Annotated in this window: 259 protein-coding genes, 42 tRNA genes, 1 other RNA gene and 1 pseudogene (1 of these 303 only partly in view); 68 read left to right on the top strand and 235 right to left on the bottom strand. The window is 63.6% G+C overall.

The genetic code is table 11. The features are described from left to right. The 9 genes from HMI59_RS22525 to HMI59_RS22485 form a co-directional block, all read right to left on the bottom strand. Window positions 1-502: the 5' portion of a GIY-YIG nuclease family protein gene (locus HMI59_RS22525; protein ID WP_193594335.1), read on the bottom strand. The gene continues 284 nt to the left of window position 1, outside the view; the window shows 502 of its 786 coding nt (coding positions 1-502); it begins with the start codon at window positions 500-502; its stop codon lies beyond the left edge, outside the window. 100 nt (window positions 503-602) lie between these two features. Continuing rightward, window positions 603-887 carry a hypothetical protein gene (locus HMI59_RS22520; RefSeq protein ID WP_193594334.1) on the bottom strand — a complete coding sequence of 95 codons (285 nt, stop codon included), beginning with the start codon at window positions 885-887 and terminating at the stop codon, window positions 603-605. Window positions 888-969: 82 nt separating this feature from the next. Continuing rightward, a complete protein-coding gene (locus HMI59_RS22515; RefSeq protein WP_193594333.1) occupies window positions 970-1461 on the bottom strand; it encodes an HAD domain-containing protein in 492 nt (163 codons plus the stop codon). Continuing rightward, on the bottom strand, window positions 1458-2369 hold the full coding sequence (locus HMI59_RS22510; RefSeq protein ID WP_227471725.1) for a hypothetical protein: 912 nt from the start codon (window positions 2367-2369) through the stop codon (window positions 1458-1460). The genes HMI59_RS22515 and HMI59_RS22510 overlap by 4 nt, the downstream gene beginning before the upstream one ends. Window positions 2370-2710: 341 nt before the next feature. After that, window positions 2711-3682, bottom strand: coding sequence for an RNase H family protein (locus HMI59_RS22505; RefSeq protein ID WP_193594332.1), 972 nt, complete (start codon window positions 3680-3682; stop codon window positions 2711-2713). Further along, on the bottom strand, window positions 3679-4440 hold the full coding sequence (locus HMI59_RS22500) for a hypothetical protein (RefSeq protein ID WP_193594331.1): 762 nt from the start codon (window positions 4438-4440) through the stop codon (window positions 3679-3681). Before HMI59_RS22500 ends, HMI59_RS22505 begins: the two co-directional genes overlap by 4 nt. Continuing rightward, complete coding sequence (locus HMI59_RS22495) at window positions 4433-5815, bottom strand: VWA-like domain-containing protein (protein WP_193594330.1); 1383 nt, start codon at window positions 5813-5815, stop codon at window positions 4433-4435. The genes HMI59_RS22500 and HMI59_RS22495 overlap by 8 nt, the downstream gene beginning before the upstream one ends. A gap of 41 nt (window positions 5816-5856) precedes the next feature. Continuing rightward, window positions 5857-7140, bottom strand: a complete 1284-nt coding sequence (locus HMI59_RS22490) for a hypothetical protein (RefSeq protein WP_193594329.1) — start codon at window positions 7138-7140, stop codon at window positions 5857-5859. Window positions 7141-7323: 183 nt separating this feature from the next. Then, window positions 7324-8430: a hypothetical protein gene (locus HMI59_RS22485; RefSeq protein ID WP_227471724.1), complete on the bottom strand. Its 1107-nt coding sequence runs from the start codon at window positions 8428-8430 to the stop codon at window positions 7324-7326. Between the two features lie 583 nt (window positions 8431-9013). On the opposite strand from HMI59_RS22485, the gene HMI59_RS22480 reads away from it, so the two are divergent. Genes HMI59_RS22480 through HMI59_RS22470 form a run of 3 tightly spaced genes read left to right on the top strand, consistent with a single transcriptional unit; the run spans window position 9014 to window position 11743 of the window. Continuing rightward, entirely contained in the window at window positions 9014-10309 is a 1296-nt protein-coding gene (locus HMI59_RS22480; protein ID WP_227471723.1) for an AAA family ATPase, read from the top strand. Between the two features lie 6 nt (window positions 10310-10315). Further along, on the top strand, window positions 10316-11281 hold the full coding sequence (locus HMI59_RS22475) for an endonuclease domain-containing protein (protein ID WP_193594327.1): 966 nt from the start codon (window positions 10316-10318) through the stop codon (window positions 11279-11281). Window positions 11282-11329: 48 nt separating this feature from the next. Beyond that, entirely contained in the window at window positions 11330-11743 is a 414-nt protein-coding gene (locus tag HMI59_RS22470) for a hypothetical protein (protein WP_193594326.1), read from the top strand. Between the two features lie 110 nt (window positions 11744-11853). Here the strand turns inward: HMI59_RS22470 and HMI59_RS22465 are convergent, their stop codons facing one another. The 8 genes from HMI59_RS22465 to HMI59_RS22430 form a co-directional block, all read right to left on the bottom strand. Continuing rightward, window positions 11854-12033 carry a hypothetical protein gene (locus tag HMI59_RS22465; RefSeq protein ID WP_193594325.1) on the bottom strand — a complete coding sequence of 60 codons (180 nt, stop codon included), beginning with the start codon at window positions 12031-12033 and terminating at the stop codon, window positions 11854-11856. A 76-nt stretch (window positions 12034-12109) separates the two neighbouring features. Beyond that, on the bottom strand, window positions 12110-12694 hold the full coding sequence (locus HMI59_RS22460; protein ID WP_193594324.1) for a hypothetical protein: 585 nt from the start codon (window positions 12692-12694) through the stop codon (window positions 12110-12112). Between the two features lie 40 nt (window positions 12695-12734). Further along, the gene (locus tag HMI59_RS22455) at window positions 12735-13067 is read right to left on the bottom strand and encodes a hypothetical protein (protein WP_193594323.1); all 333 of its coding nucleotides are present in this window, start codon (window positions 13065-13067) and stop codon (window positions 12735-12737) included. A 187-nt stretch (window positions 13068-13254) separates the two neighbouring features. Next, the gene (locus HMI59_RS25835; protein WP_227471722.1) at window positions 13255-14070 is read right to left on the bottom strand and encodes an SHOCT domain-containing protein; all 816 of its coding nucleotides are present in this window, start codon (window positions 14068-14070) and stop codon (window positions 13255-13257) included. A gap of 112 nt (window positions 14071-14182) precedes the next feature. Further along, window positions 14183-15634, bottom strand: coding sequence for a hypothetical protein (locus HMI59_RS22445; protein WP_193594322.1), 1452 nt, complete (start codon window positions 15632-15634; stop codon window positions 14183-14185). Between the two features lie 142 nt (window positions 15635-15776). Continuing rightward, on the bottom strand, window positions 15777-16769 hold the full coding sequence (locus tag HMI59_RS22440) for an NYN domain-containing protein (protein WP_193594321.1): 993 nt from the start codon (window positions 16767-16769) through the stop codon (window positions 15777-15779). 202 nt (window positions 16770-16971) lie between these two features. Beyond that, window positions 16972-17967, bottom strand: a complete 996-nt coding sequence (locus HMI59_RS22435; protein WP_193594320.1) for a PASTA domain-containing protein — start codon at window positions 17965-17967, stop codon at window positions 16972-16974. Between the two features lie 360 nt (window positions 17968-18327). Then, a complete protein-coding gene (locus HMI59_RS22430) occupies window positions 18328-19275 on the bottom strand; it encodes a M48 family metallopeptidase (protein ID WP_193594319.1) in 948 nt (315 codons plus the stop codon). A 992-nt stretch (window positions 19276-20267) separates the two neighbouring features. Between HMI59_RS22430 and HMI59_RS22425 the strand changes: the two genes are divergently transcribed. The 3 genes from HMI59_RS22425 (at window position 20268) to HMI59_RS22415 (ending at window position 22875) form a co-directional block, all read left to right on the top strand. Next, window positions 20268-20507 (top strand): hypothetical protein, encoded by a 240-nt coding sequence (locus HMI59_RS22425; RefSeq protein ID WP_193594318.1) that lies wholly within the window; start codon window positions 20268-20270, stop codon window positions 20505-20507. 164 nt (window positions 20508-20671) lie between these two features. Beyond that, entirely contained in the window at window positions 20672-21010 is a 339-nt protein-coding gene (locus tag HMI59_RS22420) for a hypothetical protein (RefSeq protein WP_227471721.1), read from the top strand. 2 nt (window positions 21011-21012) lie between these two features. After that, a complete protein-coding gene (locus HMI59_RS22415) occupies window positions 21013-22875 on the top strand; it encodes a P-loop NTPase (RefSeq protein WP_227471720.1) in 1863 nt (620 codons plus the stop codon). Window positions 22876-22879: 4 nt separating this feature from the next. Here HMI59_RS22415 and HMI59_RS22410 read toward each other — a convergent pair whose 3' ends face one another. Next, entirely contained in the window at window positions 22880-23068 is a 189-nt protein-coding gene (locus tag HMI59_RS22410; RefSeq protein WP_193594317.1) for a DUF1508 domain-containing protein, read from the bottom strand. A 174-nt stretch (window positions 23069-23242) separates the two neighbouring features. Between HMI59_RS22410 and HMI59_RS22405 the strand changes: the two genes are divergently transcribed. Continuing rightward, a complete protein-coding gene (locus HMI59_RS22405) occupies window positions 23243-23392 on the top strand; it encodes a hypothetical protein (RefSeq protein WP_193594316.1) in 150 nt (49 codons plus the stop codon). A 193-nt stretch (window positions 23393-23585) separates the two neighbouring features. On the opposite strand, the gene HMI59_RS22400 is transcribed toward HMI59_RS22405, so the two are convergent. After that, complete coding sequence (locus HMI59_RS22400; RefSeq protein WP_227471719.1) at window positions 23586-23942, bottom strand: hypothetical protein; 357 nt, start codon at window positions 23940-23942, stop codon at window positions 23586-23588. 89 nt (window positions 23943-24031) lie between these two features. On the opposite strand from HMI59_RS22400, the gene HMI59_RS22395 reads away from it, so the two are divergent. Beyond that, a complete protein-coding gene (locus tag HMI59_RS22395; protein WP_193594314.1) occupies window positions 24032-28855 on the top strand; it encodes a type ISP restriction/modification enzyme in 4824 nt (1607 codons plus the stop codon). Here the strand turns inward: HMI59_RS22395 and HMI59_RS22390 are convergent. From HMI59_RS22390 to HMI59_RS22335, 12 genes are all read right to left on the bottom strand, one after another. Next, window positions 28852-29271: a hypothetical protein gene (locus tag HMI59_RS22390; protein ID WP_193594313.1), complete on the bottom strand. Its 420-nt coding sequence runs from the start codon at window positions 29269-29271 to the stop codon at window positions 28852-28854. The two genes, HMI59_RS22395 and HMI59_RS22390, sit on opposite strands and share 4 nt — an antisense overlap. Further along, window positions 29268-29684 (bottom strand): hypothetical protein, encoded by a 417-nt coding sequence (locus HMI59_RS22385; protein ID WP_193594312.1) that lies wholly within the window; start codon window positions 29682-29684, stop codon window positions 29268-29270. Before HMI59_RS22385 ends, HMI59_RS22390 begins: the two co-directional genes overlap by 4 nt. After that, complete coding sequence (locus tag HMI59_RS22380; protein WP_227471718.1) at window positions 29681-29956, bottom strand: hypothetical protein; 276 nt, start codon at window positions 29954-29956, stop codon at window positions 29681-29683. The genes HMI59_RS22385 and HMI59_RS22380 overlap by 4 nt, the downstream gene beginning before the upstream one ends. Before the next feature lie 28 nt (window positions 29957-29984). Beyond that, the gene (locus HMI59_RS22375) at window positions 29985-30872 is read right to left on the bottom strand and encodes a hypothetical protein (RefSeq protein WP_193594310.1); all 888 of its coding nucleotides are present in this window, start codon (window positions 30870-30872) and stop codon (window positions 29985-29987) included. Further along, a complete protein-coding gene (locus HMI59_RS22370) occupies window positions 30869-31738 on the bottom strand; it encodes a hypothetical protein (RefSeq protein WP_193594309.1) in 870 nt (289 codons plus the stop codon). The genes HMI59_RS22375 and HMI59_RS22370 overlap by 4 nt, the downstream gene beginning before the upstream one ends. Window positions 31739-31817: 79 nt before the next feature. Further along, the gene (locus tag HMI59_RS22365; protein ID WP_193594308.1) at window positions 31818-32141 is read right to left on the bottom strand and encodes a hypothetical protein; all 324 of its coding nucleotides are present in this window, start codon (window positions 32139-32141) and stop codon (window positions 31818-31820) included. A gap of 32 nt (window positions 32142-32173) precedes the next feature. Next, a complete protein-coding gene (locus HMI59_RS22360) occupies window positions 32174-32449 on the bottom strand; it encodes a hypothetical protein (protein ID WP_227471717.1) in 276 nt (91 codons plus the stop codon). A 189-nt stretch (window positions 32450-32638) separates the two neighbouring features. Beyond that, window positions 32639-34069: an IS1380 family transposase gene (locus HMI59_RS22355; protein WP_193592311.1), complete on the bottom strand. Its 1431-nt coding sequence runs from the start codon at window positions 34067-34069 to the stop codon at window positions 32639-32641. A 194-nt stretch (window positions 34070-34263) separates the two neighbouring features. After that, the gene (locus HMI59_RS22350) at window positions 34264-34515 is read right to left on the bottom strand and encodes a hypothetical protein (RefSeq protein WP_193594306.1); all 252 of its coding nucleotides are present in this window, start codon (window positions 34513-34515) and stop codon (window positions 34264-34266) included. Window positions 34516-34553: 38 nt separating this feature from the next. Then, on the bottom strand, window positions 34554-35066 hold the full coding sequence (locus tag HMI59_RS22345; protein ID WP_193594305.1) for a hypothetical protein: 513 nt from the start codon (window positions 35064-35066) through the stop codon (window positions 34554-34556). 13 nt (window positions 35067-35079) lie between these two features. Then, entirely contained in the window at window positions 35080-35544 is a 465-nt protein-coding gene (locus tag HMI59_RS22340; RefSeq protein WP_193594304.1) for a hypothetical protein, read from the bottom strand. A gap of 183 nt (window positions 35545-35727) precedes the next feature. After that, a complete protein-coding gene (locus HMI59_RS22335; RefSeq protein WP_227471716.1) occupies window positions 35728-36117 on the bottom strand; it encodes a hypothetical protein in 390 nt (129 codons plus the stop codon). A gap of 154 nt (window positions 36118-36271) precedes the next feature. On the opposite strand from HMI59_RS22335, the gene HMI59_RS22330 reads away from it, so the two are divergent. Beyond that, window positions 36272-36691 carry a DUF898 family protein gene (locus HMI59_RS22330; RefSeq protein WP_193594302.1) on the top strand — a complete coding sequence of 140 codons (420 nt, stop codon included), beginning with the start codon at window positions 36272-36274 and terminating at the stop codon, window positions 36689-36691. Window positions 36692-36721: 30 nt separating this feature from the next. Here HMI59_RS22330 and HMI59_RS22325 read toward each other — a convergent pair whose 3' ends face one another. From HMI59_RS22325 to HMI59_RS22255, 15 genes are all read right to left on the bottom strand, one after another. Further along, window positions 36722-37303, bottom strand: coding sequence for a hypothetical protein (locus tag HMI59_RS22325; protein ID WP_193594300.1), 582 nt, complete (start codon window positions 37301-37303; stop codon window positions 36722-36724). A 160-nt stretch (window positions 37304-37463) separates the two neighbouring features. After that, a complete protein-coding gene (locus tag HMI59_RS22320) occupies window positions 37464-37829 on the bottom strand; it encodes a DUF3846 domain-containing protein (protein WP_193594299.1) in 366 nt (121 codons plus the stop codon). A 75-nt stretch (window positions 37830-37904) separates the two neighbouring features. Further along, on the bottom strand, window positions 37905-38192 hold the full coding sequence (locus HMI59_RS22315) for a hypothetical protein (RefSeq protein WP_193594297.1): 288 nt from the start codon (window positions 38190-38192) through the stop codon (window positions 37905-37907). Further along, window positions 38189-38503 carry a hypothetical protein gene (locus HMI59_RS22310; protein ID WP_227471715.1) on the bottom strand — a complete coding sequence of 105 codons (315 nt, stop codon included), beginning with the start codon at window positions 38501-38503 and terminating at the stop codon, window positions 38189-38191. Before HMI59_RS22310 ends, HMI59_RS22315 begins: the two co-directional genes overlap by 4 nt. A 91-nt stretch (window positions 38504-38594) precedes the next feature. Next, window positions 38595-39056, bottom strand: coding sequence for a hypothetical protein (locus tag HMI59_RS22305; RefSeq protein ID WP_193594294.1), 462 nt, complete (start codon window positions 39054-39056; stop codon window positions 38595-38597). A 144-nt stretch (window positions 39057-39200) separates the two neighbouring features. After that, window positions 39201-39446: a hypothetical protein gene (locus HMI59_RS22300; RefSeq protein WP_193594293.1), complete on the bottom strand. Its 246-nt coding sequence runs from the start codon at window positions 39444-39446 to the stop codon at window positions 39201-39203. Beyond that, window positions 39446-40081, bottom strand: a complete 636-nt coding sequence (locus tag HMI59_RS22295; RefSeq protein ID WP_193594291.1) for a hypothetical protein — start codon at window positions 40079-40081, stop codon at window positions 39446-39448. The genes HMI59_RS22300 and HMI59_RS22295 overlap by 1 nt, the downstream gene beginning before the upstream one ends. Before the next feature lie 47 nt (window positions 40082-40128). Further along, entirely contained in the window at window positions 40129-40800 is a 672-nt protein-coding gene (locus HMI59_RS22290; protein ID WP_193594289.1) for a hypothetical protein, read from the bottom strand. 234 nt (window positions 40801-41034) lie between these two features. Then, the gene (locus tag HMI59_RS22285; RefSeq protein WP_193594287.1) at window positions 41035-41364 is read right to left on the bottom strand and encodes a nucleoside triphosphate pyrophosphohydrolase; all 330 of its coding nucleotides are present in this window, start codon (window positions 41362-41364) and stop codon (window positions 41035-41037) included. Next, a complete protein-coding gene (locus tag HMI59_RS22280; RefSeq protein WP_193594284.1) occupies window positions 41361-41948 on the bottom strand; it encodes a 3'-5' exonuclease in 588 nt (195 codons plus the stop codon). The genes HMI59_RS22285 and HMI59_RS22280 overlap by 4 nt, the downstream gene beginning before the upstream one ends. After that, on the bottom strand, window positions 41945-42136 hold the full coding sequence (locus tag HMI59_RS22275) for a hypothetical protein (RefSeq protein ID WP_193594282.1): 192 nt from the start codon (window positions 42134-42136) through the stop codon (window positions 41945-41947). Before HMI59_RS22275 ends, HMI59_RS22280 begins: the two co-directional genes overlap by 4 nt. A gap of 155 nt (window positions 42137-42291) precedes the next feature. Beyond that, on the bottom strand, window positions 42292-43272 hold the full coding sequence (locus HMI59_RS22270) for an endonuclease/exonuclease/phosphatase family protein (RefSeq protein ID WP_193594280.1): 981 nt from the start codon (window positions 43270-43272) through the stop codon (window positions 42292-42294). Further along, window positions 43269-44687, bottom strand: coding sequence for a hypothetical protein (locus tag HMI59_RS22265; protein ID WP_193594278.1), 1419 nt, complete (start codon window positions 44685-44687; stop codon window positions 43269-43271). The genes HMI59_RS22270 and HMI59_RS22265 overlap by 4 nt, the downstream gene beginning before the upstream one ends. Before the next feature lie 7 nt (window positions 44688-44694). Continuing rightward, entirely contained in the window at window positions 44695-45600 is a 906-nt protein-coding gene (locus HMI59_RS22260) for a hypothetical protein (RefSeq protein ID WP_193594276.1), read from the bottom strand. A 78-nt stretch (window positions 45601-45678) separates the two neighbouring features. Next, complete coding sequence (locus HMI59_RS22255) at window positions 45679-46413, bottom strand: PspA/IM30 family protein (protein ID WP_193594360.1); 735 nt, start codon at window positions 46411-46413, stop codon at window positions 45679-45681. A 124-nt stretch (window positions 46414-46537) separates the two neighbouring features. On the opposite strand from HMI59_RS22255, the gene HMI59_RS22250 reads away from it, so the two are divergent. Continuing rightward, window positions 46538-46732 carry a hypothetical protein gene (locus HMI59_RS22250; RefSeq protein ID WP_193594274.1) on the top strand — a complete coding sequence of 65 codons (195 nt, stop codon included), beginning with the start codon at window positions 46538-46540 and terminating at the stop codon, window positions 46730-46732. A gap of 2 nt (window positions 46733-46734) precedes the next feature. After that, window positions 46735-47088 (top strand): hypothetical protein, encoded by a 354-nt coding sequence (locus tag HMI59_RS22245; protein ID WP_193594272.1) that lies wholly within the window; start codon window positions 46735-46737, stop codon window positions 47086-47088. 243 nt (window positions 47089-47331) lie between these two features. Here the strand turns inward: HMI59_RS22245 and HMI59_RS22240 are convergent, their stop codons facing one another. Genes HMI59_RS22240 through HMI59_RS22225 form a run of 4 tightly spaced genes read right to left on the bottom strand, consistent with a single transcriptional unit; the run spans window position 47332 to window position 49644 of the window. Beyond that, window positions 47332-47706, bottom strand: coding sequence for a hypothetical protein (locus HMI59_RS22240; RefSeq protein ID WP_193594270.1), 375 nt, complete (start codon window positions 47704-47706; stop codon window positions 47332-47334). After that, window positions 47703-47978 carry a hypothetical protein gene (locus tag HMI59_RS22235; protein ID WP_193594269.1) on the bottom strand — a complete coding sequence of 92 codons (276 nt, stop codon included), beginning with the start codon at window positions 47976-47978 and terminating at the stop codon, window positions 47703-47705. The genes HMI59_RS22240 and HMI59_RS22235 overlap by 4 nt, the downstream gene beginning before the upstream one ends. 31 nt (window positions 47979-48009) lie before the next feature. Continuing rightward, the gene (locus tag HMI59_RS22230; protein ID WP_193594267.1) at window positions 48010-48729 is read right to left on the bottom strand and encodes a hypothetical protein; all 720 of its coding nucleotides are present in this window, start codon (window positions 48727-48729) and stop codon (window positions 48010-48012) included. Window positions 48730-48756: 27 nt separating this feature from the next. Next, complete coding sequence (locus HMI59_RS22225; protein WP_227471714.1) at window positions 48757-49644, bottom strand: TM2 domain-containing protein; 888 nt, start codon at window positions 49642-49644, stop codon at window positions 48757-48759. A 165-nt stretch (window positions 49645-49809) separates the two neighbouring features. On the opposite strand from HMI59_RS22225, the gene HMI59_RS25825 reads away from it, so the two are divergent. After that, window positions 49810-50091, top strand: a complete 282-nt coding sequence (locus HMI59_RS25825; protein WP_227471713.1) for a hypothetical protein — start codon at window positions 49810-49812, stop codon at window positions 50089-50091. A gap of 93 nt (window positions 50092-50184) precedes the next feature. Here the strand turns inward: HMI59_RS25825 and HMI59_RS22220 are convergent, their stop codons facing one another. Next, complete coding sequence (locus HMI59_RS22220; RefSeq protein WP_193594264.1) at window positions 50185-51357, bottom strand: LysM peptidoglycan-binding domain-containing protein; 1173 nt, start codon at window positions 51355-51357, stop codon at window positions 50185-50187. A 196-nt stretch (window positions 51358-51553) separates the two neighbouring features. Beyond that, window positions 51554-51889 carry a hypothetical protein gene (locus HMI59_RS22215; RefSeq protein WP_193594262.1) on the bottom strand — a complete coding sequence of 112 codons (336 nt, stop codon included), beginning with the start codon at window positions 51887-51889 and terminating at the stop codon, window positions 51554-51556. A 313-nt stretch (window positions 51890-52202) separates the two neighbouring features. On the opposite strand from HMI59_RS22215, the gene HMI59_RS22210 reads away from it, so the two are divergent. After that, a complete protein-coding gene (locus HMI59_RS22210) occupies window positions 52203-52472 on the top strand; it encodes a hypothetical protein (RefSeq protein ID WP_193594261.1) in 270 nt (89 codons plus the stop codon). Between the two features lie 102 nt (window positions 52473-52574). On the opposite strand, the gene HMI59_RS22205 is transcribed toward HMI59_RS22210, so the two are convergent. Further along, window positions 52575-53039 carry a hypothetical protein gene (locus HMI59_RS22205; protein WP_193594260.1) on the bottom strand — a complete coding sequence of 155 codons (465 nt, stop codon included), beginning with the start codon at window positions 53037-53039 and terminating at the stop codon, window positions 52575-52577. Between the two features lie 108 nt (window positions 53040-53147). Between HMI59_RS22205 and HMI59_RS22200 the strand changes: the two genes are divergently transcribed. Next, window positions 53148-53969 (top strand): hypothetical protein, encoded by an 822-nt coding sequence (locus HMI59_RS22200; RefSeq protein WP_193594258.1) that lies wholly within the window; start codon window positions 53148-53150, stop codon window positions 53967-53969. A gap of 291 nt (window positions 53970-54260) precedes the next feature. On the opposite strand, the gene HMI59_RS22195 is transcribed toward HMI59_RS22200, so the two are convergent. The 5 genes from HMI59_RS22195 to HMI59_RS22175 form a co-directional block, all read right to left on the bottom strand. Further along, complete coding sequence (locus HMI59_RS22195) at window positions 54261-55781, bottom strand: TM0106 family RecB-like putative nuclease (RefSeq protein ID WP_193594256.1); 1521 nt, start codon at window positions 55779-55781, stop codon at window positions 54261-54263. 122 nt (window positions 55782-55903) lie between these two features. After that, on the bottom strand, window positions 55904-56386 hold the full coding sequence (locus HMI59_RS22190) for a hypothetical protein (protein ID WP_193594255.1): 483 nt from the start codon (window positions 56384-56386) through the stop codon (window positions 55904-55906). A 135-nt stretch (window positions 56387-56521) separates the two neighbouring features. Continuing rightward, window positions 56522-56899, bottom strand: a complete 378-nt coding sequence (locus HMI59_RS22185) for a hypothetical protein (protein WP_193594253.1) — start codon at window positions 56897-56899, stop codon at window positions 56522-56524. Between the two features lie 79 nt (window positions 56900-56978). Beyond that, a complete protein-coding gene (locus tag HMI59_RS22180; protein ID WP_193594252.1) occupies window positions 56979-57716 on the bottom strand; it encodes an HNH endonuclease family protein in 738 nt (245 codons plus the stop codon). Window positions 57717-57803: 87 nt separating this feature from the next. Then, window positions 57804-58823: a hypothetical protein gene (locus tag HMI59_RS22175; RefSeq protein ID WP_227471712.1), complete on the bottom strand. Its 1020-nt coding sequence runs from the start codon at window positions 58821-58823 to the stop codon at window positions 57804-57806. A 181-nt stretch (window positions 58824-59004) separates the two neighbouring features. Between HMI59_RS22175 and HMI59_RS22170 the strand changes: the two genes are divergently transcribed. Next, the gene (locus HMI59_RS22170) at window positions 59005-59382 is read left to right on the top strand and encodes a hypothetical protein (protein ID WP_193594250.1); all 378 of its coding nucleotides are present in this window, start codon (window positions 59005-59007) and stop codon (window positions 59380-59382) included. A gap of 414 nt (window positions 59383-59796) precedes the next feature. Here the strand turns inward: HMI59_RS22170 and HMI59_RS22165 are convergent, their stop codons facing one another. From HMI59_RS22165 to HMI59_RS22125, 9 genes are all read right to left on the bottom strand, one after another. Then, a complete protein-coding gene (locus tag HMI59_RS22165) occupies window positions 59797-60315 on the bottom strand; it encodes a hypothetical protein (RefSeq protein ID WP_193594249.1) in 519 nt (172 codons plus the stop codon). Continuing rightward, the gene (locus tag HMI59_RS22160) at window positions 60312-60857 is read right to left on the bottom strand and encodes a hypothetical protein (RefSeq protein ID WP_193594247.1); all 546 of its coding nucleotides are present in this window, start codon (window positions 60855-60857) and stop codon (window positions 60312-60314) included. The genes HMI59_RS22165 and HMI59_RS22160 overlap by 4 nt, the downstream gene beginning before the upstream one ends. A 37-nt stretch (window positions 60858-60894) precedes the next feature. Then, complete coding sequence (locus HMI59_RS22155; protein ID WP_193594246.1) at window positions 60895-61176, bottom strand: hypothetical protein; 282 nt, start codon at window positions 61174-61176, stop codon at window positions 60895-60897. Window positions 61177-61275: 99 nt separating this feature from the next. Further along, window positions 61276-61725 carry a GNAT family N-acetyltransferase gene (locus HMI59_RS22150; RefSeq protein WP_227471711.1) on the bottom strand — a complete coding sequence of 150 codons (450 nt, stop codon included), beginning with the start codon at window positions 61723-61725 and terminating at the stop codon, window positions 61276-61278. Beyond that, a complete protein-coding gene (locus tag HMI59_RS22145; RefSeq protein WP_193594245.1) occupies window positions 61722-62054 on the bottom strand; it encodes a hypothetical protein in 333 nt (110 codons plus the stop codon). The genes HMI59_RS22150 and HMI59_RS22145 overlap by 4 nt, the downstream gene beginning before the upstream one ends. A 35-nt stretch (window positions 62055-62089) precedes the next feature. Next, window positions 62090-62518 (bottom strand): hypothetical protein, encoded by a 429-nt coding sequence (locus HMI59_RS22140; protein WP_193594244.1) that lies wholly within the window; start codon window positions 62516-62518, stop codon window positions 62090-62092. Window positions 62519-62615: 97 nt separating this feature from the next. Beyond that, window positions 62616-62660, bottom strand: a complete 45-nt coding sequence (locus tag HMI59_RS26140) for a hypothetical protein (protein ID WP_370583597.1) — start codon at window positions 62658-62660, stop codon at window positions 62616-62618. Window positions 62661-62887: 227 nt separating this feature from the next. Beyond that, entirely contained in the window at window positions 62888-63694 is an 807-nt protein-coding gene (locus tag HMI59_RS22130) for a GIY-YIG nuclease family protein (RefSeq protein ID WP_227471710.1), read from the bottom strand. Window positions 63695-63880: 186 nt separating this feature from the next. Further along, window positions 63881-64450, bottom strand: a complete 570-nt coding sequence (locus HMI59_RS22125) for a hypothetical protein (RefSeq protein WP_193594242.1) — start codon at window positions 64448-64450, stop codon at window positions 63881-63883. Window positions 64451-64563: 113 nt separating this feature from the next. Between HMI59_RS22125 and HMI59_RS22120 the strand changes: the two genes are divergently transcribed. Then, window positions 64564-65043, top strand: coding sequence for a hypothetical protein (locus tag HMI59_RS22120; protein ID WP_193594241.1), 480 nt, complete (start codon window positions 64564-64566; stop codon window positions 65041-65043). Window positions 65044-65058: 15 nt separating this feature from the next. Here HMI59_RS22120 and HMI59_RS22115 read toward each other — a convergent pair whose 3' ends face one another. Beyond that, window positions 65059-65649 carry a hypothetical protein gene (locus HMI59_RS22115; protein WP_193594240.1) on the bottom strand — a complete coding sequence of 197 codons (591 nt, stop codon included), beginning with the start codon at window positions 65647-65649 and terminating at the stop codon, window positions 65059-65061. A 111-nt stretch (window positions 65650-65760) separates the two neighbouring features. Next, window positions 65761-66405, bottom strand: coding sequence for a hypothetical protein (locus tag HMI59_RS22110; protein WP_193594239.1), 645 nt, complete (start codon window positions 66403-66405; stop codon window positions 65761-65763). Between the two features lie 92 nt (window positions 66406-66497). On the opposite strand from HMI59_RS22110, the gene HMI59_RS22105 reads away from it, so the two are divergent. Beyond that, the gene (locus HMI59_RS22105; RefSeq protein ID WP_193594238.1) at window positions 66498-67037 is read left to right on the top strand and encodes a PH domain-containing protein; all 540 of its coding nucleotides are present in this window, start codon (window positions 66498-66500) and stop codon (window positions 67035-67037) included. Window positions 67038-67268: 231 nt separating this feature from the next. Here the strand turns inward: HMI59_RS22105 and HMI59_RS22100 are convergent, their stop codons facing one another. After that, on the bottom strand, window positions 67269-67592 hold the full coding sequence (locus HMI59_RS22100) for a hypothetical protein (protein WP_193594237.1): 324 nt from the start codon (window positions 67590-67592) through the stop codon (window positions 67269-67271). Between the two features lie 219 nt (window positions 67593-67811). Beyond that, window positions 67812-68024, bottom strand: a complete 213-nt coding sequence (locus tag HMI59_RS22095) for a hypothetical protein (protein WP_193594236.1) — start codon at window positions 68022-68024, stop codon at window positions 67812-67814. Window positions 68025-68266: 242 nt separating this feature from the next. Here HMI59_RS22095 and HMI59_RS22090 point away from each other — a divergent pair, with 242 nt between their 5' ends. Genes HMI59_RS22090 through HMI59_RS22080 form a run of 3 tightly spaced genes read left to right on the top strand, consistent with a single transcriptional unit; the run spans window position 68267 to window position 69295 of the window. After that, window positions 68267-68614 carry a hypothetical protein gene (locus tag HMI59_RS22090; protein ID WP_193594235.1) on the top strand — a complete coding sequence of 116 codons (348 nt, stop codon included), beginning with the start codon at window positions 68267-68269 and terminating at the stop codon, window positions 68612-68614. Further along, entirely contained in the window at window positions 68611-69078 is a 468-nt protein-coding gene (locus HMI59_RS22085) for a hypothetical protein (protein WP_193594234.1), read from the top strand. Before HMI59_RS22090 ends, HMI59_RS22085 begins: the two co-directional genes overlap by 4 nt. 10 nt (window positions 69079-69088) lie before the next feature. Continuing rightward, on the top strand, window positions 69089-69295 hold the full coding sequence (locus HMI59_RS22080) for a hypothetical protein (protein WP_193594233.1): 207 nt from the start codon (window positions 69089-69091) through the stop codon (window positions 69293-69295). Window positions 69296-69386: 91 nt separating this feature from the next. Here HMI59_RS22080 and HMI59_RS22075 read toward each other — a convergent pair whose 3' ends face one another. After that, window positions 69387-70244 carry a hypothetical protein gene (locus HMI59_RS22075; RefSeq protein WP_193594232.1) on the bottom strand — a complete coding sequence of 286 codons (858 nt, stop codon included), beginning with the start codon at window positions 70242-70244 and terminating at the stop codon, window positions 69387-69389. A gap of 264 nt (window positions 70245-70508) precedes the next feature. Here HMI59_RS22075 and HMI59_RS22070 point away from each other — a divergent pair, with 264 nt between their 5' ends. The 3 genes from HMI59_RS22070 to HMI59_RS22060 all read left to right on the top strand — a co-directional run bounded on the left by HMI59_RS22070 (window position 70509) and on the right by HMI59_RS22060 (window position 71631). After that, window positions 70509-70910, top strand: a complete 402-nt coding sequence (locus HMI59_RS22070) for a hypothetical protein (RefSeq protein WP_193594231.1) — start codon at window positions 70509-70511, stop codon at window positions 70908-70910. 63 nt (window positions 70911-70973) lie between these two features. Beyond that, entirely contained in the window at window positions 70974-71300 is a 327-nt protein-coding gene (locus HMI59_RS22065) for a hypothetical protein (RefSeq protein ID WP_193594230.1), read from the top strand. A gap of 127 nt (window positions 71301-71427) precedes the next feature. Continuing rightward, window positions 71428-71631, top strand: coding sequence for a cold-shock protein (locus tag HMI59_RS22060; protein WP_193594229.1), 204 nt, complete (start codon window positions 71428-71430; stop codon window positions 71629-71631). Window positions 71632-71693: 62 nt separating this feature from the next. On the opposite strand, the gene HMI59_RS22055 is transcribed toward HMI59_RS22060, so the two are convergent. Next, on the bottom strand, window positions 71694-73382 hold the full coding sequence (locus HMI59_RS22055) for a CCA tRNA nucleotidyltransferase (protein WP_193594228.1): 1689 nt from the start codon (window positions 73380-73382) through the stop codon (window positions 71694-71696). Window positions 73383-73421: 39 nt separating this feature from the next. After that, a complete protein-coding gene (locus HMI59_RS22050) occupies window positions 73422-74075 on the bottom strand; it encodes a hypothetical protein (protein ID WP_193594227.1) in 654 nt (217 codons plus the stop codon). Window positions 74076-74417: 342 nt separating this feature from the next. Here HMI59_RS22050 and HMI59_RS22045 point away from each other — a divergent pair, with 342 nt between their 5' ends. After that, window positions 74418-74780 (top strand): hypothetical protein, encoded by a 363-nt coding sequence (locus tag HMI59_RS22045; RefSeq protein WP_193594226.1) that lies wholly within the window; start codon window positions 74418-74420, stop codon window positions 74778-74780. Continuing rightward, complete coding sequence (locus tag HMI59_RS22040; RefSeq protein WP_193594225.1) at window positions 74777-75529, top strand: hypothetical protein; 753 nt, start codon at window positions 74777-74779, stop codon at window positions 75527-75529. Before HMI59_RS22045 ends, HMI59_RS22040 begins: the two co-directional genes overlap by 4 nt. A 341-nt stretch (window positions 75530-75870) precedes the next feature. Here HMI59_RS22040 and dut read toward each other — a convergent pair whose 3' ends face one another. From dut to HMI59_RS21940, 20 genes are all read right to left on the bottom strand, one after another. Further along, a complete protein-coding gene (gene dut / locus HMI59_RS22035) occupies window positions 75871-76347 on the bottom strand; it encodes a dUTP diphosphatase (RefSeq protein WP_193594224.1) in 477 nt (158 codons plus the stop codon). Between the two features lie 10 nt (window positions 76348-76357). Beyond that, window positions 76358-76516, bottom strand: a complete 159-nt coding sequence (locus tag HMI59_RS22030) for a hypothetical protein (protein WP_193594223.1) — start codon at window positions 76514-76516, stop codon at window positions 76358-76360. A 3-nt stretch (window positions 76517-76519) separates the two neighbouring features. After that, entirely contained in the window at window positions 76520-76990 is a 471-nt protein-coding gene (locus tag HMI59_RS22025; RefSeq protein WP_193594222.1) for a hypothetical protein, read from the bottom strand. Window positions 76991-77089: 99 nt separating this feature from the next. Further along, window positions 77090-77677 (bottom strand): hypothetical protein, encoded by a 588-nt coding sequence (locus tag HMI59_RS22020; RefSeq protein ID WP_193594221.1) that lies wholly within the window; start codon window positions 77675-77677, stop codon window positions 77090-77092. After that, window positions 77674-78042 carry a hypothetical protein gene (locus tag HMI59_RS22015; RefSeq protein WP_193594220.1) on the bottom strand — a complete coding sequence of 123 codons (369 nt, stop codon included), beginning with the start codon at window positions 78040-78042 and terminating at the stop codon, window positions 77674-77676. Before HMI59_RS22015 ends, HMI59_RS22020 begins: the two co-directional genes overlap by 4 nt. Continuing rightward, the gene (locus tag HMI59_RS22010) at window positions 78039-78359 is read right to left on the bottom strand and encodes a hypothetical protein (protein ID WP_193594219.1); all 321 of its coding nucleotides are present in this window, start codon (window positions 78357-78359) and stop codon (window positions 78039-78041) included. Before HMI59_RS22010 ends, HMI59_RS22015 begins: the two co-directional genes overlap by 4 nt. A gap of 106 nt (window positions 78360-78465) precedes the next feature. Continuing rightward, on the bottom strand, window positions 78466-78816 hold the full coding sequence (locus tag HMI59_RS22005; protein ID WP_193594218.1) for a hypothetical protein: 351 nt from the start codon (window positions 78814-78816) through the stop codon (window positions 78466-78468). Then, window positions 78816-79064, bottom strand: coding sequence for a hypothetical protein (locus HMI59_RS22000; RefSeq protein ID WP_193594217.1), 249 nt, complete (start codon window positions 79062-79064; stop codon window positions 78816-78818). The genes HMI59_RS22005 and HMI59_RS22000 overlap by 1 nt, the downstream gene beginning before the upstream one ends. 131 nt (window positions 79065-79195) lie before the next feature. Continuing rightward, window positions 79196-79939, bottom strand: a complete 744-nt coding sequence (locus HMI59_RS21995) for a Bax inhibitor-1/YccA family protein (RefSeq protein ID WP_193594216.1) — start codon at window positions 79937-79939, stop codon at window positions 79196-79198. Window positions 79940-80041: 102 nt separating this feature from the next. Beyond that, window positions 80042-80917, bottom strand: coding sequence for a hypothetical protein (locus tag HMI59_RS21990; protein WP_193594215.1), 876 nt, complete (start codon window positions 80915-80917; stop codon window positions 80042-80044). Between the two features lie 72 nt (window positions 80918-80989). Further along, window positions 80990-82471 carry a serine/threonine-protein kinase gene (locus HMI59_RS21985; RefSeq protein WP_193594214.1) on the bottom strand — a complete coding sequence of 494 codons (1482 nt, stop codon included), beginning with the start codon at window positions 82469-82471 and terminating at the stop codon, window positions 80990-80992. 50 nt (window positions 82472-82521) lie between these two features. Further along, window positions 82522-83373, bottom strand: coding sequence for an FHA domain-containing protein (locus HMI59_RS21980; RefSeq protein ID WP_193594213.1), 852 nt, complete (start codon window positions 83371-83373; stop codon window positions 82522-82524). A 133-nt stretch (window positions 83374-83506) separates the two neighbouring features. Further along, window positions 83507-83791, bottom strand: coding sequence for a preprotein translocase subunit SecE (gene secE, locus HMI59_RS21975; protein WP_193594212.1), 285 nt, complete (start codon window positions 83789-83791; stop codon window positions 83507-83509). Window positions 83792-83936: 145 nt separating this feature from the next. After that, window positions 83937-84386, bottom strand: coding sequence for a hypothetical protein (locus HMI59_RS21970; protein WP_193594211.1), 450 nt, complete (start codon window positions 84384-84386; stop codon window positions 83937-83939). Next, the gene (locus HMI59_RS21965) at window positions 84383-84805 is read right to left on the bottom strand and encodes a hypothetical protein (protein WP_193594210.1); all 423 of its coding nucleotides are present in this window, start codon (window positions 84803-84805) and stop codon (window positions 84383-84385) included. Before HMI59_RS21965 ends, HMI59_RS21970 begins: the two co-directional genes overlap by 4 nt. Beyond that, window positions 84802-85275, bottom strand: coding sequence for a hypothetical protein (locus HMI59_RS21960; protein WP_193594209.1), 474 nt, complete (start codon window positions 85273-85275; stop codon window positions 84802-84804). Before HMI59_RS21960 ends, HMI59_RS21965 begins: the two co-directional genes overlap by 4 nt. After that, window positions 85272-85634: a hypothetical protein gene (locus HMI59_RS21955; protein WP_193594392.1), complete on the bottom strand. Its 363-nt coding sequence runs from the start codon at window positions 85632-85634 to the stop codon at window positions 85272-85274. The genes HMI59_RS21960 and HMI59_RS21955 overlap by 4 nt, the downstream gene beginning before the upstream one ends. Before the next feature lie 104 nt (window positions 85635-85738). After that, window positions 85739-86788: a translation initiation factor IF-2 N-terminal domain-containing protein gene (locus HMI59_RS21950; RefSeq protein ID WP_193594208.1), complete on the bottom strand. Its 1050-nt coding sequence runs from the start codon at window positions 86786-86788 to the stop codon at window positions 85739-85741. A 137-nt stretch (window positions 86789-86925) separates the two neighbouring features. Then, on the bottom strand, window positions 86926-87084 hold the full coding sequence (locus HMI59_RS21945) for a hypothetical protein (protein ID WP_193594207.1): 159 nt from the start codon (window positions 87082-87084) through the stop codon (window positions 86926-86928). Window positions 87085-87142: 58 nt separating this feature from the next. After that, a complete protein-coding gene (locus HMI59_RS21940; RefSeq protein WP_193594206.1) occupies window positions 87143-87328 on the bottom strand; it encodes a hypothetical protein in 186 nt (61 codons plus the stop codon). Window positions 87329-87492: 164 nt separating this feature from the next. Between HMI59_RS21940 and HMI59_RS21935 the strand changes: the two genes are divergently transcribed. The 3 genes from HMI59_RS21935 to HMI59_RS21925 all read left to right on the top strand — a co-directional run bounded on the left by HMI59_RS21935 (window position 87493) and on the right by HMI59_RS21925 (window position 89948). Then, window positions 87493-89349 (top strand): hypothetical protein, encoded by a 1857-nt coding sequence (locus tag HMI59_RS21935; RefSeq protein WP_193594205.1) that lies wholly within the window; start codon window positions 87493-87495, stop codon window positions 89347-89349. A gap of 86 nt (window positions 89350-89435) precedes the next feature. Beyond that, complete coding sequence (locus tag HMI59_RS21930; protein ID WP_193594204.1) at window positions 89436-89579, top strand: hypothetical protein; 144 nt, start codon at window positions 89436-89438, stop codon at window positions 89577-89579. 48 nt (window positions 89580-89627) lie between these two features. Next, window positions 89628-89948, top strand: a complete 321-nt coding sequence (locus tag HMI59_RS21925; RefSeq protein WP_193594203.1) for an Lsr2 family protein — start codon at window positions 89628-89630, stop codon at window positions 89946-89948. On the opposite strand, the gene HMI59_RS21920 is transcribed toward HMI59_RS21925, so the two are convergent. Both HMI59_RS21920 and HMI59_RS21915 read right to left on the bottom strand, forming a co-directional pair. Continuing rightward, window positions 89945-90181: a hypothetical protein gene (locus HMI59_RS21920; protein WP_193594202.1), complete on the bottom strand. Its 237-nt coding sequence runs from the start codon at window positions 90179-90181 to the stop codon at window positions 89945-89947. The genes HMI59_RS21925 and HMI59_RS21920 overlap by 4 nt on opposite strands. Beyond that, window positions 90094-90897 (bottom strand): hypothetical protein, encoded by an 804-nt coding sequence (locus HMI59_RS21915; RefSeq protein WP_193594201.1) that lies wholly within the window; start codon window positions 90895-90897, stop codon window positions 90094-90096. The genes HMI59_RS21920 and HMI59_RS21915 overlap by 88 nt, the downstream gene beginning before the upstream one ends. Before the next feature lie 178 nt (window positions 90898-91075). Here HMI59_RS21915 and HMI59_RS21910 point away from each other — a divergent pair, with 178 nt between their 5' ends. Further along, entirely contained in the window at window positions 91076-91225 is a 150-nt protein-coding gene (locus HMI59_RS21910) for a hypothetical protein (RefSeq protein ID WP_193594200.1), read from the top strand. Between the two features lie 12 nt (window positions 91226-91237). Continuing rightward, window positions 91238-91738, top strand: a complete 501-nt coding sequence (locus HMI59_RS21905) for a DUF3841 domain-containing protein (RefSeq protein ID WP_193594199.1) — start codon at window positions 91238-91240, stop codon at window positions 91736-91738. A 29-nt stretch (window positions 91739-91767) separates the two neighbouring features. Here HMI59_RS21905 and HMI59_RS21900 read toward each other — a convergent pair whose 3' ends face one another. Further along, entirely contained in the window at window positions 91768-92430 is a 663-nt protein-coding gene (locus tag HMI59_RS21900) for a hypothetical protein (RefSeq protein ID WP_227471709.1), read from the bottom strand. A gap of 112 nt (window positions 92431-92542) precedes the next feature. Here HMI59_RS21900 and HMI59_RS21895 point away from each other — a divergent pair, with 112 nt between their 5' ends. The 8 genes from HMI59_RS21895 (at window position 92543) to HMI59_RS21860 (ending at window position 98919) form a co-directional block, all read left to right on the top strand. Further along, window positions 92543-93478, top strand: coding sequence for a ribonuclease H family protein (locus HMI59_RS21895; protein WP_193594197.1), 936 nt, complete (start codon window positions 92543-92545; stop codon window positions 93476-93478). Window positions 93479-93780: 302 nt separating this feature from the next. Continuing rightward, window positions 93781-94530, top strand: a complete 750-nt coding sequence (locus HMI59_RS21890; RefSeq protein WP_193594196.1) for an endonuclease NucS domain-containing protein — start codon at window positions 93781-93783, stop codon at window positions 94528-94530. 135 nt (window positions 94531-94665) lie between these two features. Continuing rightward, window positions 94666-95064, top strand: coding sequence for a hypothetical protein (locus HMI59_RS21885; protein WP_193594195.1), 399 nt, complete (start codon window positions 94666-94668; stop codon window positions 95062-95064). A 186-nt stretch (window positions 95065-95250) separates the two neighbouring features. Beyond that, a complete protein-coding gene (locus tag HMI59_RS21880; RefSeq protein ID WP_193594194.1) occupies window positions 95251-96882 on the top strand; it encodes an AAA family ATPase in 1632 nt (543 codons plus the stop codon). Between the two features lie 9 nt (window positions 96883-96891). Then, window positions 96892-97317 carry a hypothetical protein gene (locus HMI59_RS21875; protein ID WP_193594193.1) on the top strand — a complete coding sequence of 142 codons (426 nt, stop codon included), beginning with the start codon at window positions 96892-96894 and terminating at the stop codon, window positions 97315-97317. Beyond that, window positions 97314-97532: a DUF2997 domain-containing protein gene (locus tag HMI59_RS21870; protein ID WP_193594192.1), complete on the top strand. Its 219-nt coding sequence runs from the start codon at window positions 97314-97316 to the stop codon at window positions 97530-97532. Before HMI59_RS21875 ends, HMI59_RS21870 begins: the two co-directional genes overlap by 4 nt. Beyond that, window positions 97529-98302, top strand: coding sequence for a helix-hairpin-helix domain-containing protein (locus HMI59_RS21865; protein ID WP_193594191.1), 774 nt, complete (start codon window positions 97529-97531; stop codon window positions 98300-98302). The genes HMI59_RS21870 and HMI59_RS21865 overlap by 4 nt, the downstream gene beginning before the upstream one ends. Window positions 98303-98364: 62 nt before the next feature. After that, a complete protein-coding gene (locus HMI59_RS21860; protein ID WP_255527690.1) occupies window positions 98365-98919 on the top strand; it encodes a 4Fe-4S single cluster domain-containing protein in 555 nt (184 codons plus the stop codon). 19 nt (window positions 98920-98938) lie between these two features. Here HMI59_RS21860 and HMI59_RS21855 read toward each other — a convergent pair whose 3' ends face one another. Then, window positions 98939-100102: a hypothetical protein gene (locus HMI59_RS21855; protein WP_193594190.1), complete on the bottom strand. Its 1164-nt coding sequence runs from the start codon at window positions 100100-100102 to the stop codon at window positions 98939-98941. 225 nt (window positions 100103-100327) lie between these two features. On the opposite strand from HMI59_RS21855, the gene HMI59_RS21850 reads away from it, so the two are divergent. The 3 genes from HMI59_RS21850 to HMI59_RS21840 all read left to right on the top strand — a co-directional run bounded on the left by HMI59_RS21850 (window position 100328) and on the right by HMI59_RS21840 (window position 102174). After that, complete coding sequence (locus HMI59_RS21850) at window positions 100328-100951, top strand: hypothetical protein (RefSeq protein WP_193594189.1); 624 nt, start codon at window positions 100328-100330, stop codon at window positions 100949-100951. 169 nt (window positions 100952-101120) lie between these two features. After that, window positions 101121-101612, top strand: a complete 492-nt coding sequence (locus HMI59_RS21845; RefSeq protein ID WP_193594188.1) for a hypothetical protein — start codon at window positions 101121-101123, stop codon at window positions 101610-101612. A 91-nt stretch (window positions 101613-101703) separates the two neighbouring features. After that, the gene (locus HMI59_RS21840) at window positions 101704-102174 is read left to right on the top strand and encodes a hypothetical protein (protein WP_193594187.1); all 471 of its coding nucleotides are present in this window, start codon (window positions 101704-101706) and stop codon (window positions 102172-102174) included. 56 nt (window positions 102175-102230) lie between these two features. On the opposite strand, the gene HMI59_RS21835 is transcribed toward HMI59_RS21840, so the two are convergent. The 15 genes from HMI59_RS21835 to HMI59_RS21765 all read right to left on the bottom strand — a co-directional run bounded on the left by HMI59_RS21835 (window position 102231) and on the right by HMI59_RS21765 (window position 107536). Further along, window positions 102231-102689, bottom strand: coding sequence for an HNH endonuclease (locus HMI59_RS21835; RefSeq protein ID WP_193594186.1), 459 nt, complete (start codon window positions 102687-102689; stop codon window positions 102231-102233). A 121-nt stretch (window positions 102690-102810) separates the two neighbouring features. Then, the gene (locus tag HMI59_RS21830) at window positions 102811-103314 is read right to left on the bottom strand and encodes a hypothetical protein (protein ID WP_193594185.1); all 504 of its coding nucleotides are present in this window, start codon (window positions 103312-103314) and stop codon (window positions 102811-102813) included. Between the two features lie 89 nt (window positions 103315-103403). Beyond that, window positions 103404-103479, bottom strand: a tRNA-Gln gene (locus tag HMI59_RS21825). 7 nt (window positions 103480-103486) lie between these two features. Beyond that, window positions 103487-104479 carry a thioredoxin-disulfide reductase gene (gene trxB, locus HMI59_RS21820; protein WP_193594184.1) on the bottom strand — a complete coding sequence of 331 codons (993 nt, stop codon included), beginning with the start codon at window positions 104477-104479 and terminating at the stop codon, window positions 103487-103489. 47 nt (window positions 104480-104526) lie between these two features. After that, on the bottom strand, window positions 104527-104703 hold the full coding sequence (locus HMI59_RS21815; RefSeq protein ID WP_193594183.1) for a hypothetical protein: 177 nt from the start codon (window positions 104701-104703) through the stop codon (window positions 104527-104529). A 100-nt stretch (window positions 104704-104803) separates the two neighbouring features. Then, on the bottom strand, window positions 104804-105070 hold the full coding sequence (locus HMI59_RS21810; protein WP_193594182.1) for a hypothetical protein: 267 nt from the start codon (window positions 105068-105070) through the stop codon (window positions 104804-104806). A gap of 265 nt (window positions 105071-105335) precedes the next feature. After that, a tRNA-Ser gene (locus HMI59_RS21805) sits at window positions 105336-105425 on the bottom strand. Window positions 105426-105438: 13 nt separating this feature from the next. After that, window positions 105439-105519: transfer RNA gene (locus HMI59_RS21800), tRNA-Cys, on the bottom strand. A 35-nt stretch (window positions 105520-105554) separates the two neighbouring features. Beyond that, window positions 105555-105941, bottom strand: a transfer-messenger RNA (tmRNA) gene (gene ssrA, locus HMI59_RS21795). Between the two features lie 23 nt (window positions 105942-105964). Next, a tRNA-OTHER gene (locus HMI59_RS21790) sits at window positions 105965-106050 on the bottom strand. Window positions 106051-106244: 194 nt separating this feature from the next. Continuing rightward, window positions 106245-106940 (bottom strand): hypothetical protein, encoded by a 696-nt coding sequence (locus HMI59_RS21785; protein ID WP_193594181.1) that lies wholly within the window; start codon window positions 106938-106940, stop codon window positions 106245-106247. Window positions 106941-107031: 91 nt separating this feature from the next. Continuing rightward, window positions 107032-107104 (bottom strand) — tRNA-Arg (locus HMI59_RS21780). A 25-nt stretch (window positions 107105-107129) separates the two neighbouring features. Beyond that, window positions 107130-107202: transfer RNA gene (locus HMI59_RS21775), tRNA-Gly, on the bottom strand. 12 nt (window positions 107203-107214) lie between these two features. Next, window positions 107215-107285, bottom strand: a tRNA-Gly gene (locus tag HMI59_RS21770). Between the two features lie 178 nt (window positions 107286-107463). Continuing rightward, window positions 107464-107536 (bottom strand) — tRNA-Phe (locus HMI59_RS21765). 58 nt (window positions 107537-107594) lie between these two features. Between HMI59_RS21765 and HMI59_RS21760 the strand changes: the two genes are divergently transcribed. Beyond that, on the top strand, window positions 107595-108134 hold the full coding sequence (locus HMI59_RS21760) for a hypothetical protein (protein WP_193594180.1): 540 nt from the start codon (window positions 107595-107597) through the stop codon (window positions 108132-108134). 15 nt (window positions 108135-108149) lie between these two features. On the opposite strand, the gene HMI59_RS21755 is transcribed toward HMI59_RS21760, so the two are convergent. The 42 genes from HMI59_RS21755 to HMI59_RS21550 all read right to left on the bottom strand — a co-directional run bounded on the left by HMI59_RS21755 (window position 108150) and on the right by HMI59_RS21550 (window position 119663). After that, window positions 108150-108223 (bottom strand) — tRNA-Pro (locus tag HMI59_RS21755). A 34-nt stretch (window positions 108224-108257) separates the two neighbouring features. Further along, a complete protein-coding gene (locus HMI59_RS21750; RefSeq protein ID WP_193594179.1) occupies window positions 108258-108419 on the bottom strand; it encodes a DUF4236 domain-containing protein in 162 nt (53 codons plus the stop codon). Window positions 108420-108466: 47 nt separating this feature from the next. Beyond that, a tRNA-Ser gene (locus HMI59_RS21745) sits at window positions 108467-108555 on the bottom strand. Between the two features lie 23 nt (window positions 108556-108578). Next, window positions 108579-108652, bottom strand: a tRNA-Pro gene (locus tag HMI59_RS21740). A 196-nt stretch (window positions 108653-108848) separates the two neighbouring features. After that, window positions 108849-108921 (bottom strand) — tRNA-Thr (locus tag HMI59_RS21735). Window positions 108922-108931: 10 nt separating this feature from the next. Then, window positions 108932-109006 (bottom strand) — tRNA-Pro (locus HMI59_RS21730). Window positions 109007-109046: 40 nt separating this feature from the next. Beyond that, window positions 109047-109120: transfer RNA gene (locus HMI59_RS21725), tRNA-Thr, on the bottom strand. Between the two features lie 79 nt (window positions 109121-109199). Continuing rightward, window positions 109200-109272, bottom strand: a tRNA-Val gene (locus HMI59_RS21720). A gap of 116 nt (window positions 109273-109388) precedes the next feature. Beyond that, window positions 109389-109462: transfer RNA gene (locus HMI59_RS21715), tRNA-Val, on the bottom strand. A 154-nt stretch (window positions 109463-109616) separates the two neighbouring features. After that, window positions 109617-109690 (bottom strand) — tRNA-Leu (locus tag HMI59_RS21710). Between the two features lie 10 nt (window positions 109691-109700). Continuing rightward, window positions 109701-109773, bottom strand: a tRNA-Met gene (locus HMI59_RS21705). Between the two features lie 17 nt (window positions 109774-109790). Further along, window positions 109791-109864 (bottom strand) — tRNA-Arg (locus HMI59_RS21700). A 13-nt stretch (window positions 109865-109877) separates the two neighbouring features. After that, window positions 109878-109950, bottom strand: a tRNA-Glu gene (locus HMI59_RS21695). Window positions 109951-109978: 28 nt separating this feature from the next. After that, a tRNA-Glu gene (locus HMI59_RS21690) sits at window positions 109979-110051 on the bottom strand. A 14-nt stretch (window positions 110052-110065) separates the two neighbouring features. Then, window positions 110066-110138: transfer RNA gene (locus HMI59_RS21685), tRNA-Arg, on the bottom strand. 7 nt (window positions 110139-110145) lie between these two features. Beyond that, a tRNA-His gene (locus tag HMI59_RS21680) sits at window positions 110146-110221 on the bottom strand. A 30-nt stretch (window positions 110222-110251) separates the two neighbouring features. Then, window positions 110252-110324: transfer RNA gene (locus HMI59_RS21675), tRNA-Thr, on the bottom strand. A 25-nt stretch (window positions 110325-110349) separates the two neighbouring features. Next, a tRNA-Asp gene (locus tag HMI59_RS21670) sits at window positions 110350-110424 on the bottom strand. Window positions 110425-110465: 41 nt separating this feature from the next. After that, a tRNA-Gln gene (locus HMI59_RS21665) sits at window positions 110466-110541 on the bottom strand. 48 nt (window positions 110542-110589) lie between these two features. Next, a tRNA-Asn gene (locus tag HMI59_RS21660) sits at window positions 110590-110662 on the bottom strand. Between the two features lie 24 nt (window positions 110663-110686). Continuing rightward, window positions 110687-110760, bottom strand: a tRNA-Ile gene (locus HMI59_RS21655). Between the two features lie 210 nt (window positions 110761-110970). Continuing rightward, window positions 110971-111042: transfer RNA gene (locus tag HMI59_RS21650), tRNA-Lys, on the bottom strand. Between the two features lie 29 nt (window positions 111043-111071). Continuing rightward, a tRNA-Lys gene (locus HMI59_RS21645) sits at window positions 111072-111144 on the bottom strand. A 5-nt stretch (window positions 111145-111149) separates the two neighbouring features. Continuing rightward, a complete protein-coding gene (locus HMI59_RS21640; protein ID WP_193594178.1) occupies window positions 111150-111674 on the bottom strand; it encodes an HAD domain-containing protein in 525 nt (174 codons plus the stop codon). A gap of 110 nt (window positions 111675-111784) precedes the next feature. Next, a tRNA-Ala gene (locus tag HMI59_RS21635) sits at window positions 111785-111857 on the bottom strand. Window positions 111858-111902: 45 nt separating this feature from the next. Further along, window positions 111903-111975 (bottom strand) — tRNA-Ala (locus HMI59_RS21630). A gap of 82 nt (window positions 111976-112057) precedes the next feature. Beyond that, window positions 112058-112144, bottom strand: a tRNA-Ser gene (locus HMI59_RS21625). Between the two features lie 14 nt (window positions 112145-112158). Then, a tRNA-Ser gene (locus tag HMI59_RS21620) sits at window positions 112159-112248 on the bottom strand. A gap of 20 nt (window positions 112249-112268) precedes the next feature. After that, window positions 112269-112354 (bottom strand) — tRNA-Leu (locus tag HMI59_RS21615). 176 nt (window positions 112355-112530) lie between these two features. After that, window positions 112531-112614, bottom strand: a tRNA-Leu gene (locus HMI59_RS21610). Between the two features lies 1 nt (window position 112615). After that, window positions 112616-112689 (bottom strand) — tRNA-Met (locus HMI59_RS21605). 2 nt (window positions 112690-112691) lie between these two features. Continuing rightward, window positions 112692-112773 (bottom strand) — tRNA-Tyr (locus HMI59_RS21600). 183 nt (window positions 112774-112956) lie between these two features. Beyond that, window positions 112957-113029, bottom strand: a tRNA-Trp gene (locus HMI59_RS21595). Between the two features lie 449 nt (window positions 113030-113478). Then, window positions 113479-114054, bottom strand: coding sequence for a hypothetical protein (locus tag HMI59_RS21590; protein WP_193594177.1), 576 nt, complete (start codon window positions 114052-114054; stop codon window positions 113479-113481). Between the two features lie 60 nt (window positions 114055-114114). Continuing rightward, window positions 114115-115377, bottom strand: coding sequence for a Fic family protein (locus HMI59_RS21585; protein ID WP_193594176.1), 1263 nt, complete (start codon window positions 115375-115377; stop codon window positions 114115-114117). A 270-nt stretch (window positions 115378-115647) separates the two neighbouring features. Then, the gene (locus HMI59_RS21580) at window positions 115648-116160 is read right to left on the bottom strand and encodes an RDD family protein (protein ID WP_193594175.1); all 513 of its coding nucleotides are present in this window, start codon (window positions 116158-116160) and stop codon (window positions 115648-115650) included. Window positions 116161-116440: 280 nt separating this feature from the next. Continuing rightward, window positions 116441-117076, bottom strand: a complete 636-nt coding sequence (locus tag HMI59_RS21575; RefSeq protein WP_193594174.1) for a hypothetical protein — start codon at window positions 117074-117076, stop codon at window positions 116441-116443. A 46-nt stretch (window positions 117077-117122) separates the two neighbouring features. Continuing rightward, window positions 117123-117740 (bottom strand): hypothetical protein, encoded by a 618-nt coding sequence (locus tag HMI59_RS21570; protein WP_193594173.1) that lies wholly within the window; start codon window positions 117738-117740, stop codon window positions 117123-117125. Continuing rightward, entirely contained in the window at window positions 117737-118159 is a 423-nt protein-coding gene (locus tag HMI59_RS21565; RefSeq protein WP_193594172.1) for a hypothetical protein, read from the bottom strand. The genes HMI59_RS21570 and HMI59_RS21565 overlap by 4 nt, the downstream gene beginning before the upstream one ends. A 26-nt stretch (window positions 118160-118185) precedes the next feature. Continuing rightward, window positions 118186-118575, bottom strand: coding sequence for a hypothetical protein (locus HMI59_RS21560; protein WP_227471708.1), 390 nt, complete (start codon window positions 118573-118575; stop codon window positions 118186-118188). Window positions 118576-118793: 218 nt separating this feature from the next. Beyond that, complete coding sequence (locus tag HMI59_RS21555) at window positions 118794-119426, bottom strand: hypothetical protein (RefSeq protein ID WP_193594170.1); 633 nt, start codon at window positions 119424-119426, stop codon at window positions 118794-118796. A 60-nt stretch (window positions 119427-119486) separates the two neighbouring features. Continuing rightward, on the bottom strand, window positions 119487-119663 hold the full coding sequence (locus HMI59_RS21550; protein ID WP_193594169.1) for a hypothetical protein: 177 nt from the start codon (window positions 119661-119663) through the stop codon (window positions 119487-119489). A 185-nt stretch (window positions 119664-119848) separates the two neighbouring features. Here HMI59_RS21550 and HMI59_RS21545 point away from each other — a divergent pair, with 185 nt between their 5' ends. Beyond that, window positions 119849-120337, top strand: coding sequence for a hypothetical protein (locus tag HMI59_RS21545; RefSeq protein WP_193594168.1), 489 nt, complete (start codon window positions 119849-119851; stop codon window positions 120335-120337). Between the two features lie 13 nt (window positions 120338-120350). Here HMI59_RS21545 and HMI59_RS21540 read toward each other — a convergent pair whose 3' ends face one another. From HMI59_RS21540 to HMI59_RS21475, 14 genes are all read right to left on the bottom strand, one after another. Next, window positions 120351-120902 carry a hypothetical protein gene (locus tag HMI59_RS21540; protein WP_193594167.1) on the bottom strand — a complete coding sequence of 184 codons (552 nt, stop codon included), beginning with the start codon at window positions 120900-120902 and terminating at the stop codon, window positions 120351-120353. Between the two features lie 59 nt (window positions 120903-120961). Then, the gene (locus tag HMI59_RS21535) at window positions 120962-121114 is read right to left on the bottom strand and encodes a hypothetical protein (RefSeq protein WP_193594166.1); all 153 of its coding nucleotides are present in this window, start codon (window positions 121112-121114) and stop codon (window positions 120962-120964) included. A gap of 55 nt (window positions 121115-121169) precedes the next feature. Continuing rightward, the gene (locus HMI59_RS21530) at window positions 121170-121430 is read right to left on the bottom strand and encodes a hypothetical protein (RefSeq protein ID WP_193594165.1); all 261 of its coding nucleotides are present in this window, start codon (window positions 121428-121430) and stop codon (window positions 121170-121172) included. 177 nt (window positions 121431-121607) lie between these two features. Next, complete coding sequence (gene secY, locus HMI59_RS21525; RefSeq protein WP_193594164.1) at window positions 121608-122912, bottom strand: preprotein translocase subunit SecY; 1305 nt, start codon at window positions 122910-122912, stop codon at window positions 121608-121610. A 40-nt stretch (window positions 122913-122952) separates the two neighbouring features. Further along, window positions 122953-123201 (bottom strand): preprotein translocase subunit SecG, encoded by a 249-nt coding sequence (gene secG / locus HMI59_RS21520; RefSeq protein WP_193594163.1) that lies wholly within the window; start codon window positions 123199-123201, stop codon window positions 122953-122955. A 96-nt stretch (window positions 123202-123297) separates the two neighbouring features. Next, the gene (locus tag HMI59_RS26135) at window positions 123298-123936 is read right to left on the bottom strand and encodes a DUF2637 domain-containing protein (RefSeq protein ID WP_370583596.1); all 639 of its coding nucleotides are present in this window, start codon (window positions 123934-123936) and stop codon (window positions 123298-123300) included. A gap of 67 nt (window positions 123937-124003) precedes the next feature. After that, window positions 124004-124663, bottom strand: a complete 660-nt coding sequence (locus HMI59_RS21510) for a hypothetical protein (protein WP_193594162.1) — start codon at window positions 124661-124663, stop codon at window positions 124004-124006. A 66-nt stretch (window positions 124664-124729) separates the two neighbouring features. Next, on the bottom strand, window positions 124730-125680 hold the full coding sequence (locus tag HMI59_RS21505) for a hypothetical protein (RefSeq protein ID WP_193594161.1): 951 nt from the start codon (window positions 125678-125680) through the stop codon (window positions 124730-124732). 605 nt (window positions 125681-126285) lie between these two features. Next, the gene (locus tag HMI59_RS21500; protein ID WP_193594160.1) at window positions 126286-126714 is read right to left on the bottom strand and encodes a hypothetical protein; all 429 of its coding nucleotides are present in this window, start codon (window positions 126712-126714) and stop codon (window positions 126286-126288) included. A gap of 78 nt (window positions 126715-126792) precedes the next feature. Then, window positions 126793-127347 carry a dihydrofolate reductase gene (locus tag HMI59_RS21495; RefSeq protein WP_227471707.1) on the bottom strand — a complete coding sequence of 185 codons (555 nt, stop codon included), beginning with the start codon at window positions 127345-127347 and terminating at the stop codon, window positions 126793-126795. Then, window positions 127344-127706 (bottom strand): hypothetical protein, encoded by a 363-nt coding sequence (locus tag HMI59_RS21490; protein WP_227471706.1) that lies wholly within the window; start codon window positions 127704-127706, stop codon window positions 127344-127346. The genes HMI59_RS21495 and HMI59_RS21490 overlap by 4 nt, the downstream gene beginning before the upstream one ends. Window positions 127707-127805: 99 nt before the next feature. Further along, window positions 127806-128507: a hypothetical protein gene (locus HMI59_RS21485; protein WP_193594159.1), complete on the bottom strand. Its 702-nt coding sequence runs from the start codon at window positions 128505-128507 to the stop codon at window positions 127806-127808. Between the two features lie 133 nt (window positions 128508-128640). Beyond that, window positions 128641-129105 carry a GatB/YqeY domain-containing protein gene (locus HMI59_RS21480; RefSeq protein ID WP_193594158.1) on the bottom strand — a complete coding sequence of 155 codons (465 nt, stop codon included), beginning with the start codon at window positions 129103-129105 and terminating at the stop codon, window positions 128641-128643. Between the two features lie 23 nt (window positions 129106-129128). Further along, the gene (locus tag HMI59_RS21475; RefSeq protein WP_193594157.1) at window positions 129129-129467 is read right to left on the bottom strand and encodes a hypothetical protein; all 339 of its coding nucleotides are present in this window, start codon (window positions 129465-129467) and stop codon (window positions 129129-129131) included. 305 nt (window positions 129468-129772) lie between these two features. Here HMI59_RS21475 and HMI59_RS25820 point away from each other — a divergent pair, with 305 nt between their 5' ends. Continuing rightward, window positions 129773-130042: a hypothetical protein gene (locus tag HMI59_RS25820; protein ID WP_227471705.1), complete on the top strand. Its 270-nt coding sequence runs from the start codon at window positions 129773-129775 to the stop codon at window positions 130040-130042. Window positions 130043-130241: 199 nt separating this feature from the next. Then, the gene (locus tag HMI59_RS21465) at window positions 130242-130907 is read left to right on the top strand and encodes a hypothetical protein (protein WP_193594156.1); all 666 of its coding nucleotides are present in this window, start codon (window positions 130242-130244) and stop codon (window positions 130905-130907) included. Window positions 130908-130918: 11 nt separating this feature from the next. On the opposite strand, the gene HMI59_RS21460 is transcribed toward HMI59_RS21465, so the two are convergent. The 9 genes and pseudogenes from HMI59_RS21460 to HMI59_RS21425 form a co-directional block, all read right to left on the bottom strand. Next, on the bottom strand, window positions 130919-131347 hold the full coding sequence (locus HMI59_RS21460) for a hypothetical protein (RefSeq protein ID WP_193594155.1): 429 nt from the start codon (window positions 131345-131347) through the stop codon (window positions 130919-130921). A 12-nt stretch (window positions 131348-131359) separates the two neighbouring features. Further along, window positions 131360-131926 (bottom strand): thymidylate synthase, encoded by a 567-nt coding sequence (gene thyA, locus HMI59_RS26130; RefSeq protein WP_370583600.1) that lies wholly within the window; start codon window positions 131924-131926, stop codon window positions 131360-131362. A 690-nt stretch (window positions 131927-132616) separates the two neighbouring features. Next, window positions 132617-132829: pseudogene (locus HMI59_RS26125) on the bottom strand (thymidylate synthase); the annotation flags it as partial. 64 nt (window positions 132830-132893) lie between these two features. Next, window positions 132894-133409, bottom strand: coding sequence for a hypothetical protein (locus HMI59_RS21450; RefSeq protein ID WP_193594153.1), 516 nt, complete (start codon window positions 133407-133409; stop codon window positions 132894-132896). Window positions 133410-133456: 47 nt separating this feature from the next. Further along, a tRNA-Arg gene (locus HMI59_RS21445) sits at window positions 133457-133530 on the bottom strand. A 35-nt stretch (window positions 133531-133565) separates the two neighbouring features. Next, entirely contained in the window at window positions 133566-133826 is a 261-nt protein-coding gene (locus HMI59_RS21440; protein WP_193594152.1) for a hypothetical protein, read from the bottom strand. 250 nt (window positions 133827-134076) lie between these two features. Beyond that, window positions 134077-134466, bottom strand: coding sequence for a hypothetical protein (locus HMI59_RS21435; protein WP_227471704.1), 390 nt, complete (start codon window positions 134464-134466; stop codon window positions 134077-134079). 137 nt (window positions 134467-134603) lie between these two features. Further along, window positions 134604-135140 carry a hypothetical protein gene (locus HMI59_RS21430; RefSeq protein WP_193594151.1) on the bottom strand — a complete coding sequence of 179 codons (537 nt, stop codon included), beginning with the start codon at window positions 135138-135140 and terminating at the stop codon, window positions 134604-134606. 91 nt (window positions 135141-135231) lie between these two features. Further along, entirely contained in the window at window positions 135232-136155 is a 924-nt protein-coding gene (locus HMI59_RS21425; protein WP_193594150.1) for a DNA adenine methylase, read from the bottom strand. 92 nt (window positions 136156-136247) lie between these two features. On the opposite strand from HMI59_RS21425, the gene HMI59_RS21420 reads away from it, so the two are divergent. Both HMI59_RS21420 and HMI59_RS21415 read left to right on the top strand, forming a co-directional pair. Further along, window positions 136248-136787, top strand: a complete 540-nt coding sequence (locus HMI59_RS21420; protein ID WP_193594149.1) for a hypothetical protein — start codon at window positions 136248-136250, stop codon at window positions 136785-136787. A 108-nt stretch (window positions 136788-136895) separates the two neighbouring features. After that, window positions 136896-138062 carry a hypothetical protein gene (locus HMI59_RS21415; RefSeq protein ID WP_193594148.1) on the top strand — a complete coding sequence of 389 codons (1167 nt, stop codon included), beginning with the start codon at window positions 136896-136898 and terminating at the stop codon, window positions 138060-138062. A 374-nt stretch (window positions 138063-138436) separates the two neighbouring features. Here the strand turns inward: HMI59_RS21415 and HMI59_RS21410 are convergent. The 6 genes from HMI59_RS21410 to HMI59_RS21385 all read right to left on the bottom strand — a co-directional run bounded on the left by HMI59_RS21410 (window position 138437) and on the right by HMI59_RS21385 (window position 142392). Further along, a tRNA-Ser gene (locus HMI59_RS21410) sits at window positions 138437-138511 on the bottom strand. Window positions 138512-139366: 855 nt separating this feature from the next. After that, entirely contained in the window at window positions 139367-140968 is a 1602-nt protein-coding gene (locus HMI59_RS21405) for a Na+/H+ antiporter (RefSeq protein WP_193594147.1), read from the bottom strand. A gap of 98 nt (window positions 140969-141066) precedes the next feature. Then, window positions 141067-141140 (bottom strand) — tRNA-Asp (locus HMI59_RS21400). Between the two features lie 415 nt (window positions 141141-141555). After that, the gene (locus HMI59_RS21395; RefSeq protein WP_193594146.1) at window positions 141556-141936 is read right to left on the bottom strand and encodes a hypothetical protein; all 381 of its coding nucleotides are present in this window, start codon (window positions 141934-141936) and stop codon (window positions 141556-141558) included. Window positions 141937-141967: 31 nt separating this feature from the next. Then, on the bottom strand, window positions 141968-142135 hold the full coding sequence (locus HMI59_RS21390; RefSeq protein WP_193594145.1) for a hypothetical protein: 168 nt from the start codon (window positions 142133-142135) through the stop codon (window positions 141968-141970). 2 nt (window positions 142136-142137) lie between these two features. Beyond that, complete coding sequence (locus HMI59_RS21385) at window positions 142138-142392, bottom strand: hypothetical protein (RefSeq protein WP_193594144.1); 255 nt, start codon at window positions 142390-142392, stop codon at window positions 142138-142140. A gap of 82 nt (window positions 142393-142474) precedes the next feature. On the opposite strand from HMI59_RS21385, the gene HMI59_RS21380 reads away from it, so the two are divergent. Further along, window positions 142475-142879, top strand: coding sequence for a hypothetical protein (locus HMI59_RS21380; protein ID WP_193594143.1), 405 nt, complete (start codon window positions 142475-142477; stop codon window positions 142877-142879). A gap of 77 nt (window positions 142880-142956) precedes the next feature. Here HMI59_RS21380 and HMI59_RS21375 read toward each other — a convergent pair whose 3' ends face one another. Further along, window positions 142957-143343: a hypothetical protein gene (locus HMI59_RS21375; RefSeq protein WP_193594142.1), complete on the bottom strand. Its 387-nt coding sequence runs from the start codon at window positions 143341-143343 to the stop codon at window positions 142957-142959. Window positions 143344-143465: 122 nt separating this feature from the next. After that, entirely contained in the window at window positions 143466-145208 is a 1743-nt protein-coding gene (locus tag HMI59_RS21370) for a S8 family peptidase (protein WP_193594141.1), read from the bottom strand. A 242-nt stretch (window positions 145209-145450) separates the two neighbouring features. Between HMI59_RS21370 and HMI59_RS21365 the strand changes: the two genes are divergently transcribed. Continuing rightward, a complete protein-coding gene (locus tag HMI59_RS21365) occupies window positions 145451-145735 on the top strand; it encodes an HU family DNA-binding protein (RefSeq protein ID WP_193594140.1) in 285 nt (94 codons plus the stop codon). Window positions 145736-145835: 100 nt separating this feature from the next. Further along, complete coding sequence (locus HMI59_RS21360) at window positions 145836-146507, top strand: endonuclease/exonuclease/phosphatase family protein (protein ID WP_193594139.1); 672 nt, start codon at window positions 145836-145838, stop codon at window positions 146505-146507. A 184-nt stretch (window positions 146508-146691) separates the two neighbouring features. Here the strand turns inward: HMI59_RS21360 and HMI59_RS21355 are convergent, their stop codons facing one another. From HMI59_RS21355 to nrdI, 13 genes are all read right to left on the bottom strand, one after another. Beyond that, complete coding sequence (locus tag HMI59_RS21355; protein ID WP_227471703.1) at window positions 146692-147153, bottom strand: tRNA-dihydrouridine synthase; 462 nt, start codon at window positions 147151-147153, stop codon at window positions 146692-146694. A gap of 32 nt (window positions 147154-147185) precedes the next feature. Beyond that, window positions 147186-147902: a J domain-containing protein gene (locus tag HMI59_RS21350; RefSeq protein WP_193594138.1), complete on the bottom strand. Its 717-nt coding sequence runs from the start codon at window positions 147900-147902 to the stop codon at window positions 147186-147188. A gap of 307 nt (window positions 147903-148209) precedes the next feature. Next, a complete protein-coding gene (locus tag HMI59_RS21345; protein ID WP_227471702.1) occupies window positions 148210-148707 on the bottom strand; it encodes a hypothetical protein in 498 nt (165 codons plus the stop codon). Between the two features lie 34 nt (window positions 148708-148741). Beyond that, complete coding sequence (locus HMI59_RS21340; RefSeq protein WP_227471701.1) at window positions 148742-150034, bottom strand: glycosyl hydrolase; 1293 nt, start codon at window positions 150032-150034, stop codon at window positions 148742-148744. A 115-nt stretch (window positions 150035-150149) separates the two neighbouring features. Further along, window positions 150150-150548: an SLOG family protein gene (locus tag HMI59_RS21335; protein ID WP_193594137.1), complete on the bottom strand. Its 399-nt coding sequence runs from the start codon at window positions 150546-150548 to the stop codon at window positions 150150-150152. Beyond that, complete coding sequence (locus HMI59_RS21330) at window positions 150548-150853, bottom strand: hypothetical protein (RefSeq protein ID WP_193594136.1); 306 nt, start codon at window positions 150851-150853, stop codon at window positions 150548-150550. Before HMI59_RS21330 ends, HMI59_RS21335 begins: the two co-directional genes overlap by 1 nt. After that, window positions 150850-151161, bottom strand: coding sequence for a hypothetical protein (locus HMI59_RS21325; protein WP_193594135.1), 312 nt, complete (start codon window positions 151159-151161; stop codon window positions 150850-150852). Before HMI59_RS21325 ends, HMI59_RS21330 begins: the two co-directional genes overlap by 4 nt. Window positions 151162-151165: 4 nt before the next feature. Next, window positions 151166-151648 (bottom strand): hypothetical protein, encoded by a 483-nt coding sequence (locus HMI59_RS21320; protein WP_193594134.1) that lies wholly within the window; start codon window positions 151646-151648, stop codon window positions 151166-151168. Between the two features lie 69 nt (window positions 151649-151717). Continuing rightward, window positions 151718-152122, bottom strand: coding sequence for a hypothetical protein (locus HMI59_RS21315; protein ID WP_193594133.1), 405 nt, complete (start codon window positions 152120-152122; stop codon window positions 151718-151720). A gap of 115 nt (window positions 152123-152237) precedes the next feature. After that, window positions 152238-152516 (bottom strand): hypothetical protein, encoded by a 279-nt coding sequence (locus HMI59_RS21310; RefSeq protein ID WP_193594132.1) that lies wholly within the window; start codon window positions 152514-152516, stop codon window positions 152238-152240. A 149-nt stretch (window positions 152517-152665) separates the two neighbouring features. Next, the gene (gene nrdF, locus HMI59_RS21305) at window positions 152666-153643 is read right to left on the bottom strand and encodes a class 1b ribonucleoside-diphosphate reductase subunit beta (RefSeq protein WP_193594131.1); all 978 of its coding nucleotides are present in this window, start codon (window positions 153641-153643) and stop codon (window positions 152666-152668) included. Between the two features lie 352 nt (window positions 153644-153995). Continuing rightward, entirely contained in the window at window positions 153996-156122 is a 2127-nt protein-coding gene (gene nrdE / locus HMI59_RS21300; RefSeq protein WP_227471728.1) for a class 1b ribonucleoside-diphosphate reductase subunit alpha, read from the bottom strand. Between the two features lie 14 nt (window positions 156123-156136). Then, window positions 156137-156559 carry a class Ib ribonucleoside-diphosphate reductase assembly flavoprotein NrdI gene (gene nrdI, locus HMI59_RS21295; RefSeq protein WP_193594129.1) on the bottom strand — a complete coding sequence of 141 codons (423 nt, stop codon included), beginning with the start codon at window positions 156557-156559 and terminating at the stop codon, window positions 156137-156139. A gap of 237 nt (window positions 156560-156796) precedes the next feature. Between nrdI and HMI59_RS21290 the strand changes: the two genes are divergently transcribed. The 3 genes from HMI59_RS21290 to HMI59_RS21280 all read left to right on the top strand — a co-directional run bounded on the left by HMI59_RS21290 (window position 156797) and on the right by HMI59_RS21280 (window position 158157). Next, entirely contained in the window at window positions 156797-157390 is a 594-nt protein-coding gene (locus HMI59_RS21290; protein WP_193594128.1) for a hypothetical protein, read from the top strand. A gap of 53 nt (window positions 157391-157443) precedes the next feature. Continuing rightward, on the top strand, window positions 157444-157677 hold the full coding sequence (locus tag HMI59_RS21285; RefSeq protein ID WP_193594127.1) for a hypothetical protein: 234 nt from the start codon (window positions 157444-157446) through the stop codon (window positions 157675-157677). Window positions 157678-157887: 210 nt separating this feature from the next. Next, on the top strand, window positions 157888-158157 hold the full coding sequence (locus tag HMI59_RS21280; protein ID WP_193594126.1) for a hypothetical protein: 270 nt from the start codon (window positions 157888-157890) through the stop codon (window positions 158155-158157). An 82-nt stretch (window positions 158158-158239) separates the two neighbouring features. Here HMI59_RS21280 and HMI59_RS21275 read toward each other — a convergent pair whose 3' ends face one another. The 6 genes from HMI59_RS21275 to HMI59_RS21250 form a co-directional block, all read right to left on the bottom strand. Beyond that, entirely contained in the window at window positions 158240-158581 is a 342-nt protein-coding gene (locus HMI59_RS21275) for a hypothetical protein (RefSeq protein ID WP_227471700.1), read from the bottom strand. A 40-nt stretch (window positions 158582-158621) separates the two neighbouring features. Further along, window positions 158622-158915, bottom strand: coding sequence for a hypothetical protein (locus HMI59_RS21270; protein ID WP_193594125.1), 294 nt, complete (start codon window positions 158913-158915; stop codon window positions 158622-158624). 38 nt (window positions 158916-158953) lie between these two features. After that, window positions 158954-159154 (bottom strand): hypothetical protein, encoded by a 201-nt coding sequence (locus HMI59_RS21265; protein WP_193594124.1) that lies wholly within the window; start codon window positions 159152-159154, stop codon window positions 158954-158956. Between the two features lie 32 nt (window positions 159155-159186). Further along, entirely contained in the window at window positions 159187-159750 is a 564-nt protein-coding gene (locus HMI59_RS21260; protein ID WP_193594123.1) for an exonuclease domain-containing protein, read from the bottom strand. A gap of 18 nt (window positions 159751-159768) precedes the next feature. Further along, window positions 159769-160497, bottom strand: a complete 729-nt coding sequence (locus HMI59_RS21255) for an HNH endonuclease (protein WP_193594122.1) — start codon at window positions 160495-160497, stop codon at window positions 159769-159771. Between the two features lie 518 nt (window positions 160498-161015). Continuing rightward, window positions 161016-161765, bottom strand: a complete 750-nt coding sequence (locus HMI59_RS21250; protein ID WP_193594121.1) for a DUF2958 domain-containing protein — start codon at window positions 161763-161765, stop codon at window positions 161016-161018. A gap of 23 nt (window positions 161766-161788) precedes the next feature. Here HMI59_RS21250 and HMI59_RS21245 point away from each other — a divergent pair, with 23 nt between their 5' ends. Then, complete coding sequence (locus tag HMI59_RS21245) at window positions 161789-162757, top strand: DUF4238 domain-containing protein (protein ID WP_193594120.1); 969 nt, start codon at window positions 161789-161791, stop codon at window positions 162755-162757. 33 nt (window positions 162758-162790) lie between these two features. Here HMI59_RS21245 and HMI59_RS21240 read toward each other — a convergent pair whose 3' ends face one another. Next, the gene (locus HMI59_RS21240; RefSeq protein WP_193594119.1) at window positions 162791-163342 is read right to left on the bottom strand and encodes a hypothetical protein; all 552 of its coding nucleotides are present in this window, start codon (window positions 163340-163342) and stop codon (window positions 162791-162793) included. A 45-nt stretch (window positions 163343-163387) separates the two neighbouring features. Continuing rightward, complete coding sequence (locus HMI59_RS21235) at window positions 163388-166357, bottom strand: sigma-70 family RNA polymerase sigma factor (protein WP_193594118.1); 2970 nt, start codon at window positions 166355-166357, stop codon at window positions 163388-163390. 184 nt (window positions 166358-166541) lie between these two features. On the opposite strand from HMI59_RS21235, the gene HMI59_RS21230 reads away from it, so the two are divergent. The 3 genes from HMI59_RS21230 to HMI59_RS21220 all read left to right on the top strand — a co-directional run bounded on the left by HMI59_RS21230 (window position 166542) and on the right by HMI59_RS21220 (window position 168433). Next, window positions 166542-167453, top strand: coding sequence for a hypothetical protein (locus HMI59_RS21230; RefSeq protein ID WP_193594117.1), 912 nt, complete (start codon window positions 166542-166544; stop codon window positions 167451-167453). A gap of 1 nt (window position 167454) precedes the next feature. Then, window positions 167455-168093: a hypothetical protein gene (locus tag HMI59_RS21225; RefSeq protein WP_193594116.1), complete on the top strand. Its 639-nt coding sequence runs from the start codon at window positions 167455-167457 to the stop codon at window positions 168091-168093. 94 nt (window positions 168094-168187) lie between these two features. Continuing rightward, window positions 168188-168433, top strand: a complete 246-nt coding sequence (locus tag HMI59_RS21220) for a hypothetical protein (RefSeq protein WP_193594115.1) — start codon at window positions 168188-168190, stop codon at window positions 168431-168433. Here the strand turns inward: HMI59_RS21220 and HMI59_RS21215 are convergent, their stop codons facing one another. Then, window positions 168434-169543 (bottom strand): hypothetical protein, encoded by a 1110-nt coding sequence (locus tag HMI59_RS21215; RefSeq protein WP_193594114.1) that lies wholly within the window; start codon window positions 169541-169543, stop codon window positions 168434-168436. Between the two features lie 200 nt (window positions 169544-169743). Further along, window positions 169744-169926 (bottom strand): hypothetical protein, encoded by a 183-nt coding sequence (locus HMI59_RS21210; RefSeq protein WP_193594113.1) that lies wholly within the window; start codon window positions 169924-169926, stop codon window positions 169744-169746. Between the two features lie 62 nt (window positions 169927-169988). Here HMI59_RS21210 and HMI59_RS21205 point away from each other — a divergent pair, with 62 nt between their 5' ends. The 8 genes from HMI59_RS21205 (at window position 169989) to HMI59_RS21170 (ending at window position 180290) form a co-directional block, all read left to right on the top strand. Continuing rightward, a complete protein-coding gene (locus HMI59_RS21205; RefSeq protein WP_193594112.1) occupies window positions 169989-170159 on the top strand; it encodes a hypothetical protein in 171 nt (56 codons plus the stop codon). Between the two features lie 80 nt (window positions 170160-170239). Further along, the gene (gene dnaE, locus HMI59_RS21200; protein WP_193594111.1) at window positions 170240-175699 is read left to right on the top strand and encodes a DNA polymerase III subunit alpha; all 5460 of its coding nucleotides are present in this window, start codon (window positions 170240-170242) and stop codon (window positions 175697-175699) included. 102 nt (window positions 175700-175801) lie between these two features. Further along, a complete protein-coding gene (locus tag HMI59_RS21195; RefSeq protein ID WP_193594110.1) occupies window positions 175802-176086 on the top strand; it encodes a hypothetical protein in 285 nt (94 codons plus the stop codon). Window positions 176087-176287: 201 nt separating this feature from the next. After that, window positions 176288-176764, top strand: coding sequence for a single-stranded DNA-binding protein (locus HMI59_RS21190; protein WP_227471699.1), 477 nt, complete (start codon window positions 176288-176290; stop codon window positions 176762-176764). Window positions 176765-176893: 129 nt separating this feature from the next. Next, window positions 176894-177364, top strand: a complete 471-nt coding sequence (locus HMI59_RS21185; RefSeq protein WP_193594108.1) for an HNH endonuclease — start codon at window positions 176894-176896, stop codon at window positions 177362-177364. Between the two features lie 10 nt (window positions 177365-177374). After that, on the top strand, window positions 177375-177674 hold the full coding sequence (locus tag HMI59_RS21180; protein WP_227471698.1) for a hypothetical protein: 300 nt from the start codon (window positions 177375-177377) through the stop codon (window positions 177672-177674). A gap of 46 nt (window positions 177675-177720) precedes the next feature. Further along, entirely contained in the window at window positions 177721-179601 is a 1881-nt protein-coding gene (locus HMI59_RS21175; RefSeq protein ID WP_227471697.1) for a CHAP domain-containing protein, read from the top strand. A 32-nt stretch (window positions 179602-179633) separates the two neighbouring features. Beyond that, window positions 179634-180290, top strand: a complete 657-nt coding sequence (locus HMI59_RS21170; protein ID WP_193594106.1) for a hypothetical protein — start codon at window positions 179634-179636, stop codon at window positions 180288-180290. A gap of 133 nt (window positions 180291-180423) precedes the next feature. On the opposite strand, the gene HMI59_RS21165 is transcribed toward HMI59_RS21170, so the two are convergent. The 7 genes from HMI59_RS21165 to HMI59_RS21135 all read right to left on the bottom strand — a co-directional run bounded on the left by HMI59_RS21165 (window position 180424) and on the right by HMI59_RS21135 (window position 187207). After that, window positions 180424-181137 (bottom strand): hypothetical protein, encoded by a 714-nt coding sequence (locus HMI59_RS21165; protein ID WP_193594105.1) that lies wholly within the window; start codon window positions 181135-181137, stop codon window positions 180424-180426. Window positions 181138-181276: 139 nt separating this feature from the next. Further along, window positions 181277-184315 carry a hypothetical protein gene (locus HMI59_RS21160; protein WP_193594104.1) on the bottom strand — a complete coding sequence of 1013 codons (3039 nt, stop codon included), beginning with the start codon at window positions 184313-184315 and terminating at the stop codon, window positions 181277-181279. Continuing rightward, entirely contained in the window at window positions 184312-184764 is a 453-nt protein-coding gene (locus HMI59_RS21155) for a hypothetical protein (RefSeq protein WP_193594103.1), read from the bottom strand. Before HMI59_RS21155 ends, HMI59_RS21160 begins: the two co-directional genes overlap by 4 nt. A gap of 74 nt (window positions 184765-184838) precedes the next feature. Then, complete coding sequence (locus HMI59_RS21150) at window positions 184839-185180, bottom strand: hypothetical protein (protein WP_193594102.1); 342 nt, start codon at window positions 185178-185180, stop codon at window positions 184839-184841. Window positions 185181-185280: 100 nt separating this feature from the next. After that, window positions 185281-185700 carry a hypothetical protein gene (locus HMI59_RS21145; protein WP_193594101.1) on the bottom strand — a complete coding sequence of 140 codons (420 nt, stop codon included), beginning with the start codon at window positions 185698-185700 and terminating at the stop codon, window positions 185281-185283. 9 nt (window positions 185701-185709) lie between these two features. Next, the gene (locus tag HMI59_RS21140; RefSeq protein ID WP_193594100.1) at window positions 185710-186735 is read right to left on the bottom strand and encodes a hypothetical protein; all 1026 of its coding nucleotides are present in this window, start codon (window positions 186733-186735) and stop codon (window positions 185710-185712) included. 82 nt (window positions 186736-186817) lie between these two features. Beyond that, on the bottom strand, window positions 186818-187207 hold the full coding sequence (locus HMI59_RS21135; protein WP_227471696.1) for a hypothetical protein: 390 nt from the start codon (window positions 187205-187207) through the stop codon (window positions 186818-186820). 237 nt (window positions 187208-187444) lie between these two features. On the opposite strand from HMI59_RS21135, the gene HMI59_RS21130 reads away from it, so the two are divergent. Beyond that, complete coding sequence (locus HMI59_RS21130) at window positions 187445-188200, top strand: helix-turn-helix domain-containing protein (protein ID WP_193594099.1); 756 nt, start codon at window positions 187445-187447, stop codon at window positions 188198-188200. Between the two features lie 87 nt (window positions 188201-188287). Here the strand turns inward: HMI59_RS21130 and HMI59_RS21125 are convergent, their stop codons facing one another. The 5 genes from HMI59_RS21125 to HMI59_RS21105 all read right to left on the bottom strand — a co-directional run bounded on the left by HMI59_RS21125 (window position 188288) and on the right by HMI59_RS21105 (window position 192791). Beyond that, the gene (locus HMI59_RS21125; protein WP_193594098.1) at window positions 188288-188929 is read right to left on the bottom strand and encodes a hypothetical protein; all 642 of its coding nucleotides are present in this window, start codon (window positions 188927-188929) and stop codon (window positions 188288-188290) included. A gap of 189 nt (window positions 188930-189118) precedes the next feature. Further along, entirely contained in the window at window positions 189119-189781 is a 663-nt protein-coding gene (locus tag HMI59_RS21120; protein ID WP_193594097.1) for a hypothetical protein, read from the bottom strand. A 61-nt stretch (window positions 189782-189842) separates the two neighbouring features. Next, the gene (locus HMI59_RS21115; protein ID WP_193594096.1) at window positions 189843-192137 is read right to left on the bottom strand and encodes a DEAD/DEAH box helicase; all 2295 of its coding nucleotides are present in this window, start codon (window positions 192135-192137) and stop codon (window positions 189843-189845) included. 45 nt (window positions 192138-192182) lie between these two features. Further along, entirely contained in the window at window positions 192183-192461 is a 279-nt protein-coding gene (locus HMI59_RS21110; RefSeq protein WP_193594095.1) for a hypothetical protein, read from the bottom strand. Between the two features lie 156 nt (window positions 192462-192617). Continuing rightward, window positions 192618-192791 (bottom strand): hypothetical protein, encoded by a 174-nt coding sequence (locus tag HMI59_RS21105; protein ID WP_193594094.1) that lies wholly within the window; start codon window positions 192789-192791, stop codon window positions 192618-192620. Between the two features lie 116 nt (window positions 192792-192907). Here HMI59_RS21105 and fabG point away from each other — a divergent pair, with 116 nt between their 5' ends. Beyond that, entirely contained in the window at window positions 192908-193639 is a 732-nt protein-coding gene (gene fabG, locus HMI59_RS21100) for a 3-oxoacyl-ACP reductase FabG (RefSeq protein ID WP_193594093.1), read from the top strand. Here fabG and HMI59_RS21095 read toward each other — a convergent pair. Together HMI59_RS21095 and HMI59_RS21090 are read right to left on the bottom strand one after the other, a co-directional pair. Further along, complete coding sequence (locus HMI59_RS21095) at window positions 193636-194601, bottom strand: zinc-ribbon domain-containing protein (protein ID WP_227471695.1); 966 nt, start codon at window positions 194599-194601, stop codon at window positions 193636-193638. The two genes, fabG and HMI59_RS21095, sit on opposite strands and share 4 nt — an antisense overlap. 88 nt (window positions 194602-194689) lie before the next feature. After that, a complete protein-coding gene (locus tag HMI59_RS21090; protein ID WP_193594092.1) occupies window positions 194690-195814 on the bottom strand; it encodes a site-specific DNA-methyltransferase in 1125 nt (374 codons plus the stop codon). A gap of 133 nt (window positions 195815-195947) precedes the next feature. On the opposite strand from HMI59_RS21090, the gene HMI59_RS21085 reads away from it, so the two are divergent. Then, the gene (locus HMI59_RS21085; protein ID WP_370583595.1) at window positions 195948-197030 is read left to right on the top strand and encodes a serine/threonine-protein kinase; all 1083 of its coding nucleotides are present in this window, start codon (window positions 195948-195950) and stop codon (window positions 197028-197030) included. Window positions 197031-197041: 11 nt separating this feature from the next. Here the strand turns inward: HMI59_RS21085 and HMI59_RS21080 are convergent, their stop codons facing one another. The 12 genes from HMI59_RS21080 to HMI59_RS21025 all read right to left on the bottom strand — a co-directional run bounded on the left by HMI59_RS21080 (window position 197042) and on the right by HMI59_RS21025 (window position 211405). Continuing rightward, window positions 197042-197569 carry a helicase associated domain-containing protein gene (locus HMI59_RS21080; protein ID WP_193594090.1) on the bottom strand — a complete coding sequence of 176 codons (528 nt, stop codon included), beginning with the start codon at window positions 197567-197569 and terminating at the stop codon, window positions 197042-197044. Between the two features lie 5 nt (window positions 197570-197574). Further along, window positions 197575-198462 (bottom strand): helicase associated domain-containing protein, encoded by an 888-nt coding sequence (locus tag HMI59_RS21075; RefSeq protein ID WP_227471693.1) that lies wholly within the window; start codon window positions 198460-198462, stop codon window positions 197575-197577. A 50-nt stretch (window positions 198463-198512) separates the two neighbouring features. After that, window positions 198513-198755, bottom strand: coding sequence for a hypothetical protein (locus HMI59_RS21070; protein WP_193594088.1), 243 nt, complete (start codon window positions 198753-198755; stop codon window positions 198513-198515). Between the two features lie 75 nt (window positions 198756-198830). Beyond that, complete coding sequence (locus HMI59_RS21065) at window positions 198831-199148, bottom strand: thioredoxin family protein (protein WP_193594087.1); 318 nt, start codon at window positions 199146-199148, stop codon at window positions 198831-198833. Window positions 199149-199230: 82 nt separating this feature from the next. Continuing rightward, window positions 199231-202794, bottom strand: coding sequence for a helicase C-terminal domain-containing protein (locus tag HMI59_RS21060; RefSeq protein WP_193594086.1), 3564 nt, complete (start codon window positions 202792-202794; stop codon window positions 199231-199233). 125 nt (window positions 202795-202919) lie between these two features. After that, window positions 202920-203372, bottom strand: a complete 453-nt coding sequence (locus HMI59_RS21055; protein ID WP_193594085.1) for a hypothetical protein — start codon at window positions 203370-203372, stop codon at window positions 202920-202922. Further along, window positions 203369-204535, bottom strand: a complete 1167-nt coding sequence (locus HMI59_RS21050; protein WP_227471692.1) for a hypothetical protein — start codon at window positions 204533-204535, stop codon at window positions 203369-203371. Before HMI59_RS21050 ends, HMI59_RS21055 begins: the two co-directional genes overlap by 4 nt. A 132-nt stretch (window positions 204536-204667) precedes the next feature. Beyond that, a complete protein-coding gene (locus HMI59_RS21045; protein WP_193594083.1) occupies window positions 204668-207169 on the bottom strand; it encodes an ATP-binding protein in 2502 nt (833 codons plus the stop codon). A gap of 2 nt (window positions 207170-207171) precedes the next feature. Further along, complete coding sequence (locus HMI59_RS21040; RefSeq protein ID WP_227471691.1) at window positions 207172-208218, bottom strand: hypothetical protein; 1047 nt, start codon at window positions 208216-208218, stop codon at window positions 207172-207174. 21 nt (window positions 208219-208239) lie between these two features. After that, window positions 208240-208854, bottom strand: a complete 615-nt coding sequence (locus HMI59_RS21035; protein ID WP_193594082.1) for a hypothetical protein — start codon at window positions 208852-208854, stop codon at window positions 208240-208242. Window positions 208855-209016: 162 nt separating this feature from the next. Further along, window positions 209017-209529: a hypothetical protein gene (locus tag HMI59_RS21030; RefSeq protein WP_193594081.1), complete on the bottom strand. Its 513-nt coding sequence runs from the start codon at window positions 209527-209529 to the stop codon at window positions 209017-209019. A gap of 37 nt (window positions 209530-209566) precedes the next feature. After that, window positions 209567-211405 carry a PD-(D/E)XK nuclease family protein gene (locus tag HMI59_RS21025; protein ID WP_193594080.1) on the bottom strand — a complete coding sequence of 613 codons (1839 nt, stop codon included), beginning with the start codon at window positions 211403-211405 and terminating at the stop codon, window positions 209567-209569. Between the last annotated feature and the right edge of the window lie 542 nt (window positions 211406-211947).

The raw sequence follows: 211947 nt of genomic DNA, 5'->3' as shown, positions 1-211947 counted from the left end.
CGAGCACTTCATCCGGGTGGAGGTCACTGCCAGACACGGTCGTCCGTTGGCCGTCAGCCGGCAGGAACTGGGCCTGCCACGCGAGCAGAACGGATTCCTTTGGTGACGGGAGGCTGAGATGGCGCAGCGTGGTCTCACGGGGTTCGGAAAGATATCCGGTGTCCTGGCGCACGATCCTCCCGCCCCGAACGATCATCGTGTTCGTCAGACGGTACCCGGCGCGCCGGAGCCGGACGATAAGGTTTTGCTCGGCTTCGCTGGCAATCTCGGTCCGGACCAGGCCGGCGATGTAGACACGCGGAGGTGTCCCGAATCGGGCAACGTGCCAGGTGACCATCTGGTGGTTGTTGAATCGCTGGGTCAGGCCCCGCGCTTGCCCCACGTAGAACGGTTTGGACGAGTAGCCGGGGATGTTGAACATGAGCACGTAGATGTACGTCCACCCGGTTACCGCCTTCATCCCCGTCGATGGTGGGTTGATGAGCTCGTAGGCAAATGGCACGTCATCAGTATCAGGTATCCGCCGGCCCCAAGCCCACTACAGTGGGACTCTCCTTTCCCGTGCCCGCTCGGGCAGGCGAATTGGGGTCCTGCAGGGACGGTCAGTCCGGCAGGTGGAAGAAGGTGGCCGGATCGTCCGCGCCGAGCAGGTCATGATGGAACGGGATGGCGTCCACCGGCCGGGTGTCCAGAAACAGGACAGCCACCTCGCGGGAATGGATCACGGTGTGGCGGATGTCTTCCGCCACCCAAGAATGGATCCCCGTGAAGTCCTCAACGAAGAATCCTTCACCGAGCAGGCCTCGGTCGTCGAGGAGGACGTAGACAAGATTCCAGGCAAGATCCAGCAGTTCGTGGATCGCGGCTTCAACAGTTGGAGCTGTCATGCCTCCATGCTCCTCCCAGGGTGCGACAGGTTTAGGGACGCGCCCCCGCGTGTCAGATAGGGAAGAGTCTGCGGGACTCGGCCTACGCGCCTCGGCTCCTGAATGCCTCGACCTGCTCCACGTATTCCTCGGTCAGACCCACTGCGGGGTCTGGCCGCACCAGACACACTGGTTGGTCATACTCTTCTGACCAGGCCACGGCGTCCGAGCCCAGGACATCATCGATCCAGACGACCGAGTCCCAGCTCGTCTCCCCCGCAGCCTCCATCCTGACCAGCCAGCGCTGCACGCTGCGCAGCTTCGGGGTCGGTACGTCGCCGTCGGCCTGCCGGAAGACCATGGTGACCCGGAGGGGCTCCGTGTTCAATTCCAACTGGGCTTCCAGTCTGGCAACCATGTCGGCCGGCCACGTCGAAACCCAAGCGATGGGTCCGCTGTGGGAAAGGCGGCGGACCAGGGTTCGCTTCATGTCCGACAGCCGAGGCAGCGGCCTGTCGATTCCTCGTTGAGGATTGAGCGCCGGATTGAGGACTCCGTCGATGTCGAGAAGAATCACTGGTTCCAAGAGAGTCATCGAACTGACCTGAGAGTGTAGGTCTTCTCGATTTGGCCTTGGCTTTCCTGCCCGCGCACCTGCCAACCCCACCAGTACGTCCCGATGTGTTTGCCGAGCAGAGGTGCATCTTCAGTGAAGGTCTTGAAGTGGCCGCGGGCGAGGTGTCTCCTGACCGTGCCCTTCTCCACCTGTACTCCAGGAGCTCCCGAGGAACGGCGGACGTTGCCGTCGATAATGACCTCATGGAATGCGTCGCCGCTTGCGAGCGAACCCTTAGTGGCCCTGCCCGCACCCCGCTCGCGCAAGCTAACGTTGCGGCAGTTCATCAGGGCCAAAGCGAAGAAGACTCTGTTGAAGGCCTCGATCTCGGAAACCTTGTCGGCGTCTCCGGCCTGGTAGTCACTGACCACTGTCGTTTTCAATTCTCCGAAGGGCCCTGATCGCAGTCCGCTCTGATAACCCAGCAACTCCACAGCTACCAAGAACCCTCGTCCATCCATGCGGAACCGAAGCTCTTGTTCGAGCCGGGTAGCAAGCCCGTCAGCGTCCCGCGTGTATGCCTCAATGATGTATTCGTGGTCAGCGCCGGTCCAAGGCTTTGCCATGAAGTTCGTCCGGGTATTGCTGTGATGGACCATAGCCCCCATCCTTCGGACGTTGGGACGGGACGGCAGGCCGGCGGGAAGTTCGGCTTCGATCCACAGGGACTCGGCTCCCGGTTTCACGGGGCCCATATTTTGGAAGAAGGAAGGGTCGTCAATTCCGGCTGGCAAGAACTCCATCATTTCCGAGGCGTCGACCATGAGCGGGGTCCCGAAATCCGGGGTGTCCAGATAGATACTGATCTTGGCGCGGTAGATCTTGAAGTGCCGCCGCCATTTCTCCGGCATCCGCTTGGTGTTGAAAACCACGTCGTTCTTCATCATGCTCTCCTGTTGCCGCAGCCTCCGGACAGTCTATGTGGCGGCAGCGCCCGATCCCCCTGGACACGTCCACGTGAGCGCTCCAGAGGTGACGCCCATGACATTATCTAGGCTCTGACCAACGGGTCCGCGGCTGCCGGCACTGGGATCCTCAATGTCGAAGCTCCGAGTCCAGGCACCTGAAAGGGCCATCACCGACCAAGCGGCCATTGCAGTTGCCGGGAAGATCCTCTCCATATTTTCCTTCGCGGCTAGGAGGATGACGGTCGTCTACCAGGAAACATGCGTAGTTTCCGAACCTGCATGTGTCACTGCCCGCACATCCTTGGTGCAGCCTTTTACCGTTAGGACGCAGCCTTCACCTGGCCGCCTCGGCCAGCAAGCCACTCCGTGAGAAGGACGCCTTTGGCGTCCTGGCGGATCGAGGCGATCATCCGGGCGTTCGTCACGTCGTCGACGCCCATCTCCCGGTTCCGGCGGGCCAGGACGGCCAGCCGGTCAGCCAGCTCGTTGAGCGGGTGTCCGTTGTGGCCACGGACCCACTCGTAGGAAATGTTCACGCCGCGTGCCGAGCCCAGGATGCGCTTGCACTCTGCAACCGATTCGGTGTCATCGAACGGTTGCAGGTGGCCGGTGGCGACGCGCTCCAGGACGTCCAGTGCCGCTTTGGAGTCGGTGAGGACCTTCAGGTCACCAACGCCTTCGCGCAGGACCGGGTGGTGACCCAGGGTGGACTGCAGTCCGCGGCGGATGGCCGCAAGTTCGCCGGCCCGGATGCCGCCGTGGGTGGACACAGACGTGCAGGCGCCCAGGATCGGGTCCGCGCCGTTCGAGTAGGCCAGGACGTAACCGCACCCGTTCACGGACTTGCCGCGGCCGCGGGAGGAATCGCAGGCAAGGACGAGGCCGGAGACCAGTCCGCGTTCGACTTCGGCAACGGCTTCGCGGGCTGCGGCCAACGCGGTCGGCGGCGCCGCCAGGTCGGTGATGGGCAGACCGGACTTTGCGCGCAGCAGTTCCGCCGTTGCCCAGTCGCTGGTGAAGACCTGGGATGGCGTTTCCCCGGTGCGCTTGGCGATCCGTGCGACAGCCTGGCTGATCTGGGTGGCCACTTCCCTGTTTGAGGGGTTGGTCGCCTGTCCATCGCCGGGGCCGGAGACGATGAAGTCTTTGCCGTCGATGATGGTGTGCACGGCCCAGCGGCACAGGTTTGGCTGGCGGTCCACCAGGACAGTCACACCATGGCGTTCATTCACGGCCACGAGGGCTGGGACGAACCGGGACACCGGCGGTGCCGGCATGGGAACGGCGGTCACGTGGTACCTCCGGCGATGTCCTTGAGGGTGATCGGCTTAAGGCTGGATTCGATGCGTTCCTGGTGCTCCGGCATGGAGGCCACGAACGCCATCAGCTCCCCGGGCGATTCGAACTCTTGGTTCTGCAGTTCGTGCATTGCGTGGTGGACGCGCTGCTCAAGGGTGGGCATGACGGCGAAGACGTCGGCGGCTCGGTTGATCAGGTCTGCATCGGGGTAGGCGTTGCCGACGTCAATCTTGAACATGCCAATAGGCTCGAACGGGCTGGACCCTCGCAGCACGCGGGTCCAGATTTCGGCCCGGCGGGCCCATTCGGCGGTCGAGACTCCGGTGGGGCGCTGCTGTTCGGTGTCTTCCTCGTTCCAGTACGGGTAGTAGTCGCCCAGTTCCAGTTCATCGATTTCGGTGGCGATCGCCGGGTGCTTGGGGAACATCAGCGCGTACAGCTCGCCGGTTTCGGGGTCGTCGGAGACCGCCACGGTGACGGTGTTCAGGTGGCAGGAGTGTTCGCCGGCGAGGATCTGGCCGACATGGACGGCCTGGGCCTGGACCGCGTCGAAGATGACCGACTCCGGCCGGGGAGTCCCGGCCAGGTCGGCTGCATCCACAGTCTTGGCGACAAACTCAGCCACCTGCTCGATTTCGATGCGGTCCCGGACCGGCGCCAGTGCGGTGCGGAGGCGCTCGGCCAGGGCCAGCAGGTCGGTGCCCGGGTGCAGGCGGTAGCCGTGCGGGACGTTCAACTCGAAATCAGTCATTGTCCTTGACCTCCACCAGATGCGCCCATTCGGGAACGTTGTCGATCCAGTGCTGGGACGTGACGTTGACGAGCAGGATGATAACCGGGACGTCCGGACGCTCGGTCGGCCACCAGGTTTCACCGTCGGTGGCGATGATGATGGCCGAGGGCTTCTTCGGCAGGGACAGAGCGTGTTCGATGGCCTCGCCCATGTCGGTGCCGCCGCGTCCGGCGATCTCCGTGATGGAGTCCTTGCCGGTGAACTTCTTCGACTGGTGGACCATCGTGTCGATGTCCGAGACGATCAGGTCGTCGCCCTTGATGCTGAGCTTGCGGGCAATGGCGATGACTTCGTTGGTCGCAACGGCGAGGTCGTGGTCGCTGACCGAGCCGGACGTGTCCCGGTAGAAGTGGATCGATGGGATCGGCTTGATGTAGCCGGGGGCGATCACCTTGCCGATGATGCGGCCCTTGCTGTCGGACATGGTTTCGTTCATCCGGCGGCGGTTCCGGCGCTTGTATGTCGCGTCGTGGTAGCCGGACTTGTGGGCAACGGCACGGCGGACGTGGGAGGCCAGGACGCGCTCCCATGGCGTCTTGGACGGGGTGAGAATCTCGTCGATGATCTGCGCGATACCTCCGGGGACAGAACCGATGCCGTGCTGTTCCTGGTGCTGGCGGACAGCGGAGGCCGTGGCGATGCGGACCAGGTTCTTTTCGATTGCGGAAGCCGCTTCGGCCTTGCCGCCCAGGGTTTCGTCGTCACCGAGTTCGTGACCGCCCTTGCGGCCACCGGCACCAGAGCCACAGCCCTTCACCGGGGTCTGCTGACCCTGGCCGGACTGACCCTGCTGGGGCTGACCTTGGCCGTTGCCGGGGCTCCCCTGACCGGGTTGGCCCTGGCCGCCCTGCTGGCCCTGCTGGGGCTTGGGCTTGTTGCCCTGCTTCTTCCGCAGGACCTCCATGTAGTGCAGTGGGGTCTGGTAGTCCGGCTCACCGATCATCGAGGCGAACACACCGTGCTTGGCGAGGGCATCACAGCCGGCGTCCCGCAGGTCATCGTTGATGGCCATGTCACCACTGACATTCCACATTTCGTGCTCGTCGTCGGAGACACCGGCCATCTCGGCCAGCATGGAGTGCTCGGCCAAGAGGTGGGAGCACTCGTGCAGCAGTGCCTCAGCGCCGAACTGGGCACCCATCGGGATGACCTTGTCGAAGTTGATGTAGCAGCGGTGGCCGGGGTCCACACCGAACGTATCCACGGCACCGGAGTTGACCGGGCGGAGCGAAAACATCAGCGAGCCCATGTAGGGCATGATCTGCAGAGCCGTGGCACGCCAGGCCTGAAAGTGCAGCATCTGTTCGTCTGTGGGAGCGGTGAGGTTTCTCATGCCCATAATGTGTGCGGCGACGAGGGCTTCCCTCTCCAGGTCTAGCCAGCCACCATGAGGCCGTTCACGGGTGCTGCTCCGAGAGCTTCGTAAAGAAAGCCGTCGAAGTCCTCACGGAGAACCGATTTCACGGGATACCAGACACCCGTCGAGCCTGGCTTCCACCTGTGACTCGAGGACAAGATAGTCCGACCGTTCATGGTTCGCTCAGAGAGACGGGCGCCGTCAGGGTTCCATGAAACGCTATAAATCGGTGAGAGCGGTAGCGCGCGACCACGGATCGAGCGAGGGCGCTGCAGACCCTCGCTGATATGTGCGCCCATTTCGTCCTGGGCAAGGAGCAAGACCGTGTCGTGCATGAGGGCGCGCGACGACTGACGGAGGATCCAACGCCGGGCTCCCGTCGGAAGGACGGAGCGGCACCCGTCGCCGTCAATGAGTCCATCGATGAATGCCTTACGGATGGCAGGATCACCGTGGGTCAGGATGACGTCTGGGATGTGTTTCTCCTGTGCCCTGCCTCCACAGTGCTCCTTCAACCAGCGCCCAAAAACGACGGCCCCCAAGGTAACGGCACAGGCCTTTTGGCTCGAACTATAGGACCTGCTCGCTGTGTACCCGAGGCTGGCCGCTACGGACTCCAAACGATCCATGATTTCGTCCTCTTCGCTGGACAAAGAGAACCTCACATTTGGAGAAGAGTCCCCCTCAGCGACGTACAACCCGATAAGCCAGGCGGTGTCACGGTTTATGGGCAAAGTCTTGACTGCTCTGTTTCCGAACGTCCCTCGCCCCAAGGAATCCTTGCCAGAGCGAACCCATCTGCTCAGGTCAATTTCTGACGTCAACGTCTTCGGCTCCAGGACTGGCACACCAACAAAGTCGCTGTCGTCAACTTCGGAAGCAGTCTTTTCAATCGGGTCAAGCAGGACGATAGGGTGAATACCCTTTTTGTGCTTTCTCGAACGGACAACAACCCCCTGATGCGGAGCGGCCGTTACGGAGCCGGCCTGAGAATCAATGCGCACTACCGACCCTGCGTAACGTGTGGCGACGCCCGAGGCCTCGATAGCCGCGTTGCCAGGCATAAGCGCCCCCGCGGGGAATCCGCGCGTTGGGCCCGTGTTTCTCATGCCCATAATGTGTGCGGCATCGGCCCTGCACCTCTTCACCCGCTGAACCGGGTGTGCCGGGACTCTGACCGGCCCGCGGAGGCCGGCTACTCCGGCCAGTAGCACGGCTGGCCCTCTGACAGGGAGGCCGCCGGTGGAGTCATCGCCGCGGAACACGACGGTGTACGCCCGGAGTTCCTCGGAAACCCTCAACCCAAACCGGTAGTCGACGCCGCCCAGGTGCCCGAGGTCTAGCCAGAAGCGGTGTTTCAGAGCAATCTTCGGATTGCCAGGACCGAGGGGACGGTCTTCTTCATGGTGCTGCTTCCGTAAAGGACCCCGCCCCTGCCGGTGGGTTATGACAGCCGGTGGCAGGGACGGGGTGGTCAGTGGGGGTTAGTCGGTCGTCGGGGCTCCGGCGAGCATGACGTCCAAGGGCACGTCACGGCCGGTGACCTTCTGCACATCGTCACCGAGCCAGCGCTTGTTCTTGGGTCCGGCGCCGAAGGATTCAAAGACGCCGTCCACGGCGTACAGCTTTGCTTCGAGCTTCCGGGCCTTGGACACCATCAGCAGCCCTGCCCCGCGTGCGGAGGGCTGGGAGAACACCGCGTGCAGGGCACCGTCGCCGAAGCGGAGAGCGCGGAGGTCAACTTCGACCATTTCCTTGCCGTCGGTAAGTCGGACCTTCTTGCCTTCCTTGAGTTTGAACGGGGAGGACACCGACGCGGAGAACTCGCGGGAGTCCGAGTTCATCGGCACGATACGGCACGCTTGGCCGTCGATAACGTGCATTTCGAGCAGACCGGGGTCGATGGTCCGCAGACCGTTGGCCTTGGCAGAGTAGCCCTCCAGCATCGAGTACACGTAGCAGTCGTTTGAGATACCGCCCCAGGCAGCCTGCTCCATGATCTTGCGCTCCATTTCCTCCATGGACTTGACCGCGATCTCATATTTGAGGGCTGCAGGCCTTGCGCCGGCCTCCGCGAGGGCAATGAGGGAGCGCATCGTGAAGGTGATGGAGGGGCCCTTGACGCCGAAGGCATCGGCCCAGTCATCGAGGCTGGTTTCGTTCAGGGTGTCCGGAAGCCAGTAGCGGCAACCGAGGGACTCTGTCAGCACCGGCAGTTTCAGGGACACCGGTAGTCCCCGGCTGATGCGCAGCCGCCGCCCGAGTGCCTTGAAATCGTTGGACGGCAGGTTGTCCGCCATGACCAGGACTTTCGCCCAGGTCTTGGCGTCGGAGACGACAGTGCTGGCCATCGGTTCGATAATGGCCTTCTCGAGCAGGTCCGGGGTCAGCGGCACGGCGGGCGCTTTCAGAGCCTGGTACTGCAGGCCTTTACCGCGGGAGTAGATCATTCCGGTGGCCGGGAGGCCCAGGCCGGGGAAGTCGGAACGGTCACCGGGACGTCCGTCGACGGACGCCATGGCACGGGCGTTTGCACGGTAGGCGGCGAGGATGTCTTTAGGGGAAGTGGGGGCTGTAGCAATGGCTGTCATGACTCTTATGTGTGCGGCGGCGTCCGGCCCGCTCACCGGTCCGGCGGCCAGGATCCGGGCCTGCACAGCCCTCGTGCCACCCCGCCGGGCCGTTCAAACAAACCCGCCGAGAACCCGCCGAGTGGTCGGGCGGGAAAATCGCCGGAATGGCGGGGAATATAGGGCCCCTTACTACTACTACTCTACTTAAACGACTTAAAAGATAGATATATATAAGGGGCCGCTAGTTCTCTCCCTAAGAGGCTCCTGCTTTCTAGTAAGAGAGCACTTTTCTTCCATATAAGTCCGTACCTCCCGCGGCGTTGTAGGTCGAGTGAGGTCCCGGCGAACAACAAAAACCGCGCCAGTACTGGGATCCGGGGCCGTTTTCCCGCTCTACCACCGGCAGGTTCGTCTCGGAATTTGAGGGTAGATCCGGTGGGGCGGTCCTCTGGTATAAAGCGGTGAGAGACGGGCTGTTTCAATCCACGTGATAACCTGAGGAACGACACCGGCCTCTTAGAGACGATGGTTATCACGTGAGGTCCTGAACAGGGCCCGTGACCCGGTGAGCGCTTTCAAATTCTCCGCACACATGAGGGGCATGACTTCCCTCGGAATTGACCTCGCAAACCTCGGCATCGAGCCAATCAACGACGTTCCGGAGCAAACACCGGCCGAACCCGTCAACGACGGGCGCACCCTGGTTGTGGGCTCGACCCTCGCCAAGGCGCTCTACAGTGTGTGGTCTGGTGCCCCGATCACGATTGTTGACTCCCCTCCAGGTGCCGGAAAGACCACCCTGGTGGCCCAGGCTGTTGCCTACCTGCGGGAGCGGTCCAGCCTGAAGATCATCGTCGCGTGCGCCACCCGCCGCGCCGCCTATGACATTGCCGAGCGGATCGCCGCCGAGCTGGGTCCGGACAAGGACGGCCACCCGCAGGTTGCCCTGTCGGTTTCCGGCATGGAGCCGCCTATCGGTGTTTCCCGTGGCGGTGCGGCCGCCGGTGGCAAGAACATCCCGGTTGTGCGCACCATCGCCTCCTGCAAGACCTCCAACCGCCCCACGTGCGACCTGATGATTATCGACGAGGCCTACCAGGCGACGTTCGCTGACGTGTCCAATGCCTCCGACGAAGCCCAGCAGATCCTCATGGTCGGTGACCCAGGCCAGATCGGCCCCGTCGTGACCGCTGACGTGTCTGCGTTCCGCGGTCGTGAAACCGCTCCCCATATGCGGGCGCCGGAGGTTTTCGCGAAGATGAAGAACGCCGAAATCCACTCCCTCGACACCACCTACCGGCTCGGCCAGGAAACCGTGGACGCCATTGCTCCCCTTTATGGTTTCCCGTTCTCGTCCTCCCGACCGGACCGGTACCTGACCGACGAGGACGGCAACCGGGTCTCCGAAATCGTGCCGCTGCTGCTGGACCCGTCCCCGACGTTCGATCACCTGCCGACCCTGGTCAAGGTCGCCGAATACGCTGCCGGCCTGATCGGTGTGGAGCTTGTCGAGTTCGACGAGGACGACCAGCCGTTCACCCGCCCGCTGGTGGCCTCCGACATCGCCATCGTCGTCGCTCACAACGCCCAGGCCTCCGGCATCACCGCGATCCTGCGGACTCTGAAAGCCGAGGGCATCCACGTGGGAACTGCGGACAAGATGCAGGGCGGCCAGTGGCATGCGGTGGTCGCCATGGACCCGTTCATCGGTTACACCTCGGCAGGCTCCCACCAGCTCTCCCCCGGCCGCCTCTGCGTCATGGCGAGCCGCCACATGACGCACATGACATGGGCTTTCACGGACGGCTGGGAGGAGGCGCTGATGGACCCGGACATCGACCAGACCGAAGCTAAGCTCGGCCGCCGGGTCCGCATCAAGCTGACCGAAGGCGCCTAGCGACCAGTGGCCGTAGATAGGGTCCATTCCGGCGGCCCACGACGCCGGACAACATCGGAGTTCGTAGCCCTTGCCGTAGCCAAGCACGGCAAGGGCACCTACGACTACAGCCAGGCCGACTACGTCACCGCGCACGTGAAAGTGATGATTGTCTGCCAACGGCATGGTCCCTTTACCCAGTCTCCCAACGTACATCTCAGAGGTGCAGGGTGCCCCGCCTGCGGTTACGTGCAGAGAAGCCGGTCGCAGGTATTCGACCGTGAATGGTTCGTTGCGGAAGCATCCAAGGTCCACGGCGACCTCTACGACTACTCACGGACGACATACCTCGGACGGTTCTCCGGCCTGACCATCGAGTGCCGCCGCCACGGACCCTTCAACCAGCTGGCCAGCAACCACTTGCAGGGAAGCGGGTGCCCCGCCTGTTGGCAGGCGAGAAGATCCGACGCCAGGCAGGTCTCCATGGAAGATTTCTTGTCCAGGGCACACGCAACTCATGGTGAAGGTCGTTACGACTACAGCGCCGTGGTTCTCGGACGGATGGCGGCGCCAGTGATCATTTTGTGCCCCAACCATGGTCCGTTCCGGCAGCGTCCGCACAAACACCTCATGGGCGACGGTTGTCCTGTCTGCGCTGAAAGTCGTGGGGAAAGAGAGGTCCGCAAGGTGCTGACAGCCATGGGCATCGACTTCGCTTCCCAATGGAGGCACCCGGCCCTTCGTTTTCACCGGCCGCTGCAGATCGACTTTGCTATACCGGAACGCAAAATCGCCATCGAGTTCGACGGAGAACAGCACCAGCGGCCCGTCCGGTTTAGAGGCATCACACAGGAGCGGGCCGAGCGCCAATTCGAGATGATCAAGAAGCGGGATGCGGCAAAGGACGCCTGGGCCGAAGAAATGGGGTGGACTCTGATTCGCCTCAAGAACGTCGAGTCCGTAGGCGATGACCTCGCTGTCGCACTGGGCTAGTCTGCACCAGCGGCCAGGGACTCCGCTGTTTCCGCACACATTCATGCCATGACGACACCGAAGCATCTCTGGGAGTACGAGCACCCGTATTACTGCGAACACGGCAACTTCTACTCCCGCGGTCTGGCCACCGGGTACGAATCCTGGGCCGAATTCACCCAGCCGGTGGAGTACGACCGGTCAGGACCAAGGCTCACGCAGACAGGCACGCTGCTGCACAGCGGGGACCCGGACCTGAATTGCCTGTTCCGCTGGGACTGGCGGGCGATGCACCTGGAGTACCCGGAGGACTACCCCGACGGGGCCGAGCAGCATTACCTCGACCTGTTCTTCATGATGCAGGGCAAGCCGTACAACCAGTCCGTGCGGATCAAGGTTACCCCCGAGGACGAACCCGCGATCCGGGAGTGGCTGGCCGGCCGCGCCCAAACCATGCGCGCCATGTGGCAGCCGTTCCTGTAAGACCCAGCCAAAAGTAAAGCCCCGCAGCCACGGCGACTGCTGGGCGTTTTCTGAACCCGGGCACGGGAAAGGCGGCACCGGTCTGGTGCCGCCTTTTGGGAGGTTTCGAGCTACTTGACGATCCGCAGCTTCGGGCTGCGGAGCCGGAGCATGACCCCGGGCTGGAGGAGGAAGACAGATGGCAGGGCCACAAGGGCCAGCAGCGAAGCGCCGTTGAAGACCGGCTGGCTGACGCCGATGGCGAGGCAGGTTGCGAGGATCAGGATCTGGAGTGCTTTGCGGGTTCTCATGACACCGATGTGTGCGGCGCCTCACACCTTCGTCACCGGCAAGCTAGGTGGGGGGCCTGTGGTCCCGAGGCAAGCCTTATTGGAGCCGCTTGCTCTCCAGGATGTCGACTCTCCAGCGACTACCGACCCATTCCAGCCGGCATGTCCACCGATGCACCTCACTGAGGCCCTCATACACGATGTTTGTCTTGTACAAGTCACCTACAAGAACGTCTGACTGGATGGTCTCATTGCCGCCGCCATGCGGTTGCTGACTGATCAGATCCTTGCATGTCTTCAGCCCGTTTGCCTTGGTCTTCTCCGCCACCGGAGAAGTGGAAGACGGCGAGGGGTTAGAGGCGATGACCCACACCCATCCTGCCGCCACACCCAAGGCAACCAGGATCCCGATCAGGACCTTCATCGGAGCATCCACCCGCTTACGGCGTGGGCTCTTCGGAACAAACCATGTCACCTCGCTCATTGGCACCTGCCGGGAGGGCTCCTGCGCCGGCGTCCCGGCTGGTGGTTGCCTTGGCGGGATCGGCTGGCCAGTTGCCCGGTCGATGACCCGGACGCCTACCAGCTGGGTGAGGGGTAGGGTCTGCAACCACTGGCCGCCGTCCCAGTAGCTCGCCACGTCGGGTCGGGTCCGATCCCAGTACCAGGCTGCAAAGTTCATAGCGTCGCTCTCTTCTTGAAACCCGGACTGATGGCGCCGGTCATGAAGTCCTGTCCTTGATGATCTGTTTCAGGGTCTCGTCATCGGGGCAAGGCTGATCGTCGAACGGGCACCGCCCCTCGGCCAGCGACTCAGGACCGCCGACAGCTTCGATGCACATCGTGCAGATCACGTTGGCTTCCATCAGGATGGTCGGGTCGGGGTCCTCATACCCGCATGCAGCTATACGCCATTCCAGGTCCCGGCAGCAGATCAGGTGCGCCAGTTCATCCGGGTTTTCGTTCAGCTTGAACTTGGCCTCCCAAGCGGGCACCCGCACCAGCTCCATCGCCCCGCCGTCAGCCAGCGTCGACGGGTCACTCTTTGTCTCCATGGTCTCCCCCATTCAGGCAACATCGTACCCAGCAGCGCGGGAAGAAACCGGGAGGCAGCAATGCTGTCGAGCAGACGGGGCGACCCCTAGGGCAGGCCGGAAGGGCACCTAATCCGACAGCAGGTCCTCCGCCATCGTTGGATCGCACGAAAACCTTCGGGAGTTCCTCAGCTCAGCTTGGGACTGTCTAGGCTCTGTGTTCGAGCAGCTTGGCCTTCTGACTGGCAAACTCCTCATGGGTTAGAAGGCCCCGGTCCATCAGCGCCGCGAGTCGTTCAAGCTCGCCCGAGACGCCCACTGCCGCCGACGGGGTACCCGGTCGGCGTCCAAGGACGGACCTCAGGACGAGCCCAAGAATGACAATGGCGGCTCCGAAGGCCATGATGCCCCAGTAGATACCTGACTGCTGAGCGGCTGCGAACTGACACTGCTCCATATAGTTGGATTGCATTCCAGTCGCAGTGGCCTTTGCGATGTCGTAGCCTGCGGCGGAAATTTGGGAGTTAAATGCCCCCGAGCAGTTCGGGCCGACAGGAACCGAGTAGCCAAGCACGACTCCCAAGGCCATGACGGCCAAACCCAAGAAGAACGGCCAGACAGGTTTCTTCCCATGGGTGTCCTGAAATGCTGGGGACCCTGCCCTGGAAGGATTCGACACAGAAGCCGGACGAAGCTTTCGGCGACTTTTCGCACCAAACATCACCAAAGCGAGACCAACGGCAAAGAGGATACTCCCGCAGATGATTACAGCCCACCAGACGGGCGCCCATTTATCGGCGTTGACGTGACAGGTAGTCAACGCTGCCATTGCCGTCATGCCGTTGGGGGCATCCTTGGACGCCTTTTGAAGTCCAAAGGCACCAGCGCAGTACATGCCAACCGGCACAAGATAGCCAACAGCCAAGCCGACAGTGGCAGTGATAAAGCCGGCGGCCGTGACAATCCAACGAAGCTTGTTCAGCTGGTCCCCCCAAATGATGAAAATTTGCAGTGAGCTTGGCATAGCTTATGCCAAGCCGGCCCGAAACCTGGGTTGAACAGTCAAGAAGTCATCCCAATGCGCCCGGCACAGGATCGTTCACCGGGCCCCTTATTCTGGCGACATGGATGTCCCTCTAGGGCTTTCGCCGGTCGTCGACTTGGGCATTCCAAATGAGATGCTCCTGGTCCTGGATGATTTTGCCGACCTCCCAGGCACAGCTGTGATTGCGTCGGTCGTACTTGTGGGTTCTCTCTTCCGGGGAACCCTCGCTTGATCGTTTTTCCCAGTCCACCAGTTGTTGAGTGATTCGCAGGTCGGTGACCTCGCGGACCATCTTGTCGATGGTCAGCGTTCTGTAGACCTGGTCCGAGGTTACGTCGAACGGGTACAGGCCATGTTCTTTGTACAGGCTACGGATGATCCCCATCTGCTTCCGGTTCGGGTAGAACTCGGAAATGGACCTGCCATTGGCCTGAGTCCACTGAAGCACAGCGAACGCAGCAACGTATTCCCGGACTTCCGGCGGCGCCTCGAGCAGTAGTGGCGAGGCACGGACGCTGATGCTCTCGCTACCTGTCCCACCCGTCGAATAGGTGGGAGAGGCGAGGACGCCATACTCCTCCAGTCCTTCACTCAGCCAGGCCGATGCCGGGTAGCTGCTGTAGCGTTGGACGCTTTTTTCGAACTCCTTCAGGGCTCCGTCCCACGGTGTCGGTTTACGGAACGGTTTATGGCCCAGAGCGGGGTAAACAGTGTCGGGGTGGGGGTTTGCAGAGCCGAGTGGGTAGAGCGCATTACCAATGACTGGTTCATCAACCCTGGGGTGGTCAAGGTCCTCGTACCCTGCCCTGGCTTCCGCGAGGGTGTACCTTGTGCCCCCGGGATCGTCCGCCGTCGGCTGGTGAAGGGCTTCGATGATGAATGCCCTCCCGTTCGGTACGTAGAAGTCCTCTTCGAAAGGGTCAAGGCCCAGGTTCCTGCAGATGTCGACAAGTGTCTCGTGCGGGAAACAGTCCGAGGCCCGTGGAAGCAGGTATTGCTCCGTGTCCTCGAAGTCATACGGCTCTCCGTTCTCGGCGAACTTCCAAGGCTCGGAGTTGTACAAACTGAGAAACCTGCGCAGGCCGGCCTCTTCAAAGGTGATCAGGGTGCGGCCACCCAATCGTCCTCGCGCCGGCTCATCCAGCATGTGCTTAAGATTTTTCGGGACGTCCTCCACTTGAACAGTGGGAATTCCGCGGGCTGAGGCAAAGTGCTCCCCGAGAGGGCCGAGAACCGCGGTGTCGCGAGTGTTTTCCATAACAGCTGTCCACCCGGGATTTGCGGTCTCCAACAGAAGCCAGCGCTGACCGTAACCCAGCGGCAACAACTCACTAAGCAACTCCCTCAGGGTTCCCCGGTGCTCAGTAACTCCGAAGCCGGCCAGGGGCTGATGGTAGCTCTCTTGAGCCCACGTCCTCCACTCGTCAACCGCTACATCGAGAGGCCGTTGCATGAAACCGATCTTGTTGGTCACCGGCGCCCATTCCCCGCCAAGCAGTAGCCTGGCGGCCAGTTTTTGGGCGGGGCTCTGTCGTGGCGGCATAGGTGAGCTCCTCTTCGATTTGTCGGTGAAGCGGTCCGCTTCCCTGTACTAATGTGTGCGGCGTGGATGGCACCCGTCGTCACGGTCGCCGAAAGGCGGCCATACTGACTTCAAACAGCCATGATGCGGGCGCATCGGCCCCTCAGATGAGGGTGTCCAGTTTCTGCCAGAATGCCAGGCGCAGGGCTTTGCGCACGCCTTGGAGGTCGGTCTTGTATTCGCCGATCCTTTGAGCGCAGTCCTTCAGGAGCACGCGGTCTATTTCCACCGGCAGTATGGGTCGGTCAGCGAGCAGTTCGTTCAATTCGCCTTGGGTTATTGACCCATACCAGCTGGTGGCGACGCTTTCCCCGACTTCCTGGGCGACGTCCATGGGGCTTTCTTCGGGAACGATTGTTGTCCCGCTGCCGCCGGAGCTGTACACCAGGGACGGCTCTGAGGTCTGGTAGCGGAGCCCGGGGTGGGGCGAGGGCCGGGACGGTGAGGAAGGCTTGCCCATCGGGATCCCTGGCTTGGGCACCGGCCGGGGAAGTTGCGGCGGAGCCGCGGCGGGAAGAGCCGCAGCCGGGCGGGGTGCTTCCTGGACGATGCGGGTGAAGCAGGCCTCAATCAGTTCCGCCGGAAGCGTGATGATGCTGTCCACCCTCAGGGCCAGGTGCTCGGCGACCGACATGACTCCGAGTCGGTGTCCTGTGTCGGCGACGCCAACCAGGACAACCTTCATGCCCAAATCTTGGGCTTCCTCGACTGCTTCGGCCAGGTCATCGTCGCCGGAGACCAGATAGGCGACGGAGGCCGCCCGGTTGCTGGCCACTCCAACCAAGTCAAGGCCCAGCTTCAGGTCAACCCCTTTTTGTTCTCCGTTGAAGGAGATCCGCCCGAGGCGGACTTTGACTCCCGGCAACAGGCCGATCTGTTTGTGCTGGTCAGTGAAAAGGGCGTCCTTGGAGGCGTCGTACCAATAGGTGCGGAGCACGTCGATGCCGGAATGGGCCTCTGTGCAATTGAGGATGCCTTCAATGAGCTTCTGGTAGTCGACGCGGAACGCCGATCGAAGCGAAGTACCCACCACCTGGGTGCCCCCTATAGCCAGAAGGAAACCTGCATCGACGAAGATTGCGCGCTGGGACACCATGGGCCGATCCTACCGGGTGCGGCGATCGGATTTGCGGCATCGAGGCGGCGACTCCTGGCCGGGTCAGGGGAAGTCGGTTGTTCTGCCCTGGCTGCTGAGAGCGAATCCAGTTGATAGCGAAACCACCGGGACATAGCGTGGAACTGAAAGCCCGCCGGTCCCCCATCGGTGGGCTTTCCTGCGGTAGGCGGCAACGGGGTTCTCACCCGATCTTGGTCCACACCCCGCATCGTTGGGAGAGGAATCCCTCACCGGCGTTGACAGTGACTGTCACCCCATCAGGTGCGAAACTGACGAAGTTGTTGGCGATGACGTCACCGCCCCCTGTCGACCGCGCCCAGTAACAGTCTTTGACCCCAGGTTTGGTCTTGTATGTACCGGGTTCCATGCTTTGGCCGACGACTTTGGTGCCGTCCAAGACTTTGACTGCGGTCAGCACCTCTTGAAAGACCGCGGCGTGTGGTGCATCGGGGCAGATTGAGAGTGCTCCTTGAACGTCTGCGCGACGCCAATCCATCCTGGCGACGATTTGATCTGCGAAATCGCGGTCCACCTTGGCGCACATCAACATGACTTCGCCCACGGTAGCCGTTGGCGAACTGACGTCGCCGCCATGGGAGGCAATCAAGTCGACGAGGGCTTGTTCGTTCGGCAGGAGAGGCTGCTTCGTCGATGGGTGCTTTCCGTCAATGTCTATGGAGCACTGTCCGCTGGTGTAATAGGGGCTCGTCCAAACTTCTTTGTACGAGTGGTATGTGACTGTTTTGCTGGGGGTGTCTCCGCACGTGTACTTGTATCTGTTCACGAGCCTGGCCGCCGCCATCGCGGCCTCTTCGGCGGCCAGTTGTTCAGCTTCCGTGCGGTTAAGGATGACCTTGATGGTCTCCTCGTTGGTCTTAGCTCCGGCTGCCGGTTCTGTCGACAAGACCACAACGACCTTATCCGGAAGAGCCCGGTCCCAGCGGACACCATCGCTGCCGTACGGCACAGGCGTCCTGAAGCCGGCCTTGGAGAGAAGCTCGCTGGCTTCCACGTAGGTCTTTCCGACTACGTCTGGGACGACGATCGCCGGCTTCTGAGTTGGAGTGACAGTGGTTTCAGTAGGAGAAGCCTGAGTCTGCTGCTGTTCCGGCGCTGAGCAGGCCACCATACTGGCGACCACTGCGGCTGCCAGAACCAACGACACTACACGCTTCATCGCCCCAACACTCCCTGTCGAGCCTAGGTCGGACGCCTGGGCTCACGGACCGCGATCTGGGCTTCATCCTACGACGGACGGTATCGTGCGCCTAATGATTTGCTGTGGCAATTACCCGTTGCAGTCCTGAACCTCAGTCGACAGGGCACCACCACCTCCGGTCGCTGCCTCGGCGAGAGGGAGACTTCCACGAACACCAGTCCGGTGACGGCTGGGATGTTGGTCGTCACCTTCGACATGGCGAGCTTGTACACCCAACGTTTTGAGGTGCGGCCATCGGGCGGCCGTGCGGCACCGCATGCCGGCGCCGGAAAGAACCCTGCAGTTAGAAGGGACCGTTGTCTTCGCTACGGACCAGTCTCACCACAGGAGTTCGAGGCTGACGACATCAACAGCCGGCCTCGACCTGCGCCACTCATCCATCACCTGGTCCAGATCCGATTCGAACCCGGCCAAGCCAAGAACGGATGCGTCTGACGCGGGTGCTGCGTGGTCGTGCCCTTCCCGCGGCGAGCCGTGAGAGCAGTCCGAACACATCATGCGTATTCCGGACCACTCGTCCAGGCCGATTCCCTGGCGCGCGAGCGTATCCGCGAGAACCTGAAGGTCAACCTTTCCGGCGCCAGTAATCTGGGCCTGCCAGGTGGGAATCTCGGAGGATTCGAGCCGCTCGAGCTCGTTGAACACCGACACCTCGCGGCCCTCGTAGAAGCGGGTCCCTTGGGGTTCACCGTCATGGAGCAGAATGTCGCGGAACCTGTGGCCGGATCCGGGCATGGGCACGCTCGTGATCACTGCGTGGGCAGGGCTCCTCCGCCAGCACCAGACCACCTCGGTTTCGCCGAAAGGGGGCAGCAGCTGGTGGGGCAGACTTGCCCTGTCCGGATTGATCCGCACTGGCGTCATCCCATAGTTGTCGTCGATGGGGCCGGTCTCGTTGTCGAAGCCGGTGAGACCGTATGCTGCCCACGCCGTCCTGGCGGTGGCCCAATCCCCCAAGGCCGTGGCGGCGATGCCCAGATTCCAGGCTGCCGGGTTGGCGCCACCGAACTCAGCGGCTTCCGTTTCGGTGAACAGAGCCAGTGCACGCTGATTGCGTTCGGCGCTTTCAGCCCAATTACCGCGTGCCTTCGACAGCAGACCCGCTTCGAACCAGCTGAAGAAGACCTCGGGAGCGACGTCGAGCAGTTCCGAAGCGAACCTCTCCGCGCTCTCAACGTCGTTTGCCTCGTTGGCAGCTTGCCAGTCGCTCCACACTTGCCGGGGCGCCCGCTTCTTCTTGAATCCTGACCACATGCGTCCGCTCATCCGACAAGTATGCAGGCCGGACCGCTGACATCTGAAAAGCCACAATTTCTGGAGTGTCCACCTAGGCGGCTGCACCTGACTTGGGAAGCTGCGGTATATCCGAAGACTTCGACCCACGGCCGCACTCGGCCATCGAGGACCTCATCGAACTCCAAGACGTCGGCGTTCACTAGGCTAAGAAACGGGCCAAGCCAAGCTCCTACCGCCCCTTCTTGCTGGACGGGTGGTCCTCAAAGTGCGTGAATTATCGACGTAGCAGTGACACGAGAGACACAATCACGAAGCCTGTACCCACCAGCGATAGCAGCACTCCAAAAAATCGGAAGTACCTCCCCATTAGGGTGCCCAGCCATGAATCTTCACGGCGTGAATTCACTACGGCAACCAACGCCGACGTAGACCCTTGGTAGTTTGAGGCGAGAACAAGACCGAGGCAAAGGGCCGCCCCGCCGAGGAGGCCAAATGCCCACAGAACCAGTACGCCAGAAAGGCTTCCCGAACTTGGTGCGACCAGGGCAAGGTAGGCGATGGAAACTACCAGGATCGCCGCGAATACGATAGCGGTTGCCTTCAGCGGAAGTGGAAGCGAGGAAATTTTCACAGGTATCACGGCTCCTTCGAAATATGGAGTGGACGTCGGCAGGAATCTGGAGATCCTACGGCGACCTTTAGCATGCAGAAAACCAAGCCCTGCGCGTTCACATACGAGGCGCGCTCAAGACTGCCTTGGCAGGTTCCCCTAAAAGCCTCGCCGTCGCCTGCATCACGATGGTGACAGCAAGATTGGTGGCGCCGCCCCGCTGCTCCCGAAATCCGTCTCGGGGTACCGGGCTATGTGGGACGGAGTCCCTCCTGATCACCACACCGGCGTTATCGGGCTCGGAACCCTGCTGGCCGGCGGCACGCGCAGCGAGCTGGATCCAGAATCGGCAAAGTTAGTTGAGGCATGCTTGGCCGAACTAGACCGAGTCCGGCTGTACGAAACAACCACCATGGGTCTCTGGCCAAAGCTACCCGATGCCAGCGAGACCTTCCCGGCTACCGCAGCCGCCCTCAAAAACGACGAAGCGTCAACAGCAATCGAACTTCTCTGTGATCAGCTCGAACCCAATCAGTGGCTGGCCCAAGCTCTACTGGCCCGCATCATGTGGCCCTCACTGACAAGACAGCCTGTCGGTTCCCGCATCCAGATGAGCTTCCGCAATCCATGGATCGAAACGCTCCAGCATTGACACTGGCTGCGGTCGATCAGGCCCGGTCAGGCTTTGGCGGTGGCGGGACGGGCATCATCTCCATTGAAGTCGCCGGGGGCGATGATAGCGGTCATGACGTTCCAGCCCTGGCCGGTCTCCACCAGTCGTGCAGCTGTACCAGCACCGCCGCACACATGGTGCCCATGACAACTGACCCTTTCTACAACCGTCCTGTCCCCGCAACCATGATCGTCCGCCTCGCCAACGGTGAAGAATTCGAGGCTAAACCCGAAGACTTCGCCAAGTTCGGCTATGTGGACCGCGATACAGTCCTGACGGATTGGCGCACCTTCGTCCAGGAAGCGACCGGGACAGACCTGCTTAGCGAAGGCTCCGAGTTGAACCCCCTCTGGGTGGCACTCTTCCAAGCGCTGAACAACCCATCAGCACTGACCGACGGTTCCATGGCTGACACGCAGGCGCAGATCATTTCCCTGGCCGGGGATGCCCGTGCATTCCGTTCCGCGGGGCAGGCCTTGTAAAGATGCCTACCGACCACTCCACCATCAAGTGGGCCTGTGACGTCTGCGGCGAAGTCTGGACCGGCCCGGAGTCCCTTCACGCTGCGGCAGCCTGCGAAGCAACCGGCGTGCCCGAGCCACTGCCGCCGGAGACCTGGATCCTGCAGAGCGGTTTCGGCGGGAACTGGGACGAGATGACCACCGGTGGGTTCCGACTCACCCAAGCTGGCGGGCACACTGTCGCCAACACCCGCTGGATGTCCATGAACCCGTCCCCCGGCCCGGAGCCCCACGTGCTGCGCTATGACTCCCACTCCGCCCGCAGCCTGTCCTCAGACAACATCTTCCCGCACCGGCCCGGGGTGCTGAACCTGACGAACATCGCCGCCCCGGCCATTCACGATGACCGGATCGAAACCCTGCTCCGCGACCCGGAGACAGCCGCCGAGTTCTCCGCTATGCTCGCCGGTTTCGGCGTCAGCATGGATCCGCAGCTGGTCGCCAAGCTGGCCCATGAGATTTACAGTGCCCTCGACTTCGGCCTCGACTCCACACGTCGCTATGGCCAGGCCAGCGCCTTGCCGCCACTGTCCTCGATGACTCCGGAGATGCAGGACGCGTTCCGTGCCGTGGCCGAAACCAAGCCACCGGCCGCTGACCTGTCCCAGACCTGGAACGTCCTCACACCGGCCATGGAGGTCATGCACCAGTACTGCAAAAGCGGCGGAAACACCTCACTGGCTACCGCCCGCACGCTCACCGGATTCGGCGAGCCCCTCGCTGACCGCGCAGCCCGCTGGTGGGCCGGGGAGGACGTCACCCTGCTTGCCTCGGCCCTGACCTTCAGCGGCGGCATCGAATCCAAGTCCGGCAACGTGGCCCTCACCATCGACCAGCGCAACGTGCTCCGGGCCGCCGGCTTCGAGGTGCCCTGGCCGGTCCGGTTCAACCGCGACGGCATCATCAACTCCCCGCAGGCCGCCCTCGCGGCGCTGCGCGAATCCACCACCCTCCTGGAGGCTCCCATGCCTGAAAAGTCCAAGCTCTTCGACGTTGCATCATCCATCGCCGTCGCCTCCGGCAAGGGCGGGGTCGGCAAGACCACCGTCGCCGCGACCCTGGCCAAGGCGCTCACCAGGCGCGGCCGGACCGTCCTGGCCATCGACCTCGACTTCCACGGCCCGTCCCTGGGACACCTGCTGGACCTCGGCCCGCTGGCCATGACCGAAGACGCGAAAATCGTCCCCTCCACCCTGGCCGACGGCACCCGCGCCGTCTCGCTCTCGCAGTTCCTTGCCCCGAACTCCCCCGTCACCTGGCGCGGCACCGCCGTCGAAGGCTTTTTGCTGTTCCTGGGCGCCCGGCTGGACCTGACCGGCATCGACACGATCGTCTTCGACCTGCCCCCGGGCACCGGAGACGTGGAACGCGCCGTGATGAAGTACGCCCGCCCGGACGGTGCCGTTCTGGTCACCACCGGCTCAGGCCTCTCGCACGCGGACTGCCGGCGTGCCGGAATGTTCCTCCAGGGCCACAACGTCCCGATCCTGGGTGTCGTCGAAAACCTCTCCCGGCGCACCGTAACCACGCCTTCGGGTGAAACTGTCGAGTTGCGGATCTTTGGCGAAGAGGAAGACACGATCGCCTTCACCGCAGGCCTGGAATTCCACAACGGATGGCGCACCCGCTACGCGCCGGCGTACCTTGGGTCATTGCCGTTCGGCGCCGACCCCGACACCCTCGCCGCAAGTCCCGAGTTCGCCGTCGTGGCCGCCGCCGCGGAAGCCTGCGAACCCGAACCTGAAGACCCAGAAGCCGTAACGAGCCGGTCCTTCAGCCTCGCCATGACCATCGATCCGGGGCCGGCTGCGGCGATCCGCCAGTAACTGCCTAGGAGGTAAGGAACGGGTCGTCCACCTTCTCAGTCACGGCATTCTTCCTCAGCACTCCGATGCCCCGTCGGACACTGGCTGCGGTGGTGTAGCTCTCTGACGTGACGACGACGTCGCCATTCGAGGCGATGAGGCGGTATCGGAATCCTCCGTTGTCGTCCTTGAAGACCTCATATTTTCCAGCCATGGTCAGCCTTTCGTTGTGAAATGACGGCCCGGTTGACCGTAAAGTGTCGCTGCGAGGAGCGTACATTGTGCCCTTTCCCGACCCCAAGCAACGCACCGGTCAACAGTTCTGGGCAATCACCCCTGCAGCGTGTCCTTAACAAGGAGAACTGGTGGCCCTGGCTATGGTTTTGCTATGTGTCTGGAGGCTGGTGGCGAACTGAAAGGGCAGACCTCTATCAACGAGCTGCTTGTCGCGATGGGCGAACAGCCGGTCGAACCGACTTCCGCGCCGGACAGTGAGTTCTCGCTCTTCGACGGCCCCCAGGCGCTGCCGGGCCTCTGAGCCGGTGAACGCTGCGGGATAGTCCGCACACATGAGGGGCGTATCTGCCCGACATGCAGGCCCATCAGTCCCAAGCGGTGGAGATGTCCATGCTGCTCCTGGAGCGTCCCCGACCCCGACTCCCGGTCTGCTGGTCGCTGAGACGACAAAGCCCCGGCGCCTCTCCAAGGAAGGCGCCAGGGCTTGTTTGCGACTACGCGCCGGTGAGTCCGTCGCCGGTCCGGGTCTCCTGCTGCTTTGCCTCGACATTGACGCCGCGGATGCTGATCAATTCCTGGGGTTCAACCCAGTAGGAGACCGGGTTCTTGGCAAGCAGGGCCGGGAGATGCTGGCGGGTGTGGTGGCCGCACAGCAGCACGTCAGTCTCGGTCTTCCCGGTGCCAGCGGGGTCGGCGGGGATCGTGAAAACGAAGGATGCCTGGGCCAGCTGGCTGCACCGGTCGCACCGGTCCAGGAGCGTCAGGGTGCGCTCGGCCGGCTGGGTCTCCAGGTGGGCGTTCAGCTGTTCGGCCAGCTTGCTGATCGGTTTCGTCAAAGTTGCAGTTGTCATGGTGAACATGTGTGCGGCATGCCCCGCTGATCTTCCCGATTATGGGGCGGATTCAGGGCCGCTCTCCTTTCTAAGGCAAGATACTTTCCATGGGTTCAGCAAGTTTCGAAGACGTCCTCGATCGCCTCTACTTCTCGGCGAGTGATCAGCACGACAAGGGCACCAAATTCGAGCACCTGATGAAACGCTACCTGGAGCTTGAACCCAAGTACGCCGACCAGTTCTCGGACGTCTGGCTGTGGAGCGAGTGGCCGGGCCGGAACGGACACGTCGACACCGGCATTGATCTGGTCGCCAAGGACCGGTACACGGGCGAGCTGACCGGCATCCAGTGCAAGTTCTACGACCCGGCCCGGACCCTGGACAAGAAGCAGATCGATTCGTTCTTCACAGCGGTGGGCAAGAGCGAATTTTCGTATGGCATGGTCGTCTCCACCACGGACAAGTGGTCCAAGCATGCCGAGGACGCCCTGGAGGGCCAGTCCAAGCCGATGACCCGGCTCCGGTTCGCGGACCTGGCCGATTCCACTATCGACTGGTCCGAGTTCAGCATCGACGCCCCCGAGCAGATGAAGCAGCTGGGTGGTAAGGCACCCCGCAAGTACCAGCGCCAGGCGATCGATGACGTCAAAAAGGGCTTCACGGAGAACGACCGCGGCCGTCTCATCATGGCCTGCGGCACCGGGAAGACCTACACCTCCCTGAAGATGGTCGAGGAGATCGTCCCTATTGGCGGCTCCGTGCTGTTCCTGGTCCCCTCCATCGCCCTGCTCCAGCAGACCCTGAACGAGTGGACGGCCCAGGCCTCCGTGCCGCTGCGGCCCCTGGCCGTCTGCTCCGACACCAAGGTCGGCCGGAAAGAGCACGAGGACGTCAGCGTTCACGACCTGGCATTTCCGGCCACCACCGACCCGGCCAAGCTTCTGAACCGGGCGAAGATCAGTACCGGCCAGGAAGCCATCACGGTGATCTTCTCCACCTACCAGTCGATCGACGTCATCCATCAGGCCCAGAAGGAGGGCCTCCCGGAGTTCGACCTCATCGTCTGCGACGAGGCCCACCGGACCACCGGCATCACCGAGGCCAGCCATGACGACTCCGCCTTCGTAAAGGTCCACGACAACACCTACATCGAATCCGGCAAGCGGCTGTATATGACCGCCACACCCCGGATCTACGTCCAGGAAGCCAAAGCCAAAGCCGGCCAGGACGACATCAAGATGTACTCCATGGACGACGAGGGCATCTACGGCCCGGAGTTTCACCACCTCGGCTTCGGCAAGGCCGTAGAGATGGGCCACCTCGCCGACTACAAGGTCCTGGTCCTTGCCGTGGACGAAGAGACTGTCAGCAAGTCCTTCCAGAGCCTGTTCGAAGACAACGGGGACCTCAACCTGGACGATGCCGCCCGGATCGTCGGCTGCTGGAACGGCCTCTCAAAGCGAGGCGTGAACGGCCAGCGGCTGGACATCACCGACAGCTCCCCCATGCGGCGGGCTGTCGCCTTCGCCCGCAACATCAAGGAATCCAAGAAGCTGGCGGCAGACTTCGAGCTCGTCGGCCGGCAACTGCTCGTGAACCGCGGCGAATCCGACAGTCCCGCGCTGAAGCTGGAGGCGGACCACGTGGACGGCACCTTCAATGTGCTGGAGCGATCGTCCAAGCTGGATTGGCTCAAGGCTGAGGACGCAGCTGCCGCCGGCGGCGAAGACGTTTGCCGGATCCTCTCCAACGCCCGCTGCCTCTCCGAAGGTGTCGACGTCCCCTCTCTGGACGCGGTGTTGTTCCTGAACCCCCGCAACTCCCAGGTCGACGTCGTCCAGTCCGTCGGCCGCGTTATGCGCAAGGCCGAGGGTAAAGAATACGGCTACATCATCCTGCCGATCGCTGTGCCGGCCAGCCAGGACCCCGAGACGGCCCTGAACGACAACAAGAAGTACAAGGTCGTCTGGGACGTCCTGCAGGCCCTCCGGGCCCACGATGACCGGTTCGAAGCCATGATCAACAAGCTCGAGCTGAACCGGAACGCCAACGACAAAATCGACGTCATCACCGTGGCGGATCCCTTCGGGGACGGCCCGGGTGGCGGCGGGGGCGACAAGCCCAGCGGGACCGGCACCGAGGCTCTGTTTCACATGGCCGGCGCCGACCAGTGGCGCAACGCCATCTTCGCCAGGATGGTCAAGAAGGTCGGGGACCGCCGCTACTGGGAATCCTGGGCCAAGGACGTCAAGGAAATCGCCGACCGGCACGTGCTCCGGATCAAGACGATCCTGGACGGTGAAGACCAGCGGCCCCGGGAGGAGTTCAGCGTCTTCCTGCAGGGCCTGCGTGGGAACCTGAACGACTCCATCACGGAGTCGGACGCGATCGACATGCTTTCGCAGCATCTGATCACCAAGCCGGTCTTCGAGGCCCTGTTCGAGGGCTACTCGTTCGCGGCCAACAACCCGGTCTCCCAGGTCATGGACTCCATGGTCGACATCCTGGAGAAGTACAACCTGGACTCCGAGGTCGCCAGCCTCGAATCCTTCTACCGGTCCGTCCGCGTCCGCGCCGAAGGCATCACCAACGCCGAGGGCAAACAGAAGATCGTCACCGAGCTCTACGAGAAGTTCTTCAAACTGGCATTCCCCCGCACCGCCGAATCCTTGGGCATCGTCTACACCCCGGTGGAAGTCGTAGACTTCATCATCCGCGCTGTCGACGACGTCCTCGACAAAGACTTCGGCGCCTCCATCAGCGACGAAGGCGTCCACGTCCTGGATCCGTTCACGGGGACCGGCACCTTCATCGTTCGGCTGCTCCAGTCCGGCCGGATCAAGGCGGAAGACCTGTTGCGCAAGTACACCCAGGAGCTGCACGCCAACGAGCTGCTGCTGATGGCCTACTACATCGCTGCGATCAACATCGAGGCCACCGTCCACGGGCTCCTGGAGGAACATGCGGCAGCCGACGGCAAGGACACCGGCAAAGTGCCGTATCTCCCGTTCGACGGCATTGTACTAACCGACACTTTCCAGATGACCGAAGAAGGCGACACACTCGACGAGCACGTCTTCACCTCCAACAACGACCGCGTGAAGGCGCAGAACGCCCTCGACATCCGGGTGATCATCGGCAACCCGCCCTACTCTGTCGGCCAGTCCAGCGGCAACGACAACAACGCCAACCTGAAATACCCAACCCTGGACGAATCCATCCGGCGGACCTACGCGGGCCTCTCGACAGCCACCAACAGAAACTCCCTCTACGACTCCTACATCCGCGCCATCCGCTGGGGCTCCAACCGCATCCTCAACTCCCCCGACGGCGGCATCCTCTGTTACGTCTCCAATGGCGGCTACATCGACGGCAACACCGCCGACGGGCTACGGAAGACCCTCGTTTCTGAGTTCCATGAAATCTACGTCTACAACCTCCGGGGCAACCAGCGCACCGCCGGCGAAGAGAGCCGGCGAGAAGGCGGAAAGATCTTCGACTCCGGCAGCCGCAACACCGTGGCCATCCTCCTGCTCGTCAAGCGGCCCGGCCCGGTAGCAGAAGGCCAGCTGCACTACCGAGACATCGGTGACTACCTGGACCGGAAGCAGAAACTCTCCATCGTCGGCGGCGGCAACATCGCGGATGTCCAATGGGAAGCCATTGCGCCAAGCCCCGACGGAGATTGGATCAACCACCGAAACGCCGATTTTGAGACGTACCTTCCCCTCGGCGACAGAGGGACGGGGCCAAGTATCTTCGCTTCGTTTTCGCGTGGCCTTGAATCAGGACGCGACTCATGGGTGTATAACTCTTCACTGAACCGGCTCGCTGACAACGTTCACCGGATGATCAGCAATTACAACGCCGAAGTAGACCGGTACGTTCTGGCCGGGGCCCCAATGCCCGTTGAGTCCTTCATTACGCCGGATCCCCAGAACATCAGCTGGACACGGAGCCTTCGTAACGCCCTGCGCAAGAGGGAACACATCACGTATTCCAGGGAGTCAAATCGGATAGCCGCCTACCGTCCCTTCTGTAAGCAGGCCGCCTACTTTGCCCCGCTGATGAATCATGAGCGGTCGCAACAGCCAAGGTTCTTCCCATCCCAACGTGCAATCAACCAAGGGATATGCATCACCTCCCCTGCCTCGCACTATCCGACGTTCGAGTCGATAATGGTTGACTCCTTGCCGGATGTGCACCTGTTGGACACGGGGCAGTTTTTCCCTCGCTACACTTATGTGGCGCCGGCGGCGGGGACGCTGTTCGCGTCAGAAGATACGGAACTTCAGCGGGTCGATAACATTACCGACGCTGCTCTCCTTCAGTACCGTTCCGCCTACGGCCCTGATGTCACCAAAGACGACATCTTCTTCTACGTCTACGGTCTCTTGCACTCCCCCGAATACCGGACCAGGTTCGCCGCGGACCTGAAGAAGATGCTTCCGCGAATCCCGCAAGTCCCGGACGCCGCTCGCTTCCGAGCCTTCGTTGATGCCGGCAAGGCACTCTCCGATTTCCACATCGGCTACGAGTCGCTGGAGCCGTACGCCCTCAACGAGGTGACAACCGGACTGTCCGTCGAGCAGGACGAGTATGCCAGGTATACCGTGAAGAAGATGAAGTACGGCGGCAAGGCCGGAGCCTGGGACAAGACCCGCATCATCTACAACTCCCAGATCACCTTGGAGGGAATCCCCGAGGACGCCCACCGCTACATGCTGGGCTCCCGCTCGGCCGTCGACTGGATCCTGGAGCGGTATCAGGTCAAGACGGACAAGGCCTCGGGCATCATGAACGACCCGAACGACTGGTCAAGGGAGCACAAGCAGCCCCGCTACATCATCGACCTGATGGGCCGCATCGTGGCGCTCAGCCTGGAGACCAACCGAATCGTCGACTCGCTGCCCGGACTGGGCCTGGGCTAGGCCTTCCCGGCGCGGCGCAGCCGGACCGCTTCCACCGCCCAGTTGGCGCCCAACGCGGTGAGAACAGCCACACCAAGGATCGGGGCGGTGTAGGACGTGAGCAGCGCGGCAGCGAGCAGCACCGCCGTACCGATGCACAACCACGCGGCCGCTCCCCCGGTGTGCGCTGCCAGCCCATTGACCACGGCCCCCACAATGAAGCGCAGCAGGACGAAGAGTCCGAACAGCATGACGCTGGCGGCGACAAAGTAGGCGCTCATCCGTTCCTCGCTGGCCTCCTGGACGGCCAGGGTCATTGGTTCAGGCTGCGGGTCGATGCTGGACCAGAGCCGGATGCAAAACATGGTGAAGGCGAAGAAGGTGATGGCGCTGATGCCGGAGCGGAGGTCCGGGGCCGGCTCTACTGAGGTGCTCATGCGGTGGATTCTTTCGGTCGGGCCTGTTCGCTTTCGCTGCGGGCCATAGTGATGATGGTGTCGATCGCAGCACTGCTGTCATGTGTGCCGGCGCTCCAGCGTTCCGGGTCACGGGCGAAATCGTCCCGGTCGGCCCGGATGGCTGCGACGGCAGCGGTCAGGGTCCAGGTGACCACTTCGTCGGCCACGTGCCGCGCGTGCAGGATCGGATAGTAACTGTGCGAATTCTCTGGATACGTCTTCCCGCAGGTGCACCCGGGGACCCCTGCTGTGACCTTGTCCCGATGGGCGAGTACGACGTCGGTGCCGGCGGCGAACAGCCGCAGGTGGTCAGGGACCGGCTGCGGGGTCGCGGCTGGAACCGGAGGGACCGCCATGGACGCCAGATGCGCCGTGTAGCCGCCGGGGCTCACCGCGGCGCCCTCACGGTGACCTCGTATCCCAGGGAAGTGAATGCGTTGATCGCCACTTCGACGTCCTGTCTTTCCAGGACCTTGACGGCGGCTCCGAACGCTTCAGGGTCCACGTTCACTTCAGGAGGACCAGGGTGTGGCCCGTTGCGAAGCAGCCGGATCACTCGTCCCTTCAGGCTCATCCGGTGTGTCTGAGGCTGCGGTGGCCAGTTCAGTTCGATGACGCGTTCCCGATCGGTCAGGTAGTAGCTGTGGTGATGTCCGGGGCTCATATCCATAAACATGCGTTGACGGCCTCGGTCAGGCCTTGCCGGGTACAGGGAGGCCTGCCTTTTCGGCTTCAAACAGGGTGGCGCAGGCAGCGTCCACGGCGGCCGCGACCGCCGGATCGGAGGTGCCTTCCAGGTCGCCGTTCACGAGCAGCTCGCGGTCGATCTTCCACAGGTGCGGTTCGACAAGGGCCGCGATCGCCGCCAGCTCGTCCGTGACCCGTCCTGTCAGGCCGTGTCGGTACGCAGCCAGCGCATCAACTTCGTGGGTGTTCACCAACAGGTGCAGGTAGCGGGTCCGTGCAACGTTCATGGCCCGTTCCACCCGGCCAGGCACCTTGGCCAGGACCGGGTCGCTCTCGCCACCGTCAAGAGCGCAGAGCATCATGGTGCGTGGGTTGCTGCGGCTGCGCAGGGTGAAGGTCAGCATGGACTCAGCCGGCGCCGAATAGTCGGGCATCACCCGGTCCCAGGCAGCCCTGCGCTCGAACCACTGCTCAGGGGAGACGCCCTTGGGTTCGTCGTCGTTGTCCCAGTAGGAATACCGCTCAACATCGTCCATGGCCTCGAAGGCATCCACCATGACCTGCTGGTCCGCGTGCAGCCGGATGAGGATGCGGCCCGTGCCGGGATCTTCGCCCAGGCACATTTCGAAACGATGCGGATCTTTCTCCCGACTCTCATCCTTGAGCTTCGCTTGGCCGTCCTCCCATCGGCTAAAGGCGATGAGGGAGAGCGTGGGCGGGATCCCTTCTCCCTTGAGCCAGCAAGTGTCCACTGCGCTGGCGAAGAGCTTGGCCAGCAGGGCCGCGTCGAGGTCGTCGCGGATCGGGTCGATGACCGTGCGGACACGCCGGGTGAAGTCGAACAGGTTCGTTCCGGCGGCGAGCCGGTAACCGTTGTGGATTTTCGTGCTCACCGGTGCAGTCGTTCCTTATCGAGTTCGTAGAGCTCCTCGCAGGCGGTTCTCATCGCCTCCGCGTAGGCTGGGTCGATGACAGCGCTGTGCGACCCTTCCTTGACCAGCTCCGGAGTGATCTCAGGCAGGTAGGCGGCAGCGACGTCGATAACGAGGCTAAGCCGTGCCGAGCGCCCGAAGCCGACGAAGTTCACGGCATCCATGACGTCGATGCTGTGTTCGCGGCAGAGGTAGGACATGTAGGCGTTCCCGCCGGCGTCCCGTGCCCGCGCAGCGTCCGTGGGGACGGAAGCGAACACAGAGGACGTGTCCTCGCCGTCGATGCCGAGAAGCCGGCGAACGCCGCCATCGTAGGCAGGGCGGAGATTGAAGGTGAGCAGGTTGGTATAGCCGCCTCGCGGGATGACCCGGTTCCAGGCAGCCTTGCGCTCCTCCCAGTCGGCTTCGGTGACGCCGTCGGGGTAATCGTCTGTGTTGTTCCAGTAGCCGTATTCCTCGATGCCGTCGATCTCCGTGAAGGCGTCAGTCAGGTCCCGGTTGTAGGAAATGAGCAGAAGCAGGTGGCGTCCGGTAACCTCGTCCAGGCCGATCTCGACCCCGAATTCGTTCGGGTCATGCCGGCGGTCCATCTTGCCCATGGAGTCCTGTTCCTTCCTCCACTCCCGCCAGGCGGCGTAACCTGCTCCCTCCTGGATCGGCTCGCCGCGGAACCATGGGCTGTCGATTGCGCGGACGTAGAGGCTGGCGAGCAGTTTCGCGTCGGCGGAGTCACGGGCAGGGTCCATTACGGTGCGGAGCCGGGCCACGAACTCGAACGGATCGGTGCCTTCGGTGAGCCGGTAGCCGTTGTAGATTTTGGTGCTCATGAGGTCCTCCGGGAAAGGGTCTGGGTTCTATGGACCTCATGTGTGCGGAGGACAGGCTGCGGCTCTCCGCCGGCCTCGTTCAGGCCGCGGCAGGCAGGTGGGCTATGGGGTGCTGGTCCAGCTCGGTCAGGTACGTGCGGACGAGCGCGTCGATGGCCTGGAAGCGGGCAGTTCCGTGCTGCCGTACGCCGTTGCCGATGCGGTTTGGCGCCCATTCGCGGACCGTCTTGTTCCTGGCACCGCCCTTGACGGAGCCGATGTGTTCACCATCCAGGTAGACGTCAGTGGTGACGGTGCCGTCGTCGTTCTTGGTCTCCGGCCCGGTTTCTGCGGTGCGGGTGCGGTACCAGGCGGGCTTGTTCAGGCGGCCCGGGGTGACAGGCTTCAGATTCTGTTCAGGCATGGCCGCCATGTGTGCGGCAACGGCCATCCCGCTCACCGGGGCGCGTGGACCTGCACAACGTAGCCCAGATCTGTGAATGCCATGGCGGCAGCGTCAATGTCCTGCTCTTCCAACAGTTCAACCGCCGCGGTCAACGCCACGGGGTCCACGTCATGTTCCGGGCTTCCGGGGATCGGTCCGCCGAAAGCAAGGGCATGCAGGTGGGCCCTCACCCAGCTGCGCACAGTACGTGCCGGACGCCGCCAGGACGCCTCGAAAACCAGCCCGTGCCGGGGCAGGAAGAAGCGGTGGTCAGAGCGAGGGGTCATACCTACAAACATGCGTTGATAACCTCGATTTTTCATGAGGGGCTGGGATGTTTGCGGGTTGGTGCCGGCTGTTGATCTGCGGTTGTTTTCTGTTTTCGGGCAGTCGGGTGTGGCCTGTTGGTTCGCCTGGTTCGGCGCCGGTTCCACTTCCGGTGATGGGGCTGGTTGTCGGGGTGGGTCAGTGCCTGCTCAGCCTGAGGCGGCAGGCTGAACTTGTCTAAGGTGGCTGGTGTTCTCCAGGAGCAGTTTCAGAAGGTCTTTCTCCGGCGCTGATTCGGGCAGGAGCAGCTGGTTGCGGCGGGCGCGGGTGATGATTTTCCCGGCGGTCGCGAAGAGCCGGTAGCGCCAGCGTTTGATGTCCCAGGTCTTGGCGTGATGGCCGTCCGGGAGCGCGGCGAGCTGGAGCCAGGAGACCGCGTTGAAAGCCAGGGCGGCGATGTTCGCCCAGGCCTGGTTCGCGGCGAAATCGAAGAACGGGAGCTTGCCAAGTCCGGTGCTTTTCAGGGTTTTGATCCGGTTCTCACACCGGCCCCGGGCGCGGTGCCTGGCGTCCAGGAACGGGCCGTGCCAGCGCGGGGAGTTGGTCAACAGCGCGGTGATCCGGTGCCCGTCGGCATCGAGCAGGGTCGGCTGTGCTCCGGGGTGCAGCGGCTCTGCCCGCAGGTAGAGGTTGGTGCCCGGCGGGTAATCGGTGAGCGGGATGATCTCGGTGGCGTTGATGACCCACGCATCGGTGCGGTCGGCCCCGTGCTGGTCCAGGGCCGGCTGCCAGTACTGCTTGTCGCTGATCCAGTCGACCATGTGGGCCTTGCCGAACGGGAGGGTGTAGCTGGTGGAGAACTGCACCCCGAGGCTGTGCAGGTGCCAGAGGAACTTTCGTGAGGCCCCGGCACTGTCGGTGCGGACCAGCACCTTCTCCCCGGCCAGGGCCCCGGACTGGGTAAAGAAGCTCTCCGGCAGTTGGGCAACAGCGGTGTGGAAGGTCCGGATGTGGTCCTCGGCGCTGTTGGCTCCGGCGTTGCCCGGGCGCAGGAGCGCGGCGAGGATTTCCCCGGATCCGTTGCCGGTGCCGTAATCGACGGTGGCGATGAAAGGGGCGAAGCCGTAGCCGCCTTTGTAGGTGCCGGCGACGTTTTCCTTATCGGAATGTGAGGTCACCAGGGTCGCGTCGATGTCGATGATGAGTGGGTCCGCGGCCGTCGCGGACAAGGCCGGATTCCTTGCCCCGGCGGCGTTCCAGGCCCGGGTGCGCAGTTCCCTGGTGAGGGTCTCGAACCCGTAGCCGAACAGTTCCGGGTTGGTCACGGTGCGCTCGAAGAACCGTGACACGGTCGCGTTCGAGGGCACCTGCCCGAAGATCCCGGGCGAGGAACGCAGGATGTCCAGATCCGAGGCGTGTTCTCCTCCGGCGGCGAGCATCGCTGCCAGGGAACCGAGCAGTTTGCCCGGGCGATGCCGGGCGCCGGAGGGAACGAACTGGCCAAGTCTGTCCTCGCACAGCCTGCCGAAACCAAGGGCGTCCATGAAGCCCGTGAGCACCGAAACCCCGGCGTGGGAGATCAGCGACTGGCCGGTGAAACTGACCGGCAGGGACGGGAAAACGAAGGTAGACTTTTGCATCGAAAGGGTGCTCCCTCGCTCGGCAAATAACGGTCTCGACAACCACTATTTTCCCAGCTCAGAGCACCCTTTCCCTGATTAACACGCCAGCCCGGCAAACCCGCCATGAAAACCCCGGGATAAGGCGTCCGAAAAGTTACGTTCGGGGCATGTCCGAGGGTGATTTTCGCTACAGTTTCAGACCGTTGGCCGGGTTAGATCAGGACCCGCCCCTTGGCCCATGATTGGACTGCCACGAGGTCGATGTGCGACGCCACCGGGCCGTCCTGGAAGAAGCGGTCATACTCCGCGGCCGGATCGTTGGCGGACAGAGACCACTCGCTGATGATCTGGTCGTAGGCGTCAACGATCCGGTCGTCATCTGGTCCGGTTCCAAGGGACTCGGCCAGGGCTTGAAGCAGGTCGCCGCGGCTGTAGCGGATCGCTTCATCGGGGCAGTGCGTCATGGCAGTCCTCCGTCTCGTGGCACAGCGGTAGCTGTGGATCACAGCGTAGCGGCTGCGCCTGACTTCCAGGGAAAATCCGGGACGGGCGTACCCGGGGCGATGTAAACGGAGGGTCGGAAATCGTAGGCGTCCCTGGCCCGGTGCCAGATGTTCGTGTGCCCGACCGTGACGCCGGTACCGACGGCGTCCTCAATCGCCTGCTGCGCCTCTTCGAGGGTGTGATGGGCCACGATGTCGTTGCTGCGGAGCTGGATGCGGGTGGCGTAGTCCGGTGAGCCGACGGGCCGGGGAGGCCTGACCGGCCCGGGTGCCGCGGCATCAATCAGCACCCACACTTCGCGGTCCTCATCCAGGACGAGGGTTTCGTAGGACCCGGTCAGGAACTCCCAGACTCCGGCGGTGGTGAAGGTCTCCTCCGAGCCGGGCTCGACCCACTCGTTGGGCCCGGACTTCTCATAGATGTAGCGAAGGCCGTAGGCGGCGGATACGAGCGAGTCGGTCGCGACAGCCTCGAGCTCGGCTTCTGAGTGGACGGTGCGGGCAGGTTGCATGATTTTCCTTCCGCTACCAGGGCAGCTGGGATTTGAGGGTCCCCTTGGGGATGTCGTGGAGGGTGACGTACTGGCTGGTGGCGGGGTCCAGCTGCAGGATGGACATGTCCTCCTTGGCAACGCCACTGTAGAGCCTTCCCGTAATCGCCGACTTGGCGTAGCCAAGGCCGGTGTGAGCTTTTCGCCGCGGTGACCGTGAGGGGACCACCGTGACGAAGGCACCCTGCTTGGGCAGCGCGTGCTTCTTCGCCCCGGCGTCCCACAGCACCCAGAGTTCAGGAGCGTCCGTTGGGCAGTGCAAGGTCAGGATCTTCCAGGTCTCCTGTTCGTCGGTCTCCAGTGGGGATTCGAAAGTGGTGAAGATGTTGGACCAGGCTTTGCGGTACGCCCGACTGGGCTGGCCGACCGGGCAGACGATCGAGTTGATGGGCAGCCAGATGAAGTCGTTGTAGTCGGTGATGACGCGGTAGGGTTCCATGGCCACCATGTGTGGGGCACCGGGTAGAAAGGTCCCCGCCTGATCTTCCGGGAGTGGTTGGTCAGCCAGACGCCGGCACGGGGAACTCCCCACCGGCTGGAACGATGCCCTCGATCCCGCTCTTATCAATCCACAGGTATTTCAGGGTGCCGACCTCATAGGCGTAGCCGAACGCTCCCCCGCTCACGGTTTGGTCACCCGTCCGGTCTTCACGTCGATCACCGGGATGCGAACGGCACGAAGGGCTGTGTTGGGCCGTGGCTTCGGGGCCAGGCCGAGCCGTTCCCGTGCAGCGTCGGCAGTGAGGTCGTCGATGTCTTCGATCATCATCCACAGGGTCTGGTTATCCAGGACCGGGTTGTTGGCGGCGTTGCGGCGGGCCATGACGTCGTCCATGTCGGCGGCCAATTCCTGCAGGGTCGCCAGACCAACGTTCGGGTTTGCGGCGACGTACTCCCGGCACCAGCCGGCGTCCGAGTCGTGCTGGCCGCGGTCGCCGGGCTGATGGGCCAGTTCGTGCAGGCGCTCCCGTGAAGTGTTGGGGTTCCGGGCTTCATCACGCAGTGAGGTCATGGGCCTCATGTGTGCGGCGCCCGCCCCGGGGCTCACCGGTTGGGGACACGGGGCGTCGGCTCGAAGTCATTATTGGACGGATTCAGACGCCGGGGTCCGAATTGCTTTACAGTTCAATCTGTTCACGCGTCGCATCACACTTTGGGGGAATCCAATGAGCACCAACAACGAGCAGTTCATGGACAACGCGCAACCGCAGGCGTACGGGCAGGCAATGATGCCGTCCCAGACCCCTGGCGCACTGGCCGTCCCGGGCGGACCGGTCCCGGGCGTGCAGCTTTACCAGTTCCGCGGAGGCGCAGGCTCATGGTTCGGCACCCAGATCCTGGGCCTCATCGTCACGGTTTGCACCCTCGGCATCTGCTACCCGTTCGCTGTAGTTCTCGTCGAACGCTGGCGGGCCAAGAACACCTACCTCCAGGGCCGCCAACTGCAGTTCATCGGAACCGGCTGGGGCATCTTCGGGTTGTGGGTCAAATGGTTCCTCCTGTGCGTCGTGACGTTGGGCATCTACAGCTTCTGGGTCTACCCCCGCCTGACGCAGTGGAAGGTCGAGAAGACCGTCCTCGCCTGAGCGGACGTCACTGACCCGACGGGTCTGCTCCTACCGGCGTCGCCTGGACGGCTTGCGGATGATTCCCTGTTTCCAGTTCGCCGGCGGCGTGTATGACCCGCGCCGCAGGGCCGTGAAGGACCGGTCCCTGGTCTTCCTGTAGGGCACCCGCCGCAGCTGGTCCATGAGCTGGACGAAGAGGCCGGCCGAGTCCTCCGGTTCGAGCTCGCCCGCCCATTCGTCGCCGGTGACGTCATGGATGACGGCATACCAGACAGGCCGAGATGGATGCCGGTCCAGGGAGGTGTCCCGGCGCAGGTCGCGTTTCAGCATGAAGGACATGAAGTTGTCTTCCGCCCGTCCGCGGCGCAGCTCCCGGAGCGCTTTGCGGCGGGCATGCTTGGCCCGGCTGGCGGACCTGCGGAGGTCGGCCAGGCCAAGGGTCAGGGATGCCGAGTCGCCTCGGAACCGGAAGTAGAAGTACTGCCGGCCGATGCGCCCGTATGCCTGCACTGGGATGCTTCCGACGAACCCGGTGTCGAAGCGGACTTTCTGGTTCGCATACCGTTCGGTGAGGTCGGCGATCAGCTCTTCCTGCTCCGGCCTGAGGTTGCGGTACAGGATCGAAGTCACAGAGTGTTTTCCTCGCAGTCAGTGTAGGTCTTCTGCCCCGACGGGTCGGTGCGATGGTCCTCCCGGTGCAAGACGGTGCGGCGGCAGATGGGACAGGTGCGTTTCTGCTGGTTGACCATGGACATTCGGACCGCGGCCAGGGCGCCGGCGAAGGCCATTGTTAGCCCCCCGCGCGGTTCCGGGCTGAATGCTCGGACTCGAAGCGTTCCAGCCAGGAGATCTGGATGTCAGCCAGTCCCGTGTCTTCGCCTTCGTCGTCGTTGATCGGTCCGAGCACGACGGCGTCCCCGCTGATGTAGTCGTCGGTGCGGATCGCCTCTGCCCAATTGCAGAGCACGGTGGCGCGCAGATTGAATGGCAGGCGCTCGAGCTTGCCGTTTTCGTTGACGTACATGTTCATCGAATATGGGCGCAGGCCAACCAGCTGGAAGTCTCCGCCGACGAGCCCGTGCAGCGCCTCGGCGGGGTCGATGTCTTCGAAGCGGATTGGCTTCGTGGGGTCGGCCGGGATGATGGCTGCCTGCATGGTGCGCTCCTTGGGTCGGTAGTGCTGGGGGTGCCTGTCATGTGTGCGGGACAGGTGCTTGCCCTCCCCGGCCGGTTAGCCTCCGGCTTCGACGACGAGCCGGAGGCGGTCTTCCTTGATGGCCAAGTTGAGCTCCGCCGGCGGCAGGGACGCGGCCAGGTGGGCGTGGCCGCGCTGGTTTCCGGCCCAGAGCGCAAGGAGTGCATGGTTCAGGGATTGGTGGTCGCCGCGCTTGCTGGCCATGGTGGCTGCCCGGACTTCGAGCCGGCCGGCGATGCGGCCCAGGAGCCATTCGGTGAAGGTCAGTGGCTTGACCCCGTCGGCGGCGATCTGGTTGCGGTAGGTGCGGAACTTGGTGATCATGCGGCTGACTGGCCTTTCTGCAGGGTCGGGGCGACGGCGACGAAGCGCCCCGCCCCGCCGGTGAACAAGGCGGTGATGCTCTGGGCGACCTGGGCCGGCGTAAGTGGCGGGTCGGACGGGTCAAGGGGCTTTCCGAGCCAGGTGCGGGCCGTAGCCAGCAGCACAGGATCAGAGACGATGCGGTCCTCGGCGCGTTTCCGAAGCGTGGCACGGTCGTGCAGTGCGTCGCCGTCGATGGGGAATTCCGCCCGGCCCTCGATGGCCGTGGTGTGGTCTTCTCGGACAGTGACGTAAACAGGGGTTCGTTTCATGGCAGTCATGTGTGCGGCAGGACCTGAGCCCCTGCGCAGAGCGCCCAAACTGGGCCCCGCAGCGGCATTGGGGCCGTTGCGGGGCGTGGTGTTACTCGACGCGCTCCCACGGACCAGGCTCTGTGGCGATCCGCCGGACGATGCCGTATTCTCCGGAACCAGCCAGGACGGGCATGGCTTTCAGCGCTGCCCTCGCGTGCTCCAGGTTGCCGCCATGGGAGACGACGTCGCGGGGCCGCGGGATGTACTGGACCCCGTACTCGAAGTACGGCTCCTCGTGCTCGGTGAGCTTTTCCTTGAACTCCTCCGGGGTCAGTACGCTGAAGCGCCCGCTGCGTTCCCCGTCGTCGTCGAGTTCTTCGATGAAGTAGGAGCCGCGCAGCGGGATGTCGTCGCGGGTGAAGTCCTTACGGTCTCTGCGGTACAGGCCGTTGGAGTCCGGGTAGTTGTCGGTGGTGTGGGTGAAGTAGTGGATGTCGTTGTCGGTGTCCAGGATCGTGACGCGGTGCTGGACCGGGCGGCGGTACATGAAAGTGTCGGGTAGCGTGCTCATGCTCAACCATGTGTGCGGCGGCCGGGCTTGCCCTCTGCAGATTTCCCTAGAGGGTTGGACGGCATTGGGCGGTCCCAAGCATGGCCAGACCGGTGAGGTCGCCGGCAGCGAAATCGTGGACGCCGTCGGTAATGGTCGCTGCCATCAGCTGGGTCGGGTCAGCCACATGGCCGAGCCCGACGACGTGGCCCAGTTCGTGCTTGATCGCAGCGGCCCGAGGGAAACTGCGCGGGGCTGGGACCGGCGCTGGAGCCGGTTCGGGTGCCGGGGCGGCAGTTGCTCCTGGCAGCTTTCCGGCGCCGGCTGCGGAGCACGTGCGGCCTCTTCCCGGCGCCGCAGTTCCCTGCAGGTCAGGGGCGGATCGGTGCCATCAACAGGCGGTTCGGACATCAGTCCTCGCCGTCCGAATAGCCCGTGTACGGGAAGCCAAGCTGGCGGACTGCGTCCAGGGCGGCCTTGAGGCCGTCCTCGTAGGTGTCGGGCCGGCCGCCGCGAGGGTGACCCAGCAGTGCGTAGATCGTTGCCGCGTATTCGCGGTGGATCTTGCCGCGGGCGTCCTCCAGCTTCTGCTCGGCAGCCATCCGCAGCTCGTGGGGTGTCTGCTGTGCGGAGCGGCAGAAAGTCAGCAGGTAGCGGTGGTGGTCTTCCTTGTCGATCAGGGTGAACTCGAGGTAGTTCTCCGCCTCGGGGTTCTTCTCGAAGGCCTCTTTGATCACCGGAAGGAAATTGGCGCCGATGATTTCCGGGGTCAGTGTCTGGACACCCTCCGGTCCCATCGTCAGGACGTCCACGTCGAACTCATCGGGCGCGACGAACATGTCCGCGGCCTCATCGTCGTCAACGTCCGTTCGGGCGGCAGGGTCGATACGGAAAATCACCTGCTTGGTGAACTTGTCCTCGTTGGTGACCAATTGCGCCCCCGGCCAGACCGCTTCGATGAAGTTGCCCAGGGTCAGCAGGATGTTGGACCTTAGCGGGGTGCCGATCTTGATGTCGACCGTGGATTCGGAGGCACGTACAGTCATGCTGCTTATGTGTGCGGCATGACTGTACGTGCTCCACGTATGCTCGGTTACGTCAGACGGGAGGCCATACGGGGCGCTCCATGGCCGGCGTGATGTTCCTTTCCTTCGAAACCTCGGAAAGCTTTGTCCAAGACCTCGCTGACCTCGTCGCTGGTCAGTATGCCGTCGTCCTCGGCCATGCACAGGTCACGCACTGTGCCGTCACCGATGTGCCGACCGTTTTCGACGACAGCATGTCCCGACGGGAGGTAGGGAAAAGTTGAAAGGCTTCGAATGAGCTGCGCTGTCGTCAAAGTGCCGATTCTCCGCAGCTCCGCCAGCTCCCAAGCCGTTTCGCTCCGATTTCCGTCAGGAGCCCGCCATGATTCAATCTCATCCAGGTCCGCCAGAATTCCCGCCCGGTCGTCGTATTTGCGTTCATATGGCGCTTCCCGCGAGTCATGACTTGGAGGGGCGACAATGTATGGATCACGGTTCCTCAAATCGAGCATGATGCTGGTCAACTCCGGGTTATCGCCATCCGGATCCCCCGGCATTTCAGAAGACGCAGTGTAGGTCCAGTATTCGTTCCCCGGACCGTCTTCCTGGACCCATCCACGTGCGGACAGGGTTGCCGCGAGTTCCGGGTCGAAGCTGTCCTCGGGCAGCGGTTCGTCGATCCACACCCTCTGGGTTCTCACCTTGGCAGGCTTCTTCTTTCTCTTTTTGCTGGTTGGCACGTGCTCCTCCTCTTTGGCTTTCAGCCCAAGCTAGAGAACAGACCCAGTTCAAAGCATGTTCGTGTAGTCACAGATGTGATCATGACGCAGGCCCGTTTCAATGCGTTACGGAGGGTTCGAAACCTCACGGGAGTGAACTTCCGAAAAAACCGCCGCGTGGGGTGGAGTCCCCCGCCTGACACGATTTTCCGGAAATAGTGGTTAGAGCGTATATATGGCCAAAGGAAAGTCCGGTCAGTCTTGGGTCTCTTCCAGCCAGATCCGGCCGCCGAATCCGCCGCGTTTCGCCGACTTGGCGGCGGCAGCACCGATGACCTCATCGAGGGTGTGCCCGGCGACGGTGGCGAGGGCCTGAAGGACCTCCAACAGGTCAGCCAGCTCCCCCAGCTTCTCGCCGGGAGCGGCAGCAAGGAGCTCCTCAGCCTCTTCGGCCAGCTTGGTGTGCAGCGCGGCACGGTATTCGTCCGGCTCCATGACGCGGGTGACCGCGGTGCCGCCCTTTGCCGTGACGATGTCAGGGATCAGGTCCCGGACCAACTTCCGGTGAATGACGGTGCCGTTCATTTCTTCCAGGCCTTTCGGGCCGACGGGGACGGCTTCATTGCCGGGAAGAGCTCATGCACGTCGGAGATCCCGGTGATTAGCGCGAGCTTGACCGCCAGGTGTGCAGCGGCGGCGGCATCCTCCCCGGCGTCGTGGTGCTGCAGCGGCGGCAGTCCGAGCCGTTCCACCAGGACGTTGAGCCGGAACGGGCCCTGGTCGGGGATGTGCAGCTGGGCTGCCCGCTGGGTGCAGTAGTACGTGAAGTCCGGCAGGTCCAGGCCGGCGGCCTCGGTGGTCTGGCGGATCATGGAACGCTCAGCGGTGACGTTGTGCGCCACGAGTGGCAGGTCCCCGGCAAAGGCTTCCAGGCGGGGCAGCATGAGGTCCCAGCCGTCGGCGCCGTCGATCATGCGCCGGGTAATGCCATGGACGTCGATCTGGCGTTGCCCGAAGTTCTGGTGCCCGGGCGGGGGCATCACGTAGTGGGTGTGGGTTTTGCCGAGGACGCCGTCACGGACTTTGACGAGGCCGATTTGGCAGATGGAGGAGTGCTTGGGGTTGGCGAGCTCGAAGTCGATCGCTACGAAGTCCAGGCCGGGGATCACAGGCCCGCCTCCACTTCAAGGTCCGCCAGCTTGCCCGGCTCGTCCATGACTGCAAGGACGTTGCCCGCGGTCAGGACCGGGCTGTCCGCACCGTGTCGGTCGGCGACGCGGACTGCGAATGTGCGCAGCCGCGCAATGATGTCCTGGGATTCGAGCAGCTGGTCATTGGTGAGCACGGACGAGGGCATTGGTGAAGCTTCCTGGGAAAGAAGATTGGGGGCAGTCCCCCGGAGGTGGGTGGGCACTCCGGGGGACCGTTGTCCTGCATGTGTGCGGCGACTTTGAGAAGCGTCACCGAGGGCTGCCGTTCCGGCGGCGCCATCTTCCTTCCGGGCCCGATGCGTCACACGAGCGCGCCCGCCTCTTCCAGGTCGAGGGTCAGCTGGTCGGAAAGCAGGCCGTCGTCGGCAGCCAGAAGTTCTGCCGGGACCGGCGCCAGGATGGGTGGGGTCCAGAGATCTACAGTGAGTCCATAGTGGTCTGAGGCCGGGTAGCCGTAGCGGGTGGTGTCGGTGAAGGACCGCTGCATCGCTACGGGGCAGCCGGGCCGGCCATAGGCCCAACCGTATGTCCAGACGTAGTCGATGCGCCTGTCGGGGAGCATTTCGGGGAATTCGATCCCGACGCCACGCGCTGTTTTTTGGGCCCAGGGGTTGGCAGCGACGACCGTGGCTGCTTCCTCCGGGTTTCCTGCAACGGCGAAGGCCTCGGTCCAGAAGGTGTAACCGCCGTCGCTGCCGGCGCCTTGGCCCTTGAGGTACCGGTTTGTGTCGCTGCCCGGGAGCGTGTTGAAGTCGCCGGCGAGTATGGCGACCGGGTGGCGCCCCTCGTACCGGTCCATCAGCGCCCGGACGCCGTGGTCGATGGCGGTCATTTGGGTCAGGCGGGTCCCTTCCTGGTCGCCGCCCCAGGCGAGGTGCGCGGAGACGATGATGATGGTCTGCCCGGTGGCGGCCTGCAGGACGGCGTAGTCAGCCAGGGTGAGACCGCAGTCAGGGGTTCCGAAGTGGATGGGCCCTGATTCGATCGTCGGGAGCACGGACAGCACGGCGTTGCCGGAATAGCCGCCGTCATTTCGGCCGTGCTGGGTCCGGGCTGACACAACCTCCAGGCCCGTTTCGGCGGTGATGGTGCGCAGCTGCAGGGAGCTGCCATCTGCTTCGAAGCGGGCTTCCTGAAGGCACAGGACGGCGGGTTTGAGGACGCTGAGCTCGTCGCAGGCCAGCCCGGTGCGGCGTTCAGCTTCGTCCCGGGAGTGGTTGATGTTCAAGGTGGTGACCCGCAGCCGGTGTTCTGCCGGGATGCGGTCGGCGACGGTGTTCACTCGTCTGCTCCTTCAAGGTAAGTGTCTTCGGTGTAGGCCCAGGGGGTGGCCTTGCTTTCCCAGCGGCGCGCGACCTTGCTGGCCTGGTCGGCGTCCCAGGCGGACCGGTACTCGGCCCCTGCAGCCCAAAGGTCGCGGGTGTTTTTGTGCGTGACTGCATCGGTGACCGGGATGCCTGCCCTGGTCATGGCGCCAAGGCGCTCAGGAGTGATGCCGGCCTTTATGATGTCGGCGTGGATGGCCAGGATGCTCTGGTCCCGGTCGATAAAGCGGTTGGCTCTGGCGTGGCAGGCGGCCGCCCAGGGACGGAGCTGGTCTGGGTGGTCGATGCCGAGCTTATTGAGCCGGCCGATCGCCTTCGGATCCTCCGGGCGCAGGACGTGTCCCGTCGCGGGGGCAAAGACGGCCATCTGGGCGCCGGTGGTGTGCCTCCGTGCCGCCGCCAGCAGCTTCGTATCGGTGGTGCGCAGGGCGCGGCTGGCGGCTTTCAGGTCGTTGCCCGTCGTGTATCCGGCATCGTGCAGTACCTTCATGTCGGCCAGGGTGGGATAAAACCCGCTGCTCAGGAACGAGCGGATGGTCTTTGGGGCAACGAGGGCGTCATCGAGTTCTTTGCCGGAGTAGGTCTCACAGGCCTTTGAACCGTAGGTCCGCAACCTGAGCCCGGTAATGCCGCGCTGGGCGAGGCCAACGATTTGCGAGGTGGTTCGCTTGGCCTCCGGAAGGGCGTCGCGCAGGTCTCTCAGATTCTCCAGCCCGTACTGGTCCGCTTCGATGAGGCCGCGGTCCCCGATGCCCATGCTGATGGCTTTGCGTGCCCTGGCAGATTTCGCTTCGCTTCCCATCAGGTCAACGGTGGCGAGGTACATGTCGACCCGGGACAGCCCCTGGTTGGTGATGACCGCTTCGAGGTCGCCGAGCGGTGCGTTCAGGTAGGCGGACTTCTCCCAGGCGGACCACTGGTGCTGGTGGGTGCTGAGCTTGCCGAGCACCTCCAGCCGGTCCGGTCCGATGCCGCCGTCGATGATGGCCCCGAGGCCGGGGAAGTTCTTCGTGCCTGCCCTGTCGAACTGGTTCACCGACTCGTAGCCCAGTGCGGCGAGGGCGTCACAGTGCTCAGGGGTGGGGCCGTAGATGGAGCGATCGATCCGGTACGGGGACGCAGGGTTGTACATGGCGTCGCAACGTTGCAGGAACAGCTCCCGCCCGCCCACTGTGGTGGTTTCCGCGATGCGCCGGCGGACTCCGGGGACGGCGCCGGGCCCCTCGTGGGCGGCCACGGCCGCCAGAATGTCGTCCTCGTTCAGGGCGGCCCGCGCAGCGGGGCGCAGGGAGACGGAGGTCTCCGCGTGGACGGTGGCGGCGAACTGCCCACCCGCGGGGATACCTTTAGGCTGTCGAGTGATGGTGGTCATCGTGGTCCTATCCGTTCACCCTGGCGTCGCGGGCGGCCTTGCGTTTGGCCGCTTCGGATTCGCGGAAGTCACGTGCCCAGTCAGTTTCGATTTCGGCGCGGCCCCAGTAGGCAACGTTGGCGTAGTCGTAATTGTTGCCGCGGTCGGTCCGGTTGTAGGCGTTGGTGATGGCGTCGACCCGCTTCTCCAGCTCCACGGCTTCCGGCATCTTTTTGTGGTCGCCGTTGTGGTCCAACTCCGTGGGATCCAGCCGGTCCTCGTCCGATACGCCCTGGACGGTGACGGTGATGGACTGTCCGCCCGAGTACTTGTCGTTCTTGACCGAATACTTTAGCGCGGCCGGCAGGTAGTTTGCTGCGACAGCGGCCTTCAGGTCCGCCCGGATGTCCTTGCAGATCTCCGTGGCGTCCCGGTAGCCGGTGTACTTGGACCCGGTCGTGAGAGTGCCGTCCATGTAGCCGGCCTGGTGGGTGGCGATCGGCGGCTGGTAGTCGCCTTTCAGGGTTCCGCCCGGGTGCGCTGTAGTGTCAGCGGCTGCGCACTCGGCAAGGGTTGCGCGCCAATCCCCGCCCTCGACGAATTCACGGCGGGCCTTATTGAAGTAGCCGTAGGCTTCCTCGACGTTCAGGTTCGGGACGTGGTCGCTGAAGATCTCCGAGCGGTGGTCAAGCTCCATCTCATCGGCATCGGCGCTGCGCTCAATCATCCATTCCAGGTCAGGGATGAGCTTCGGGTCCTGGAAGTGCGCCATGAGCAGCGATTCGGGCACGGGCCGGTTCGGGGTGGCGGACGCTGCGTGGCGGCCTGCGGTGCCGGAGGTCAGGGAGACGGAAGGTTCGGCGTGGGCGGTGGCGGCGAATTGGCCGCCGACGGGGACGCCTTTGGGCTGGCGGTTCATCGGAATCACGGTCATGCCTGGAATGTGTGCGGCTGAGGCGAAACAACGCAGGCCCCGGTAATCTTCCGGGGCCTGCGCTGTGAACCTGGCCTGCTAGTAGGTGATGGCCTTCTGTGAACCGCCGCCGGATTTGAGTGCGGCGAGACGGGCCTCCACTTCGGTCATCTCACCGAGGTCTTCCAGGGACGCGAACTGGGCCTCCAGGGATGAGGCGGCGAGTTCCTGCCGGCCGCGGACGGTGGCTTCGTCGCGGCGGATGCGGTCCTCGAACCCGCCCAGCGTCGAGGTCGGGTCGGCGGCGTCGAGGGACTTGAGGGCGTCGCTCACCTGCGACTGGGCAGCAGCAACGCGGGAGCGGTTGACCAGCTCGTTGCGTTTGGCGGTCAGCTCGGACAGCTTGCCCTTCATCTGGTCCAGGCCCTGCTTGAACTTGTCGACGACCTCGTTCTGGGCGGCCAGGTTCGGTTCCTGGGTCTTCGCCATGGACTCGGCGGTCATCTGCCGGCCGATCGCTACCTTGGCGAGGTTGTCGAACTTGTCGGCCTCCACGCTGTTGCCCGCAGCACGGAACTCGTCGGCCTTGCGGGACGCGGCCAGGGCCTTGTTGCCCCAGTCCGCGGCTTCGTTGACGGCCCGGTTGTGGTCCTCTTCGGCCATGCGGAGGTTGCCGATCGTGGTTGCCACGGCGGACTCGGCCTCGGTGATGTTCTCCGAGTAGTCCCGGACCATCTGGTCCAGCATCTTCTGCGGATCCTCTGCGCGGTCCAGGAGGTCGTTGATGTTGGCTTTGGCTAGCTGGGCGACGCGGCCGAAAATGCTTTGCTTCATGTTCTGTTGGGCGGGCATTCGGCAACCATGTGTGCGGCACGCCCGGGATCCAGCCCCGGTGATGCGCCCACCGGTGTCCGCACACATCAGGTACGACCGCAGAACCCCGTTGAAGGAGAATCCCATGGCTGCACCCAAGACCTACACCGTCGTCGAAGCCGACTTCTATGACCAGCAGGAAGGGCTGACCGTCGGCGCCACGGTAGAAGCGATTCCTGGGAGCAGCGCGGACCAGCTGCTCGTTACCCAGATCATCGGTCACGCTTTCCCGCTCGATGAACCGGTGGCCATGTACGCCAGCCAGCTCCAGGCGGCCTGAGCATGCGCAGCGCGAAGACGACTCTCGTCGATGAAACCATTGATGCCCTGCTGACCCCTACAGTTCTTGAGCGGACGGCGGAGGTGTTGGCCGAGCTCGAGCCGGCCAACCTCCCGAACGGCTTTGACCCATCGGCGCTGACGAGTGTCCGCTCGGTGAACCAGTGGTTTGGTTCCACTGCAGGACCATTCGGCGGTGTCGGCGGGGCGGCCATGACCGTGTTCCGGCTGACGGTGATCTACTCCCCCGAGGTCATGTTCCTGTTCGCCAATGACAGGTTCTACGGGGTGGCAGGGTACAGCCAGGAGCTGGTAGAGGAGATCAATCCGGAGCAGTTTCTCCGCATTCCGGTGTAAATCTGCCCAATCCCGCCCTTTTAATTGAGCAAAATGTGCCATGTACGCATGCATTCTGTTAATCTTGCCTTGTCGGGAGAGGTGTTGGGTGGCACCTTGAAGCCGGGCCAGGCGTCTGAGATCGCCGGGCCCGGCTTCTGACTACCGGCGTGACGGGTGGGAAAGCGAAAAGCCGGACGTGTTGAGGCCAATCTCCACGTCCGGCTTTCCTGTTGTGAACTACACCCAGGAACATGCGTAGTTTTAGTCGGTGATGGCCTGCATGGCTTCATCAAGAATGGCCTGGTCGTACTCCATGCCGGCCTGCTTCTTCAGGCTCTCGATCTGGTACGGGTACATGTGGTCCGAGTGGTCCCGCAGGTAACGGCGCGCGACGTCGGCCTCGGTTTCGTGCTCGACGGAGCCGGAGACAATCGGGCGGACCAGGTTCTCCGCTTCGGCGCCCGCCAGCTCCAGGTCCAGAACGAACCCGCTTGGCCCTTCAATATGCAGCTGCACCACACCCCGGTTCGCCACCGAAGCGACACCTTCGTCCAGGTCTTCGCTCAGTCCACGGGCAGTGAGAGTGAAACCGTCCTGGGCCCGGGCGATGCCATTGTCGATGAGGTTTCGTTTCACTGGACGAGCCCTTCGAGGGTGTCGGGCACCTGGAAGTCGGCCAGGATCTCCTCTTCGGTTTCCTCGGCGGTGATCACCTTGGCGTTCAGCTGCGTCAGGATGCCCGGAATGGCGCTCCAGATCACGGGCAAGAATGCTTTCCGCATTCGCTTCAGCTGTTCAGGGTGGAGGTCCTCAAACGGTACGGCGCCGGTGAGCTTGTGGCCATCAAGGTAGTTGGAGATGGCCTCGTCAATGATGGTGGCCATGTCCAGATCTTCGCGTTTCTTCATGCCGGATATGTGTGCGGCGGCGCCTGTGGCTCTAACCGGCGGCGGCAGCCGCGCCCTGGTCTTCGGTCAGCTCGCCGTTCCAGGCCCGGGCCCAGTGCTTGCCGCGGGAGTCCCTGAAGTTCAGTTCCACGGCCAACCCCGTAGTCGATTGGTTGCCGTCCCAGATCTTCCAGTCCTGCATGGATTCGATCTTGACGTCAGGGGTCCGGTTCCTGGTAAGCCTTTCACCGCCCGGGAGTGTCGCCCCGTAGACGTAGGCGTCAGGCCCCAGCTCAAAACGCTTATCTTTGCCCGGATCCGCCGCAGCCGGCGCTACGGCCAGCTGATGCCAGTGATGGATTTCCACCTTGGGCGACGTGTTGGCTGCGTCAGGTTTGGCCCAGACGCGGCAATGGACGTCGTACACGGGACCACCGTTCCCGTTCCTTACGAACACCAGGAGCGTCTCGCGGTCCAGCGTGAGCCAAGTGGAGACGTTGAGGGCTTCGGCTTGAAGATCAGCCTCTTTTGCGAGGGCCAGCTGAGTATTCGAGTTTCCGAGTTCGTCGCGGGTAGCCTCCCAGGTTTTCTTGGCGTACCAGGCGGCCACAATGGCACCAGCCAGAAGACCTGCTGTAAGGAGGGTCATAACCCCGGAGGTAATGAACGTCCAGAATGCCCATCGTGCTGATTCCCAGGCAGCGTCGGCACCCCGCTGCGCTTGTTCGTTCGGGTCAATGGTGCTGAGGGTGTGGGTAAGTTGAGTAACCATTCCGCAACTACATCACAGCGCCGGCGCCTAGCCGTTCAGGCGCAGTTCTTCGACCTTGGCGGTCCACCCGTTGCCCTCGGCGCGGACGAAGAGCTGGTACGAGCCAGGTGTCACGGGCAGTTCTGTTGCTCCCTGGGAGGGCTTGTCCTTGAGGAGTACGACAGTGGCAGGAACCATCGTGTCGCCGGCCTTCTGGATGTACACGTAGGCCCCGGCCGGGAAGTTGTACGTGAACCGGAGACGTTCACCGGTGATGTTGAGCGTAATGGGGCTCTGGACTTGCTCCAGGCCCTCGGCCAGCGGCGCCCATGTCGGGACCGGGGCGGGGGTCGGGAAGACGGCCTCGCGGACAGCGTTCACCGCGGCGGCGGCGGGCGGGATGGCGGCGGTCACGCCGACAGTCGCAAGTCCGGCGAACAGGACGCCGACCAGTGTCCAGGCGATGGCCAGCTGCTTCCCCTGCCCACTGAACCGGTGCCCGGCCTTGTCGAAAGTCCGGCCGTTGAGGATGGCGATGATGTCGGCGATCCACCAGATGCCGGCGCCGCCGGCGGTGGCCAGCTTCAGGAATCCGCTCACGGGTTTTCCGAGGTGAAACCGGTCCAGGCCGAGGAGCCCGCCGACAACAGACAAGGCCAGCAGCGGGCGGAAGTCCCGGCTTGCGGGCAGCAGCGCCGGGAATGGGCCATACGCTTTGATAGTGGCCACGTACTCGCTATCCAAGACGGCAGGCGCCTTGGCAGCTTCCCTGGCAACGAGTGCGGTGCTGACCGGCGCCGCGACGGCACCTGCTGTAGCGGGGGCGTTCCGGTCCGGGCGAGACGGAGGTGTCATGGGGTCTGCAGTGAGCTCCGCTTCTTCCAAAGCGGCCTGCAGCGCGACTTCCAGTTCATCGGACAGGTCCAGTGGACTCATGGCTGCAATTCCGGCGGTCTCGGGCAGAGGCTCCGGCGAGGGAGCAGCCGGCGTCACGGCTATTGACTGGGTAAAAGGCTGTGCCGCCTCAAGGCCTGCAGCGCGCGCCTGGCGCAGGGATCGCCGGGAAGGCAGTGCTTCGAGTGTCGGCGCGGGGGTGTCCGCGTGAGGGACGTCGACGTCACTGTGAACCCGGAGGGCATTCCGGTCTCGTTTGAGCTCGAGGGGCGCACCTGGGTTGTCGGTGCCGAGCCGGTCCGCTGGTACGAGCGGCGCAATTGGTGGGAGACCGACCGGCGGATGGGTCGGCCAGGTGAAGCCAGGAGCATCGACGTCCAGGTATGGCAACTGCAGGCCCGGCTCGGGCGGAACCCGTCCAGCGACCTGGTGACCTTCGAGGTCATCCGGGATGAAACCGGTAGATGGCTGGTGCGTGCTCAAAGCTGAGGTCATAGTCCCTCATGTGTGCGGATAGGCGGGTAGCTCTCACCGCGGGCATGACACAGGCCCGGGCGCTTCCCCTGCCCGGGCCTTCGACGTTTAGCGGAAGCTCTGCTGGTACTTGAGGACCGAAGCGACGTACGCCTTGGTGTCCTCGTACATGCCACGGTGCATGACCGAGTACTGCCCCTGGTAGTAGGAGGCGATCGCGATTTCGGTGCTCGGGCTGGTGTGCACGAGCGAGGCGATGATGGCCACGCCGGCGGTGATGTTGTCCTGGGCGTTGCGCAGGTCCAGGGGCCGGCCCACGAGCTGGGAGGCCCATTCGCCGGAGGTCGGCATGACCTGCATGGTGCCGATGGCCCCTGCCGAGGAGGTGACGTTCTGCCGGAACCCTGATTCCTGCATGGCGAACGCCAGCGCCAGAGACGGGTCAACTCCCATGCGGCGGGCCGTGTCGGCAACCATGGTTTTCAGCTGTGCGGAGGACGGGCTCCCGGACGTGGCCGGCGCGGGTGCCGCCGCGGGGGCGGGTGTGTTCACGGGGGCTGCCGGCGCCGCCGGTGCTGCGGCGCCCACGGTGATTCGCTGGCCGGGGTAGATGATGGTGTTCAGGGTCATCCCGTTGCCGGTGAGAACCGAGGAGAGGCTGACGCCGTAGGCGGCGGCGATCTTCGAGAGCGTGTCCCCGGGCTTCACAACGTAGGTGGTCCCGGCGGCCGGGGTGATGCTGGTGACCGCTGGAGCGATGGTCGTCGGCGCCGCCGGGGCGGCCGGAGCAGCAGCTGAGGTCGCGAGAAGGATCTTCTGTCCCGGGTAGATGATCGAGCGCATCTGCAGGTTGTTGGCGGCCAGTACCGCAGCCAGGCTCACTCCGTTGCGCGCTGCGATGGCGCTCAGGGTGTCACCGGCCTTGAGGATCACGCTGGCCGGGGTGGTGTTGGCCGGGGCAGCCGGGGCGGGGTTGCTGGGGGCCTGCGCGGCCGGGCCGACATTGATGATCTGGCCGGGGTAGATGATCGTGTGCATGTCCATGCCGTAGGCCGCGAAGATGGCGGCGAGGCTGATGCCGTGGCGTGCGGCGATCCCGCTCAGGGTGTCGCCGGGGCGGACGGTGTAGGTTCCCGATGCCGAGACCTGCATGGGTGCATGGTAGGCGGCTGGGGCCGCGGCGTGCGCGGCGGTTCCGCTGATCAGGGTGGACAGGGCGACGGCCGACAAAGCGGCGCCGGCTGTGACGGCTGTGCTCAGTCGCCGGACGGACTTGCTCATGGGATTCCTCAAATCGTGGCGGCCAGCGCCTTCCGATGATGGGTCAGGTGGGCCTGGGCAGTGAAAAACCACCGGCGGACAAATCCGACGGTGGTCTGTGCGCGGTTGACCGGGAGCCGAGGGCAGTCGCTGGTCACCTCACCGTATGTGTGCGGTGTCGGCGGTTGCCCTCACCGCAGCGCTTTTCACCCCCGGATTAACCCCGGCGGGCCAGTCGGTCGGCCAGGTAGGTTCCGTACAGCTCCCGGCTTGTGGGCAGGATGATGAGCTGGACGGCTACGACCAGTGCTGTGGCGGCCCAGTAGGAGGCGGTGGAGTTCCCGTCGATGGGTCCGATTTTCTCCAGCCAGGGCAGGATCAGACCATCCAGGAGGTGGGTGAGCGGGAAGTGCAGGGCCAGCAGGATCCCCGAGGCGAGGAAGCGGGCCTGGTTGACGAAGATCCCGCCGGCCCGGGCGCAGAGGAACAGGGAGACGGCCGAGATGACCGCCACAATGGAACCCACGATGACAGTCAGTACGGGGTACAGCACGGGGTTCCTCCAATGGTGCGGTCACTGGGGAACATGCGTAGACACGGGCCGCGCGTTTCACCGGTGAGCCGGCGCACGGGGTCCGCACACATGACCCGGATGGAAGACAACGGAACCCGTCCCGCCGCCACCGCCTTTGACCTGGCCGCATCCATCCTGGCCCGCACGGGAGAGATCACGACCATGCGCCTGCACAAGCTGGCGTTCTACGCCCAGGCGTGGCACCTGGTGTGGGACGAAGAGTTGCTGACCGACGCGCAGTTCTTCGCCTGGGGCACTGGTCAACCCCGAGCTGCAGGCCACCCACCGCGAAGTGTTCCTCATCCGCGAAGTCCCGGGAAACCCGGAGGTGTTCACCGAAGACCAGCTGGAAAGTATCGATGAAGTGGTCCGCGCCTACGGTGGTCTTCGCCCATTCGTCCTCAGCTCCGTGGTCAAGAGTGAGACCCCGTGGCGGGACGCCTGGGCCGGGACAGGACCTGGCGGCCGCGGGCGGCTCATCGAGGTCGAGCAGATACTGTCGTTCTACAGCTCCCTGGAAGGTCAGCCTGTCGAAGAGCTCACTGCAGTGCAGGAGGACTAGCGGGCGGACGGATCCCGGGACTCGCGCAGTCCGTCCGCCTTCTAGGGACATGCGTAGATTGGCGCGTCTCCCTCACCGCCTCTCCAGCGACGGTACAGCGTTCTACTGCGAGAAGATGTTCACGGCGGCGGTGTGAGGGCCCGACCCGTCCGCCGGATCGGTTGCCACCAGTGTGTACGGCCCCGTTGGGGTGCCTTCGGGCGGGGTGACGGTCGAGCGGATCCAGCCTTTCTCGTCGGCCACTACGCGGACCGGTGCGCCCACGGTGGTGCCTGTCGCGTTGGTCAGGGCAACGGCGACCGCGGCGCCCGGCTTCCAGCCAGCCCCGGTGACGTTCCATTCCTGACCGGCCATCATCGACTCATGTTCGGCGACGATCCGGGCAGCGTAAGCCTTCGCTTCGATTCTCTCCTTGGACTTCTGCAGGGCGTTGACTTCCCCGGAAACCTGCCCAGAACCGCCCTGGGCAGCCTGTTCGGCGGCCGCACCGGTAACGGCCTCGGCTGCGCAGCCGCTGGTCAACATGGTGGTCGCCAGCAAGGCTGCAGCGAAAGCAGTTCTTTTCATCGGGTGCCTTTCCTAGGTCAAGCCGAATGGTGTCTCCAGAAAGGAACATGCGTAGAAGTGCCGGTGGCGGCCGCCGAGAGACGCCCGGACGCACGGTAAGTTCATGGCATGGGTGAAAGCGAGCAGCTGTGGGCCGGACGAATTGAGAGGTGCTTTGATGCGGCGCTGGCCTGGTCCCCGAGAATTGCCTCACCCGACGCTGTCGAGCCCGGCAGCTCCCTCGCCGGCGACGATAAGGGCCTCGTCTCGGCCCCCGTCCGGACAGCAGCGTGGTCCGGTCTGCTGTCAGCGGTAGATCACCTGGCCCTCATGACAGACCTCCGGGGTGAGGATGGGCTGACAATGCGCCCCACCTCGCTCTATACCCCGGCGCGGGCGGCGCTTCTGGGAGCGTCCCAGGCTGTGTGGGTCCTGGGCGGCGCCACCAGGGCAATCCGCCGGGCCCGGGCACTGGCCATTGCCGAGGACGAGCGGGCACAGCACCGGAAGTTCCTGTGGGACTACACCAATGATGCGTACGCCAAGGCCAATTTCAGCCAGGGGATCATGGATGAGATGAGCGATCTGACTGCCAGGCTGACCGTCGAGATCACCCGCATCCGAGCGCTGCAGAAGGAGTATCCGAAGATCGATTCGGACGCTACGAGCATGATGCGGGACGCGGCGGAGCACCTGACCAGGGGTGGCGAACCCGGTGACCAGTGGATGCGCTTCGCCCTCGCCTACGAATGGCGGGTCGCCAGCGCCGCAGCCCACGGCCGCTCCTGGCCGGTGTTTGTCCGCAAGACAGAGAAGACGAAGACCACCAGCGGTGAGCTGCGCAGCTTCACCACTACCGCCGAGGAGCTGGGCAGGGCGGTGGGCGCGGCAACCCTGATGACCAGCGAGGCATGGCGCCTTTGGGATCTCAGGCGGATCAATCATCTCTGAGTCCGTGTAGGGTCCCAGTGGCAGCCAGCGGGCGGCCAATACAGACGCTGGGATCCTTGAGATCGGCGACGTCCTGTCTCCATCGGTGCTCTCATGGTTCTTCTTAGTTGTGCGGAATCCAGGTAGAGCCGAGCAAACTTGTATGAGGCGCCGCCCGACACAGACTCACAGACCCGCAGACTACGGGACTCACGAAATCTGTTTGTCCGTGGCTGGTATTTCGTGCAACACCATTAAGCAACTGCGGGCTGGCTACCCCCGCGGCGGCGGCGGCGCGGCGCTGCTCGCGGACTACCTGGTGAGGTTGATCAGCCAGTCCCGTAGCTTCCACGTGGACAGGCAATCGTAGTGGTTATAGTCCTTGATGGCCGAAAAAATCGACTTGGCGGCCTCCAGCCGGCCCTGGTCAACGGCGTCCCGGTACACGCTGTACTGGACCATGGAGTCGACGGCGTTGGTGACGCCGATCCGGCCGGCCGGCATGTAGAGCGGCTCCAGCTTCTTGATGCTGAAGGACCGGTCCGAGATCCTCACGGAGCCTTTCACTGCCTCGTACAGGTCGAACAGCACCCCGGTCTCGACGAGCTCCTCCACCTCGTCCACCATGACCCCGTGCCGGCGGGCCAGCTTGCGCAAGGCGCTGACCTCGTACTGGGCGTAGTGGTAGATGTGCAGGCCGGGATACACCGCTCGGCGTTCGGTGACATGGTCGATGAAGTCGATGAGCGCCTGGCGTTCCTCTTCCAGGGAGTGGGCGGTGAAGGAGATGAAGTCGTGGCCATCGGCGGTGAACTCCACCAGGCCGAACAGGTACTCGATCCCCCATTGTCCTGTCCCGGGGTCCTGCCAGAGCGGGTCGCCTTCGAAGTCGAAGAAGATGTCGCCGGGGTCCGGTTTCGGCAGGGCGACCAATGCCGGGTTCTCCAGCACGACATAGGAGACACCGTTGATGGTGCCGTCCACCTCGCAGGTCCCGGTCTGCAGCCGCGCCTGGTCCTGCAGCTCGGCCCACAGCGGGTCCATCTTGATGCCGACGTCGGGCAGGTCCGCGGCGGCAAACATGGACATGGTCTTGATGCCGGCCTGGATGAGCTTGGCCCGGCGGGAGCGGTTCATCCGGCGCACCAGCATCAGGTCATCGGCTGCCTCCATCTCGGCTTTGCAGTCCGGGCATTTCAGGCAGGATACCCACCGCGGGTCGCCCCAAGTGGACGGGAGCGTGCCAAGGCGGTGGGCTTCCAGGACGGCGCGGAGCCGGTCCCGGGCGGCGTTGAACACGGGAACGGATTCCGGCAGCGGGTGGCTCGTTGTCTCGTCGGTGCCCAGGATCAGGTGGCCGTCGCGGTGCACTGGGACGCCGGCGCTGCGCAGCTGGTCGGCGTAAGCGGCCAACTGCATGAGGGCCTCGGCCTTGGCGCTGCGGGCCAGTTTCGTGTCGAACACCGCGTAGGTGCCGTCCTCCTGCAGGATCAGGAAGTCGGCACGGCCGTGGAAGCTGCCGTCGAAGAAGGTTCCTTGATAGACCACATCGAAGCCATCCCGCAGGGCCTGTATGGTTTCCCGGTGCCGGGCCTCCAGCCCTGCCCGGTCGAAGGTGCGCGGCGGGCGGACCTCATAGACGCGCGAGGGACCGAACTCGTCGCGGAGCAGCCCGAGGACTTTGGCTTCGTGCTTGTCGCCCAGGGCTGCGGTCAGTCCGGCCATGGCATCATCTTCAAGGGCCGGCGCCGGGATCCGGCCCAGCAGGACATCGAGCTTGCGGACGGCCGCGAACTCGCAGACGGAACCGGCAACGATGTCGGTCGCGGACAAGATCAGCTCGTCCGGCCCTCGCCGGTCAGGGGTTGGTAGGAAAAACACTTGCGCCTCCGGTCTTGATACTGCTCTTCAAATTCACATGCGTAGACCCCGTAGTTCCCGGGGATAGTGATAGGTCAGGGGGTCGGCTCCGGCCAGGCGTCAAAGACAGCCATGAGGGCAATGACAATGATCCCGAGCGCGGAAAAGAGGAGACCGCCAAGCATCGGGGTTACCAGGGGCAGGGCGACGAAAACGGCCGCGTAGCCGAGGATGTTGATGGACGCGAACGCGATCGACAGTGCCGGGGCGCGCAGGTCCCTCCGGGGGTGGCGGACAATCTGCACGAAACCTGTGACGACGCTGCACACCGCCGCGAAGCCGAGCAGGAACCCGAGCCACGCGAAGCGGGGACCCAGCATAGAGCTCATGGAGTTCAGCGCCAGCGCCGCACTGCCGCCCCAGAAGCCGACAGCGATGGAGGCGGCGCCGGCTGAAATCCGCAGCGCCGACTTCGCCTTTGAAGCCCGCACCGGGAGTTTGACCGGGGCTCCAACGGACTCCCGGTAGATGGGGGTTGCCGGCGGCGGAAACGCCTCAGGATGGCTGTAGTCGATCACGTCGTAACCCTTTCCGCCGCCGGCAACTGGCTGGGGAGTCCAGTCGCAGCAAACAGTAGGGGCAGGCTATGACATTGAAGCTGGGCAGCAGAAAGCCCCGCACCGAAGAGGTACGGGGCTCCCATTACGCTGCAGCTACTTCTGCCCGAGGAGTTCTCCGCCAAGCTTGTCGTGCACTGACTTGGAGTCGGTGCCTGAAATAGTCCAATTCTTGCCGGCAACCCCATTGGTTTTCAGCGCCTTGTTGGTTTCGACCCACATCGCCAAGTTCTCCATGTCGTCGTAGACAGAGATCGCATAGTCCTCGCCGCAGGAGCCGGAGGTGTCAGCCAGTGTCGACTTGTTATGCGGGTCCCAGTCATCACAGCTGATGCCAGCCTTTACCAGTGCGTCCTTCAGTTCGGTGGCAGTCTTATAGGATCCCCCATCGGCGGGAGGGCCACCACAAGCGATCAGCAGCAGGGCGGCACCAAGGGCCATAGCGGGCAGCATGAGACTGCGGAATGTCTTCATCGCAATACTTTCTCTCGGAGTGCAGGTCCGACGAGTGCTCGCGGTCCCCCGGAGTTGAAGTTACACGAAACGGGAGCGACTACTTGCATGTGGCGAGGATGCCGGCGATCGCGTCATGCTCAGGCTGGGTCATCCACAGCTTGTACTTGGCCTTCACCGCGGTCTGCCGGGTCACGTATTCGCAGCGGAAAGCCTTGTTGGGCGGCAGCCAGGCATCTGCCGAGCTGTCGCTCTTCTGCTGGTTGGCGGGGCCGTCGGCGGCCATCAGGTTGAGCGGGTCGTTGGCGAGCTGAAGGCGCTGTTCGGCACTGATCTGCTGGGCGCCGGTCTGCCAAGCCAGGCTAAGCGGGATGATGTGGTCGATCTGAACGTCGGAGGAGTTCTCACCACGGGTGAAGTTGATGGTTTTGCCGGTGTACTTGTCGGCCAGCGTGCCGGAGGCGATGACGCAATCCTTGGTGCCGGCCTTGGACGTCACATTGGTGAGGTCGCGGCGGAGGATGTCGTTGCGGGTGTCGCAGCCGTTGTGGTCCACGTCCGACCAGGCGGCGCCGAACTGGTCGCGGCTGTAGCCGGTCTTGGGGGCCTTGCCCTTGATCGGAATAGTGGCCAGATGGGATACGGCGAACGCGGTTTCGGCTGGGTTCGCTGCTCCCGCAACGGCAGGCTGGGAAGCGGCGGCGGCTGCGCTGTGCACCCCGTCGGCGACCTTGGTGCCGACCTGGTTTGCGGCGTTGCAGCCCGCCAGGGAGGAGGCGAGGAGCACGCCGGTCAGGACGGTCAGGGACTTGGCGGCGGCGGAGCGGGTGATCTTCATGGTCCTTCATGTGTGCGGCATGCCCGAGTTCCCCACCCGGGCATGCCCAGACTAGCCGCCGGGTAGCCGGCGGCCAGTCTGCCACGCTCAGCGGACCAGGCGCCGATCCGACTCCCGGAACACTTCGCGCAGGTTGGAGATCATCGCGTCCCCGTCCGCATGGCCGGTCTGGGCTGCCACGTGCTCGAGGAACCCGCGGACCATGGCGGCGTGCAGCGGCGTCCCGTCCTCCGTCGTGAGGGCCGGTTCGTCGGAGGAGACGTCCAGTACGTACTCGGCACCGTCGGCCCGGAGTTCAGCGGTCCGAGCGCCGCGGTCCAGTGCGCCCACAGAGTTTTCGGCATCCCTGAAAGAGGAGTCGGCGACGACGTCCATCATGACGGCGTATTCGCGGAAGGACTCGTAATCCCTGCGGAGGGCCTCGGGTCGGGTGGTCTCGAACACGTAGCCGCCGGAGGAGCTGATGTAGGCCCGCGAGAACCAGTCACCACGCTGGTAGTCTTCCCCGTCCGCCGGGGTAGCTGAGAGCGCCAGCGAGTTCGCTCCGACATGGATGGTGTGCTGGATGGCGCCGTCCTGGACTGTGAAGGCTGTCCGGTCCCCAATCTTGGTCATGGTCACAGGACCGGGGATGCCAGCATCGGCGACGACTTTCTGAGCGACCAGGGCGAGCCCTACGTTGCCGCTGGTGTCCAGGTTGTCGGCGAGTCGTACCTTTTCGTTGCCCAGCTGTTGGCCAGGTTCGAGCAGGTACTGGTGATGCTGCATCTTCAGCTGTTCCAGCACAGCTTCCTGCTCCTCCCGGGGCAGGGTCTCGAAGTATTTGGCGCGGCGGTCCAGTTCGACCAGGACCTCGGGAACCGGGTCCCGGGGTTCGTGTTCGTACCCGTACCGACCTTTGTCCTGTCGGCGCTGCCATGTGCCCATTTCCATGTTGGATCGGGCGCGAACCAGCGCCCCGACGATGCCGACGGCGGTCTTGTCCAGCGGCGACTGCTCCGCGGTAAGGGTGATGCCGGAGGGCTCCGAGCGCATTTCGGCGGCGAACTGTCCGCCTGTCTTGATGCCGGCTTGGACACGCGCGCGATTCTCTACATTCTTGGTCATGGTTGTGATGTGTGCGGCTGTGCTCAGGTCGTGACTGCTGTGGCGCAATGACTCTCCTGTGATTGAAGAGGCGTGACAGGAACTGTCATTCACAAAGCATTGCCGCGAGGATTCACACCCTGTTTGAATATGGCCCGGGTGCCACATCTGGGTGCGCCCAGTCGGATGAAGGGGACACATCGTGAAATTCCTCAACGCTCTTCGAAAACCCACGCGGCTGATGGCCACCGCCGCAGCGACCGCTGTCCTGGTCGGTAGCATGGCCGTTGCCCCGGCAGAAGCAGCCGGGCGCACTGTGACGGTGAGCTTCAGCAACGGGAACTGCTCGACTGGCAGCTGGGTCAGCACTGTGCAATTCGGCGCCGTTCCAGGTATCACCGCTGTCAAGGTCAAGGGCGGCAACTCTGCCAACATCCAATTGCTCAACGGCAGCCGGAACGTTCAGTTCGTTGGCACCATCTGGTGCACCAAGGGTTGGTGGATCTTCACCAAGACCACTCCGCAGTACTTCAGCAAAACCGTCTACGTCCCCGGAACGGCAACTCGGGTCAATCTCTAACCGCCCCATAAGGAAGCGGTCCGGTGCGTCATGCCGGGCCGCTTCCTTATGTGCTGCTACACTCGGCTCTCGGCGGCCCGGATAACGGACTTCGACACTGCTGAGGCCGCGGCTTCCAGGACTGCTTCCGTGCTCTGGCCACAAGGTCGGCGGCCAAGGTGGTGCCGGCCTCCGGGTCACTGAACTTCACGGCGGCCAGGGCTGGAGCGTTCTTGGGGTCCACCGTCCCGTAAGCGACATTGCCGCGGACCGTGACCATGCGGCAGGCGTCGGACCCGAACGGGGTGCCAGCGATTCGTTGCACGCTCGAGGTGGGATTGCTGCACGCCACCCTCTCCGGCATCGATGCGGGCGGTGACATTGACCTGGAATCGCTTCGTACACGCGGAGCCGACGTTCCGGCTGTATTAGCCGTCAGAGCTTGCTCTGCTCCTCTTCGGACCGTAAAAGCAGATCGAAGCTCTCTAGCCCGTAGTCGGGTGCGGTGACCGTGGCGATGACCTGTCGCTCCTTGAACCGTTCACCGGCGACTTTGAGGTCAAGTCCCGGCACGCCGTTGATGGTGAGGGAGTGGCTGAAACCGAGGTCGATCATCTGCCGGAGCCTGCTGGAGGTGATACGTGCAGACGGATCGCCGGTCATCTCGAGGATCTGTTCATTGAGGGTTTCGGTTAGCCCAGAGAGAAAGGCTCGATCGCTTTTTACTGTCGTGACTATGGAAGCGATCGTAAAAAGCGTGGCACTGAGAGTGCAGACGAGAACCATGATCCCGAAGTTCCTCAGCGGTTCGATAAATATCATGAGCACCAAGCACACAAGCCAGGTCAAGAATCCTACGCCGAAAAAGAGATAACCAGAGTCCTTGGCCGGACGTCCGGCCCACTGGTTTGGAGTGAATGTCGTGAGGACATGCTCGCTGCTTTTGGGGATCATTTGTGGTTTTCCTTCAGTTCGAGCAGCGCCTCAGCCAGGAGGACGGCCTCACGCGCAGTCTTCAGGTCGTCGCGAAGGCCTCCGTCAGGAGTCGGGGCGGCGAATCCTTCAGCGGTGCCAGCGAGGCCCAGCACCGCCTTGCTGAGATTCTCCCGTTCCTCGGCGAATCGGCGGGAAGACGTAAGCTTCTGTTTACTCAGCTCGAGACTATTCAGAGACCTGCAGATTTCGTTCACGCGTTTCTGGACTGCCGCACGCCTTGCTTCCACATTTTCTGATCGGGCCCGGAAGACCGACACCATGTTGCCGGAAACCCCGTATAGGTCCTTGAGGGCCGGGGCGGGTGCCTGGTTCTTGTTGCCGAGAAGCCCTTCAAGCCGGGCGTGACGCTTGGTCCATTGATCGAGGCCGAACTGGTTTTGGTCCGCTGCAATTGATACGACCGCCAAGGCGGCGCTGAGCTTGTCGTGGCGCTTCTTCAGACTGGCCGCGGCAGTGTCTAGCCGCTGCAAAAATTCCCCGTAATTGTCCACCACTGTCATCGATCCCCCAGTGTCGTGCCGTATCAACGTGAGAATCTTACTGGCTTCTGGCGGCTATTTGGCTCAGGACACCGGCTGAGGGGGTCAGTGGTCCGCCCCTATATCCGGATTCCACCATGGGGTTGACGTGCACGATGATGACTTGGACGTTCTTCGAGCCGTCGTAGCGGAGGTCGTACGTGACCTCAAGCCCGGTCGAGGTGCCAGAGGTGATGGCGAAGGTGCTCTTCTGCTCCGGCTTGGCCGAGATGTCCTCAATCCAGCGGTCCGCGGGCTCTTTGTCAATGCCGTGGGCCTCCACCCAGTCACAGATCAGCACGAAGTAGTCGCCTCGGTTGTCGGCGGTGAGGAAGTAAGTGACCTCGCCGAAGTCAACGTCCGTTGTTTATGCCGTTCAGCCTGACCCGGTCTCCGCCGACTACCGCCCGCTAACGAACATCAGGTTGTGATCGACCGGCTCGGTGGCGTGCTCGTATCGGTCCCAGCCTTGGGAGGCCCAGAACTCATCTGCCCCTGCCGAAAAGGCCACCAGGGGTGTGCCGACGTGGCGGTCAGCGAGCAGCTGGACGGCGTCGGTGCCGTAGCCGCGACGCCGGTGGTCCTCGGAGACCTCGAAGAAGTGGACGACGGCGTAGGGCCCGGGTCGACCCGGCTGTTCGTACTCGGGATTGATGACATCCTGGACCTCGATCTCGGCGCGGGCGACCTCGTACTGTCCGGCGAAGAACGCGTAGAAGTGCATGGTGGGCTCGAAACCGTAGATGCTGTCGTTCCACCATTCGCCGCTGAAGTCATCTGATTCGCTGAACGGCTTGTAGATCACGCTGTCCGAGGTGTCAGGCTTGAGCCGCATAAGGGTCAGGGTCACTGCTTGGCCTCCAGGAAGTGTCGGTCGGGGCGGACCAGGCGGGTGCGTTCATAGCCGTACTGGGTCTCAGTGGTGACGGCCAGCATGCCGTCCCCGGCCGGTTCAATCTTAGTGACGACGAACAGCTCGCGGTTCGGCGAATGGCTCCACCAGCGGACGTCGGTGGCTTCCAAAACCGTGTTGACCACCATCTCATCGGCGCGGACGGTGCCTTCAACTGGCAGGCCCGAGGCACGTGCAGCAAGCCAGACATCAACACGGGCAGCCACAGCGGACTGCTTCTCTTTCTCGTGGCGTTCCACGCCGGCCAGCGCGAAGAGCCGGTCCAAGTTGGGAACCGCGGCGGCATACTCGGCCCAGGAATTCAGACGCTGGGGGACGTACTTGCCGAAGATGCTGCGTAGGTCCTCATAGATGCCAACGTGACGGGAGTGGCAGGGTTCTCGACGACGATGCCGCCGACGGGAACGAAGTAGGCCTGGTAGCCCAGTTCGAGCATCTGCTGGATGTCACCATTGAACTCGAACGGCGCCGAGCTAAGGCGGAAGAACTCCACCCCTTCGACCTCGACTCGCTCCAGAACATCGGCTTCTTCGTCGTTCCAGATGGTGTCCTGCGTGGTTGTATCAGCGAAATCGCGCCACAGGACATGTACCCGGTCCTTCTCCCACTTGAAGACGTTGAACTCCTCGGTGAGCAGGAGCTTGATGTCATCGCGGGAGATCAGGTAGCCGTCTCGAAGCACCGGTACAGGGACAGTGTGGTCAAAACTTATCCAGGCAATTTCGTGCATGGCCGGTACTCCTTGAGGGATGGCGCCGGCGGTCCGGCTGCTCTATGAGCCCATGTGTGAGGAAGGGCTCGCAAGTCTCCCCGCACGGGTCATGGACCTATTTCGGCTTTTCGCACGCCATGCCGTCACCGTCGGCGTCCAACTTTGCTGAATCCCCGGCTGCGCTCTTGGCAGAAGCGCCTTACCCGCCGACCGCACTGCGTCACAGTTCTTGTATGTGACGGTAAGCCGGCAGGAGTGCCCAATGTTGTCCTCGCTTTACGACGACGGAAACCGCCTGCGCTCACAGCTGTGTTCGTCTGCATGCTCAAACCAGGAAACATGCCTAGACACTGCTGTCACGGCGCCCATGACCTGAGCGCTAAGCCACTAACTAAGCGCCTCGTCCTCAAGCTGTTGGAAAGTCTTGCCCGACGGCGTCTTCCATGTGATTCTGCCGTTGATGTTTCCGCCCACGACAATGGCACCCGCAGTGCTCGGGCTGCTGAACAACTGGTCTTTCACGAAGACATAATCGTTGCCGCGGATCTCCACAATGCCCTGCTCTACGAGATCCTGGCGACGCCGGACAAGCGACGGGGAAAGAGACGAACGATGAGTTGCCTTGCCGATGGACCCGGCAAGCACCAAGAGCCCTTCAGTAGTAGGCCTTGCCCTGGCATCCGTCCCAGCTTCGCGGAAAACAAGCGTCTCAGCCACACCATCGCTTTGCGAGTCCCCTATGTGGATCTCCTTAACAGGCTCCAGTACCGGGTACCCAAGGGTGGTCAGCAGAACTGAGATGGTCTCGAGGTACTCGCGGCAGTCGGACTCCAGAGGTGCTGGTGTATGGGGATTCGAAGCGTCGTTGTCGTTGTCCAGGTCGTAGCGGCCGGCTTCGGTTGTCTTCTTGATCGCGGTCCATTCCATAAAGCCCGTGTGGGTGTTGGTCCAGGCATTGGTCAGCGAGACGGCGACAAGGGCATGATCCCAAAACTCTTTCTTTTCCGAGTGCTTCTTCAGCCTGTCTCCAACGGCTCCGGTCTGGCCTATATAGCAGGCTGGCTGGCCAGAAGACGAGGTTCCAAACAGGAAATAGACGCTGACCTGCTTAGCCTCCGGCATGCTCCGGAAATCCGGCAGCAGCGGTCGGGGCACTTCGAAGAGACGCACTGTGCGTGTGGTGATCTCAGCCATCCGAATTCCAGCAGGGTCGCCTTGCGGCAAGTAGATCTGAATTGTCTGAGGTAACGGCCTATCCCGAAGCATGCGTAAATCCTTCCACAGCAGTCGGTGTCAAGATTGCCTCTGATCGACCTTTTTCCAAGCAGAAGCGTGAGTGAGGCTCGCCGTCCGGTCTCTTTCGGACTCGGCGCCCGACCCCTAGTACGCCTCTACGAGCTCCAGCTGCGCGTAGGTGACCCGGTCCAGGCTGTCTCTGTCGAAGCGGTCGGAGTGCGAGTAAACGGTCCAGCGGTATTTGCCAGGAGTGACGTCGAAGACGGTGAACACGGTGAGTGCGTACCTTTCGTTGGCAGCTTCAACTTCCGGGCCGCCGTGGTCCAGCCAGCCCTGGTAATCAGTGAGCATAGTCGCCCACAGGTCCGTGCAGATTTTCGCGACGACAACCTCGTCGTCGTTGAACTCGGCTTCGTCTGTTTCCTCATTCCACGCCGGAGTCACGACCTGGATCAGGCCGTCAGGCAGCCGCGTGACACTGGGGCAGGTGTTGCCGACGAAGGCGTAGGCGACGTTGATCTCCGCGAACTTCTTCGCCCAGGCATCGAGGCCGGCCCCGTAGTTGATGGACATCGGAGGGTCAATCTCGAAGTACTTCACCGTGCGCAGATCGTCGGTGGCGATCAGGCGCCCAGAGGGGACACTGATCTCGATGACGGTGTTTTCGAGGAATGCCGGCGGCTGGTCGTAGTAGCCTCTGGCTGTCTGGGTCATGGCGGCTCTTTCTGGTTGACGGACGTGGGCCATCTGCCATGTGTGCGGAGCAGGCAATTCCCTGCCACGAAGCTACCGGGGCGGGTAAGTTGAGCAGGACAGGAGGATCGCTCATGGGCTACACCCATTACTTCCCCGGCTTGACCGCGACAGCCTGCGTAATTGCGGACGCCAGAAAGATCATTGCCGCCTCCCCTGTGACAATCTGCGGCCCGGACGGTCAGGGCTTGCCAATCCTGAACGAGGCCAAGGGTATCCGGCTGAACGGATTCGAGGCCGCCGGCGAGGCCTACGAAACGTTCCACCTGCCAGGAACCAAGCCGCCGCGTTACGCGGACATGTGGACCTTCTGCAAGACAGAGCAGAAGCCCTACGACGTCGTGGTCACCGCCATCCTGATCGCCGCGGCGGTCCGGGAGCCCAGGGTCGCCGCGGAGGCATTGGGCAGTGACGGTGACTGGAAGGATTGGACCGACGGGGTGGACCTGTTCGAGAAGGCGGTGCGCCCTCTCACCGAGGACGAAAAGATCGCCCTGGAGCTCAACGTCGAAGCTATGAGGCCAAGCCGATCCCCGTACCGCCCGGGAGCCTAGCGCTGCCGTGCAGTTCTATGGCGGCCCGCCTTTTCGAGTCAAGGCGATCACGCTTTGTTCGATGGAAGCGTCCAGATCGGCACGGCCGGCTTCAGGGTCATCGCCGTAAATCTTGATGTTCGTGTCCTCTTCGCCCACAAAGCCTGTCGCGGCGTACCAAGAGATGTATGGAAAGACCAGGGTCAGGCCACCTAGCGGCGCTTCGATGGCTTGATTAGCCAGGATATTCTCACGCATCTTGCTGAAGTAGAAGGGCGCACTGACTGTTACGCGATCCCTGTCGACATACCTGTGAGTGGTCTGCCAAAGCCTCCCGTCAGAGGATATTGCCAGCCCGAAGCGCGGCTCCATCGGCCACCCTTCAGCGAGTTTTCGCTGAAGCTTCTTTTGCCCTGCCCAAAACGTTTGTTTGAACTCCTCCTCGATAATGGGAGCAGCTGGCACCCTCTGGGATAGCAAGAACTTTGCCGCCTCGGAACATTTCGTCTGGAGTCGATTCAGCGCCTGCAGTGCTAGCGGAACTGATCGTTCGGCTGCCAGGGCACGTTGACTATCTTCCTGACGAGCCGCCGCCAGTTGTTGCTCGAAGTCATCCTGAAAGCCCATGTGGTCCTCACATCTCCGTCGTAGCGTTAGCGTACCAGCGCGCTTGGGGGCTGAGATGGCGAAGCAGAGGTGTGGCTGCGGCGTCACGTCGTATAAGCAGGCGAGCTGATGTCAGAGTATGGTGCGGGCCGCGAGGAATTCCCGAAGCGCTGTGGCCTCCAGCCCGTTACCACCTCTTCCCAACGCCTTGAGGACTCCACGGCTGCCTATCTCGTCGTGGATCGAAACACGGGCCATTGTTATCTCCTGTCCGTGAATCGCGTAAGCATCCTTCACTGCGTCGTAAAGGGCGCGTTGCTTCCACCGAGGCGATCCATTCCTATCAAAGACCCGTGGCGGGTCACCCGCGCCGAACATCTTCTCGGTCGAAGGACTGGTCCATTTTCCGCCGTATCCGCCGGCCTTCAGGCATTGGTTTTCGTGCAGGGAGCTGTAGTTGAGGTAGTCGCCGGCCCAAGGAAGGCTTTTCGACCAAGACAGCCGGTCCGTAAGTTTCCGGTAGCGGTTGAAATGCAGCTGCTCGTCGAATTCGATGAGCAGGCCGTCTGCGGTCGCGAAATCCCACTTCCCGCTGGTGAAGTCCAGGTAGCCCATTGTGCCTCCGAGCGCGCGGTGGAGGCTGACGATTTCATCCCGTGCATGCCCGGGCAGGCCCCTTGTCGTAGCAAGGACCTTGCGGTTGGTGGCTTGTTTTGACAGGACATCGTAGCCGGCCTTCACCAGTTCGGACCGGAATGCCTCAGCGAGTTCACCCATGCCGACAACCTAGCAGCCCGCGGCGGGTCTCCCTTGATCCCAGGATCTGCGCATGTTTCCGGGTAGCTGCTGCCCCACAGAACAGAGACACCATGGCCCGGACCCGACTCCGCACCGACATCAACATCGCCCGCGAACATGCCAGGCTCTCCCCCGGCAGCGGACGCGAACTTGCCCGCCTGCAGGAACTGCTCGGCGCTGACGAGATGGTGGAGGCGATGACTCAGGCCCGCTACCAGGGCTGCTTCGGTCTAGTTGTGCTCACCAACACCCGGCTGCTCTTCCTCTGCGACGGGATCATCTGGAAGGTCAGCGACACCATTCCTCTGGATCGGATCGGGATCATCCTGTGGCAGTCGGTCTTCGGCTTCGGCACGCTGACCGTCCACGTAGCCGGCGCACCGCTGCTGTTCACCGGGATCACCGGCCGCGGCGGCAGTGCTGTCCTCAAGGGGCTCCGCGCGCACGTGGCTGAGAACGCTGATCTCGAGCTTCGCACCCGGAAGAGCATCCTGGCCTTGGCCGCGCATCTCATGCCGGAGCCGGCGCCGGATGACATTTCCGTGCTGGATGAAGCAGCCCCGTCCCTGGATGTTCCTGTGACGGGGCCGGAGTACGCCGCCCAGATGTAGGGAGGCGCCCGTCTTTCCCGGCCGGTGAGGGGTTCCTGAGCCGCCGCACACATAGGGACCAAGACGGACGTTTACGTCATCGCCCGGGGGTTTTCAGACACTTTTACCCCGGGACCGAAGCGAAGGTTGAACCGGGGCATCTCCTACCTGCCCTGCTAAGGGACTTCCTGCGGCCGCTCATCAGGAACCGGGTCGGCATCGTAGCCGGCCCGGTCTTTTTGTGCCCGTGGTTCAGAAGGCCCCGCTGAACAGCCCGATGAGCCACGCCGCCGCCATCGAAGCGGGAATCAGGACCAGGGAAATACTGGCGGGCACGATGGTCCGGTCTTTTTGCAGGCCGGTGACTGCCAGGACAATCCCGAGGACAGCCAGCGGGATCACGGCGTTCAGGAGCACGCCTGCCATGAAGGACGGGCTGTCATGCCGAAGTGTGGCACCAGCCCACGACCCGAACGCCGCGAGGACGGCCAGGGCCATCACTATGAGCGAGGCTGTGCCGGACCGGTTGCCGCTGAGGGCCTCTCTCAGTGTGACGCTGTCCTTGCTGCGCTGCATGTCGGTGACCGTAGCAGGGCGTGCCGACTTTTTGTTGCGGCCGCAGGGTACACCAGCGCGGAACTGTGGCGCCGTACACAGGGTAAGTATGAGAGAAGTTACTTACCGCACGTTCCCGGACGGCACCCTGGTTGTCGAGGTCATCACCACGCAACTGCCGGTGGTGCAACCGGCCGTCGTCGAGCCCGACGAGCTTGCCGGCGCCTGAACGGGTCGGAGCTAGCCGAGTGCGCTGCGGATTTCGGCCCGTACCAGGCGTTCTGCATCATGGCCGAGGTCCAGGCCCAGTATGGCGTTGAGGGCCCTGGCCATTTTGGGCGCGGCGGCGACGAACTGCGCGACTTCCTCATCGTGGAGGTCAAGAGAGTCAAGATCGGACGGGGACCAGCGATCGGCGGTGTGCGGGTTGGCGAGGACGGCGGGAGCTGCCATGTGATGTCCTTAGGTAGTGCCGGATGCTTACAGCCAGCATGTGTGCGGCCGGAGGCTTCCCTGTCGTCACACGCCGGGCACTTCACCGGATGTTCATGACCCGTTCGCCGGCGGTCGAAATCATTGTTCCGGGCGGACTGTGGGACGGCGACATTAGGCAGCTGGTGTGCCAACCCTTTGGGAATCCTGCGGAAATGCCGGGCTGAGGGACAGATTCCGAGCCTGCCGCACACATATGGGGCATGAAATACGAGTCATGGTCTCTCGCGCCGGCCCGGCTTGGTCCTGTCCCTCTTGACCCGCGCCCGTTGAAGCACCCGAACTCTCCCGGCTTCCCGACCTCCGCCGTGGTTGCGCGCGCGTACGCGGCGGAAATCAAGGCCGACCGGGCCAAACGTGTCCCGTGGCGGAAGATCGCAGAGAAGATGTCCATCTCGAGGATCGAGGCGATCCGTCTGGCGCACAGCCTGGACGAGGTTCTCGACGAAATCCGGGAGGTCGAGGCAGCCGGAAATCAGCGGAAGGCCGTGCCGGACTCGCGGCCCGAAGTCCCCTCGTCGCCGTCGCTGCCGCTTAGGCTGGTGCGGTGAACCCGAGCCCGTCGCCGACTCCTGTGGATGTCTTCGTCCACACCGCTCCCCCAGCCGACTGGCAGGTGCTGGCTGCTTTCGCGCCCCTGCTGGCAGCAGTGATCGCTGCCCTTATCGCCGGTGCAGCACTGTGGCAGAAGTGGCGTGCGGACAACCGGGCCGAGTGGTGGCGCCGGGCGCAATGGGCCCTGGACGCTTCCATGTCGAATGAGCCCAAGCGGGCCGAAATGGGGCAGCAAGCCATCAACCTTTTGGGCAGCAGCAAACTGGCAACCCCCGAGGATGGTGCTCTGCTGAAAATCGGGACCGAGGATCCGCTCGAAGCTGCGTACAACGCCCAGTTGGCCGAAGCCGCGGACAATGTTGGCATCAGCGACGAAGCCGAGGCACGGCTCGAAAGAGTGGACGACCCGGAGACAAGGCGCGACAATGAGGGTGACAACAATGACGACACAGGAAGGTAGGAGGTCGACGATGGCCATGGCACACCCGGTAACTCACCGCAGGCACGCCCAATCAAACGCGGACTCAATCGCACCCTCCCGCCGCCCGGCGTCCGTGAGCCCGCAGGACCGGAAGGTCCAGATCGCTGCCGCCAAGGCGAGGATCACGCTGGACAAGCTCACCGGCGACGTCACTCCCGATTGGATCATCGCCTTGTCCAAGGAAAAGCCGGAATAACTCCCGGCCAAAGAACCTAGAAAGCCAGCCCCGTCCCTGACAGGGCTGGCTCTATTCTTTCGAGGCCGCCTTCGTGACAGGCCTCGGGTCCTTACCTGCCGGCATTGCACATGACCATGGAATAGGCGCCCGTTGAAGTCTGCGTGGAAATTTCATTCCCATCGCGGAAGATGCGGCAGGTTATGCTGCCCGTGGCGCCGCTGCCTTGGGCGCTGACTCCAAGGGACCAAAACCCGTAGGTTGACTCGAAACTTGATGCAGCAAATTCATAGGTCTTTTCTACAGGTCCCCACACTTCGTCGCTTGCTTGCTCCTGCCCCATTTTGTTGCCAACGAAGTTAGTGTAGGTAATCAGACCGATTGGCCCGTCGGCTTCGACAACGTACTTGACCACTGATTGTTTCGGCTTCGGTGGGGTGAACGTCGGAGTTGGAGTAGCGGATGGACTTACGGGTATAACTGCTGGCGCGCTTGATGGTGCCAGGCTGCTTTCCGCACTTGGCGACGGCCTTGGCGTTGGAGGGTTATCCGGGTTTGGAATCAGGTTTAGCTGTATAACGGGGTTCGCGGCCAAGTCTGTGCCATCGGCGGCAATCGTTGACTGCACTAGGTATTTGTCCAAGTCGTCAGGCCCTACCGCCCCCGGGTAGGACTGACCGTCGACATAATAGTGGTAGTTGTAGAAACCAGCCTCGCTGAGAGAAATCGTTGCCTCGGCTAGCAACTTGCCCGCGACATCCGGAAGCCCTTGCGACGTTGGTGCCTGCGAACTTGGGGATGATCCAGAGACAGTCGAAGTTGCAGCGCAACCTGTCAGAGCCAAGGCCAATGCCAATCCAACGATGCCCTTGCACGCAGCCGCGTTCATACGATTACCCCCATTTTCCGGACTCCAAGAAACAACAATCTCCGGCCCACCGATACCGGTACCGATTTCATCTTGCATCATAAGCAACCCCGGCGCCGTGACTCTCACCGGGAATTTTGGTTACGGGTCGCTAAAACAGTGACCGATTGTCATTGGTTGGTTCGGAATGTTCAGGAGCAGGTTCTACTGCCTGTGCTCCCCCTCCTGCGGGCGGCGCGATACACAGGATCTCCCGCTTTGGTCCCGGGACCATCGCATTCAAGAAGCCCGGACCCACCGGTGCTAAAAAACTGTGATGCCGCACACATGCAAGGCAATCACCGCCAAGGGCACCTGGAGCAACACATGACCGCCATGATGAACGACCTGATGGTCGAATCGTTCGGAAGCCTGCCGCCGTCGCCGACATCGTGCCCGGCAGAGGATGGCGGCGCGCCCGTTCTGACCGTCACGGTCAATGCTCAAACGGTTCTCACCATCGCACGCCGCCTGCACGACAGCACCTGTGTCGCTGCCGCGCAATGCGACGTCCGCGACTACCACGCCCTGGACACGTACGAAGCTGATGTCAAGACCATGCTGGGCGCAATGGTGGCGGCCAGCACCGACGGTGACAGCCCCGACCTGAGCACCTGCCGCAACACAGCCGAGCGCCGCTGGTTCCAAGGCAAGTGGTGGTGCGAGAAGTGCAGCACGGAGGTCCAGTTCAGGGTCGGTTCCGGCTGGGTACATCTCATCAAGCGGTGACCGAACCGAGGATCGGGCCACAGGCGGAGATGCTCCTCGGCGAATGCCGCACACATTGCGGTCATGACCACCCTCAACATCCCGGTCCTGTCCGGCTTCCGGCAGTCGAGCGTCAGCCTCGCCGGCTCCTTCCCTGTCAGGGCGTGGCTCGGCCCCGACGGTGAAGCGGCGGTTGTGGTGCCACACATGGATCTGCTCCGGATGGTCCGCCAGGAACCGCTCCTGCGCGCAACCTTCCTGGCCGACGGCGCCGTGCTGTCCCAGCCGGGCAGCGACTACCTGGCGGCCCTGCCGTCGGTGTTCCTGGAGGGTGTGGGCCTCAAATGCTACGACCTGCGCGGCGCAGGCCTCCCCCTCCGCGAGGCTTCTGTCCTGCCCGCCGCCGCATAGCCCGCCCTTCCGCTCCGGACGTAATCCCTTGCCGGGGCCAGACACGCCCACATAGGCTCAAGCCTGTGAGCGGCCGGGACGGTTTCCGACAAGCGGAAGTGACCGGCGGCCAGTGAAGGATGCAGGGATGGCACAAGGTACGGTCAAGTGGTTCAACGCCGAAAAGGGGTTTGGTTTCATCGCCCCCGACGACGGAAGCGCTGATGTGTTCGCACACTATTCGGCGATCGCTACCCGCGGTTACCGCACGCTGGAGGAAAACCAGAAGGTGGAATTCTCAGTCACCCAGGGACCGAAGGGCCCTCAGGCAGAAAACATCCAGCCGCTCTAGCAGAACCCGAAAGAGGCTGCCCGGCCAGTGTTGTCCGGCCAGCCTCTTTTCCGTGTCCAGGCCTATGAGGCCACTGCCGCCTGCTCAGCTTCCCGCTTGGCCGCCCGCAACGCCCTGGCCTCAGCTTTCTGAATCGCGGCTCGGGCTTTCGTCGCGGCCGCAATTTCGGCAGAGCGCTTGGCCTGTGCGGCCTCAAGTTTCTGCAGCCGGCGCCGGGCCTCCTTCATGACGGCTTCCTCGTAGGCTGCCAGCCAGTCCCTGGCGCCGTCCTCATCGCTGAACGCCCCGTCGTCCTGGGCTTCCTCGGACAAACCCACGATGACGGCCCACAGCTTTCCCCTGGGGACGCCGGCGTCAGCCAGATGGTGTCCTTTGAGCATGGCCCTGCCGATGGCCTTCTCGTTGCCGATCCGGTCCGCGACAGCCAGCCAGTCCGGAACATAGTTCCGCGTGTGCCGGGCGCCCTCGCCGCGGCCGGCTTTGTCCGCCTCCACCAGCAGCGACCACTGCTTCAAAGTAGGCCCGCCGCCGGCATGGTCCAAGCGGCGCAACAGCCGGCGCACTGCTGAGGGGCTGATCTCGACGCCACCGCCCGGGGTGTGGCACATGTGCTCCCGGATCAGGGGCAGGATCTTCTCGTGGAACCGTCCCGGGGCCCCAATGCGTTCCAGAAAGTCCCTGGCCGGCGCGACCCCGGTTTCGTGGTGGCCGCCGGAGGTAATGGTGCCGTCGCCCTTGACCTTGGTGGAGTGGGCCTTGCCGAAGTCGTGGGTGATCGCGGCGAGGACCAGCATGGACGTCTCGTCCTCGTCCAGGCCTTCGCGGCGGGCAATTGCCGCCGCCTGGTCACCGGCCAGCCCGAGGTGCACGATCACCTCCCCTTCAGGGTGCCAGATGGGGTCCTGAGGGACGCCTCGGGTCGCCGCCAAGCCGGGGAAGTGCTGCTCCCAGCCTGAGGCGTGCAGCGCATTCAGCGCCCTGGAGATGTGAGTGCCTTCGGTGCTGAGCTTGCGGAACTGCTTCCAGATGCCGTCCTTGTGCAGCTGGTGGAATGCCGGCGCCATCTCCCGGCACAGCTCTGCCGTTTCCGGGGCCAGCTCCATGTTGAACCGGCCGGCAAATTGCATGGCACGGAGCACTCGAAGCGGGTCCTCGCTGAAGTGCTCGCCTGGGTGGCGGAGGATGCCTGCTTCCAGGTCGGCGCGGCCGCCGAGCGGGTCCACGAGCTCCCCCGTTTCTGAGTCCCACCCCATGGCGTTCATGGTGAAGTCGCGCCGGGCGAAGGCGGTCTCGAACGGCATGTTCGGGTCGGTATCGACGACGAATCCTCGGTGGCCTTCGCCGGTCTTGTTGTCTTGCCGGGGCAGCGCAACGTCGAAGTCCTGGCCGTTCAGGGACGTGTTGAAGACTCCAAACTCCAGGCCGAATTCGTTCACGTCCCCCGGCAGCGCGTTGCGGACCTCCTCTTTGGACAGCCCGTACACCTCGATGTCGACGTCCAGGGAGTCCACGGTTCCGCCCCGGGTCCGTGAGAGCAGCCCGTCGCGGACGGCGCCACCTACGATGAGGGGCCGGCCTCCGGCGGTCCTCAGCGCCTCAAGGACCTGTTCGGTTTCCGGGGTGAGCTCAAGCAGGTTGGGGATGATGTCCCACGGCTGCCGCAAGGTAAGAGCTACCTCCGAATGGGCGTCGGAGGCGAACTGGCCGCCCACGGGGATGCCTTTAGGCTGGCGGGCCTGTTGTGTGGTCATGTCCATAATGTGTACGGCGGCACTGTATTACGGGGTCCGTCACTGTTTGGCCCAGTCTCCGCAGCCGTCGGTGTCGAAAGTCTGGCCTTCGAGGAGAGTGACCATCGGGAAGCCGCCTTTCACGAGAAGGTCATAAGCGATGTAGTCGCTACCGTTGCTTCCAGTGCGGGTAATCTTCCAGGAGCAGTTGCCGACCACTTCCTTGGTGGTCCGGTAGTTTCCCGGGATGACGTCTTTGCCGACAGTCCATACGCCCTCTTTGATCGTCGACTTGGCGGCTTCAGCCTGCGCCGTTCCTGCAGCAGCCTCCCGAGCCTTTACTGCCTCCTCGGCCTTTTTTACCGCCTCCTCACGGGTGGCAAGTTTCGCTGCGGCGTCTGCTTCCAGCTGTGCGCTTGTTGTCGGTGCAGCCATATTGCGTTGGCTTCGTTCGACGCCGGCGGCCACGCCGCCGACAAGAAGTGCCGCCGCACCGGCCACCAACACCGCCACTGCGGCATTCCGGCCAGGTAATGCGGCCCAGGATGGGCGTTTGAAGATCAGCGAATACAGGCCTGTAAGGAGGGCTGCAATCCCGAGGAAGATGAGGATGGATTCGCCGTGGCCGCCTGTGGCGTTCCCCAGAACCATCAGGGCGAGCAATGCACCGACAATCCAAAACGAGGGGCCGAAGCGGCCCTTGGGGCTGGGCATACTCGGGGCTGGACCGTAAGGCGGCGGTGGACCTCCGAAGCCCTGCTGTGAGGCTCCACGGTATGGGTCTTGGGGAGAATGTGGCCAGCGGCCGTCTGGGCCGTTCTGCGGCTGCGGGTTCGGCGGTACGTTCGGGTCGTTTGTCATTTGGATGCCCCCAGGAAAAAGTCTGCGGCGCGTTTGCGCCGACGCAAGGTTAGCACCGGCCATCTCAGGGCCTATGAATCGGCGAGTAACAGAGGCAGCGGTTAAAAAGCTGCCGGTCGCCTGGCGAGCGATTATGGGGCCGCCGCACACATAGCGCCTGAGAAGTACACCCGCCCCGAAATGAGGACACCCTCAATGACCACCCTCACCGCCGTTCCATCCCCTGCACAGATTCCGGCAGTTCAGCAGAATGCCACCCTGTACCTCCAGTCCCGGGCACTGACCGGCATCAAGCAACACCTGCTGGCCGGCGGAACCGACACTGAGTTCATGCTCCGCCTTGCCAGCAATGCTTTGCGCGAGACGCCACCGGAGGATGCCCCCGACGCGGACACGCGGCGGCATGCCCGGGGCCTGAAAGCAATACACCGGCATCTGACGGTCGGCGGCACGGACCGGGCCATCCTTGTCGGTCTGACCGTGAACGCTTTGACCGGCTACAGCCCGGCGACCGTGAAGGAAGCCAACGAGATCGCTGAAGAGAGGGCCGCCGCATGATCCGGAACAACTCCGAGTACATGCGGGAGGACGGGTCCCCGCGTTACGGAATCAGGACCACGGGCCTGGAAGCCTTCGCTGAGGCACCTGCTCGGCCGTTGGTCACGGTCGCCCAAACAGCAGATGCCGCCGCCCAGTTGGACGGTGCCGAATTGAAGCTCGCTGCGGAGCACCGCTACGTCCTGGACCTGTTTAAGGAGGACGCGGAGGTGATCTCTTCCCTTCGCGAAGCCCACGCGGAAGAGCTGAAGCTGGCTGAGGCTGCGGTGGAGGCCCGGCTGGCTTCGCCCTGGACCTGGATGTCCGCTGCCAAGAGGTCCTACATCGAGTCGACGATCGACGACGCTGAGAAGGCTGGCACCATGGTCAGCCAGCTCGCATCCTTGCTGATGTCCATGGGCATCTCAGTCGGCAGTCTCGTCATCATGATCGGCATGGTAATCCTGCAGGTACCGCCGCTGCCGTACCTTGGCGTCTGCCTTGTGATGCTGCTCGTCCTCGTCCCGATCCGCAGGAAGCTGGATCGGGCCACAGACCGGACCACCCTTCCGCATGACGTCAGTAAGGACGAAGCCCAGGTCTTCTGGGACGACGTCGTGAACGCCACCTTGCTGGCCGTCCTCCAGAACAAGGGCGTCGAGGTTGACCTTGCCACCGCCGCGTCGCTGACCCGCGGCTGGAACCACACCCGCTACGTCTCTACTGTCGCCCAGGAGTTGCGCAGCAACCACGCAGCACCGCGCACGTAACCGTCGCTCTGCTCGAAAAACCGCCGAGCCGTACACAGACAGACAGAAGGGGCATAGGCCCCGGACGCAAAGAAACCCCGGAACGTTGCAGGTTCCGGGGCTTCTTCTCGTGGCAGACCTTTTCCGGTGGGTAGTCGGCTGCTGCATAAACTGATTCAAGGCTTGTCAGGCCACCCTACGGTCTTTCCTGACGTGCTGCAGTCCACACATTAGCAGGAGCATCCGACATCCTGGCAAGCCCCCGATTGTCTTCGCGCTGTCGCCGGCTGGCCGGTGAACCTGCAGGTCAGGGCGAGAAAAGGGCCCGTGGCGTCGTCCGCCACAGGCCCTTTTGGGTGCATCTATCGGGCGTTGAAGCCGCCGGTGGATCCGAAGCCGCCGGCACCGCGCTCTGAGCCGGGCAGTTCATCGACGATCCGGAAGTCCGCGATTTCGATGCGCTGGATGACGAGCTGGGCGATCCGGTCTCCTCGGTTGATGCGGAAGGCCTCGGTCCGGTCCGTGTTCAAAAGGCAGACGGAGATCTCGCCGCGGTAGCCGGCGTCAATGGTTCCCGGTGCGTTGACCACGGTGATGCCGTGTTTGGCGGCCAGACCCGACCGGGGGTGGATAAGTCCAACGGTGCCGAACGGCAGGGTCACGGACACCCCGGTAGGGACGAGGCGCCGCTCGCCCGGTTCCAGGACCAGGTCGATGGTGCTGCGCAGGTCCGCCCCGGCGTCGCCGGGTTGGGCGTAGGAGGGTGCCTCGATCCCGGCGTCAATGCGCTTCAGCTGGACGTCCAGGGTGGTTTCTACAGCTGTGGGTGCAACGGTCATGGTTCTTCTTTCAGTAGGAGCCGGCGGCGCGCTCGTGGCGCAACGCGGCTTTCTTTTCTTTGGCCTTGGCGCTCTTCTTGGCTTTCCGGCGCGCGGCGGGCGAATTGCAGCACGAGCAGCCGTTCATCCCGAGCCCGTCGACGGCGCAGCTGCGCCCGTTTTTCAACATGGTCTACCCTTCGATCTGCAGGAGCGGTTTGACGGTTCCGGTGCGGTACGCGAGTTCTACCGCCTCGGAGGTTTCTTCCAAGACTGTCCGCCCGTTGGGCAGGACGATGTGCGCCAGGAACTCCTGCTCGAAGGACACGATGCCTGCGGCGACGGCTTCGAGCTTGGCCTTCACGACCAGGTTCAGGGCCCGCCAGGATTGACGGACCGCCTGCTCGTATTCCTTCTCGGCAGCTTCCGGGGTGCGTTTCTGGTTCTTCGCCGGTGTGTGGGTGAAGCGCCGTTCGTTGCGGTCCGGTAGAGGCAGTACGAAGCGGATCTGGCGGCCTTCGGCGGTGAACGCCAGTGCGGTCCGGTTTTCCTGCCAGCCGTACATGAAGGATGTCGCCCCGTAACGGGCGAGTGTCCGCTCGATTTCGGCCCGGGAAGCGGAGCTGTCCACGGAGGTGCCCTGGGCGTAGCGAGCAGCTGTCATGGTTCCTTTCCGGTGCGTTGTTCGGCGTTCACTGGTCCTATGCGGAGCCAGGAGTGACGGCCCTTATGTGTGCGGCATCGCCCGCCGGAGTACCCGCGCTCAAACTGTCCGGGCGCCCAGTTCTTTCTCCTGCGCCAGGTGGTAGGCGTACTCCTCTTCCATCTGCTGCGGTGTGGTCAGGACGGCGCCGGAGTTGAGGTCGCGGAGGAACGCAAGGACCCGCTGCTTGGGCGTCGGTTGCGGGTAGCGTGCGTTCTCACCGTCGTTGACGGGGTAGAGCCGGTAGGTCGTGGCCCAGGCGCTCTCGAACCCTTCCCAGAGGGCGTTGCCGCGGGCGTCATTGCCGCCCATGTTGAACAGGTGGCCGAAGAAGCAGTTGGTGGAGCCGTCGGCAGACCGGACCGTGTCGACCTGCCAGGCGTCCTCGTCGGTGGCTTCCATGTATGCGATGACCGGGTCCAGGCGCCGCAGCTTCAGCCCCGCCCACTCCACGTCGCTCAGCTCGGGGCACTCGTCCGCCGGGTGGATCGAGCGCAGGGTCTTCGCGCGCCCGAACGGGTGCTGGTCGCAATCCGGGTGAACGTTGTCGGCATCGACCAGGCCGCACGTCGTCTTGGGGCAGGGGCAGTTGTCTTCCATCGGTGTGCCGTGCCCCGGCCAGGAACGCCCGATGTGCAGCGAAGTCACCGCGCCTCCCCGTTCCAGACGTAGGTGGCGGTTCCGTCCGAGTGCTTGGCCAGGACCTCTCCTGAGGTGTACGGCCAGCCGTCCCCGGTCGAGGTGGTCAAGAAGAACCAGCCGGCAGGCATCCGCCGGAAGAACCGGTCGACCCGGCGTTGGCCGGCACTCATCACGATGCGGATGACCGACCCGATCGGGAGGGCGTCCAGTTCCTCCGGGGTGCTGAACTCCGACTGGAGGAACACCCCGGAGTCGAGGAGGCTGGTCGCGACGTAACGGTCCATGGGCGCCGGATTGGAGCCTGCGGGCAGTCCGGCGCGCCTTGAGTACACGTCAGCGATCAGGTGCGCGATGGCATCCGCGGGGCTCATGCCGCGCGCCCTACTTTGCGCTGTGCTGCGGCAGCGGGCACCCGCACGGGCAGGCGGTTCCCGTGGCTGTCCACGAGGCCCATCCGGGCAGCTGCGATGCGCTGGCGCCGTTCCCGGCCGGCGAGGAAGGAGTTCAGGCCCGCTATGGTGTGCTGGAGGTGCACGTCTTTGCGGCCGTTCGGCAGGGGCGGCGCCGTCTCGGCGGTCACTGCAGGCTTGGGCTGGCTGCGGTTCTGGTTGCTCCGGTCGCCGGGCCCGTTCGGCTGGACGCAGGACTTGCATTTGCCCGAGTGGCCCCACGCCATCGTGCCGGGCATCTCCTTGAGGAGGACGCCGCGCGGCCGCATTGGCCGGTTGCAGTCGCTGCATGGGCGAAGCGGCCTCGGGGTTTCTGGGTTGATGCTCACGGGTCTGGGTTCTTTCTTAGCTGATCTGTTCGAGGAATTCGGTGAGGGGGATTCGGCCGGCACTGGAGCCTTCGGCGGGGATGCCGCGGCGCTGGCGGCTAGCTTCGATGCCGGCACGGAGGCTGGTCAGGTAGTCGACCCGTTCAAGCGGAATGAAGCGGTCTTCCGGGTCCTTGCCGCAGGCTTCGTAGTCGCAGATCCGGCACTGGTTGTCAGCCCAGATCGGGACGGTGCCCGGGTGTTCGGCTTCGGTGGTGCCCTGCGGGCGCATCCGGCTGTTGCAGCCTTTGCACTGCGGAAGCTCATCGGTGGAGGGTTCGAGGTCGACCGGATCGTTGGCCGGGGTGGGGACGAGGCGGAGGGTCATCAGATTTCCTGTGCCGTGTGGGCGTCAACGAGGGCGCCGAGGGTCTTGCGGACGGAGGTCTCGAAGCTTTCCAGGGCGTGGCCGTCGCGGCGGCTGCAGGCCTCCCGCTGGTAGCACTTCTCGTCGTGAAGCCGGCGTGCGACGACCAGGACGGAGAGATCGTTGAGCGTAAGGGCCAGCGGCGTCGCTTGGCCGGCGGGGTATGGGGCGCAGACTTTCTTGGCTGGCCGGCTGTAAGTTGCGGACATTTGCGTGGCTCCTTCGTGCTCGGTGCTGCTTTGTTGTCCCCTATGTGTGCGGCCTCCCGGACAACCCTCCACGCGACACAAAACAGCCCGCCCTGCGTTGGTGCAGGACGGGCTTGTGAGCGCGCTGGAGGCTAGTCGTCGCCGCGGAGCAGTGCGAGCAGCCGCAGAATTTCCAGGTACAGCCAGACCATGGTCAGCATCAGGCCGAACGCGTTCCGCCACGACTCGATCTGCGGAGCGTGTGACGTGACGTCATCCTCGATGGTGGTGAAGTCCATGATCAGGTTGAAGGCGGCCAGGAGCACTACGATCAGCCCGATGGCCACGCCGATCGGAATGTCGGTGCCGGGGATCTTCAGGGAGTTGATCCCGAAGGGCGTGTTCGCGACATGGAAGGCGACCAGCAGCAGGTTGATGACGCTGTAGACCAGGTAGCCGATCATGGCCACCAGCACCATTTTCACCATTGCCGGGGTTGCGCGGAAGCCGCCGAACTTGAACGCTGCAAGGGTCGCCGCGAACACCGACACGGTGGCCAGGACAGCCTGGATGACGATGCCCTCGTAGCGCGCTTCAAAGACCGCCGAAACGCCGCCCAGAGCCAGGCCTTCGAATGCCGCGTAGCCCAGGACAAGTGTCGGTGACGGGGTCTTCTTGAAGATGCTCACGAAGGCCAGCACGGTTGCCACGACCACGCCGACCAGGGCCAGCGACGGGTTGGCCCAGCCGATGACGCCGCCGGCGACCAGAACACCCATACAGAACAGGGTCTTCATGATGACGTCGTCGTACGTCATGGCGCCGGCCGCATCGATGGCCGGTGCGCCTCTGAAGGTGGGTGCCTTCTGTTTCTTGCTGAAGACGGGGTTACTCAAGGTTCTCCATTCAGGGAGGTGAAGGGTCCGCCGGGCAGCCTGATGTCTGCCCGGCGGTTATGCAGTGATCATGTGTGCGGCAGGTGCCGCCCTGCTGCCCGGCTATTCGCCGTAGTAGATCTCGAGCTTCAGGTCTTCGTCCCCGAAGGCTTCGATGGCGCGGGTGCCGCCCTTGGTGGAACGGGGCGCGGATCCGTGGGCGATGATGTCCGGGATCATTTCCTCGAACTTCTCGTAGTTGCGCTGCCGGCCTTTGGTGGTGTCGATGTTGACGACGAAGGAATACGGGGTGTCCCGTTCGGGCCCGATTGCCGGGTCGTCGAGGGGTTCGCCGCCGATCGCTGACCTGTTGGCGTAGCCGATGACGCCGGAGAGCGCATAGGCTTCCGCGTCGGTGAGGGGCCGGTTGGCCTGGAACCGCATGGCGTAGGGGTCGTTCGGGTAGTCCAGGGCCTCGGTTCGGGTGAACACGGTGTCCCCGACCTGGACCTTGTCGAACACTTCGCCGGCCTGCAGCCGAGGGTCATCGGCCGGCACGGGAATGCTCTTGCCGTCGGGCGGGGTGCCGGTGGCGCCATGCCGCGGATGGTGCTCGGCTTTGGTGACCTGGAGGGTCCGGACGAGCTCGAGTGCGTCGGCCTCATCGCTCATGCCCATGTTCCGCAGCGCGTCCAGGCCTCGTTTGGCGTTCCGCGCCATCTCGATTGAGTACGCGTGGTCCAGGAAGTGCACCAGCTCGGCGATCTCTTCAATGTTGCGATCGGTGAAGTCCAGCGACTCGTTGAGTTTGACGCTGACATCGTGGATGTGGGATTCGGTGAGCTGGTCAAGAACCCCCAGGTGGCGGAGCCGGTCCCGGACGAATTCGGGTTGAACGGAGGGCGCGCTGAGTGAGAGGGACGGCTCGGAATGGGCGGTGGCGGCGAACTGGCCGCCTGCCGGGATGCCTCTGGGCTGGCGTGCTGCAGGTGTGCTCATACCTCTTTTGTGTGCGGCGGGGATGCGCTGCGTCACGCGGTGGGCAGAGCCTTCGGAAGGATGGCGCCGGTCTCAGTTTTTGATCATCTGGAACGTTGTCTTCAGCGTCGTTGTGGCGCCCCAATCGGTTGTGATGGCTGCGGTGACCTCCACTGTGCCGACCTCATATTTGAGCAGATTCGGCCAGTAGACCTCACTGAACCCGCCCCGGGCAGCGCAGGGGGTCCGTTTGGTGTCCAGGAGAACTCCGTTGTTCACAACCCGCCATTGTGCGTAGCAGCCTTCCTGTCCAAGGCGTCCCCCGGCGGTGTAAACGTACGGCTCGTACCCTGGGGGGCGGCTGACGTTGTAAAGCCCTGGGCCAAGTTTGCCACTGCTGCTGTGCACGTCGATCCGGCCCTCCGTGATCTCACCCGAGAGCGAGCTGATCGGTGAGGGCGTGGTGGCCGTGACGGTGGGCGTAGGCGTTGGTGTGGGTGTCGGTGTAACTGTCGGTGTGGGAGTGGGCGGCGGTGTTGGGGAGGGGGTGGGCGTCGGGGTTGTGGTGGCAGGGGCCGGGACAGCCGCGGGTGTACTGGGGCCGGCCTGTGGGCCCGCGCCCTGCGGATTCATCAGCGCCACAGCTGTTCCTGCCAGGGCCATGAGGACGGCGAGGATCAAAACGACCGGGATCCAGCGCCGCCGCTTGGGCGAAGCAGTGGTCTGCGGCGGCGGAGTGGCGGGTCCGGTGAGAGGTGCGGTCTGGTGGACGAGCGGAACTGCCTGGGTCACGCCTTCGTGCTGGGCCCGGCGGAAGGCCGGCAGCAGTTGCGACGCCGCTGGGCGCTGGGAACTCTCCGGGTTCAGTGCGGCCCGGATGTCATCGCTGAGGGAACCGGCGAAGTTTCCGGCCGGGATTCCCATCCCCGGCGCGGCCAGGTCGGGCGTCCTGTTGGTGAACAGCCAGAGCGCTATTGCACCGACAGCCCACACATCCGAGGCCTTGCTTGCCGGTTGCCGCTGGATGAGGACCTCCGGGGCCATGTACGGGCTGCTTCCGAGCAGGTGCACCGATTTGGTGGCATCTGGATCCATCTGCGACTCGGCAATCCCGAAGTCCGTCAGGTAGGCCTGGTTGTCCTCTCCGAGAAGGACGTTGGCAGGTTTGAGGTCACGGTGGATCACAGTGGTCTGCTCGTGCAGATATGCCAGGGCCGTGAGGATGTCCGCAAGGATCGCAGCCTTGGCGGCATCGGTGAGAGTGCCTGCTTCACCGGCCTTTTGAAGGTTCGTTCCCTGGATGTACCTCGTGACCAGGTACAGCCGGTCGTCTTCAATGAAGGTGTCGATGATGGGGACGATCCGGTCGTGCTGAAGAGAGCCCTGGTGGATCGCTTCACGCTCGAGCCTTCGTTTGGCGCCCATCTCGGGAAGGGCTCTGTCACTGACTCCCTTGATGGCTACGAGACGGTTGAATTTGGTGTCGTTGGCCTTCCAGACCTCGCCCATTCCGCCTTCGCCGAGCGGTTCGAGAAGCTCGTACCTCCCCTCCCCCAGCATCTGTCCGGTATACATGTTCGCCGCCTTCCTCTACGCCCCAATGGCGTCAACTTGCATCGTCGGGGCTATCCCCCGGCGTTGATGACTTCTGTCCCCGCGTCGAAGCGGATCGGATCTGCCTGGCCGATCGTGATGACTGACCCGCTGGCCAGCGGAGTCGGGGAGGTGATCGTCCGTCCGCTGACTTTGGTCTCGTTGGTGGTCTTCAGCGGCTCGAGAACCCAGCTGCCGCCCGAGTGCCGGAGCGTCGCGTGGCGCGCGGAAATCTGGTCGTGCACGGTGCGGATCTCGTTGTCCTCGGCGCGTCCCAGCCGGTACGGCGAATCCTCGGGCCGGAGAACCCATTGTTTGCCCTTGAACGTCACCCAGGCCAGCCCGTTGACAGGCTCTGTTCTAGCATCATCGGAGCGCCCCGCATCCGCCGTCATCGGCCGCGTGAGCCCGTCCCGGGCGTCCTCGTAGGAGAGGACGGGGTTGAGCCGCCGCAGCGTTTCGTTGGGCCAGACCGAGACTGGTACCGGGTTGTCGCCGGGACCGTACCAGCCCTGTTTCAATGCGTACTTGTGCCGGTACTCGGCAAGCTGCTGAGAGAAGGCCGGAATGCTGAACTGCTGCACGAAGCGGTAATCCTCGCCCGGCATGGCGATCGTAATTTTCCGGACCGGCATCGGCTTACCGGAAGGTCCGATGACCCCGCTGCGCCGCATTTTTGCCTTGTAGACCCGGTTTACACGCAGCAGCGACAAAGGACCGACAGCCAGGTCTTTCCGGAGGTAGCTTCTCGCCGCCTGCCAGGCAGTCAGGTTATGCAAAGCGCCCAAATTCCTGAAGAAAAACCACACTCCCACGGTGAGCACAGCAATGATCGGAATATAGATGATCAGTAATCCAATCAGCGCGTTCACCGCCACCTCCATCCCCGGATTCGCAAGTTGGGATCAGCGTACTGGCTGGACTTCGTTCTGGGGACTACCTCCGCTTTGATGACGACACATGTCGCAGATAGCAAAACGGCGGCCCCAACTAGGAGCCGCCGCTGGTTTTGCATGGCTAGTTATCGCCGATGGGGTTGCCTTTGAACAACAGGGAGGACAGGGTGCCGAAGCCAAGGTCCAGCAGGGTGACGAACAGGATCATGACGGCAACGAATGCCACCACGGTCACGGTGTAGCGGAAGAGCTCCTTGCGGGTCGGGGTGACGACTTTGCGCAATTCCGCGATGACCTGGCGTGCGAACAGCAGGACCGTCGCGAAGAAGCCCTTCTTCTCTTTCGCGGCGGCGGGTGCTTGCGGCCCGGAAAGGGGTGCATCCCGGTGTGACAGGGTTTGGGTCATAAATAGCGTTCCTTGGGTTGACGGTCCTGCCTGAGGGCAGAGCGGGGTGTACTCACGTCACATGTGTGCGGAGACGGCGATAGGTCTCATCAGCGGACGTCCCGTTAGACGGGGTAGTCATGGTGTCCTTTTCCGGTCGCGCTGACTAACTTCGGGGGCTGAGGTTGATGAAGCACTCGTCGCTGGCGTCGTCGTAGGCAACGTGCTGGTACAAGTAGGCGTCGTGGAAAATTTCGTCCTGGAGGTCTTCCAGATCGACGTCCCCGTAATTGCCGTCCCTGTCTTCGACGCTTTCGAGCGTGAATGTCAGCCCATATTCGATGTCGTGCTTGCGGCCCACGTTCAGCCGGGTGAAGTCCGGGTTGATGGCAAGGAGCTTGTCGCTCAGGTGGTCGACGTAGGCGGCCGCAGCCTCCGCGCTGATCGTTTGCGCGTACTCGGCCTGAGCCCTGGCCCGGTCCAGCCCTGTCAAGTGGGCAAACGGGTCTGTGATGGGGTTGTTCAGGGCAATGTCTGGTTCTGTGTGTGTGGTGGCGGCAAATTGTCCGCCTGTGGGGACCCCTTTGGGCTGGCGGGCGGTGAGATCTTCTGTCATGGTTTTTGTCCATCACTGTTGGTGTGGGAGCGGTATTCGACGACCCAGTTCGCGGACCGGGCAACAGCGAATTTGCGGTCCCGGAGTCCTTCGTCGCTGAGGAGGTTCTGCTCCGCTTCGAAGCTTCTCCGCGGGCGTTGGAAGGCTTCCCGGGCCGCATGCTCCCTGTCGTTGCGGGGTTCGCCCAGGGAGTCCACATATGCGCCGGCGGCATCGGACGCTTCGGTGATCCGGTCGATGTTGCCGTGCCGGTTGCGGCCGAAGCCGCGCCCCGCCGTGTAGACGGCCGCGACCATGTTCCGTTCGAGCCGGTGCTCTTCATCGCGGTACGTCCGGAGGCTGAGCGCTGGCTCGGTGTGGTTGATGGCGGCGAAAAGGCCGCCCGCTGGGATGCCTTTGGGTTGCCGCCTGGTGGTCATGCTTCACCTGCCGGGGTCCACGCCGCCGCTTCCAGCAGGTTGATGCTGTACAGCTCATCGCCGTAGGAGCCAGTGGAGAACGCGCCTGCCCAGCTGGACTCGCTGGCGTTGGAGTCAAGGTTTTTTAGGAGGTCGTAAATCTCGCTGTTCGCCCCTGGTTCGTCTTCGTCCACTTCCCCGTATTCGCGCAACTGCTGGCCGTTCGCGTCCCGGACCACGATCCCGCTGATGAAGTCCCCGTTGTCCCAGGAGTCCACCTGAATCTCGCCGGTCACGGCAGACGGGTGCTCCGCCAGGATTTTGCGTGCAGCGAGGGAGGTGCTGGCAAGTTCGATGTCCTTGTCGGCCTGGCGTACGGCGGCGGCGTTCAGCTCGATGAGTTCTTCCAACTGTTCGTCGCTTGTGGCCGGGCGCGCCCCGGTGGCGACTCCGAGGACCTGGGCGCGGACCCGGTTGGCTGCAGCCTTCATTTCACGCCGAATAGGCCAGGCAATTTCGTCGTGCTTCCGATGTGCCCACTTCTGGGCGGCTGCATGGACGTCTTCATCTTCCAGCCACCGGCTCTCGAAGCTTTCGTTCTCGATGTCGAAGATGTCGTCGCTGGGGTCCAGACCGTAAAGACAGGCTCACCCTCGATGCTGACCGCCGTGCTGATGGCCCCGGCATCGTCAATGTTGACAGCCACCTCGGGCTCGGGCAGGTGCTCCGGCCAGCCGTCCAGCTCGGGACGGCGGGACGCCAGGTTCAGGGCCGGTTCGGCGTGGTTGGTGGCGGCGAACTGGCCGCCTGTCGGGATGCCTTTGGGCTGTCGCGCAGCGTTCTCTGTCATGCCAACTATGTGTGCGGCAGTTCCTGAGGGCGCGCGACAAAGGGGCCGGCCGAAGGGGTGCCTTGGCTGGCATCGGTCCCATCTAGGTCCCGCCCGCCTGGGGATTAGCTATCGACTGGGATGGGCTGGTAGCTGATGTAGAAGGATCTGACATTCCGGTGTTCCTGCATACGGTTGCCCAAGTGCAGGGGGTCCGAGGGCACCCTATCGAAGATGTCCAGGCCCCTGTCCAGCAGAATCCTCCACCCGCTATTGGCAGTAATGGTTCGACCGTGGAGACCTGCTTCCACGGTGTAGCGGAAAGTGAGACCTGTATCCTTGAACGCGGCTGCGATTCGGTCAAGATAACTCGTCTGGGCCTCGTCTTTCTTCGGGTCGTCCTGCCGGTCCTTCGAGGTTCTCAGCCAGACCTCCGTGACAACATCGGACGGCTGTGCACGGACGAGTGCTTCGAGGAGCTCCATGAGGTTCCGGGCCTGGCTGAGGGTGCGAATGTAGGGGTCCACGATCCTAACTTCCGTTGCGCCGAGCAGGTAGGGCACAATCAGTTTTTCAAAGCTCACGCCTGCGTCGCCGCGCTGGAATTCCAAGTGCCCTTGTGCGAGCGGACTGGGTTGAGCTGGTAGCGGTTCGCCGTCTGAGGGGTCCATGGCTTCAACCACCGGGCCGACCGCTTCGAACGCCTCAGAGTTGTCGTGCGCGCTTATGACGTGGGGCGAACGCGCAACTGGTTCTTCCGACGCGACGGCCGAATGATCAGACTCCAGAGCGCTCGGTGCCTCTTCAATTGGCGGAGTCGCCAGCGATGCGTCCTTTTTGGCGTCATGACGACTCCCGCCATCCTCACCCTCAGAAGATTCATGTCCAGCTGGATCGGATGGCTTCGGCGGGCGTCCACCTAAGGCACCCCTCAGTGCATTAAGGGCTCCAGCGGCTTCGCTACTGTTCGGTCCGGGGAAACGCCCGGAGGCGGCCTGCTCTCGCAGTAAGGCGACATGACGCGGCTCAAGCGTGGAAGAGGCGGACCGAACCGTTATCCCGTTGATAGCAAGGACAACAATCATGTCCTTCGAGGACACTCCCAACTCCTTCGCGAGTTCATGAACTCGTTTCTTCGCGATCCTCCCCGGGTTCTCCCCGCGACCCGTAAACATGTGCCCAGTGTACGATGCGGTTTCAGGCAGTTGCTCAGCGGCCCGGCCGAGCCGCTCAAGTGTTACGAACACTGCCGTGGACGGGCCACAGGACCTGCATGAGAAACACTCATGAGGTGGTGTACTGGATGCTGCCCCTACCGGAAGAGCTTCACGGTCAGAGCGATGGCCATGGCACCGAGGATGACCAGTTGGGTGATGACCACCGCCATATCTCCCCTGTAGAGCAATCCGAGGCCGTTGCGCACCATGTCGGTCGCCGCCCCGGAGAACGTGAAGCAAGTGAAAACCTGCACGCCCGGGCCGGGGTCGCTAGGGACGATCGGCACCGCGTAGGCGGCACGGACATTGTGATCACGATGGCCCCGAACATGCCGTTGGCGTCCGTGGCCGTGGGTATGAAGGATCCGAGAGCGACGATGACCCGGCGATGAAGCCGCCGGTGAGCAGCAGCGCCCCGGCGCCAAAGTCCATCCGGAAACCGGACGAGTCAACGGCCACGTCAGTGGTGGCCGCGTCTGGCACGTTCTCCTCGGGCATGGATCTCCTATGTTGTGAGTCGGGGAGGTCTACAGTCTTCCACCGCATGTGTGCGGCGCCGGTGTGAAAGGTCTTCGCCGTCACATTCAGCGGCTCTGGCCCGAAGGGGTGGAAGGCGTCCGTATGCTGTAGCCACAGCCGTCGAGAACGGGGATCAGATGCGAGTGTTTCGTAGGGCGCGGGCCATCCCGCTGCTGGCAGCGTTCGTGGTCATGTGCTTTGCACTCACATCTTGCGACCTGTTCGCCCCGAAGGGCTCTCCATCGTCCGAGTCCGTAGTGGGCGACAACGGAGCCGACCTCACCGTCGCCGGGGTGCACATTGTCGTTCCAGCGGGTGCGGCACCGGTGGGGACAAAGGTTGAAGCGTCTTTTGAAGACAGGGAGCCGACGGGCACCGACGGGGACAGCCTGCAACTGCTTGCAAAGGCTTTCAAGATCAAGCTCGGGGACAACCTGCAGCCCTCGAAGCCGCTCACCGTGACCGTGCCGGTTGACAAGACCCGGCTCGCCTCCTGGGAAGGTATAGACACCGCGCAGACGGTGGTCATGCTAGTCCAGTCCGAGGGCGCCTCCGAGCCCGACTTGGTCAGCGGCGTTTTGGACCCTGACGCCGGGACTGTCACCGCTCAAGTGCCTCACCTGTCCCTGGTGTGGCCAGCGCAGCTCGACCTTGGCGCCGTGATGAAAAAAGTAGGCGAAGTCATAGACCAAGGCTTTGGCATCAAGTTCCCGAAACCGGACTGCGTGGACAAGTCGGTTACGATCGCCGGCTCCACCTACAAGGCAGTCTCCCCGGCGCAGGCCTGGCTGTGTGTGGGCGATTCGAACGGCTCACTGACCATTACGGCCTCAGCCAACTCTCCTATACCGTTCCTCAGTACGACGTTGCCTGCCGCCGCTGCGTCCAACAAGGTCGAGATTTCGGCGGCGACGGCCTTTTCCGTCGCATTGGCCCAGAACTCTGGCTTCATCAAGAACCACCAGAGCATCATGATGCCCGGCGCGGACGCCCAGTACACGTTCAATGGAACACCCGGGCCTGTGCGGATCGGCTTCAAGCAGTACCCGGTGATGCTGCTCATGTCGATCCTGTCCAAGGTCTTTGACACCGCCCTTGGAAGCTTCGTGAAGGCCAAAGCACTCGATGACCTCGCCAAGGCCGGGTGCATGCAGAACATCGTTGACACCGCGGACGCAGGCAGCCAGCTTACCGTCGCGTATGCCGGCGGCATCGTCAAGTCTTTCTTTGGATGCGTCGGCACAGCCATCAAACTCTCCCCAGCGGCCCAAATACTGCTCGCGATCATCACCGCCGGCCCGCAGTTCCTGGCGGCCTCTGCAATGGGCATCTACAACGAGTTCTCGGGCGGGGCGAACTTCGAGTCGACCATTACCGCGTCAGCGGCGCCCGCCAGCGGCACCATGGAGGGTGCTACACGCTTCGTGACCCTGGACCCTTGGAAAGACGGCACCCTGAAAGCCGTCAGCAAAACGTACGATGGGTCAACGACATCGACACCAAGCTGCAATGGCTCTGAAATCGCTCCACGGAAGGACGGCTTCCGATGCTACTGGCCGGGCATCTTCGACCCGTGTTTCCAGAGTCCCACGGCACCGCGTGACTTCCTTTGTTTGACGGTCAGTCCCGACGCCAAATCGGATGTCACTCTGCTGAAAAACATGAAGCTGGGTGACGATATAGTCGGTCTGTTCCAGAACACCGGTGCACCTGAGGCCAGCAGCGCGGTACGCGTAGAACTGGTCGACGGGACCGTTTGCAGTAGAAGTACAGGCGCCGGGCCAAAAGGCGTTCCCGGCTACCCGTATTGGGCTGGGCACTGCTTCGGGCCCTCTGAAGGCGTATGGCGGGTCAGCGAATCTGACCAGTGGACGAACGACTTAAAGCACTACCCGCTCTACCCGCCCACACTGGCGGGCGGATACTGGCAGGTCGCCATTTCCCCGGGGAATGAGGAGGCTCCAGCCCGCAGATTCGACGTCAAGACGGTCTACCGGTAACCCCAACGGTCAAGTCGAGGCCAACTTGAGAGCCTGCGCGCATCAGGCGGCACAGGAGTGACCTTCCAGCGGCCTACGATAGATGAGTGATAAAGGTTGTGGGCGTCGTCAGGCCGCTGGAAACGAAAGAAATCCATTCAAAGGGCGAGAGCTACGAAGAAGCCCATGAAGCACTCCGCGCGGCCATTCCCGAAGGATGGTCCCTGCAGTCCATCAGGGTCGAACGCTGAACGGCGTGTGACAAATCCGCAGGACTCCCCCGGTGATACCCTCATCGGATGGCCCAAAAAACCGTAGTTGAACTGATCGATGACGTCGACGGATCCGAAGCTACCCAGTCCCTCACGTTCTCCCTCGACGGCGTCGATTACGAGATCGACTTGAACGACGATAACGCAGGCGAGCTGCGGTCATCACTGGCGAAATTCGCAGAAGCTGCCCGCCGCACAGGGGGTCGCAGGCGCCCGGTCACCGATGGGAAAGCTGCCGGGATCTCCTCGAAGGACATCCGCGCCTGGGCCCTGTCCGAAGGCCTGGAAGTGAACGCCCGCGGCCGCATCCAGGCATCCGTCGTCGACGCCTACCTCAGCGCCAACTAGCCGACCAGACCCCGCTCCCGGGCTGCCATCGCTTCGGCAACCCGGCCCGGCTCGCTGGCGTACAGGCCGGCGTTCAGCAGTGAGTTCAACTCGACGATCAGAGGCTTCTCGCCGGGACCCAGCGCCACATCGATGACGTAATCGGTCAGCGCCGGCACCTCCAGGGCGAGTGCGTCGATGGCATTGCGTGCGAAGTTGGTGAGGAGCCCGACGATCGCAGGCTCAGCCTCCACCGGCGACTTTGCCTGCCGGTGACGGCGCAGCTGGTTGTCGAAGCGGTAGCCGTTGTTCTCCAGAGGCGTAAATCTTCGACGCATCCGGCGGCGGTCGCAACCGTGTTGCCGACGACGAACACCCGATATTCGTACTCCATCTTCACGAACTCCTGGGCGATGATGCTCTCCCGCGCACCCTCCAGGTACATGGCCCCGTAGTCGAGGGCGTCGTAAACCAGCCGCGCCCCGTCTCCCGGGCCGAAGCCGTCCGGCAGATCCACCGGGAAAGCGAACTGCTTGATCTGAACCGACTTCAGGAACGCCTTTCGGGTGTCGTTTGCGGCCCAGCCGGCGAGGACGTCGCCGAGTTCGGTGCCTTGACCTTCGAGCCCGAAACCGCAGACGGCGAGCCGCCGCCCGGCGCGGGAGAGGAACGCCTCATAACGGTAGTAGTCGGAGGCGAGGCGGGCCTGCTCCATGTCAGCCTCTTCGTGGCGCCGGCTCGGCTGCGTTCCGTAGCGGGGCAGATGCTGCAGGTCCGCGGCGGGGCGTGCCTCCCCGGTGCCGGCGTTGACGGCGATCCTCGGATCAGTGGAGATCACCAGCCACGTGTTCCCAGCCCCGAAGGTGCTGAGGGCAGCTTCAAGGCGCACCGCCTGCTCGACGAAGTCCTCGTAGTCCCCTGCTCCGTCCGCGGCGGTTGCCGGAACCTGCCGGGACCAGAGGGCTACCAATGATCGAACCGGGCCATTGCAGACGTCGGGGCGGGCCGGGGTGCGGCAATGGGGCAGTTGACGATGCTGACCAGCCAGGGCATGGATCTCCTCAAGAACGTTTTCCGCTCATGTGTGTGGACCACCAGGCCTGGCTACCCGTTCCGGTTTCGCCAGCGTTCTCGGCGATGATAATTCCTTGCCGTTCTTCATCCATTCAGCCCGTCCCGCCGACGCTGTCCCGGCGGGTCGGATGGGCCATAACCTCTCGGCCGACCAGCTGCTGCTGCACACCATCCAGACTCAGGAAGTTGTGGACGAGCTGCTGTCCACCGGGGTGTACAGGTAGGATCCGTCCCGTGTGGAGCCACTGCATGCGGACGCCTACGACTGGCTGTACCGGCAGATGGCTTCACGGCTGACCTCCGTAGGGGTCGGGGCGGTCTGGTTCTGGGCGCAGATCCGGCGCGATGACCTCATCGACCTTTGCAAGGCCTCGCCCGGTGACGTCTTGCTGACCTGCCGGGTGCCCCGGGAACGGGTGCTGCTCTCGCATTACGGTGACTGGCATTCGGCCTTGAACCGCCACATGCTGGTCATTGAGCTGCCAGATGAGAGCGACGATGACTACCGGGCCAGATGGGACCTTGCCTACGAGAACGTTCAGTCACGAATTCTGGCCGCCGGGCATGGCCCTGGCGCGGAATACGGGCACTGGCCCGAAGACCTGAGGGTGGAGCTTGAGCGGAGCTGGGAGTTCATGCTGGATCCGCGTAACTACGGGCGATACGAGTCGTGGCAGGCCACTACCCATTGCCTGCAGGCGGGCGACGTCGTGCGTGCGGTCAGGCTGGGAGGCTGACCCGGCCAAACTTGTCAGAGCACGGCGGACTAAACCAGCAACGAGTCTTTCGCCATGCACCGGGCTGATCGGGTCGCGAGCAGCTCCCCGAATCGGAGAACAAACTCCCCGGCCGTGTCCGGGTGCTCCAACGGGTCACGCATGCTCGGTGCCAGTTCAATCTGGATCGCGCCGCTGCCGGTAGAGCGGGCATAGCTGCGGACCGACTTGGGGCTGACCGCGTTGAACTGGCCGCCGGTGATGACGTGGAAATCCGCGAAGGTGTCCTCAATGAGTTCAGCCATTTCGAGCTCCTCTTCGCGAGGGTCGTTGCCGATCCCGACGTAAATGTCCGCTCCGTGCCGGGCGCTGACTCCCACTACGTTGATCAGGTACTGCCCCTCATCGAGCATGTCGTCCAGTGCGAGTTTGAACAGGTCACTGCGCTCATCCCAGTAGGTCCAGTCCGAGCTGATCCCGTCGCTGGCGAGCCAGCCCTGCCCTGCCGTTGTCCCGAGCAGCTGAACCATCGCCCCGGTGTACTGGTCAGCGAATTTTCTGCGACCATCGGACCACCGGTTCGTTGCGTGCGGGGCGGTCAGGAGGAAGTATCCATCAGCCTTCGATTGCCTGATGGCATCGAGGCTGTCGCCGTTGTAGAAGTTCCGGCTCAAGGATGCCTCAAGCATCCGCAGATCGCGCGTCAGGTCCATACCCATGAACATGCGTAGACGCCCCGGCAGCGGTGGGAACTCCCGATCCATATGCCGCACACATGAAGTGTGAGCGGCAAGGTGCCGCACCTATGACCGGAAAGAGCCACTCATGTCCGCCGCGCCCGAAGCAACCACACCACTCCCCACAGCAGGAGCGCCCACCGACGTCATCCTCCACGTCCGGGTCCTGGAGAACAGCGGACGGTGGGGTATCGGTGTCCTTGACGACGATGGCGGCCTCCATATCCGCACAGGCGAGGTCCCTGCCCAGGAATCGTTCGGCGCCACCCGCACAGAAGCAGTGCTGGCAGCCTTTTCCGCTGTCCTGGAAATCGCCACCAAACACCAGTACGTCATGCTCGACGTATCCAACATCCTGGTCCGCAAAGCGATCGCCGGAATGATCGACTGCGTGCCAAACGTACTTCTTTCCGAGACGACAGCCGTCTGCGGCCATCGCACCGCCGTGGTCAAGGCCCTGGAAGAGATGGCTGTCTCCACTGAAGTCCGGCTGAACCCTAACGCCCGCAGTGTGGTGGTCAGCACCGACGCGTCCATCGCCAACGGCGGCCAGGTAGCCGGGCTGGGCTGGGTAGTCGCCGCCGAAGACGGCACCGTGCTTTCGTGCGGCCAGAAGACTGCCGATGTAGCGCGACCCGGAGACATCCTGACCGGCGAGCTGCTGGCGATCCGCTGGGCCGTCCAGTCCCTCATCAGCCGGCATCCCGTCCCGGTAGCGGGACAGGGCACTGTCGTCGTCCAGTCCGACTCCAAGGCAGCCCTTCGCGTCCTGCGAATCATTGGCGTCGGCCGCCGGCCGTCCTCGTTCACTGCTGAGCAGATCAAGCTTGCCAAACGCATCCTCGAGGAGACCCGACACATGCCCATCGTGTTCCGTTGGGTGAAAGGTCACCGTGGAGATGAAGGAAATGAGGCTGCCGATCGGCTGGCTGTCCTCGCACGACGCAACCGTGAGTTCGGGGTCACCGCCGAGGTTGGCACCCGGATGTTCCGCTACCTCCGCGACGAGCTCGTCGCCGCCTAACGCCCCTTCTTCTCAATTCCGGGGGCTGCGCTCTGCCATCGGTCCTCCCGTGGGTTTGTGTCGCGATCCTGTAAATTCAGAGTCGGAAGAGACTGGTCCGCAGGGGGGCCGTTGGCTGGGAGAAGAGTGACGTCGTACTGGGTTGTCCGTCAGGGCAAAGGTGGCATCAACGCGCAGGAAATGATCGAGACCGGATACCTGGGTGTCGATTACATCGGCGACTACGACATCAGACCGCATCTCGGCTCAGGCTCCGAATCGTTCCGCAAGGCATTGAACGGCGTGTATCAGGAGCTGTACCCGTGGACAACGAAGATCGGTGCCGCCTGGGCATGGGTAGGCTGTGGTCGGCCTGCGAGGGCATCCAGGAAGGCGACGTCGTTCTTGCGCCCAAACCGGACAGGACCTACCAGTTCGGCGTAGTGGCATCCGGCTACGAGTACCACCCTGGCACCGCCCTTCCCCACCGCCGCCGGGTTGATTGGAAGGGCGCCTTCAGCCGCGATGAAATGAGTCCCGCCCTGGCGTCCTCGGCGGGCACCCAGCAGACGGTCCTCGAACTGGCCGCCCATTCTGCTGAGCTGGCACAGCTGACCCGTGTCACCGATTCCGCGCCCGTCATGGAGGCCGTTTTCGCCTCCGAGGTGGAGGAACAGCTCGCCTTCCAGATGGAGAAGCAGCTCGAGGATTTCCTGGTGAGCAATTGGCGCAGCACGATCCTGGGCCGCGACTACGACATTTACGAAGAGGACGGCCAGATCGCCGGCCAGCAGTACCCTACCGACACCGGCCCCATGGACATCCTGGCGGTCAGCAAAGACGGCAAGCGGATCCTCGTGGTCGAGCTCAAGCGCGGACGGGCCAGTGACGCCGTGGTCGGCCAGGTTCAGCGGTACATGGGCTTCGTCCAGGAGACGATGCTGGAACCAGGCCAGGAGGTCGAAGGTCTGATCATTGCCCTGGACGACGACAAGAAGATCCGCAGGGCTCTGTCAGTGGCTCCGAACATCAGGTTCATGAGGTACCGCGTCGAGTTCCATCTGGAGGACTAACTCGACGCTCAGCACCAGGTGGAAACTCGGTGCCCCTAACGCATTCGGCATGCTCGAGGAGACAACCCAGAACAATGCAGCCCCCGAACGACGCAGGGTGCCTTGATACGGTGTCCCCGCTGGAAAGGACCGCACATGGGCAATTTTGAGACGTCCGTTTACAACTCTGGATTATGGTCTGGAAACGAGGCAGTCGATGGGTGGCAACTCCGCCTCTCCGTGCACGACAGCGACATCGCCACGATCGACTATCGTCCCCATGAGGGAGCTTCCGGGCGCTTCTACTTGGGATTCCAGCCACGGGACTACTTCGAAAACCCTGACGCCAGTGAGCCAGTGGACCTGGTGGCCGAATCGGAAAGATTCTCTGCTTGGGTCACCGAAGTGGCAGGTTTAGCAGTGCCTGCCGAAGAACTCAGAGCATTCATGGCAGTCGAGGCTGTTGAAGAGCCCGAGGACACGTTCGTGGAAGATACGGTCGTCAGGCTTCTTGGGCGGCTCAGCATTCCGTTGCCGGAGTGGCTGGCTGGCTGACTGAGACTGGCCCACTCCGGCGCACTTCTTTCCGATGTTTCAGTACCCGCTCGACGACGTTGTTAAACACCACAGAACCTGGTGCCTGCGCCACACATGACGCTTGCCGGTCATCTGGTTCTCCTCCACATGCGGCTGGGATATGCTGCCCGGAGTTGTGGCATTGAAAACGTTGGGGGAGCCTAAGTGAATGCAAGGACGCCGTTGATCTTCGGGACAACATTGGTCGAGTTGATCCGTGCAAGGCACCCGATTCTGCTCGTGGAGACCCATGAAGGCAACCGGGTGATTGCCGCCGCGGAGGCTGTCGCTGTCAGCCCTGATCTGCGGCGCCCGCGCAAAGTTGTCGCCTACACCGTGTCGAAGGGTTTGCACTCCCCGGGACAGTCCGGAAAGCCTACGTCACCGGACACTGCGCTTAACGAAGCCATCAAGGCCCCCGAGCCGACCATCTTCGTGTTCTTCGACCTCCACCACTTCCTCGGATCCCAGGGCCGACCCGCTGAACCGACCATGGTCCGCGCCGTCCAGGACGCAGCGCTGGCGTTCCGCACCGGCGAAGTGCCCCACACGCTGATCATCGTCTCCCCCGGCATGACACTCCCAACCGATCTTGAAAAGGAAGTCACCGTCGTTGACCTGCCGTTGCCGACGGCCGGCGAAATCGAAGGCGTCCTCGACGAGATCGTAGGCGCCAACGCAGCATCCATCGTCGTCGACCTCTCCGCCGACGACCGCCAGCGCCTCATTCAGGCCGCCCAAGGCCTGACCCTGGGCGAGGCAGAGAACGCTTTCGCCCGCGCCATCGCTTCAGACCGCAGGTTGGATGCCTCCGACATCGCACTGGTCCTGGACGAGAAACGCCAAACCATCCGCAAGTCCGGGCTGTTGGAGTTCATCCCTGCTGAAGGGACCATGAACGACGTCGGCGGTTTGGAGAACCTGAAGAAGTGGCTGAACAAGCGCAACGGGTCATGGCTGCCCGAAGCTCAGCGCTGGTCTATCCCGGCGCCAAAGGGTGTTCTCATCACCGGTGTCCCCGGTTGCGGAAAGAGCCTCACCGCCACCTGCATGGCCACACTGTGGGGGCTACCGTTGCTCCGCCTGGATGTTGGCCGGGTCTTCTCCGGACTGGTCGGCTCCAGCGAACAAAACATGCGCGGCGCCCTGAAGCTCGCCGAAGCCGTTTCGCCGTCCATCCTGTGGATCGATGAAATCGAGAAAGGATTCGGCTCCAGCGGCAGCGGCGACTCCGGAACCAGCCAGCGGGTGTTCGGCACCTTCCTGACCTGGATGCAGGAAAAGAAGAACCCCGTTTTCGTCATCGCCACAGCCAACAAGATCGACTCCCTGCCCCCGGAGTTCCTTCGCAAGGGCCGCTTCGATGAGATCTTCTTCGTGGATCTTCCCACCAAGGAAGAACGGGTCCACATTTGGCGGATCCAATTGGAGAAGCGGCTTACTACCGACTCAGCAGCCAGCGGCGACTTCGAAACCACCGAGGGTTCGCTGGAGCTCTTGGCGGAACTCACCGAGGGCTTCTCCGGGGCCGAAATCGCCGAAGCCGCCGTCAGCGCATGCTTCGAAGCGTTCTCGGAACGACGCATGCTGAACGAAAAGGACCTGCGCCGCGCCATCTCCAACACCGTTCCGTTGTCGGTCACACAAGCGGAGCAAATCAAAGGCATCCGCGATTGGGCCTCCACCCGCGCCGTGGCAGCCACCTCCATCAGCGCCCGGGAGGAATACTCCACCACAGGCGCCGAGGCCAGCACAGACGTCAACTCCTGGCGCGGCGGCCGCCAGATCGATTTCTAGGCGGACCCGATGAGCCTCGAAGTCCTTCTCATCCCTCTCGGCATTGCAGCTATCGCTGCCATCCGGGAAGCCAAGAGCACCGACCTGTGCGAAAAGTGCAAAACCACGCGCATCACCGACCAACAACTCCTTCAAGACGCCCTGCTGGCCATTGGAGCGACCGACCTGAGCATCGCCGAAGACCGCGTCACCGGCAGCAGCCCCTACGGGCGCATCACGTTCCAGCGCATCGGTGAGACCTTCCTGGGCCGGGTCGACAATGACGAGAACCAGACCGGCAACTTGCTGGCTGCCCTGGACATGAGTGTCGGAGCGCTGCTGCAGCAACGCACCATCGAATCCCTCCATGCCCGCGCCGCGGAGATGGGGATGGTCCTCGTCTCCCAAACGGCCGCCAACGGCGAAGTCCAACTCGTCTTCGAAGAGGCATCATGACGCAGAAGAAAACCATCACGGTGACCGTCTCCGCGACTGGGTCCATCACCGCCGAAGCTCACGGACCCGGGCCGAGCTGCGCTGACGAGCTCGCAGCTATCCAGGCCCTGCTGCCCAACGCGGTCATCACCGACTCGCGGCTGACACCGGCGTACTACCAGCAAGCCACCACAGATCAGACGACATACCAGTACGAAAATGAGGCAGACCGATGACACCCGAAGAAAAACTCTGCTCGCGGTCCTGGCGTCTGCGGAACAGCGCCGGCGTCCTCTGGAGCATCCTCTCCTTCGGGCTTCTCACCGGAGTCAACTTCCTCATCCGCGGCGTGAAATCCAAGAACAAGCTCTGGATCGGCATGGGCATCGGATTCCTCATCGTGGGTATCGGAGTGATGGCGACCTCCAGCATGATCGACTCCGGGACCAAAGCAGCACCCAAGTCTTCCCCTGAACTCACCATCTGGGGCTGGGTCATGTTTACCTCCTTCATCGGCGGGGTGATCGCCTCGTTCGTCACGAACAAGAAGTGGCTCATCTGGAAAGCCCACGTCGACGACAGGAAGTGGTACGCCAAGGCCGGCGCCACGCAGTCCACCAACAACCCCGCACCTGCCCACGGCTACAACCCCAACGCTGCCGCCGCGGCCTTCGCGCCGCAGCCCACCCAGACAGTACCAGCACAACATTCGGCGCCGACAGATGTACCTGGAGGCACCATCGACGTCAACGCAGCGAACGTTCAGGACATAATCACGACGCTAGGTGTCGACAGCGGGACAGCCAACCGGATTGTCGGCGCACGTCAGCAGCTTGGCGCCTTCACCTCGTTCGAGCAGCTCATGTCCAGGGCTCAAGTGCCGCCGCACCTGCTGATCCCGCACCGGAACAAGCTCACCTTCGGCGCTGCGCAGGCCTCCCCTGCTCCCCCTGCGCAGGAGCCGGCACCACAGGGAAGTCACAGCGCCCGAAAGCTCGACATTTGATCCACGAGCCGATGCTCCGCGTCGGCCGCGTCCTACATGGCACGATGGCCGAAGGGCCAGGCTTGCGAACCGCTATCTGGTTTCAAGGCTGCAGCATCCGCTGCAAGGGCTGCATCAACCCCCACCTCTTCAGCCCCCGCGGCGGAACGCAGCTGCCCGTGGCGGGGATCATCGATGACGCGGTCGCTGCCGGAGTGGAAGGCCTAACCTTGATCGGCGGTGAGCCGTTCGACCAACCCGACGCCGGCTGCTCCCTGGCTACAGCAGCCCGAGCCGCCGGCTTGGGCGTCATCGCCTTCTCCGGGTACGAGTACGAGGCCCTCCGCGAACGGGACGACTCCACGCGAGCCTTCCTGGCCAAGGTGGACCTGCTCGTCGACGGTCCCTACCAGGACTGGAACCCCGAAACGGACCGTGCCCTCGTCGGTTCCGGGAACCAGCGCTTCATCCACCTCACGGACCGGTACAAGGACTACCGGCCAGAGCTCGCGCGTAACAGGGTCGACATCCGGGTACGGCCCGATGGGACCATTGAAGTCGCCGGCTTCCTTGATTCGGCCGCACTGGACGATTTAGGCCGGCTGACCAGCTCGACCCGTACGCTTCGCGGTGTCTGATGAGGACGGGCAACGGACCCTATTCTGGCTTCATCAAAGCTTTTAGGTTTGGCTTGGTTTTGCTCTCAAATGCCACGATGACATTGGTGTTCGCCACGCTGAGCAATGAAAGTTTCACGTTGTCGGCGCATCGGCTGTGCCCAGTTTGCACACGCTCCAGCATGTCGACGTCTTGACTGCCAATGCCGGTCTCAGTCCAGGTCGCCGTGCAATTGAGTTCGGGGTAGCTGACGGTGGCCACGAGGCCGGTCGCGTTCTGACTAATCGTCGCTTCAACATGGTACGCACTATTATCACCGGTGACTGGGCCGCTCCAGCTGCCCGTGAGAGCATTTCGTAGCTTGACTTCTGCCGCCGACCCAGAGGCCCTCACGGTTGCTTCAGCCGAGGATTCTGGAAGCCCAGCGAACTTATCCAGAGCCTGTTCAGCCAAGTCACGAAGGGATTTCAGAGCCGCGGTTTCTTCGAAGTCCGCAAGCAACACATCAGACGAAATTGCCACTGCGTTGACCAAGACGCTGCCAGAGGCGGCGGTCACGCCAACAATCTTCGTCTGCGTCGGAGCGTTCGCCGTCGCGCTCATTGCGAAGCCGTCCTCGGCTGAGGACTCAAGGGGAAGGAGCTTCATGGACATCGAAGCCTCATTTTCGGCAGACCGTAGCGTGACTTCTCCGCAATCGTTTAGCAACGCTTTGCTTTCCTCGATCCGCTTTTTATGGCCGCCGGTTTCGTCCAGCACTATACCGATCGAAGCAAAGGCTCCGTTCACCCCAACCATGCCCATGCCCCGTATAAGCGAAGAATCTGCAGAGGAAGCGAGGTCAAGAAAAGATGAACATCTTTCAGGCAGCACTTGGACTCTGCTGAGCACAGATGTCTGCGCCTTCGAGGTTCCTGCGACCTGCTCACGGATCGACGCGTCGTCAGTGATGAAGGAGGGGGCTTTGCCCTCACCATCGCGCAGACTGCGCAGAACTGTCACGATTTGCTCAGCGGAATGAGAGCGGAGCGGCATTGAAATTTTTGTGACCTCCTGCGCTGCCGGCGATGCAGCCTGAGAATCTGAACCAGCCAAGCCTTGAGGCTCCGTCGTGGCAGAGCATCCAGAAAGAGTCAAACATATCGCCGCGAAAGCGATGAGCATAGCCTTTTTCATCTCTAACTCCGTCACGTAGACAGCCACTGAACCAAAGTATTACCCATTACTCAAAGCAGATTGCAGCTGTGTGTCGAAAAAGGTCAATTGTTGCGCCGGCCTCATTGTCCCGGGCCCAGACTCTACCGTCTTCGGATCTTGACCTGTTCCGTATCTCTGTTGTTCGACGAAACCCGCAGAGCATTAGGGCACCAAAAGCGCGGACCCCGTAATGCTGCCCATCGCCGGTCCCGACGAAGATATGCTGCCATCGTGACGACATACCCAGACGAACAGGTGGACATCAAATTCAAGGCTGCCTGGAGTGTGTTCGCCCAGACCTGTGGCCACTTCTGGGCTCCGGAAGCCTCCTACCAGGCATGGTTCGCGCATTACCTGATCTCCCAGTTCGGTATCGACAGGGTTGCCCGCGAACCGAAGATCCACACGAAGCTGTTCACGTCACCGCTGAAGGCACGGTACAAGAACGGAGAGGCAGAGCCAGACGCTGTCATCACGCGCCGGCCCGGCATCACGATGCCCCACTACGCCAACCGGCTGGGCAAAGCTTCCGATGACTCGGGCCTGGGCCTGTTGAAAGACCTGGCCGTCATCAGTGAGCTCAAGATCGGGGCTACAACCCAGGGCAGCTTCAAGAAGGATGCTCTTTTCCAAGACGTTGACAAGCTCGCGCTCCTTTTGGACGAGTTCAGCCGCGAATACCCCGATAGTCCTGCGCCGTTGGCTTATATGTGCGTCCTCGACAATCACAATACGAAGGAATTTGATTACACCGAGCTCCGGGCCTACTGCAGCGCATCTCCCGGTGTGCAACTACTTGAAGGCACTGCCGTCGCTAGACCGCCAATCACTCCGGACCGGCGCATCACCCGCTGATGCTTATTGGCGGGGAGCCTCGGCCCGGTCTCGCACCCACGGCGACAGCCATTTGAGATCAATGTAGACGAGAGACGGTCCCACCTATAGGCTCCGCCGGACTTGAACCGTGCCTCTTTCATCGACTGAACGTTGCTCCGGGTAAGTTGTCCGGGTGGACACTAATGCATTGAGTGTACAAATACAGGAAAAGTACCGCGAAGAGCTCGCCGACTTCCGGAAGAAGATCCTGGGACCGGAGGGCCGGTCGCACGCAGGGAACCAGCACGCAGAACGACGTGAGCTTCCCCGCTTCGGGCCAGTGCGGACCCTGACGGACTCCAAAGTGGACCTGACTATCGTCGCTGACACCTCAGACCTGGACTGGTTCGCTGAAGACCCGTCCCTGGTTGGCCAGCGCTGCATCACTATCTCCCTCGCTGGCCACCACCGGCTCATGGGAAACCGTACCTCCCTGCCGTCCGGAGAATGCGACGCCTGGGTCCAGGCCATTCTCGGTGTTGGCTGGACCGAGCACGTCTATCGTGCCGGAACCCTCAGCGGCGTCGCAGGCCGACTCAGCACCGTTTACTACCGGCTGTTCCTCGACGCAGACTCGAATCCCCGCGCCCGTCCCGAGACCTTCAAAGACAAGGAACTACGACCCCTGCGGGACCTCTGAGTCCAAGGCTGGGCCTCCATCGCGTCCGTGGGCTGTGTACCTACGCATGTTTCCTGATGAAGGCTGTTCCCGTCCTGGTCGAAGGATCCTCATGAAGAAACTCGCATCGCTGGCGCTCACGGCAGGTGCCCTGGCGCTGACTGTCGGCTGCTCCGCCCCCGCAGCAGCTCCCCCGTCCGTCGAACCGAACCCCTCCAACACCGCCGACCCCCATTTCGGCAGCGCCGCAACCGACGGGCCCAAGCCGAACAAAACGCTCTGGGACTACCAGAAGCCTGTGATGAAGGAGAAGGCGTTCTACGCCGAGGCGCGCAAAGACACGACGACTTTGGACTCGATCGAGAACGACAAGCTGACGGTCATCGCGCAACTTTCCTGCGCCACCGTGGCCAACGGCGAAACCGGGAAAGATGCCTTGCTCCAGCAAGCCCTGACGGCAGCCACCGGATCGACCGACGCCATGACCCCCGAGGCCGCCAAGGACCTTACCAGCCTGCTCACCGTCGGGGCGAAGAACTACTGCGCCGACCTCAATGCAGAGTTCTCTAAAATCCTCGCCTAGTTATGGGCTGCCGAACACGGAAAGGGCCCCTGGAGTTCAATGCCAGGGGCCCTTCTTTATGCCAGGAGTGCGTAGTCGAAGTCCGGCAGCAGCGGTGGCCGCTCCTTGGGAACATAAGGCGCCAGGAGCAGCTTCATGCCAGCCTCCGGTGGAGTCCGGTCGGCCTTGTACTGGTTGCACTTGAAGCAGCAGCCGACCAGGTTCGTCCAGGTGTTCCGGCCGCCGCGGGACTGCGGGATGACGTGGTCGACCGTCTCGGCCTTTCCCTTCGTGCAGTAGGCGCACCGGCCGTCGCGGCGCTTCACGGCTTCCTTGGTGCAGCTGGGGCGGGCGCGCCAGGTCATCTTGACGTAGCGGATCAGGCGCAGGACCAGGGGGCGCGCGAACGGTCCGAAGAGCTCCCCGTCGTCCTTGAGGACTTCGGCGACCCCGCGGTGGACCATCCTGATGGCGTGCTTCAGCGAGACCCTGTGCAGGGGCTCGTACCCTGCGTTGAGAACCAGAACGCTCTCCATGACATCCGCGCCCCTTTCCTGTTGTGTTCGCGGCTCCTGACTTATCTATGCCCCCACTTTCGTGAGAGCGGTTTTAGCGGGATCCAGAGCGAACGTGAAGGGGATTTGGTGTTGTAGTTGCCTAGCTATTCGACTCGATGTAGCCAACCATGGACCGGACCAGTTCATCGGCTTCAGAGTCATGAAGGTACAGCTTTGGCTGGGGGGCCTCGCTTGAGCGCTCGAAAGCGTAGAACGGTCCGTCCGGCGCACCAATCCACTTATCGAGCGGCCCCCGGGACCAAAGGTGACCTCTATTCGGGAAGCCGTATAGGTCGCTGTCCGTTGAAACAACGATTAGCCAGTGATCGGATTCCCTGTCGTGGGCGCCTGGATAGACTACCCATCCTCGTTTGAATTCGATGTACTCGTCCTGGATATATGCAGAGCGCTTGATCAGCCCCCGATGCTTGACGATCTGCTGGCCACGGATTCCCAGGGGAATTGGCTTGATGCCAGCCTCCGACACCTTGGCGAGGAACTCTCCAACCACTGACTCCTTCCGGGCGGCAAGCTCCCGGCTTCTGGCTAATCCAGCCTCGCGCTCGGCGGCCATTTTGTCGGCAGCTTCTTCAAAAGCTCCCATGTTTACCTCCCCGAAATTCAACACGAACTGACGCCATTATGTAATGGGCACCCCGGGTTTCGGGCATATTCTCAGTCCTCTACTGCGCGTGGCTCCGCGCCGAGGGTTTGAACCTCGACCATCCGGTTCCAAAGACCGGCGTGCTGCCAGTTACACCAGCGCGGATCGGCACTCAGGCCGTGGCCGCCTCCAGCTGGGCCGGGACGGTGTTTGCCAGGAAGTGCTCAACGTCTTGGGCTGCGACGCAACCGGACGCCGCGGCGGTGATCGCCTGGCGGTAGGTCGGGTCGATGACGTCGCCGGCAGCGAAGACGCCGGGCAGGTTCGTCTTAGAGGTTCGGCCCTGCACGGCGATGGTGCCGGCCTCCGTGAGCTCCAGCTGGCCCTTCACCAAGTTGGTGCGCGGGTCGTTGCCGATGGCGATGAACAGGCCCTGGACGGGCAGATGCTCAATATTCCCGGACCGATCCGCGGTCTTGATGCCGATCATGGATTCTTGACCGTCCACCAATTGTCGACTGGCAATTGCGGCCACTTGGGTGTTGAACAGAACCTCGATCTTGGGGTGGGACAGAACGCGGTCCGCCATGATCTTCGAAGCGCGCAGCTGGTCGCCGCGGACAATGAGGTGGACCGCCTTGGCGAACTTGGTCAGGAACAGAGCTTCCTCCGCGGCTGAGTCGCCGCCGCCAACCACTGCTACCTCCTTGTCCTGGAAGAACGATCCGTCGCAGGTGGCGCAGTAGGACACGCCGCGGCCGGAGAGCTCGCTCTCGTTCGGCAGGCTGAGCTTCCGGTGCGCTGAGCCGGTGGAGATGATCACGGAGCGGGCCAGGTAAACCTCGCCGTCGCTGGCGGTGACCTTCTTGACCGGACCGTCCAGGTCGAGGTCCGTGGCTTCCTCGAAGATGATCTCCGCGCCGAAGCGTTCCGCCTGGGCTTCGAAGTTAGCCATCAGGTCTGGACCGTCAATGCCTTCGGGGAAGCCCGGGTAGTTTTCAACCTCGGTCGTTTTCATCAATTCACCGCCTGGCTCCAGCATGCCGGCCAAAATCAGAGGCTTGAGGTTGGCCCGTCCGGTGTAGATGCCGGCGGTGTAGCCGGCGGGCCCGGAACCCACGATGATGACGTCGCGGATGGTGTCGGCGGGGAGGGAAGTGCTCACGGTTCTCTTTCTGAAAGCTTTGGGTGTTGTGGCGGGTTTGGATGGTGCTAAACGCCGACCAGCTCGGCTGGCTCGATGAGGTGTTCGGCGGCCTCTCCGCCGGCCTCTGTCGCGCCCAGAAATTCCAGGGCGTCGGTAGCTGCGGCCTCGTCCAGGCGGCTGAACAGGAGCTTGTTGCTGACGAAGCTTTTCAGCTCAGGGTCAACGGTGTGTTGCGGGGCCATGCGATTCCTCATTGGGTGGTGCCGCTGTTGTCTGGCTATCCCTATGCGGCAAAGCCGGCGACGGCCGAAACTCAGAGCCTCCTCCCCTCCTGAGCCCCGCTCAGGCCCACTGGACGTCACGGCCGCGGGCGGCCGAGAACTCGGCAATGCTGTGCAGCTCCGCGAGGCGAGCGGCCACGTAGCCGCTGCCGTCCGTGTTGGCGGCATGGGCAGCCTGGATCCGTCCCAGGACGTTCCCGGCGGTGTCCGACCCGGAGACGGAGTAGCCGTCTACGGCGTAGCCGAGCAGGCGGAGCAAGGCACCGGCGCTGGAACCGCTGACGTTCATCCGCGGTGAAGGATCGGCCTCGAGGGGCTCGACGGACATGCGCATCGCGGCGCAGAACTCATCACCGCATTCGGCCAGGTGGCCGGTGCCGCCGTGGGCGTCCAGCTCAGCCTGCAGGAACGACTGGACTGCCGGGTACGACTCGAAGCGCTGCTCGGGCGGTCCGTGGACGCAAGAGATCGCGAAGGCTGTAACCGGGCCCGGGACGGTGTTGAAAAGACAGAGATAGTGGTTCCTTCCGGCTTGAGGCCGGGCTTTCTCCCGGCAGACTTCATGTGTGCGGAGGAGCCACTGGCTGTCACCGTGGCGGAAGTTGAGGGGATCGAACCCCCGCGGGCTGTGACACCCGGCTGCTGTTTTCAAGACAGACGCCTTACCACTCGGCCAAACTTCCAGGCATTTCTTAGAGGCGCCGACCGGACTCGAACCGGCAATGCCCGAAGGCACAGTTTTGCAGACTGCCGGCTTGCCAATTCGCCCACAGCGCCATGAAAAGACGGGGCGCTGTGGGCGCCCCGGCCAGGGGTGGAGGTGCCGGGTAGCGAGCCCGGGTCCACGCAATGCTTCCGGACTCTTCTACGGGTGTAGTCCGCCTTGGTGCTTATCGACCCGGCCGGTTCATGGCGAACAACGGACCGTCCCGGTCTAGCTGCTAATACGAATGCCGGCACGCAGCTCCGCCGTCATTCAGGTGTCCTTTAGCTGATGCCTAAACCGCGGCCGAAACCATTTGCCTGATGCGGTTTGAGACAGACCCCGATTGGGTCTCCGGCCGGCTAAGCGGCGAGAGCGAGGTCAGAGCGAGTTGCGTTGGCATCTCTTGTTGCCCGGATTTTTGAAAGGATTCCCGTGCGCTTCCTTACCCGCTTCTTCCCGAAAGGATCATCGAATGTCGAATCAATTCACCCCCTGGTAGATGATCGAAATCATCCGTGGGACCCGGTGGACTCGAACCACCGACACAGCCGACCAAAGGGCGCCCTCGTCGACCGTCGCTCTGCCATCTGAGCTAGAGCCCCAGCGCGGCGCCGGGCGCCGAACAGGCCCGTCACCGCTGCGTCCGTTTTGACTACCCAGAATGGACAACTGGGCTTGCTTCACGAATCGCCATTCTCAGGACGTTCGATCGGGCGGAAGCACCCGGTCACGGACCGTGTTCGGCGGACCTGACTTCACTCATGTGTACGGCGGCCGGAAGGTCTCTCCCCGATGCTCAGTCGGCTTTCGGTGCGACTGTGTACTTCTCTGTCCCGTCACCCTCGATGACCCGTTCTGTCGTCGTCGTGACGCTGCGTACTCCCTCGGCGGTCACGATCCGCTGGTGGCTGACCAGGGTGCCGAGCCACTCCCCTTCCGGTGTAGCGACCTCCCGGCCCATGTGGCTCGGGCCGAAGCTCAGCGCTTTCATGGGTCCGGAGTTCAGGATGTGCCGCTTCCGCGGGTGGTCGAGGGTCGGAGCGCAGACCTGGCAGGCGGCGTAACTGTTCAGGGCCTCCACCTCAGCGCGGGTCAGAATGTCCGGCAAGCGGTAGACGCCACGGATTGTTTCCGGGCGGAGCCTCGCGTAGCCGCTCAGGACAAACGACCAGCACTCAACCCGGTCGAGCGTGTGCCGGACATGGTGGCATGACGGTTTGTGGATCCGGCGGGCACCGCTGGCTGTGTTCACGAAGACCGGTTCCTCCGACCTCAGCTTCTCGTCGACGAAGGCCTGCTCGGCCGTGATGCGGGCCTTGAATTCCTCGAGGGTCGGCTTGGGACCGTAGATGTCTTCCAGGAGGACACCGTCTTCAGCGCCGATCCACGAGATCGAATCGGATCCGCGGCCGCCCACAATCTGGTGGAGGAGGTTCAGGAGTTCGTCTGAACTGAGTTGATCCGGGCCGTACTCAATGTTCAGTTCGGTCATTGGGGCGCCGCCTTTCATGCGTTCGGCGACCATCATCTCAGGTATGCCCAGTAGGGCCGACCCGGAAGCGCCTCCCGCGCGCCGTTCGTTGTGCCCCCGGCAGGATTCAAACCTGCGACCCGCGGATTAGAAGGCCGCCGCTCTATTCGCTGAGCTACGGAGGCGTGATGGCGCGCAAAGGCGCCTTCGAGCGGGAGACGAGACTCGAACTCGCGACAATCGACTTGGAAGGCCGACGCTCTACCAACTGAGCTACTCCCGCATGGGTACTTCGAGCCGAAGACGGGAATCGAACCCGCGATAACAGACTGGCAGACTGTCGTGTTGCCTCTACACCACCCCGGCAATGCAGGGTTAGGGCCTTAGCGGGGCCCGACACCTGCCCGGGATCTCGTTCCCGTGGACGACCGCATGCCTGGGCAGGTTTTCCCTCATCGGTATTGGGCACCGTTTATCCGCACCGGCACAGCACGACCGCTGTTTCGACTCATCGCGGCGAACAAGAAGGGACGCTACTCCCCCGTGGCTACTCCCGGGATCGAACCGGGGACCTCACGATTTTCAGTCGTGCGCTCTCCCAACTGAGCTAAGAAGCCTGATGAGAATTGCGAAGTAATAGATCAATACATCGCACCTCACTGTTAGCATCGCGAAATGAGCAGCTTGGAAGATGCCGTGGAACGGAAGCTCGCGGAGATGCGAGAAAGCCAACAAAAAGCAGATGGGGCTGCGCTACAGCTCCGTCAGGCCAGAGCGCATGCCGCGGATCTGGTCGCATCAGAACTCCGGGGACTCGCCGCCTACCTCGGTACGAAAATAAGGCCTCAGCAATTCGAACTATCACCAAAGCGGGGCTGGCTCAGTTCCACGGGTAAGTCGCCGTCGGGATTCCTGTGGAACAAGAATTACTCATCCATGGAAAGACGCTTGGAATTGCTACTACCAACAGGCGAGGCCTGGACTTACCAATGGTTCAACGCAGGCAGTACGACCTACGAGACAAAAGATGTCCAGGCCGAGCTCCAGAAAGAGTACGGACTCGGACTGTTCGGCTACAGCTTCGCCGTGCCATCTTGGTCTGGCGAGTTCTTAGTGACGCCCATAGTCGGAAAGGAAGATCCGAGCCTTCCGCCAGTTCCCATGTCCGAGGCCATGGCCAGCGTCGCTGTTCAGTTCCTGGCACGAAACCGATAAGACGGCTCCAAACCGTCGGGATGACAGGATTTGAACCTGCGACCCCCTGGCCCCCAGCCAGGTGCGCTACCAAGCTGCGCTACATCCCGTTGGCCGGCACAGATAATTCCGTGCCGGGTACTGCTAGAGGCGCCAGGTCAGACCCTTGCCGAGGCGAATGGTGACCTTGCCGCGGCTGTTGATGGTGATGGGTCCCGCCTTCCGCGACGCGGAGATCCCCGACTTGGAAACGTTCAGACGGGTGTTCTTGCCGAGCTTGATGATCTTGCGGAAACTGAGGCCCACGGGGACTCCCTTTCGGTCGTTGGAGCTGCTGGTGAACCTCATGTGTGCGGCGGGAGAGGGATTTGAACCCCCGGTCCGGTTTCACCCGGACAACTGTTTTCGAGGCAGTCACGTTAGGCCGCTCCGCCATCCCGCCATTTGTCCTGCATTTCTGCAGAGTCGGGGTAACAGGATTTGAACCTGCGACCTCGTCGTCCCGAACGACGCGCGCTACCAAGCTGCGCCATACCCCGATTTACTTGCTGCGGCGCCGGTCACGGAGTCGAACCCAGGAACACTTACCTGCCCGGACTCTCATCCGGGGTGAACTCCCGCCAACTTGGGCGGGCGCGTTGCCATTTCGCCAACCGACGTGCATCCGTCTGGGTCAGTACTGCCTGGCTGAGCTGCACCATGCCCACGGAGGAACCACCTCGGACGGATAGCGAGCCCCCCCTGCCGGAATCGATCCGGCGACCTCTTCTTTACGAGAGAGGCGCTCTACCATCTGAGCTAACGGGGCGGGTCAAACGTCGGGGTGACAGGATTTGAACCTGCGACTTCCTGCTCCCAAAGCAGGCGCTCTAGCCAAGCTGAGCTACACCCCGTTGCGCACTTTTGGCCGTAGCCGGGACGTGCCGCCCTAGGAGCCCCCTGCCGGATTCGAACCGGCGACCCTCGTATTACAAGTACGATGCTCTGGCCATCTGAGCTAAGGAGGCAACAACACTGATCGGTGTCCTGTGGGCCGGCCGCTAACTGGCCACAGCGCTTTGGACGGCTGCAGTGTCACAGCCACGGTGCTTGCACAGGGACTTGAACCCCGGACAACCCGCATGTCGAGCGGGCGCTCTGCCAACTGAGCTATACAAGCAGGTGGAGGGCCGTCGGCCAGCTGCATGACCGCTGGCCCTCCCGCCGTGTCGTGGCGTTACCCCGTCCGCTCTTTCAGGCACTGCCCATCTCTGGGGCCTCGGTTTACGGACTCCGTGCCTGCACAGGGCTTTGAACCCCGGACCTCCCGCGTGTGAAGCGGGTGCTCTGACCAGCTGAGCTATACAGGCAGCAAGCCCATGTTTCATCCCGCAGACGTTGCCCGGCCGGACCGTCTACGGAACTTGGATCGCCGGCCAAAGGGGGCTCTTCGGCTGCGCATAGGCCTACGCAGCGGCGTCCAACATCTTTCATGTGTGCGGAGACTTGAGGAAGCCTCACCGGTGCCCGCCCCCGGACTTGAACCGGGAACACCTGCACTTTGAATGCAGCGCCTCTACCAATTGGGCCAGGCGGGCGGGACTTGCGTGCCGATGGCTGGGCTCGAACCAGCGACGACCATCGTTATGAGCAATGCGCTCTGCCCCTGAGCTACACCGGCGTGTGTTTCGTCTTGCGTGCGCCACGAGGGACTCGAACCCCCGACCTCCGGTTTCGTAGACCGGCGCTCTATCCTTCTGAGCTAGTGGCGCGTGGTGGTGCTTGTAACCCCAGCGGGATTCGAACCCGCGGTGCCGACCTGAGAAGCCGGAGTCGTAGGCCGCTAGACCATGGGGCCAAAAGTGTTGCTAGCCGCTTGCGCGGAGTACCCCCAACGGGATTCGAACCCGTGCTACCGACGTGAAAGGCCGGTGTCCTGGGCCACTAGACGATGGGGGCCAGGTGATGCTGCGTGCCCTCGATAGGATTCGAACCTACGACCTCCTGCTGCGGAGGCAGGCGCTCTATCCCCTGAGCTACGAGGGCGTGAAACTGGGGTGAATGACGGGGCTCGAACCCGCGACCTCCTGTGCCACAAACAGGCGCTCTGCCAACTGAGCTACACCCACCATGAAACGGCGCGGCGGTTTCCGCGCCCGAGCCTGGTACGAGACTTGAACTCGTGACCTCGTCCTTACCAAGGACGCGCTCTACCGTCTGAGCTAACCGGGCAGGTGGTGAAGGGGAAGATCACCAGCGGAATAGACGGGATTCGAACCCGCGATCTCCCGCGTGACAGGCGGGTGCTCTAGGCCATCTGAGCCACTACTCCATTCCGGGCTCTTACCGGACCGTGTTGCGGTGCTTGCTTCGCTCCTTCGCCTGGACTTGAACCAGGAACATCTCCCGGGCCAGAACCGGGCGGGTTTACCAATTCCCCCACGAAGGATCATCCGGGCTCTTACCGTCCACCCCGTGAAGGGTGGGCTTGCTTTCGCTCCGACACCTGGGCTCGAACCAGGGACACCTCGATTAACAGTCGAGTGCTCTGCCAACTGAGCTATGCCGGATCAAACGGGGCCAATCGCCCGTAGTGGTCTCAGCTGGACTTGAACCAGCGACCTCCGCTTTATCAGAGCGGCGCTCTAACCATCTGAGCTATGAAACCTCGCTGTCCGGCCGGTGGTGCATCCTCCATCGGCACCATAAATGGCCCGCCCTCACCAGGCTATGAACCTGACTACTCGGCGCCAGCCGGACATCTTTCCAGTTCTGCCCCATGCACCAGGGCGGGGATGTAGTCCCACATCTGTCGTGCAGCACACCCCGTCGGCGATCCTTGAGCTTCATCCCGCCTGGCAGGTCGTACTGCACTTCGTGCCCCCAGCAGGGTTCGAACCTGCGTCCCTTGATTAAGAGTCAAGTGCTAAACCAACTCAGCTATGGAGGCCTTGCCGTCTTTCCGGCTGTCATTCTGCGTGGGCCCGGCGGGGTTCGAACCCGCGACATCCCGATTAAAAGTCGGAAGCTCTACCAACTGAGCTACAGGCCCATTCCTTACACCCCGATGAACGCTTCGATCTCGGCCAGGTGATCCCTGGTGAGTCCGTGTTCGGTCCTCGGGCAGATCACCAGCACCGGAATGTCCAACGTCTCCAACCAGGCCAGCGAGGGCGGGTCTGACCGGATGTCATCGTCCATCCAGACGACCCGTTCCGGCCGGGTGCGGGCGATGTCCTCACGGATCTTCGCCAGCTTCCACCAGTTCCAGTTCGCAATGTCGTCCTCTTCGACCCCGGGGATCATCTCCCAGTTGCCGTGAAGGCCGATCGTGGGTGCGAGCTGTTCCGGTGCGCCTTCCTCCCAGGCCGTCAGCCATTTGATGGTGACGTCAGGGTGGGAAGCAATCCGGTTCATCGCCTCGACTGGTTCCTCGGCCCAGTAGCCGGGAAACGATCCAGGGATCGTCACCGGATGCCAAGGACCGTGCCAGCCTGTCTGTCCGGCCGGCGCCGCGGTGAAGCGATGGTCGGACCAGGCGACCCAGATGCCGTCCGCGTCGGAGTACACGGTGGTTTTCACTGCGTTCCCCTTCGTAACGGTTGTCCAATGCCGGGCGGCTGGCGCTCGAATGTCCAGTGTCCTTCTTAGGGATCTTCTCCCTGGAATCGATGCGCTGCCCTACCCAGCCGTGGAGCCACGGGGACTCGAACCCCGAACCTTCGCCTTGCAAAAGCGCTGCGCTACCAATTGCGCCACGGCCCCATTCGGACCGGCGGGGCACCGCCAATCCAGGTCCTTGTAGACCAGTGGAGCTACGGGGACTCGAACCCCGGACCCCCTGCATGCCATGCAGGTGCGCTACCAGCTGCGCCATAGCCCCAAATCCGGCGGCTCCCACCGCCGGTGTCGGTTATCTTATGGACTCCATGTGTACGGCGTCCGGAGACTCTCTCACCGCTGAGCGGAAGGTGCGGGGTTCGAACCCGCAAAACGGTCTCCCGTCTTAGCCGATCAGCAGTCGGCCCGCTCCCCAACTTCGCTTACCTTCCATTTGTGTTGCTTGCGGAGACAACAGGGATCGAACCTGCACGTGGACAAGTCCACCAACTGCGTTCCAGGCAGTGACCGCCGCCATCCGTCGGTTGGTATCTCCATCGCTCCCTGCGGGAGCCGTGCCCATCCCCGGACTTGAACCGGGACGTCCCTCACGGGACACCAGCCCCTCAAGCTGGCGCGTCTGCCAATTTCGCCAGACGGGCGAGACACCGGGCGCCAGGCCGCGGGGTGAGCAGTGACTGGCTGCTGTCCGCGGTCAGGCCTTGTGGTCGAAGCCACCCGGCGGCGGGTATCTGTTTTACATCGCCCAGGCATTGCACCCGCCGGTCAAGGCGTTGCGGTAATGCCAGGACTTGGGCCACCCTGCTCATGGCCACCGTGCCCATCCCGAGACTCGAACTCGGACGTCCTTTCGGACACCAGCTCCTGAGGCTGGCGCGTCTGCCAATTTCGCCAGACGGGCGTTGCAGAGGCCGGATTTGAACCGGCGACCTCCGGGGTATGAACCCGACGAGCTACCAAGCTGCTCTACTCTGCGAGTGGGAGGTGTCGGATTCGAACCGACGTAGGCTGAGCCAGCGAATTTACAGTCCGCCCCCTTTGGCCACTTGGGTAACCTCCCGAGAATCCCCGGGGCGAATAGCACGGCAATAAGCCCTTCTATTCGTCCCGGGAATTGTTTTTGAGCGCGGAGAAGTAGCATCACCGGAAATGGCGTTCCGGTAATTTCTCCGTCTCTTACTTCACGTTCACTATGGAATTCTCAATCATCAATTGCATCTCCGAAGAGTGCGGTTGTACTGCGCGGGGCGGACAGGGCTCGAACCTGCGGCCTGCGGTTTTGGAGACCGCTGCTCTACCAACTGAGCTACCTCCCCAGAGCCGGATGGCCCGGCCGGGCGGCGGTCTGTCTGCGTCCTGATCAGGACAAAAAGAGAGACCGCCTCGGGGTTGGACTTACCCGAAGCGGCCTCTGGTGGACGGTCATGCCGTCAAAACTTAGAGGATACTTCGGTGCCTTGCGTGGTCATTCCGCTGCTGCCAGGTGTTTCCATAGGCTTTCGGGGAAGATTCCAGCGCCGGCTTGGTCGTGGGCAGGACAAAGCCGCGACCGCATACGGCCGAGATGCTGAGCATGGATGATGCGCGCATAGCTTGTCCTTTCCTGAACAATGTCGCTGGCCCGGATGGCCTGCTAAGAAAACTGTAACTGAGAGATCGGGAATTTGTACATTCCAAAATCTCTCACGGGATTTGATTGGCAAATCTCTTGTCGGATTAGATGTGTGCGGCGATTTCGAAAAGCGTCATCACCCAGGGTGGTAAGTCAGAAACCCGACCCTTCGGCTGCGAAGAAGGTTGCGATGGCACCCAGCAAAGCAGCAATCAGCGCCAGGATATTCGGGAAGGTCAAAAACATCACCGCAGTCGGCGCGAGCCAGAGGTTCTGGACAAGGACGAGATGACCGGCGTCTCCGGCAGTGTCCAAGGCTGAATACAGTCTCTTCTTGTCACTGGGCGCGGGGCCGTACCGTCTCAGTCCGTGAAGCTTCAAGCCGGAGGTCGAAAGTGACAGCAGCCCAAGGCCCATGACGGTCGCCGCAACGAAGGCCGCAATTGAGGCTGCCGTCCAGTCCCTTCCCATTGTTGACCACAGGTAGAGCGGTGGCGTGAGCCCTGCCACTGCCAGCAGCAACACCTTGAGGCTGACACTGGGGATTATGGCAATGATGGCGGCGAGAACCACCGCGTAAATCAACAGGCCCAGCAGGAAGGGCCACCAGCGGCTAATCCCCTCGCCGATGGTAAACAAAACCGCTACGACCATCATCGGCACCAAGAGATACGAGCCGGCGGTTACCGCCATGCCTGCACCAAAGACAGCCCCGAGCGCCTTCAACATAGTCTCCCCTTTTTGAGCCCATGTTCTCCCCCGGGGAAGCCTCAGACAAGGGGTTGACGATCAGCGCCGGGTGCGGCGTCCGGTCCTGTCGGCGAAGGCGTCAAGCGCGGCAATGATGTCCGGGGCCACCCAGACGCTGGTGCCTCGGATCTTGCCGGCCGGGACCAGGATGCCAGCTGCTTCCAGGCGGTCGATGGCCCGGTAGGCGGTGGCCGTGGCGACCATGGCGTGCTCTTCGAATATCTCCGCTGTGATGGCGGGCTCTTTCGGAAGCAGCCGCAGCAGTTCCCTGACCGAGCGAGGCGCGTCTCCGATCCGCTCCAGATGGTCCTTCTCGGCGGCTTTGATGTCCCCGGCCAGCAGCCGTCCATTGTCGACGGCCCGTACTGCGGACTCGGCGAACAGCTCCACGATGGGCTGGACGTTCCCGCTTCGGTACTCGCCCAGGGCGTCAAAGTAGGCGCCTGTGTCCGTCAGGAGCCCCGATGAGACCGGGACTGTGACGTTCCGGGTGATGCCCTTGGCCCGCAGCAGCGCGCTCACAATGGCGCGGCCGGTGCGCCCGTTGCCGTCGGCGAACGGGTGGATGGTCTCGAACTGGGCGTGGGCCACCGCGGCCTGCGTCAGCGCCGGGACGTCGTCGCGGCGCATGAAGGCGACCAGGTCGTCCATGGCAGGCCTGACGCGGTCCTGGTGCGGCGGGACGAATTCGGCGGTGTGCGGGGAGTTGCCGCGGATCCAGACCTGGGCGTTGCGGTATTCACCGGCGATGTCCCGGTCCGAGGAGTGCAACAGGGCGTGGTGCATGACTGCGATGTTCTCCACCGTCAGGTCCTCGGAGAGGTCGATGGCTGCCTGCAGGGCCCGGACGTTGGAGGCGACCAGGGATGCGTTGGTGCTGGAGGTGTCCCCCAGCTGGGCCAAAGCGATCTTCCGGGCGCCCGCGGTCAGGTTTTCGATCTGGGAGCTGGACGCTGACTCACTGCGCAGCAGCAGCGCCGCGAATGGGGCGGCGTCCCGCCCCAGCTCGGCGTCGAAGCGTACCATCTCGATCGTGGCTTCCTCCACCAGGGCCTGCGTTCTTGAGTCCACGCCCAGGTCCAGGCCGGCGATTTCCGGCACCACGGCGGCCTCGTAGGGGCCGCGGGCCAGCAGTCGCTGCCGGCGGGATGCTCCGCGTTCGGGGTCTGCCTCCCACGGATGCTCCTCGTAGGTGATTCCCGGCCAGGCAGCGGCGGGCAGGGAGATCTCCGGCTCGCTGTGCGAGGTGCCCGCGAAGCGTCCTCCGGTGGGGATGCCGCGCGGGTCCCTATCCTGGTTCATCGGTTCCTTTGAGAAAGAGGATGCCTGTTTTTCTCATCCTAACCGCAAATGAGAAGATCGGAGGTGGATTCTTTCATTTAGGCCCGGCGCCCGCCTCCTGGGATGCGTACCAGGCCGCGCGGCTGAGGTGAAGCGCGGCCCACCATAGGCAGCCCCCGATGAACAGGGCGATAAGGCCCTCCCAATGGAGATCGCTTATCCACGTCGCCCCCAGAATGAGGAGGCCCAAGGCCACAGCCGCCAAAATGTGCCTCACCGACATGGCGGCACTTACAGCCCGGCGGCGAGGGCGTCGATGGAAATGTGCCGGTCTTTGATCCCAAAGGTGCTGCCGCCGCAGAGGCAGAAGAGGAAGACAACCGGGAGGATCAGGACCCGCAGGACCATCATCCATCCGGAACGCCAGAACCCGAGGGATCCGCCGTTGTCGATCCGGAGGGTGCGGGTGCCGGCCACGAGCTGGCCGACGGAGCGATGGTAGGCGGTGCTGAAACCGTAGAAGACGGCGGCCGCCGGCCAACCCGCCAGTGCCGTGAGCTCCCGCGCGTACGGGAACGGCGCCGGCATCGTAAAGCACAGCGCCATGTACAGTCCCAGCGTGGCCAGGAAGACCAGAACGGCATCCAAGCCCCAGGCGGTGAGGACCTCGCGGTCCCGGGCCGGTGCCACAGTCCGGCCATCACCGAGAGTGACCAGCTGCGGCTCAACAAGTGCAGGGGCGGCCGCCTGGGCCTCCTTGCCGGCGTCGGCGTCCAATTCGGTGGCTTCGGTGGGCGTAGTCATAAAGGCATCCATTCAAATGAGGTGTGGTCGTGAACTTCAATGCCGACTGCCGGATCTCCGGGCATGGCAGAGAAGCCCGCTGGGGGATTCGGCATTCCTATGCGTCAGCTCCCCCGACGGGCCATCAGCGGCCCTCGACGTCGGCCGGCTGACGGGCGTTCACCGCTCCCGCCAGCGGCGATAGTCCTACACGGCGCCTAAGTCGACAACCCGGGAGTAGGCCGTTCAACGCACAAAGCCCGCCGCTGAAACAGCGGCGGGCTTTATTGTTTGGCTCGGCTCAGGAGTGGTAGCTGTCCTGAATGAACGTCGCCAGACGCCGGCGGACACCGGGGTCTGTGTACCCCGGATATTCAGAGGCCCAGGAGTCGAAGTCATCAGGGTCGATGGCCTCGCCAGCGGCGAAAGTCTCGTAGGTGGTGAAGCTGATGTTTCCGTCTTCATCCACCTGGGCTGTGGTGTCGGGGAGGTGCGAAGCGGGTGTCGGCCAGGGTTTCGGCTCGAGTCCGGCCGCCTCCTCCAAGCCGCTTTGTGCCGCCTGGCGGGCCCGGCGGTAGCTCCAGTCGTCGAATTCGTACAACTCCCTGATGTTGGCCTCGGCCGGCAGTGTGTAGCGCATCTCCAGCAGCCGCTTTTCCGGGGCCATCCGGGCGGCTGCGGACGGTTCAATGAACAGCGGCATCGCGAGCTGCCGCAGCGGCCCCTTGTCCGTCAGGGTGATCATGTCGATTCCGCCGATGCCATGGACGTCGCGTCCGATGGTGCGCGGCTGGCCGGGGACGAGCGTGGACAGATCAAGGGCTTGGTCCCTGCTCATGAGGGCGTCCAGAGACAGGGAGGGTTCCGAATGGGCGACGGGGGCGAACTGGCCGCCGACGGGGATGCCCTGTGGCTGACGGGCAATGGTGGTGGTCATGATGTCCTTGCTGGATTGGTGAGGGTTAAGTGTAGGCCGGGGCAGGTCAGTGATAGACGGCGCCAGGACGGCCCGGCGGGTTCCAGGCAGCTGCCGCGGAGAGGTCGATCGGGTTTTCGTCGACGAACCGGGCGAGCTGGCGGGAGCTGTGTTCGCTGACCAGCTGCTGGGCGACATCGACGACGTCGTCGCGGAGTGCGTCGCCGGACTCGTCCTGGACAGATTCGACATAGATGGCAACGTTGCCGTCGTCGTAATCTCGGGCCAGGGTGATCCTTGCTGCCTGCGGGAACTCGGTGCGGAGCTCGTCGGCAATGTTCCGAAGGTTGGCCCGTGCGGCGGACTCCAGGAGCGCGGATGCCTCGTCTTCGCGGCGTTGTGCGTAGTCGGCGAATTCTTTGCGTCGCTTCGCGGCGAAGATTTCGGTTCGCCGCTGAATCCAGTCGCTGCGGACCTGGGCGGCGGTTTCGTCCTTGACTGAAGCTTCGGGGGACTCCAATGCCTTCAGGGCCGCACTGGCTATGTCATCGAGCAACGGGACGTCGCTGATGTCTGCGTAGCGGTTGGACGAGGAGTGCAGACTGACCTTCGGGTCAGCGCTCACGTGGGGGGCAAACTGGCCGCCGGCGGGGATCCCCTGGGGCTGGCGCGCGGGGAGAGTCATGGCTGTCCTACTGTCGAGTAGAGAGCCCCGGCCTGGTCTTTGCGCATCTGCTCGATGTCGCGGCGCAGCGCACCGGAGTCGCCGAAGTAGACGCTGATGTCACTGCGGGCATTGACGAAGTTGCGGTGCTCCTCATGCGTGAACCGGTTCTCGAGGAAGTAGGCGTCTTCCGCGGCCTTGCGGATGCCGGGGTGGGAGAAGTCCCCAGTGCGGTCGATGTGGTCGCGGACCGCGGCGAGCTGGTATTCGGTGAGATCAATGACGGGGGCGCCTTCGCCCTCATACCTGTTGGTGATTTGCCGAAGCATGTCTTCAGAGAAGGTCTTGCCGAGGTTGACCTCCGGCTCGGCGTGAGTGTGGGCAGCGAACTGGCCGCCGGCACGGATGCCGGCGGGGACGCGGGTGATTAGCGGGCTCATACCCGCTTTGTGTGCGGCAGTGACGCTCAGACGCCGACGCGGTCCAGGAAGTCCGGGTGCTTGGGGTCGTTCGGCTCGTAGGCAAGCCGCTGGTCGGCAACGGGGGCGGCGGTCCGCTGTGCCGCGCGGTAGGCGCTCAGTTGCTTGCGGGCCTCGGCTTCGATGGCGTCCTCGACCAACTGTTCGGCGAGGTATTGACCCAACAGGTGTGCTTCGTCTTCGCCGAGCTCGCCGATGGTGTCCAGGGCGGCGTTGACGTTGTCGTCGTTGGATGCTGCGAAGTCGACGAGTTCCTGGTCGCCATCGCCGCGGAGGTTCTCGAAGGCCGTGGGGCAGTCGGCGATGGCCTGGCGGCCGGCGGCGGCGCGTTCGGCAGGGGTGATTACGGCGGGTGCTGAGGCTGCTGTAGTAGTCATGGCGCTTATGTGTGCGGCATGGGAGGAATCCCGCACCGCGGCACTTGCGCGCCGGCGACGGCGGAGTGCCCTCATGGCTCCCATTGTCCGCTGGTGGGGCCCGGACGGGTAGAGCCCCGGGCCCCGAAGGCTGTCATGGGCAGTTCAGGTGTCCGCCGGCTCCCAGGAGCGTCAGGGCGGCCAGGTTCGGTGACCGGGGCTACCTGCAGGAGTCGTGGTTAGGCCTTTCCAGTGCGGTCGATCGGGGTGTGGCGCCACGCCTGGAGGCGTTGTTCGGCGATCTGTTTGATGAAGACGGTGCCGTAGCCGGCGCCGGCATCGTTGGCGAGGTAGCGGACGTTGGCCGGGTCGGTGGGGTCTCCCCGGTGGGAGATGAGGCCGTCGATTCTGGATTCGAGCGGGGTCACCGGGTGGGTCCTGAAGTTGGGGTTTTCCTGTTCGCTGACCTCGGGCCGGTGAGCGAAGAGGGAGGCGTTGCGCTCGTTGACGATGGCCAGGTTCTTCAGCTGCCCGCGCTGCCAGGATTCCGGCTGCAGCCTGTGGTGCTCCATCATGGGCCCGTACCATTCCTCGCCGACGTGCGGGAACGTCTCTTCGAGGGTGCGCCGGTACTCGTCGGCGCTGGCACCAATTTTCGCTGCGGCGGCCTCGAAGGTGGCCTCAGCAGTGGGGACGTAGTGGCTTTCGACAGCCAGGCGGCGTTGCCGGATGCCCTTCAGCTCCCGTGCCAGTGCCGCGCCGAACTGGTGCGGTCTGGTGCTGCTGTGCCGAATCCGGTCCGTGGCCACATCAACGGAGTCGTCCCGTCCTGCCTCGGCGCGGATCGCCTCCTGCTCTGCTTCGTCGTGCACGGCGTTGAAGTCGTCACCGGCGAGGGATTCGTCCAGGGCGATACGCGCGTAGGACCGGCGTTATCCGTTGGAGGGGCGGTCCTCGTAGACGAGCTTGAACCACCGCGGATCGCACGGCACCGAGATCTCTGGAGCGGCGTTGGATGGGCCCAGAGTAGTTTTCGGTTCCGCGTGGAGGGCGGACGCGAACTGGCCGCCGGCGGGCACCCCCTTGGGCTGGCGGGCTGTAGTGGTCACGGGGCGCTCCTTAGCTGCGTTCACTGGTGCGTATATGGTGCCTGCTGGTTTTCGGCACCTTGTCTTGTCCTTTGTGTGTGCGGCCGGGCGCGGTTCCGCGCACGGACCCGGTCCGTTCGGGGCTCAAACCCGTGATTGGGGGGGCTGTGCGTAGATGAAGCCCCCAAGTGGCATATATATGTCCCATGGGTCTGGAAGACGAAATATTGGCGGCGACGAAGATGCGGCGCGTCGCTATGGAACAGGCGCAAGAGAGGGAGCGTGAGGCTTCAGTTCCGGCTGTCGAAGACTGGTCCCTGCTGTTGGCCCAGAAACTCCCGGAGAAGTTCTCTGGCCTTCCTGCGTGGAGTTACAAGCCCAAAGAGCTCCTAAAGGACCCATCAAAACCGGATCGCGAGCTGGTCGGGCGGGGCTGGCACATCTGGGTAACCCACTCTGACGGATGGACTTCGACGACGCTTCTGGAGGACGGATCGCTGTGGCAGGGAAACCTACACGCAAGTAGCACTTACCACGTCGAAGTCGAGCCCTGGATTGAACTGATTGCCCCGGTTGGAAAGAACGACTACCGACTCTCCGAGTACAGGACATTGTTTGGAGTCTCCGGGCTTGCCGCCTTGGCGTTGGACCAGGTCACCGAAGAAAACGGTTCACTGCAATGGCACGCCACCTGACCTGATCTCGGGACTAGGCTGCTTCTTCAGATTTGCGGTCCTGGGCAGCTTGCTCCAATGACTGGCTGATCCTCAGGCGCTGGCGTTCGCATTCGGTGGCCAGCTCGGGGTAGGCGGCAGCGATGACTTCGAGGCAGCGGGTCTTGAGCTCCCTGTTGTACGAGGAACGCAAGTCGGAGGTGACGAACCGGTTCCTTAGCAGGGCGTTGTCATACACGGTGCGGTCATGCCGGAGGTAGTTCACAATGAGCCTGTCCACCGTGGCTGGGTGGAGGCGAGGTTGGTCCATTGGCGTGCGGCCGTCGGCGATGGCGATTTCCCGGTAGCTTTTGTAGGCCAGGGCTCGGAGTTCTTCCAGTGATTCATCGCATTGCAGCGTCACCTTCAGTGCGCGTGCGGCGCGGATGACTTTGCGCAATTCGGTCTGGCCCGTGAGCCGGACCTCCCGCCGTACCTGCGGGTTGGAGGAGGTGTAGGCGGCGAAGCGGCCTCGTCCCTTGCGGATCTTCTGCACGGTCTCCGGGTCGTCCTGGGCGGCGAACGGGGAATGCTGGGTGATGCGCATGGCGTGCCTCTCTTTGTCTTCGTTTGGAGCCTTCTATGCGGCGATCCAGCTGACGGGGCCTAGGCGGCCGGTACTGTCACTTCTGCCAGCTCGCACAGCGCGCAAAGGGTGTAGGCGCCGTTGTCGTCACGGCATCCTCCGCTGCAGGCGATGCAGAGCAGGGCCCGTTCGCGCAACGCTGCGGGTGACTTGGAGCTGGTTGCTGTTGTCATGGCTGGGATGTGTACGGCGCCTCGCTGGTTCGTCATCGGGGCCGGGCCTGCCGGGTCAGGAGTCGGTGATGGCCAGGTGGAACCAGGTCTCGGGATTGTAGGACCAGGAGAGGTCGCGCCCCTCCCATGAAGCGGAGTTCTGCTCGGATGCGGTGCCGAGCTTCATCCGGGAACGGATCTCGTCAGGGACGTTCAGGGCCTCCAGGACGCATTTCACACCGGCAACGGGTGCTCCGGTTGCTTCGCCGGGTCCCTTGGTGTCGATGGTGCACGCCCTCGGTGAGGCCGCACCCTGTAACGGCGTCCTCGAGGCCACCGGCTATCCGTGTGGGCTGGCTTGGGACCGGCGGCGGTGCTGGGCGCGTGGCACATCCTGCGAGGACGACCCCGATGAAAATAGCGTCAGGGCGTGGCGGGTAGGTACGAGCATGGTGAGCCTTTCGATATGCCGAAGGCCCGGCAGGTGTGAGCTGCCGGGCCTTCGTGCGGGGTCCTAGCGCATCAGGCCCGGGTAGGAGCGCTGCTCCATCTGGGAGCTGATCTGCTTGACGGTTTCGAGTCCGACCCCGACCATGATCAGGATCGCGGAGCCGCCGAACGGGAAGTTCTGGTTCGCGTTCAGGAGGACCAAGGCGATCAGCGGGATCAAGGCGATGACGCCGATGTAGAGTGCGCCGGCGGTGGTGATGCGGTCGGACACGTACTTGAGCAGGCGTTCGGTCGGCTTGCCGGGGCGGAAGCCCGGAACGAAGCCGCCGTACTTCTTCATGTTGGAAGCGATCTCCTTGGGCTCGAAAGTGATCGAGACGTAGAAGAACGAGAACCCGATGATGAACAGGGTGTAGATCACCATGTAGACCGGGTGGTCGCCCTTGGTGAGGTTCGCGGTGATCCACTGTGCCCATTCGGGTCCGGCGCCGGACTGTTGGCGGGTGGCGAACTGGGCGATCATGCTCGGCAGCGACAGCAGCGTGGAAGCGAAGATGACGGGGACGACGCCGGCCATGTTCACCTTGATGGGCAGGAAGGTGGTGTTGCCGCCGAGTGTCTTGCGGCCGACGACGCGCTTGGCGTAGACGACGGGAATACGGCGCTGGGACTGTTCGACGAGAACGACCAGGGTGATGGTGACCAGGCCAACGGCCAGGACAGCGGCGAACACGCCCCACCCCTGGGTGCGGCCGATGGCGCCGAGTGCGGTCGGGAAACCGGCGGCTACGGAGGTGAAGATCAGCAGGGACATGCCGTTGCCGATGCCTCGTTCGGTGATCTTTTCGCCCATCCACATGACCAGCAGGGATCCGGCGACCAGGGAGATGATCATGATGGCGGCCGTGATGGCGCTCTGGTCGGTGACGATCGGCAGGACGCAGTTGCCCAGCAGGTTCCCGGTGCGGGCCATGGTGACAACGGTCGTGGCGTTCAGAACCGACATGCCGACGGCGAGGTAGCGGGTGTACTGGGTGACGGTCGCCTGGTCGCCGTTGGCGTGCAGCTCCTGCAGCCGGGGAACGATGACTTTGAGCAGCTGCATCATGATGGAGGCGGTGATGTACGGCATCACGCCCAGGGCCAGGACGGAGACGGAGAGAAGCGCGCCGCCGGAGAACATGTTGACCATGTCGTAGATGCCGCCGGTGCTGCCGCCTTGGGACAGGCACATCTGCACGTTGGAGGCGTTCACGCCCGGCGCGGGGATGAAGGAGCCGAGCCGGAAGACGGTCAGGACGCCCAAGGTGATGAGCAGCTTGTTGCGCAGGTCAGGTGTCCTGAACGCGCGGGTAATTGAGTCCAGCAAAAGCCGGCCCTCCTTGAGGTAGTGCCCGAGGGCTGGTTGGTTACTGGCCGGTGAACCGGGTGATGATGCCCAGGCCCATAATGGCCACGGCCCAGATGATCGCTGCCGCGATGGTGAAGCGGGTGAGGTTTCGTTCGGCCACGCCGGTCGAGTTCAGGCTGTTGGTCATGCCGCCGCCGAACATGCCGGAGACGCCGCCGCCGGATGCTTTGTGCAGCAGGATGAAGGCGCCCATGATGATGCTCAGTGCAACGACGAGCACCTGGAGGGCGATAATCAGAATGTTCATGGTGGTTCCTTAGGTGAGTCGGGCCGCGGGTGGAAAAGCTCAGAGGCCCGGGTAACCTATGCGCGCCGGGGCATAACGGGCGTCCGGCAGGACAGGTCAGGCGCTGGCTGGTACGAGGTCCCTGGCGTCGGAGGGGACCTCGGTGAACACGCTGGTGAACTCCGGTGCGGTCGCGGGCGCCTCGGCGGTGGATGGCTGGGTCTTGCGTCCGGTACGTGCCGTGGAAGGTGCTTTGGCAGCCTTCTTCTTGGGCGCCGGTGTTGGGGCGGCTTTCTGGACCAGCAGCACGGTCAGGTGCGTGATGGCGAGCAGAACGACCGGAGGCATTGCGGCCATGATGGCCGAGACGACCGGTGGGACACCGCCGCTGACCTGGTTGACCGAGACGATGGCGTGGACGGCGTTGGCGGCGGTGGACACCACGGCCCCGAGGCCAAGGAGTGCCCACGGGTAGGCGAGGGTTTTACGGTCGTGGCCGGCGAGGGCGACGATCGCGACCGTGGCGGCCACGATGAGCCCGTCAACGATGATGGGCCAGATCCAGGCCAGGTTCACATCGATTCCGGAGCGTGCTGCCAGGTCGGTCAACGAGGCGAAGGACAGCACGAAGGCGCCGACGGCGATCAGCACGGTTGAGCCGATACCGACGGCGATCAGCACGGTTGAGCCGATACCGACGGCGATGATGGGCCGGGACAGGGGTGCGGCGGGCTTGCGGGCAGCAGGAAGCGTCATGAGGGAGTCCCTTCAGGAGTGGTTGTGGCGCGGTGTCAGCGGAGTAGATGGTCAGGCCGTGGGCCGCTCAGACTTCCAGGCCGTCCTGCTCCTGTGCGATCTCGGCGGCGGTGGCCAGGACGAGACGGACCGTGGCGGCAAGGGTTTCCGGCTTCAGTTCGGGGTGGGCTTCATGGATACGCTCGGTGATTGTCCGCACGTCGCAGGAGAGCCGCTGGATGCGGTTGGTTTCGTCGGCCTGAGTAGCCAGGATGAGTGCGTTCTCGGCTGCGGTGTTGCCGATGATGCCACCGTTGCCGTCAGGTGCCAGGGCGGCGGCGTCGATCCGCTGCCCCTGCTGGCGGGCTCCGGCCGTCCCGCGGCCGGCCGCGGTGAGTGCTTCCTCGGTGACCTTGGCCATGGCCCGGTCGACGCAGCCGACGTGGGTTTCGGCGTTGAAGGCTTTCTCGTACAGGTGGGCCCGGGCGGGGACCTGGTGGAGGAAGTCGAAGAGCTCCTGGGAGTGCTCGAAGCCGAACTTGTCGACCAGCACGTCGTAGGCGTTCAAGACAGCGGACTTGGCCCCGTGTGAGAGCCGGCGCATCACGCCGTTGACGCTTTCCGCGGAAGCCATGATCCGGTAGTCGTCGGACTCCCGGCGGTCCTGTTTGGCTCTCTGGCCGAGCTGGGTGAGGACGGCAGTGAGCTCCCGTTCGGTGACGAGGGGTTCTGGGGTTGTTTCAGGCATGGGCGTCATGTGTGCGGCGCCGTCTGCCCTGCTCCCCGGACAAAGAGCGCTCGGCCAATCTGCTTCTCAGGCGGCGATGCCTAGTGGCCTCCCGGACCTGCGGCGTGAGACGGCTGTGAGGACTTCGCTGTCGCAGATGCTCTTGCTCGCCTCATCGAAAGCCAGCCTGTAGGCGCCGGTGTAGGCGCGGGCAATGCGTTCCGGGACGGTGCCGGCGCGCAGCTGCGGTTCGGGTTCGAGCAGGAGTTGCAGCCTCGAAGGTGACGGCCGCCCGGCCGCTTTGACTCCTGTGGCTGCGGCCGTGTCCCAGGGGGCGCCGAGCGCTTTTACCGTGGCCCGGCCGTCTGGTTCGATGTCGAAGGCAGCATAGCTGAGCGCGGCCAGGTTGAGCCCTGCCGGGGTGATGAGTGTGTGGACCGGCATCAGTCCGTGCTTCAAGGCTTTGAAGGGTCCGCCGAGCAGCAGCCGTTCGCTGGGCGTGTACGGGGCTTCGCGCAGCGGGATGCGCATGGGCCCGGCGATGGAAGCCAGGACTTTGGCCATGCTCGCGGTGTCCATGAACGGGGCGCCCTTGACTTCGAGCCAGAGTTGGTGGTCCGGGAGGTAGAAGTCGGGCAGGTAGTACAGATCGTCGCCGACCTGGTAGAAGGACGGCTCGTAGTCCCAGTTCACGTCCAGCAGGTCCAGGAAGACAGCCCAGCGCGCTTCGAGTCTTGAGCGGAAGATCCGGCCCGAGTAGGCGACCTCCATGGCTTTGGGTTTGGGCGCCCGGGAGCTGCCGGCGCGGACAGGTGCCTTACGCGGACGACCTGTCTTTGCCGTGCCCCGGGTGCTCGCGGCCTTCGGGGCAGAGGACCGCTTGGCGGCTGGCTTCTTCGTCGCCGCTTTCCGGGAGGCGCCGGGCGCCGCAGCCTTCTTTCGAGGAGAGGGCACTGTTGTCCCGGCCTTGGCGGGACTCTTCCCGAGCGCGGCCTTCGGCATCCTGGGTGCAACGTTGGCTGCGGTGCGGTTCGGCATGTTTCCTCCTGCCCTGAAACATGCGCAGATAAACACATGCAAGGCAGTTGGGATAATTCGGAGACCCTGCCGCCGGGAACCCACCAACCGGCCGAAAGCCGACCGGATGGTCGAGCGGATAAATCCCCGGAATGGCGGGGAATATAGGGCCCCTTACTACTACTACTCTACTTAAACGACTTAAAAGAGAGATATGTATATAGGGCCGCCCTATTCTCTCCCTCAAAGGACCTGTGGGCACCTTAGTAAGAGAGAACTTTTCATTCCTTAGATGTCCTATCCGTACCGCCGAGTTGGTCGAGTAAGGGACCGGCGTTTCCCAAAATCCCCGCCGTTACTGGGATGCAGGGGCGAAATACCGCCCTACCGGGGGTGGATTCATTGCCGTTCCGCTGGATCATTCCAGTGGAACGGGAGATACGGTGAGAGACGGGGTGTTTAGTCTCATGTGATAACCTGAGGAACGATACCGGCCTCCAGAGACGAGGGTTATCACATGGCTCCCGAATGGGGGCCTTTTTTGTTCAGGGACCCATTGACTCCGCTATTGGCGACAGTCAAAGGAAAGAGCCCCGCCGGCGTTGTTTTCTGATTCGGCAGGGCTCTTATTGGTGTTGATCGGGGTCAGGCTGACCATGACGCGGTGGGCGCGCCGTCCTTGTACGCAGGCTTAGCAGCGCTGCCACGGCGTCGTGTCGGGATGTGAAGCCGCCATCGTCCAGCCGGTGACCGGAAGCCCAGCGAGGCTCTGAAAGGCGCCCTGCGGGGTGTCCCAGGGAGGTGCGCATGAGCTGGTCGGGAGTGTTGCGGAGCAGATCTTTGACCGGGTCCGAGTCGTCCCTCTCCTCGACCGCGTAGCGGGCCTCTTCCTGGTCATCAGGGTCCGGGTCGTCCCAGTCCCTGTCGAAGGTTCCGGCCGCGACGGCCTCGTCGATCTCGGCCCTGGCGATGGTGAGTGCTTCCTCGTACGCGTTGTCCGAAAACCGTTCATCGACATCGTTTTCAGCAGCCAGGCACTGGCCGGAGATGATCACCCGGTGCCCGGCTCCGTGTACGCCTCCCCGTTCATTCTGCTGGCCTGATGTGGACAGGGCCGGGGCCCCGCGCGCCGGCTACAGCAGAGACAGTCCGTCCTGTCGGGAACGCACCCAGGTTTCGATCCGGTATTTCGTGCCGTTTCTCGCCACCGCCCATCCCCTGGAGGGTTCGCAGGTCGCGAGGTCCCAGCCGGCACCCAGATCGGGCGCGAAGGTGTCGCCCTCTACGTAGGCGTCGATGCGGGTGATGACCGCCGTGTCGACGAGCTGGGCAGCCAGGGCATTCCGGTACACAGTTGCGCCGCCAATGATCCAGATCGGGCCCGATTCTGGCTGGGCAAGGCCAGCGACGACGGCGTAATGGACGGAACCGGCGCGAATGGCCCCTTGGGCGCTCCAGGACGGATCCCCGGTGACGACGATGTTGGCGCGCGCCGGCAGCGGCCGGAATCTCTCGGGGAGGGATTCCCAGGTGAGCCGGCCCATGATGACGGGGTGGCCCTCGGTGGTGCGGCGGAAGTGCTCGAAGTCTTCGGGAAGAGGCCACGGCATGGTGCCGTGGCGCCCGATTACCCCGTTGGCTGCCTCGGCCCAGATCATGCCGATTCTGGCCTCGTGACGGTGCATCATTGGATCGGACCGCCGTCCAGGTCGATGCTGGTGAGCCACTCTTTGTCCAGGATGGACCGGAAGGTCTCGTCGCTGAAACCGGCCACGGCCTGGGCCGCAGCGATGCCGTTCAGATAGCCCTTCAGCTCTGACGCACTGACAACGCCGGCGAAGACCTCCTCGATGGCCGCGGCTGCTTTGGCCATGCGGAGCTTCTGGACGGCATTCCGGCCTTCCACGAAACCGCCGATGTCGCGGTAGGCACCAGCTTCGTCTGCTGGCCAGTCCTGGATCACCGGACTCCGGTCTCGGAGAAGCTCGGTCAGGGGCTCGATGAGCTCTGGGCGGATCGGGGCAGGCGGCCTGGTCTTCTTGGGCATGGCTGTTATGTGTGCGGCACCGTATGGGACGGTTCTCGCGGAGACTCGTCCGGCCCTATTTGCACACATAGGACCTCGGATTCCAGGACGGCAGCTATTCTACGAATACCCCATGACCGAGTGGTGGCGCCCCATGCCCTCGATATAGTCGGCAAAGGCGCTTGATAGCCTGACGCTTTCCTCGTTATCCACGCCTCTCCGAATCAACTGCCAGCCGTCGGCGACCAATTTGAACTTCGTCTCCCAGAGCGTAGCGAAAGTTCCTCCGTCCCACGCTGGCTTACATTTCAGTTCAGCCCACGAAACAAACTCAAACTCGAATTCAGGACTTACGAAAAGGTAGTCGTTCGTGACTTCTGAGCCTAGGCCAGCCGCGGAAAGAGCGTGCGCGGCGGCAGCACGGACGTTTTCTTTGTCGCTGGTTCCGCTATGCCACTCATTCGCCCAGCTTTCAATCTTTCCCACGTTCCACGGGGAATTACGCCGCTTCGCAATCCGACCGTCATCGAATAGAAGGAGGCTGCGGAAGACCCAGCACCTTCCGACTTCCGTGGCGACGAATGTGCTGTACGCGGCCTTGTACCGTCCGAACAAACCTGTCTTCGCCAGGAAGTGCTCCCGCTTCATGGCAACTACTACGTGAGGTTCCACACCGTACTTGGCTAAAGCACTTAGGAAGTCATGAAATTCGCCGCGGAGCATCGGCGCAACACGGGCAGCCAGATCGTCCAACGCCGACGCTTTCTCTGCAGCTTCGCGTTCCTGGTCCCGTCGGAGCTGAAACTCCTCTTCAATCCCCATGCAGAAATCGTAAGTGAACGTTGGGCCGACGGCTCGGTGCAGCCCATCCACACACCGGATGGAACTTTGGTGGCAAGCAGAAGAGGCCCCGCACTTCGCGGAGCCCCTTCTCTATCTAATGCTGGCAGTCGCTTTAGGAGGCCAAGCGTTCGCGAACGACCTCGCTGACCGTCTTGCCATCGAACCGGCCTGCGATTTTGGCGGTGACCGGCTTCATCACGGCGCCGATGGAGCGCATGGTCAGTTCCTGGCCGTCGGCCTTCAGCGCAGCGATGGCCTCGTCGACGATCGCTTCGACCTCGTCCCGGCTAAGGGCCTTGGGCAGGTACGCCTCGATGACCTCTGCCTCAGCGACCTCGGCCGCGGCGCGCTCATTTTCGCCTGCCTCGGTGTAAATGCTGGCGGTGTCGCGGCGTTTGGCTGCTTCCGTCTGCAGCAGACCCGTCACCTGGGCGTCGTCGAGCTCGACCGGGGTCTTGCCGGACTTTTCCCGCGTGCTGATCTCGCCCAGGACGTTCCGGACGGTCGTCAGCGCGGTCTTGTTGCCAGCCTTCATGTGGGCGACAACGTCTTCTTTCAGGCGCTCCTTGAGCGTCATAGTGTTCCTCACTTCATTGGTGGTCATTGGGCCTGGCGGGAGGTTCCCCCGAGCATGGTCCTGAGGGCTGTGACGAGCGGGGTGTTTTCCAGCCATGCTTCGGCGGCGGCCTGGCCGCGGTCCAGGATGGAGGCGTCCATGCCGTTGGTCCAGCCCTCGATTTCAGCGATGAGCAGCAGTCCCTCCTGCCGGCTGAGCTCCAGCTCGTACAACCTGGCAGCTCCGTCCCGGAGGTAGCCGAGGACGTTCTGCAGGTAGCCCTGGGTCATGTCGGTCAGGGCGTGCTGGCTTCCGTGGCGGTCCACCCAGTGATCGGACTGGATGAGCGTTTCGAGGCGAATCACCCCTGCGTTCTCATTCATGGACGATATGTGTGCGGCATCTCCGGCGTGCTTCACCGTTGCCGGTGCCGCACACATGAAGCCTGTCTGTGGAATAAATGACAGACTCCGATGCTCTCCCATGAGAATCGAGATGAAGCTATGGTCTACGACCCCTTCCAGGAGCGGCGCAATGACGCCGTCTACGCCGAACATAAGGAGGCGGTGGCCGCCGGCGAAAAGCGTGTCCTGCGCAAGACCAGCACCGGCCAGCTGCACAGCTACCTGCGGACGAGATCGGGCTTACGCCCGGCAGCGGGCACGCCCAGGTCAGCACCTAGTGGGGCATGGGAATCATCATGTTGGTCATGGTTCTCGTCCTTGGCGCCGGCGTGTGGCTCTTCCAACGCCCGCTATGGGAGGGGAATGCGCCGGAATGGGGCGCCATGTGGCTGATCGGATTCGCCGGTCTCATGACGCTATATACTTTCAAGCTCTCCCATGACGAGTACAGGGCCACGCAACTCCGGAAACTGCGGGGCTCCCCGAAACCGTGCAGTAGCGGCAGTGTCGACATCAACCTTCTGGAGCTCGGGCAGGACCGGACAGAGGGGTAGCCCCTAATGGAGAATCTGGTCGCCCTCGTCTGCTTCGTCGTGGTCATGGTGGCGCTGCGCGTTTGGCACGCACATCGGGACCGCAAACGCCGCCTTTCCCGGCCGCCGCGTCTACAAAGATCCGCCCTCCACAAACCACAATGCGGACCCCTATAGCGGCTGGCCCTAAGCTCCCTCCCAGTTCGATAGGCTCATCGGCATGACAGGATTGACAAGCCCTGCCGTCTCGCCCGCCGGGCAGGCCGCAGCCGCCGCCAGGGAGCTGTACCGGCAGAAGGACTACATCAGCGCCCTCGCCGGCCAGAGCGACGTTGAGCTGCGGGAGCGCATAAGGGAAACCGTGGCCTTGGAAGAGCAAGCAATGCAGGAGTGGCTGGATTCAGGGGACTGTTACATCGTCTCGTTGGCCGGGAAGGTCCACCTGCCCACGTGTGACAGCATGAAGCGGTTCGTGGACCGCCAGGCGGCCTGGGGTCTGAACCTGCGCTTCCCGGAGCGTCTCCGAGGCGACTCGCCCGACGAGGACCCCATCCCTGTCTGGCCCCTCCTGAAGACCCGCGCCCAGATCGAAGCAATGCCACGACGGACAGCGTGCCCGCTGTGCAAGCCGGACCTTGCGCACTTGGACAAGGCCCGACGAACCGTCACCTGGACGTACTTGCCGGCGCGCAGCCTGAAGTCCAAGCACTTCGGAACAGAGTTCCGCCTGCCCGAGGGCACTCTCCTCGGTCCTCTAACAAAGATCACCACCGTGGAGACAATTGACGGCCTCAACTTCAGGGCCGACTTCGAGCACGCGGAAGCCCCCGTCACCGATCCGGACACCGAGCTGATGTACCAGACCGGGACGAGGGCCTTGGCTTAGCCGGCCGCTTATCAGGCCTGTTCGGCCAACTCCACAGCCTTGCGAACCTGCTCGTCAGCTTCTGCCGGGTACTTGTCCACTACCGCCTGGTACTCCGGCGGGAGGCAGACCTCCAGTCGGTCCTCAGCGCCAAGTGCGCGGAATGCGGTCATCACCTTGACAAGGTCCGCAGCCTTGATGGTGTTCCAGCCAACAGCGGCATCCTTGCGGCCGAATCCGCTGATGACGGCCGCCAGGTCATCGAGTGCTGACCATCCGTCGTCCTTCTGGTTGCCGTCAATGCGGAAGGCAGCCACGTGCCGGTCGTCGCCGAGCCTGCCTTTTTCAAGCCCCGTGGGATTGGGCCACTCGTGGTTTTTCCAGCGTGGTGCCACAGCCGACGAGCCGGGCCGCCGGCCGTCGAGTTGATCCAGGGTGCGCAGTTCGTAGGAGAGAGTCATGGACTCATCCTGTCAGACCGCGACGGGTGCCTTGATCAACGGGTGCGGGTCATATCCGATGATTTCGAAGTCCTCGAAGGTGTAGTCAAAGATCGAGTCCGGGACGCGGTGGAACTTCAGCTCCGGGTAGGAGCGGATGTCATCCAGCCGGCCGAGCTGCTTGGCGACCTGGTCGGTGTGGTTGTCGTAGATGTGCACGTCACCGCCGGTCCAGATGAACTCTCCGACGTCGAGCCCGGTCTGTTGGGCGACCATGTGGGTCAGCAGCGCGTAGGACGCAATGTTGAACGGGACGCCCAGGAACATGTCCGCGGAGCGCTGGTAAAGCTGGCAGGACAGCTTGCCCGGGGCGCCGTCGACGCCTGGTGCGACGTAGAACTGGAAGAAGGCGTGGCAGGGCGGCAGGGCCATGCTGTCGACCTCGGCCGGGTTCCAGGCGGTGACAATGTGGCGGCGGCCGTTGGGGTTCTTGCGGATGGACTCGACGACCTTCGCGATCTGGTCGATCTGACCGCCGTCCGGGGTGGGCCAGGACCGCCACTGTGAGCCGTAGACGGGGCCGAGGTCACCGTCGAGCATGCTCAACCGGAAGTTATAGCCTTCCGATGGCTGTTCATAGCGAAAGACCCAGCCGCTCTTCGATCGATTGTTACCCTTGAGCCCGGATTGTCCATTCTTGTTGTCATCGTTCAACAGCCTAGAGAGCGTAGCCCGCGGCACCCGGAGCTTCCTTTCAGCCTGGCTCAGGGAGAGGAAGATCTCCTTCTTGCCCGCTTCATCGGTTACCGAAAACGGCCGTGACGACTTGGTGTAAAGGTTGTTCTCGTCGGTGCCAAGCCAAATAGTCGTGTCCGGTGAATAGACCTTTGATCCGTAGTAGTCCTTGTCGAGCTCGAAGCCGCTCCAGTCTTTGGCTTTCTTGTCCCAGTTCAGGAGCCCCTTGACATCGGCCAAGTAGTTCTCGAAAGTCATCCACCTGGTGCAAACACGCACACCAGCACCGCCGTACATCCCGAAGTTGTGAGCGGATTCGTTGTAGCAACGGTTCAGCATCTTCTTCCAGCAGGAGAACAGAGCGCCTCCCTCGCGGTCCAGAATGGCATGGCGGGGGTCAGCGTCTTCCATGCTTTCCGCTATCTCGTCAGACGGCACCACGCGTACGGGAACGTCGATCACTTTTCGATCGACGTCATTGACGCCGTTGCCGACGCCATACTTGCTCCATTCATTCCAAATGGTGACGCCGCGGTCCTGCAGCCACTTCACGTTCGTTTCGCCGCGGAGGAACCAGAGCAGTTCGTAAGCGATGGAGGGCCAGTGGACACGTTTGGTCCAGATCAGCGGGAAGCCTTTGGACAGGTCGAAGCGTATCTGGCGGCCGAAGACGCTGGACGTTCCTGTACCGGTCCGGTCACCTTTGGCGACGCCAACGGCGGCGACTTCGGCAAGGAGGTCTTCGTAAGGGGTTGCAATCGCGGGCATACAAGAGCCTTTCAGATGGTCTGTGGTTGTCCCTATGCGTGCCGGCCTCCGGCGGCCGGTCGCCTCATTTCGTTCGCTGCCTGATCGCACCGACGTACGGCATAGGGGTGTCGATCAGTGTGGAACGGCCCGAGAGGGTGGCGTTGTAACGGCGCTGATAGGCCAGTCGGCAGGAGCGGCATCCGCCTTTTTTGTTGGTGTTTGCGGGCGTCCGCGCATGCCCGCAATTGAACGTCGGAGATACTGTGTTGGGGCTGTGGGTGGCCCGGGCAGCCGTCAAAGGCCCCTTACTGAGCACGAGGTGTTCCGGCGCGATGCAGCGCCTGTTCGGGCAGGTGGAGAGCCGGGAGAGCTGGAATCCTTCCGGGATCTGCCCGCCCTCGAGTTCCCAGTGGATCCGATGCACCTGGCGGCAGTGGCCGGCGTTGTCGATGCTGATCTTCGGGTAGCCGTCCTTGTCCGTGGCGCCGGTCCAGATCAGACATCCACCACTTTCGGCGTTGGATTTGCTGGCGATGGCCGCTCGAAGGTCCTCCAGGGTCCGCAGCTTTACCGGGGGCTTTGCTTTTGTGGTTGTCATGGCGGGGCTCCAATTGGGTCGGGTGAGTGGCGGCAGTTGCCGTTTCGTGCCCTGGGCAGGACTTGAACCTGCGGCCTGCGGTTTAGGAAACCGGCGCTCTTTCCGACTGAGCTACCAGGGCTTGGCCCTTCGCCGGGAACCGGCGCCAGGGTGGGACTAACGGACGAGGTTGCCGCTGCGGAGCTGGACAGACTGGCCTTTGGTGTAGCCGTCACAGGTGGTGCGGCGGCCAACACTGACCGTGTCGGTCTGTCCATCGCGCAGGATCACGACCAGCTTGCAGCCGGATTTGCGGCTGGTCCGGTGCATGTCCTGGACGACCGCTGAGCCGGTGTAATCGTCAGCAGGTCCCGGGGCGGCGCACCCGGCCAACAGGAGTCCCAGCCCCATGGCCAGGACGCCGAGCTTCTTCTTCACGTCCTCATCCTCAATCCAGCTTCTCAGCGTGTGTGCCTGGTGTGCGGATCAATACGATGGCAGCACCGAATCTCCGCCCCGGACGCCCGCGGTGGGGTGATGTCCGGCGCTCCGTGGCACCAGGCGGCCACCACAGCCGGCCGGTATGCTTCCTGGGAGCCCTGGCCGGCCAACTCCCTCGGTCCGGGCTGTCTCAGGCGGCCCGGTACGGTCTTCATGTGTACGGCGTCCGCGGTCCTGCTCTACACGCTCAGTAGCCGAGGGCTCCCAGGTACTCCTCCAGCGTCTTGCAGCGCACCCCGGTGCGGGAGTCGTCCATGGTGAAGACCGCAAGGGCTTCTGGTCGTCCCGCGTCCTGGGCCGCGTCGAAAAGATGGGCCGCACCGTCCAAGGTCGGACCAACGAACCGGGCCCTGGGGACGCCGTATTCGTCAGTGATGAGGTGGAAGAGCTCCCGCGCGTATTCGCGTGTCATGAGCTCATTGTTGTAGCACCTGACGGTGACCGACATCTTTTTATTGAAGCCCTCGCGCGTGATGAGTTTCTCGAGGACCGCCATATGGTCGCGGGCTTCCTTGGCGGTTACGACCGTCGCCGGCAGCGGTTCAAGGACGACGTTTCCTGTTCTGTCTCGGCTCACAATCGGGCCTCTCTTATTTGGGCGGCACGCGGATGGTGGGTGTGGGTTGGCCGCTGGTACGTCTATGCGTCACGGTGGTCGACGGGCCTTCCCTGGACCCTCAGGGACTTCGGGAATTTTCGAAACTCGCAGCGGCCTTAAGTGGCGGCACCACAGCGGGCCTCGTCGGCAAGGTGCAGCTCGGAGAGCGGGATCTGCACCCAGTCGCCGGTGATCGGGTCGTTCTGGAATTCGTCGTCGACGTCAGGCAGAAGAGCATAGAGGGACCCTTCGTGGTGCATCCACTGGGTCCTGTAGATACGCCCGGCAGTCATGAACACCTGTGGCATGCCTGTCGCTGCGACGATGGTGCCGGGCTGGACGGTTGGGACCTGAAGTGCGGCGAGGGCTTCGCGTGCGGCTTCCCCCTTCACCCCGCGGGCCGGTTCGACCGCGCCGCGGGTCTTGACGAACACCCATCCGTCGGCGGTGATCTTTCCGCCGGACTGCAGACCGAGGACGACCCCGCTGGTGTCGTCGCTGAGGCCCCGGCGTCGGAAAAGAACTGTGACGCCTGAGCCAATGCTGTCCGCCAGCTTCCGGGCCTGAGCCTGCAGTTCGTCCAGTCCTGCCTGAGCGGATCTGATCTCGGAGATAGTGGACTCTGCGTTGGGCAACTTGTAGGCGCGGGGCATGGTGTCTCCTTGGTGGGGCGAATGGTCACAGCTTGTCCTGTCCCATGTGTGCGGCAGTCCATGCCCCGCTCAACGAGACCTGGCCATGCGCCTACGCGGCGAGACGATACACGTGGCCCCTGCCGAGCGGGTTGACGGCAGGCAGGTCCATGCCGGGGCCAAGGACGAGGTATTCGGTCCCGACGCGGGAGCTTCCGGCGGTGTGCGGGATGTCGAATTCGACGACGTGGGAACCCGGATACAGCAATGGGACGCGGGGGTGGGCGTCGTAGGTAAGCAGCCAGGGAGTTGTCAGCCGGTTCAGCGCGCGGGCCAGGCGCTGGTGCAGGTCATCGTCCATGCCGACGGCGTAGAGGTCGTTGCCGACGCCGATGTAGGGCGGGTCAACGAAGCAGAAGACTTCGTCCTGGACACCCGAGTCGGGGAGGTCCTCGAGAAAGGAGATGCCGTCACCGGCGAATACTTTGAACCGGTCCCCCAGTGCGTGAACAGCGCGGATCCGGTCGGCCAGGGCGCCAGCGTTGAAGCGGGCGGCGATGGTGTGCTGGCCGGCCTGCATTTTGCCGCCGATCGGGCCGACGCTGGGGAGGATCATTCCGGAGCGGGAGCACCGGTTCAGGATGAAGGCGGACAGGCCCAAATCGAAGACGTTGAGGTGTTCACCCGCCAGCGCGGCACCCACGTTCTCCCTGGATTCCTGGAACAGGGCCAGTGTCGGAATGGTCCGCTCGACGCGGGCGGCCAGAGCCGGTCCGTCATTCATCACGGTGGTCCAGAACGCGGCCAGGGCCGGGTTGGCTTCAACGATCCAGGCTTCCGGTACTTTGCCGGTGCACAACGCCGTGAGGGCTGCACCGGCGCCGCCGCCGAACGGCTCCAGCCAGATCTCGACGTCCATGGGACCCAGCAGGCCCTCGAAGGTGTCGGTGAGCCAGGGAGCCATACGGGCTTTGCCGCCGGGATAACGCAACGGTGAAGCGTAGCGGGAACGGGCAGATGTCCGGGGTGGTGTCATGGCAACAATGTGTGCGGCCTGTCCTCGCACGCTCCCCGGTCTTCAACGCTACGATTCATTCGGGGGTTGGCCCCGCCGACGAAAGAGGGACCGTGCCGGAGCGCAACACCACGACATTCCAGGATTCTCTCGTCGGCTGGTCTGAAGCGGCTGTGCCCGTGCTGCAGGAAGTGGCACGGACGTACGGTAACCACATCACCTACAAGGACCTCGCCACCCGCGTATTCGACATCACCGGGGTGCGCACCGACATGCTAGTCAACAACCTGAGTTCAATGCTTCTTGGGAAGGTGATCCGCATCTGTCGCGAGCAGAGCCTGCCGTCCCTCACGTCCCTTGTCGTCACTGCCGCGGACGGGACTGTCGGTCCCGGTTTCGACGAGGCCCTGCGGGCGGCGGGCAAGGATATTCCGGAGAGCCCCCTGGAGCGGGAACGGGCCGCGGCCGCTGAGCGACTGGAGTGCTACCGGGTCTACTGCCCGGATGTGCCGGCCGACGCAGTCCCCCAGTTGACCCCGAAGTACGAGGCGAGGGTGAACCCGGTGAAGAAGGAGGCACCGAGGCTGAGGCCGGTGTGCTCTGTCCACGGCATCCAGCTGCCGGCCACGGGGATCTGCGACGACTGCGCCTAAGGCTTCACGATCAGCAACCTGCGCTGGCCCTGCCCTCCCCTGGCTGCGCTTCGTCCGTGCTGGCCGCACACAAAGAGTGAGTAGCCACTCCGATCGAAGGGCCCTCCCATGAACAGCCTTAGCCGCAACCGTGTCCAGCGCGGCATCCCGACCGGCGGCCAGTTTGCCGCCGAACAGCACAGCGACCCGACTATCACGCTCAGCGCTCCCCCTGCCAGGAATTGGGGCGAGGTGAACCTGCAGGAAGGCTCCCGGACACCGTGGGGCCAGGCGCAGGAAGTCCGCCACTACGCCCCGGGAATCGCCGTCGTGACCTGCGCGGGGCACGGCGGCATCAAGCTGTCTCCGGAACGCAACCGTGAGGTCCCGCCCTCCCTCCGCCGCAGCTCGGGCTGGTATGAGGAGGACTGCGAATTTCAGATCGCCGGCATGTACTTTCCGGAGGAAACCCGGCCACGCGCAGCCACCGGACACACCCGGGACTGGGAGCTTGATGAATGGAAGGACTACTGCCGGTCCAGCGTCCGCGGCTGGTTCCCGGACGGGTATGAGAAGGCCACCGGCGAGACAGTCCTGCCCGGCCAATCCAGCGTCCGCGACCGTGAGACGTGGCTCGCTGCGCACGTCGACGATTGGGTGTGCCGGTCGGCGACCAACCTCGGCGACGGTACGGTGGCGGTGACCGCCACCCGCCAGGGCGAGGAGAAGCGGTTCGTGGTGCCCCGTGACGAGTACAGCACCCGCACCGAGAACAAAGAGCTGGGCGCCCAGGGGACCTTCATCGTTGACCCGGCCCGGCACCGCGAGCTGCCTCCGGAGCCGGTGAAGCCGAAGACGGCGGCGCCACGCTTCCATGGGGTGGACACGTCCGGACTGACTGACCTGCAGCGAAGCCGTGCCAACAACGAGCTGTGCAAACGCTGGCGGTCCGAGGACGGGCGTGTCCGCACCATGCGGGAGATCATCGAAGAAGAAGGCATCACCGGCAAGACCGCTTACACGGCCAACGGGAAGACGGAATACCACCTGTCCTCTTACGCGAATGTTGAAGACAGCAGCGGCTACAGCTTCCCCGTTTCGAAGGCGCTCTGGGACGCGGTGGACGCGCCGGACCGGCGCACCGCAGCGCAGCGGGCAGGGCAGAGAGCAGACCGTGCATACGAGCGGTGGCAGAACGCGGACTGGAGCGACCGCAAAAGGGCCAAGGCCGCGTACGAGAAGCTCGCAGCTGAAGCGGAGCAGGCCCGGGCCCAGGAGCGTGAAGCCGCCCAGTAGCCTGCCCCAAGATCAGCCCCGGAGCGAGTTCGATGCTCCGGGGCTGATCTGTTTCCTCATCGGTCCACATCGAACCGCGAAATTGAGGGACGCGCCGGATTCGAACCGGCGTCTCCAGGGCATAGGCCCGGCGCATTCACCCGATGGCGGTGCTGCCCCCGTACATCAAGCTGGCATCGAAGCCAGCGGTCAGCCATTGCCTTCCAGGCCCACGCCGTCATGTACCGGACACCGCTCTATGCGAGCGTCCCGTGTCGCAGTCCCCCAATCCCGCAGGTGGCACTCTTTCTCTACCCACGCACACACCTGGGCGTGCCGGACAGAAGCGGGGACTGCTTGGAAGGCGGCGCGTGTGCGAGACGGACGCCTTCCCGTTGCTTCGAGGGGACTCGAACCCCTAACCTCCGGCCGCAGCAGGACCGGTGCTCCGCCAATTGAGCTACAAAGCACGCCAGTGTTTTCGTTCCGGCCGTCGCCGCGGATGGATTGTCTGCCACCCGTGAAGCCCCCGGCCCTTGGTAGCTTCGCTGGCCATCTTCCCCTTGTACTTCGGGGTTCGGTGTCAGCTCGGCAAGGGACGGCAGGTATTCTTCGAGCCCGTTGCTGGGATTGCACCAGCACGCCTGTCTAAGGGGGTAGACGACCCCCGGCGCAGTCTTCCAATGACACACGGGCATGAGAGCACCCGGAGGTGCTTCGTAGCAGGGGCGGGGCTCGAACCCGCCTACCCCGGCCCGTCGGCAGACGGTCCAAGGTCACACCATCCGGTGCGGGCGTTGCCATGGACGCCTTCCCTGCAGCCATTCATTTAGCGTGGGGTCTTAGAAGCCTGCCCTGCCGGACCGGCCAACCGCACGGGACGTATCGCCGTTTCCTGCGCCGCTGTCAGTATTTGTGCTGCCGCCAAGAACGGGTGATCAAGTCCCGCTGGCAACGGACCCCAGGTCAGCAGTATCGGGGTCCAGCGCGGACCGGCACCCCACGACGGATGCACCTCGGAGCTAAAACTCCGGCTCTGCCTTTGAGCTACGGTCCTTGGCTCTGGCCGGCCCGAAGCCGAAATTCCCTACCCCTCGCTGCGCACCGTGCCTAGGAGCTGCGCAGCTACTCTTCAAGTTCAACGGCGCTGGCAGCCGGACGGGCTCGACCGGCCCCTCGCTTGCGCTGGCGGGGTCCTGCATCGCCCTGTTCGGCATACGCCGTTCCAGAGCGGGCCGTCCCGGAATTGAACCGGACCGCGGTGAGCGGTTCCACATCGGCCCTGCCAGGTTCCTTTCCCTGGCGTAGGTTTCTTTATCTGCCACTCATGTGTGCGGCAATACGAGAAGCTCTCTCCGCTCCCCTACCTCCTGCAGGATGACGGTGCGAAGGTCGAGGCGGCGGAGCACCCGGTCAGCGATCTCGGGGTCCACGTCGGGCTCATTCCGGGCATCCGCAATTTCCTGGCGGGCGGCGTCAAGGGCGATGGTTCGGATGGCGATTTCCGAGTCGTGGCGGCTGCGGGCGTCGGCAGGAGATGGAGCTGCGTCAATGACGAGGTCTTCACTCAGGCGTTTGATGCCACGTTCGATGACCTCCTGGCGCTGGTGTGGAAGGTCGTGCAGGAACGGGGCGTTGTGCAGTGCGGCCAGGGCAGCCTCTTCGGCCCGCTGGGCGAGGACCAGTTCGGCTTCGTGTTCGGCAGCCGGTGATTCCCGCATCCTCAGCTTGCGCATCAGCCACGGCAGGGTGGATCCGGGAATGACCAGGGTCGTGAAGAGCACGGCTACAGCCGTCAGGACGATCTGGTCTCGGGCCGGGAACGGCGAACCGTCCGCGATGTGTTCCGGCATAGCCAGGGCAAGGGCGAGGGTGGCGAGCCCGCGCATTCCGCACCAGGTCAGCAGGAGGACGTCCTTGGGCCCGTTCGGGGGCAGGCCGTCGTTGCGGCGGCGGTTGAACGGCACCAGCAGGGCAAGCCAGACAGCCCGGATGAGAACCACGACCGCGCAAATGACGGCGGCGTTGCCGAGCATGGGCAGCAAGCGGCCCCCGGCGTCGTGAATGACGGTCCGGCTGACCAGACCGATGAGGCCGAACGCCAGCCCAGTGGCGAGGAGTTCGGTGACGTCCCAGAACGCGCTTCCCGTGATGCGCTCGGCGGCGTCCTGGGGTCGTGAGCGACGTTTGATCTCCAGAGCGGTCACGACGACGGCGATCACACCGGAGGCGTGCAATTCCTCGGCGAGGATGTACACCGCGAAAGGAACCACCAGGGTCACCGCACTGCGGGCTGTCGATGAATCGATGACACCGATCAGCTTCTTGGCCGCCCAGGCCATGGAGAGGCCCAGGGCCACCGCGACCACGGAGCCGGTCACGAATTTCACCGCCAGCCAGCCGTCCACATCGTGGCCTGCCACGGCGGCCGCCACAGCGGTCTGGAAGATGACGATTGCAGCAGCGTCGTTGAACAGGCCCTCGCTTTGCAGGACGGTGAGCAGCCTCCGGGGCATGTGGACGCGGCCAGCCACGGACTCGACGGCCACGGGGTCCGGCGGTGCGACCATGGCACCGAGGGCGATGGCAGCGGGAAGGCCGATGCCTGGAATGAGCAGCCAGGCGGCTCCGGCGACCACGGCGACTGTGGCCACAACAAGTCCGATGGCGAGGAGTATGACGCTGCGCCACCGGATACGGAACACCGACCATGACGTCTTTTTCGCGGTTGCGTACAGCAGTGGCGGAAGAAACAGCGGCAGGATCAGTTCGGGCTCGAGGTGCAGCTCCGGGATTCCCGGAATGAAAGCCATGCCAAGGGCGATGACGACCATCAGGACCGGGTACGGCAGGTGCAGCCTGTCCCCGAGGCTGACAGCGATCACCGTGGCCAGCAGCAGTCCGATGATCAGAGCGAGCTCGTGCATGTACTTCTCCTCGCATGTGGGAAAGGCCGGCGCCTGTGACAGGCGCCGGCCTTGGCTTAGGCCCCGGCGGACCGGGGTTGTGCCGGGAGGCACTGATGCGGCTCTGACGGGACTTGAACCCGCGGCCTCCGCCGTGACAGGGCGGCGCGCTAACCAGCTGCGCTACAGAACCAGATGGTCGGTGGTGGAAGACACCGACCGGACCCAGGTCCCGCCTGCCGGCGGGGACGAGGGAAGTGGTGCTCTGGTCAGCTTTGACGCTGAAATCCCCTAGCCCTATTACGCGTCTTTACCGGTGTCCGCGCTTTTACTCTTCAAGTTCAACGGCGCAGATAGCTCGGGCGGTGCCGATGCTTCCCCCGCTTGCGCTGACGGGTATGACATCGTCCTGCCCGGCATACGCCGTTCCAGACCGTGGGCCGTTCCGGAATCGAACCGGTCCGTAGTTGCGGATCCACATCAGCCCTGCCGGTTTCCTTGTCCCGGCGTTGGTTTCTTTATCTGCCACTCATGTGTGCGGCGTCCGGTAACTCTCTCACCGCTGGTCAGCCTGTGACTGCTGCACGCGTTCAAGGACTGTCCCAATCTCAGCTTCCCGGGACTCCAGCCGCAACACGTGGCGCCCCGGTCTTGCCGCCCTTGGGTTTGGGGAGTTCGACGCCATGGAATTCGAGGTATTCGCGGATCTCTTCTGACCGGTCCGCGCTGCGGGCCTTCATCAGCAGATCGATCAGGTGGGCAGGGACGGTGTAGCCGGTTTGCGTGTAGGACGCCAGAGGCAAGGTGCCGGGGAGGTCGTTGATCTTGTAGCTGAGAATCTTGCCGTCGAGGACGAGTCCGTCGAGGGCTGCTTGCCAGGTTTGGTTGTCGATGCCTTCTGCTTCGCCTTCGTGGAACATCTCGTCCCGGACCAGGCGGGTCACCACCCCGTTGCCTTCCAGGAGCCGGGTATTCAAACCCCGCAGCATGAGGCAGCAGAAGGTGCCTCACCAACAGCGTTCACGGGACGTAGTCGGGCAGAGGTGCCTTGTAGACGTAGAGCACTTCGAGTGCGAGCCGCTGCCCTTTGAGTCGCCATGCGTCAGCCGCGGCCTGTTCCACGGTGCGGCCGGCCAGGTACCTCTCCCCTGCCAGTCTGGCGAGGGAGGCTGCCTCTGCGAAATTCACTTTCAGATCCGACTCGCGCCAGTTTTCGCGGTGGGCGATGAATTCGCTGCGCAGGTGCCATTGCTGCGGCCCTCCCAGCCGCGCAGGAAGTCCAGCCAGTTGGCGCGCTCTGCCTCTGGCATGCCACGGACATCGTCTGTGGCGGCCGCGATCAGGTTTACGTTGAGCCGGTAACGGTTGCAGGACGGAAGCCAAGGCCAGAGTGCTTTGCACCCGGGATGATCGTCGTTGTGAACGTGTGTCGTTGACTGCGTCATGGCTCCTATGTGTCCGGCGCACCGAAGAGCCCTTCCCAATGCCCCGCTGCTAGGCTTCGAGCAAACAACGATTAGGGGCACCGTGACAGAGCGCAGCGAATCAGACTGGCAAGAACTCACTGCCGAAGGCCGGCGCATCCTGTGGGGTGTAGCCCGCAATGGGAAGCTGATCGACTATGGGGAGTTCAACGACCAGCTGGCCGAGGCCACCGGCCTGCTCTCATTTGACCTGTCCACGGACCGTGGCCGTGCAGACATCAGTAACCTCCTGGTGCGCATCCACAACCTTGACTGGGACGAGTCCAAGCCGTACATGCTGACGTCACTGGTGAAGCTCAGCGGAGGCAACCACCCTGGCAGGGGGTTCTTTACCCTGGCCAGCAGCAAGGGCCTCTATGCCCCGGACGTGCCGGAGGACGCGTTCTGGTCAGATCAGGTACGTCGGGCGCACGAAGCACACCGGAGGGTCAGGCCGGTCAGGGGTTAGGCTGTCCTGGCTACGCGTGGCGCTTTGACCGCAGCAAGTCCAGCTTCTCCCTTGTCTGGCCCGCACGATCCGACCTGCTACTGGAGCTTCCCGCCGAGTTTGTCCTGCAGGTCCTTGATCTCCAACTCCGGCCCCCTGACCGACCAGTTGGGGCCAACCAGGACAGCTTCCCTGTCTTTCTTGAATTTCACGTCTTGGGCAACCATTTTGTTGAGAGCTGCAGTGTTGTCGAAAGTGACCAGCACGGTGTTGGCTCCACAGGTGGTGGCCTGCCAGCCCTGGTCTGCCTTGGCGTCCTGGGTCGGCTTGTCCTCGCACTTCGGGTCTTTCACGACTCCCGAGGCTATGTAGGCGTCGCGCAGATCCATGACGTCCTTATAGGACGCATCCTTCGTGATGGTGGTGCCGCAGCCGGCAAGCATGGCGGCGCAGGCCGCAGCGGCGGTAATGACTCGGATCTTCATAGGTCCCCCATGTCAAAGGCTGCCGGAACGGCAGTATATATCGGTCAGAACTTTATACGAGCCGCGGCGCGGGACGCGCTGAGCAACGCGCGGGCCGCGTAACGCTGCATCTGCTTCGAGTTTCACGGTGCAGTCGGTGGGCCCACTGGAGTGACTCGCTTCCGGGTGCGGTACACCAGCACCACGACGCAGAGCAGGAGCCCTGTGGCAACGGCCCAGACCACCACGCTGCTTCGCCCCGGTGATGCCTGACTAGCCTCCGCTCCGCCGCTGGGCTCAAGATTGACACTCGTGGCAGGTTTATGCCTGGCCTCGTCAGGCAGTACCGGAGTGGCGGCAGGTTCCATGCCAACGACGGAGGTGTCATTGTTGTCCTGGCTCGTGACGGGCACGGGCGGTGCGGGCTCTGCGGTGGCCGCAGCCTGCGGCTCCAGAGCGGCAGGCGGCCGGGCAGGTCCAATAGGTGTGGCGGCGGCTGTCGGGTCTGGAGCGGGGCCAGCCGAGTCACGAGACATGATGCCTCCGGAGCGGCCGCCATCAATTGGCGCAGTGCCCGTTGGATCGGTGGATGCGGCCGTGCTGCTGCTGGAGGCGGTCCTACCGAGCCCGCAGTAGCTGCCTACTCCAGCCCAGGCGTCTCCCAGTTTGAGGGCTGCGCAGTTGGGTGGGGGCGGAGGCTTGCCGGGAATGTAGAGAAACCGGTTCGGGGTCGATCCTTTGTTAGCGCCGACGACCCCTATCGTGGCGTTGTTGATCATGATCCGGTGCACGTCCGCCGGCGACAAGCCTCGATTGCGTGACAAGAGTACCGCTGCCGCTCCTGAAACGTGCGGCGCGGCCATAGATGTGCCGCTGAGGGTGTTGAAGCCTGTGGGTGAGTTGTTCCAGGCAGACCGGATGGACACTCCGGGAGCCTGGATGTCGACACATGAGCCGTAATCAGACCAAGTTGCCTGGTTGTCGTTGATGTCCGTGGCTGCCACCGTGATCGCTGCCGGGATGCGTGCCGGTGAGGCGCCGCAGGCGTCCACTCCGTCATTGCCTGCTGCGGCCACGACGGTGATGCCGTCGTTGATGGCGCTCTTCACCGCCTGGTCGAAGCTGTCGCTGAGAAAGCCACCGATGCTCATGTTCATGACGGCTGGCTGACCGGCCACGTGGTGGGCAACAGCCCAGTCGATGCCGGCGATGGCTGTGGAGTTCCAGCCGCTGCCATCGCATTCGACGACGCGTACAGAGATGATGTTGGCCTTCTTGGCAATGCCGTAGGTTGTTCCAGCCGCGGTGCCTGCGGTGTGGGTGCCGTGGCCATTGCAGTCGTTGGCGCCTTTGCCGTCGTTGATGCCGGTCCAGTTGGCGGCGATCCTGCCGGTGAACTCTGTATGGGACATGTTCAGGCCGGTGTCGATGACGTAGATGTTGACTCCTGCTCCTTCGCTGCCGAGGGAGTATTGCCCGTCGCGGCCGGTGCGCTGGTCGACGCGATCAAGTCCCCAGATGGAGGTCGCCCCGGTGATGGAGACTCGGATGTCCTGCTCAACGGATGCCACGCTGCCGGAGGTTTTCACGGCGTCGATCTCGGCGGGCGTGGCGACGACGACCGATGCTTTCATGGCGTGGGAGAGCGTGTCCTTGACCTCGATCCCCTTTTGCTTCAACGAGTCGGACTCCGCTTCGGCGTTCGCCTCGCTGCCGTACTTTACGATGTACCGCTTCTCGCCGTCGGGCAGGGCAGTCGTGGAACCGGAAGGCGCGGTGGCACCCGTGTCTGCGGCGGTGGCCGGCGGCGCCAGTCTGGGCAGGACTGCGCTTGCGATGGTCAGCAGGAAGCCAACCAGAATGATACCGATGAGACGCTTTTTCATGCGGAGGCTTTCGGTCGAGTGGCACCGGATTGAATGGCGCCGGTGGCACGGCAACCTTCATCTGGCTCACAGCCTATGTGTGCGGCATCAGCTCGAGCGGTCACCATGACGCACTGAATTGCCCAAAAAGCCCCATCCTGAGCCGTTAATACGGCTCCGCACGGCGTGGCAGCTGATTTGAGCCCCATGTGCGGGTGGTACGTTCCGTCAGGAAAGAACCACCAATCAGGAGGAGTTACACCATGGCCATCAACCGCTCAGAACTCGTCGATCAGGTCGCCGGCAAGGCGGGCGCCGCCAAGACCGACGTCAACAAGATCCTCGACGGGCTGTTCGACGTCTTCACCGAGTCGCTGACCAACGGCGAGAAGATCACCATCCCGGGCTGGCTTGCAGTGGAGCGCACCGATCGCGCCGCCCGCACTGGCCGCAACCCGCAGACCGGCGAAACGATCGAGATCGCCGCAGGCCACTCCGTGAAGCTGACGGCCGGATCCAAGCTGAAGGCCGCGGTTTCCAGCAAATAGGCCGGAAGAAAGGGGGCGGAAGGACATCCTCCCGTCCCCTTTCGCTTGCCATCCGGACCAGGGATAGGATTCTCGGGTCTTCTAAACCAAAGGGTGTTGAATGCGGATCGTCTCCTGGAATTGCTCGATGGCGCTCTACAAGAAGCGCCACTTGCTGGATGAGCTGGCACCTGACGTTGCCGTCCTCCAAGAAGTCTCGAAAAAGGACATCGAGGGCGGGAACTACCCCTTCGCTGCGTGGGTGGGTTCCAACCCGCACAAGGGCCTCGGAGTGATCGGGTTCAGCCCGGGCAGCTACAGGATGACCGAGCCGGGCGACCGCGGGCTGCCGTGGCATCTGCCTTTCAGCGTCGATGGCCTCAACGTCGTCGCCCTCTGGGCTCACCAGCTGGACAAGGACCTGAAGTATGTCCGGGTGACCCACAAGATCGTGGACCAACATGCCCGGTTCCTGGGGACGGGACGGGCGATGATCGTCGGTGATTTCAACAGCAACACCGTCTGGGATCATCAACATCGCGGCAGGAACCATTCGATGCTGGTCGATAAGCTCCGCGGTATCGGGTTGGACAGCGTCTATCACCGCCAGCATCAGAGCGCCCATGGCGCGGAGCAGGCCAAGACCTTCTTCCACAACTGGGACCGTGACCTGGGACACCATATCGACTACGCCTTCGTCTCCTCCGGCGTCGAAGCCAAGGTGACCGTCGGTGAGATCGAGCACTGGCTGCCATACAGTGACCACATGCCGCTGGTCATCGATCTGGACTGAGCTGGTCCAGAGACAGCTAGCGCCGTCCGTTTTGCAAATGGAGGAGGGGTCTGCCCGAAGACAAGGCGAGAGTCCCCGCCGCTCAGCAGCAGGCCGTGACTGGAAAGACCAGGCGCATGTCTCCGGCGCACCGCCCGCCAGGGATCCATCGCCGATCAGGGTGTGGAAAAGATGCGCTTCATGGTCAGCCTCCCGTACTTCCGCCCTTGGCGGTGCCGCCGAAACCGCCGCGGGACACACCCGTAGAACCCTTGGACGAGACGCCGCTCTTGGCGGTCGCCCCGGAGGGAATCGAATCTGTGCCTCCGGTAAGTGGGGCCCCGACGGCGGGGATGGAGCGGGAATCGGCGGAACCGCTGCTACCCATCGGCAGGAAGTACCAGCCGTAGTGTCCACTGGAACGGCCCTGATCAGAGCACTTGTCGTCCTCTACTCTTTGCTGGGTGGCTTTGTCCTGGCAGGTCTGGGCGTAATCAGCATCGATCACTGAACCACCGGGAGCGCATCCGGTCAGGACGGCACTGGCCAGGACGGCCGAAATTCCAAGAATGACGTTGCCGGAACTCCGGCCTCCTGTTGCTGCCTCTCGGGGCAGTCGGTCCGCCGTCGTGGTGCCAGCATTCGCGGGCATAGTGGGGGTGCTCATGTTTGCCATGTGTGCGGTGCCGCCGGCTGCCCTCACCGTACCCATGCCCTGATGTCATCCCGGAGCCTCACGGCCAGGCCGATCACGAAGCTGAGAATGATCCCGGTAACCAGCGCTGGGATCCAGATGTCGGTGGATCCGGTGGCAGTAATGAAGGCGAAGCCTCCTGAAATGACCGCGCAGCCGAACGGTGTCTTGAGTGCTGTGCTGATGTCATCAGCGACGGCGGCGACGAGGGTTCCGAAGGCCCACAGCAGGGCGTAGACGATGGCCGGGAGTCCTTGGAATGTGAGAAGGCGGATGCCTTGCTTCGGTTGTACAAGCTGCCAGAGCTGGATTTCCTGGAACAGCCAATAGCCGCCGAGCGCCGCAAAGACGGCAACGATGAGCCCGATCTTGATCCGCCGGATTTTCACCTGCGGGGCCGACGGTGAGGGCTGCGGGACTGCGGCGTCATACTCCTCCGGATCGTACTGGCCCTGCGTTTCATCCTGGTAGGACGCCTGAGAGCCGGCGTACGCTGCAGGTTCTGGCTGCGGTGCAGCGACAGGATTCAGTTCATGATCGTAGGCTGCCCGCTTCAGCGGGTCGGACAGCGTCTCGTAGGCGTCCTGGACGGAGCGGAACAGCGGCGTCATGTCTTCACCGTTGCGGTCCGGGTGGGTCTTCGCGGCAAGCTTCCGGTAGGCCTTCTTGATTTCCTCCGGTGTCGCATCTTCCTTGATGCCGAGCACGTCGTAGCGGTTCATGACAGCCATCCTGCGGGCAGTGCGTAGCGGACTGTCAACGGCTGGCGAGAGGTGCTTTTCATGGTCGGGCCTTTCAATGGCTTCTACCTTGAAATATGCGTAGATATTCCGGGCACGGCTGTTCTGACCGGGGCCCATTTGCCCCCAGCTGTCAGATGTCTTGGTAGTCTCCGGAACTCCGCTCAGGCACCCCTGCATGCTGCCGAACATCATGTCGGTCATCCCGGTGGGGTCGCCACCACACGGGATGGAGTTCTCCCGCCGGCGTCTGCCGTGTGTGCGGCGTAAAGAGTTCTGATGCCCGTACTCAGGAGCCGGCGGCCGCAGCGGCGGCTTCAAGTGCCCCGGCCATGGCCTGCACCTGGGGTTCGGGCAGGCATCCCGTCCCGGCTCCCGGTTCGTAGGGCTCAGGTGTGGGGATGAGGTCGGTGGCGAAGTAGGTCTTCCCCGTGGCGGACCGGCTGACGGTGACGAAGCATGTACCGCCCGTCCCTGCCTGGGTTGCAAAGCGGCGAGGGCCGGCCGCGGCGCGGTATGCCGGCATGTGCCCACCGGCTTCGAGTCCGGTCAGGTCCATGAAACGGCCGTCCATGATTTTTGCCAGTTGCTGGGCGGTTCCAACTTGCGCTGCGTTCTGCTGCGCGGCCGCGTCGTGGGCCGCCCCGATGAGCTGGCTGGACGAGGTCACAGCTACCCCTCCGACCGCGCCGGTGACAACGAGCCCCACCAGGGCTCCGGTGGTGTTGATGGCCCCTGTCTCGGGTTTCAGGGATCGCGCGAGTCTGTGGCAGAACTGAAGCAGCATCTTCGAACCTCACACCTCGGGACGTTAGAGACCCTTAGTGAACCAGCCGGGACAGACAATCCTTGGGCCGGGAACGCGGAGCGCCCGGCTGCTGGGCCACGTGCACCGGGGTGGTCACCGGCGGCTTGCCAGACCGGCGGCGAAGGCAGTTGACGACGAGGTGCTGCTTTCGATCCGCCAGTCGGCTTCCTTGTTCAGGTTGAACCACCCCGGTGACGTCGGGCTGGCTGCGCAGGTACGGGATCAGTGCGGTGTTCCAGTCTGCTTTCGAGCCGCCAGCCTCAGTGCTGGCCGTTTCGGTAATGATGATCTGTTTGCCCGGTGCAATCAAGCGCAGCTGGTCCAGCCAGTGGCCGTATAGGGCCTCGGGTGACTGCCAGGAGCTCCAGCTCTGTGTGGTGCCCCAGTTGTAGGCGTCCAGCCCTAGGACGTCCACGTATCCGGTTCCGGGGTACATGGCAGCCATGTCGCCGGCCCCTCCACCGTTGGGCGCCCATAACCAGGTCACGTTCGTGGCTCCGGCCGCCGTTACGACGTTATGGACGTGCTGCCAGGCCCGAATGTAGTCGCCGGGCTGGTTGCCGTTGGTGACCTCGCACCAGGGGTACCAGTCGCCGTTCATCTCGTGGGCGAAGCGAAGCATCAACGGTTTGCCCCAGGCAGCCAGATCCAAGCCCCATTGCCGGATGTAGCTGTCGAAGCTGCCGCCGGCGATCGCGGCCAGTGTGTAGGCGGGCTGGACTGGTCCGCCGACGGAAGCGTCCCAGGGCTCCCAGGTGATCATCGGCACGGCACCGCGCGCACTGGCCGCCGAGACCTCGGCAATGGGCGCAGGCTGCCGGAAGTCCTTGTAGCTCAGGAGGATGGAGGGCTGTTCACCGACGAGTCGGGACGTTGCGTCGATTTCGGTGGTGGCGGCCATGCCACCGGCGGGGATGAGACCAAACCGCAGCGGTGAACTGCTAACCGGGGGCAAGGCCGGTGCCGGGGCCACGACCGTGAAAAGCTTGGACGCAGTGGTCCCGCCCGCCTTGGCTGTCACTGTCAGGGAAGCCTCGGTGGTGTCCGGGATGGTGATCACGGCGTTGAAGCTGCCGTTCTTGGCTGTCTTGAAAGCAACGCTGTTGGCGCTGCAGGCGAGGGTCCCGGTGGTCAACCCGGGAAACCCTGATCCTGAGACGGTCACGCTGGTCCCCGCCGGGCCCGTGGCGGGGCTGAGGCTGATCGTTGGCGCGGGGGCGGCCTGGGCGAGGGTGGCGTTGGCGCCGGTGAGGGCGGCGGCGATCCCGAGCCCGATGACGGTGCGACGGGTGGCTGTTCGCTTCATGGTGTGCTCACTTCTGTCTTTCCGCCAAGCTATATCTGATGGTGCCCTGGCAACAGAAGTGCCTGCACGCGCAAAAGGGAAGGCCGGCAGGCATGTCCGGGGCCGATCTCCCGCTTTAGTCTGTCACGGCGGTCGTCGCCTCGTAGACGGTGGTGGGGATGCCCTGCTTTTGGGCGTAGCGGAGGCAGTGACTGGCGCCGCCGGACTTGTCCAAAATGAAGGCGATCAGGTGGTCCGGCCTGGTGTCGACCATGGCCTTGTTGCGCGTGTATCCGGCCGCCATGTCCTGTGAACCGTCAGCTTTCCGCCACTTCGCCGGGTGAAGCTCCAGGGTCAGCCCGTTGTGGGCCCAGATCTCTTCGCAGATCCGGTCGGCGCCCTTCGGGCATTTCCCGGAGACCAGGATGGCTTCGGGGTCACGCCCGGTCGAGTCCCACCAGTCCCGGAGGGCGTCCCTGATGACGGCGCGGTCGGTCCAGCCGCGGGAGCCGGTGATGAGCAGGCGAGGAGGCATCAGTCGTCCTTGTCTTCAAGTTGGGCTTCCCGGATTTCGGGGTGGGAGGCCATGGCGGTATCGGCCAGTTCCCGTGCCGCTATTGCCGTTGCGTGGCTGCGGAACTCGCGGCAGAGGGCGGCATAAGAGATGAGGTTCGCGGTCTCCTGGGCCTTCAGCAGGTCTTCGGCGGCCTTTGCAGCCGCCAGGGATGCCTGGATAGAGACCTTGGCCAGGGCGCTTGCCTCAGAGACAGGCGTTCCGGATGCGTGCATGTCGTCGAGGGCTTTGAGCCCGTCGAGGGCCAGCTGGTAGTGGGTTGTCATTCTTGTCCTTCGGTAGCGAGGAAATGGGCGAAGCATGGGTCGTAGTTGAATCCGCAGATCTGGCAGAAGGCACCAGCGGAGGAGTCCCCACAGGTCTCGCAGCCAGCGCACATTCCGGGATTGACCTCGACGTTGTCGTGGGCTTCCAGCAAGGCCGCTCGGGCAGCTGTCTCGTCGGTGCCGAGCAGGCTGGCGATGTGGGGCAGGAACCCGTCTGCCGCGGTATCACCGCAGGAGCAGTGCACCGGGTCGTCACCCGCACAGGCGGGCAGGTGGCCGGCGAGGCCCGTGTCCTGGGTTACGGCCATGGCCTCAGTCCTGCCCGGTGAACGACCAGGACAGCCGGTGCGGGATGCCGGTGGTGATGCAGGCGGCCGCGTACTCGATGGCGCCTTCAGCGTTGAAGCCGAAAGGGTTGATCCAGTCCATGCCCGGTGTGCCGTCGGACAGTCGGATGTTGCTGGCGCCCTGGACGTGCCAGCTGGTGTCGGGGTGCCGGGTTTCCTTCGGCCAGGACAGCATGCCCATCTCAGCCAGCTTCTGCGCATGGGCCTTGTACGGTGCGAGTGTCTCTTCCCGGCTGCCGAAGGCTCCGCCGTCCAGCCACTCATTCCAGCCTGTTCCGGGGTGGCCCTTTGACTCGAACTGGTTCCGGGCAAGGAGCTCTGCTGTGTATTCGATCAGGCGGGAGTGCAGGTTGTATGCGGGGTACTTCTCGGGGGCAGCTTTGGGGTAGCTCAAGGGCTGGTCCATCCGTGTAGGCGTCGGGTCTTTAGGCACAATGTGTGCGGACATTGCCCAACCCCTCCCCGGCAGGAACCGAGCAACGATGACAAGGCGCTGCACTTCCAGTCCGGTTACCGTTCAGCGGCAAACGAGCGCGTAGGTGTGGGGATCTGAAATGCCGGGAAAGGGAGCGTCGTGCGGAGTTTCGTCGGAGATGAGGATCTCCCTGATGAGCGAGATGACGGCGGCCCGCAGGTGCAGGGTGGTCTCGTCCTGGCGCGGCCAGCCAGTGGCTTTGAAGATGTCCACGACGTTGCTGGTGGCGTCCCACAGCACGCCCAGAAATGGATCCTGGAGGTGGACGCTCAGAGTGAAAGGATCCTGGCTGCGCAGGTGCCGGCGCATGGACTCGTCGGTGAGCCATAGTGCCGCTTCGGTCGTGGAGGCGACGAAGTGGTTTTCGAAGGCCCCGTCAGAGACTGCCCACAGCAGTTGGCTGGTTGGTGTTCGTGCAGGCGGCCGCCGCGCTGTCTGGATACTCATGACCGCTATGTGTGCGGACGGTTCTGGTTCCGGGCACAGAAAGGGGCAGCCGGGTCAACCGGCCACCCCTTTATTGCACTCCACGACGTCCCGGTCGCAGCTCCCCAGGCGAGACCTAGCCGAACGCCCCTCGGGCATCCGCCTCATTGTCGAAGAGCCGGCAGCCCCAGTACGTCCAGGTTCCGTCCTTGTGCCGCCGGAACAGGTGGCGGCTGTCGGAGCTGAAGCTGTACTGGCGCACGGCATCGTCCAGGGTCTCTGCCTGGATCGGGGACTCGTTGAGTTGCCAGGCAGTCTGCGATTCACCTGTCGCGGCGAAGCCTTCGGCCCAGATGGTGAAAAGCGTCTTGCCTGTCTCGGTATGTGCGCTGGTTTCAACGGCCATTGCTGTCATGGTGCATTCCCTCCGTACCTGGCTGCTGGGGAGCCGCGGCCAGCTTCAGAGAATTTGTCCCTCCAAAAGCAGGCCGCGGCGGTAGAATTGTGAGGAAGAGCAGGATTGCGCATTCTACTCAGCTTCCTCCCCAGAAATTGGGCAAAATGCTAAAAATCCCAGTCCGAAGACTCGGTTTTTACTGCCTTTGACGACCCCATGACATACGACGAGCCGCTGCCCGAGAAAAAGTCGTGGTTCTCGTCTGCGTTGGGTGACAGAGCCGAAAGGATGGCGGGGTTCACGTCGGTCGTGCCAGGGCCGAACATTGGCTCGTAGCCGAGGTTCATGAGCGCCTTGTTGGCGTTGTAGTGCAGGAACTTCTTGACGTCTTCGGCCAGGCCGACGCCGTCATAGAGGTCGTGCGTGTAGTGGACCTCGTTTTCGTAGAGCTCCATGAGCAGGTCGTAGGTGTAGTCGTGGAGTTCTTCGCGGCGCTCCGCGCTCTCCTTCTCCAGGCCCTTCTGGAACTTGTAGCCGATGTAGTAGCCGTGGACGGCCTCGTCCTTGATGATGAGGCGGATGAGGTCTGCGGTGTTCGTGAGCTTGGCCCGGGAGGACCAGTACATCGGCAGGTAGAAGCCGGAGTAGAACAGGAAGCCTTCGAGCAGGGTGGAGGCAATCTTGCGCTTGAGCGGGTCGTCGCCCTGGTAGTAGTCCATGACGATCTGGGCCTTCTTCTGCAGGTTCTCGTTTTCGACGGACCAGCGGAAGGCTTCGTCGATCTCCTTGGTCGAGCACAGCGTCGAGAAGATCGAGGAGTAGGACTTGGCGTGCACGGACTCCATGAAGGCGATGTTCGTGTAGACGGCTTCCTCGTGCGGGGTGATGGCGTCCGGGATGAGGCTGACAGCACCAACCGTGCCCTGGATGGTGTCCAGCAGTGTCAGGCCCGTGAAGACGCGCATGGTGAGCAGCTGCTCTTCCGGGGTCAGGGTCGCCCAGGACTGGACGTCGTTGGACAGCGGGATCTTCTCCGGCAGCCAGAAGTTGTTGACGAGGCGGTTCCAGACCTCGACGTCCTTCTCGTCCTGGATGCGGTTCCAGTTGATCGCGTGGGCCTGTTCGATGAGTTGGAGTGCTCCCATGGTGTTCTCTTTCGTGGTGATGTCGTGCCGCGGATAACGTCCTGCGGCGCTCAAGGTGTCTGGATTCCCTATGCGCCCCGGAGTCCGACGGGCGTTTCGTGGCCCGTCGGCTGATGCCAGACGCAGAGGAGGGCGTGGCGAAACCAAGCGCAGCGGCCGCTCTGCCCGCAGAAGCTCAGTGGCACCCACATGGGTCAGTAACTCGGGGGCGGCCGGCTGCCCTTGTCCGTCACTGGCTATGTGTGCGGCAGGGCCCGCTGGTGTCTCCTCCGCAGCAGAAAGCCCCGGCAGGATCCCTGCCGGGGCTTTCTGGCGGGCTCAGTGCGTCATGCGCAGCTTGAGCCGGGGAGCATCAGAGCGTGCAGGACACGCAGTTGTCCACCTGCGTCCCCTCCAGCGCGAGCTGGCGGAGACGGATGTAGTAGATGGTCTTGATGCCCTTACGCCAGGCGTAGATCTGGGCCTTGTTGATGTCGCGGGTGGTGGCGGTGTCCTTGAAGAACAGCGTCAGCGACAGGCCCTGATCGACGTGCACGGTGGCCGCGGCGTACGTGTCGATGATCTTCTCGTAGCCGATCTCGTAGGCGTCGGCGTAGTACTCCTGGTTGTCGTCCGTGAGATACGGCGCCGGGTAGTAGACGCGGCCGAGCTTGCCTTCCTTGCGGATTTCGATCTTGGAGGCGATGGGGTGGATCGACGACGTCGAGTTGTTGATGTAGGAGATCGAGCCGGTCGGCGGGACGGCCTGGAGGTTCTGGTTGTAGATGCCGTGCTCCACGACGGAGGCCTTCAGCTGCTCCCAGTCCGCCACGGTCGGCAGGGTGATGCCGAACTTCGCGAAGAGCTCCTGGCCGCGCTCGGTCTGGGGCAGCCAGGACCGGGTGGTGTACGTGTCGAAGAACTCCCCGCTGGCGTACTTGGACCGTTCAAAGCCCTCGAACGTTGTTCCCCGCTGGATGGCGATCTGGTTGGATGCCCGCAGCGCGTGGTAGGCCACGGCGGCGAAGTAGGAGCTGACGAAGTCCAGGGCTTCCTCCGAGCCGTAGTGGACCCGCTCGCGTGCCAGGAACCCGTGCAGATTCATCTGGCCCAGGCCGATGGCGTGTGACTTCCGGTTGCCGTTGGCGACCGGCGGGACGGACTGGATGTCGGATTGGTCGGAGACCGCGGTAAGCCCCAGGATGGCGGCCTCGACCGTGGCGCCCAGGTCCCCGCCGTCCATGGCAGCGGCGATGTTCATGGAGCCCAGGTTGCAGGAGATGTCCTTGCCCACGGTGTCGTAGCTCTGGTCCTCGTTGAAGGTGCTGGCAGAGGACACCTGCAGGATCTCGGAGCAGAGGTTGCTCATGATGATCTTGCCGTCGATCGGGTTCGCCTTGTTCACCGTGTCCTCGAACATGATGTACGGGTAGCCGGACTCGAACTGGATCTCAGCGAGGGTCTGGAAGAACTCGCGGGCGTTGATCTTGGTCTTCTTGATCCGCGCGTCGTCGACCATCTCGTAGTATTTCTCGGTGACGTTGATGTCGGAGAACGGCATGCCGTAGACCTTTTCGACGTCGTAGGGCGAGAACAGGTACATGTCCTCGTCCTTCTTGGCCAGCTCGAACGTGATGTCCGGGATGACCACGCCAAGGGAGAGGGTCTTGATGCGGATCTTCTCGTCCGCGTTCTCCCGCTTGGTGTCCAGGAACCGGTTGATGTCCGGGTGGTGGGCGTGCAGGTAGACGGCGCCGGCGCCCTGGCGCTGGCCGAGCTGATTGGCGTAGGAGAAGGTGTCTTCCAGCAGCTTCATCACGGGGATGATGCCTGAGGACTGGTTTTCGATCTTCTTGATCGGTGCGCCAACCTCGCGCAGGTTGGTCAGGCACACTGCGACGCCGCCGCCGCGCTTGGAGAGCTGGCCGGAGTTGGAGACGGCCTTGAAGATGGACTCGAGGTTGTCTTCGGTGCGCAGCAGGAAGCAGGAGACCAGCTCGCCCCGCTGTTTCTTGCCGGTGTTCAGGAAGGTCGGGGTGGCCGGCTGGAAGCGGCCGGTGACCATTTCGTCGACCAGCTGGCGCGCGATGGCTTCGTTTCCATCGGCCAGGCCGAGGGCGACCATGGTGACGCGGTCTTCGTAGCGTTCCAGGAACCGCTTGCCGTCGAAGGTCTTCATGGCGTAGGAGGTGTAGAACTTGAAGGCGCCCAGGAAGGTCGGGAACCGGAACTTGTGCCGGTATGCCTGCTGGAACAGGGACTTGATGAAGGCGAAGTCGTACTTGGCGATCAGCTCGGCCTCGTAGTAGTGGTTCTTCACCAGGTAGTCGAGCTTCTCCGCCAGGTCGTGGAAGAACACCATGTTCTGGTTCACGTGCTGCAGGTGGTACTGCCGGGCAGCCTCACGGTCGGCGGCGAACTGCATTTTGCCGTCAGCCCCGTAAAGGTTCAGGTAGGCGTTCAGCTCGTGGTAGCCAAGGCCCTTGTACGCCTCCGGCAGAAGGTCGTCCTTGCTTACGCGCTCGGGCGCAAGGGTGTTCGTTCCCAAAATTTCTCCAATCCAGTGCGGACACGCTCCACGTCTTCCGGGGTGCCCATGAGTTCTACTCGGTACAACAGTTGTGTGCGGCATTTGGCCGCAATGACATCCCCTGCCAGGCAGTAGGAGTCATGGAAGTTGGTGTTCCCCGCGGCTATGACACCTCGGATGAGATTCCGGTTGGCTTCGACGTTGAGGAACTTGATCACCTGTTTCGGCACCGCCCCGCCCTCCGGGCCTCCACCGTAGGTGGGGGTGACCAGAACGAACGGCTCGGTGGCGAGCAAGGTGTCGTCGGAGGTGCGTACCGGCAGCCGGTCAGCTGCCAGGCCGAGCTTCTCAACGAAGCGGTGGGTGTTGTTCGAGACCGAGGAGAAGTAAATGAGTTTCCCCGTCACGGTCCAGCACCATCCTCTGTTTTGGCCGGCGTTCCCGGCCCTTGGTGTTCCCCTATGCGTCCCGGCCGACGACGGGCGTCAGCTGAGCGTTGAGGCTTGTTTGCGCTCACCCGAACGGGCGGCCCTTGCACATGTGTGCGGCGTGAAGGATCCCGTTCACCCCCTCAGACATTGACACATTTACAGAAAGCTGTTTATGGTTACAGCAATACCGATCGCCCACGAAAGCAGGAAGCTATGGCCCTCCCGGACATCACCCTCACGCCCGCAGACCCGGTCGTCGACGAAGTACTCACCCCGAACGCCGCGGCAGCCTACCTGCGGACCACGCGTCCGAACATCGCCAAGGTCCTGGCTGCCGGCTACCTCACCGACCTGTCGATGTCCTCCCTGGCGCCGCTGCGGACCGCCGATTTCGTTTCCGCAGGCGGCCATTTGCCGCTGATCCAGACGGCACCGGCCGAGCAAAGCACCGATGGCTGGCGCAAGTGGTGGGGTGACGCCCCTGCGCTCAGTAATGAGGACTGGCTGAACGCACAGCGCGGCGACTGGACCGGTGCCGGTGCCGACCGGATCGAAAAGGCTGGCTACCTTCTGGTCGGACTCGGCGGCCTCATCACCGGCGTCACCAAGGTCATCAGGGCTGTCCCGTCCGGGTCCCCGCGCAAGGCCCGCTTCGAGCTCGAGCTGCTTGGCCGGCTGACCGGGGATCTGAAGTCCTTTGCGAAGTCCTTCCCGGAGACCTCGACCGACGAGGATCAACTGTTCGCCTTCACGCTGGTCGGCAAGCGGTACGAGCCCCGTGCCGGAGGCTCCGTCATGTGGCTCTAAAGCCACCTCCCTGCAGTTTCCACATTCTCAGGAATCCCACCGAAAGGCATGCCGTGACGCTTGTCCCCGTGATCACCATCGAGCACCTCATCAAGCATGACCTGGTCCACGCGGAGGCGGCGGAGAAGCACCGACACAAGTGGCCACGCCTCAACGAAATTCTTGCTGGCGCCCCAGGCACGGAGCCGGACAGCACGACGCTGATCACTATGTCGGGCGGCACGCTGGAGAAGGCACTGGTGGACGCCAATGTGCGACGCCGCGGGAATCCCGGAGGAGGACCGTGAAGGCATCCGACTGCTCTCGGGCGGTGAGTTCAGGATCGACTCCGGTGTCAAGGACCGGCGAACCATCGGCATCATCGGTGCGGGGGGGTCGCCGAGGTAGCGACGTGTGAAGCCTGGCTTCCGGTTTTCGCAACCGAGGCGAAGTACAGTGCCTGGGTCAACGGCGGCCACGGCTACTGCAAGAAGGCGCCGGAAACCTATTCCAACCAGGTGATCTGCTACCTCCACGGGTGTATCGACGCGCGGCTGAACGACGATGTGGAGTTCATTTGGCTCGGCAACGCCGTGACAGATCCCGGCCTCGCCCCCTGGGGCCGCAAAGGCATCGTCGTATCGGATTTCAAGTGGGCCGGCCTTGAAGAGGCCCACAAGCTGCAGGAGCTCGCCCGGGAGCGGTGTAACGCGCTCACCTGGGCAACGCCCGGGGAGGGAGGCCATCACTGCAGCGCTGGCGGCCGAAGGGTTCGCCGCCGAGGCTGAAGCGATTGTGCGGTTCCTGCGCACCGGCGGTCCGTCCGCCAACTAACGCCTTGACCGGTCCGGACACAATCCCATGCCGGTCTTAGCGCAACATGCAGCCGCGGTGGGGCATGACGTGGGTCCGGTGCTCGATGCAGCAGAAGTTCTCGTGGTCGCAGCCCACATGCTCGTAGTTGTCGGCGAGGGTGTCCACGCTGACCCGGTCACGATGTCCGGTCCCAGGGGCGACAGCGCTCAGAATGATGGTCCTCCCTGAGCGGAGACCGCTGAGGGTCCACTGGCTGCCGTCCGCCTTGTCCTTGTAGACGTGGCCGATGCCCAGCGAGATGCGGATCGGCGGCATGGCGAGTGTCTCTGCGGACAGCTTCACGGGGATGCTGGCGCCCGGTGCAGGACGGGCCTGGCGGGGTGCGTTCTCTTCCATGGCCCGGATGTGTGCGGCGCGGGCAGCTGGGCTTCCCTCTTTAGCGGAAAAGGCAGCCCATATGGGGAGTGGTGTGGGTCCCGTGGACGTCGCAGCAGGCTTCGTCATGATCGCAGCCCAGGAACACGTAGTCCGTTGCAAGCTCCTCCAAAGTGACGTAGTCGCGGACTTCACGCGCGGGCCCATCCGGGTCATGCAGCAGACAGCTGCGGGCCTTTGACCGGCGCCCGCCGACAGAGAACACCAGACCTGTTGCACGGCAGCGGTACTTGTCGCCAAGGCCCGGTCGGACGCCGGGAGTGGACGGAGGGGTGGGTGTAGTCATGGAGCTCATGCGGGTGATGTGTGCGGCGGTCCGCCGCCGGCTCCCCGTCAGGTGGCAGCGTCGAAGTCGCGGCCCAGCTCGTCGGTGGTGACGTACTCGCGGACGTCGCAGTCGATGCCGTAGTACTCCTCGGTCAGGGAGATGAGCCCCGATCCGGTGACCCGGTCAACGTGCCAGGTCCGGCCGGTGGAGTGTTTGCGGTAGCGGGCGCCGGCGGCGGGCGCAGATGGAGCGACGAGTGCTGTCATGTTTTCCTTGTGTGCGGCTCCCAGCCCGGGTGTCACTGGATGCCGAGGCTGCGGTAGAGGCCGGTTATGGAGGTGGCGTTGTGGCGGGCAGCCAGGGCCAGCGCGATGCGGGCGCAGGTGCGCGCGTCATCCCCGGCGTTGTGGGCTGCGAATGCGGGCAGGCCAAGGTGCGCTGCCACGTCGGCGAGTTTGTTCTTGGGCAGCCGGAACGCGGCTCGTGCCAGGGTCTCGGTGCACCGGAACTCGTTGGCCGGCCTCGGCAGCCCTGCGATCTCGAAGGACGTCCGCAGCACGGCGCCGTCGTACCCGATGTTGTGCGCGAGCACGGGCCCGTCACCGATGAGTCCGGCCAGGGTGTGCATGGAGTCTTCGAGAGAGGGCGCCCCGGCCACCATGGCGGCGTCGATGCCGTGTACCCGGGTGGCGTAACGATCGAACGAGTCGATGCCGGTGTGCGGACGGATCAGCCAGGACCGGGTGTGAGTGATGATGCCGTCGCGGACCACCGCCACACCCACGGCGCAGGCGGAGGCTCGGTCGGAGTTGGCGGCTTCGAAGTCGATGGCCGTGAAGTCCAGGCCGGGGATCGTTTCCATGGACCCTATGTGTGCGGATCAGCTTCTAGTCATCACCGATTCGATAGTCCCCTGAGATGGCCACAGGGAAAACTCAAGCTGTTCAAGCGCCTCGGGCTGGCTGCACTCCAAGGTCAGGTCGATGTCTTCTGCAGCAGCCTCCGCGGCAGCTTCGGTCAGCAGGACCTGGAATTCTTGGGCCTCGGTTATGAGCTTGCTTCCTTTGAGCAGATTGCAACCGAGGTGGGCCAGGGCGCAATTGGCGCGAGTATGTCCGCCTCCCAGCGAAATAGGCACTTTGTGCTCCAAAGACATGCTCTTCGGATCCGGCCAGCTGATGAGGGGGTCAATGGTTGCTTCACAAAGCCAGCAGATTCCCTCATCCCTTTCCCAGATCTCCGCGAGGCTGAAGTCCTCCACCGTGACACCGCGCAGCCTTGCCCGGCGTCGGGCAGACGTGTTGCGGGATATTTCCCTGGCTTTCTCCGGGTTGGCCGCACGCCAGGCGGCATTCTGCATCTGGGCACGTTCGCGGTTGTTCCGGTAGTAGAGCTTGCCTATAGCGCTCTTCTGCTCCGCGTTGGCCGCATTCCATTCGACGGCCCGCTGCTTCAGCATTTCATCGTTACGTCTGTACCAAGCCGCCTGCTGGCATGCGGTCGAGCAGTACCGGGCATCGGCGGCCATATGCCAAGGGATCACCGCCTGGCAGTTGCCACAGTGTCGAATGGTCAGACTCCTCAGCCGAATAGTCTGCTGGCGGGCCATCCGAATCGCTTGAGCGCATACGTCCGAGCACATCTTGTTTCCACCTCGGCTGCTCGTGAAGAAGAGGCAACCGCAGTATCCACAGACTCGAGGTGGCGCGGCAAATTCCGCCAAGCGCCCGGCTCGCAATGCCCTCTGGTGGCATCTTTTGCACAGTCCCAGCGCGTGGTCGGCGATTCGGTCGCAGTCGGACCACTGACAGATGGCAGGCCCCATCTCCACTTCACCAACCATCTCCGCCCAGGACTTCATGCAAGTTACCCTAGGGGCCAGCACTGACAGTTTTGAGCACCGCCGACGCATAGAGGGACGAAAGGCCCGGCGGGCACCATGATGGTGCCCGTACCGGACCCCTTCAGCGTAGCGTTCCTGCCCGGAGCGAAGCTCCCGTCCCGACTCCCAAAACGTCGGCGGGGTGCCCCATCGGGAGGCGCCCTGCCAAGGGTGGGAAGGCTGCAAGCACCATGAGGTGCTGGCCCTCATGTGTGCGGCGTCAGGAAAGTCTCTCCCCGGCCGCCTCAGTCCACAGGGCGTTCCTGGTCCCGCCATTTCTCAGCGATGGTGCGCATGTCCAGCATCCCGTCCCATCCGGACTCCATGTAGGCATTCGCGGCGAACCCGGCGAAACGTTCAACAGTGTCCCGGTCCTCGAAGCCGGTGACACCCAGCAGATTGCCGTCGTGGACGTAGTTGAAAGCGAACCGATGGTGTTCGTCCCAGAGCTTGCGGTCCTCCGGGCTGAGCGGATCCGGCTCATCGGGTCCATCCCAGCCGAAGTCGTGAACTTCGTCGTCGACATCGGCGGCGGCTTCATCCCGGTACTTGGGTATGCATTCCTTCGCGGGGGTGCCCGGCTTGAAGTCCAGGTCGCGTTCGATCGGCAGCCCCATCTGTCCGCGGACGCTTTCCACTTCGCCGAGGTCGATGTAGCCCCATTCACCGCCGAGGCCGAGGTTCACATAACCGAAGGCCACATTCTCACCGGAATCGTATTCGGCGATGTACCAGTCCATGCCGCCCTGGAAGTAATGCGCCTGAATGGGTTTGTCACCGATGGGCCCGTCGTTGTCGGTCTCGTAGAGCTTGGGCCAGGAGGCCATCTGCTCTGCCGGCGGGTAGAAGTCGTGGCCGCGACGGCTCCGCTGGGTTTCCGCCGGTCGCTCCGGCGCGGGGGCCGGGAGGGCCACCTCCGGTTCGGCGTGGGCGGTAGGTGCAAACTGCCCGCCAGCGGGAATGCCCTGCGGCTGGCGGTTGATGCTTTCGGTCATGGCGGTCTCCTCAGACAGGCTTGATGTTCACCCGCTTTGTGTACGGCCAGCTGACGGGAACGACGGCCGGCGCCGCCACGTGCCACCCTTGGTTGGTGAAGAACAATCCAACGACTCGGCAGCATGTGGTCTCGCAGGCGCTTCTGAACAGGTTCGCGTCCCCGGATGGACTGATCAGCGCCTATGACGTCCGCTGGGGAGACACGAAGCAGAAGACGTCCAAGGCCATCGGCTTCCAGGAAAACTTCGTGAAGCACGAGCCGGACGCGGCCGAAGCGATCTGGAGGGAAGTCGAAGACCGGATCGGGCCGGCGTTCACCGAGATTGACCAGCAGCCGGCACAGTTATCCGCGCTGACCGAAGGGGCGGTCAAGGATCTGGTCGCACTGCACTTTGCACGGAGCCTTGCCACCGCAGCTGGCCATGAACAGGCCCTCGCGGACACTGAACGGAGGGTCCGCAGCGACACCCCAACCTTGGCCCGGCTCGCGCGGCTCAAATACCAAGGCCTGCATCTTGAGCATGCACCCAGCATCCTCGCGGAGATAGCCGACGGAATCATGGCGGACGTCCGCTCCGAGGAATCTGCGGGCATCATCTTCCGTGACGACGTCCTTCGGTATTTCGGGGCCACCCGTACCAGCTTCACCAGCTACAGCCTCATGGTGCGGCCCGTGGTCACGGGTGCCGAGCTGCTGCTCGGTGACTGTCCGGCCATCTCGGTGTCCCGCGAAATGGCTTCCTCATCGATCAGGTCACCGCTGTTCGATGCCAACCTGATCGCCATGCCGCTCGGCCCGAACCACGTGGCCTTCGTCTACCCCGACGGAATCGAAGAGCCTGTTATTCCGGTAGGGCCCGAGCAGGCCCTCCATCTCAACGGCATCCAGGTAGACCAGGCGTCACGTCAGGTTTACTCCCGGCCCGGAAGCGGGTTGGACATGATGGCCCGTGCGCGCCGGGCGCCGCTGCGAAAACCTGACCGGATGTGAAGGAAGGTCCCTCAAAATTGCACGTTTGAAGGGTCAGGCAACCAGTTGAAGGACTTCTGAGTGCGCCTGCCGGTACGCGTCCGCCCACGCCTCGATGGGTGCGATCAGGGCTGGCTCGCCGGGACCGCCAAGCAGTCCGATGCGCTCCAGACGGTCCCAGACACGGAAGCCGTACGGGCCGGTGTCGTCCTTGACCCACTTGAGGGCCTTGGAAACCAGCGCGAACTCGGCAACAGGTTCCACGGGAACAGGCCAGCGGCCGGGGGCGACGCACGCGAGCCAGCGCACCTGATGAGCGCGGGCGCCCAGGATCGGGACCATGCCGAGGGCGTATTCCTTGTCGCCATGGCCAGCCTGGACGACGGAGCCGACGACCGCGGTGCGAATGGCTCCGCCCATGTTGTCCCACGCCTTGACCTGCACGGCGGCATCGGGGAGAACGTAGAGGTCGCCGACGTCTTCCTTGCGTCCGGCGCCGAGGTAGCGCATCGCCTTGTCCAGTGCGAACTCCGGCAGGAGGTTCACCAGGACGGGAACCGACTCGCGTTCGAAGCGGTCGCCTTTGTCTTTTGAGCTGTTGGCCATGGCAGTCCTATGCGCGTCGGCGGCTGACGGGGCGCCCTCAGCCGCTCACACGAATGGGTCCTCGTCATCGGGGACGAGCACGGCGTCGAACAGTTCCGCCCCGAAGGCCAGATCAGCGAACGGGTCATCTTCCGAGTCAGCGATGACAGGGTGCGCTGTGGCTTCAGGTCCGGCGAACGGGTCCACGTCATCGGGAACCAGGACAACATCGGGCTCTGGCATGGGTGCTGCCTCTACGGGCGCCTGCACGACAGGCTCTGACTCCCAGGGCGCGAGCTTGCCCTTGCGCCACGACGGGTCTACCGCGTCGATCTCGGCGAGCCGCTCTCGTGTGATGGTGCCAAGGCGCAGCGCGGTTCGTTGAGCATTCATCCAGGCACCGAGCCTGTGGCCCGATTCGACGTGCTTGAAAGGAACCCTGGCATGGCCTTCGCGGGCCACGAAGCCCGCCAGGCGTGCCAGTGCCAGATCCCATTTGATCTGCCACTTGTCCACCACGGGGCCGGTGGGCGTCTTCCTGGCCTTTGCCTTCTTCGGAGCTTTTGGGGCCTTCGGAGCCGGCACCTTGGCCGCAGCTTCCGTCGGCGTGCCCGCCAGGATTTTGGTGTGTCCGTCGAAGAACTCCCGTAGTCCGGCGGTAACTGCCGGCTCCCGGAGCGCCGTAAACGCCTTCGTTTCGATCTGGCGGATCCGTTCCCGTGAGACTCCGTAGATACTGCCGATCTGGTCCAGTGTCAGCGGCTCCCCGTAAATGCCGAAACGGTGGGCGAGGACGCTGGCTTCGCGTTCGCTCAACCTGTCCAGAGCGCCGTGAACAGCGGTGCGAAGGCCCGCCAGGGCCGCCACATCGAAGGCCGTCGGCTCAGCCGGGTCGTAGAGGGCTTCGCCCAGCAGCTCGACGCCGCCCTTGCCGTCCGGGACTTCCCAGTCGAGGGAGGCCGGAGCGACCCTGATGCGCCTGATGTAGATGATCTCCTCGACCGTCTTGCCGGTGACCTCGGCGATCTCCTCAGCAGTGCCGTCGCGCCCTTCACGCTGCAGGAAGTCCCGTTCGGCAATGAAGACGCTCACGACCTGCTCATGCATGTGGACGGGAATCCTGATGGTACGTGACTGGTCAGCGATGCCGCGGATGATCGCCTGCCGGATCCACCAGGTCGCATAGGTGGAGAACCTGAAGCCTTTGGTGTGGTCAAACTTCTGAACGCCGCGATAGAGCCCGGTGTTGCCCTCCTGAATGAGGTCCAGGAGGTCCATGCCCCGGCCTGTGTATTTCTTCGCGATGGACACGACGAGGCGCAGGTTGGCATTCACGAGCTTCAAGACTGCCTCGCGGCCTTCGGCTGCGATCGTCTCCAGTTCGAGGATTGCCCTGCGTGCCTCCGGGCAGGCGGTCTTGAGGACGTGCTCGGCGTACAGTCCCGCCTCGATCGCAATGGCCAGGTCAGTCACTTCCTGCGGGCTCAGCAGGTCAACATCCCCGATCTGGTTCAGGTAGAGGCGGATGTCTTCGCTGATTTCCCCGTCCAGGACCGGCCCATCCAGATCATCATCCCCTGCATTTTCCAGGACGAACGGAGTCGCAGGCGGTTCAGCGACTGGCTGTTCCGTGGGTTCCAGAATTTCCGGGGATGCGACGTAGGCGAGGAATTCTTCAATGGCTTCCACATCGGTTTCGATTCGGAACGTCCCCTGCCGGCGGGCGTACGGCAGGACAGCGCCAAGGTATTCATCCCCACGGATCTCCGGGTCTTCGACGGTGTTCCGGGAGTACAGGACCACGAAGCGTCCGGCCCTGCCGTCGGTCTTCTTCCGGATCACCCGTCCGAGGCGCTGGACTAGCTGGCGCTGGCTGCTGCTGGCCGCGACCATGATGCCCAGGTCGGCCTCGGGCACGTCGATGCCTTCGTCGAGTACCCGCGGAGCGGTGAGGACTTTAGCGGTGCCGTCCCGGAAGCTGCCGAGCGCGGATGCCCGGTCGTCCTTGCCCATTCCCGACATGACGGTCGCGGCCGGGTTGCCCATCGCGGCGCAAACCTGTGCTGCCGCCAGAGCCGACTTCTTGGTCTGCGTGAAGACCAGCGTCGGTCCGGAGCCGGTGATGGCCGGGTTCAGGGCGGCCAGGGCGATCCTTTTGGTAGGTGTTTCAGCGAGAAGGTTCTGCCGTCCGGTCATGGCTGCCATGTACTTGCGGGCCATCGCCGGCCCTGGTGAGTCAATCTTGCTGTCCGCCAGGCGGGCGACAGCCGAGATGAAGGGTGCGAACGGGTTCCGCGGCACGTTGAGGTAGATTTCCAGCGGCACGGCGGCCTTGGCCATGGTTTCGGTGAATGCGTCGTACTGGTCACGTTCAGCGGGTGTGAGTTCCACACCGACCATGGCGACGTCGAAGGGCGCGATGATCTTGTCGTCCAGCGCCCGGTCATACCAGAGCCGGAAGACGACCTCGCCGAAGAACGGTGCGAGCAGCTCCAGATGCTCACCGTCGGCGCGTTCGTAGGTTGCGGACAGGCCCAGCCGCCATTCATACCCGGCTTCGAGGGCCTCGGCGAACATCGGGGCCGCGTAACGGTGGCATTCGTCGGCAACGACCAGCCCGGCTTTGTGGTCGCGCAGAGTCTGGCGTGCGGCAGCGGAGTGGACAATAGCGACCAGCACGTCCACCGTGTCGAGGCTGTCGTGGTGGCTGTCGCCCAGGGCGCCGCGCCGGGCGCCGGGAAGGTCCCTCTTCAAGGCCCGCAGCCACTGGGTCTGCAACTCAGCGGTGGGAACGAGGATGAGGACCTTGAAACCACGCCGCACTGCCTCGAAAGCAGCGGCGACGCCCACCCGGGTCTTCCCTGATCCGGTGACTGCCTCGATGACCCCGCAGCGGCCGGCGGCACGCCAGTTGTCTACTGCTTCCTGCTGCCAGGTGTAAAGACCCGGATAGTCATCGGCGGCGCTGACAGGATTGTTCTCGGGCAAGTGGCGGGACGATGTGGGCGCAGGCCGGTGGGTCAAGACGGTACTCATGATCCTCAATGTGTGCGGCGAAGGCCGGCTCTGTGCACGCCGCTGAGAGACAAATCCTGCGCTTCGGAGGAAGCGGTGGTCGATACTTGGCCTATGCAATAGATGGCCCCCGGCCATTACTCGAACGTCTACGCATGTTCCAGGGCAGAGGCCAACCACTACCAGCACTCAGGGGTTTATCACCATGGACATCAAACGCCGCCGGATGCTCACCGAGCCAGGCGACACCCTCCTCCTGTCCAAGTCATCAATGGACACGGCCTTTCGGTTCACCAAATGGCAGGAGCTCACGGGCCTCACGCCCGACAGGTTCACTGCGGACCCGATTTGCTCCGTTCCGTTGCCCATCTACACCCAGGTGGCCCCTGGCACCCGGCAGTTTGCCTCTGTCAAACCCGAAATGATGTGGCACCCACTGTTTTGGTTGCCTCCACGCCTCGCGGGCCGCTACAACCTCCCCTCCGGCCCTAACGGTGCACTCGAGGTCGAGTCCACCACCATGTGGTCCATCCGCGTCGCCCTGGAGCTGACCGCCTCCGGCCTCTACAGCATCGAGGACGGCTGGCTCGACATCCTTGCCACGGTCGGCATCGACGTCGAGAACGAGGTCGATCTGGCCCGCATCGAAGAATGGCAGGCCGGCGGCGTCGACGACCTTCTCGACTCAATCGATCTGGACCTCTACCTTGCCTTGGAAAAGAACCCGAACTGGGCGCTCCAGTCAGCCATGGCCCTGACCGAGCCGGCCACCCACGCCCAGTGGGCGATCCTGGCCGATTCCCTCATGGAAGTCATCATGGACGCCCGCGACGAGGCGGCCACCACACCTCTGCGCGACGTACGCGAAACCCTCGCCGTCGTTGCCTCGCTGGCAGGCATCCAGCTCGACGAGGTGCCCACCGACGACGAGGAACCAGCCCAGGAGTTTTGGGACCGGGTCGAACTCGAGGCCCGTGACGGCATCTACTCCACAGTCGACGAGTTCCTGGCCGGACCGGCCGCAGAGGCGATGGGATGGCTGACACTGACCCGCGACACTTACTGGGAATCTGTCGAAGACCTCAAGACCCTCCAGGCCACCGAGGTGGCGGCCTGACATGATCGGAGTCCCCGTGGACGAATACATCCCGCTGGAAGCCCGAGTCAACCCCAACGGCTCCATCGACGTCCTCGTTGACGGAGAAACAGTTCCCGGGGGCTCCGGTCTCGCCATGGCCGCCGTACTGCAGCTCCTGACGCGGTACGCCGCGGAAAACGGAAAGCTTCTGATGACCACCACGCATCCGGACGGCAGCGTCACCCGCGACCTGGTTTCCGGGACCGGCGAGGTCACACCGTTCTACCCGGAGGTGACGCCGTCAGCAAAAACAGCTGCCGCGGCATCGGATCCTTCTGAGGAGGCACTGCTGCAGGTCCTCAAACAAAGCAGCCGCCGCCGCGTTGGATACTCCGAGATCGCCGCAGCACCGGTTGCACCAGCAGCACCAACAAGGACCCGGGTGAAGATGGGTGAAGGTGCGATCCCCAAATACGACGTCGAGGCCGACATCCAGAAGACCCTGGCATCGAAGAAACACCCGCCCAGCACGAAGAAGCGCCTCATCATTGCCGTGATCCTCACGGTACTGGTCCTGGCCGTGATCGCCTTGGTCGGGATGCCGCTGATCTCCGCGGCTACCCACCTGCTTGGCGCGCTGCCGGCTCAAGGACCAATCGCGACTCCTCTGCAGCTCTGATCCGGTTCCGCGAAGGCCGCCTCGTCCCTGTTGACCGGGCGGCCTTTTCGCTGTCCCGGTGAGACCGCCGCGGGATGCCGCACACATCGCCGACATGACGAACGTTCAGCAGACCAGTGCCGCGGCGTACGCCAGCCTTGAGGACCTTGGTGAAAGGCAGGCCGCCGTCCGCAACGCCATAAGTACTATGGGCGCCGCCTGCAACACCAAGATCGCCGAGTATCTCGACGTCCACGTCAACCAGCTGACCGGCCGGGTGTTTGAACTCCGCGCAAGGGCCTGGTCCGGGATGCGTACAGGGCCATCTGGCCGGACCGTCATTTGGTGGGAAACCGTCTGATCACGAAGGCTTGTGGCCGTCAACGATCCGGATGTTCAGTCGACTATCGTCGACTTCCGCGGATAGCCCGTGTCTTTTCGCGGTCTTCAAAGACCACTCCCATAATGCCGCCCCGAGAATTGTCCGCAGCTTCTCTGTCCCAAGGAACGGAGCGACTGCACTGCCGATGGTAGGAAATTTAATCCAGCTCCCCGGTGGAAGGCCAACCAGGATTGCGTGAAGAGCCCTGCCCAACCTCTCCTCGAAGTCCTCAAAATTGCCGTCAACGCCGGCAAGATGCGCGGAAACCTGTTTCATGATGAAAGTGGTTCCATCCTCGCTGGCTTTAATTACCGGGGTCTTTGCAGGAGAGGGCTCATCTGGCTTAACTGCCGGGGTACTTCGGCGAGGGGCGAATTCATCCTCGATCAAGCGCGCCATCTCCTGGTGCAGGGCTGCGATCTGGCTGTGGATTCTGCGCGATTCCTTCCAAAACCTCGCTGATTCTTTCGGGTTGTGTTCCCAGACAGCTGCCTCTTCCAACCCGTCCGGAATGGCACACCTGAACAGCCCTGCCAGGGTTTCCGCCAATTCCAGGACTAAGGTCATGTCCCCGACCAAGAGTGGTGACGGGCTGTTGAGCGTGTTGACCGACGCGCAGAGCTCCTCAATGCTGCCGAACATTTTGCCGAACTGCAGCCGGTCTTTCACCGTCTCCCGGTCGATCTGTGGGCAGTAGACACTCTCCATGATTTTGACAGTGTGTCCGTCATGGTCGGGAAAGAACCTCGGCAGAACTTTCTCCCGCAGCACCCATCGGAGCGCTTCCAGCTGCTTGTCGACCTGCTCCAAGGGATTGGGCTGGAGACTCCCGTTTCGGAGTTTCCATTTATGGCCTCTGTCCTTGGCCTCCGCGACGGTGTCGGGGTACCGCTTCCATTCGCTCAACATAACAGAACCGAGCTTGGTGTTGTAGAAAAGCCAATCAAGCTCGGCCACCGGCCTATTGGCGGCGTCAACACGACAATTACTGAACGCCCACACATCATCCCCCAGAAGCTCGTTGAGCTTGTCAACGTCGGCTCTTTTCGCCACCCGCGCAGATGTCGATGTTGATGGGAAATGCAGCATTGCTTGCTCCTCGTCGCCGGCGCTTGTTCCATAACGTACACACAAATCCATGACGACTCAGGAACGTCAGGCCATTTCCATGACATTGCGGGCATGACAACGAAATGTGTCCTGATTTTCTTTTCAAGTCCGGCGACCTTTGCCTGCGGCGCAGCACACCCCGACCCGCACACTCCTCCGGGGAGGACTCCTGGGCGGTCCTACTTTTTCAGAGTGATGAACAGGCCGGCGTACGTCTGGGCATTGGTTCCGGGCACGACCGACACAACCTCGTACCCGCCGGCAGCCCATTCATTGATGAGCGCAGTCGCCCCTGGCACCTCCTGCGTTCCGTCCGTTGAGCTGATGTGGTCAGGCACCCAGAACACCTTGTAGTCGGCCATGCGGCTGATTCTAGACGACTGCGGCGTAGACCTTTCCGGGATCTGCCGCACACATAGCGGCCATGGCGAACTCACCCTTCACGAACCAGGCTTCCTGCACCCCGTACGCCAGCCTTGATCCCGCCGGCTCCCCCGAGCCTCCGGAGCTGGACTACAAGTTCTTCTCCCCGGAGTTTCTGGACGAGCTCGAGGAGTACTACGCGGCAATGGCCGTCGGACAGATCTCCGCATAGAGGACCGCGGACGGCATTCCCGTCCCGCATGATCCGGGCCCGCCGGCCCACTTCCAGCCAGACAGAATTCAGAGGAACCCATGGCGTTCGTCCACCTCCACAACCACACCGAACATTCCGGTTTGGACGGCCTCAGCCGCATCAAGTCCGTTCCGAAGCGCGCTGCAGCCTTGGGCCAGAACGCGATGGCCGAAACCGAGCATGGCTCCCTCGCCGGGGCGTGGAGGTTCACGAAGGCCTGCCAGGCCGCAGGGATCAAGCCGATCATCGGCATTGAAATCTACATGTCCATCGGCGACCGTTTCGAGCGGAACTCCGAGATCGTGGACCGCAACGACGACACCACCGCGGACGCCGACGACGGCAAGGGCGACACCAAGGAAAAGCGCTACGAGCATCTGACCCTGCTGGCCCGCAACGAAACCGGTTGGAAGAACCTGCTGGCCCTGCACAACAAGGCCGAAGAGTCCTACTGGTACAAGCCGCGGATCGACTACGCCCTGCTCAAGGAGCACGGCGAAGGTCTCATCGTGCTCTCCGGCTGCCTGGCCGGTCCCGTCGCAGGTCCCTTGTCCCGCGCCGCCGGTGAAGCAGCGAAGGCCGCCGAGCTGGAGGCCCGGGAACCCGCCGACGAGGCCGAAGCTTCGAAGCTCGCCGCAGAGGCGAAAGCCAACCTCGCCAAGTCAGCAGAATTCGCCGCAGAAGCGCGGAAAAACCTGGACACCCTGATCGACTGTGTCGGCAAGGAAAACGTCTACCTCGAAATCATGTACCACGGCATCGACGCCGAACAGTCGGTCCTGAAGCCGATCGGGCAGCTCTCCCGCGAGTACGAGATCCCGATGGTTGTCACCAACGACTGCCACTACGAAAAAGACGAGGACGCAGACGCCCACGAGGGCTTCCTCGCCGTCGGCAGCAAAAAGGGCCTGGACGACCCCGCCCGCTTCAAGTTCAACGGCAGCGGCTACTACGTGAAGTCCGAGCAGGAAATGCTCGACATCATGCCCGGCAGCAAGTCCTGGGCCGACGCGTGCGCCATGACCCAGGTCATCGCCGACCGCTGCGACGATCAGGTCATCCCGACCCCGCACCAGCGGCTGCCGCACTACCCGCTGCCCGAAGGCTTCGACGACTCCAACGTCTACCTCAAGAAGCTCGTCCAGCAGGGCGCCATCGACCGCTACGGCTATGACGTCGAAACGAAGGAGCGGATCCCGCTCTCCCAAGAGGTCAAGGACCGGCTCCGCGCCGAGTTGGACATCATCGCCGAGATGGGATTCCCGGACTACTTCCTGATCATGTGGGACGTCATCAACTGGTGCCGCTCTGATGCGCCCATCGAGTTCGACAACCCGGACGCGCCGCGGAAGAAGCCCATCCTGGTCGGCCCGGGCCGTGGTTCCGCCGCCGGCTCGGCCGTGTCCTACTGCCTGGGCATCGTCGGCCTGGACCCGCTGTACAACAACCTCCTGTTCGAGCGCTTCCTGGAACCGGGCCGTGCCGGCATGCCAGACATCGACGTCGACTTCGAAAAGGGCCGCCGCGACGAAGTCTTCGCCTACCTCGGCTACCGCTGGGGCAAGGGCAATGTGGCGCGCATCGGCACCTTCGGTGTCGCCCTGTCGAAGGCAGCCATCAAGGACGCCGCCCGCATCCTGAAGCCCTCCGGCCCCAGCGAGGAAATCAAGGCGCAGGCCAAGGAGCTCTTCGCCGTCGGAGAACGCGGCAAGGGTGCCGCGCTGCTGCGCGACGCCGAAAAGGCCGCCTCCGAGCGGGCTTCCCAGATCCTGCGCCTGGGCAACAAGATGTCCGACCTGGTGCCGACTTCCGGTGAAAAGGCCTACGACTTCGCCCACCTGGCCGACACCAAGGACCAGGCCGGCCAGGCGTTCCGCGACCTGGTCGAGGAAGCCGGGCAGGACGCGCAGGACATCCTGGAGATGGCGCGTGCGTTCGAAGGCGTCATCAAGAACGAGTCGATCCACGCCTGCGGCTTCGTCGTCTCCCCCGAACCGCTGGACGAGCTGGTCCCGCTGCGCTGGGCCTCCCACGCCGCTGACGCCGACCCTGCCGCGCCCCGGGTGATCTGCTGGGACGGCCCGGAGGTCGAGGACTACGGCTTCCTGAAGATGGACATCCTGGGCCTGATGAACCTGGACATCGTCTCCACCGCGCTGGAAAACATCGAGATGTCCACCGGCGAGAAGCTCACCATGGATGACATCCCGCACCCAGACACCAAGGGCAACCCGAAGGTTGATGCCGCGTTCGCGCTGATCGCCGCGGGCAACACCGGCGGCGTCTTCCAGATGGAATCGGCCGGCATGGTCAAAATCGCCCAGGACGTCGTCCCGGAGTCCCTCACCGACATCTCTGCCATCGTGGCACTGTTCCGCCCCGGCCCGCTGGCCGCCAAGGTCCCGGACCGGTACGCCGCGCGTAAGAACGGGCTCGAAGAGGTCGACTACAACCAGTTCACCTCCGACCCGGTCGAGCAGGAATGGATCGCATCCGTTTTGGGTGAAACCTATGGCGTGTTCTGCGTGGCCGAAGGCGAGAGGGTCTACTCCGCTACCCGCGGACTGATGGTGCCCATCGAAGACCTGAAGGTCGGCGAAATGGTTCAAGGCGTGGACGCTAACGGCGTCCACCGGCTCGCACCAGTCACCGCCCACGCCCTCACCGGGCATCGGCAGGTGTTCAGGCTGACCTTGGCTGACGGGAAGAGTGTTCGGCTCACAGATGACCACCCCGTCCTCACCCACCGCGGGTGGGTGAAGGTGGCGGAACTTCGTCCCAACGACACTATTGCAACGCCGTGGGAACTGCTCAAAGATGCCAACTGCTCGGAAGAGCTCCCAGTCGACGAAGGGCGCCTCTTGGGGTACCTTCTTGGCGACGGTTCGCTCGCCACGGGAACGCGCAGCAGCTTCACGAACAAGGACGACGTCCTTCATGCCGAATTTGCCCGCTGCGTCTCGTCAGTTTTCCCCGGATACGCCGCCAAGCGCCTTCCCGGCACTATCCACTCCGTGATCGCCGGGAACGAGCGTCAGGGCGGTCTCGGCGGCTCCGTAGCCGGCAAGCATCTTGAGTGGCTCCGCGGCCTCGGTCTCAAGCAGGCCAGCAGCGGTTGCCACTCCCGCGACAAGTTCATCCCCGCGGCGTGGTTGTCCCAGCTGGGCGACCCTGCATGGTCTCTCGTAGGCGCCCTGTGGGACTGCGACGGCACCATCGGTCTCAAGGTCGCGGCCTACAAGACGATCTCCAAACAGCTCTGCGAGGACCTCTCCTACCTCCTCTTGCGGCTCGGTTACGCGACGTCTATCACCATGCACGCCTACCAGAACCCGACGGGCAACCACGAGGTTGCTTATCACCTTGGCGTCGTAGACGTCGAACGGTTCAAGGGGGAGATCGCTTCCTACCTCCGAAGCGCATCTAAGATTGCTGGGTGCTCTGACCTGTCGGGCCACGGGACGAACAACCGCACCCGCGGATCCTGGGTGGATGCTTCCTTCGTTCGGGAAATTGTCCGGACGGCCTCCGGCACGCTCGGAACAGCCGTTCGCATGGCCGGCATCCCCAAGGGCGGTCTCCGGCAGTGCACCTTTGCCGGCCACGAGATGGTGGCCAAGCTGGCGGCAGCGACCGGCAGCCCGGCGCTCCAGTCGCTCGAAAGATCACGCTGGGTCCGGATCCGTGGAATCGAAGCAGACGGTTTCGAGGATGTCTTTGACATCTCTGTGGAAGGAATCTCAAGCTTCGTTGCTGAAGGTATTGTCGTCCACAACTGCTTCCAGGAATCCTTGATGCGCCTGGGCACAGTCATCTCCGGCTTCGACGCCTCACAGCGTTCGGTGCTGCGCAAGGCTGTCGGCAAGAAGGACGCCAAGAAGATGGCAGAGGTTGGCCAGATGCTGGCCGAAGGTGCAGAGAAGGAGTTCTTCGACGAGGACGGGACGATGATCTCCCCGAAGTTCTCGGCAAAGACCGCAGCCCACATGTTCGAGCTGATGAAGGGCTCCGCGTCCTACCTGTTCAACGCCTCCCACTCGGCCGCCTACGCCCAGCTGGCGTTCGTCACCGCGTACCTGAAGGCCAACTGGCCGGTCGAGTACGCCGCCGCGATCCTCGCCATCGCCGACAAAGACGACAAGCGCATGAACGCGTTCTGGTCCCTGAAAGCGGACGGCATCACGGTCCTCGCCCCGGACGTCAACCTGTCCCTGGCCCGCACCGCGCCCGTGAACGGCTCCGTTCTGATGGGCCTGGCCGAGGTCAAGGAGGTCGGCGTCGCCGGCCACTACATCGTCGCCGAACGCAACGCTAACGGTCCCTTCAAGAACCTGCACGACGTGCTCACCCGCGTGACTGTGCCGGGCAAGAACGGGGGCGAGCCGACCAAGCTTCCCGTCGGCGCCATCCAGGGCCTCATCGAAGCCGGGGCCCTGGACTCCTTCGGTCCCCGGCTCGGCCAGCTCATGACGCTGCGGGCAGCCCACAAGACGGATCTGTCGCCGATCGACGCCGAATGGTCCGACGTGGAGGAATCCACCCGGCAGCGTCAGCGCCTCGGTGTCAGCCTCGGCACCCACCCACTTCAGTCCCTCAAGGAAGAAATCCTCGAATGGGAAGGCCCTGGCGGCGGTAAAGCAACCCCGCTGCACAAGATCGCGGACGAGAACGGCGAAGCGGTCCTGACCGTCGGCGTCATCTCCATGTGGGAAGAGAAGGGCTACTCCGGCGGTAGGCGGGCCAACTTCGCCCTCGAATCCTCCAAGGTCACCATCCAGGGCGTCATGTGGGACCGCACCCTGTCCAACCTGCGCCGCCGCGGCGCTGTCCCCAAGGTCGGCGACGTCGTAGCCGTGTCGGGCAGGGTCAACGTCCGCACCACCTCGGTGGGCGACGACGACTCCGAAACCCAAGACACCATCACCACCAAGGAGCTTTCCATTTTTGAAGTCTGGCCGATCGCCTCGGCAACTGCCCCGGAAATCAACGAGCCGCCGGCTGTCATCGACTTCGCCGCCAAATACCGTGAGCTGCGGGCTGCGAACCCGGACAAGCCCAAGGGCCCGGACGGCGGCCAGGACGATGAGACGCCGAAGGCGCCTGCAGCCGAACCCGAAACGGCGGTCGTCGCCGAGGTCACCGACCTTGACGATCACCGGAAGAAGAGCCGGTCCAGGCTGGTCGTCGTGGCCACCTCGGCTCTTGGCCGGGGCCTGGCAGGAAAGATCCTTATCGGCGAATCCGACGTCGTGAAACCCCACCTGATCACGAGCTGGCCCACGAAGAAGATACAGCCCGGATCCATCTACCGGGTCATGTGCCCCGGGGACGTCGTCGTCATCCTTCTGGTCAAGTCCCCGTCACTGGGGCACGACCAGTTGCTGGAAATCTCAAACGGCATTGCCATCGATGACCCGCGCTGGACGAAGCAGGAAGGCCCGGACGCCCTCTACACCTGGTATCTGCTGGAGCAGGCGTCAGAAGAGGCAGACGAGGCCGGAGAGAACCTGGCCGCGTAGGCGGTGAGAGGGGCTCCGGAATCCGCACACATGAAGCAGGAACAGGCGGACATGCCGCCAAGGATCTACCCGCCGCTGTGTGCGGCAGAAGGAGCCCCCTTCGTGAGCCCCGCCATCGACAAGCCCCAGACGGACACCACCCTCGCCGCTCTGGCCGTGCTTGAACGCTTCGCCACCCAGGATTTCGATTCGGTCGACGCCTTGCTGGACACCACAAACAACAAGGAGCTGGCCATGGGCCTGCTCGATGTTTCCCGGATGCTCACCGGCATGCTGGCCCGGGCCACAGACGCCCGCCACGACGAGGTCATCGTCCACGTTCGCGAAACCATCATGGGCCTGATCCACGAGGGCCACCTCGGCACCGCCCTCCAGCCCGTCAACTGACCTGTTGCTGCGGTGACGTTTTTGCCGTCTGCCGCACACATAAAAACCAGAAGGAGAGGCCCGTTCCGTGCCTTTCCAACTGATGCGGAACCTGCGCGAAATTGACACCCGTCATCCGCCGGGACGCATAGGAACACCAGAAAGCCGGAGCCGTTCCGGGTTTCTACCGCAGCCCTTATGGGCCTGACGAAAGGCACCACCTTGTACAACATCCCCTTCTCCGGCAACCTGACCGCAGACCCGGAACTCAACACCAACACCGCCTCGGGTATCGCCCGCCTGAACTTCCGCCTGGCGGTCAACGAAGGCGAACGCGGCTCGGACAACGAGAAGACCCACTACCTGAACTTCACGGCCTTCGGCACGACCGCCGAGAACGCCGCGAAGTCCTTCAAGAAGGGTGACCGGCTCCTGGTCCTCGCCCGCGTGAACACGTACCCGAAGACGGTGTACCTGGAGAACGCAGAGAAGGAACTGGAGGAGAAGGAGATCACGATGGTCGGCTTCACCGCCAGCGACATCTCCGCTCCGGTCCGCTTCGCCACCGTGGACGTCCACAAGGTTGCGAAGAAGGAGGGCGGAGAAAGTTCTGCTCCCGCGAAGAAGGCCCCCGCTCCCCGCGCGGCGGCTTCCAAGCCGAAAGTCGCAGTGCCCGCCGGCGGTGACGACGACTTCTAAGCCCTAGCGGCCGGAGTCTCTTCACACGGAAAGCCCCGTCCAGCCCCAAAGCGGGCCGGGCGGGGTTTTCCGTTGCGCCCGTCTACGCATGTTTCCTACTGACAGTGCCTCGACCACCGAGAAAGCATCATGATCTCCCCCACCGCCATCACAGACGCCCTCACCGGGCTGGCCGCACAGATCCCAGTGCTGGTCACGGCGAACCCTGTACCGTTCGCCGTCATCGCCGGATTTTTCGTGCTCATCTATGCGGCCCGGGCCGCTGCCAGGAACCGCCCGGTGGCGACGGACCCGTCACGGCTGTTCTCCCAGGCCCAGCGCAACGAAGGCTTCGCCCGGGCCGGCGGCCGGTGCGAGCTGGACGGGTTCTTCTTCACGCGGTGCAAGGGCCAGGCCCACCACGGCGACCACCATTTCCCCTGGTCCCGCGGCGGCTCGACGTCGATGACCAACTTCGTCGCCGCCTGCGCACGGTGCAACACTTCCAAAGGCGCGAAGATCCCCAGCGCCTGGGCGACGATGCGCATGGAAGCCCGCCGCCGGAAGTACTTCCCGCAGGGCGTCCCGGTGAAGGCTGGTGAACGCTTTGCCCACCGCTGAGCATCCTATTGTGGCGCCTGAAGTCGGTGAACTGTGGTCGCTGGCCGGCGAGGACAGGCACGGAATCTTCCTGGGCGACGGGCTGTGGAACGTCCTGTCCTACGTCAATGACGAATACACCCTCGAGCAGGTCGCCGGTCTGGAACCGCGGACTCGGGCCGACGACCAGCCGGCCGGCTTCCATTGGGCGGACCAGTTTGATGCGCTGGCCGCCGCGGACGGCCTGAGGATCACCTGGGCGGAGGAAATACTGACGTATCAGGCGCAGGGCTGGGACAAAATCCGGAAGCTGCGGCCCTCCACCGTTTAGGGCCCGCCGATGAGCGTCATCCCAAAATCTGCGCATGTTTCAGGGCATGAGCACCAATCCTTCTGAAAGCACCGGCCCGGCCGCTCCGGCAACCCCGGATCCGGCAGGAGGTGCCGATAGCAAGCCCACGGCCGCGGACCAAGCCAAGGCCGATGGCGCGGATGTGGCGGTTGCCGCCCTCAAAGGAGCCGCGACCGGCGGACTCAGTGGCGCAGCGATAGGAGCCCTCAAAGGCGCTGCCAAGACCAAGACCGGCCGCAACGTGGCTATCGCCGCCGTTGCAGCACCAATCCTGGCAGTCTCCCTGTTGACCGGCATTGTCTTCGGTGCAGTCCAATCCACCATGGCAGCCCCGGCCGGGCGCGCGACCATCGCCCAAACGGCAGCCCTGACGGCCTTCGAGAACAAGGACGAGCTGCGCTCCATCCAGGACGCCGCCACCCAGGGTGGGGTGCCGTGGCCGGTCATCGCCGGCATCTACCAGACGGTGAAGAACAAGAGCGGCGATAAGGGCACCGGGCCGTTCGGCATCGACATGGCCAAGGCCGGTTCTCAAATCAGCGAAGCTGACGCCAACAACTTCGACAAAGCGGCAGTGTATGTCGCCCGGAAGCTGAAGGCGGCAGCCCCCGCCACGATCGACATGCTCCCCGACCCGTCACTGGACGCCGGCTACATGGACACCCGCGGGGACAAGAACGAGAGTGTTCTGAAACCGATCGACAACGACCTGGCCAAAGCTGTCCGGGACAAGGTCAAGGCCGCCTACGTGGCCGCCCTGACGGCCGTTCCCCTCCAGGGCAATCCCGCTACCGCGGATGCTGCCTTCGCCAGCTCCCTCAAATGGATGGCTGGCAGCCCTCCGGACAAGTGCGGCCCCGGCACCGTCAACGTCGGCGGCAACAGCGCCGGTTCGCTCAACCCGAAGCAGACCGCCTACGCCCAGGCGATCATCAACCAGGTCGCCGCCAAGGGCATGCCCGAAAACGCTGCAATCATCGCCATCGCCACCGCAATGCAGGAATCAACCCTGCAGATGTACTGGAACGCCCAGGTCCCCGGATCCAAGGAGCTCTCCGACGGCGGCCCGGAGGGTGGTTTTGACCTCACCGACGGGCGTATTTCGTACTCGGTCGGCTTGTTCCAGCAGCAGGTGCACGGCAACAGCTTCCCGTGGGGCACCGTCGAGGACGCCATGAACCCGACCAAGTCCACGGACATGTTCCTCGAGGCACTCCTGAAGGTCCCTGGTTGGCAGGACATGCCGCTGACCGTCGCGGCACAGACCGTCCAGCGGTCAGCCTTCCCGTCCGCCTACGCGGACGATGAGGTAACGGCCAGGAAGGTCGTGTCAGAGCTGAAGCCAACCACCGGCAGCTACGGCACCACGACAACCTCGGGCCCGTCCAATGGGTCTTCTCCCGCAACCCCTTCGAACAGCTGCGGCCCAGCCACCGGCGGTGTCGGCACCGGCGGTATGGGCAAGGGGGACGACTACCCGTTCAAGGACGCCCAGATTTACACCCCGGACCCCTGGGGACTGTACTACCGGGAGTGCACCTCGTTCACGGCCTGGCGCATCAACGTCCAGATGGGCTACAAGGAAGGCGGCCCGTGGCCCTTCACGGTCGCCACCCAGGGCGTTGGCCTGTTCGGAGACGGCGGCCAGTGGGGACACACCCTCGGATCGAAGTACCCTGTCGACAAAACCCCGAAGCCCGGTGCCGTCGCCTGGTGGGGTCCCTATTTCAGCAGCTCGACCACCAACACGCAGGAGTACGGCCACGTAGGAATTGTCGGGGCAGTGAACCCTGACGGTACCGTCTTGATCGAGGAATACAACTTCGGCTACAACCACAACTACCACACCCGGACCATCCCGGCCGGCGACGTCAGCGGCTACATCCACATCGCCGACATCCCCTGAGCCCGACCCGAACCAACGCGGAGGAACGCCCCATGGCCGCTGAATCAAAGCAGCTTCACCCTGCACTGCAGTACCTCAAAAACAACGCCGTGGTGATCGGCCTGGTGGTCATCGTGGCCGCCTCAGTGGCCTTCTTCGCGTTCACGCAGAGCGCCCCGGCCGAGAAGCAGGCAGCGGAGGTCAAGCCCACAGCACCCGCGACCGCGGTGCTGGAGCCGAACGCAGGAGCCACAAGCCCCTCAGAAGCCCCAGAAGGACAGGCCGGCTCCAACGGCTCGTCCACAGCCGCCACAGCCGCCACAGGCCCGGAGAACGGCCCACAGCCGGCCCCAACGCCTACTCCAACCAAGGTCGTGCTCGGCAGCGAACCCCAGGCGGTGGCAGCCAAGGACTGGCGCACCTACGCGCAGGAGTTCTCCAAGGCCTGGGTCACCACCGCGGACGGCAAAAACGCGTGGCTGGGCCGCCTGAAGCCGCTGGTAAGCGCAGACCTCTACGCCGGGTTCACGCGGACGGACATTGGCACAATTCCCACGGCCAAGTACCAGAGCGTGTCCCTGGCCGAGGAGTCCCTGGCGTCCAAGACGTTCCGCGCGTACTCAACAAACGGGCCGATGTTTGAGGGCCGGGTCTCCGTCCAGGCGGACGGCAGCTGGATCGTTGACCAGGTCGGGCCGCCCGAGAAGTAACCGCACGACAGAAAGGCCTCTCCCAAAGACGGAGGGGCCTTTCTTATGCCCTGGGCGGCCGAGGTGACGTCGGGCACTCAAAGGGCCCCCTCCTGACCGGAGGGGGCCCTTTGAGTCCGGCTGAGCGTCCGTCCTAGTAGTTGCTCATGTCGTTACGCTGGTGAACAAGTTGCTCATGAATGCCTGACAATTGCTCGGACTGGCTTTCCACAGCCCTTAGAAGTGCTTCCGCATCGTTCCGGAAGATCTTCTCCATCGAGTAGCGGATGTCCCACAGGCTGTACTTCTTGTCGATCTCCAGGACGGTCAAGGTCTCGTCGAAGAGCTCCACCGGCTCGTTGAGGACCTTCTGGTCCTCGCCCGGGAAGCGCTGGGAGTTCGGCCGGTGGGCGAGCATCTTGGCGGCCCGGATGAGCTGGCGGGTGTCGTACTCGCCGAGGCGCTCCGGACGCTTCGCTGTCACCCGGGGAAGAATGGCGAGCCGGTGCTGCTCGTACTCGTTCTTGAACCGCTGCTGGTACTCGGCGAGGTGCTTCTCTTTGGGGACCGGGTTCTGGCTCTCCCAAGCGGCCCGCCACTGGGCCATCTCAGCTTCCATGTCCCGATCGATTTCGTCTGACCGGAACTTGGCGTATGCATCATTCACCTGGTCGATGATCTCGTCGGGTATGTCGACGCTGGACCAGAACTGGATGCAGTGCTCAGCCGTTGCGGACGGTGCCGGGTTGAGGAACGAACCGTCGGTTCGGTCAAAGAGTCGGATGGGGGCCTCCGAGTGCTTGTTGGCCGCAAACTGGCCGCCGACAGGGATTCCCTGCGGCTGTCGGTTGATGCCTTCTGATGTCATTGTGGGTGAGCTCCCTTGGTGCTTGAGTGTCTATCCTGCGCCTCGCGGTTGCTCGGCGTTGATCTTACTGGATCGTCTTGCTTCGGTGCGGAAAATGCCTCCTACCGGTTTGTGTCCGGCAGGAGGCATTTTCGACGAGCTAGACGACTGGCATCTGTTCGGTCGCCGGCGTGGCGCTTCCGGCTCCTCCAGCAGGGCCGCCCGCGTCGGGCCGCTCGTTCCTCTGGCCAGCACTCCCTGACGGAGGGGTCTGTGGCCCATTGCCGCCGGCCAGGTTCTCCGAACCGTTGCTGCGCTTGCTGATCTTGGGCTCCTTCGGCGCCTTCTGCTTCATCTGGTGGCGCATCGCCTGACGGTACGTCTCGGTGCGGGCGTCGTCCCGTTCGCGGCGTGCGGCCGGCAGGTTGTTCACGCCTGCGCCGAGAGCCTTCTTGGCAGCCCATGCACCGGCTGCGACCGGAACAATGGCCAGCGCCGGCGTGGTGAGTGCGAGCAACGCACCACCGGCGGCGGCACCAGCGCCGTACTTGGCGGCCGTGCGGAAGGGACGTTCCCGGAACTCCTGGCCGGCGGCGGACCAGGAGTTCTTGACCGAAGCCAGGGCCTTGCCCCGCACTGTTGTCGGCAGCGGCGTGAGGCCGAGCTCGGCGCGGCGCTGCTTCTCGAACTCCAGTGCCTTGACGCGCTCCTCTTTCGCGGCCTCGCGCATTGCCTTCCGGTCCATCGCGGACATGTGACCGCTGGCGAGCCGGGAGTTCGGGACGTTGGAGTTGATCAGGTCGAGGTGATCGAGCTTGCCGTCGGCGTAGCCTCCGCGGACCTGCTCTGCCGTCACGCGGCCTGCCGTAGGCTGCTCGCTGGCAACCTGCTCAGCAGCCGGCTGCGAAGCCGTTGCCTGGCCTGTTGTCTGCTCTTCCGTGCTCGCCTTGTCGGCCGTCGTCTCGGCCACCTCCTCAGCGACACCGCCCCGGCGTTTGGCCGCGCCCGCCGCAGCCGTGCCTGCAGCTCCACCCGCGGCACCGAACGCGCCGGCCATGACTGCGCCGCCACGCCGCTTGGCGCCCTCAAGCCCGCCCGGAAGCCCGGTGCCGGCGGCCAGTGCCCCGCGGCTGCCTGCAGTGCTTGAAGTGCCTGGAGCGGCAGCGCCGCGGCGTGCCGCCGAGCCGTTGCCCAGGCGTCCGCCGGAGGCTGCGGACATGACACTGTTCATTCCCCGGCCGCTGGCGCGCTTGGCCGCGTTCATGGCACGGGCGCCGTGCCGGCGAGCCTGTCCGTCAAGCAGGGACCCGATGCCGACTGCGGCTGCTCCGCCCACGGCGGCCGTGGAGGCGCCCCAGGCAAGGCCGGCGGAGAGCTTGAACGGGGACGGAACCTTCATGACCTTGGTGAACATCATGTGGAGCAGGAAGACCGCCATCAGCGGGGAAAGGCCCGTCCAGAAGGTGGCGACCAGTGACCCGTCGCCGCCGAGAAAGGTTGCTCCCATGTCCTGCAGCATCTTGGAGAGCACTGCGACCAGGGCGAAGATCATCTGGATGCCGAAGACGAAGATGTTCATTCCCAGGAGCATCTTCACGAAGCCCGAAAGCTTATCCGTGCCGGCGCTGGGCAGCAGGCACATGATGACCAGGAAGAAGGCGGTGATGATCATGATGACCATGGCGACCTTCGCAACGATGATCGAAATGGCGATCGCACCGAAGACGCCGAGCATGGCCAGTGCGGACAGGTTGTAGGCGAAGACCGAGGTCATGCCCTGGAAGTTGTAGTTGCCGTGCAGGGTCAGGATGTAGTCCCGCAGCTGCAGATCCGACGGGATGCGCTTCTGCACGTCGGCGTCGCTGGAGGGCCAGTTCATGGCGCCGGGAACGTCGCCGCCTTCCATGTACCAGTTGCGGCAGTCATCCTTGCTGACCTTCTGCTCGTTGTCGCCGCTGGCGAAGTTTGCCTGGATGCTCCAGCTGTTGGCGTCGCTGGGGTTTGCGCCCATGCCGTTGAGGCGGCAGGTCGACCAGCCGATCATGGACCGGTCACGGCTGACGGTGTCGGTGGGCTGCCACGCCTGGGAGAAGTAGTTGGTGACCTTGTAGCCGTTGTCGCCCCAGAACCGTGCCATGGTGCCGCGGACGCTGGATGCGCCGGCGGAGTTGGCGTCGACGGCTTCATTGCCCATGACGGGCACACCGGAGTTCCAGTCCAGCAGGTGGCAGTACGTGTTGTCGTCCAGCCCGCTGGTTCCGAACTGGGCGGTTCGCCAGGTCTTGAGGCCAGTGCCTTCCCAGAGGGTGGACATGATCATTGGAACGCCCGAGGACAGCTTGTCAGCGCCAGTCCCGTAGGTTGCCTGGTAGCCGGCCTTCAGGGACTGGACGTAGTTGTTGCAGCCGAGCGGATTGCTGGTGTCGTACATGCCGGTAGCCGTCGTGGGCATGGCCAGCGCGGAGGCCGGGGCGGATGCCAGAGAGGAGACGGTCTTGTTCAGCGTGGTGACAATCCAGCCCGGGGACATCAGTCCCGGCTTGTACGGTGCGGCGCTGCCGTCCTTTCCGCCACCGGTCGAGGCCATGGAGCCGCCGACCATGAGGGCCAGGAGGCCGACGATGGCGCCTTTGGCAACGATGGTCTTCCAGGCAGCTCCGCCGCGGCGGCGTGCCTGGAAGAGCAGGATTCCCACGGAAATGACAACGATGCCGGCCAGAAGGCCGGATCCCAGGACGGCGTCACCGATCGTGGCACCAACCTTGTCCGCGGCACCGCCCATGGAGTCGAGCATGCAGAAGTTGATGGCGAACGAGGACAGGCCTGTGCCGAGGGACCACATGAAGTTGCCCGTCGACATGCCGCTGGAGACGAGCGCGTGGCGCTGCAGCAGCGTTGCCGTGTCGGAGAACATCGTGTTGTCGAGCCTGGAGTGCAGGTTCGAGGTCGAATCCGCCCACCGGTTCACGGGCAGCAAGGGAGATGAGGCTGCGTACTTGCCGCCGCCGTCAGCTGAGTTGCCACAGGCACTGGTAGGCGTGGTCACGCTGCCGTCGTCCAGCTTGACCGGGACAGATACCGCAACGGCGGCCCGTTCAGCGGAAGGGACGGCGGCTGTGGCCGTCGGGGCAAACCCGAGGACCAGCGTGGCCATCACAATGAGCGTCCCGATCAGGCGGGTGAGCAGGGACTTCTTCATCGGGAGAACGCCTCAAAATCTTCGAAGTGGTTGGACTGCATGGGCCGGGAGTCATCATCGTCGCGATAGACGGGGACGGCGATCTGGCGGATGATGCCGAATTTTTCACCGTTGACGTCGACGGGCTGGCCGCAGAGATAGAACGTGTTCACGTTGGAGCGCTTCTTGTCGAACATTGCCTGGTAGGTCCGCAGCTGCAGGCCTTCCTTGGAGCGGCGTTCAATGAGCAGGAACGCGGCGGCTTCGACGGCGGGGATCCACAGGAGCGCCCAGGTGTTGAGCATCGGGAAGAAAACTCCGGTCAGGATGCCTCCGGGGACCATGGCGAACACGGCGATCCAGAAGGTCCTCCATTTCATTTCCACCGTGCCAATGACCGTGGTGCGTTCGGCACCCGAGGTGCGGCCTGTCATCGGTGTCAGCAGATAGAGGGAGTTTATGGAGGCCAAGACGTGGTCCCTTCAGACGTGAGCCGGGGCTTGGAAGCCCCGGCTCATCGGTTGTTCAAGCCCGAGGGCCGGGCTTAGTGACCTGAGGTAGCGGTCTCGGCCAGCTTGATCGCGATGTTCGCGACAAAGTCGAGGATGCCGAGCAGCAGCGGGAACAGGAGCGCCGGGGCTGCGAGGATCGCGCCGGGGATCAGCGCGCCCCACAGCGGCTGCGAGCCCTGGCCCATTCCGCCTCCGCGGCGACGGTCCCAGGCCCACTTTATGAGGGCGAAGACCACGAGGCAGACGCCTACGACTGTCATGAGAGTCGTGATGCCTGGGAAGCCGGACGTGATGGCGCCCCAGAAGGCGTCCCAGCCGCCCTTGAGGTCAACCTTGTCAGCTGCCGTCGGGACGGCCATGGGAAGTGCGCTCATTTCTTGCCTTTCTTGGACGCACCCGCCGGTGGCGAATGTCGTTTATTTCTGCGGGGTACTTCTACTCATTCACATGCGTAGAGATCTGAGGGACGGCCGTTCAGCGGGAAATAAACCCCATGACCCGCTGAACTTTCGGGTCGTGGTTAAGTCGTTCGCGATTCTTGTCCGACAGGTCCCAGCCGGCCAATGCGGCGGCGCGCACCAGCGGGTGAGGATCCTCCGCGGCCCGGTCAGCAGTGCCCGCGTATCCGGTGTTCACTGCTGCCAGCCGCACTGACGCCGGCTGGTCCGCTTCAGCGAGCCGCTCCAGGACGTCATCCGGGACCCGAATGCTGGAGGTCAACTCTGCCCGGACCAGCGGGTCGTTGCTCTCAGCCAGTGCACGGAGCTGCTCCACGTCAGCATCGCCGACGGACGGGAAGTCAGTGTCGTTGATGCTGACGGCGGGCTCCGTGTGGGAGGAAGCGGCGAACTGGCCGCCGCTTCGGACTCCCTTTGGTACTCGGTTCGTGGGCACTGAGACCTCCTAGATCTTCTTGCTGTGCTTGTTGTTGGCGATCGCCATGGCGGACTCCCACATGGTCTGGGCGCGGTCTGCACCGAAACGCTCGAGAGTGTCGACGATCTTTTCCTGCTCCTCGAAGCCGATCTCTCCGAACGGTGCGAAGAGCGCCTCGGTGGCTTCACCGTCGTTGCCAACCGCCCACGCCCTGCAGGCGCCAAGGATGCCGTTCTTGTGGTTCTCCATGACTCCGCGGTGCTTGGTGACCTGGCGCTGGGAAAGGCTGCCCGGCTGGGACATCGGAACTCCGGTGCCCTCGGCGATGGCATTCCAGGCCAGACGCTTCATCTCGGCTTTGTGCGCGGCGCCGGTCTCTTCCATGGCCTGGTGGGCACGGTCCATGTAGGAGCCGGGTTCGATGTAGTGACCGCTGGTTTCAGGGCTCACGAGAGTCGCTCCGAGGGTCGATTCAACGCCACCGTCCACGCCGTGAGGTGCGTCAAGGGAACGGTCGAAGGTGCGGGCGATCATGAAGTCCTTGGACGGCTTGTGGCGCGGGTCGTGCCACTCGTCGCGGACCTTCTGTTCGAGGGCAGTCTTTTCGCGCTGGGTCATCGGCCGGCCGATCTTGGCCTCGATTTCCTCGCGCTGCTTCTCGAAGATGACGTAGGCGCGGCGGTCTTCGGCCCGGAACACCGTTTCGGTGGCACGCACCGTCTGGTTCGCGGCGGTGGACGCCAGCCACTGCTTGTAGTCGGTGACTTTGTTGCCGCGGTTCATAGCCTCCAGGAACTGCAGCATCGTCTCCTGGGCGATGTCGTCTTCGTCCTTGACCAGCGACTTCTCAGCCTGGTTGTACCGGCGGCGCCAGACCTTGGTGGAGCTGTAGCTGATCTCCATGACTTCCTCGGCAGAGGTCAGTTCGTTGAGACGCTGCGTCGCGAGGCTCACGGTCGGCTCGGCGTGTGCGGTCGCCGCGAATTGGCCGCCAGTGCGGACGCCCTTGGGGACGCGGTTCATGCCGGCTGAGGATGCGTTGTCGTTGCTCATGCCTGGTGTGTGTGCGGCAACTTCACAAAACGCGCAGCATCCTGCGGAAAATGTTGGAGGTCACATTTTCGGCACCCTCGGGTCAGCAGCGATCCAGGATCCGTTTGGCCATGGAGCGGGTGCGCTCGGACACGGCTGTTCCGTCACGGTCCGCGTTGGCCATCAGGGTGGCGGTGTACTCGCAGAGCTTGGCGTGGGCTTGTGTCTGCCACTGCTTCGGGTTCAGCAGCGTGTTGGCAACGCCGTCGGCTGCCGGGCTGTCTGATTTGGTTTCCGCGGTCATCCGGGCCAGCTCCAGGGATGAGGCGATTTTCGCGTCGTCGGTGCCAAAACGAGCCGTCTCGTAGGCGGCACGACCTTCAGGTGAGACGTCCACCTTTGCTGTCCTCTGGCCGTCAGAGCATCCGGTGACAGCGGTAAGTACCAGGGCCGCGGCAGCCATTGCGATGAGAGTCTTCCGAGGGTTGCTCATGCGGCTCATGTGTACGGATCCGGGGGTCTCCTTCACCGCCAACAATCGCTGGTCCAAAGCGGTGGTCCATCGGTGGTCTTTTGGGTGGTCCATGGAGGTGGTCCAGGGTGGTCCTTTCAGTGGTCCACCCGGTGGTCCTCAGTTGGTCCATCCTGCGCCGGGATTTTGTCGGGGACCGGTCCTAGACTGGGCCACCAAGCGGTCCGGACGGGCCGCCGGCAAGGAAGGAAGAGGGGCATGACTTCACGTATCGAGCCTGACAGCCGGACGATGGTGCTGCTGTCGCTGACCCTGGTCGGGGTACTGGCGGCGGCAAGCTTTACCCTCTCGTTCCTCGGCCTGATCCAGGCGGCTGCCTGGGCGGGGATCCCGGAAATGCTGCGGTGGCTGGTGCCCATCGTCGTCGACGCGACAATCCTCGTTTATGCCGTTGCGGCCAGTGTTCAAAGGGCGCGAGGGGAATCCACGACCCTTTCGTGGATGGCGATTGGCTTCTTCACCCTAGTGTCCGTGCTCGCTAACGGAGCCCATGTGCTGGCCCCGGACGGCGTCGCCAGAAACCTCGATTCGACAGTTCTGTTCGGCGCCTTCCTGGCCGCCATCATGCCCGTCAGTCTGTTCTTCGCCACCGAGACGACAGTCAGCCTGGTGGTGGCTCCCGCCTATGGATCAGTGGCCCAACGTCGGAAGCGGGCCCGGGACCAACTGGTCCGCGCGGACCAGATGGACCGCATCAAGGACCAGTGGGGCACTTCGGGTGGACCACGAAAAGGACCACAGGGTGGACCACTTTATGGACCAGGGGTGGACCACCAAAAGGACCACCCACGGACCACCCCGAAAACACGCGCTGAGGTGGACCCGGCGAAGATCCACGAACTGGCTGCTGAGAAGCTCAGTCAGAGGGCCATAGCGCAGCGGCTCGGTTGCTCCAAGACGACGGTCGCGAGGGTCCTTTCTGAGGGGCGCGAGCCGGTGGCGGCTAACACGTAAGTTCGGGCGAGGCGCGTGGCCCTTCTGAGGGTGATGTCGGACCGGAGCGTCTTAAGCCATTGTGTGTGAATCTTTTGGAGTACGGGGTTACGGGATGTGGATGCCTCTTGCGTACTGTCTCCACACACCGAAAATCGGTCCCAGGAATTTCTTGGATTCTTCCTTGCTATAGCAGACGGAGGGATCCTCTCGGATGTAGGCCTCGGTCACGCTTTTCCAGCGGCTGACAGCCTGAAGGGCGCCCAGGAAGTTGAATCCGACACCACTGCCAGTCCAATCCTCCTTACTCCAATCGGAGGTGAGCATGTGCTTGTTAGAACTACCGCTGGGAGCAGGTTTGAGAACTTTCCCTCGGGAAGTGACCAGTCCTGATGCGATCGTGTATCCCTCTGAGTTGGAAATAGCGATAGGGAGCCCAGGAACGGCACCAATATGGTGGCGCGTTGCTCTCGAGCCGAACGTAGAGGTTCGTCGCACCCAGAGGTAGTACTGCGTGTCCGGGATCTCGATCGGGTATTTGCGATAGAGGTTTTCTACCTCATCCCAGGGATGAAAAGTCTCGAATTTCACTCCAAGATCGCGGTAACGGTCGAACCCCTGGCTCGTGAGACCCCCCGCAGTGCTGAGTGCTTCGACTATCTGCCGGAGACCCGGTTGCGCCAAGACCGACTGCTCTAATGCCCGCAGAGCCAATGCATCATTCGTTTGAATGCAGGTCTGGCAGATCATTGCTGGCTCCCCAAGGCTCAATCGAGCAGCATTTGATGGCCCTGCGTGGGCGTTGCAGACATGGCGTCCACAAGAAGTACACCGGATTGTCGCTTGACGCCCGCATGCGCAATAGTCCATGGCTGAATGCTACTTAATGTCGCCTCATTCCGGCTTCTATTTCGACGGCCAGTCTGAAGCACATAGGGCTCAGGCGAATGGGTCTTCGTCGTCCTCGACGTGCACGACGTCGTAGACAGGCACCGAAGGAGCCTCCGGTGTCTGCCTACGGTCTTTGGCCGGTGCCCCGGCGCCCAGTTCCGCCTCTGCAATCGGCAGCGGATCGGACACGTCGACCGGGAGGTGTTCATGCTCCGGGGTAGGCTGCGCCGAGGACTTGGCTGCAGGCACCTTCCCGCCCGCCGGTGCGGCTGGTGCCTTCGCAGCTGCTGCGGCCTTGCCGCCAGGCGAGGCTGCCGCCTTCGATGCGCCTGCCGGTGTCTTGGGAGCAGTGATGCCCGTGGCGGCTGCGACCTTGAAGGGCTTGCCTTCGCAGCCTGCCGTGACCATGCACCGCGACGGCGCGGAGTCGGTGGTCAGCACGTAGTGCTCGCAAACAGGGCAGATGACCGGGATGACGGCAGGATTGACCTTCACGAGGTTCAGGACCGGTTGCCACATATTGATGGTGTCCAGCTGGGCGTCAGTCAGATCGACCGCTTTGAAGGCCTTGATGACAAGCAGGTTGTTGGAGCCCATGGCTGTCACGAGCTCAGGCCAGGTGTTCTGCTTGGCCTTTTTGAGCAGCGCGATGCCAAGGCTGACCGCTTCGGCCAGTCCTTCGTACTCGGGTTTGGTCTTCAGCCCCGCCATCAGCAGGGACCCTGGGTAAAGCTCATGTCCACAATGTGTACGGCAGTCCGCTCAGCCCTCATCATGCCGCCAGCTCGTAGCCGCGGGCGTCCAGGACATCCTGAGCGATCGCTTCGATAATGTCGCCCAAGGACTTGAACTGCTTCTCCAGCTCGCGGTCTTCCTCGGTGAGGACTTCGTAGGCGTTGGTTTCCTCGTTCAGGACAGAGGTCATCTGGGTGACATTGTTGTCGGCGCCGGGCATCATGACGTCCAGGTCCTTGGCCTTGTTCCGGAGGATGGCCCGCATGTGGGCGTCCAGGGTGTTGGTCGCCAACAGTGTCGTGACCATGCAGGTGTTCACCTGCCCGATACGGTTGTTCCGGTCCTCGGCCTGGCTGATGTTGGCCGGAGTCCAGTCCGTCTCGATGAAGATGGTGTCGGAGCTGGCGGTGAGGGTGATGCCGAAGCCGGCAGCGCCGATGGAGCAGAAGATGACACCGATCGCACCGTTCTGCAGTTTGTCCGCGACGGCCTGGCGCTTGTGCTGGGCCACTCCCCCGTCGATAAAGCCGGCGTCAGCGATGCCGGCCTTCTCGACAGCCTCGATGAGGGCCTGCATGACGGGTTGGTGGTGGACCCAGACGGTCAGCGGCCGGGTGTAGATCTTCTTGCCGTTGCGGACCTCGGTGGTGGCCTCCATCCAGTCGGAGATGATCTCGATGGCGGCCGGGATCTTGGCGATGCCGGCCGCGGCGCGCAGCGGCGTGATCAGGTCCACCCGGGTCCGGGCGAAGTCTTTGATGGTCTCCTTCGAGATGACCTCCCCCGCGGCGCGCTGCTCGTCGATCCACTCGGTGACCTTCTCGTACAGCGTGTCGTGGGCGGCTTTGAAGCCCTTGGGATCGATTTCGACGTACCGGGTGGTGCGCAATTTGGGCGGGAGCTGCTTGAGGACGTCCTTCTTGTTCCGCCGGACCCAGCAACTGTGGGAGAGCATCTCCTCGAGCTGGGGCAGCATCTTGCGGTTGGGCAGGAACGCGCCGAAGTGGTTCTGGGTCGTGTAGGTCTCCATGAATTTGGAGGCACCGCCGAAGACCGGGTCCAGAAGGCCGGCGATGGCGAGCATGTTCACGCCCTCGGCAGGGTTCTGCAGGAACGGGGTCCCCGTCATCGGCAGGCGGAGCGCGTCGATTGAGCACGCCAGGTTCCGGTTGGCGGTGGCGCGCTGGCCAGCCCAGGTCCGGGAGCGGTGCACCTCGTCAAAGAGTGCCGCCTGGGGTGCCCAGGCGACCAGCTCGTCCACGAGCTCGGGCCGGGAACCAAGGAGGGAGTCAGCGACAACGACGACGCCCGCTTCCGGGAAGGGCGGGACCTTCTTGCCGGCACGGATGGGGACGATGTAGTCCGGGAAGTCAGGCTTCTTGGGTGGACGGACCGGCTTCTTCGCACGGGACTTGGCCTTCTTTTTCGGCGGCTCCAGCGGAATGGGCGCCGGCTTGGGCTGGATCCGCTGGAGTCCCGGCCCTAAAGCGGCGTACGCCTCGCGGCACCAGTTCTCCACGACCAGGGGCGGCACGACGATGACAGTGCGCCGGGAGCGCTTGATGGCGGCCGCGGCGAGGCTGGCTCTTGTCTTCCCGAGACCAGGCGCATCTGCAAGCATCCGGTGTCCGCCGGCAATGGCATAGGCGCCGGCGACCTGGAACGGGTACAGCGCGAGGCCGAACCACTTAGGCAGGTATCCGGTGTGGGCCGCCACGATGTCGATAAGTTCCTGGGTCCGCGGGGACAGCTCGTCCTGGACATCTCCGTCGACGCCGGTCGATCGGGCGAGTTCCCGGGCAGCTGCGCGGACTGGCTCCGGAATGTTTTCGAACTGTCTGGCCTGGACGGCTGCCTCGTAGGTGAGCGGGTCGAGGCGCAGCCCCTTCTTGGCTTCCCCTTCATCGGTGACGAGGTCGGCGAGCATGACGTTGAAGCGCTGACGGGTCTTGTCCCAGATTGCACCTGGGCCCAGGATGGCGCTCATCCGCTCGAAGCCGGCCAGCCGAGGGCGGACGAAAACCATGTGGGGGTAGCGTTCCGACCGCTGCACCAGCGGGCGCCACAGTGGTTCCAAGGAATCCAGCCCCGCCAGGTCGCCAGACGCTTCGGAGTAGTCCACCTCGATTTTGGCTGCTTCAAAGAACCGGTCAGGGTGGGTTCCGGTGCCCGTGATGTACCAGGTCTTCTCGGAGTTGTCCCAGCGCCGGCCCGGCAGCTTCTTCACCCATTCCTGGGCGGACTTGCCGTTGGGCAGGACGGCGCCCCATCCGAATTTGAAGCGGAGTTCGGGGTTGCGGTAGGTCCCGGTGAGGACTGCGGTGAGGGCCATGGCTTTCCCTATGCGGCAAGCAGGCTGACGGCGCTCCCCAACCGTTTAGGCGGCGAGGGTGTAGCAGGAGACGCGCAGCTCTTGATCGTCGTAGACGACGACTTGGGGCTCCTTGGCATTAGCGGCGGTAGACATGCTCAGTGCCAGGGTGTTGCGGACGCTTCGGGCAGCGTCTTTGTCGGCCAGCCCGGTAGCGAACGGTGCCGGTGCTGCGGAGGCCGAGACGCTGACATCCCAGCCTGCATCACTCTGGCGCATTGAAATGTGAGTCGTGGAGGACGCCTTCACGAGGGTTCCTGCAGTGGTTTCGATCCAGACGTCCATGACATGCTCCTGGGTGGTTTTGCGGATGGTTTCCTTGTCTTTTATGTGTGCGGAATAGGTATTGCCGGTCCCCGTTTTCCGCTCTTTTCAGAACTATTTCGGGCAAAGAAAAGCCGCCTTCCATAACCGGAAGGCGGCTTTATCAGTGAACGGAATTCAGGCGTCGTGGCCCGCCAGTTTGCGCCCGAAAACTGACACCGGCTCGCTCGGTGCCGTGATAATGGTCTGGCGCCGGTCGGCTTCCGCAGGCGCCAACGTCGGCAAGTCGGTCGCGGAGATTTCGCGGTTCCGGAGTTGGTCGATGGTGATCGGGGCGGGGCCTTGGCTCATGTCGGGTCTTTCTGTCGGTACTGGCTTACTACCACAAAACATGCGTAGAGAAAGCGGTTAAGGCATGTTCAGATCCAACCGGTAAGCTGTCACGGTTGACCTGAAGGGAAATGGAAATGACAGCAACCGCAGAGCGCACGATCGGCCGCAGCGTCCTCATTACAGGAGGTAACAGGGGCATCGGCCTGGCTATCGCCGAGGCCTTCCTGGAGAACGGCGACAAGGTCGCAGTGACCTACCGAAGCGAAACGGATCTTCCCGAAGGCGTCCTGGGCGTGAAGGCCGACGTCACCGATGCCGAATCCCTTGACGAGGCGTTCAAGACGGTAGAAGCTGCCCACGGCCCGGTGGAGGTCCTGGTTCCCAACGCCGGGATTGCCAAGGACACCCTGCTGATGCGGATGTCCGAGGATGATTTCACCTCCGTCCTGGACACGAATCTCACCGGTGCTTTCCGTGTCGTTCAGCGCGCCGCAAAGGGCATGATTAAGATGCGCAAGGGCCGGATCGTGCTGATCTCATCGCCGTCCGGTATCCGGGGAGTACCCGGTCAGGTCAACTATTCGGCATCCAAGGCAGGCATGATCGGCCTGGCCCGGTCCATTACCCGTGAACTGGGCGCACGTGGAATCACCGCGAACGCGGTCATGCCGGGTGTGGTGCTTACCGACATCTTCAACGACGTCTCCGAGGACGTGAAAAAGCAGTACCTGGGTGAAATCCCGGCGGCCCGGTTCGCAGAGCCTTCCGAGATTGCCAGGGTTGTCCGTTGGCTGGCCAGCGATGAGGCCGCCTACATTTCCGGCGCGGTCATCCCGGTCGACGGTGGAGCCAGCATGGGCCACTAGGCAGCCCTGGCTGCCCTGCGCTCATCACGTTCCACATGGCAGATATTGCTGGCCGCCCGGCGGATGACTGTGCGTTCGAACCGGTGTCCGTCCGGGCAGATCCAGTGGACCATCTTGTGGCTGCTGGGCGAAACGTCGGCCGGCGTCAGGGTGTTGCGCTCCGTGTCCCATGCCGGGATCAAGTCGGGGCGCTTATCCGCCAGCGTGGTTCCCGGCTTCGGCCCCTTGTAGCTGATCGCTGCGGCACGGCGGATGTTGGCACAGACAGGGCATCCCTGTCCGCTGTGACGGCGCGCTACCTGCGAGAGGTACGGTTCGTGACCTGCCGGGCAATTCCACCACGCCACCCGGGGGCTTCCGGGGCTCACGTCGCCGGGGGCGAAGTCGTTGAGCTCGGTGTTCCATTCTGCGGCCAGCGACGGGTTGACTTCGGCGAGGGTGCCGCGGGCGATTGCCCGTGCGGTGTTCGCCTGCCCGCCGCGCTGGCGTCCGCAATCGGGGCATCCGTTTCCGGCGGTGCGGTTGCTGATGTAGGACTCGGTGGAGCCGTGCCCCTTCGGGCAGATGAAGTAGGCCTTCTTGTTGGACCGGGGCGCCACATCGGCGGGGGTCAAAGGATGGTTCTTCTCGTAGTCCCATTCGGCGGCGATGTCGGGGAACGCATCGGCGAGGGACTTGCCCTTCTTGGGAGCGTCGAGCTTCGCCCTGCCGCATACCGGGCAGCCGCGGTTGCGGGATGTCCGGTAGCAGACTTTCTTGATGTACGGCGGGTGCCCTTTGGGGCACAGCCAGGAAACGGCCCTGTCGGAGCCGTAGCTGACATCGTTCGGCGTGAGGTCGCCGTTCGCTGCGATGTCCCACTCGGCGGCGAATGCCGGGAATTTCTCGGCCAATGACTGCCCGGGTGCGGGGGTCATGGGACGGGCGGTGGCGGGACGCTGACGCTTCGCTGTTGTGGTCACCCTGCCTATGTGTGCGGAACATACCGACGCTGTCACCGTTGGCCCGGAAACCCCTCCGCTGCGGTGCCTCCACAGCCGCTCAAGGTCATCAGGCGGCAGCCGCGGCCGTCCGATAATCGACGGTGTACGGCTCGGTGGAGGTGGTGTAGCCGGTCAGCGGCAGTGGATCGGTGCCGGCGAGGATGCCGTCGATGCGCGGTGTGATGTAGCCTGCGATCGTTGTGGGGCTGAGTTCGACGCCGATCCAGTTCCGTCCGGTCTTCTGCGCGACGGCCAGGGTGGTGCCGGAGCCTGCGAAGCAGTCCAGGACGGTGTCTCCGGGCTCGGTGGCGGCGGCGATGAGCCGTTCCAGCAGGGCCTCGGGCTTGGGAGTGTCGAACGCGGCGCCCATCTCGGTGCCGAAGATGGCTTCGGATTCGGCGCGGGCGTCCTCGTTGGTGGGCGATCCGTTGATGCGGAACGACTGCAGGTTGGTCAGGACCTTGCCTTTGGATTCCTGCGAAACGAAGGATGGGCGGAGCATCTGCCGCGGGCAGATGAATGCGCCAGGGGTTTCGGCCATCTTGTTGACCGCGTCCTGGCCGTAGCGGAAGGGCCCGGTCATGCGGAAGGCGTTCTTGTTGGTGCCGTTTTCCACGACCAGGTCATCGAGCAGGTCCGAGGTGATGGTCGGGGTGTTCATCGGACCGGCCGGGATGGTCTGGTCCGGGAAGTTGAAGGTCATGCAGCCGGCGGGAAACTCCAGCACGGATGGCTTGTTGCCCTTGTTGTGGACCGGGATCCGTTTGCCGACCTCGGTGGAGGAATGGACCAGGGGCGCCATCTTCGACTTGTCCTTGGCGTAGACGAGGACGTGGTCGGTGACGTCTGCCAGGTGGGCGTGCAGGAAGGACCCGCGGTTCTTCTTTTCCCAAATCATCGTGCCGACGTAGTTGCGGTCGCCGAAGACGTCGTCCATGATGCAGCGGACCCGGTGGATGTACTGGTCATCGAGGTGGACGAAGACGCTCCCGTCTTCGGTGAGGGTGTCCCGGACGCCGCTTAAGGTGCGCTCGAGCATGGCCAGCCAGTCCTTCAGGGGGGATGAGTCGCTGTACTGGTTGAATTTCCGGCCGGTGTTGTAGGGCGGATCCAGGTAAGCCATCTTGACCGTGTTGTGGAGCTGGGTGTCGGCCAGTGCGTTGTCCGCGGTGTCGCAGAAAAGTAGGTTCATGGCCTTCTCTATGCGGCGACTTTTACGACGGGCGTCGTTTGGGCGCATTCAGGATTCAAACCATGACCTTGAGAAGAATCAGGCTGTACGTTTGACCCATCGACCTACTAGGTGAACTCCCAGGGGGATGTGAATGCTTGCAGTGACAGATGTCCTGGGAACCGTAAACGTCGTGCTCGACTGGACCAGCGGGGCTGTGCTGGACACTTTTATGAATCTCCGGTCCGGATTCACTTCAAGGGACTTCACATGGTGGTTCGAACCTCGCCCCGGAGACCATGCGTCGAATGCGCCGCAGTCAGGCAGTCCTCGGGCTGGCAGGCTGCTGCCTCCTACCCGTCTTCAGACGAACGCAACCGACGTTGGGCGGGCGCGGGCCTCCGCCGTGCCCATGCCACCACCGCCGGGCAGATACAGCAATTACGTCCACGTAGGCAGCGGCGGATTCGCTGACGTGTTCGAAGCCAGGGACTCCCAGGGGCACCGCGTTGCCATCAAGCGTCTGCGACGCTCGTCGAGACATGACGAAATCAGCGAAAAATACTTCAGGCGTGAAGCCCGCCTGCATTCTGTACTGCAATCACCGGGCTTGCCCAAATTGATCGAACAGCGCCTCGACGCCGAACCGCCGTTCTTTGTCATGGAATTCATTGACGGTCTCAACATGGCCGACTGGGTGAGGACACGCGGGTGCATGACAGACAAGCAGGTTCGGCGAACCGCTTCGCGCACAATCCACGCACTCAACGAAATCCATTCCCGGCAATTTCTGCACCGTGACATCAAACCGTCTAACGTCATGGTGTCCGAGACACGTGCCGTGTTGCTGGACTTAGGGATCGGCAAGGACCTGGCGTCCGCCTCCAGTGCCTCAGCAGCGCATGTGGGTACGTGGTCCTTCGCGGCGCCCGAGTATTTTCTGAGCAAGACCGCCGAGAGCCAGGCCTCCGATGTCTTTTCCTGGGGTGCGATGCTCGCATTTGGAGCAACAGGACGGATGCCCTATGGAGACCGTTCTGGCCCGGCACTGCTGAATCAGGTCCTGAAAGGGACACTCGACGAAGAGTTTCTTGCTGCTCTTAAGCGGTTTGGCAGGGCGACCGAGTTGGGTGGCGCTCTATCGGGAATCATCCTGCAGTGTGTGGATCCAGATCCGGTGGTGCGTCCCACCAGCTATTTGCTGAATCGACTCATCAACAAGTCGTCGTCTTCATGACAGCCCGGAAGCTAATTCGGCGACGACTGCAGGAATCCGTCAGCTCGTGCAGAATGGTTCCATGTCGTGCCATCCGGACGCTTCAGCCCGAACCCAAGATTCAACCTCTTGACTGTTTCGCTCTCCGTAGCTCCTAGCCAGCCGGGACAGTGCGCATTCAGCCACGCGCGGCGGGCGGTCGGCAGGTTGCCGCAGCGCTCCAGGGCCCGCTGGCTGTTGAGCCAAATGGCAATAAGCTGCTCTCCCTTCGTGTCAGCGCCCATGTCCGGCAGCCGGCCGTGGCAGAGGACGAAGTCGGAGGCTTCGCGGGCCCGTTCCTGCCAGATATCCTCGGCTGACGATCTCCACCCAGGCAGGTGATGATCGAGGAAGGACTTCCGGAACGGGTCCATCGTGCCGGTCGAGTCGGCGACGCGCTGTTCGTTCAGCCAGACGCCGGCGCCGCGTTCATAGCTGGACGGTGAAGCGGCTGAGGGCCAGCGTCCGTGTTCGGCGAAGAATACAGCTACAAGTTCGACGGTCTTCTTCTCATCAAGCATTGCGGTCACACTCCTTGCCTTTCCCGGAGCCAGCTGGCAGCGGCGGCGTCCAATGCCTCAAGCCGGTCATGCGTCATCCGTCCCGCCCGTGCCGCGGCTCGTTGGGTGCCCAGCCACCGTGCCAGCTTCCTTTCGGCGGAGATGGCCACGCTCGGCCACCGGCCCGTGGATTCCCGGAAGACCTCCAGCGCCTTGGCCTGCGCGGCCCAGTGAACCTGCCGTCCATCGTGCTCGGGCAGCCAGCCCGGAACGTTCTTATCCAGCCATTTGCGGCGGGCCCTGGTGATTTTCCCGGCCCGTGCCAGTCCTCGCTGGTAGCTCATCCAGCGGTACAGAGCGGTTGCCTCGGTGTCGATGCTAGAGCTGGCCGGAAGCCTGCCGGAGAAGTCCAGATAGTTGGCCAGGTCCTCTGCCCGGCCGAGCCACAGCAGCTCCGGGTCTACTGCGGGCCGGTCCCATCCCGGAGTCCTGGTATCCAGGGCTTGCCGGCGGTCCGGGCGCAGCTTTCCGGCGGCGGCCACCCGCCGCTGGGATTTCAGCCACACCTTCAGCTGGCCAGGAAGGGGGACGCCGGCGGTGCGGGCCTCGGCCACGAGGGACAGCTTGGAGTTCCAGCGTTCGTCACGGGACTGGCGCCAGCCGGGGATGCGGGTGTCCAGGAACTTTCGGTGCGTTTGGGTCATCCGGCGCTGCTGGCAGGCGCGGCGCTGGACGGCCAGCCATCCTGCCAGCTCGTCCTCCCGTAGCTCCGCTCCGAGGACGGGGAGGTTGCCTGTCTGCTCTACGAAGAGGGCCACCACTTTGGCCATCTCAGTCCACGGGTCGGCTCCTTCCCCTGCGGCACGCTGTCGTGCCGGGGCCACCGACGGGGCCGGGATCGTCAAGGTCTTCACAATAGGAAGCATGCGTAGAGATGGCGCTCACGGCCGTCCTGGCCAAGGCGCTACTGGGTCACGGATGTCCTGTGACCAGCGGCGTACGCATTTAGGTGCTGCTCCCAGGGAACCGAGGAATCGGCACAGAGATACGCTCCATCGGCCCCGATGATCACTGCTCCGGCACTGCAGGAAGGATCCCAGAAGTGGACGGCGGCGATTTCGGGCAGCACGCGGCTGTTCCGGGCCGCGTCGTTCGGCCTGAGGGCCAGGATCCGGGCGGCAATTGGGGTGGCCGTGCGGGTGTTCACGAGTGCCTTCGCGTGGTCGGGAAAGCGAAACCCGCCGCCCAGGGTGGTGGACGGCGGGTTCGGCTGGGCTATTGCTCAGGCTGCGACGAGCTCGAGGACGGGGGCGACTCGCTCGACCAAGGGGTCGTTGTTCAGCTCGTCGATCTTCCCGGGGTTGAATCCGGACCAGTGGTCGATGATCTTTCCGTCCTGGTAAACCACGGTGACAGGGGCCTGCATGTAGCCGAGGGACAGGCAGAACGCCTTATTCTCCGCCGTGGTGCCGTCCACCTTGGTGATCAGCAGGTTGGTCTTGGCAACAGCGCGGTCCATGGCGTTGCACTGGACGCATCCCTTTGCCTTGCCGAATACAGTGACGGACTTCGGAGAGGTGGAGAGGGTGACGGGTGACATGGTGTCTGCCTTTCGTGGCTGGTGGGTGGTACTCGGTGGGTGGTGCCGGTAACGAGTCTGTGTGCGGCGACTTTGAAAAACGTCAGGATGCGAGGGCGAATGCTTCCGCGCTGATCCGGTGGAGGTATTCCTCAGCCGCTGCCTGGCTGGTGGTGACCTTGCTGAATCTGCTCGCGGCGTCCTTATAGACCTTCCGAGTCGCCTCGGGGTAGGACACCGGACCGGTCTTCAGCATCCGCGGGTCAAGGATCGCGGCCATGCCGAAGTCGGACACGGACCGGATCAGCCGGCCCAGGGCCTGTTCGAGGAGCAGGGCAGCGTCGGAGACGTACACGTAGGTGTCCGCGGCCCATTTGCCGATCTGCAGGGCGTCCATGATTGCCTCAACCCGGGCGTCGTCCACCGGGTTGCCGGCCGCGCGCGGGATCCGGTCGATGGTGACCAGGGAGCAGGTACGGCCCTTGGCGTCCACGCCAGTCATGAACGACTTGGTGCCGACCAGCACTGATTTCACATCGTCGCGCCAGAGGTTGGTCAGCTGCTGGGTGGAGAGCCCATCCCACTGGGAGTAGACATTCCAGCGGCCTTTCGCGGCGCGACGCAAGGCTGCGGCGTAGGCCTTTCCGGCTGCGGAGTTCGCCGACAGGATCAGGGCCGATCCGGCGTTGGCTTCGACGAGCTCGACGTTTTTCCTGGTCGCCCAAGCCTGGTGCAGGGCGCCGTTGAACTTGCCTTTGGTGCCGGGCCGCCAGCCGGGGAACATCTCGGGGATCTCGGCCGGCGTCAGCTTCGGGATGTAGAGGAGGGAGTCGTCGTACGCCTTGTCGAACGGGGACGGGTAGGCGGCGTTCTCGGCGGTCAGGCCGATCTGGTAGCCGAACCGGGAAGGCAGGGTCGCGGAGACGGCGATGACTGTCATCGGGTACGTCTCCCCTTCCTCCTCGACAGGCTCCCCGGCCTCCTTCATGGCCTGAACCATTTCGTCTTCCTCGTCCGGCATGACCGGCGCGGTCCACAGGTTCGCCTGCAGCAGCTTGGAGATGTTCACCGGGGACGCATTGGCGCACCAGTACGGGGTCTGAACCTTGGCGTTGGCCGGCGGGGTCTTCTGCTCGATCCAGCGGGCGGTCCCGATCCGGTGCAGCTTGACCTGTCCGACGGCGCCGATGAAGGCATCCAGCCGGCCGGAGAGACGCTTGGCTTTGAGCCGGGCCTGGATGTTCTTGGACTTGGCGACCCCTTCAAGGGCGTTCTTCACGCTGCGGGCCCAGCCGATCAGGATGTCACCGCAGGTCTCGACAGGGTCGGCGTCTTCCTTGATCTTGCAGACCTCACCGGCCTTCGTGTACCTGGCCATCTCGGCGAGTTCGTCCTCCAGCTCGATGGCCAGGGCGTTCCCCTCTTTGATCAGCCGGCCGACAGCAGGCTCGGATTCGTCCAGGGTCCGGGCAATGGAGCGGGTCAGGGACATGACGGCCGCGGACGAGACCTCACTGGCGCCGGCGGAACGGACGTTCGCCGGCAAGGCGTGCGCCTCGTCGATCATGATGATGTGGAATTCGCCGAGGGTCTTGTTGCCGACGATGACCGGGACACCCTTGGCTGCCTGGACGGCGAGCATGGAGTGGTTGGTGACGACGATGTCCGCCTCGGCGGCCTTGGCCCGGGCAGCGCGCGGCTTGCACAGGTCGAAGATCGGGCAGGTGTCGCCGATGCATTCGGACGGGCCGACAGAGACCGCGTCCCACAGTTCAGGGGTGGTGACCCCGGCGTATGACTGCTTGTCGCCGGGCTGGTCCGCCGGCAGCGACAGGGCCCACAGCAGCAGCGGCACCCCGGCTACCGGGTCGAAGGGGCGGCCGTCCAGGAACAGGTCCCTGCGGTTGGCCAGGCGCTTGACCTTGGACCGGAGCGAGGGCAGCGAGGGGCGCTGGCCCACGGTGTCGGTGAGGGTCTCGGCGGCGTCGCGTGCTGACTGGCCGCAGACGTAGTTGGAGAAGCCTTTCAGGACCGCGACCTTGGGCTTGGTGCCCGTGACTTTCTCGCAGGCCGCAGCAGCTACAGGTGCGTCCTTGTGCAGGATCTGGCTCAGCAGAGCCAGGGATTCGGTGCTGATGATGGACCGCTGGCCGTACTTGGCGGCAGCCACCATGGCAGGGGCGAGAAGGCTGAAGGTGTTGTGCGTAGGGATCATCGCCTCGCCAGCCAGGAACAGATGGGAGGGCGAATCGACCAGAATGCAACGGACGGGCCGTGATTCAACGGGCTCGATGGCGACGATGTAGCGACGGCTTTGCGTAGTGCGGGTGACTGTGGGCAGGAGAGCAGCTTTCCGTGGCAACCTGAAGACAGGCAGTGCGGTGATGAAGCCGATGCGGTAGCGAGTACCGACAGTCCGGCGCCGCGTGGATCCTGGCCTGTCCGGGTCAGCCTCGGTAATTGCCGCCGGACCCTGCTTGTAGGTTGCCTTGATGCCAAGTGAGCAGACCAGTTCGTAGATCCCCGTCGCGAGCTTCTCGTTGCAGATCGCGATCTCGCACCGCCCGTCGGGCCGAACGGTTCCATCCGTGTCCATCAGGCCCTGCAGCAGTTCCAGCCGCTGGGCAACAGAGGCACGGAGGTAATTGCCTGGGACGTGCTTATTGAACCGGAGTTGCATAGCTTCGAGAACCGAGGTGAGTCCCTTGCCACCGGACTTGATGGCATACAGGTACTTACTGCCGAGCTTCTCGACTTCCAGACCTTCCTGCCGAATGAACGCAGGGATCTCGTCGTTCTCAGAAGTGATGTAGGAGTTGTTGGAGTTCCCGTCGCCAAGCCACGCGCCGAGAACATAGGGAGGCAGCTCCAAATCCTCGCGGCGCGGCAAGTCCAGTGCCTGGGCGAGATCAACCGCGAAGTTCAGAGCGTCCCCCTGACCTTTCAGCTGGCCAATCATCTGGCCAGTGCTCAGCACTACGTTCGACGATGCGACCTCGTTGGTCATGGTCGATCGCGAACGCCTGATCCTGATCATCTCGTCGAGTACTGGCCGAAGATCGAAGCGTTCTCCTCTACGAAGGGGAGGATGCCCGAGGTCTTTCCGTGCCTTGTTGACAGTCGTCGGGTCGGCGAGCCCCTTCAGGAGCAGCCCTGCATCGCCGGAAGTCATGGTGTGACCAGTTTCAGAGATGCTTTCCCGAACAGCCTCGAGTTTCAGAAGCTTCTCGTAATAGCCCGCCGAGTCGAAGCGGATTTGAGTGCGGATCGCTTCGACGGCACGTGCTCGCATGGCCCGCGTGGACACGGACCAAAGGTGTTCCTCGTCGGCTGTGATACGGCTGCCATCGGAAAACACGATGTCGAAGCATGGACGGTCATATTGGAAGGGGTGCGCCTTCACTACGGTCGTGACGCGACCGTCTTCGGCGAACACCTGGTCGCCGTCCTGGAGATCCCCCATTCGCGTCCATCCGCTGGGAGTCGGAATCGGTGTATTGATGTCAAGGGCTTTGCCGACACCAGTGGGGGCTACACCGATCGTGTGACCAGATGTGCGGATGGCTTCCTCGACATCCTTGAGCAGCGCAGTCTGCCCGGGTCGCGGCTGTGCGTCCGGGATACCGGTTCCAATTCGAACAGTTTCGGTTAGTACGTCGTGCATCATGGCAGCTCTATGCTTCCTGCCCGGTGGCGGGCGTCAGAGATGAGGGGACCCGTCCACCTCGTGGGGGCGATGAACGGGTCCGTGCCGGTCGCTGGGACCGGCGGGCGCGTAAGGGTGTGCGGGCCTTACGCGGTCTTGGGGCGGCGGGAGCCCTTGGGCTTGGCGCCGGCGGCCGGGGCGGGATTTGCTGCCTTGCCGCGGCGGAAAAGGTCCTTGATGCGGACAGTCCGCTCGGTGACCCAGCTTTGGTGCAGGATCCAGGTTTCGCCGACAAGGATGACGATGTAGGGGTTGGAACTCTCAGTGAGCATCATGGCCAGGCCCAGCAGGGCCGCCCACCGGTACCACCGCTTCCAGCCACCGGGCAACAGGGTCATGGTGATAATGCCGGGGAGGACGACCAGCAGCGGGAAGATCCAGCTCATGGCGTCCATGCTGAGGAAGAAAGGACCGAAGAGGATCAGCGATGCCAGGGCGAAGATATGGACGAATGAGGTAAAGGCTGCGGCCACCCATTTCGCGGGCCCGGCCAGTGCCTGGCGGGTGAAGCGGCTCTTGATCTTGTCAGTGATATTCATGCGGCGTCGGGCACCTTGACTTCCAGGTCGGTCAGGGACCGGATGAGCCGGTCAAGCTGTTCGTACATGTCGGTTTCGTTCAGCCCGAGACGCTGGCCCTTGAATGCCAGGGCGCGGGCGAAGACGTCGGGAGCCTTCAGGATGGCAATGCGGCGGCCGGCGACCCGCTCGTCGCGGTAGTCGGCGCCGGTGGTGTCGAACGAGGAGTACGCCTCAAACTCCAGGGCGATGAACGCCTCGCAGGTCTCTTCGGCCAGTCGGGCCCAGCCGCGGCCCTTGCCCATGGCCCGGACGGAGGCACGGAATGAGCGAAGGACCGTGCGGGAGGGGCGGGCGCGGTCGGCCAGGACCGAATCGACAAGGACTCCGGCGACGCGCGGTGCTGCCCGGGTGATGGTGTCGATTTGGTCGAAGCTGTAGTCGTCCCAGAGGGCCATGAGGCCTTCGTCGATGGCCTCGATCGGTTCGCCTTCGATGAGGGAGCGCATCGCGGCAATGGAGCGGTGGGCAAGGCCCGGTTCGGCGTCGACGAGGGCCTTGAGCCGCTTGCGCTCCATGATCTGGGGGCGGACGAGGGCTGGGACGCCGTAGCCGTGCATGATGGTGGCGGCCTGGGCGGCCAGCTTGGAGCTGTCCCGCAGATGCCGGGTCTTGGACCGCAGCCAGTCGGCGGCGTCTTCCATAGTCTGGCTAATGTGGGCCGGGTCGGTACGGTCGACGGAGGCGGCGTTGTGGAACGCCGAGTAGGAATTGGCATAGACGCCGTCGTCCTGCCACTGGCGCATCGGGGACGGGTCCACGAGGGTCATCTTCGCCGTCGTGCGGGTCCGGATGTTGCGGAGCATGGAAAGGGAGCCGGCGCGCAGCAGGCTGCGGGCCCAGCCGGAGGCCGAGGCGTCGAGCCCGAGGTCCAAGTCAAAGCCGCCGGGCTCGGTCTGCATCACCTTCTGGAAGAGCAGCTCCTCCATCTCGACCGCCAGGTCCTGAACCATTTGGGGTCCGAACGGGCCGCCCTTTTCTTTTGCCACAGCGGCCACGATGGCGGAGCGGTGGAGGGACTCGGCGATAAGCCGGCGGGCCTCCGAAGCATCGACCAGACCGTCAGCGTGGCGCTGCAGGATGTCGTGGCATTCGGAGTCGGTGATCAGGGAAGTCAGTTGCACGAATCCTATGTGTGCGGCTGATCTGACAAACGTCATCAAGGTGGGCGTGTAACGTCCGTCACGCCACAGAAAGCCCGGAAACACGCGGAAAGCCCCGGCGCTATCATGGTCGCCGGGGCTTCCGTGCGGGGTCTAGACGAGGACGGCCTGTGCCGCTTCCTGACGGCGGCGGATGTCCTCCGGGTTGGTGGAGGCCATCGACAGGAAGGTCGGCGGCAGGACCACTTCGACGGGCACGGCCCGGCCGGTCAGGTCCGCGTAGATGCCGATGGCGCCACGGATGACCTGGTTGGTGCGGGGATCGCGCAGTGCCCGCATCGAGTTCCGGTTCGGTGCGATCTGTTCCCCCTCGCCAACGTTGGCCTTCGCCCTGATCCGGCCCAGCCGCTCCGGGGTGGGCTCGAGGTTGAAGAGCCGGCAGGCGGCCTCGGCCTCTATCCGGTCTTCGATGGGGAGGATGAAACCACGGGAAATGTAGCCCGTCAGCTCTGCCTTGAGAGCATCGGAGACGCGCTGGGTGTAGAGGATGGGCAACACACCCTGGGACCGGGCCAGACGGCCGAGGCGTTCGACTTCTGCCTTGCCGGCGCCGAGGAAAACCCATGCCTCGTCGAGGTGGATGACGCCGCCTCGGCCGGTCAGGGCCATGGCGGAGCCGAACACCATCATGCGGACCAGGGCCAGGCAGACGCGCTGCATCAGCGGCGCGCCTTCGATGGCACCGGGTTCGGGCAGGTCCAGGTGGGAGTTGCCGACTTTGATCAGCGTGATGCCGTCGAAGATGTTCAGGGCCTGGGATTCGGGGCTCATGCCCACGCAGGCGCGGAACATCGGGGAGGCCTCGGCGAGGTCCAGGATGGGCTGGACCATCTCCTGGGCCGCCTTGCCGTGTCCAAGCGAGATCTTCAGCGCCTGGCCGATGCATTTGGCGCCGTTGGCGACGCCGTAGCGCAGTGCCGTGTAGATCGCGACCTCGTACTTGCCCTTGTCAACGCCCCACGGGTTGATCGCGCCCAGCATGGACGCCGCCAGTTCCACACCCACGTCGGGGCTCTTGGCGAACCGGATCGGGTCAAAGATGCCGTCCGAGTGCTGCAGGTCGTCAAGGGAGATGACTTGTCCCCCGGCGGCCAGAACGGTCGGTGAGTGGTCAGAGTCCGTCTTGGGGTCGACGATAACCTGGGGCGAACGTCCTCCCCTGGGGCCGGGGATCCGGTTCATCTGGGTCCCCATCCACAGCAGCGCCTGGGTCTTGCCCGAGCCGGTACCGCCGGCGACAAGCATCAGGGGCAGGCCGTCGGCGGTGGAGGCCGCGGTCGGGGACACGTACGCCGGCTGCCGGTCACGCTCGGTGAAGCCGATCAGGGCACCGGTCTTGTCACCGACCGTGGAGAGCGACTGGATGCCCGACGCCGCCACGTTCTGGGTCGGCATGTCGTGCAGGTTCGGGTTGGCCCGGATGTAGGAGCAGAGCATCATCTCAGCCAGGGCCTGGCGCTGGCGGAAGTTCATGATCCGCAGGTTCGCCGCGGACCCGGGACCGGCCTGGGAAATGTCTTCGACTTCCCCGTCGAACGCGACCAATACGGAGCAGTCCACCAGGGTCGGGGACCCTTGACGGGAAGCGTAGACGGCCTCGACGTCTTCGAGGACCTTAACCATCTCCTCCTGCTCGGAGAGCTCCATCTTGTTCTGCTTGAGCCGTTCGTTGATGTCATCCAGGTAGCGCTTGCGCTGCCGGCGCAGTTCGGCGCGGGTGACCTTTGCCGGTTCGATGCCTGCCCGGATGGAGATCGCGACGGCACCGTCCTCGACCAGGCCGGTCGCCCAGTTCGCCTCGGCGCTGGAGGGGCTGACGAAGTCGAAGTCGAACCCTTCCAGGGTGGCGATCGTCAGGGTCCGGTGGTTGGGGATGACCGGCCAGGAGTGGCAGTCTTCCCGGCCGGCGGCGTCGGCCATGCGCACCGCCTTGGCGTCGGAGAAGACGTGCAGGTGATCCTCGTGAGGCAGGTCGACGGTGTCCGGGAAGTGTCCCTGGTTCCAGAAGGAGTTGGCGATCGCGATCTCCTGCGAGGACGGCACCGAGAGCCCGCAGCGGGCCAGGGCGGCGTCCACCCTGGCCAGGTCAGTGTCGAAGTCACTCAGCGGGGTGCCGCCGACCACGAGCGTCTCCGCGAAGGATTCGATGGCGTGCCGGAACCCGCCGTTGCCGCCGAGCTTGCCGTTCAGCTTCACCGCCAACAGCAGGAGCCGCTTCTCGGTGATCTGGTGCGGGAAGGACTCTTTCAGGAATCCGGCGATCGGGTGGCCGGTTTCCGGGTTGTAGAGCTTCTTCAGGTTCACCAGCAGTTCCTGTGTCTGGCGGTAATCCTTCCGGGCCAGGGCTCGGCGGTTCGAAGTGGTGTGCGTCATCGCGGAAAGCTCGTCGTACGCGGCCATCAGTGGGGTGTAGGTGTTGATGCGCTCGTCAATGGACTTGGCGTCCACAACAGGCTCAAGCGGGACCTTCCGGACGAGCCAGAGTGAGCCGTCGACGCCAAGCATCCGGCCGCCCGGAAGCAGCGTGCGCATCATGGTGGGGACGGAGACGTCCATCAGGGGCTGGGCTGTGGGGGCCTTGGAGTTACGTGCCATGTCTACTTTCCTGCGGCCGCGGGGACGGCTTTGTCGATGGTTGCGGCGGAGATTTTGCGGCCGTCGACGGCGTTCATGTACGGCTTGAGCGATTCGCCGGATCCGGCGCCGCCCCAGGCGACAACCTGCGGGGCCGCCGTATCTGCCTTGTCGATAAGCACGTCGTAGGTGACACGGGCAGGGGTCTGGGCGGTGCCCAGGTTCTGGCCCTCCCAGGAGATTCCGAAGGAAACCTGGGCGACCACCTGGGTGGGCTTGGTGTTCTTGTCCGCGTCAGCCGGCAGCGGCCGGGCTGCGACGTCACCGACGGCAACATTGGATGCGGTCGCCTGAACCAGCGGGACGTAGGAGCGGTCAGGGCTCGTGTCGCCGACTGCGAGGCGCAGCGCGTCCGGGTCGCCTGAGGTGAACGCCTTCGCCCACGCGGCGGCAGCCTGCTCCACCGGGGGAAGCTTGGGGGTCTGGACCAGGCCCGGCCACGCCTTCAGGTTCGGCCAGGACTGCTTGTCATCGGGTGCGTGCGGGATCAAGGTCGGCTCGCCAAGGACCTTGGCGCCCCGGGTCGGCGAATAGGCGACCTGGACCTGGGTGGAGAAGATGGAGCCGGAGGGGCTGATCAGCGTGAGGTTGTTCAGCTGCAGTCCCTGGGTTTCGGTGACGTTGCCCTTGCTGTCGGTCGTCGTCTTGGGCTCTGCCTGGACGTCCACGCCGTCCCAGGACAGGATCCTGGCGCCCGGCATCGGAGAAGGCTGCTTGTTCAGCCAGTCCTGCACCGACTTCATCGCCGCTGCCTTGGTAGGGGAATCCAGCTGGTTCACCGGGGCCTGGGCTACGACGGGTTCTTCAAGGAACTTGGGCAGGAACGAGATGATAGCCAGCAACGCGATTGGAAGCAGCACGCAGCTCGAGACGATCCAAATCTTCACCAGCTTCATCCGCTTGACCGTGGTCCGGACTGCTCCGACGTCGGCGCGGGGCAGCTCTTCAGCGTCATAGAGCCAGAAGTCGTCTGGCCGGTTGATGTTCTTGTTGGCGTTGCGGGCCATCATCGTCCTTCGGTGAAACAGTGGTTAGGAGCGCTTGAGCAGTTCGGCGGCGGCAATAAGTTCGAACTGGTTGTCCTCGGACAGGTCGTTCACGGCCTTCGCGACGGCCATGCCGGCCTTCACGTCGGATGCCGGCGGGGTCGGGGTTCCGACGGTGCCCAGGGTGTGCAACAGGGTCCAGATGACCTTCAGCCGGGCACGGCCCAGGGCGGTGGCCGTGATGCCCACGGAGAAGGGGTCCTGCTTGATTGCGTCCTGGATCGCTTCGATGTCGCCGAGCGGGGAGGTGGACATCCGTCCCGCAGCCATGATCGAGGTGGTCAGGTCGATGACCTCGTCGGAGCACCCGAGCTGGGCCGCGGCGAGGGCGCGGACGGTGTCGGAGGCGCCCTGGACCTCGATGGTCTTTGCGGCCACCCGGCGGAACAGGCCGCGGGACGGCTTGGCGGATGCCTTGGCCTTGCTGTTGCCGGCGCCGGACTCGTCGTCGATGCCGTCCAGGTCGGTGTCGGGTTCGTCGGCTTCCAGGTCGCCGTTCAGTTCGGCGTCAATGGCCGCATCCGGGCTCAGGAGTCCCTCGTCGGACTGGCCGAAACCGGACGGCTGGTAGTGGTCGGTCTCGTAGGGGGTCGTCGTCACGGTGTCGTGCTCCTTCGTGCGTGCGGTCCGCGGGGTTGGTTCCGGGTTCCGCGGTACAGATGCGGTCACTTTGGAACATGCGTAGACAATGTGGTGACGGCCGTCCCGACGCCGAAGCCCCCGCCGCCGTTTCGGGCGACGGGGGCTTCGGGTCAGGGGTGGCTAGCGCTTCATCTTTTCAAGGGTGATGCGCTTGCCCTCTTCGGGGTCGAAGTCGGGGTCGGGGCCCAGGTCCTGCACGTGCTGGAGGATGCGGACTTTCTGGCCGTTCTTGGTTTCCTGCATTTCGATCCACACGAGCACGCGGTGGCCGGTGAGTTCGTTGCGGAGGCGGGAGGCGAAGGCCTTGGCTTCGTCGTTGGAGTCGGTGCGCTCGGTGCGGGCAGTCTCGATACCGTCCGGGGCGAACTTCGATTCGGCCGTCTTGAAGGCGATGAAGCCACGGGTCGAGGAAGCTTCCTTCTGCACGCCCAGGATGGTGCCGGTGAAGTTCTTGCAGTCGGCGAGCATCGCGATTGAGCGGGCGACGTCGGAGTTGTCGTTCAGCATCAGGGCCAGCGACCTGGCATTGGTCTTGAGCCGGGCGTCCCACTCGGCCTGGTTGTCGCCGACCGGGCCGGTCATGGCAACAGCGCCGAGGATAATGTCGTTGCGTTCTTTGGTGTCAAGGGCCATGGTGTCCTGCTTTCGGGGTTAGTGCGGGGAAGGTGGGTTAGCTGACGAAAGCGTCGTCGGTGACGGCGAAGTCGTCGGGCACAAAGTCGATGTCATCGGCAGGGGACGCGGCCTTGGCAGCGGCCTTGCGGATCACACGGCGTGGTTCCGGCGCGGGAGCATCCACCGGTGCTTCCGCCTCGGCAGGGGCCTCAACGGCCTCCTCAGCCTTGGGAGCAGCCTTGGCCGTGGTCTTGGATGCTGCCTTCGGGGCCGGGGCTGCGGGTTCCGGAGCGGACTCCGGGGCGATACCGGCGAGGGCTTCCCATGGGGACTCGGTGCGCTCTTCACTGAACAGGTGCAGGGCGACGGCGGTGATGGACTTGCAGCGGCGGATTGCGGCGACAACCCAGGCATCCCATGCTGCGGCATCCTCACCGAACGGCATCGGAAGGGTGGCCAGGACGGTGCGGAGGGCACCGCGCATCCGGGAGTTGGCGCCGTCTGCCGCGGACTTGGAGCCGGTCCAGTGTTCCTGCGCCTCGACGACGATGTGCTGGAACGTGCTGGCCAGCGCAGTAACGTTCGTGCCGCTGATCGGCAGACCGCCCCGGTGGAGGGCTTCGACGGCGAGTTCTGCCGTGCCGAAGACACCCATGGCGGCGTACGAGTTGGGGTTCAGTTCACCTTCGGCGGTGTACGACTCCCAAACCTTGCCTTCCGTGATCTTGCTCATTCGGTGGTCCTTGTCGGTTGAAATGATCGGGTTCTCCCCGCTGGCATACATGTGTGCGGCAAGCTCCGAGGCCCTCTCCACTTCCGCCATCTGCTCATCCGGGATGCCGTAGCTGAACGGGTCCGGCATGAAGAAGCTGACTTCCTGGCCGTGCTTGGCGACGATGGTGTCCTCGGTGGAGGCCATCGCGGCGACGGATGCACCCGGTCGCAGGGCGGGGATGCCCAGGTGGGTCGCGGAGTGCATCTGGTCGGCGACCTTCTCGGAGACCGTCTTGCCTTCCTCCTTGGCCACCGGGCAGGCGTTGATCAGCGGGCACCAACCGCACAGGGCGGAGACCTTGGTGGGGAACTCCCGGGATTGCATGTAGCGGTTGTGGCGCTTCCAGGACAGCTCGAAGGTCTTCAGCGTCTTGGACATGGCCCCGGGGCTCAGGTCGATGTCGCGGGACTTGCCGAACTTCGTGTAGAGCACGGTGCCGCCGACCGGCAGCTCACCGGTCTTCTCTTTCAGAGCTGCCGCGTAGATGCGGATCTGGTCGCCGTGGTCGTCACCGAACCGGGTATTTCCTACCTTCCCGGTCTTGTAGTCCTCTACGATGAGGCCCTCTTTGCCGCGCTTGTTGACCCCGTACCGGACCCGGTCGATGAAGCCGTTCGTCGGGACACCGTTGATGGTGAGCCCGTCGATCTGCAGCTCGCGGGCGTAGACCTCGATGGTCTTCGGGTCTTCGATGATCCACAGGCCCTCGTAGGCGGTCTTGACCTCTTCGATCCAGCGCCGGCGGTTGACCCTGGTCAGGGCCCGGACGCCGTCGTCGTCTTCCGGCACTTCCGGCCACATGACGTCCGAGTCCCGGATGGTCAGCGCCTCGGCCAGCGCCAGGGTACGTTCGGGGCGTTCGTAGACGTCCTCGTCGAACATGTCCTCCATGACGGAGTGGGCGCTGGTTCCGATGGGAGCCGGAGCGAACGGGTCCTCCACCTCGTTGCGCAGCAGCCGCTCCCCCACCCATCGCGCTGCACAGGACTGCATCGACTTGGAGGTGGACGCCGAGAGCGCCTGGCGGCGGATCTTGTCGATAACGGCGTCACTCGTGACGACGAGCTTCTTGCCGTCCCAGGCGAGCTTGTCGCGGAGCAGTGGGGTGGTCTGGTTCATAGAATTTCTATGCGCCAACCCCGATCACGGGTGTCAGAATTCGACACTAAAAAATGCCGATCCGGGAAGAAATCCGCCTTACCGCCTAGCTCCCACCGGCCGTCCGAAAACCCGCCGTCTGGTCGGGTGGAAAAATCCCCGGAATAGCGGGGAATATAGGGCCCCCTACTACTACTACTCTACTTAAACGACCAAAAAGATAGATATATATATATATATAAGGGGCCCTTGTTCTCTTCCCGGGGCCCCTCCTTCTCTTAGTAAGAGAGTACTTTGGGGCCTTATATATATGTCCTTCCCCGGGTGGTTTGGGTCGAGTGAGGCTCATGCCGATACCAAAAGCCGCGCCAGTGTTGGGAAGCAGGGCCGTTTTCCGGCACGACCGCCGGTAGTTCCACCACTGTTCCCTGCTTTTTCGCGGTGGAGCAGTCCCTTTTCGTGAGAGACGGGCCTTTCTCCTCATGTGATAACCTGAGGAACGACATTGGCCTCTTAGAGACGATGGTTATCACATGGCTCCCGGACGGGGGCCATTTTGCTTT

The sequence above is a fragment of the Paenarthrobacter sp. YJN-5 genome, from assembly GCF_015040095.1.
Lineage (GTDB): Bacteria > Actinomycetota > Actinomycetes > Actinomycetales > Micrococcaceae > Arthrobacter > Arthrobacter ureafaciens.
This window is presented reverse-complemented; position numbering and strand designations above follow the sequence as displayed.

What these genes read in the sequence shown, in the direction of transcription:
- HMI59_RS21510 (WP_193594162.1), bottom strand. Translation starts at nt 124,663, where the DNA reads ATGCCTGAAACAACCCCAGAACCCCTCGTCACCGAACGGGAGCTCACT.
- HMI59_RS21240 (WP_193594119.1), bottom strand. Translation starts at nt 163,342, where the DNA reads ATGGCCAACAGCTCAAAAGACAAAGGCGACCGCTTCGAACGCGAGTCG.
- HMI59_RS21260 (WP_193594123.1), bottom strand. Translation starts at nt 159,750, where the DNA reads ATGGAAACGATCCCCGGCCTGGACTTCACGGCCATCGACTTCGAAGCC.
- HMI59_RS21835 (WP_193594186.1), bottom strand. Translation starts at nt 102,689, where the DNA reads ATGGAGAGCGTTCTGGTTCTCAACGCAGGGTACGAGCCCCTGCACAGG.
- HMI59_RS21170 (WP_193594106.1), top strand. Translation starts at nt 179,634, where the DNA reads ATGGCCGCTGAATCAAAGCAGCTTCACCCTGCACTGCAGTACCTCAAA.
- HMI59_RS21245 (WP_193594120.1), top strand. Translation starts at nt 161,789, where the DNA reads ATGTTCACCCGCTTTGTGTACGGCCAGCTGACGGGAACGACGGCCGGC.
- HMI59_RS22320 (WP_193594299.1), bottom strand. Translation starts at nt 37,829, where the DNA reads ATGCAGGCAGCCATCATCCCGGCCGACCCCACGAAGCCAATCCGCTTC.
- HMI59_RS22500 (WP_193594331.1), bottom strand. Translation starts at nt 4,440, where the DNA reads ATGACTGATTTCGAGTTGAACGTCCCGCACGGCTACCGCCTGCACCCG.
- HMI59_RS21960 (WP_193594209.1), bottom strand. Translation starts at nt 85,275, where the DNA reads ATGAAGGCTGCAGCCAACCGGGTCCGCGCCCAGGTCCTCGGAGTCGCC.
- HMI59_RS21560 (WP_227471708.1), bottom strand. Translation starts at nt 118,575, where the DNA reads ATGACTACTACAGCAGCCTCAGCACCCGCCGTAATCACCCCTGCCGAA.
- HMI59_RS22125 (WP_193594242.1), bottom strand. Translation starts at nt 64,450, where the DNA reads ATGACCCAGACAGCCAGAGGCTACTACGACCAGCCGCCGGCATTCCTC.
- HMI59_RS21815 (WP_193594183.1), bottom strand. Translation starts at nt 104,703, where the DNA reads ATGGCCCCGCAACACACCGTTGACCCTGAGCTGAAAAGCTTCGTCAGC.
- HMI59_RS21465 (WP_193594156.1), top strand. Translation starts at nt 130,242, where the DNA reads ATGACAGGATTGACAAGCCCTGCCGTCTCGCCCGCCGGGCAGGCCGCA.
- HMI59_RS21570 (WP_193594173.1), bottom strand. Translation starts at nt 117,740, where the DNA reads ATGACTCTCCCCGCGCGCCAGCCCCAGGGGATCCCCGCCGGCGGCCAG.
- HMI59_RS21135 (WP_227471696.1), bottom strand. Translation starts at nt 187,207, where the DNA reads ATGAGCAACCCTCGGAAGACTCTCATCGCAATGGCTGCCGCGGCCCTG.
- HMI59_RS21265 (WP_193594124.1), bottom strand. Translation starts at nt 159,154, where the DNA reads ATGACAGCACTCGTCGCTCCATCTGCGCCCGCCGCCGGCGCCCGCTAC.
- HMI59_RS21225 (WP_193594116.1), top strand. Translation starts at nt 167,455, where the DNA reads ATGATCGGAGTCCCCGTGGACGAATACATCCCGCTGGAAGCCCGAGTC.
- HMI59_RS22510 (WP_227471725.1), bottom strand. Translation starts at nt 2,369, where the DNA reads ATGATGAAGAACGACGTGGTTTTCAACACCAAGCGGATGCCGGAGAAA.
- HMI59_RS21330 (WP_193594136.1), bottom strand. Translation starts at nt 150,853, where the DNA reads ATGACAACCCACTACCAGCTGGCCCTCGACGGGCTCAAAGCCCTCGAC.
- HMI59_RS21425 (WP_193594150.1), bottom strand. Translation starts at nt 136,155, where the DNA reads ATGACACCACCCCGGACATCTGCCCGTTCCCGCTACGCTTCACCGTTG.
- HMI59_RS22285 (WP_193594287.1), bottom strand. Translation starts at nt 41,364, where the DNA reads ATGAACGGCACCGTCATTCACCGGAAGTTGGTCCGGGACCTGATCCCT.
- HMI59_RS21895 (WP_193594197.1), top strand. Translation starts at nt 92,543, where the DNA reads ATGTCCGCCGCGCCCGAAGCAACCACACCACTCCCCACAGCAGGAGCG.
- HMI59_RS22100 (WP_193594237.1), bottom strand. Translation starts at nt 67,592, where the DNA reads ATGCAGCGCAGCAAGGACAGCGTCACACTGAGAGAGGCCCTCAGCGGC.
- HMI59_RS21055 (WP_193594085.1), bottom strand. Translation starts at nt 203,372, where the DNA reads ATGAATATCACTGACAAGATCAAGAGCCGCTTCACCCGCCAGGCACTG.
- HMI59_RS22070 (WP_193594231.1), top strand. Translation starts at nt 70,509, where the DNA reads ATGACCGCCATGATGAACGACCTGATGGTCGAATCGTTCGGAAGCCTG.
- dut (WP_193594224.1), bottom strand. Translation starts at nt 76,347, where the DNA reads ATGACCGTTGCACCCACAGCTGTAGAAACCACCCTGGACGTCCAGCTG.
- HMI59_RS22080 (WP_193594233.1), top strand. Translation starts at nt 69,089, where the DNA reads ATGGCCATGGCACACCCGGTAACTCACCGCAGGCACGCCCAATCAAAC.
- HMI59_RS21060 (WP_193594086.1), bottom strand. Translation starts at nt 202,794, where the DNA reads ATGATGCACGACGTACTAACCGAAACTGTTCGAATTGGAACCGGTATC.
- HMI59_RS21565 (WP_193594172.1), bottom strand. Translation starts at nt 118,159, where the DNA reads ATGAGCCCGCTAATCACCCGCGTCCCCGCCGGCATCCGTGCCGGCGGC.
- HMI59_RS21950 (WP_193594208.1), bottom strand. Translation starts at nt 86,788, where the DNA reads ATGTTTACGGGTCGCGGGGAGAACCCGGGGAGGATCGCGAAGAAACGA.
- HMI59_RS21585 (WP_193594176.1), bottom strand. Translation starts at nt 115,377, where the DNA reads ATGAACCAGGATAGGGACCCGCGCGGCATCCCCACCGGAGGACGCTTC.
- HMI59_RS22390 (WP_193594313.1), bottom strand. Translation starts at nt 29,271, where the DNA reads ATGAGCACCTCAGTAGAGCCGGCCCCGGACCTCCGCTCCGGCATCAGC.
- HMI59_RS21980 (WP_193594213.1), bottom strand. Translation starts at nt 83,373, where the DNA reads ATGGAGGTGGCGGTGAACGCGCTGATTGGATTACTGATCATCTATATT.
- HMI59_RS21105 (WP_193594094.1), bottom strand. Translation starts at nt 192,791, where the DNA reads ATGAGCCAAGGCCCCGCCCCGATCACCATCGACCAACTCCGGAACCGC.
- HMI59_RS21830 (WP_193594185.1), bottom strand. Translation starts at nt 103,314, where the DNA reads ATGGGAGCTTTTGAAGAAGCTGCCGACAAAATGGCCGCCGAGCGCGAG.
- HMI59_RS22105 (WP_193594238.1), top strand. Translation starts at nt 66,498, where the DNA reads ATGGCCCGGACCCGACTCCGCACCGACATCAACATCGCCCGCGAACAT.
- HMI59_RS22235 (WP_193594269.1), bottom strand. Translation starts at nt 47,978, where the DNA reads ATGAAGAAACGCGAAGATCTGGACATGGCCACCATCATTGACGAGGCC.
- HMI59_RS21140 (WP_193594100.1), bottom strand. Translation starts at nt 186,735, where the DNA reads ATGAGCAACGACAACGCATCCTCAGCCGGCATGAACCGCGTCCCCAAG.
- thyA (WP_370583600.1), bottom strand. Translation starts at nt 131,926, where the DNA reads ATGCTCGACGGTGACCTCGGCCCCGTCTACGGCTCACAGTGGCGGTCC.
- HMI59_RS22405 (WP_193594316.1), top strand. Translation starts at nt 23,243, where the DNA reads ATGTGTCTGGAGGCTGGTGGCGAACTGAAAGGGCAGACCTCTATCAAC.
- HMI59_RS21925 (WP_193594203.1), top strand. Translation starts at nt 89,628, where the DNA reads ATGGCCCAAAAAACCGTAGTTGAACTGATCGATGACGTCGACGGATCC.
- HMI59_RS21865 (WP_193594191.1), top strand. Translation starts at nt 97,529, where the DNA reads ATGACACCCGAAGAAAAACTCTGCTCGCGGTCCTGGCGTCTGCGGAAC.
- HMI59_RS22110 (WP_193594239.1), bottom strand. Translation starts at nt 66,405, where the DNA reads ATGGGTGAACTCGCTGAGGCATTCCGGTCCGAACTGGTGAAGGCCGGC.
- HMI59_RS21125 (WP_193594098.1), bottom strand. Translation starts at nt 188,929, where the DNA reads ATGATCTGCCAGACCTGCATTCAAACGAATGATGCATTGGCTCTGCGG.
- HMI59_RS21985 (WP_193594214.1), bottom strand. Translation starts at nt 82,471, where the DNA reads ATGTATACCGGACAGATGCTGGGGGAGGGGAGGTACGAGCTTCTCGAA.
- HMI59_RS21785 (WP_193594181.1), bottom strand. Translation starts at nt 106,940, where the DNA reads ATGACCGAACTGAACATTGAGTACGGCCCGGATCAACTCAGTTCAGAC.
- HMI59_RS21160 (WP_193594104.1), bottom strand. Translation starts at nt 184,315, where the DNA reads ATGAAGAAGTCCCTGCTCACCCGCCTGATCGGGACGCTCATTGTGATG.
- HMI59_RS22315 (WP_193594297.1), bottom strand. Translation starts at nt 38,192, where the DNA reads ATGATCACCAAGTTCCGCACCTACCGCAACCAGATCGCCGCCGACGGG.
- HMI59_RS21405 (WP_193594147.1), bottom strand. Translation starts at nt 140,968, where the DNA reads ATGCACGAGCTCGCTCTGATCATCGGACTGCTGCTGGCCACGGTGATC.
- HMI59_RS22230 (WP_193594267.1), bottom strand. Translation starts at nt 48,729, where the DNA reads ATGGTTACTCAACTTACCCACACCCTCAGCACCATTGACCCGAACGAA.
- HMI59_RS21590 (WP_193594177.1), bottom strand. Translation starts at nt 114,054, where the DNA reads ATGTTGAAGGCGCTCGGGGCTGTCTTTGGTGCAGGCATGGCGGTAACC.
- HMI59_RS21310 (WP_193594132.1), bottom strand. Translation starts at nt 152,516, where the DNA reads ATGACAGCAATGGCCGTTGAAACCAGCGCACATACCGAGACAGGCAAG.
- HMI59_RS21490 (WP_227471706.1), bottom strand. Translation starts at nt 127,706, where the DNA reads ATGCCCAAGAAGACCAGGCCGCCTGCCCCGATCCGCCCAGAGCTCATC.
- HMI59_RS22345 (WP_193594305.1), bottom strand. Translation starts at nt 35,066, where the DNA reads ATGCAACCTGCCCGCACCGTCCACTCAGAAGCCGAGCTCGAGGCTGTC.
- HMI59_RS21430 (WP_193594151.1), bottom strand. Translation starts at nt 135,140, where the DNA reads ATGCCCCGCGCCTACAAGTTGCCCAACGCAGAGTCCACTATCTCCGAG.
- HMI59_RS21065 (WP_193594087.1), bottom strand. Translation starts at nt 199,148, where the DNA reads ATGTCACCCGTCACCCTCTCCACCTCTCCGAAGTCCGTCACTGTATTC.
- HMI59_RS22355 (WP_193592311.1), bottom strand. Translation starts at nt 34,069, where the DNA reads ATGCAAAAGTCTACCTTCGTTTTCCCGTCCCTGCCGGTCAGTTTCACC.
- HMI59_RS22030 (WP_193594223.1), bottom strand. Translation starts at nt 76,516, where the DNA reads ATGTTGAAAAACGGGCGCAGCTGCGCCGTCGACGGGCTCGGGATGAAC.
- HMI59_RS21885 (WP_193594195.1), top strand. Translation starts at nt 94,666, where the DNA reads ATGGGCAATTTTGAGACGTCCGTTTACAACTCTGGATTATGGTCTGGA.
- HMI59_RS22220 (WP_193594264.1), bottom strand. Translation starts at nt 51,357, where the DNA reads ATGAGCAAGTCCGTCCGGCGACTGAGCACAGCCGTCACAGCCGGCGCC.
- HMI59_RS22165 (WP_193594249.1), bottom strand. Translation starts at nt 60,315, where the DNA reads ATGATCCCCAAAAGCAGCGAGCATGTCCTCACGACATTCACTCCAAAC.
- HMI59_RS21350 (WP_193594138.1), bottom strand. Translation starts at nt 147,902, where the DNA reads ATGAACCGCTACGACGTGCTCGGCATCAAGGAAGATGCGACACCGGAG.
- HMI59_RS21545 (WP_193594168.1), top strand. Translation starts at nt 119,849, where the DNA reads ATGGGTCTGGAAGACGAAATATTGGCGGCGACGAAGATGCGGCGCGTC.
- secE (WP_193594212.1), bottom strand. Translation starts at nt 83,791, where the DNA reads ATGACCCAAACCCTGTCACACCGGGATGCACCCCTTTCCGGGCCGCAA.
- HMI59_RS22120 (WP_193594241.1), top strand. Translation starts at nt 64,564, where the DNA reads ATGGGCTACACCCATTACTTCCCCGGCTTGACCGCGACAGCCTGCGTA.
- HMI59_RS21495 (WP_227471707.1), bottom strand. Translation starts at nt 127,347, where the DNA reads ATGATGCACCGTCACGAGGCCAGAATCGGCATGATCTGGGCCGAGGCA.
- HMI59_RS22305 (WP_193594294.1), bottom strand. Translation starts at nt 39,056, where the DNA reads ATGAGCACGCTACCCGACACTTTCATGTACCGCCGCCCGGTCCAGCAC.
- HMI59_RS22365 (WP_193594308.1), bottom strand. Translation starts at nt 32,141, where the DNA reads ATGCCTGAACAGAATCTGAAGCCTGTCACCCCGGGCCGCCTGAACAAG.
- HMI59_RS22415 (WP_227471720.1), top strand. Translation starts at nt 21,013, where the DNA reads ATGCCTACCGACCACTCCACCATCAAGTGGGCCTGTGACGTCTGCGGC.
- HMI59_RS21250 (WP_193594121.1), bottom strand. Translation starts at nt 161,765, where the DNA reads ATGACCGAAAGCATCAACCGCCAGCCGCAGGGCATTCCCGCTGGCGGG.
- HMI59_RS22300 (WP_193594293.1), bottom strand. Translation starts at nt 39,446, where the DNA reads ATGTCCGAACCGCCTGTTGATGGCACCGATCCGCCCCTGACCTGCAGG.
- HMI59_RS22455 (WP_193594323.1), bottom strand. Translation starts at nt 13,067, where the DNA reads ATGGAGACAAAGAGTGACCCGTCGACGCTGGCTGACGGCGGGGCGATG.
- HMI59_RS22075 (WP_193594232.1), bottom strand. Translation starts at nt 70,244, where the DNA reads ATGATGCAAGATGAAATCGGTACCGGTATCGGTGGGCCGGAGATTGTT.
- HMI59_RS21540 (WP_193594167.1), bottom strand. Translation starts at nt 120,902, where the DNA reads ATGCGCATCACCCAGCATTCCCCGTTCGCCGCCCAGGACGACCCGGAG.
- HMI59_RS25835 (WP_227471722.1), bottom strand. Translation starts at nt 14,070, where the DNA reads ATGCCAAGCTCACTGCAAATTTTCATCATTTGGGGGGACCAGCTGAAC.
- HMI59_RS22425 (WP_193594318.1), top strand. Translation starts at nt 20,268, where the DNA reads ATGGGTCTCTGGCCAAAGCTACCCGATGCCAGCGAGACCTTCCCGGCT.
- HMI59_RS21870 (WP_193594192.1), top strand. Translation starts at nt 97,314, where the DNA reads ATGACGCAGAAGAAAACCATCACGGTGACCGTCTCCGCGACTGGGTCC.
- HMI59_RS21130 (WP_193594099.1), top strand. Translation starts at nt 187,445, where the DNA reads ATGACTTCACGTATCGAGCCTGACAGCCGGACGATGGTGCTGCTGTCG.
- HMI59_RS21230 (WP_193594117.1), top strand. Translation starts at nt 166,542, where the DNA reads ATGGACATCAAACGCCGCCGGATGCTCACCGAGCCAGGCGACACCCTC.
- HMI59_RS22265 (WP_193594278.1), bottom strand. Translation starts at nt 44,687, where the DNA reads ATGACCACCATCACTCGACAGCCTAAAGGTATCCCCGCGGGTGGGCAG.
- HMI59_RS22065 (WP_193594230.1), top strand. Translation starts at nt 70,974, where the DNA reads ATGACCACCCTCAACATCCCGGTCCTGTCCGGCTTCCGGCAGTCGAGC.
- HMI59_RS21320 (WP_193594134.1), bottom strand. Translation starts at nt 151,648, where the DNA reads ATGTCCGCACACATTGTGCCTAAAGACCCGACGCCTACACGGATGGAC.
- HMI59_RS21385 (WP_193594144.1), bottom strand. Translation starts at nt 142,392, where the DNA reads ATGACGCAGTCAACGACACACGTTCACAACGACGATCATCCCGGGTGC.
- secG (WP_193594163.1), bottom strand. Translation starts at nt 123,201, where the DNA reads ATGAACATTCTGATTATCGCCCTCCAGGTGCTCGTCGTTGCACTGAGC.
- HMI59_RS21275 (WP_227471700.1), bottom strand. Translation starts at nt 158,581, where the DNA reads ATGGAAGAGAACGCACCCCGCCAGGCCCGTCCTGCACCGGGCGCCAGC.
- HMI59_RS22175 (WP_227471712.1), bottom strand. Translation starts at nt 58,823, where the DNA reads ATGACCAAGAATGTAGAGAATCGCGCGCGTGTCCAAGCCGGCATCAAG.
- HMI59_RS22180 (WP_193594252.1), bottom strand. Translation starts at nt 57,716, where the DNA reads ATGAAGATCACCCGCTCCGCCGCCGCCAAGTCCCTGACCGTCCTGACC.
- HMI59_RS21080 (WP_193594090.1), bottom strand. Translation starts at nt 197,569, where the DNA reads ATGCTTGATGAGAAGAAGACCGTCGAACTTGTAGCTGTATTCTTCGCC.
- HMI59_RS21215 (WP_193594114.1), bottom strand. Translation starts at nt 169,543, where the DNA reads ATGCTGCATTTCCCATCAACATCGACATCTGCGCGGGTGGCGAAAAGA.
- HMI59_RS22430 (WP_193594319.1), bottom strand. Translation starts at nt 19,275, where the DNA reads ATGAGCGGACGCATGTGGTCAGGATTCAAGAAGAAGCGGGCGCCCCGG.
- HMI59_RS21040 (WP_227471691.1), bottom strand. Translation starts at nt 208,218, where the DNA reads ATGATGGCCCGCAACGCCAACAAGAACATCAACCGGCCAGACGACTTC.
- HMI59_RS21355 (WP_227471703.1), bottom strand. Translation starts at nt 147,153, where the DNA reads ATGAGCACCCCCACTATGCCCGCGAATGCTGGCACCACGACGGCGGAC.
- HMI59_RS21150 (WP_193594102.1), bottom strand. Translation starts at nt 185,180, where the DNA reads ATGAGCGCACTTCCCATGGCCGTCCCGACGGCAGCTGACAAGGTTGAC.
- HMI59_RS22470 (WP_193594326.1), top strand. Translation starts at nt 11,330, where the DNA reads ATGACGACACCGAAGCATCTCTGGGAGTACGAGCACCCGTATTACTGC.
- HMI59_RS21475 (WP_193594157.1), bottom strand. Translation starts at nt 129,467, where the DNA reads ATGAATGAGAACGCAGGGGTGATTCGCCTCGAAACGCTCATCCAGTCC.
- HMI59_RS22115 (WP_193594240.1), bottom strand. Translation starts at nt 65,649, where the DNA reads ATGGGCTTTCAGGATGACTTCGAGCAACAACTGGCGGCGGCTCGTCAG.
- HMI59_RS21325 (WP_193594135.1), bottom strand. Translation starts at nt 151,161, where the DNA reads ATGGCCGTAACCCAGGACACGGGCCTCGCCGGCCACCTGCCCGCCTGT.
- HMI59_RS21940 (WP_193594206.1), bottom strand. Translation starts at nt 87,328, where the DNA reads ATGCCCGAGGAGAACGTGCCAGACGCGGCCACCACTGACGTGGCCGTT.
- HMI59_RS22060 (WP_193594229.1), top strand. Translation starts at nt 71,428, where the DNA reads ATGGCACAAGGTACGGTCAAGTGGTTCAACGCCGAAAAGGGGTTTGGT.
- HMI59_RS22400 (WP_227471719.1), bottom strand. Translation starts at nt 23,942, where the DNA reads ATGACAACTGCAACTTTGACGAAACCGATCAGCAAGCTGGCCGAACAG.
- HMI59_RS22370 (WP_193594309.1), bottom strand. Translation starts at nt 31,738, where the DNA reads ATGAGCACCAAAATCTACAACGGCTACCGGCTCACCGAAGGCACCGAT.
- HMI59_RS22130 (WP_227471710.1), bottom strand. Translation starts at nt 63,694, where the DNA reads ATGGCTGAGATCACCACACGCACAGTGCGTCTCTTCGAAGTGCCCCGA.
- HMI59_RS21210 (WP_193594113.1), bottom strand. Translation starts at nt 169,926, where the DNA reads ATGGCCGACTACAAGGTGTTCTGGGTGCCTGACCACATCAGCTCAACG.
- HMI59_RS22340 (WP_193594304.1), bottom strand. Translation starts at nt 35,544, where the DNA reads ATGGAACCCTACCGCGTCATCACCGACTACAACGACTTCATCTGGCTG.
- HMI59_RS21290 (WP_193594128.1), top strand. Translation starts at nt 156,797, where the DNA reads ATGGCCCTCCCGGACATCACCCTCACGCCCGCAGACCCGGTCGTCGAC.
- HMI59_RS22050 (WP_193594227.1), bottom strand. Translation starts at nt 74,075, where the DNA reads ATGCCCAGCCCCAAGGGCCGCTTCGGCCCCTCGTTTTGGATTGTCGGT.
- HMI59_RS22440 (WP_193594321.1), bottom strand. Translation starts at nt 16,769, where the DNA reads ATGGTGTCCCAGCGCGCAATCTTCGTCGATGCAGGTTTCCTTCTGGCT.
- HMI59_RS25820 (WP_227471705.1), top strand. Translation starts at nt 129,773, where the DNA reads ATGGGAATCATCATGTTGGTCATGGTTCTCGTCCTTGGCGCCGGCGTG.
- HMI59_RS21375 (WP_193594142.1), bottom strand. Translation starts at nt 143,343, where the DNA reads ATGAAGATCCGAGTCATTACCGCCGCTGCGGCCTGCGCCGCCATGCTT.
- HMI59_RS21315 (WP_193594133.1), bottom strand. Translation starts at nt 152,122, where the DNA reads ATGAGTATCCAGACAGCGCGGCGGCCGCCTGCACGAACACCAACCAGC.
- HMI59_RS21255 (WP_193594122.1), bottom strand. Translation starts at nt 160,497, where the DNA reads ATGGCCCGCCAGCAGACTATTCGGCTGAGGAGTCTGACCATTCGACAC.
- HMI59_RS22520 (WP_193594334.1), bottom strand. Translation starts at nt 887, where the DNA reads ATGACAGCTCCAACTGTTGAAGCCGCGATCCACGAACTGCTGGATCTT.
- fabG (WP_193594093.1), top strand. Translation starts at nt 192,908, where the DNA reads ATGACAGCAACCGCAGAGCGCACGATCGGCCGCAGCGTCCTCATTACA.
- HMI59_RS22260 (WP_193594276.1), bottom strand. Translation starts at nt 45,600, where the DNA reads ATGACCGTGATTCCGATGAACCGCCAGCCCAAAGGCGTCCCCGTCGGC.
- HMI59_RS22200 (WP_193594258.1), top strand. Translation starts at nt 53,148, where the DNA reads ATGGGTGAAAGCGAGCAGCTGTGGGCCGGACGAATTGAGAGGTGCTTT.
- HMI59_RS22480 (WP_227471723.1), top strand. Translation starts at nt 9,014, where the DNA reads ATGACTTCCCTCGGAATTGACCTCGCAAACCTCGGCATCGAGCCAATC.
- HMI59_RS22380 (WP_227471718.1), bottom strand. Translation starts at nt 29,956, where the DNA reads ATGAGCCCCGGACATCACCACAGCTACTACCTGACCGATCGGGAACGC.
- HMI59_RS21360 (WP_193594139.1), top strand. Translation starts at nt 145,836, where the DNA reads ATGCGGATCGTCTCCTGGAATTGCTCGATGGCGCTCTACAAGAAGCGC.
- HMI59_RS22350 (WP_193594306.1), bottom strand. Translation starts at nt 34,515, where the DNA reads ATGACGCACTGCCCCGATGAAGCGATCCGCTACAGCCGCGGCGACCTG.
- HMI59_RS22460 (WP_193594324.1), bottom strand. Translation starts at nt 12,694, where the DNA reads ATGAACTTTGCAGCCTGGTACTGGGATCGGACCCGACCCGACGTGGCG.
- HMI59_RS21990 (WP_193594215.1), bottom strand. Translation starts at nt 80,917, where the DNA reads ATGAGCACACCTGCAGCACGCCAGCCCAGAGGCATCCCGGCAGGCGGC.
- HMI59_RS21875 (WP_193594193.1), top strand. Translation starts at nt 96,892, where the DNA reads ATGAGCCTCGAAGTCCTTCTCATCCCTCTCGGCATTGCAGCTATCGCT.
- HMI59_RS22410 (WP_193594317.1), bottom strand. Translation starts at nt 23,068, where the DNA reads ATGGCTGGAAAATATGAGGTCTTCAAGGACGACAACGGAGGATTCCGA.
- HMI59_RS22335 (WP_227471716.1), bottom strand. Translation starts at nt 36,117, where the DNA reads ATGACCTCACTGCGTGATGAAGCCCGGAACCCCAACACTTCACGGGAG.
- HMI59_RS21810 (WP_193594182.1), bottom strand. Translation starts at nt 105,070, where the DNA reads ATGTCCGTCGAGCCCCTCGAGGCCGATCCTTCACCGCGGATGAACGTC.
- HMI59_RS21840 (WP_193594187.1), top strand. Translation starts at nt 101,704, where the DNA reads ATGAAGAAACTCGCATCGCTGGCGCTCACGGCAGGTGCCCTGGCGCTG.
- nrdF (WP_193594131.1), bottom strand. Translation starts at nt 153,643, where the DNA reads ATGGGAGCACTCCAACTCATCGAACAGGCCCACGCGATCAACTGGAAC.
- HMI59_RS21965 (WP_193594210.1), bottom strand. Translation starts at nt 84,805, where the DNA reads ATGACCACCAGGCGGCAACCCAAAGGCATCCCAGCGGGCGGCCTTTTC.
- HMI59_RS22395 (WP_193594314.1), top strand. Translation starts at nt 24,032, where the DNA reads ATGGGTTCAGCAAGTTTCGAAGACGTCCTCGATCGCCTCTACTTCTCG.
- HMI59_RS22245 (WP_193594272.1), top strand. Translation starts at nt 46,735, where the DNA reads ATGCGCAGCGCGAAGACGACTCTCGTCGATGAAACCATTGATGCCCTG.
- HMI59_RS21120 (WP_193594097.1), bottom strand. Translation starts at nt 189,781, where the DNA reads ATGGCGGGGCTGAAGACCAAACCCGAGTACGAAGGACTGGCCGAAGCG.
- HMI59_RS21335 (WP_193594137.1), bottom strand. Translation starts at nt 150,548, where the DNA reads ATGCCTCCTCGCCTGCTCATCACCGGCTCCCGCGGCTGGACCGACCGC.
- HMI59_RS21955 (WP_193594392.1), bottom strand. Translation starts at nt 85,634, where the DNA reads ATGACAGAGAACGCTGCGCGACAGCCCAAAGGCATCCCGACAGGCGGC.
- HMI59_RS21970 (WP_193594211.1), bottom strand. Translation starts at nt 84,386, where the DNA reads ATGACAGAAGATCTCACCGCCCGCCAGCCCAAAGGGGTCCCCACAGGC.
- HMI59_RS21045 (WP_193594083.1), bottom strand. Translation starts at nt 207,169, where the DNA reads ATGGCACGTAACTCCAAGGCCCCCACAGCCCAGCCCCTGATGGACGTC.
- HMI59_RS22205 (WP_193594260.1), bottom strand. Translation starts at nt 53,039, where the DNA reads ATGAAAAGAACTGCTTTCGCTGCAGCCTTGCTGGCGACCACCATGTTG.
- HMI59_RS21370 (WP_193594141.1), bottom strand. Translation starts at nt 145,208, where the DNA reads ATGAAAAAGCGTCTCATCGGTATCATTCTGGTTGGCTTCCTGCTGACC.
- HMI59_RS22160 (WP_193594247.1), bottom strand. Translation starts at nt 60,857, where the DNA reads ATGACAGTGGTGGACAATTACGGGGAATTTTTGCAGCGGCTAGACACT.
- HMI59_RS22000 (WP_193594217.1), bottom strand. Translation starts at nt 79,064, where the DNA reads ATGTCCGCAACTTACAGCCGGCCAGCCAAGAAAGTCTGCGCCCCATAC.
- HMI59_RS21165 (WP_193594105.1), bottom strand. Translation starts at nt 181,137, where the DNA reads ATGACATCAGAAGGCATCAACCGACAGCCGCAGGGAATCCCTGTCGGC.
- HMI59_RS22005 (WP_193594218.1), bottom strand. Translation starts at nt 78,816, where the DNA reads ATGACCCTCCGCCTCGTCCCCACCCCGGCCAACGATCCGGTCGACCTC.
- HMI59_RS22435 (WP_193594320.1), bottom strand. Translation starts at nt 17,967, where the DNA reads ATGAAGCGTGTAGTGTCGTTGGTTCTGGCAGCCGCAGTGGTCGCCAGT.
- HMI59_RS21580 (WP_193594175.1), bottom strand. Translation starts at nt 116,160, where the DNA reads ATGACTACGCCCACCGAAGCCACCGAATTGGACGCCGACGCCGGCAAG.
- HMI59_RS21235 (WP_193594118.1), bottom strand. Translation starts at nt 166,357, where the DNA reads ATGAGTACCGTCTTGACCCACCGGCCTGCGCCCACATCGTCCCGCCAC.
- HMI59_RS21110 (WP_193594095.1), bottom strand. Translation starts at nt 192,461, where the DNA reads ATGGACGTCTGGATCGAAACCACTGCAGGAACCCTCGTGAAGGCGTCC.
- HMI59_RS21365 (WP_193594140.1), top strand. Translation starts at nt 145,451, where the DNA reads ATGGCCATCAACCGCTCAGAACTCGTCGATCAGGTCGCCGGCAAGGCG.
- HMI59_RS22330 (WP_193594302.1), top strand. Translation starts at nt 36,272, where the DNA reads ATGAGCACCAACAACGAGCAGTTCATGGACAACGCGCAACCGCAGGCG.
- HMI59_RS21175 (WP_227471697.1), top strand. Translation starts at nt 177,721, where the DNA reads ATGAGCACCAATCCTTCTGAAAGCACCGGCCCGGCCGCTCCGGCAACC.
- HMI59_RS22275 (WP_193594282.1), bottom strand. Translation starts at nt 42,136, where the DNA reads ATGCCCTCGTCCGTGCTCACCAATGACCAGCTGCTCGAATCCCAGGAC.
- HMI59_RS22465 (WP_193594325.1), bottom strand. Translation starts at nt 12,033, where the DNA reads ATGAGAACCCGCAAAGCACTCCAGATCCTGATCCTCGCAACCTGCCTC.
- HMI59_RS21575 (WP_193594174.1), bottom strand. Translation starts at nt 117,076, where the DNA reads ATGACCACCACCATTGCCCGTCAGCCACAGGGCATCCCCGTCGGCGGC.
- HMI59_RS21185 (WP_193594108.1), top strand. Translation starts at nt 176,894, where the DNA reads ATGATCTCCCCCACCGCCATCACAGACGCCCTCACCGGGCTGGCCGCA.
- HMI59_RS22090 (WP_193594235.1), top strand. Translation starts at nt 68,267, where the DNA reads ATGAAATACGAGTCATGGTCTCTCGCGCCGGCCCGGCTTGGTCCTGTC.
- HMI59_RS22040 (WP_193594225.1), top strand. Translation starts at nt 74,777, where the DNA reads ATGATCCGGAACAACTCCGAGTACATGCGGGAGGACGGGTCCCCGCGT.
- HMI59_RS22515 (WP_193594333.1), bottom strand. Translation starts at nt 1,461, where the DNA reads ATGACTCTCTTGGAACCAGTGATTCTTCTCGACATCGACGGAGTCCTC.
- HMI59_RS26135 (WP_370583596.1), bottom strand. Translation starts at nt 123,936, where the DNA reads ATGACGCTTCCTGCTGCCCGCAAGCCCGCCGCACCCCTGTCCCGGCCC.
- HMI59_RS22095 (WP_193594236.1), bottom strand. Translation starts at nt 68,024, where the DNA reads ATGGCAGCTCCCGCCGTCCTCGCCAACCCGCACACCGCCGATCGCTGG.
- HMI59_RS21485 (WP_193594159.1), bottom strand. Translation starts at nt 128,507, where the DNA reads ATGGGGATTGAAGAGGAGTTTCAGCTCCGACGGGACCAGGAACGCGAA.
- HMI59_RS22255 (WP_193594360.1), bottom strand. Translation starts at nt 46,413, where the DNA reads ATGAAGCAAAGCATTTTCGGCCGCGTCGCCCAGCTAGCCAAAGCCAAC.
- HMI59_RS21480 (WP_193594158.1), bottom strand. Translation starts at nt 129,105, where the DNA reads ATGACGCTCAAGGAGCGCCTGAAAGAAGACGTTGTCGCCCACATGAAG.
- HMI59_RS21025 (WP_193594080.1), bottom strand. Translation starts at nt 211,405, where the DNA reads ATGAACCAGACCACCCCACTGCTCCGCGACAAGCTCGCCTGGGACGGC.
- HMI59_RS22495 (WP_193594330.1), bottom strand. Translation starts at nt 5,815, where the DNA reads ATGAGAAACCTCACCGCTCCCACAGACGAACAGATGCTGCACTTTCAG.
- HMI59_RS21090 (WP_193594092.1), bottom strand. Translation starts at nt 195,814, where the DNA reads ATGAACCTACTTTTCTGCGACACCGCGGACAACGCACTGGCCGACACC.
- HMI59_RS21450 (WP_193594153.1), bottom strand. Translation starts at nt 133,409, where the DNA reads ATGACAACCACAAAAGCAAAGCCCCCGGTAAAGCTGCGGACCCTGGAG.
- HMI59_RS22185 (WP_193594253.1), bottom strand. Translation starts at nt 56,899, where the DNA reads ATGAAGACATTCCGCAGTCTCATGCTGCCCGCTATGGCCCTTGGTGCC.
- HMI59_RS21900 (WP_227471709.1), bottom strand. Translation starts at nt 92,430, where the DNA reads ATGGACCTGACGCGCGATCTGCGGATGCTTGAGGCATCCTTGAGCCGG.
- HMI59_RS22420 (WP_227471721.1), top strand. Translation starts at nt 20,672, where the DNA reads ATGACAACTGACCCTTTCTACAACCGTCCTGTCCCCGCAACCATGATC.
- HMI59_RS22310 (WP_227471715.1), bottom strand. Translation starts at nt 38,503, where the DNA reads ATGAAACGAACCCCTGTTTACGTCACTGTCCGAGAAGACCACACCACG.
- HMI59_RS21415 (WP_193594148.1), top strand. Translation starts at nt 136,896, where the DNA reads ATGAACAGCCTTAGCCGCAACCGTGTCCAGCGCGGCATCCCGACCGGC.
- HMI59_RS21535 (WP_193594166.1), bottom strand. Translation starts at nt 121,114, where the DNA reads ATGACAACAGCAACCAGCTCCAAGTCACCCGCAGCGTTGCGCGAACGG.
- HMI59_RS21395 (WP_193594146.1), bottom strand. Translation starts at nt 141,936, where the DNA reads ATGCTGCGGGGTTTGAATACCCGGCTCCTGGAAGGCAACGGGGTGGTG.
- HMI59_RS22485 (WP_227471724.1), bottom strand. Translation starts at nt 8,430, where the DNA reads ATGACAGCCATTGCTACAGCCCCCACTTCCCCTAAAGACATCCTCGCC.
- HMI59_RS21340 (WP_227471701.1), bottom strand. Translation starts at nt 150,034, where the DNA reads ATGAAGCGAACAGCCACCCGTCGCACCGTCATCGGGCTCGGGATCGCC.
- HMI59_RS22445 (WP_193594322.1), bottom strand. Translation starts at nt 15,634, where the DNA reads ATGCCGCCACGACAGAGCCCCGCCCAAAAACTGGCCGCCAGGCTACTG.
- HMI59_RS22025 (WP_193594222.1), bottom strand. Translation starts at nt 76,990, where the DNA reads ATGACAGCTGCTCGCTACGCCCAGGGCACCTCCGTGGACAGCTCCGCT.
- HMI59_RS21760 (WP_193594180.1), top strand. Translation starts at nt 107,595, where the DNA reads ATGAGCAGCTTGGAAGATGCCGTGGAACGGAAGCTCGCGGAGATGCGA.
- HMI59_RS21030 (WP_193594081.1), bottom strand. Translation starts at nt 209,529, where the DNA reads ATGGCCCTTGACACCAAAGAACGCAACGACATTATCCTCGGCGCTGTT.
- HMI59_RS22010 (WP_193594219.1), bottom strand. Translation starts at nt 78,359, where the DNA reads ATGCCCGGCACGATGGCGTGGGGCCACTCGGGCAAATGCAAGTCCTGC.
- HMI59_RS21115 (WP_193594096.1), bottom strand. Translation starts at nt 192,137, where the DNA reads ATGGCCCTCACCGCAGTCCTCACCGGGACCTACCGCAACCCCGAACTC.
- HMI59_RS22055 (WP_193594228.1), bottom strand. Translation starts at nt 73,382, where the DNA reads ATGACCACACAACAGGCCCGCCAGCCTAAAGGCATCCCCGTGGGCGGC.
- HMI59_RS21085 (WP_370583595.1), top strand. Translation starts at nt 195,948, where the DNA reads ATGCTTGCAGTGACAGATGTCCTGGGAACCGTAAACGTCGTGCTCGAC.
- HMI59_RS22015 (WP_193594220.1), bottom strand. Translation starts at nt 78,042, where the DNA reads ATGAGCCCCGCGGATGCCATCGCGCACCTGATCGCTGACGTGTACTCA.
- HMI59_RS22140 (WP_193594244.1), bottom strand. Translation starts at nt 62,518, where the DNA reads ATGCACGAAATTGCCTGGATAAGTTTTGACCACACTGTCCCTGTACCG.
- HMI59_RS22295 (WP_193594291.1), bottom strand. Translation starts at nt 40,081, where the DNA reads ATGACTGTACGTGCCTCCGAATCCACGGTCGACATCAAGATCGGCACC.
- HMI59_RS21460 (WP_193594155.1), bottom strand. Translation starts at nt 131,347, where the DNA reads ATGACTCTCTCCTACGAACTGCGCACCCTGGATCAACTCGACGGCCGG.
- HMI59_RS22045 (WP_193594226.1), top strand. Translation starts at nt 74,418, where the DNA reads ATGACCACCCTCACCGCCGTTCCATCCCCTGCACAGATTCCGGCAGTT.
- HMI59_RS21205 (WP_193594112.1), top strand. Translation starts at nt 169,989, where the DNA reads ATGGCGAACTCACCCTTCACGAACCAGGCTTCCTGCACCCCGTACGCC.
- HMI59_RS21345 (WP_227471702.1), bottom strand. Translation starts at nt 148,707, where the DNA reads ATGCTGCTTCAGTTCTGCCACAGACTCGCGCGATCCCTGAAACCCGAG.
- HMI59_RS22360 (WP_227471717.1), bottom strand. Translation starts at nt 32,449, where the DNA reads ATGACCCCTCGCTCTGACCACCGCTTCTTCCTGCCCCGGCACGGGCTG.
- HMI59_RS22250 (WP_193594274.1), top strand. Translation starts at nt 46,538, where the DNA reads ATGGCTGCACCCAAGACCTACACCGTCGTCGAAGCCGACTTCTATGAC.
- HMI59_RS21505 (WP_193594161.1), bottom strand. Translation starts at nt 125,680, where the DNA reads ATGCCGAACCGCACCGCAGCCAACGTTGCACCCAGGATGCCGAAGGCC.
- dnaE (WP_193594111.1), top strand. Translation starts at nt 170,240, where the DNA reads ATGGCGTTCGTCCACCTCCACAACCACACCGAACATTCCGGTTTGGAC.
- HMI59_RS22225 (WP_227471714.1), bottom strand. Translation starts at nt 49,644, where the DNA reads ATGAGTCCACTGGACCTGTCCGATGAACTGGAAGTCGCGCTGCAGGCC.
- HMI59_RS21270 (WP_193594125.1), bottom strand. Translation starts at nt 158,915, where the DNA reads ATGAGCTCCATGACTACACCCACCCCTCCGTCCACTCCCGGCGTCCGA.
- HMI59_RS21220 (WP_193594115.1), top strand. Translation starts at nt 168,188, where the DNA reads ATGACGAACGTTCAGCAGACCAGTGCCGCGGCGTACGCCAGCCTTGAG.